Source organism: Pedobacter yulinensis, assembly GCF_003029735.1.
Taxonomy (GTDB): Bacteria; Bacteroidota; Bacteroidia; order Sphingobacteriales; family Sphingobacteriaceae; genus Pedobacter; species Pedobacter yulinensis.
Genome location: NZ_KZ686268.1, coordinates 575016 through 805701, shown reverse-complemented (window position 1 = coordinate 805701; position 230686 = coordinate 575016). Strand labels below are relative to the sequence as shown.

The 230686-nt window shown below is 50.2% G+C and carries 212 protein-coding genes, 2 tRNA genes and 1 riboswitch (1 of these 215 running past the window's edge); of the genes, 97 read left to right on the top strand and 117 right to left on the bottom strand.

Going from position 1 to position 230686, the window contains the following annotated elements; translation table 11 throughout:
- Positions 1 to 78 precede the first annotated feature (78 nt).
- Both C7T94_RS03580 and C7T94_RS03575 read left to right on the top strand, forming a co-directional pair.
- Positions 79 to 3096 (top strand): amidohydrolase family protein, encoded by a 3018-nt coding sequence (locus C7T94_RS03580; RefSeq protein ID WP_107213707.1) that lies wholly within the window; start codon positions 79 to 81, stop codon positions 3094 to 3096.
- Positions 3097 to 3109: 13 nt separating this feature from the next.
- A complete protein-coding gene (locus tag C7T94_RS03575) occupies positions 3110 to 4417 on the top strand; it encodes an amidohydrolase family protein (RefSeq protein WP_107213705.1) in 1308 nt (435 codons plus the stop codon).
- 366 nt (positions 4418 to 4783) lie between these two features.
- On the opposite strand, the gene C7T94_RS19270 is transcribed toward C7T94_RS03575, so the two are convergent.
- Positions 4784 to 4925, bottom strand: a tRNA-Asp gene (locus tag C7T94_RS19270).
- A gap of 297 nt (positions 4926 to 5222) precedes the next feature.
- On the opposite strand from C7T94_RS19270, the gene C7T94_RS03570 reads away from it, so the two are divergent.
- Positions 5223 to 5699, top strand: coding sequence for an Lrp/AsnC ligand binding domain-containing protein (locus C7T94_RS03570; protein WP_107213703.1), 477 nt, complete (start codon positions 5223 to 5225; stop codon positions 5697 to 5699).
- Here C7T94_RS03570 and C7T94_RS03565 read toward each other — a convergent pair whose 3' ends face one another.
- Positions 5700 to 7985, bottom strand: a complete 2286-nt coding sequence (locus C7T94_RS03565; RefSeq protein WP_107213701.1) for a Tex family protein — start codon at positions 7983 to 7985, stop codon at positions 5700 to 5702.
- 475 nt (positions 7986 to 8460) lie between these two features.
- On the opposite strand from C7T94_RS03565, the gene C7T94_RS03560 reads away from it, so the two are divergent.
- The 5 genes from C7T94_RS03560 (at position 8461) to C7T94_RS03540 (ending at position 14001) form a co-directional block, all read left to right on the top strand.
- Positions 8461 to 10902 (top strand): TonB-dependent receptor, encoded by a 2442-nt coding sequence (locus C7T94_RS03560; RefSeq protein WP_317046902.1) that lies wholly within the window; start codon positions 8461 to 8463, stop codon positions 10900 to 10902.
- Positions 10903 to 10910: 8 nt separating this feature from the next.
- The gene (locus C7T94_RS03555; RefSeq protein ID WP_107213697.1) at positions 10911 to 11549 is read left to right on the top strand and encodes a thiamine phosphate synthase; all 639 of its coding nucleotides are present in this window, start codon (positions 10911 to 10913) and stop codon (positions 11547 to 11549) included.
- Positions 11550 to 11801: 252 nt separating this feature from the next.
- A complete protein-coding gene (locus tag C7T94_RS19685; protein ID WP_107213695.1) occupies positions 11802 to 12851 on the top strand; it encodes a bifunctional transcriptional activator/DNA repair enzyme AdaA in 1050 nt (349 codons plus the stop codon).
- Between the two features lie 41 nt (positions 12852 to 12892).
- Positions 12893 to 13510 (top strand): thiamine pyrophosphokinase, encoded by a 618-nt coding sequence (locus C7T94_RS03545; protein WP_107213693.1) that lies wholly within the window; start codon positions 12893 to 12895, stop codon positions 13508 to 13510.
- Positions 13507 to 14001 (top strand): GNAT family N-acetyltransferase, encoded by a 495-nt coding sequence (locus tag C7T94_RS03540; RefSeq protein WP_107213691.1) that lies wholly within the window; start codon positions 13507 to 13509, stop codon positions 13999 to 14001. Before C7T94_RS03545 ends, C7T94_RS03540 begins: the two co-directional genes overlap by 4 nt.
- Here C7T94_RS03540 and pepT read toward each other — a convergent pair.
- Positions 13998 to 15251, bottom strand: coding sequence for a peptidase T (gene pepT / locus C7T94_RS03535; protein ID WP_107213689.1), 1254 nt, complete (start codon positions 15249 to 15251; stop codon positions 13998 to 14000). The two genes, C7T94_RS03540 and pepT, sit on opposite strands and share 4 nt — an antisense overlap.
- Before the next feature lie 101 nt (positions 15252 to 15352).
- On the opposite strand from pepT, the gene C7T94_RS03530 reads away from it, so the two are divergent.
- Together C7T94_RS03530 and C7T94_RS03525 are read left to right on the top strand one after the other, a co-directional pair.
- Positions 15353 to 17095 (top strand): M14 family metallopeptidase, encoded by a 1743-nt coding sequence (locus tag C7T94_RS03530; RefSeq protein ID WP_107214654.1) that lies wholly within the window; start codon positions 15353 to 15355, stop codon positions 17093 to 17095.
- A 1-nt stretch (position 17096) separates the two neighbouring features.
- Positions 17097 to 17714: a rhomboid family intramembrane serine protease gene (locus tag C7T94_RS03525; protein ID WP_107213687.1), complete on the top strand. Its 618-nt coding sequence runs from the start codon at positions 17097 to 17099 to the stop codon at positions 17712 to 17714.
- Here the strand turns inward: C7T94_RS03525 and C7T94_RS03520 are convergent.
- Positions 17700 to 18653, bottom strand: coding sequence for a hypothetical protein (locus C7T94_RS03520; RefSeq protein WP_107213685.1), 954 nt, complete (start codon positions 18651 to 18653; stop codon positions 17700 to 17702). The genes C7T94_RS03525 and C7T94_RS03520 overlap by 15 nt on opposite strands.
- 81 nt (positions 18654 to 18734) lie before the next feature.
- On the opposite strand from C7T94_RS03520, the gene C7T94_RS03515 reads away from it, so the two are divergent.
- Positions 18735 to 19778 carry a dipeptide epimerase gene (locus C7T94_RS03515; RefSeq protein ID WP_107213683.1) on the top strand — a complete coding sequence of 348 codons (1044 nt, stop codon included), beginning with the start codon at positions 18735 to 18737 and terminating at the stop codon, positions 19776 to 19778.
- Between the two features lie 12 nt (positions 19779 to 19790).
- Here C7T94_RS03515 and C7T94_RS03510 read toward each other — a convergent pair whose 3' ends face one another.
- Positions 19791 to 20339, bottom strand: a complete 549-nt coding sequence (locus C7T94_RS03510; RefSeq protein ID WP_107213682.1) for a DUF1543 domain-containing protein — start codon at positions 20337 to 20339, stop codon at positions 19791 to 19793.
- Positions 20340 to 20421: 82 nt separating this feature from the next.
- Between C7T94_RS03510 and C7T94_RS03505 the strand changes: the two genes are divergently transcribed.
- Positions 20422 to 21108 (top strand): hypothetical protein, encoded by a 687-nt coding sequence (locus tag C7T94_RS03505; RefSeq protein WP_107213680.1) that lies wholly within the window; start codon positions 20422 to 20424, stop codon positions 21106 to 21108.
- A gap of 2 nt (positions 21109 to 21110) precedes the next feature.
- On the opposite strand, the gene C7T94_RS03500 is transcribed toward C7T94_RS03505, so the two are convergent.
- From C7T94_RS03500 to fumC, 6 genes are read right to left on the bottom strand one after another with little or no spacing between them, the layout of a single operon-like run.
- The gene (locus C7T94_RS03500) at positions 21111 to 21845 is read right to left on the bottom strand and encodes a ThuA domain-containing protein (protein WP_107213678.1); all 735 of its coding nucleotides are present in this window, start codon (positions 21843 to 21845) and stop codon (positions 21111 to 21113) included.
- Positions 21842 to 22288, bottom strand: a complete 447-nt coding sequence (locus C7T94_RS03495; RefSeq protein ID WP_107213676.1) for a low molecular weight protein-tyrosine-phosphatase — start codon at positions 22286 to 22288, stop codon at positions 21842 to 21844. The genes C7T94_RS03500 and C7T94_RS03495 overlap by 4 nt, the downstream gene beginning before the upstream one ends.
- Positions 22285 to 22728 carry a hypothetical protein gene (locus tag C7T94_RS03490; RefSeq protein WP_107213674.1) on the bottom strand — a complete coding sequence of 148 codons (444 nt, stop codon included), beginning with the start codon at positions 22726 to 22728 and terminating at the stop codon, positions 22285 to 22287. Before C7T94_RS03490 ends, C7T94_RS03495 begins: the two co-directional genes overlap by 4 nt.
- A gap of 9 nt (positions 22729 to 22737) precedes the next feature.
- The gene (locus C7T94_RS03485; RefSeq protein ID WP_239494916.1) at positions 22738 to 23544 is read right to left on the bottom strand and encodes a S1/P1 nuclease; all 807 of its coding nucleotides are present in this window, start codon (positions 23542 to 23544) and stop codon (positions 22738 to 22740) included.
- A gap of 18 nt (positions 23545 to 23562) precedes the next feature.
- Positions 23563 to 24096: a fumarate hydratase gene (locus tag C7T94_RS03480; RefSeq protein ID WP_239494915.1), complete on the bottom strand. Its 534-nt coding sequence runs from the start codon at positions 24094 to 24096 to the stop codon at positions 23563 to 23565.
- Positions 24097 to 24106: 10 nt separating this feature from the next.
- The gene (gene fumC / locus C7T94_RS03475) at positions 24107 to 25504 is read right to left on the bottom strand and encodes a class II fumarate hydratase (RefSeq protein WP_107213672.1); all 1398 of its coding nucleotides are present in this window, start codon (positions 25502 to 25504) and stop codon (positions 24107 to 24109) included.
- Between the two features lie 165 nt (positions 25505 to 25669).
- On the opposite strand from fumC, the gene C7T94_RS03470 reads away from it, so the two are divergent.
- From C7T94_RS03470 to C7T94_RS03460, 3 genes are all read left to right on the top strand, one after another.
- Positions 25670 to 26887 (top strand): serine hydrolase domain-containing protein, encoded by a 1218-nt coding sequence (locus C7T94_RS03470; protein WP_107213670.1) that lies wholly within the window; start codon positions 25670 to 25672, stop codon positions 26885 to 26887.
- 77 nt (positions 26888 to 26964) lie between these two features.
- Positions 26965 to 27270, top strand: coding sequence for a YbaB/EbfC family nucleoid-associated protein (locus C7T94_RS03465; protein ID WP_107213668.1), 306 nt, complete (start codon positions 26965 to 26967; stop codon positions 27268 to 27270).
- 9 nt (positions 27271 to 27279) lie between these two features.
- Positions 27280 to 27960: a metal-dependent hydrolase gene (locus C7T94_RS03460; RefSeq protein WP_107213666.1), complete on the top strand. Its 681-nt coding sequence runs from the start codon at positions 27280 to 27282 to the stop codon at positions 27958 to 27960.
- 36 nt (positions 27961 to 27996) lie between these two features.
- On the opposite strand, the gene polA is transcribed toward C7T94_RS03460, so the two are convergent.
- Complete coding sequence (polA, locus tag C7T94_RS03455) at positions 27997 to 30810, bottom strand: DNA polymerase I (RefSeq protein WP_107213663.1); 2814 nt, start codon at positions 30808 to 30810, stop codon at positions 27997 to 27999.
- A 98-nt stretch (positions 30811 to 30908) separates the two neighbouring features.
- Between polA and C7T94_RS03450 the strand changes: the two genes are divergently transcribed.
- Positions 30909 to 31601 (top strand): LSm family protein, encoded by a 693-nt coding sequence (locus C7T94_RS03450; RefSeq protein ID WP_107213661.1) that lies wholly within the window; start codon positions 30909 to 30911, stop codon positions 31599 to 31601.
- Positions 31602 to 31612: 11 nt separating this feature from the next.
- Here the strand turns inward: C7T94_RS03450 and C7T94_RS03445 are convergent, their stop codons facing one another.
- The 4 genes from C7T94_RS03445 to trmB are packed head-to-tail and all read right to left on the bottom strand — an operon-like array spanning position 31613 to position 33548.
- Positions 31613 to 32176 carry a DNA-3-methyladenine glycosylase I gene (locus C7T94_RS03445; protein WP_107213658.1) on the bottom strand — a complete coding sequence of 188 codons (564 nt, stop codon included), beginning with the start codon at positions 32174 to 32176 and terminating at the stop codon, positions 31613 to 31615.
- Between the two features lie 10 nt (positions 32177 to 32186).
- On the bottom strand, positions 32187 to 32537 hold the full coding sequence (locus C7T94_RS03440; protein WP_107213655.1) for a carboxymuconolactone decarboxylase family protein: 351 nt from the start codon (positions 32535 to 32537) through the stop codon (positions 32187 to 32189).
- An 8-nt stretch (positions 32538 to 32545) separates the two neighbouring features.
- Positions 32546 to 32872, bottom strand: coding sequence for an MGMT family protein (locus C7T94_RS03435; RefSeq protein ID WP_107213653.1), 327 nt, complete (start codon positions 32870 to 32872; stop codon positions 32546 to 32548).
- A 25-nt stretch (positions 32873 to 32897) separates the two neighbouring features.
- The gene (gene trmB / locus C7T94_RS03430) at positions 32898 to 33548 is read right to left on the bottom strand and encodes a tRNA (guanosine(46)-N7)-methyltransferase TrmB (protein ID WP_107213651.1); all 651 of its coding nucleotides are present in this window, start codon (positions 33546 to 33548) and stop codon (positions 32898 to 32900) included.
- A 175-nt stretch (positions 33549 to 33723) separates the two neighbouring features.
- Between trmB and fcl the strand changes: the two genes are divergently transcribed.
- Both fcl and C7T94_RS03420 read left to right on the top strand, forming a co-directional pair.
- Complete coding sequence (fcl, locus tag C7T94_RS03425; protein WP_107213649.1) at positions 33724 to 34662, top strand: GDP-L-fucose synthase; 939 nt, start codon at positions 33724 to 33726, stop codon at positions 34660 to 34662.
- 111 nt (positions 34663 to 34773) lie between these two features.
- Positions 34774 to 35706, top strand: a complete 933-nt coding sequence (locus C7T94_RS03420) for a hydrogen peroxide-inducible genes activator (RefSeq protein ID WP_107213647.1) — start codon at positions 34774 to 34776, stop codon at positions 35704 to 35706.
- A 1-nt stretch (position 35707) separates the two neighbouring features.
- On the opposite strand, the gene C7T94_RS03415 is transcribed toward C7T94_RS03420, so the two are convergent.
- The 4 genes from C7T94_RS03415 to C7T94_RS03400 all read right to left on the bottom strand — a co-directional run bounded on the left by C7T94_RS03415 (position 35708) and on the right by C7T94_RS03400 (position 37791).
- On the bottom strand, positions 35708 to 36145 hold the full coding sequence (locus C7T94_RS03415) for a hypothetical protein (RefSeq protein ID WP_107213645.1): 438 nt from the start codon (positions 36143 to 36145) through the stop codon (positions 35708 to 35710).
- A 142-nt stretch (positions 36146 to 36287) separates the two neighbouring features.
- Positions 36288 to 36896, bottom strand: coding sequence for a superoxide dismutase (locus C7T94_RS03410; protein WP_107213643.1), 609 nt, complete (start codon positions 36894 to 36896; stop codon positions 36288 to 36290).
- A gap of 80 nt (positions 36897 to 36976) precedes the next feature.
- Positions 36977 to 37450 (bottom strand): nucleoside deaminase, encoded by a 474-nt coding sequence (locus tag C7T94_RS03405; RefSeq protein ID WP_107213641.1) that lies wholly within the window; start codon positions 37448 to 37450, stop codon positions 36977 to 36979.
- 5 nt (positions 37451 to 37455) lie between these two features.
- Positions 37456 to 37791: a tRNA-binding protein gene (locus C7T94_RS03400; RefSeq protein WP_107213639.1), complete on the bottom strand. Its 336-nt coding sequence runs from the start codon at positions 37789 to 37791 to the stop codon at positions 37456 to 37458.
- 73 nt (positions 37792 to 37864) lie between these two features.
- Between C7T94_RS03400 and C7T94_RS03395 the strand changes: the two genes are divergently transcribed.
- Complete coding sequence (locus tag C7T94_RS03395) at positions 37865 to 39049, top strand: class I SAM-dependent rRNA methyltransferase (protein ID WP_107213636.1); 1185 nt, start codon at positions 37865 to 37867, stop codon at positions 39047 to 39049.
- Here C7T94_RS03395 and C7T94_RS03390 read toward each other — a convergent pair.
- Positions 39046 to 39300: a DUF6814 family protein gene (locus tag C7T94_RS03390; protein ID WP_107213634.1), complete on the bottom strand. Its 255-nt coding sequence runs from the start codon at positions 39298 to 39300 to the stop codon at positions 39046 to 39048. The two genes, C7T94_RS03395 and C7T94_RS03390, sit on opposite strands and share 4 nt — an antisense overlap.
- 9 nt (positions 39301 to 39309) lie before the next feature.
- Positions 39310 to 40836 carry an MFS transporter gene (locus tag C7T94_RS03385; RefSeq protein ID WP_107213632.1) on the bottom strand — a complete coding sequence of 509 codons (1527 nt, stop codon included), beginning with the start codon at positions 40834 to 40836 and terminating at the stop codon, positions 39310 to 39312.
- A gap of 129 nt (positions 40837 to 40965) precedes the next feature.
- On the opposite strand from C7T94_RS03385, the gene C7T94_RS03380 reads away from it, so the two are divergent.
- A complete protein-coding gene (locus tag C7T94_RS03380; protein WP_107213630.1) occupies positions 40966 to 41859 on the top strand; it encodes a bestrophin family protein in 894 nt (297 codons plus the stop codon).
- On the opposite strand, the gene C7T94_RS03375 is transcribed toward C7T94_RS03380, so the two are convergent.
- The 5 genes from C7T94_RS03375 to C7T94_RS03355 all read right to left on the bottom strand — a co-directional run bounded on the left by C7T94_RS03375 (position 41856) and on the right by C7T94_RS03355 (position 45819).
- Positions 41856 to 42503: a Pr6Pr family membrane protein gene (locus C7T94_RS03375; protein ID WP_107213628.1), complete on the bottom strand. Its 648-nt coding sequence runs from the start codon at positions 42501 to 42503 to the stop codon at positions 41856 to 41858. The genes C7T94_RS03380 and C7T94_RS03375 overlap by 4 nt on opposite strands.
- A gap of 2 nt (positions 42504 to 42505) precedes the next feature.
- The gene (locus tag C7T94_RS03370) at positions 42506 to 43288 is read right to left on the bottom strand and encodes a TerC family protein (protein WP_107213626.1); all 783 of its coding nucleotides are present in this window, start codon (positions 43286 to 43288) and stop codon (positions 42506 to 42508) included.
- An 82-nt stretch (positions 43289 to 43370) separates the two neighbouring features.
- A complete protein-coding gene (locus C7T94_RS03365) occupies positions 43371 to 44744 on the bottom strand; it encodes a hypothetical protein (RefSeq protein ID WP_107213624.1) in 1374 nt (457 codons plus the stop codon).
- Positions 44741 to 45271, bottom strand: a complete 531-nt coding sequence (locus C7T94_RS03360; protein ID WP_239494914.1) for a hypothetical protein — start codon at positions 45269 to 45271, stop codon at positions 44741 to 44743. Before C7T94_RS03360 ends, C7T94_RS03365 begins: the two co-directional genes overlap by 4 nt.
- Positions 45268 to 45819 (bottom strand): RNA polymerase sigma factor, encoded by a 552-nt coding sequence (locus tag C7T94_RS03355; protein ID WP_107213622.1) that lies wholly within the window; start codon positions 45817 to 45819, stop codon positions 45268 to 45270. Before C7T94_RS03355 ends, C7T94_RS03360 begins: the two co-directional genes overlap by 4 nt.
- A 171-nt stretch (positions 45820 to 45990) precedes the next feature.
- Between C7T94_RS03355 and aspS the strand changes: the two genes are divergently transcribed.
- Positions 45991 to 47739 carry an aspartate--tRNA ligase gene (gene aspS / locus C7T94_RS03350; protein WP_107213621.1) on the top strand — a complete coding sequence of 583 codons (1749 nt, stop codon included), beginning with the start codon at positions 45991 to 45993 and terminating at the stop codon, positions 47737 to 47739.
- A gap of 49 nt (positions 47740 to 47788) precedes the next feature.
- Here aspS and C7T94_RS03345 read toward each other — a convergent pair whose 3' ends face one another.
- The 7 genes from C7T94_RS03345 to C7T94_RS03315 all read right to left on the bottom strand — a co-directional run bounded on the left by C7T94_RS03345 (position 47789) and on the right by C7T94_RS03315 (position 52845).
- Positions 47789 to 48244, bottom strand: coding sequence for a hypothetical protein (locus C7T94_RS03345; protein WP_107213619.1), 456 nt, complete (start codon positions 48242 to 48244; stop codon positions 47789 to 47791).
- Complete coding sequence (locus C7T94_RS03340; RefSeq protein WP_107213617.1) at positions 48216 to 48608, bottom strand: phage holin family protein; 393 nt, start codon at positions 48606 to 48608, stop codon at positions 48216 to 48218. The genes C7T94_RS03345 and C7T94_RS03340 overlap by 29 nt, the downstream gene beginning before the upstream one ends.
- A 67-nt stretch (positions 48609 to 48675) precedes the next feature.
- On the bottom strand, positions 48676 to 48942 hold the full coding sequence (locus tag C7T94_RS03335; RefSeq protein WP_107213615.1) for a YtxH domain-containing protein: 267 nt from the start codon (positions 48940 to 48942) through the stop codon (positions 48676 to 48678).
- Positions 48943 to 49008: 66 nt separating this feature from the next.
- Complete coding sequence (locus tag C7T94_RS03330) at positions 49009 to 50061, bottom strand: AI-2E family transporter (RefSeq protein WP_107213613.1); 1053 nt, start codon at positions 50059 to 50061, stop codon at positions 49009 to 49011.
- Positions 50062 to 50119: 58 nt separating this feature from the next.
- A complete protein-coding gene (locus tag C7T94_RS03325; RefSeq protein ID WP_107213612.1) occupies positions 50120 to 51532 on the bottom strand; it encodes a sigma-54-dependent transcriptional regulator in 1413 nt (470 codons plus the stop codon).
- Between the two features lie 114 nt (positions 51533 to 51646).
- Positions 51647 to 52423, bottom strand: coding sequence for an enoyl-CoA hydratase/isomerase family protein (locus C7T94_RS03320; RefSeq protein WP_107213610.1), 777 nt, complete (start codon positions 52421 to 52423; stop codon positions 51647 to 51649).
- A 2-nt stretch (positions 52424 to 52425) separates the two neighbouring features.
- Positions 52426 to 52845 (bottom strand): cobalamin B12-binding domain-containing protein, encoded by a 420-nt coding sequence (locus C7T94_RS03315; RefSeq protein WP_107213608.1) that lies wholly within the window; start codon positions 52843 to 52845, stop codon positions 52426 to 52428.
- 107 nt (positions 52846 to 52952) lie between these two features.
- Here C7T94_RS03315 and C7T94_RS03310 point away from each other — a divergent pair, with 107 nt between their 5' ends.
- Positions 52953 to 54605, top strand: a complete 1653-nt coding sequence (locus C7T94_RS03310; RefSeq protein ID WP_107213606.1) for a glutamine--tRNA ligase/YqeY domain fusion protein — start codon at positions 52953 to 52955, stop codon at positions 54603 to 54605.
- Positions 54606 to 54652: 47 nt separating this feature from the next.
- On the opposite strand, the gene C7T94_RS03305 is transcribed toward C7T94_RS03310, so the two are convergent.
- Positions 54653 to 55480 carry an N-acetylmuramoyl-L-alanine amidase gene (locus C7T94_RS03305; RefSeq protein ID WP_107214650.1) on the bottom strand — a complete coding sequence of 276 codons (828 nt, stop codon included), beginning with the start codon at positions 55478 to 55480 and terminating at the stop codon, positions 54653 to 54655.
- Between the two features lie 116 nt (positions 55481 to 55596).
- Between C7T94_RS03305 and C7T94_RS03300 the strand changes: the two genes are divergently transcribed.
- On the top strand, positions 55597 to 57267 hold the full coding sequence (locus tag C7T94_RS03300; protein WP_107213604.1) for a dipeptidyl-peptidase 3 family protein: 1671 nt from the start codon (positions 55597 to 55599) through the stop codon (positions 57265 to 57267).
- Between the two features lie 8 nt (positions 57268 to 57275).
- On the opposite strand, the gene C7T94_RS03295 is transcribed toward C7T94_RS03300, so the two are convergent.
- From C7T94_RS03295 to gltX, 7 genes are all read right to left on the bottom strand, one after another.
- Complete coding sequence (locus C7T94_RS03295; protein ID WP_107213602.1) at positions 57276 to 57839, bottom strand: chemotaxis protein CheB; 564 nt, start codon at positions 57837 to 57839, stop codon at positions 57276 to 57278.
- Positions 57836 to 58660: a CheR family methyltransferase gene (locus tag C7T94_RS03290; RefSeq protein WP_107213600.1), complete on the bottom strand. Its 825-nt coding sequence runs from the start codon at positions 58658 to 58660 to the stop codon at positions 57836 to 57838. Before C7T94_RS03290 ends, C7T94_RS03295 begins: the two co-directional genes overlap by 4 nt.
- A gap of 1 nt (position 58661) precedes the next feature.
- Complete coding sequence (locus tag C7T94_RS03285; protein WP_107214649.1) at positions 58662 to 59030, bottom strand: response regulator; 369 nt, start codon at positions 59028 to 59030, stop codon at positions 58662 to 58664.
- Between the two features lie 16 nt (positions 59031 to 59046).
- Entirely contained in the window at positions 59047 to 62640 is a 3594-nt protein-coding gene (locus tag C7T94_RS03280) for a response regulator (RefSeq protein WP_107213598.1), read from the bottom strand.
- A gap of 7 nt (positions 62641 to 62647) precedes the next feature.
- Positions 62648 to 63754, bottom strand: coding sequence for a hybrid sensor histidine kinase/response regulator (locus C7T94_RS03275; protein WP_107213596.1), 1107 nt, complete (start codon positions 63752 to 63754; stop codon positions 62648 to 62650).
- 118 nt (positions 63755 to 63872) lie between these two features.
- Entirely contained in the window at positions 63873 to 64706 is an 834-nt protein-coding gene (gene ypfJ, locus C7T94_RS03270; protein ID WP_107213595.1) for a KPN_02809 family neutral zinc metallopeptidase, read from the bottom strand.
- Positions 64707 to 64769: 63 nt separating this feature from the next.
- On the bottom strand, positions 64770 to 66281 hold the full coding sequence (gene gltX / locus C7T94_RS03265) for a glutamate--tRNA ligase (RefSeq protein ID WP_107213593.1): 1512 nt from the start codon (positions 66279 to 66281) through the stop codon (positions 64770 to 64772).
- A gap of 134 nt (positions 66282 to 66415) precedes the next feature.
- On the opposite strand from gltX, the gene C7T94_RS03260 reads away from it, so the two are divergent.
- The 5 genes from C7T94_RS03260 to C7T94_RS03240 all read left to right on the top strand — a co-directional run bounded on the left by C7T94_RS03260 (position 66416) and on the right by C7T94_RS03240 (position 69580).
- Entirely contained in the window at positions 66416 to 67630 is a 1215-nt protein-coding gene (locus C7T94_RS03260; RefSeq protein ID WP_107213591.1) for a sensor histidine kinase, read from the top strand.
- On the top strand, positions 67611 to 68132 hold the full coding sequence (locus tag C7T94_RS03255) for a DinB family protein (RefSeq protein WP_107213589.1): 522 nt from the start codon (positions 67611 to 67613) through the stop codon (positions 68130 to 68132). The genes C7T94_RS03260 and C7T94_RS03255 overlap by 20 nt, the downstream gene beginning before the upstream one ends.
- The gene (locus C7T94_RS03250; protein ID WP_107213587.1) at positions 68129 to 68557 is read left to right on the top strand and encodes a hotdog fold thioesterase; all 429 of its coding nucleotides are present in this window, start codon (positions 68129 to 68131) and stop codon (positions 68555 to 68557) included. The genes C7T94_RS03255 and C7T94_RS03250 overlap by 4 nt, the downstream gene beginning before the upstream one ends.
- A gap of 17 nt (positions 68558 to 68574) precedes the next feature.
- Positions 68575 to 69195 carry a Crp/Fnr family transcriptional regulator gene (locus C7T94_RS03245; protein WP_204353200.1) on the top strand — a complete coding sequence of 207 codons (621 nt, stop codon included), beginning with the start codon at positions 68575 to 68577 and terminating at the stop codon, positions 69193 to 69195.
- Between the two features lie 61 nt (positions 69196 to 69256).
- Positions 69257 to 69580, top strand: coding sequence for a DMT family transporter (locus C7T94_RS03240; RefSeq protein ID WP_107213585.1), 324 nt, complete (start codon positions 69257 to 69259; stop codon positions 69578 to 69580).
- Positions 69581 to 69656: 76 nt separating this feature from the next.
- On the opposite strand, the gene C7T94_RS03235 is transcribed toward C7T94_RS03240, so the two are convergent.
- The 3 genes from C7T94_RS03235 to C7T94_RS03225 form a co-directional block, all read right to left on the bottom strand.
- Positions 69657 to 70217: a DUF2911 domain-containing protein gene (locus C7T94_RS03235; RefSeq protein WP_107214647.1), complete on the bottom strand. Its 561-nt coding sequence runs from the start codon at positions 70215 to 70217 to the stop codon at positions 69657 to 69659.
- Between the two features lie 66 nt (positions 70218 to 70283).
- Entirely contained in the window at positions 70284 to 70466 is a 183-nt protein-coding gene (locus C7T94_RS03230) for a hypothetical protein (RefSeq protein WP_107213583.1), read from the bottom strand.
- A 32-nt stretch (positions 70467 to 70498) separates the two neighbouring features.
- Positions 70499 to 73021, bottom strand: coding sequence for a glycoside hydrolase family 9 protein (locus C7T94_RS03225; protein ID WP_107213581.1), 2523 nt, complete (start codon positions 73019 to 73021; stop codon positions 70499 to 70501).
- Between the two features lie 127 nt (positions 73022 to 73148).
- Between C7T94_RS03225 and C7T94_RS03220 the strand changes: the two genes are divergently transcribed.
- From C7T94_RS03220 to C7T94_RS03200, 5 genes are all read left to right on the top strand, one after another.
- Positions 73149 to 73757: a TetR/AcrR family transcriptional regulator gene (locus C7T94_RS03220; RefSeq protein ID WP_107213579.1), complete on the top strand. Its 609-nt coding sequence runs from the start codon at positions 73149 to 73151 to the stop codon at positions 73755 to 73757.
- Positions 73754 to 75070 (top strand): TolC family protein, encoded by a 1317-nt coding sequence (locus C7T94_RS03215; RefSeq protein WP_107213577.1) that lies wholly within the window; start codon positions 73754 to 73756, stop codon positions 75068 to 75070. The genes C7T94_RS03220 and C7T94_RS03215 overlap by 4 nt, the downstream gene beginning before the upstream one ends.
- Positions 75071 to 75084: 14 nt before the next feature.
- Positions 75085 to 76125, top strand: a complete 1041-nt coding sequence (locus tag C7T94_RS03210; protein WP_107213574.1) for an HlyD family secretion protein — start codon at positions 75085 to 75087, stop codon at positions 76123 to 76125.
- A 3-nt stretch (positions 76126 to 76128) separates the two neighbouring features.
- Positions 76129 to 77676, top strand: coding sequence for a DHA2 family efflux MFS transporter permease subunit (locus tag C7T94_RS03205; RefSeq protein ID WP_107213572.1), 1548 nt, complete (start codon positions 76129 to 76131; stop codon positions 77674 to 77676).
- 247 nt (positions 77677 to 77923) lie between these two features.
- On the top strand, positions 77924 to 80512 hold the full coding sequence (locus C7T94_RS03200; protein WP_107213570.1) for a phosphoenolpyruvate carboxylase: 2589 nt from the start codon (positions 77924 to 77926) through the stop codon (positions 80510 to 80512).
- A gap of 68 nt (positions 80513 to 80580) precedes the next feature.
- On the opposite strand, the gene C7T94_RS03195 is transcribed toward C7T94_RS03200, so the two are convergent.
- Positions 80581 to 81765, bottom strand: coding sequence for an aldose epimerase family protein (locus C7T94_RS03195; RefSeq protein ID WP_107213568.1), 1185 nt, complete (start codon positions 81763 to 81765; stop codon positions 80581 to 80583).
- Positions 81766 to 81994: 229 nt separating this feature from the next.
- Here C7T94_RS03195 and C7T94_RS03190 point away from each other — a divergent pair, with 229 nt between their 5' ends.
- Together C7T94_RS03190 and C7T94_RS03185 are read left to right on the top strand one after the other, a co-directional pair.
- Positions 81995 to 84772 carry an outer membrane beta-barrel family protein gene (locus tag C7T94_RS03190; RefSeq protein ID WP_107213566.1) on the top strand — a complete coding sequence of 926 codons (2778 nt, stop codon included), beginning with the start codon at positions 81995 to 81997 and terminating at the stop codon, positions 84770 to 84772.
- A 1-nt stretch (position 84773) separates the two neighbouring features.
- Positions 84774 to 85568 (top strand): GLPGLI family protein, encoded by a 795-nt coding sequence (locus C7T94_RS03185; protein WP_107213564.1) that lies wholly within the window; start codon positions 84774 to 84776, stop codon positions 85566 to 85568.
- Positions 85569 to 85811: 243 nt separating this feature from the next.
- On the opposite strand, the gene C7T94_RS03180 is transcribed toward C7T94_RS03185, so the two are convergent.
- The 3 genes from C7T94_RS03180 to C7T94_RS03170 form a co-directional block, all read right to left on the bottom strand.
- On the bottom strand, positions 85812 to 86510 hold the full coding sequence (locus tag C7T94_RS03180; protein WP_107213563.1) for a response regulator transcription factor: 699 nt from the start codon (positions 86508 to 86510) through the stop codon (positions 85812 to 85814).
- A gap of 2 nt (positions 86511 to 86512) precedes the next feature.
- Positions 86513 to 88360: a sensor histidine kinase gene (locus C7T94_RS03175; protein WP_107213561.1), complete on the bottom strand. Its 1848-nt coding sequence runs from the start codon at positions 88358 to 88360 to the stop codon at positions 86513 to 86515.
- Between the two features lie 148 nt (positions 88361 to 88508).
- Positions 88509 to 88877, bottom strand: a complete 369-nt coding sequence (locus C7T94_RS03170) for a DUF3127 domain-containing protein (RefSeq protein WP_107213560.1) — start codon at positions 88875 to 88877, stop codon at positions 88509 to 88511.
- 68 nt (positions 88878 to 88945) lie between these two features.
- Here C7T94_RS03170 and C7T94_RS03165 point away from each other — a divergent pair, with 68 nt between their 5' ends.
- The 8 genes from C7T94_RS03165 (at position 88946) to C7T94_RS03130 (ending at position 96664) form a co-directional block, all read left to right on the top strand.
- On the top strand, positions 88946 to 90130 hold the full coding sequence (locus C7T94_RS03165) for a THUMP domain-containing class I SAM-dependent RNA methyltransferase (RefSeq protein WP_107213558.1): 1185 nt from the start codon (positions 88946 to 88948) through the stop codon (positions 90128 to 90130).
- 647 nt (positions 90131 to 90777) lie between these two features.
- The gene (locus C7T94_RS03160; RefSeq protein WP_107213556.1) at positions 90778 to 91062 is read left to right on the top strand and encodes a helix-turn-helix domain-containing protein; all 285 of its coding nucleotides are present in this window, start codon (positions 90778 to 90780) and stop codon (positions 91060 to 91062) included.
- 18 nt (positions 91063 to 91080) lie between these two features.
- Positions 91081 to 91728 (top strand): HD domain-containing protein, encoded by a 648-nt coding sequence (locus C7T94_RS03155; protein ID WP_107213554.1) that lies wholly within the window; start codon positions 91081 to 91083, stop codon positions 91726 to 91728.
- Between the two features lie 81 nt (positions 91729 to 91809).
- Positions 91810 to 93066 (top strand): putative DNA modification/repair radical SAM protein, encoded by a 1257-nt coding sequence (locus tag C7T94_RS03150; RefSeq protein ID WP_107213552.1) that lies wholly within the window; start codon positions 91810 to 91812, stop codon positions 93064 to 93066.
- Complete coding sequence (locus C7T94_RS03145) at positions 93066 to 93830, top strand: TIGR03915 family putative DNA repair protein (protein ID WP_107213550.1); 765 nt, start codon at positions 93066 to 93068, stop codon at positions 93828 to 93830. The genes C7T94_RS03150 and C7T94_RS03145 overlap by 1 nt, the downstream gene beginning before the upstream one ends.
- Positions 93831 to 93887: 57 nt before the next feature.
- Positions 93888 to 94913 carry a sensor histidine kinase gene (locus tag C7T94_RS03140; protein ID WP_107213548.1) on the top strand — a complete coding sequence of 342 codons (1026 nt, stop codon included), beginning with the start codon at positions 93888 to 93890 and terminating at the stop codon, positions 94911 to 94913.
- An 88-nt stretch (positions 94914 to 95001) separates the two neighbouring features.
- On the top strand, positions 95002 to 95643 hold the full coding sequence (locus C7T94_RS03135) for a DUF47 domain-containing protein (protein ID WP_107213546.1): 642 nt from the start codon (positions 95002 to 95004) through the stop codon (positions 95641 to 95643).
- Between the two features lie 10 nt (positions 95644 to 95653).
- On the top strand, positions 95654 to 96664 hold the full coding sequence (locus C7T94_RS03130) for an inorganic phosphate transporter (RefSeq protein WP_107213544.1): 1011 nt from the start codon (positions 95654 to 95656) through the stop codon (positions 96662 to 96664).
- A gap of 91 nt (positions 96665 to 96755) precedes the next feature.
- Here the strand turns inward: C7T94_RS03130 and C7T94_RS03125 are convergent, their stop codons facing one another.
- Positions 96756 to 98045 (bottom strand): carboxypeptidase-like regulatory domain-containing protein, encoded by a 1290-nt coding sequence (locus C7T94_RS03125; RefSeq protein WP_204353199.1) that lies wholly within the window; start codon positions 98043 to 98045, stop codon positions 96756 to 96758.
- Entirely contained in the window at positions 98038 to 98616 is a 579-nt protein-coding gene (locus C7T94_RS03120) for an RNA polymerase sigma factor (RefSeq protein WP_107214646.1), read from the bottom strand. The genes C7T94_RS03125 and C7T94_RS03120 overlap by 8 nt, the downstream gene beginning before the upstream one ends.
- A gap of 96 nt (positions 98617 to 98712) precedes the next feature.
- Here C7T94_RS03120 and C7T94_RS03115 point away from each other — a divergent pair, with 96 nt between their 5' ends.
- The 3 genes from C7T94_RS03115 (at position 98713) to C7T94_RS03105 (ending at position 102848) form a co-directional block, all read left to right on the top strand.
- Entirely contained in the window at positions 98713 to 100593 is a 1881-nt protein-coding gene (locus tag C7T94_RS03115; RefSeq protein WP_107214645.1) for a vWA domain-containing protein, read from the top strand.
- Positions 100580 to 101317 (top strand): DUF4197 domain-containing protein, encoded by a 738-nt coding sequence (locus tag C7T94_RS03110; RefSeq protein ID WP_107213540.1) that lies wholly within the window; start codon positions 100580 to 100582, stop codon positions 101315 to 101317. Before C7T94_RS03115 ends, C7T94_RS03110 begins: the two co-directional genes overlap by 14 nt.
- 97 nt (positions 101318 to 101414) lie before the next feature.
- On the top strand, positions 101415 to 102848 hold the full coding sequence (locus C7T94_RS03105) for a DEAD/DEAH box helicase (RefSeq protein ID WP_204353198.1): 1434 nt from the start codon (positions 101415 to 101417) through the stop codon (positions 102846 to 102848).
- A 74-nt stretch (positions 102849 to 102922) separates the two neighbouring features.
- Here the strand turns inward: C7T94_RS03105 and C7T94_RS03100 are convergent, their stop codons facing one another.
- The 4 genes from C7T94_RS03100 to C7T94_RS03085 form a co-directional block, all read right to left on the bottom strand.
- Positions 102923 to 103507: a carboxymuconolactone decarboxylase family protein gene (locus tag C7T94_RS03100; RefSeq protein WP_107214643.1), complete on the bottom strand. Its 585-nt coding sequence runs from the start codon at positions 103505 to 103507 to the stop codon at positions 102923 to 102925.
- A 111-nt stretch (positions 103508 to 103618) separates the two neighbouring features.
- A complete protein-coding gene (locus tag C7T94_RS03095; protein WP_107213538.1) occupies positions 103619 to 104164 on the bottom strand; it encodes a peroxiredoxin in 546 nt (181 codons plus the stop codon).
- Positions 104165 to 104311: 147 nt separating this feature from the next.
- Positions 104312 to 106675: a S9 family peptidase gene (locus C7T94_RS03090; protein WP_239494913.1), complete on the bottom strand. Its 2364-nt coding sequence runs from the start codon at positions 106673 to 106675 to the stop codon at positions 104312 to 104314.
- Positions 106676 to 106759: 84 nt separating this feature from the next.
- On the bottom strand, positions 106760 to 108007 hold the full coding sequence (locus C7T94_RS03085; protein ID WP_107213536.1) for an S-layer homology domain-containing protein: 1248 nt from the start codon (positions 108005 to 108007) through the stop codon (positions 106760 to 106762).
- A 113-nt stretch (positions 108008 to 108120) separates the two neighbouring features.
- Between C7T94_RS03085 and C7T94_RS03080 the strand changes: the two genes are divergently transcribed.
- Positions 108121 to 109521, top strand: a complete 1401-nt coding sequence (locus tag C7T94_RS03080) for an aldehyde dehydrogenase family protein (protein WP_107214641.1) — start codon at positions 108121 to 108123, stop codon at positions 109519 to 109521.
- Positions 109522 to 109530: 9 nt separating this feature from the next.
- Entirely contained in the window at positions 109531 to 110064 is a 534-nt protein-coding gene (locus C7T94_RS03075; RefSeq protein ID WP_107213534.1) for a YfiT family bacillithiol transferase, read from the top strand.
- Here C7T94_RS03075 and ygiD read toward each other — a convergent pair.
- The 7 genes from ygiD to C7T94_RS03040 all read right to left on the bottom strand — a co-directional run bounded on the left by ygiD (position 110061) and on the right by C7T94_RS03040 (position 114642).
- A complete protein-coding gene (ygiD, locus tag C7T94_RS03070; RefSeq protein ID WP_107213532.1) occupies positions 110061 to 110894 on the bottom strand; it encodes a 4,5-DOPA-extradiol-dioxygenase in 834 nt (277 codons plus the stop codon). The genes C7T94_RS03075 and ygiD overlap by 4 nt on opposite strands.
- Before the next feature lie 136 nt (positions 110895 to 111030).
- Positions 111031 to 111603 (bottom strand): YceI family protein, encoded by a 573-nt coding sequence (locus C7T94_RS03065; RefSeq protein WP_107213530.1) that lies wholly within the window; start codon positions 111601 to 111603, stop codon positions 111031 to 111033.
- Between the two features lie 80 nt (positions 111604 to 111683).
- Entirely contained in the window at positions 111684 to 112265 is a 582-nt protein-coding gene (locus C7T94_RS03060; protein ID WP_107213528.1) for a helix-turn-helix domain-containing protein, read from the bottom strand.
- Between the two features lie 8 nt (positions 112266 to 112273).
- Positions 112274 to 112777: a DUF3347 domain-containing protein gene (locus C7T94_RS03055; protein ID WP_107213526.1), complete on the bottom strand. Its 504-nt coding sequence runs from the start codon at positions 112775 to 112777 to the stop codon at positions 112274 to 112276.
- A 28-nt stretch (positions 112778 to 112805) separates the two neighbouring features.
- On the bottom strand, positions 112806 to 113621 hold the full coding sequence (locus tag C7T94_RS03050; RefSeq protein WP_107213524.1) for a hypothetical protein: 816 nt from the start codon (positions 113619 to 113621) through the stop codon (positions 112806 to 112808).
- 2 nt (positions 113622 to 113623) lie between these two features.
- Entirely contained in the window at positions 113624 to 114166 is a 543-nt protein-coding gene (locus C7T94_RS03045) for a heavy-metal-associated domain-containing protein (RefSeq protein WP_162618523.1), read from the bottom strand.
- Between the two features lie 80 nt (positions 114167 to 114246).
- Positions 114247 to 114642, bottom strand: coding sequence for an HYC_CC_PP family protein (locus C7T94_RS03040; RefSeq protein ID WP_107213520.1), 396 nt, complete (start codon positions 114640 to 114642; stop codon positions 114247 to 114249).
- Positions 114643 to 114736: 94 nt separating this feature from the next.
- Here C7T94_RS03040 and C7T94_RS03035 point away from each other — a divergent pair, with 94 nt between their 5' ends.
- Both C7T94_RS03035 and C7T94_RS03030 read left to right on the top strand, forming a co-directional pair.
- Positions 114737 to 115456 (top strand): peptidylprolyl isomerase, encoded by a 720-nt coding sequence (locus C7T94_RS03035; RefSeq protein ID WP_107213518.1) that lies wholly within the window; start codon positions 114737 to 114739, stop codon positions 115454 to 115456.
- Positions 115453 to 116220 carry an exodeoxyribonuclease III gene (locus C7T94_RS03030; protein ID WP_107213516.1) on the top strand — a complete coding sequence of 256 codons (768 nt, stop codon included), beginning with the start codon at positions 115453 to 115455 and terminating at the stop codon, positions 116218 to 116220. Before C7T94_RS03035 ends, C7T94_RS03030 begins: the two co-directional genes overlap by 4 nt.
- Positions 116221 to 116246: 26 nt before the next feature.
- Here C7T94_RS03030 and C7T94_RS03025 read toward each other — a convergent pair whose 3' ends face one another.
- The 7 genes from C7T94_RS03025 to C7T94_RS02990 all read right to left on the bottom strand — a co-directional run bounded on the left by C7T94_RS03025 (position 116247) and on the right by C7T94_RS02990 (position 123003).
- Positions 116247 to 116819 carry a 5-formyltetrahydrofolate cyclo-ligase gene (locus tag C7T94_RS03025; protein ID WP_239494912.1) on the bottom strand — a complete coding sequence of 191 codons (573 nt, stop codon included), beginning with the start codon at positions 116817 to 116819 and terminating at the stop codon, positions 116247 to 116249.
- Positions 116820 to 116918: 99 nt separating this feature from the next.
- Positions 116919 to 117479 (bottom strand): elongation factor P, encoded by a 561-nt coding sequence (gene efp, locus C7T94_RS03020; RefSeq protein ID WP_107213515.1) that lies wholly within the window; start codon positions 117477 to 117479, stop codon positions 116919 to 116921.
- Positions 117480 to 117626: 147 nt separating this feature from the next.
- A complete protein-coding gene (locus C7T94_RS03015) occupies positions 117627 to 118244 on the bottom strand; it encodes an ABC transporter ATP-binding protein (RefSeq protein WP_107213513.1) in 618 nt (205 codons plus the stop codon).
- Between the two features lie 13 nt (positions 118245 to 118257).
- Positions 118258 to 119043: an acyl-ACP--UDP-N-acetylglucosamine O-acyltransferase gene (gene lpxA / locus C7T94_RS03010; RefSeq protein WP_107213511.1), complete on the bottom strand. Its 786-nt coding sequence runs from the start codon at positions 119041 to 119043 to the stop codon at positions 118258 to 118260.
- The gene (locus C7T94_RS03005; protein ID WP_107213509.1) at positions 119040 to 120455 is read right to left on the bottom strand and encodes a bifunctional UDP-3-O-[3-hydroxymyristoyl] N-acetylglucosamine deacetylase/3-hydroxyacyl-ACP dehydratase; all 1416 of its coding nucleotides are present in this window, start codon (positions 120453 to 120455) and stop codon (positions 119040 to 119042) included. The genes lpxA and C7T94_RS03005 overlap by 4 nt, the downstream gene beginning before the upstream one ends.
- Before the next feature lie 10 nt (positions 120456 to 120465).
- Positions 120466 to 121518 carry a UDP-3-O-(3-hydroxymyristoyl)glucosamine N-acyltransferase gene (lpxD, locus tag C7T94_RS03000; protein WP_107213507.1) on the bottom strand — a complete coding sequence of 351 codons (1053 nt, stop codon included), beginning with the start codon at positions 121516 to 121518 and terminating at the stop codon, positions 120466 to 120468.
- Positions 121519 to 121779: 261 nt separating this feature from the next.
- The gene (locus C7T94_RS02990) at positions 121780 to 123003 is read right to left on the bottom strand and encodes an HD domain-containing protein (RefSeq protein ID WP_107213504.1); all 1224 of its coding nucleotides are present in this window, start codon (positions 123001 to 123003) and stop codon (positions 121780 to 121782) included.
- A 103-nt stretch (positions 123004 to 123106) separates the two neighbouring features.
- Between C7T94_RS02990 and porX the strand changes: the two genes are divergently transcribed.
- The 4 genes from porX to C7T94_RS02970 are packed head-to-tail and all read left to right on the top strand — an operon-like array spanning position 123107 to position 127093.
- Positions 123107 to 124660 carry a T9SS response regulator signal transducer PorX gene (porX, locus tag C7T94_RS02985; protein WP_107213502.1) on the top strand — a complete coding sequence of 518 codons (1554 nt, stop codon included), beginning with the start codon at positions 123107 to 123109 and terminating at the stop codon, positions 124658 to 124660.
- A 38-nt stretch (positions 124661 to 124698) separates the two neighbouring features.
- Positions 124699 to 125121 carry a tRNA (adenosine(37)-N6)-threonylcarbamoyltransferase complex ATPase subunit type 1 TsaE gene (gene tsaE / locus C7T94_RS02980; protein WP_107213500.1) on the top strand — a complete coding sequence of 141 codons (423 nt, stop codon included), beginning with the start codon at positions 124699 to 124701 and terminating at the stop codon, positions 125119 to 125121.
- 53 nt (positions 125122 to 125174) lie between these two features.
- Positions 125175 to 126404, top strand: coding sequence for an alanine dehydrogenase (locus tag C7T94_RS02975; protein ID WP_107213498.1), 1230 nt, complete (start codon positions 125175 to 125177; stop codon positions 126402 to 126404).
- Between the two features lie 5 nt (positions 126405 to 126409).
- Positions 126410 to 127093, top strand: a complete 684-nt coding sequence (locus tag C7T94_RS02970) for a M15 family metallopeptidase (RefSeq protein WP_107213496.1) — start codon at positions 126410 to 126412, stop codon at positions 127091 to 127093.
- Here C7T94_RS02970 and C7T94_RS02965 read toward each other — a convergent pair.
- The 4 genes from C7T94_RS02965 to C7T94_RS02950 form a co-directional block, all read right to left on the bottom strand.
- Positions 127090 to 127593, bottom strand: coding sequence for a SixA phosphatase family protein (locus tag C7T94_RS02965; protein ID WP_107213494.1), 504 nt, complete (start codon positions 127591 to 127593; stop codon positions 127090 to 127092). The genes C7T94_RS02970 and C7T94_RS02965 overlap by 4 nt on opposite strands.
- A complete protein-coding gene (locus tag C7T94_RS02960) occupies positions 127590 to 128612 on the bottom strand; it encodes an aminotransferase class I/II-fold pyridoxal phosphate-dependent enzyme (protein WP_107213492.1) in 1023 nt (340 codons plus the stop codon). The genes C7T94_RS02965 and C7T94_RS02960 overlap by 4 nt, the downstream gene beginning before the upstream one ends.
- Positions 128612 to 129619, bottom strand: a complete 1008-nt coding sequence (locus tag C7T94_RS02955; protein ID WP_107213490.1) for a glycosyl hydrolase family 18 protein — start codon at positions 129617 to 129619, stop codon at positions 128612 to 128614. Before C7T94_RS02955 ends, C7T94_RS02960 begins: the two co-directional genes overlap by 1 nt.
- Positions 129620 to 129712: 93 nt before the next feature.
- Entirely contained in the window at positions 129713 to 131023 is a 1311-nt protein-coding gene (locus tag C7T94_RS02950; protein ID WP_107213488.1) for a D-alanyl-D-alanine carboxypeptidase/D-alanyl-D-alanine-endopeptidase, read from the bottom strand.
- Between the two features lie 187 nt (positions 131024 to 131210).
- Between C7T94_RS02950 and C7T94_RS02945 the strand changes: the two genes are divergently transcribed.
- The 4 genes from C7T94_RS02945 to C7T94_RS02930 all read left to right on the top strand — a co-directional run bounded on the left by C7T94_RS02945 (position 131211) and on the right by C7T94_RS02930 (position 134478).
- Positions 131211 to 132329, top strand: a complete 1119-nt coding sequence (locus C7T94_RS02945) for a PDZ domain-containing protein (RefSeq protein WP_162618521.1) — start codon at positions 131211 to 131213, stop codon at positions 132327 to 132329.
- Positions 132330 to 132382: 53 nt separating this feature from the next.
- Complete coding sequence (locus C7T94_RS02940) at positions 132383 to 133252, top strand: phosphodiester glycosidase family protein (protein ID WP_107213484.1); 870 nt, start codon at positions 132383 to 132385, stop codon at positions 133250 to 133252.
- Positions 133253 to 133254: 2 nt separating this feature from the next.
- Positions 133255 to 134187 carry a hypothetical protein gene (locus tag C7T94_RS02935; RefSeq protein ID WP_107213482.1) on the top strand — a complete coding sequence of 311 codons (933 nt, stop codon included), beginning with the start codon at positions 133255 to 133257 and terminating at the stop codon, positions 134185 to 134187.
- 99 nt (positions 134188 to 134286) lie between these two features.
- The gene (locus tag C7T94_RS02930) at positions 134287 to 134478 is read left to right on the top strand and encodes a cold-shock protein (protein WP_107213480.1); all 192 of its coding nucleotides are present in this window, start codon (positions 134287 to 134289) and stop codon (positions 134476 to 134478) included.
- 68 nt (positions 134479 to 134546) lie between these two features.
- Here C7T94_RS02930 and C7T94_RS02925 read toward each other — a convergent pair whose 3' ends face one another.
- The 8 genes from C7T94_RS02925 to C7T94_RS02890 all read right to left on the bottom strand — a co-directional run bounded on the left by C7T94_RS02925 (position 134547) and on the right by C7T94_RS02890 (position 143169).
- Positions 134547 to 135008 carry a hypothetical protein gene (locus tag C7T94_RS02925; protein ID WP_107213478.1) on the bottom strand — a complete coding sequence of 154 codons (462 nt, stop codon included), beginning with the start codon at positions 135006 to 135008 and terminating at the stop codon, positions 134547 to 134549.
- Positions 135009 to 135248: 240 nt separating this feature from the next.
- Positions 135249 to 136103, bottom strand: a complete 855-nt coding sequence (locus C7T94_RS02920) for a helix-turn-helix domain-containing protein (protein WP_162618520.1) — start codon at positions 136101 to 136103, stop codon at positions 135249 to 135251.
- A gap of 17 nt (positions 136104 to 136120) precedes the next feature.
- Positions 136121 to 136465, bottom strand: a complete 345-nt coding sequence (locus C7T94_RS02915) for a hypothetical protein (protein ID WP_107213474.1) — start codon at positions 136463 to 136465, stop codon at positions 136121 to 136123.
- A gap of 132 nt (positions 136466 to 136597) precedes the next feature.
- Positions 136598 to 137230, bottom strand: coding sequence for a response regulator transcription factor (locus C7T94_RS02910; RefSeq protein WP_107213472.1), 633 nt, complete (start codon positions 137228 to 137230; stop codon positions 136598 to 136600).
- A 36-nt stretch (positions 137231 to 137266) separates the two neighbouring features.
- The gene (locus C7T94_RS02905) at positions 137267 to 140194 is read right to left on the bottom strand and encodes a sensor histidine kinase (RefSeq protein WP_162618519.1); all 2928 of its coding nucleotides are present in this window, start codon (positions 140192 to 140194) and stop codon (positions 137267 to 137269) included.
- Positions 140195 to 140274: 80 nt separating this feature from the next.
- Complete coding sequence (locus tag C7T94_RS02900; protein ID WP_239494911.1) at positions 140275 to 141501, bottom strand: sugar MFS transporter; 1227 nt, start codon at positions 141499 to 141501, stop codon at positions 140275 to 140277.
- A 4-nt stretch (positions 141502 to 141505) separates the two neighbouring features.
- Complete coding sequence (locus tag C7T94_RS02895) at positions 141506 to 142408, bottom strand: ROK family protein (protein ID WP_107213469.1); 903 nt, start codon at positions 142406 to 142408, stop codon at positions 141506 to 141508.
- A gap of 687 nt (positions 142409 to 143095) precedes the next feature.
- Positions 143096 to 143169 (bottom strand) — tRNA-Pro (locus C7T94_RS02890).
- 161 nt (positions 143170 to 143330) lie between these two features.
- On the opposite strand from C7T94_RS02890, the gene C7T94_RS02885 reads away from it, so the two are divergent.
- From C7T94_RS02885 to C7T94_RS02875, 3 genes are all read left to right on the top strand, one after another.
- A complete protein-coding gene (locus tag C7T94_RS02885; RefSeq protein WP_107213467.1) occupies positions 143331 to 143969 on the top strand; it encodes a TetR family transcriptional regulator C-terminal domain-containing protein in 639 nt (212 codons plus the stop codon).
- A 225-nt stretch (positions 143970 to 144194) separates the two neighbouring features.
- Positions 144195 to 145304 carry an ABC1 kinase family protein gene (locus tag C7T94_RS02880; protein ID WP_239494910.1) on the top strand — a complete coding sequence of 370 codons (1110 nt, stop codon included), beginning with the start codon at positions 144195 to 144197 and terminating at the stop codon, positions 145302 to 145304.
- Positions 145305 to 145331: 27 nt separating this feature from the next.
- Positions 145332 to 146201 carry an aldose 1-epimerase family protein gene (locus C7T94_RS02875; RefSeq protein WP_107213463.1) on the top strand — a complete coding sequence of 290 codons (870 nt, stop codon included), beginning with the start codon at positions 145332 to 145334 and terminating at the stop codon, positions 146199 to 146201.
- Between the two features lie 54 nt (positions 146202 to 146255).
- Here C7T94_RS02875 and C7T94_RS02870 read toward each other — a convergent pair whose 3' ends face one another.
- Genes C7T94_RS02870 through C7T94_RS02860 form a run of 3 tightly spaced genes read right to left on the bottom strand, consistent with a single transcriptional unit; the run spans position 146256 to position 155963 of the window.
- Positions 146256 to 148265 carry an OmpA family protein gene (locus tag C7T94_RS02870; RefSeq protein ID WP_107213461.1) on the bottom strand — a complete coding sequence of 670 codons (2010 nt, stop codon included), beginning with the start codon at positions 148263 to 148265 and terminating at the stop codon, positions 146256 to 146258.
- A gap of 11 nt (positions 148266 to 148276) precedes the next feature.
- Positions 148277 to 149275: a PorP/SprF family type IX secretion system membrane protein gene (locus tag C7T94_RS02865; protein WP_107213459.1), complete on the bottom strand. Its 999-nt coding sequence runs from the start codon at positions 149273 to 149275 to the stop codon at positions 148277 to 148279.
- 31 nt (positions 149276 to 149306) lie between these two features.
- Complete coding sequence (locus C7T94_RS02860) at positions 149307 to 155963, bottom strand: Ig-like domain-containing protein (RefSeq protein ID WP_107213456.1); 6657 nt, start codon at positions 155961 to 155963, stop codon at positions 149307 to 149309.
- Positions 155964 to 156339: 376 nt separating this feature from the next.
- Here C7T94_RS02860 and C7T94_RS02855 point away from each other — a divergent pair, with 376 nt between their 5' ends.
- Positions 156340 to 158877 (top strand): NACHT domain-containing protein, encoded by a 2538-nt coding sequence (locus C7T94_RS02855; protein ID WP_107213454.1) that lies wholly within the window; start codon positions 156340 to 156342, stop codon positions 158875 to 158877.
- 9 nt (positions 158878 to 158886) lie between these two features.
- Here C7T94_RS02855 and C7T94_RS02850 read toward each other — a convergent pair whose 3' ends face one another.
- Complete coding sequence (locus C7T94_RS02850; RefSeq protein ID WP_239494909.1) at positions 158887 to 160320, bottom strand: glycerophosphodiester phosphodiesterase family protein; 1434 nt, start codon at positions 160318 to 160320, stop codon at positions 158887 to 158889.
- 256 nt (positions 160321 to 160576) lie between these two features.
- Here C7T94_RS02850 and C7T94_RS02845 point away from each other — a divergent pair, with 256 nt between their 5' ends.
- The 5 genes from C7T94_RS02845 (at position 160577) to C7T94_RS02825 (ending at position 169998) form a co-directional block, all read left to right on the top strand.
- The gene (locus tag C7T94_RS02845) at positions 160577 to 163891 is read left to right on the top strand and encodes a DUF4175 family protein (RefSeq protein WP_107213450.1); all 3315 of its coding nucleotides are present in this window, start codon (positions 160577 to 160579) and stop codon (positions 163889 to 163891) included.
- Positions 163892 to 163895: 4 nt separating this feature from the next.
- Positions 163896 to 164324 (top strand): rRNA maturation RNase YbeY, encoded by a 429-nt coding sequence (ybeY, locus tag C7T94_RS02840; protein ID WP_107213448.1) that lies wholly within the window; start codon positions 163896 to 163898, stop codon positions 164322 to 164324.
- 152 nt (positions 164325 to 164476) lie between these two features.
- Positions 164477 to 166327: an ABC-F family ATP-binding cassette domain-containing protein gene (locus tag C7T94_RS02835; RefSeq protein ID WP_107213446.1), complete on the top strand. Its 1851-nt coding sequence runs from the start codon at positions 164477 to 164479 to the stop codon at positions 166325 to 166327.
- 53 nt (positions 166328 to 166380) lie between these two features.
- Positions 166381 to 168243, top strand: coding sequence for a tRNA uridine-5-carboxymethylaminomethyl(34) synthesis enzyme MnmG (gene mnmG / locus C7T94_RS02830; protein WP_107213444.1), 1863 nt, complete (start codon positions 166381 to 166383; stop codon positions 168241 to 168243).
- Positions 168244 to 168363: 120 nt separating this feature from the next.
- Positions 168364 to 169998, top strand: a complete 1635-nt coding sequence (locus C7T94_RS02825; RefSeq protein WP_107213441.1) for an Ig-like domain-containing protein — start codon at positions 168364 to 168366, stop codon at positions 169996 to 169998.
- Here the strand turns inward: C7T94_RS02825 and C7T94_RS02820 are convergent.
- Together C7T94_RS02820 and nadB are read right to left on the bottom strand one after the other, a co-directional pair.
- Positions 169995 to 170504, bottom strand: a complete 510-nt coding sequence (locus C7T94_RS02820) for a gamma carbonic anhydrase family protein (protein ID WP_107213439.1) — start codon at positions 170502 to 170504, stop codon at positions 169995 to 169997. The two genes, C7T94_RS02825 and C7T94_RS02820, sit on opposite strands and share 4 nt — an antisense overlap.
- A gap of 3 nt (positions 170505 to 170507) precedes the next feature.
- Positions 170508 to 172094, bottom strand: a complete 1587-nt coding sequence (nadB, locus tag C7T94_RS02815) for an L-aspartate oxidase (protein WP_107213437.1) — start codon at positions 172092 to 172094, stop codon at positions 170508 to 170510.
- Between the two features lie 406 nt (positions 172095 to 172500).
- On the opposite strand from nadB, the gene nadA reads away from it, so the two are divergent.
- Together nadA and thiL are read left to right on the top strand one after the other, a co-directional pair.
- Positions 172501 to 173493: a quinolinate synthase NadA gene (nadA, locus tag C7T94_RS02810; protein WP_107213435.1), complete on the top strand. Its 993-nt coding sequence runs from the start codon at positions 172501 to 172503 to the stop codon at positions 173491 to 173493.
- Positions 173494 to 173500: 7 nt separating this feature from the next.
- Positions 173501 to 174565, top strand: a complete 1065-nt coding sequence (gene thiL / locus C7T94_RS02805; RefSeq protein ID WP_107213433.1) for a thiamine-phosphate kinase — start codon at positions 173501 to 173503, stop codon at positions 174563 to 174565.
- Here thiL and C7T94_RS02800 read toward each other — a convergent pair.
- Positions 174562 to 175872, bottom strand: coding sequence for a DNA recombination protein RmuC (locus C7T94_RS02800; protein WP_107213431.1), 1311 nt, complete (start codon positions 175870 to 175872; stop codon positions 174562 to 174564). The genes thiL and C7T94_RS02800 overlap by 4 nt on opposite strands.
- A gap of 470 nt (positions 175873 to 176342) precedes the next feature.
- Between C7T94_RS02800 and C7T94_RS02795 the strand changes: the two genes are divergently transcribed.
- On the top strand, positions 176343 to 177038 hold the full coding sequence (locus C7T94_RS02795; protein ID WP_107213429.1) for a zinc metallopeptidase: 696 nt from the start codon (positions 176343 to 176345) through the stop codon (positions 177036 to 177038).
- 92 nt (positions 177039 to 177130) lie between these two features.
- Here the strand turns inward: C7T94_RS02795 and apaG are convergent, their stop codons facing one another.
- Entirely contained in the window at positions 177131 to 177517 is a 387-nt protein-coding gene (apaG, locus tag C7T94_RS02790; RefSeq protein ID WP_107213428.1) for a Co2+/Mg2+ efflux protein ApaG, read from the bottom strand.
- Between the two features lie 33 nt (positions 177518 to 177550).
- A complete protein-coding gene (gene dusB / locus C7T94_RS02785) occupies positions 177551 to 178558 on the bottom strand; it encodes a tRNA dihydrouridine synthase DusB (protein ID WP_107213426.1) in 1008 nt (335 codons plus the stop codon).
- Between the two features lie 47 nt (positions 178559 to 178605).
- Between dusB and C7T94_RS02780 the strand changes: the two genes are divergently transcribed.
- From C7T94_RS02780 to C7T94_RS02770, 3 genes are read left to right on the top strand one after another with little or no spacing between them, the layout of a single operon-like run.
- The gene (locus C7T94_RS02780) at positions 178606 to 179589 is read left to right on the top strand and encodes a CPBP family intramembrane glutamic endopeptidase (RefSeq protein WP_107213423.1); all 984 of its coding nucleotides are present in this window, start codon (positions 178606 to 178608) and stop codon (positions 179587 to 179589) included.
- On the top strand, positions 179513 to 179719 hold the full coding sequence (locus C7T94_RS02775) for a putative signal transducing protein (RefSeq protein ID WP_107213421.1): 207 nt from the start codon (positions 179513 to 179515) through the stop codon (positions 179717 to 179719). Before C7T94_RS02780 ends, C7T94_RS02775 begins: the two co-directional genes overlap by 77 nt.
- An 8-nt stretch (positions 179720 to 179727) precedes the next feature.
- A complete protein-coding gene (locus C7T94_RS02770) occupies positions 179728 to 180537 on the top strand; it encodes a phosphatidate cytidylyltransferase (RefSeq protein ID WP_107213418.1) in 810 nt (269 codons plus the stop codon).
- Between the two features lie 40 nt (positions 180538 to 180577).
- Here the strand turns inward: C7T94_RS02770 and C7T94_RS02765 are convergent, their stop codons facing one another.
- The 3 genes from C7T94_RS02765 to C7T94_RS02755 all read right to left on the bottom strand — a co-directional run bounded on the left by C7T94_RS02765 (position 180578) and on the right by C7T94_RS02755 (position 183972).
- On the bottom strand, positions 180578 to 180964 hold the full coding sequence (locus C7T94_RS02765) for an acyl-CoA thioesterase (RefSeq protein ID WP_107213416.1): 387 nt from the start codon (positions 180962 to 180964) through the stop codon (positions 180578 to 180580).
- Between the two features lie 84 nt (positions 180965 to 181048).
- A complete protein-coding gene (gene metE / locus C7T94_RS02760) occupies positions 181049 to 183343 on the bottom strand; it encodes a 5-methyltetrahydropteroyltriglutamate--homocysteine S-methyltransferase (RefSeq protein WP_107213414.1) in 2295 nt (764 codons plus the stop codon).
- Positions 183344 to 183517: 174 nt separating this feature from the next.
- Positions 183518 to 183709: riboswitch (cobalamin riboswitch) on the bottom strand.
- Between the two features lie 47 nt (positions 183710 to 183756).
- A complete protein-coding gene (locus C7T94_RS02755) occupies positions 183757 to 183972 on the bottom strand; it encodes a hypothetical protein (protein ID WP_107213412.1) in 216 nt (71 codons plus the stop codon).
- Positions 183973 to 184082: 110 nt separating this feature from the next.
- On the opposite strand from C7T94_RS02755, the gene C7T94_RS02750 reads away from it, so the two are divergent.
- Entirely contained in the window at positions 184083 to 186752 is a 2670-nt protein-coding gene (locus C7T94_RS02750) for a M14 family metallopeptidase (protein WP_107213410.1), read from the top strand.
- Positions 186753 to 186823: 71 nt separating this feature from the next.
- On the opposite strand, the gene C7T94_RS02745 is transcribed toward C7T94_RS02750, so the two are convergent.
- Positions 186824 to 187471, bottom strand: coding sequence for a hypothetical protein (locus C7T94_RS02745; RefSeq protein WP_107213408.1), 648 nt, complete (start codon positions 187469 to 187471; stop codon positions 186824 to 186826).
- Between the two features lie 143 nt (positions 187472 to 187614).
- Between C7T94_RS02745 and C7T94_RS02740 the strand changes: the two genes are divergently transcribed.
- Positions 187615 to 188328 (top strand): DsbA family oxidoreductase, encoded by a 714-nt coding sequence (locus C7T94_RS02740; protein WP_107213406.1) that lies wholly within the window; start codon positions 187615 to 187617, stop codon positions 188326 to 188328.
- On the opposite strand, the gene C7T94_RS02735 is transcribed toward C7T94_RS02740, so the two are convergent.
- Both C7T94_RS02735 and mfd read right to left on the bottom strand, forming a co-directional pair.
- On the bottom strand, positions 188329 to 188553 hold the full coding sequence (locus tag C7T94_RS02735) for a DUF3820 family protein (RefSeq protein ID WP_107213404.1): 225 nt from the start codon (positions 188551 to 188553) through the stop codon (positions 188329 to 188331).
- Positions 188554 to 188599: 46 nt separating this feature from the next.
- Positions 188600 to 191938 (bottom strand): transcription-repair coupling factor, encoded by a 3339-nt coding sequence (gene mfd / locus C7T94_RS02730; protein ID WP_107214638.1) that lies wholly within the window; start codon positions 191936 to 191938, stop codon positions 188600 to 188602.
- A 76-nt stretch (positions 191939 to 192014) separates the two neighbouring features.
- Between mfd and C7T94_RS02725 the strand changes: the two genes are divergently transcribed.
- The 5 genes from C7T94_RS02725 (at position 192015) to C7T94_RS02705 (ending at position 196327) form a co-directional block, all read left to right on the top strand.
- Complete coding sequence (locus C7T94_RS02725) at positions 192015 to 192317, top strand: DUF2752 domain-containing protein (RefSeq protein ID WP_107213402.1); 303 nt, start codon at positions 192015 to 192017, stop codon at positions 192315 to 192317.
- An 8-nt stretch (positions 192318 to 192325) separates the two neighbouring features.
- Positions 192326 to 192688, top strand: coding sequence for a TM2 domain-containing protein (locus tag C7T94_RS02720; RefSeq protein ID WP_107214637.1), 363 nt, complete (start codon positions 192326 to 192328; stop codon positions 192686 to 192688).
- Between the two features lie 12 nt (positions 192689 to 192700).
- A complete protein-coding gene (locus C7T94_RS02715) occupies positions 192701 to 193801 on the top strand; it encodes a Nif3-like dinuclear metal center hexameric protein (protein ID WP_107213400.1) in 1101 nt (366 codons plus the stop codon).
- 172 nt (positions 193802 to 193973) lie between these two features.
- A complete protein-coding gene (locus C7T94_RS02710) occupies positions 193974 to 194717 on the top strand; it encodes a zinc ribbon domain-containing protein (protein WP_107214636.1) in 744 nt (247 codons plus the stop codon).
- Positions 194718 to 194833: 116 nt separating this feature from the next.
- On the top strand, positions 194834 to 196327 hold the full coding sequence (locus tag C7T94_RS02705; protein ID WP_107213398.1) for a tetratricopeptide repeat protein: 1494 nt from the start codon (positions 194834 to 194836) through the stop codon (positions 196325 to 196327).
- 6 nt (positions 196328 to 196333) lie between these two features.
- Here C7T94_RS02705 and C7T94_RS02700 read toward each other — a convergent pair whose 3' ends face one another.
- The 4 genes from C7T94_RS02700 to rsfS form a co-directional block, all read right to left on the bottom strand.
- Positions 196334 to 197407: a 3-oxoacyl-ACP synthase III family protein gene (locus tag C7T94_RS02700; protein ID WP_107213396.1), complete on the bottom strand. Its 1074-nt coding sequence runs from the start codon at positions 197405 to 197407 to the stop codon at positions 196334 to 196336.
- 72 nt (positions 197408 to 197479) lie between these two features.
- Positions 197480 to 198121, bottom strand: a complete 642-nt coding sequence (locus C7T94_RS02695) for a LutC/YkgG family protein (RefSeq protein WP_107213394.1) — start codon at positions 198119 to 198121, stop codon at positions 197480 to 197482.
- A gap of 63 nt (positions 198122 to 198184) precedes the next feature.
- Positions 198185 to 200287, bottom strand: a complete 2103-nt coding sequence (ftsH, locus tag C7T94_RS02690) for an ATP-dependent zinc metalloprotease FtsH (protein ID WP_107213391.1) — start codon at positions 200285 to 200287, stop codon at positions 198185 to 198187.
- An 18-nt stretch (positions 200288 to 200305) separates the two neighbouring features.
- A complete protein-coding gene (gene rsfS, locus C7T94_RS02685) occupies positions 200306 to 200680 on the bottom strand; it encodes a ribosome silencing factor (protein WP_107213389.1) in 375 nt (124 codons plus the stop codon).
- A gap of 34 nt (positions 200681 to 200714) precedes the next feature.
- Here rsfS and C7T94_RS02680 point away from each other — a divergent pair, with 34 nt between their 5' ends.
- The 4 genes from C7T94_RS02680 to pfkA all read left to right on the top strand — a co-directional run bounded on the left by C7T94_RS02680 (position 200715) and on the right by pfkA (position 204812).
- The gene (locus C7T94_RS02680; RefSeq protein WP_107213387.1) at positions 200715 to 201494 is read left to right on the top strand and encodes a biotin--[acetyl-CoA-carboxylase] ligase; all 780 of its coding nucleotides are present in this window, start codon (positions 200715 to 200717) and stop codon (positions 201492 to 201494) included.
- Entirely contained in the window at positions 201491 to 201940 is a 450-nt protein-coding gene (locus tag C7T94_RS02675) for a protein-disulfide reductase DsbD domain-containing protein (protein ID WP_107213384.1), read from the top strand. Before C7T94_RS02680 ends, C7T94_RS02675 begins: the two co-directional genes overlap by 4 nt.
- A gap of 132 nt (positions 201941 to 202072) precedes the next feature.
- Positions 202073 to 203761, top strand: a complete 1689-nt coding sequence (locus C7T94_RS02670; protein ID WP_107213382.1) for a protein-disulfide reductase DsbD family protein — start codon at positions 202073 to 202075, stop codon at positions 203759 to 203761.
- Between the two features lie 52 nt (positions 203762 to 203813).
- Positions 203814 to 204812, top strand: a complete 999-nt coding sequence (pfkA, locus tag C7T94_RS02665) for a 6-phosphofructokinase (RefSeq protein WP_107213380.1) — start codon at positions 203814 to 203816, stop codon at positions 204810 to 204812.
- Here pfkA and C7T94_RS02660 read toward each other — a convergent pair.
- Both C7T94_RS02660 and C7T94_RS02655 read right to left on the bottom strand, forming a co-directional pair.
- On the bottom strand, positions 204809 to 205141 hold the full coding sequence (locus C7T94_RS02660; RefSeq protein ID WP_107213378.1) for a heavy metal-binding domain-containing protein: 333 nt from the start codon (positions 205139 to 205141) through the stop codon (positions 204809 to 204811). The two genes, pfkA and C7T94_RS02660, sit on opposite strands and share 4 nt — an antisense overlap.
- A gap of 43 nt (positions 205142 to 205184) precedes the next feature.
- Positions 205185 to 205706, bottom strand: coding sequence for a 5' nucleotidase, NT5C type (locus C7T94_RS02655; RefSeq protein WP_239494908.1), 522 nt, complete (start codon positions 205704 to 205706; stop codon positions 205185 to 205187).
- Between the two features lie 157 nt (positions 205707 to 205863).
- Between C7T94_RS02655 and C7T94_RS02650 the strand changes: the two genes are divergently transcribed.
- The 6 genes from C7T94_RS02650 to C7T94_RS02625 all read left to right on the top strand — a co-directional run bounded on the left by C7T94_RS02650 (position 205864) and on the right by C7T94_RS02625 (position 210651).
- Positions 205864 to 206424, top strand: coding sequence for a 30S ribosomal protein S16 (locus tag C7T94_RS02650; RefSeq protein WP_107213376.1), 561 nt, complete (start codon positions 205864 to 205866; stop codon positions 206422 to 206424).
- Positions 206425 to 206512: 88 nt separating this feature from the next.
- Positions 206513 to 207040, top strand: a complete 528-nt coding sequence (gene rimM / locus C7T94_RS02645; protein WP_107213373.1) for a ribosome maturation factor RimM — start codon at positions 206513 to 206515, stop codon at positions 207038 to 207040.
- Between the two features lie 18 nt (positions 207041 to 207058).
- A complete protein-coding gene (gene trmD, locus C7T94_RS02640) occupies positions 207059 to 207733 on the top strand; it encodes a tRNA (guanosine(37)-N1)-methyltransferase TrmD (protein WP_107213371.1) in 675 nt (224 codons plus the stop codon).
- Between the two features lie 139 nt (positions 207734 to 207872).
- A complete protein-coding gene (gene rplS, locus C7T94_RS02635; protein WP_107213369.1) occupies positions 207873 to 208220 on the top strand; it encodes a 50S ribosomal protein L19 in 348 nt (115 codons plus the stop codon).
- An 87-nt stretch (positions 208221 to 208307) separates the two neighbouring features.
- Positions 208308 to 209534, top strand: a complete 1227-nt coding sequence (locus C7T94_RS02630; protein WP_107213367.1) for a Glu/Leu/Phe/Val dehydrogenase dimerization domain-containing protein — start codon at positions 208308 to 208310, stop codon at positions 209532 to 209534.
- Position 209535: 1 nt separating this feature from the next.
- Positions 209536 to 210651 (top strand): mechanosensitive ion channel family protein, encoded by a 1116-nt coding sequence (locus tag C7T94_RS02625; RefSeq protein WP_107213365.1) that lies wholly within the window; start codon positions 209536 to 209538, stop codon positions 210649 to 210651.
- Between the two features lie 226 nt (positions 210652 to 210877).
- Here the strand turns inward: C7T94_RS02625 and C7T94_RS02615 are convergent, their stop codons facing one another.
- From C7T94_RS02615 to C7T94_RS02605, 3 genes are read right to left on the bottom strand one after another with little or no spacing between them, the layout of a single operon-like run.
- A complete protein-coding gene (locus C7T94_RS02615; RefSeq protein WP_107213361.1) occupies positions 210878 to 211537 on the bottom strand; it encodes a phosphatidylserine decarboxylase family protein in 660 nt (219 codons plus the stop codon).
- A 45-nt stretch (positions 211538 to 211582) separates the two neighbouring features.
- Positions 211583 to 212140, bottom strand: a complete 558-nt coding sequence (gene hpt / locus C7T94_RS02610; RefSeq protein ID WP_107213359.1) for a hypoxanthine phosphoribosyltransferase — start codon at positions 212138 to 212140, stop codon at positions 211583 to 211585.
- A 7-nt stretch (positions 212141 to 212147) separates the two neighbouring features.
- A complete protein-coding gene (locus C7T94_RS02605; RefSeq protein ID WP_107213357.1) occupies positions 212148 to 214307 on the bottom strand; it encodes a transglycosylase domain-containing protein in 2160 nt (719 codons plus the stop codon).
- A gap of 129 nt (positions 214308 to 214436) precedes the next feature.
- Between C7T94_RS02605 and C7T94_RS02600 the strand changes: the two genes are divergently transcribed.
- From C7T94_RS02600 to C7T94_RS02590, 3 genes are all read left to right on the top strand, one after another.
- On the top strand, positions 214437 to 215519 hold the full coding sequence (locus tag C7T94_RS02600) for an Mrp/NBP35 family ATP-binding protein (protein ID WP_107213354.1): 1083 nt from the start codon (positions 214437 to 214439) through the stop codon (positions 215517 to 215519).
- A 90-nt stretch (positions 215520 to 215609) separates the two neighbouring features.
- Complete coding sequence (locus tag C7T94_RS02595; protein WP_107213352.1) at positions 215610 to 215855, top strand: NifU family protein; 246 nt, start codon at positions 215610 to 215612, stop codon at positions 215853 to 215855.
- Positions 215856 to 215904: 49 nt separating this feature from the next.
- Complete coding sequence (locus tag C7T94_RS02590; protein WP_107213350.1) at positions 215905 to 216543, top strand: peptidase associated/transthyretin-like domain-containing protein; 639 nt, start codon at positions 215905 to 215907, stop codon at positions 216541 to 216543.
- A 4-nt stretch (positions 216544 to 216547) separates the two neighbouring features.
- On the opposite strand, the gene def is transcribed toward C7T94_RS02590, so the two are convergent.
- The 5 genes from def to ffh are packed head-to-tail and all read right to left on the bottom strand — an operon-like array spanning position 216548 to position 221860.
- Positions 216548 to 217105 carry a peptide deformylase gene (gene def / locus C7T94_RS02585; RefSeq protein ID WP_107213348.1) on the bottom strand — a complete coding sequence of 186 codons (558 nt, stop codon included), beginning with the start codon at positions 217103 to 217105 and terminating at the stop codon, positions 216548 to 216550.
- Between the two features lie 33 nt (positions 217106 to 217138).
- Positions 217139 to 218371, bottom strand: a complete 1233-nt coding sequence (locus C7T94_RS02580; RefSeq protein ID WP_107213346.1) for a M16 family metallopeptidase — start codon at positions 218369 to 218371, stop codon at positions 217139 to 217141.
- A 42-nt stretch (positions 218372 to 218413) separates the two neighbouring features.
- Positions 218414 to 218881, bottom strand: coding sequence for a hypothetical protein (locus tag C7T94_RS02575; RefSeq protein WP_107213344.1), 468 nt, complete (start codon positions 218879 to 218881; stop codon positions 218414 to 218416).
- 49 nt (positions 218882 to 218930) lie between these two features.
- A complete protein-coding gene (locus C7T94_RS02570; protein ID WP_107213341.1) occupies positions 218931 to 220472 on the bottom strand; it encodes a YifB family Mg chelatase-like AAA ATPase in 1542 nt (513 codons plus the stop codon).
- Between the two features lie 50 nt (positions 220473 to 220522).
- Positions 220523 to 221860 carry a signal recognition particle protein gene (gene ffh / locus C7T94_RS02565; RefSeq protein ID WP_107213339.1) on the bottom strand — a complete coding sequence of 446 codons (1338 nt, stop codon included), beginning with the start codon at positions 221858 to 221860 and terminating at the stop codon, positions 220523 to 220525.
- A 192-nt stretch (positions 221861 to 222052) separates the two neighbouring features.
- Here ffh and C7T94_RS02560 point away from each other — a divergent pair, with 192 nt between their 5' ends.
- Positions 222053 to 223165, top strand: a complete 1113-nt coding sequence (locus tag C7T94_RS02560; protein WP_107213337.1) for a histidine kinase dimerization/phospho-acceptor domain-containing protein — start codon at positions 222053 to 222055, stop codon at positions 223163 to 223165.
- Here the strand turns inward: C7T94_RS02560 and C7T94_RS02555 are convergent.
- The 7 genes from C7T94_RS02555 to ruvX all read right to left on the bottom strand — a co-directional run bounded on the left by C7T94_RS02555 (position 223149) and on the right by ruvX (position 228080).
- Positions 223149 to 224147, bottom strand: coding sequence for a DUF3078 domain-containing protein (locus C7T94_RS02555; RefSeq protein WP_107213336.1), 999 nt, complete (start codon positions 224145 to 224147; stop codon positions 223149 to 223151). The two genes, C7T94_RS02560 and C7T94_RS02555, sit on opposite strands and share 17 nt — an antisense overlap.
- 54 nt (positions 224148 to 224201) lie before the next feature.
- Positions 224202 to 224456, bottom strand: coding sequence for a hypothetical protein (locus C7T94_RS02550; RefSeq protein WP_239494907.1), 255 nt, complete (start codon positions 224454 to 224456; stop codon positions 224202 to 224204).
- Between the two features lie 80 nt (positions 224457 to 224536).
- A complete protein-coding gene (locus C7T94_RS02545) occupies positions 224537 to 225271 on the bottom strand; it encodes a hypothetical protein (protein WP_239494906.1) in 735 nt (244 codons plus the stop codon).
- A gap of 67 nt (positions 225272 to 225338) precedes the next feature.
- Positions 225339 to 226241, bottom strand: a complete 903-nt coding sequence (locus C7T94_RS02540) for a glucosaminidase domain-containing protein (protein WP_107214634.1) — start codon at positions 226239 to 226241, stop codon at positions 225339 to 225341.
- 16 nt (positions 226242 to 226257) lie between these two features.
- Positions 226258 to 226953: a glucosaminidase domain and LysM peptidoglycan-binding domain-containing protein gene (locus C7T94_RS02535; RefSeq protein ID WP_107213330.1), complete on the bottom strand. Its 696-nt coding sequence runs from the start codon at positions 226951 to 226953 to the stop codon at positions 226258 to 226260.
- A 65-nt stretch (positions 226954 to 227018) separates the two neighbouring features.
- Positions 227019 to 227654, bottom strand: a complete 636-nt coding sequence (locus C7T94_RS02530) for an O-methyltransferase (RefSeq protein ID WP_107213328.1) — start codon at positions 227652 to 227654, stop codon at positions 227019 to 227021.
- Between the two features lie 12 nt (positions 227655 to 227666).
- Positions 227667 to 228080 carry a Holliday junction resolvase RuvX gene (gene ruvX, locus C7T94_RS02525; protein WP_107213325.1) on the bottom strand — a complete coding sequence of 138 codons (414 nt, stop codon included), beginning with the start codon at positions 228078 to 228080 and terminating at the stop codon, positions 227667 to 227669.
- Positions 228081 to 228202: 122 nt separating this feature from the next.
- On the opposite strand from ruvX, the gene C7T94_RS02520 reads away from it, so the two are divergent.
- The 3 genes in view from C7T94_RS02520 to C7T94_RS02510 are tightly spaced (at most 46 nt apart) and all read left to right on the top strand, a layout consistent with a single transcriptional unit that may run on beyond the window.
- A complete protein-coding gene (locus tag C7T94_RS02520) occupies positions 228203 to 228943 on the top strand; it encodes a DUF3575 domain-containing protein (RefSeq protein ID WP_107213323.1) in 741 nt (246 codons plus the stop codon).
- 46 nt (positions 228944 to 228989) lie between these two features.
- Positions 228990 to 230138 carry a DNA polymerase III subunit gene (locus C7T94_RS02515; protein WP_107213321.1) on the top strand — a complete coding sequence of 383 codons (1149 nt, stop codon included), beginning with the start codon at positions 228990 to 228992 and terminating at the stop codon, positions 230136 to 230138.
- A 1-nt stretch (position 230139) separates the two neighbouring features.
- Positions 230140 to 230686, top strand: the 5' end (the start) of a protein-coding gene (locus tag C7T94_RS02510) for a PSP1 domain-containing protein (RefSeq protein WP_107213319.1). It continues 893 nt past the right edge of the window; 547 of the gene's 1440 nt are visible here — the first part of the coding sequence; it begins with the start codon at positions 230140 to 230142; its stop codon lies beyond the right edge, outside the window.

Genomic DNA, 230686 nt, shown 5'->3' with positions numbered 1-230686 from the left:
ATAAAAAGTAAAATGCGTGTGATGTTCGGGCTGGAACATTAATTTATATTAGTTTTAAACAATCAAACTAATGAATTCATGAAGAAAACTCTACTGTTTTTTTTGCTGGTGTTTACCGTCAGCAACCTGGTGGCGCAAGAAACCTTTCCGGTAAACGGATCGTATGATATCAGGCCCCGCCTGTATGCCTTTACCAATGCAAATATCGTTGTCAGTTCTGGTCAGACCATTTCCAACGGAACGCTCCTGGTCAAAGGCCGGCAAATTACCGGCGTTGGGCAGGGTATCAGTGTACCTAAAGGGTATACCACCATTGACCTGAAAGGAAAGTACATCTATCCCTCACTCGTCGATGCCTTCAGCACCTATGGCACGGCCGAGGCCCAGCGCGAAGGCGGTGGCTTTGGCAGCCGGCAATCGATCTTTGTTTCGACGAAGAAAGGGCCATATAACTGGAACGAAGCCATCAGGCCTGAAACAGAGGTGCGTGCCATCTTCAGCAGCGATGCGAAAAAAGCCGATGAATTGCGCAAGGCCGGTTTCGGGAGTGTCAATGTCGTGAATCGGGATGGCATAGCACGCGGCACATCTGCCGCTGTTTCCCTGACCGGCGAGACCGACAACAGCACGTTTATAAAAGACCGGACCGCAGCAAACTACTCGTTCAGCAAAGGCAGTTCTAAGAACGATTACCCCACTTCGCTCATGGGATCAATTGCCCTGCTTCGCCAAACGTATTACGATGCGAAATGGTATGGCAGCCAGAAAGAAGAGTACAACATATCGCTGGAAGAATTTAACAAACAGCAGACGCTTCCGCAATTGTTCGAAGCGGATGGCTGGGCCAATACGCTCCGCGCAGATAAAATAGCCAAAGAGTTTGGTAAAAAATACCTTATCAAGTCTGGCGGTGATGAATACCAGCGCATTGCAGAAGTAAAAGCTACCGGCGCAAGCCTGATTATTCCGATCGCTTTTCCCAAAGCCTACGATGTGGAAGACCCTGCCGAAGCACGTAACATTACCCTGGCACAGATGAAAGCCTGGGAAATGGCTCCCGGCAACCCGGCTGCACTTGAAAAAGCCGGCATCCCCTTTGCCATCACGGCTTTCGGCCTTGAAAACGTGCGCGACTTTTGGAGCAACCTGCGCGCGGCCATTGAAAACGGTCTTTCAGAGCAGCAGGCGCTGAAGGCCATTACACAAAATCCCGCCACTTTTCTTGGCATAGCCGACCAGGTGGGTACGCTGGAAAAAGGCAAACTCGCCAACTTCATCATTACTTCGGGTCCCCTTTTCAGGAAAGACAACATCATTTTCGAAAATTGGGTTCAGGGAAAGAAATATCAGGTCAGCAAAATGAATGTCTCAGACCTGAAGGGCACGTACAACCTGAATATAGATGGTCTCGCCTCGGCGGTCCTGCGTATCTCGGGTACCGGCGGCGGGTCTGTGGCGACCGTAGAACGGAGCGGGACCGACAGCCTGAAGTCAACAGCCAGCTTTAGCCGCAACGGCGACTGGATCTCCATTTCTTTCAACTCAAAAAAGAGCCCGGCAGGAAATGTTCGCTTAAGCGGCTATGTAACCTCGGTAAATCCCCTGGCCATGAAAGGCGAGTCTGCATTGCCCGATGGTACAAGCGGTAAATGGTCGGCCACCTTTAAAGAAGCGGCGAAGGCCGATGCGATCAAAGAAGAGGCCAGACCACAGTTGGCACAGGAAAAACTGATCTTTCCGTTTGGCGCCTTTGGTTACGAAGAAGCCCCGCGGCAGGAGTCTGTGCTGATTAGAAATGCAACCATCTGGACAAATGAAAAGGAAGGCGTTTTGAAAAACGCCGACATTCTGCTCTCGGGGGGTAAGATCAAAGCTGTTGGCCAGAACCTGGGCGCCGGCGGTGCTGTGGTCATTGACGGTACCGGTAAACATGTTACTGCAGGCATTATCGATGAGCATTCGCACATCGCCGGAACCGGCGGCATTAACGAGGGTGCGCAATCCTCGTCGGCTGAGGTGCGGATCGCCGACATCATCAATTCAGAGGATGTAAACATTTATCGGCAGTTGGCTGGTGGGGTAACCACTTCGCACATCCTTCACGGATCGGCCAACCCGATCGGCGGGCAATCTCAACTCATCAAACTTCGCTGGGGCAAAAATCCCGAAGAACTGAAATTTGCCGGAAGCGACGGTTTCATCAAGTTTGCACTGGGCGAAAACGTAAAGCAAAGTAATTTTGGCACCGGCGCCCGGTTCCCGGTTACACGCATGGGTGTTGAACAGACCTATGTTGATGGATTTACCCGGGCAAAGGAATACGAGAAAGCCATGAAGATCAAAGGTAATAACGTACGTCGAGACCTTGAACTTGATGCCCTTGTTGAAATCCTGAACAACAAGCGTTTCATTACCTGCCATTCTTATGTGCAGTCTGAGATCAACATGCTCATCAATGTAGCCGACAGCCTTGGCTTTAAGATCAATACCTTTACGCACATTCTTGAAGGCTATAAAGTAGCCGATAAGATGAAGGCACACGGCATTGCTGCCTCAACTTTTTCTGACTGGTGGGCGTACAAGTATGAAGTGGCCGAAGCCATTCCTTATAACGGAAAAATCATGCACAATGTGGGCATAACAACGGCTTTCAATTCAGACGACGCAGAAATGGCGCGCCGGCTGAACCAGGAGGCCGGCAAAGCGGTGCTGTACGGTGGTGTTCCCGAAGAAGATGCCCTGAAATTTGTTACGCTGAACCCGGCCAGGATGCTTCACATTGCTGACCGGGTTGGCAGCCTGAAACCTGGTAAAGACGCCGATGTGGTGCTATGGTCAGACCACCCCCTGTCTATTTACGCAAAGGCAGAGAAAACTTTTGTCGATGGCATTCCTTACTGGGACATGTCGCGCGATGAGCAGATCCGCAAGACACAACAGACAGAGCGCGCACGGCTGATCCAAAAAATGCTGGACAGCAAAAACAAGGGTGCCCGTACCCAGCGGCCGGCAGCCGAGGCACCACGGCTTTACAACTGCGAAACGCTCGAAGATTACGCAGCAGAACTGGATCAGGCAACCGCACATCAACATTAAAAATCAGGCAATTATGAACAAGTTACATATTACAAAATACATGCTGTCGTTGTCACTGGCTGCGGCAGGCCTCCAGGCTTTTGCACAGGCTAACATATCGCCGGCAAAAAAGCAGGAAAAAACGATCGCAATAACTGGCGCCACGGTACATGTGGGCAACGGCACAGTGATCCAGAACGGCACCCTTGTTTTCAGCAAGGGCAAGATCACCTCAGTCAGCGCAAACGGCCAGGCGCCTTCAGATGCCACAGTGATCAATGCAAGCGGGAAACACCTGTATCCGGGTTTCATTGCGCCGGTAACCAACCTGGGTCTTACAGAAATTGAAGCTGTAAAAGCAACGCTCGATTTTCGTGAGATCGGCAATTTCAACCCGCATATCAGATCGCTCATTGCTTACAATACCGATTCGAAAGTCCAGCCGACGCTGCGCAGCAACGGGGTGCTCATGGCTCAGGTTACCCCTCAGGGTGGTGTCCTTGCAGGCAGTTCGTCTGTGGTCCAGCTCGACGCCTGGAATTGGGAAGATGCAGCCATCCGCAGGGATGATGCGATTCACCTGAACTGGCCGCAAACCCCCAGGTTCAGGGCCGGCTTTGGCAGGATGCAGCAATCGCCAGAGGCCTTGCAGGAAGCAACCAACCGGGCTATCGACGAGCTGAGCGGCTTTTTTACAGAAGCCAAAGCATATGCCGAGCTGGACAAACCCGACGCAACAAACACCAGGTTCGAAGCCATGAAGCGGCTGTTTAGCGGAAAAGCAAGGCTGTTTGTTACAGCCGACTCTCAAAAGGATATTGTTGCGGCAGTCCGTTTCGCAAAATCGATGAACCTTACACCGGTTCTGGTGGGCGGGGACGAGGCTTTTTTGGTAGCCGACTTCCTGAAGGAACACAATGTACCCGTTGTGGTAAAACAGCCGCACTCACTGCCAGCCAACAATGACGACGACGTAAACATGCCCTACAAAAACGCAGCCCTGCTTGCCAATGCCGGCCTGACCGTTGTACTCAGCATTGACGGCTACTGGCAGCAGCGAAACCTGCCTTTTATGGCCGGTACGGCCGCTGCCTGGGGAATGGACCGCGAAAAAGCGCTTAGCGCCGTAACGCTGAACACAGCTAAGATACTGGGCATTGACCAGACAACCGGCAGCCTGGAAGCCGGCAAGGATGCTACACTATTCATTTCGGCGGGCGATGCGCTCGACATGAAAACCAACCAGGTAGAAAAGGCTTTTATACAGGGAAGAGACATAAACCTCGACAACCTGCATAAACAGCTCGATAAAAAGTTCTCGGATAAGTACAGCGGCAAATAGCGCATCAGGCTTCCGGGATCAGTATCCGGAAGCCTGTTTCATCTGGCACTCCTCAAAACGGGCCGCATGGCCAGCCAGCCGGCAAAAAGCCGAAGCCATGACTGCCACATGTAAACAATTGAATTTCACAGAAACGAATTGCAGCCGGACCAGATGTATGGACGGCAAGGACAGGTGTTACGGAATGACGTTGCGGGCCGCAAAGGCGCTACGGGAGTCAGCCTTTTTACGACAAGTTGAGCGCCTGGTATACGGGTGGGAATAAATGCGGGAGAAATTGTTTTGAAAACAAGTGCCTGAAAATAAAAAGAGCGAACTCATCCAAGTTCGCTCAATTTAACTAACTTATTATTCATAAAAAAACTGCTGTTGGGGAAGGAGTCGAACCTTCAAGGGGTAGTTAGCTACAGTTCAAAAATTAATTTGTGGTCAACCCATAAACTGCGTTTATCCCGTAATCCCCACCACCGAGACAAGGAGGTGTGTCTGCCAATTTCACCACCCAACATGATTGTTCAGCAAGTTGCTGAAGCTGTAGGGGAAGGAATCGAACCTTCAAGGAGTGGTTAGATCGTTGCCGATTTTTCCAGTTTCTCCGCCACCGAGACAAGGAGGTGTGTCTGCCTGTTTCACCACCCTACAGTATGTTACATTGAAGCAACGGCTTTGAAAGAACGTACCTTTTTACTGTTGCTTGATACAAATGTAAGGGATGTTCTAATACGTTACAAATATTTTAAACATTTAATTTTATTTTTACAAAAATAATAATCATTTTTGAATTTGATTATCAAATACCAAACCAATGAGCAAAAGGGAAAGTCAAAATTTAGATATTGATAACCTTGACATCGATATCTTAAAACAGCTGATGCAGGATGCTACAAAGCCGTATACGGAAATCGCAAAAGACCTCATCGTATCGGGCGGGACCATCCACGTCAGGATGAAAAAACTGCAGGAAATGGGCATCATCAGGGGTTCACACCTCATTATTGATCCGCAGAAGGCCGGTTTCGATATCTGTGCATTTCTCGGGATTTACCTGGAAAAAGGCATCCAGTATAAAGATGCGGTTGCACAGCTGAGCAAGATCAAAGAGGTGGTCGAACTGCATTATACCACGGGCGCGTACAGCATGTTTGCAAAGATCATTTGTCGCGACACGGCGCACCTCAGACATGTTTTGAACGAGGAGATCCAGGCGGTGCCGGGCATTCAGCGCACTGAAACCCTGATCTCACTGGAAGAAAGCATCCGAAGACAGATCGAGCTGGGCTAGCTATTTAAATAGCCCTTTCAGTTTAGCCAGCTTTTCCTGCAGGTCGCCATCAGCGTCCTTTTGTTTTTTCTGAAACCCGCCGGGCCGCTGATCGCCTGTTTTCCCTTTTTCGTCCTGTTTACGCCGGCCATGATCGCGTGCTTTTTTTGGCGTGGACTGCTCTTCTTTCTTCATAGAGAGCGATATTCTTCTGCGCTGAACATCCACTTCGATCACCGTCACTTCCACATGCTGGTTTACCTTGACCAGGTCGTTCGGGTTTGATACATAGCGGTTAGATAGCTGGCTGGTGTGGACAAGCCCATCCTGGTGCACACCAATATCGACGAACGCGCCGAAATTCGTAATATTGGTCACGATGCCCGGCAATTTCATACCTGGCTTCAGGTCTGAAATATCGTTTACCCCATCTGTAAAGCTGAATGCTTCGAACTGCTCGCGCGGATCGCGTCCGGGTTTGGCCAGTTCGGCCATGATATCATTAAGCGTGGGGAGCCCGGTTTCTGCATCGACATACTGTTGCAGCTTGATCTGTTTCCTCAGCGCCGGGTCAGCCATCAGGCCGGCTACCGTGGTACCCAGATCTTTACTCATGCGGTTCAGCAGGCCATACCGTTCGGGGTGAACGCCGCTGCCATCGAGTACGTTCTCCCCATTTCGGATGCGGAGAAACCCTGCCGCCTGTTCATAGGCTTTTTCACCCAGGCGCGGTACTTTTTTCAGGCTTTCGCGATTCCTGAAAGCGCCATGGGTATTCCGGTACTCTACAATATTTTGTGCCAGGGCCGGCCCGAGGCCGGAAACATAGGCAAGAATTTGTTTTGAGGCTGTGTTCAGCTCAACGCCCACAGCGTTAACAGCACTGATCACGGTATCATCAAGTCCCTGCTGCAGTTTAACCTGATCCACGTCATGCTGGTATTGTCCTACGCCGATCGATTTGGGATCGATCTTAACCAGTTCTGCCAGCGGATCCATGAGGCGCCGCCCAATCGATACGGCACCGCGAACAGTAATGTCATGCTCGGGAAATTCTTCGCGGGCTACATCAGAGGCAGAATATATTGACGCGCCGCTTTCATTTACCATGACAATCATGACATTTTGGATTTTAAGCGATCGTACAAAAGCCTCCGTTTCCCGGCCCGCCGTGCCATTGCCGATGGCGATGGCTTCTATTTCGTGTTTTTTGCAAAGCGACTCGAGGATCAGGGCCGCCTCTTTCTGGTTCCCGGCCCCGGTATGCGGATATACGGTTTTATTTTCAAGCAACTTACCCTGCCGGTCCAGGCAAACGACCTTACACCCGGTGCGGAAACCGGGATCGATGGCCAGCGTGTTCTTTTGCCCCATAGGTGCAGCAAGCAGCAGCTGACGCGCATTTTCTGCAAAGACACGTATGGCCTCTTCGTCGGCCTTTTGTTTGCTCTGCACGCGTAGTTCGGTTTCCATAGCCGGTTCGAGCAGCCGCTTGTAACCGTCTTCAACAGCGAGCATAACCTGCGCCGCTGCAGCGTTACCGGCTGTAACAAATTGACGATGAAGCAGTTCAATTGCCCCCTCCTGCGGCGGCAATACATCGAGGCGAAGAATAAGTTCCTTTTCTCCCCGGCGCATGGCAAGCACCCGGTGCGAAGCGGCTGTCTTAACCGGCTCTTCCCATTCAAAATAGTCTTTGTACTTCTGGCCTTCTTCCTCTTTGCCCTTAATGACGGCTGATTTGAAAGTGGCTTTCTCCTGGAAATAGGATCGCATGTGCGTACGGGCTTCGGCATTTTCAGAAATATGCTCGGCCAGGATATCGCGTGCGCCGGCGAGAGCCTCCTGTGTGGTGTTCACACCTTTGTCGGCATCGATAAAGGTTGCGGCAAAAGCTTCAGGGTCAAAATTCTCCTGGGCAAGCAACTTAAACGCGAGCGGCTCCAGCCCTTTTTCGCGGGCAATGGAGGCGCGTGTCTTGCGCTTGGGTTTGTATGGCAGGTAAATATCTTCGAGGGCAGCCATGGTAACTGCCTCCCGTACTTCCTTTTCCAGCGCTGCGTTTAATTTGCCCATTTCGGCCAATGACCTGAGAATCGCCTCGCGCCGTTTATCAAGCTCGCGCAGCTGCTGAATCCGGTCGCGGATCGCTGCCACCTGTACTTCGTCCAGGCTGCCGGTCATTTCTTTCCGGTAGCGGCTAATGAATGGCACAGTTGCGCCCTCGTCTAACAGTCCGATGGTTGCCTGTACTTGCTTTTCGCCAACGAGCAGTTCGCGGGCGATGAGCGATTGGTGGTCTTGCATATGCTGATCCGTTTGAGGGGGCAAAGTTATCAATCCACCGATAAACAGCGGCCATTTCGAATAAAAAAACCATATATGACCCGGCAGGGACCAGGCACAGCGCCCTTGCGTGTTTGTGAAACGCCACTCACGATCAGCTTCTTCTATTATCTTTTTGATTAAAAAATATTGACTTTTTTAACTTAAAGTTGGTAACTTTGTGAAAGTTACCAACTTTGCAGGACTCAAATTCTGTTCGTCGGCCAGGCGGCATTTCCCCAATTTTTTTTACCTTTGCCAGCAATCATAAGGGGTGCCTTGTTTTTTAAACACAAACACAGGCTGAGATCATACCCAATCCGACCGCACTGTCCACGCAGGCTGATCGGATACACCTGATCCGGGTAATGCCGGCGTAGGGAGCGGATATGCAAGTTTAAACAGTATTATTGCCGGGGGACCAACCCCTGCTTCCGGCTAATTTAACGGAGGAAAATTGAAAAGATTTCTATTTGCAGCAATCCTGGCCCTGCTGGCGCCTTGTATGGCCATTGCACAGGACACACTGAACGGCCTGGTAACAGACAACCTGAACCGGCCACTTGCCGGAGCAACCGTACGAACCGCCGATGGCCGGCAGGTTACTCAGACAAACGAACAAGGGCGATTCAGTCTCACGGGACTGAAAACCGGTCGGCACACCCTCATCGTCTCCTTCATCGGTTATACCGCCCAGCGCCGGCAAATAACTACGGGTGAAGCCACCGGACTTATCTTCAGGCTGGACCCCGCTTCCTTCATCGCCGAAGATGTCGTGGTCCGGGCTACTCGCGCCGGCGATAAATCTGCCGCCACCTATAAAAACATAGACCGGCAGGAAATTGAACAGAATAATTTTGGCCAGGACCTGCCCTTCATACTCAACAATACACCTGGCGTGGTGACCACGTCAGATGCAGGCGCAGGGATCGGTTACACGGGAATCCGCATCCGCGGCAGCGATGCCACGCGGATTAACATCACCGTGAACGGCATTCCCTATAATGACAGCGAAAGCCAGGGAACCTTTTGGGTCAACATGCCCGACTTTGCTTCCTCGGTCGAAAACATCCAGATTCAGCGCGGCGTAGGCACTTCGACCAACGGTGCCGGCGCCTTCGGCGGAAGCCTCAATATCCAGACCAGCGGCTCACAGGACAGGCCATACGCGGAAGTTAACAACACTTTTGGCTCTTTCAACACCTGGAAAAACACACTCAAACTTGGTACCGGATGGATCGATGGCAAATACAGCTTTGACGGCCGCCTTTCCCGCATCAAATCTGACGGTTATATAGACCGGGGCAGTTCCAACCTGAAATCATACTTCCTTTCAGGCGCTTACCGCGGGAAAAAAGACCTGCTGCGACTGAACGTCTTTTCGGGTACCGAACGCACTTACCAGGCCTGGAACGGCGTGCCTGAATCGCGCTACCTGGACGACTTACCCGGCATGCAGGCTTATATTGACCGCAATGGACTGAACGAGACCGATGCCCAGAACCTGCTTCAGTCTGGCCGCAGCTACAACAGTTTTACCTACCGGGATCAGACCGACAATTATTGGCAGGACCACTACCAGCTCCTGTATGCCCGGCAGTTCAGCGACAAACTGTCTTTTAACGGCGCCCTGCATTACACGCGCGGCAAGGGTTATTTCGAGGAACTGAAACCCGGAGAAGATCTGGAAGACTACGGGCTCGAGCCCGTGATCATTGGCACCGATACCATCGGCTCGACCGACCTGGTGCGCCGCCGCTGGCTGGACAACCACTTTTACGGGCTAACCTATGCTTTCGATTACCGGCCATCGGCTGTGCTCTCGTTCACGCTGGGAGGGGCCTACAACGAGTACCGCGGCGATCACTTCGGTCAGGTCATCTGGGCACAATACGCATCGAACGGCAGCAACGACCGCCGGTATTACCAGAACGACGCGTTCAAAACTGATTTTAACACCTATCTTAAAATTGGCCTCCAGGCAACTAAAAGCCTCAGTTTTTTTGCAGATCTGCAATACCGCCGCATTTTCTACCAGGTAACCGGCACTGAGAAAAATCTGAATGTGCTTAATGTCAGGGATGTTCCAAACTTTTTTAACCCCAAACTCGGCGCCAGTTACACCATTTCCCCTGCACAGAACCTTTATGCCTCTTACAGCATCGCTAACAAGGAACCAAACCGCGATGATTACATTAACCTGCCTGAAAACGTGCTGCCTGTGCCCGAAAACCTGCAGAATGTGGAAGTGGGTTACCGCCTCAATACCGGCGCGCTGCATGCCGGCTTAAACGTATATGGCATGTTCTACAAAGATCAGCTCGTAACGACTGGCAAGATCAACGATGTGGGCGAATATTTCAGGCAAAATGTTGACCGCAGCTACCGCATGGGTATTGAAGCCGATGCTTCTTATGTGATCTCGCCAAAATTTGCCTTAAATGCCAACGCCGCTTTCAGTCGCAACAAGATCAGGAACTTTACCGAGTTCATTGATGACTATGACAACGGCGGGCAACAAGCCTATTCATTCACCAATACCGATATTTCATTTTCTCCACGCCAGGTCTTATTCGCTGAGCTGGTATATAAGCCGTTCAGCGGGTTTGCGGCTGCCTACCAAAGCAAGTATGTAGGCAAACAATATCTCGACAATACCCAGACCGAAAGCCGGAAACTGGATGCTTACCATGTGGGCAACATCCGGCTCGGTTACGACTTTTCGTTCAGCAGTGTGCGCAACGTTAACCTGGGACTGCTTGTCAGCAACATTTTCAACAAGATGTACGCCAGTAATGGCTATACCTACGGTTACAAGTCTGGCACTGTGGTTCGGGAAAACTTTTACTTTCCGCAGGCGGGCACCAACTTTTTATTAAGTTTGAACGTCAGATTTTAGACCCTGCCATGAAAAAATTCATAGAACCCTTTCAGTACATTACGCATGAGCTTGGTAACCTGAGCCATGTGCGCCAGGCTGAGCTTGCCTGCCAGGCAGGTGCAAAATGGATCCAGTACAGGCGCCTGAACCAGCCCGACGAAGTGCTTCTGGAAGACATCGCCAAGATTGCCGGCATCTGTGATGACTGGGGAACCACCCTGATCGTAACCGACCATGTGCACCTGAACGGCCGCGCAGACATTCAGGGCTTTCACATCGAAGACATGAATGCTGACTTTCTGCAGCTTAGGGCGGCCCTCGGTCCCGACGTTACGCTGGGTGGTTCTGCCAACACCACCGAAGGCCTATTGCGGCTGGCGGCAGAAGGGGCTGATTATGCGGGTCTTGGACCCTTCGCAGCGACCCGCACCAAGCCCAATAATTATCCCCAGCTGGGCACCAACGGTTACCGGCAAGCCATACAGCTGTTGCGGGAGCAGCAACCGGATTTTCCTGTCGTCGCAGTCGGCGGCATTGCCGCAGCAGATGTGCCGGCACTGATGGAAACCGGCATTTATGGCATTGCAGTCTCAGCCGCCGTTTATGATGCACCAGACTTCGAAGTGGCTTATCTGCAGCTGTACAACCTGGTTAAAGGCGCCTGATCCGGCAGCAAGGAAAAGCGCGTTTCTGAGGGGTTCTGCTCCCGTTTAAACCCGATGGGCGCGTAAAGTTCGCAGGGAGGAACGGGCGAGGACTTGCAGCAGAAAGCGGGACTGCCCAAGCGCCATAGGCACCGCATGTCGTTTTCAAAAAGCCCAGGGCGCTGGCCCCGTCTCCATAAAATACTTGTCTGTTTTCCGGTTGCATCCTGTAGCTGGGCTCCCGTACCTTTGTTGTATAAACTTTCACATCCCATGAATACACCAACTGAGGTACGCTACTACCAGGCCCTGCTCGAAAAGGACACCAGTTTTGAAGGAACTTTTATTGCTGCTGTGAAAACGACCGGCGTATTCTGCAGGCCTTCGTGCCGCGCCCGCAAGCCAAGACCCGAGAATGTGACTTTCTTTCCGAATGCCGCAGCGGCCATGATGCAGGGGTACCGCCCCTGCAAGGTCTGCCGGCCACTGGAGCCGCTCGACCTGACGCCACCGCAAATTGGCCAGATTATCGGGGAAATTGCGGCAACTCCAGCCATAAAAATAACCAATGCAGACCTGCAGCGCCGCGGCCTGGACCCTGTATGGATCAGGCGTTGGTTTCTGAAACACCACGGACTTACGTTTCATGCTTATCAGCGCATGAACCGCATCAACAATGCCTTTAATCTCCTGAAGGAAGGTTTGCCGGTTACCCAGGCCGCTTTTGAGTCTGGATACGATTCCCTGAGCGGCTTTGGCGATACGTTTAAAACCCTGTTTGGCGACTCGCCAGTCAGGAGCCGGACCAAAACGGTCATCTTTCTTAAACGTCTTTCAACACCCCTCGGAACGATGATCGCCTGCGCCGCACCAGAGGGCATTTGCCTCCTTGAATTCAGCGACCGGAAAATGCTCGAAACAGAATTGCAGCAGATCAGGGTTCTGCTCCAGGCAACGATTATCCAGGCGCCGCATGCCCATTTCGACCTGCTGGAAGCACAACTGACCGACTATTTTAATGGTGCACTTCAGCAATTCAGCGTCCCGCTTGTTATGCCCGGAACAGACTTCCAGCGCCGTGTCTGGCAGGAATTGCTAACCATTCCCTATGGTCAGACGCGCACCTACAAAACACAGGCTGTACACCTCGGGCAGGCCCATGCCGTTCGCGCCGTAGGCAGGGCAAACGGCATGAACCGCATTTCGATCCTGGTCCCCTGTCACCGGGTCATCGGCGAAAACGGCCTGCTGACCGGTTATGGCGGTGGCGTGTGGCGCAAACAACAATTGCTAACCCTGGAACGCCGCCACGCAGACCGCTAAACAATATTGCTTCCGTTCAGACCATTCCTTATCTTCGCTGCATGTCATCACACCATATCATCAGGGAAAAACAGGAACCTGCGCTATACATTCATGACCTCGGAAACTTCAGTGAGGAATTGCTGGGCCAGTTGCTGGAATGGAGCCCAACCGTGATCGTTCATGGGGCGGCTTACGAAAAAATCGACTCGTTGGGCATCAAGATCGATGCCGTGGTGCATCCTGCCGAGGCCCTGCTCCAGGAAAACACCCAAGTCATAGGCGGGACCGCCGAAGCAACTTCGCTGGTGCTCGATCACCTTATTAAAGGGGGTTATCCTGCTGTGAACATCATTACCCCCCAGCACGATCTGAAGTTTCTGACCGCTTATTCTTCCCTGATCACGATCGTGGTGTTCAGCGAAACAGAAAAAACCTATGCCATTCAAAGCGGTTTTTCGGTCTGGAAACCCAAAGACAGCATTTTTAAAATACTGGGCAATTCGTACATCGAGGTCACCAACCTTAAAATGGACGGCGAGCCGGCAGAAGAGGAAGAAGAACAGGATTACCACAAAGAACATGCACATACACCCGCGCCGGAATTCCGGGTTATTGAAGACGGTTTTGTCGTTTTCGAGTTTGCTGGTGAGCCCATCTTTATCAGCGAAAAGTTATGATCACACTACGGGAAGCGCAAGAAGGCGACCTGGCGGCAATCCGCAAAATCGCCGAAATAACCTGGCAGCCCACCTATGTCCCGATCATTGGCCAGGCGCAGGTCAATTATATGCTCGAAACCCTGTACCACCCCGACGAACTGCTGCGCCAACTCCGTGAAGGGCATACCTTTATCCTGGCCGAAACGCCGGATAAGATTTGCGGCTTCGCCGGATTTTCAGGTACTGCGGCCGATGCCCGGCTGTTCAAGCTGCACAAACTTTATGTACTGCCTGAGGCACACGGACTAGGTATTGGCCGGCTGCTCATGAATGAAGTGGTCAAACGGGTAACAGCAGCGGGCGCGCTGCGGCTCCAGCTAAATGTTAACCGCCAGAACAAGGCATACGATTTTTACGTACACAATGGTTTCCAGGTACGGGAAGAGGTCGACCTCGATATCGGGTCGGGTTATTTCATGAACGACTACATCATGGAAAAAACGCTTTAACTGCGTTCTTCCCAGATCTGCGCCAGGTTAACGATCACTTCAGCGGCCTTTTGCATGTCCTGTACGCTTACCCACTCCTGACGGCTGTGAAAAGCATGCTCGCCGGCAAAAATGTTCGGGCAGGGCAGTCCCATAAAAGAAAGCCTTGACCCGTCGGTCCCACCCCGAATGCTTCGTTTTTTCACCTCGATCCCCGAGCGGCTGATGGCTTCTTCCCCGTAGGCCACAACATGCGGAAAACGGTCCAGGACGTTTTTCATGTTGCGGTATTGAGGCCTGATCTCGAGGGTATGGGTCGAGGCCGGGTAATTGCGCATTACCGACTCAACCGTTTCGCGCAGCAGCTTGCCGTGCGCTTCCAGCAGGGTGTCGTCAAAATCGCGCAGGATAAAGTGCGCTTCCGCCTGCTCAACTTCGCCCTTTATGGAAACCGGATGTATAAACCCTTCCTTGCTTTCGGTTACCTCGGGCCGAAGCCGGTCTTTGGGCAACGTGGTGAGCACCTCGGCAAGGATCTGCATGGCATTTTCCATTTTTCCTTTCGCAAAGCCGGGATGAGAACTTACCCCTGCAATTTTCAGTACGGCCCCATCGGCCGAGAAGGTTTCATCTTCGATTGAGCCGAGCGTCTCTCCGTCGATTGTATAACCGAAATCGGCGGCCAGTTTCTGCATATCTACCTGATCTACGCCGCGTCCAATCTCCTCATCCGGTGTAAAAAGAACGCGGATCGTACCATGTTTTAACTCGGAATGTTCCACGAGGAACGATAATGCTTCCATGATGGCGGCGATGCCGGCCTTGTTGTCGGCTCCTAACAACGTCAGGCCCGAAGCAGTAATGATGTCGTTGCCATGCTGCGCCCGGAGATCGGGATGCGCCGATTCGCGGATCACTACGGCCGGGTCGTCAGGAAGCATCAGGTCGCGCCCGTCGTAATTGCGGTGAATAAGCGGCTTAACGCCCGCGCCGGGGCTATCGGGCGAGGTATCCATGTGTGAACAAAAACAAATGACCGGAACCTTTTTGCCCGAATTACCGGGCAGAGTGGCGTATACATACCCAAAGTCATCCAGGTGGGCATCGCTCAGGCCCATATCCCTAAGCTCGGTGGCCAGCATGGCGCCCAGGTCTTTCTGTTTTTCAGTAGATGGGCAGCTTGGTGAGGTGGGGTCTGATTGCGTGTCTACCTGCACGTAACGCATAAAACGGGCTTCGAGCGGGTTGCGGGCTTGCTGATCTGTTTGCATAAACAAAGGTAAAATAATAGCGACAAAAGCAGGGGTGGCATTTAAATACAATCTGGATACCCCGGCCGTTGCGTAACTTGCCCGGGTTTCCCATCAGCGTCATGAAAATAACATTCAGCTGCCTGTTCGTCCTGTTTTTTGCTGCTGTTCAGGCTCAGCAGACTCCGTTTGAAAAAGGTACCGGTAATACCACCACCACCTATGCCGAACTCATTCCATTCTATAAAAGGCTGGCCGCTGCATACCCCAAGCAGGCGCAGCTGATCCAGGCAGGACCAACCGACATCGGTAAGCCCCTGCACCTGCTCGTCCTGTCTGCAGACGGCAGTTTTGACCCCGGCAAAGCGCGGGCAGCCGGCAAATGCATTTTGCTCATTAATAACGGCATACATCCCGGCGAACCTGAAGGCATAGACGCCTCCATGATGCTGGCGCGCAACCTGCTCCGTGAAAACAGGCTTCCGAAAAATGTGGTCATCTGCATCATTCCCGCCTACAACATTGACGGCATGCTGAACCGCAGCGCCACTTCGCGGGCCAACCAGAACGGACCCGAAACATACGGCTTTCGCGGAAACGCCCGGAATTACGACCTGAACAGAGATTTCATCAAAACCGATTCGAAAAACTCCGAGAGTTTCCAGCAGATTTTCAACACCTGGACCCCACACATTTTTGTAGATACCCACACAAGCAACGGTGCAGATTACCAATACACCATGACGCTTATCCCTACCCAGAAAGACAAACTACAGCCCATTCTGGCGGATTACCTCCAGAACACGTTGTTACCGGGCCTGTACGAGCAGATGAACCGGAAGGGTTACCCGCTTGTGCCCTACGTTAATTCGGTCGCTGAATCTCCCGATGAAGGCGTTACCGGTTTCATGGAAACGCCACGGTATTCGACCGGGTATGCCGCGCTGCACAACTGCATCGGCTTCATGCCGGAAACACACATGCTCAAGTCATTCAGCAAACGGGTAGACGCAACTTACAAACTGCTCGAGACCTATGTCGCGCTCAGCAGCCGCGATGCGCTGGATATTGTTGCCAACAAAAAAGCAGCAGATGCTGCCGTAAAAATGCAGGAGGATTTTACGCTGGAATGGAAACTCGATCAAAGCCGTAACACAGAGATTTCCTTCAAAGGTTATGAGGCCAGGCAAAAACCAAGCGCCGTAAGCGGTAAAGCGCGGCTGTATTATGACCGTAGCTCGCCTTACACCCGCAATATAAAAGAATGGAACCATTTTGTTCCTGCAGCTTCGGTTCGCAAACCGGCGGCGTATGTCATACCACAAGCCTATGCACGCATCATTGCCTTGTTAAAGCTAAACGGCATTGCGATGAAACGGCTGACGCGCGACCAGGTTCTGGAAACCGGACATTATTACATTGGCGATTATAAAACCGCCGCACGTCCCTACGAAGGCCATTACATCCACTCTTCGGTACAACTGCAACCTTCATCAGGGCCAGTGCAGTATTACGCGGGCGACTATGTCGTTGAAATGAACCAGCCAGGCAACCGGTACCTCATTGAAACCCTGGAGCCCCAGGCGACAGACTCTTTTTTTAACTGGAACTTCTTCGACGCGGTGCTTGGCCAGAAAGAACACTACTCTGCCTATGTGTTTGAAGACACGGCCGCCCGCCTGCTGCAAGATAACCCCGAGCTCAGAAAAAAGCTGGACACGCGCAAGGCAGCCGACCCTGCATTTGCACAAAACGCTGCGGCGCAGCTTGACTTTGTCTATAAAAATTCTGATTATTACGAAAAAACACACCTTCGCTACCCGATCGGCCGCCTGGCAAGCACCGCATCATTAAGCCTTCATTAACATGAATATATATTTACAAGCAGCCCCGGTTGCCTCTTTTGTATTTGTATTAACGCTGATAACAAGCCTTTTTGCTTTTTACAACACGAATGTTTACGGCAAATTGATGCTCCACCCCTACTCAGTATCCAGGGGAGCTAAACCCTGGACCGTGGTTACCAGTGGCCTGATCCACGCTGACTGGGCTCACTTGTTTTTTAATATGATGACCTTTTTCTTTTTTGCTTTCTCCCTGGAAGCTCAGATCGGAAGCCTGAGATTTGGCATCATCTACTTTGCAGGCATGATCCTGGCCGATATTCCTTCCATCCTGAAACACAAAGACCATTTCTGGTACAATAGCCTGGGCGCTTCAGGTGCCATCAGTGCGATTTTATTCAGTTACATTCTTTTTGACCCGCTGATGAAACTGTACATCATGTTTATTCCTATCGGAATCCCTGCGGTTTTGTTCGGCGGGTTATACCTCATTTATTGTGTGTACATGTCGAAAAATTCCCGGGACAACATCAACCACGATGCGCACTTCTTCGGTGCCCTGGCCGGTCTGGCGCTTACGGTGTTGTTCGTACCAGGAATTATCGCGCACTTTTTAAATGCATTGTTAGGTCGCGGGTAGAGCCGGGTCTTCAAAAAAACTCAGGGGCTGCTCGGGATTTTTGATGATCTCGAACAAGGTAAGCCCCCAGGGTTTCCAGAAATTTTCGAGCACCTGCCCATACGTTTTGTGTTGCCAGTGGTCAAAGAGCGGCTTTGCAGAAGCGCCACGTAGGGGCATGGCTTCAATATAAGTCGTTCCGTTGAGCGGAACGGTGGTATAGTCGGGCAGCCGGTTAAAGAGGTAAGCGGAATAATAAAACCGGGCGCTAAGTTCCTCGAACTGCTGCAGGGTAAGGGTCTCACCCGCAATGTTGTCAAGGAGCGTATCGTGGTATTTTTTGTTCGCACCGTTATCCTGCAGGCAGGCCACGATTCCAAAATCTTTGAACCGCAGCGAAAACGTCAATGTATTGATCTCATCGCGAAAACTGAAAGGCACATCCGTTTCAGACAAGCGGGTCAAGACAATGCTCCAGGGATTAACATTTTCAAAAACAACATCGCTATAGATTCCTTGCAGGTGCATGTGCAGGTTGCCGAACTTCATCATGAGTGATTGCGACATATTCAGTTCCCGGCCATTCTGCCGCAGGGCGGCGTTCATTTCCACATACACAAATCCGTAAATAAACTTACCCAGCCAGTGAAAGAGCTTGCGCTCATCGAGCCGGCTCAGCGCATCGTAACCTCCTGCAAAGGCGGCGGCTATTTCTGCCTCGAGCGGTTCCAGGAAGTTGGTGTTCACTTCTGCATTTACAGGCAACTGAAGCGAGCGGTAACTGCGAATGCTTTCATCCAGCAGTTTGATGGGCTCTTCTCCGGTCAGACCGGCCTGTCCCATCAGCCATTCAGGAATAACAGGAATCTGCACCACCGGCGTGCGAAAGGTATTGCCGCTTAAAAAGCAGTTCCTGTAGTGAAAATCGAAATTTCTGAAGGGTTGGTATGTCAGCTGCATGGTTCAAAATTAGGGAATATAAATTCCTGTGCCCCGTATATTAGTTTTTTTAACTTTGGCATTACCGATTAACAACCTGCCATGCAACTCGCCTATCACGCTTACCAGCTTGAATTGAAACACACTTTTTCAATCGCCAAATTTTCGCGGAACAGTACTCCTGTTCTCCTATTAAGAATAACTTATGAAGGGGTTGATGGTTACGGCGAAGCCTCGATGGTACCTTATATGGGCGAAAGCTTCGAAACGGCAAGCCAGTTTCTGGCGAAGGTAGATTTGCAGCCCTTCCGTGCGCCCTTCGACTTCCCGGCAATCATTGCACACCTGGACAGCATTGCTCCCGGCCAGCCTGCCATCAAAGCCGCGGTTGATATTGCACTGAACGATATTCAGGGGAAACTGCTTGGCAAGCCCTGTTATGAAATGTATGGCGCTGACCCCGCCCGCATGCCCGTAACGTCTTATACCCTGGGCATAGATACGCCCGAGGTACTGAAAGAAAAGGTGGCCGATGCCCGGGCCTGCCGCGTTTTGAAAATAAAGCTCGGCCGCGACAACGACCAGGAACTGATCCGAACCATCCGCTCTGTCAGCGACTTGCCGCTGTATGTCGACGCCAACCAGGGCTGGGCAGACCGCAAGCAGGCAATTGATATGATTTACTGGCTGCATGATCAGGGTGTACTGCTGATCGAACAGCCAATGGACAAACAAAACCTGGACGGCAACGCCTGGCTTACAGAACGGAGCCCCATCCCGATCCTGGCCGATGAGGCCGTGCAGCGGCTCAGCGACCTGGAACACCTCAAAGGCGCCTACCACGGCATCAACGTTAAACTGATGAAAACCGGCGGAATGTTCGAAGCACACCAAATGATTATCCAGGCGAAAAGTTATGGCATGAAGGTACTGATCGGCTGCATGAGTGAAACCTCATGCGCTACCCTTGCAGCGGCGGCACTGGCACCGCTTTGTAACTGGGCCGACCTGGACGGCCCCCTGCTAACCCGCAACAACCCCTTTCAGTCTCCTGCCCTTGTAGATGGCAAATGGGTGCTCGAAAACAGCCCGGGGCTTGGCCTGACCGGTGCACCATCGCTTAGCTACGATCAACTGGCGCAGTAAACGCACAGACTGTTACTGAATTGATTTAAGGGGAAAATACCCCAGGTGCAATTCGTCTTCGGCACCCGGCTGTTTGGTAATTTCCAAGTGAAAATCCCGGTCTGCCGGCAGCAACTCTTCGATATCATAGATATCGTCTACATCCAGTCCGTACTTGTCGTCGATGTGCGATACTGCCTCGGTACCGAATCCCGTATGTTTGTAAAACAAGGTTTGTTTGGCGCGGGCCGTTGCCTCCGCTTTGCTGGCTGCTACCGTCAGAAATTTATAGTGAAATTCTTCCAGCTCGCCGGGTTTATACCCACCCAGGTTCAGGAAATAAAGAGCAGGGCCGCCCGCAGCTTTATGACGGCCGGGCTTTACCGCTATGCAGTATCCATCTACCTGCGTAACGAAACGCCAGCCGTCAAGGTGGATACTGCCTGCACCGGGCCAAAACCGCTTGATAGCAGGGATCAGTGCAGCGAGCGCAGGGGCTGCGCCGAAAAAGATGTCGTGCTGTTCGGTATGCCGTCCGGCCGGCTTGCAGCCAAGCAACACCATAAAAAGTTTGTTTTCCATTGTCATTGAGCGCCTCAAATTACTAAAACCGCCAAACATTTAATTGCAGGCGGCTGTTTTCTGGGAAAACCGGCACTTCCATATGACGCAAACTCCTCCAGACGGCGGCACGCTCTACACCGAGACGAACATGCTGCATGTATTTCCAGAGCCATTCAACACCATTACCAGTTGCTTTTTCCTGGGCATCGCCATTTACTGGACCTTTAAACTCTGGGGGAAATTCCAGACACATACGTACCTGAGCATTGCACTTGTCCTGCTCTACATAGGCGGTATAGGCGGCACGGTTTACCATGGCCTGCGGCAATGGTCTGTTTTTATTATGATGGACTGGATGCCGATTATGCTGCTTTGCGTATCGGCGGGAGTATACTTTCTCGCTAAAGTGATACGGTGGTATTATGCTGTGCTGATCGTGGTTGCGTACATAGGCTTCCAGGTTTGTGCGCGGAATTCCATGGGCAATGATCCTCAGTTTTTCGTAAACCTGAACTACGCCATGCTGGCTGCGCTGGTCCTGTTCCCGGTATTGATCTACCTGGCCAAGACCAACTGGAAGTTTGGAAAATGGGTGGGTTTCGCGCTGCTGGCCTTTGTCTTTGCGCTCACTTTCCGCATCGCCGACCGCTGGGCCCTGCTTAGCGTGGGCACGCACTTTCTATGGCATACATTTGGAGCAATTGCCGCCTTTTGTATGTTCAATTTTATTTACCTTGTCAATGCAGGCTCTGAGCGTACTGTTCAGAACAAGCAAGTTTCGGCATAATCTTACTTTCTGCGCCCAAGCGCATACTCGATACCACCCAGCAGGTGTTTCAGGAAAAGCGGTTCGCTGTATGATTCTTTTGTATGCCCCAGGGCGGTGGTGAACGCACGGCTGCCTTCATACACATGACACCAGGCCATGGGATGTTCGGGGCCATTTGTCCCGCCCTGGTACGATGATTCATCGATGGTGAGCAAGACCTTCAGGTTCGGGTTGATATCTTTAAAATTATAAAGTTCATCTTTCCTGGTCCAGACAGTGTCGGGCAGAAAGGAAGTAGCCGGATGTTTTTTGTCTTTTACCATAAACCTGGCGGTCTGCACCTGCGGGTGATTTACGAAATACGCGCCGGCCAGCTTTCCGTACCAGGGCCAGCCGTATTCGGTATCTGTTGCGGCGTGCACGCCCACATAGCCCTTTTTGCTTTTAATGTACTTCTCAAATGCCTTTTGCTGCGCGTCATCCAGCACATCGCCTGTGGTGTTCAGGAAGACGACTACCGCATATTTTTTCAGGTTTTGCGGCGTAAATGCGGCAGCATCTTCGGTTGCATCTACAAGGAAATTGTTCTCTGCGCCCAGTTTTTTAATAGCGGCAATTCCTTCAGGGATGGAGTTATGTCTGAATTTTTCTGTTTTTGAAAACACCAGGATCCTCGGCGCATTTGTCTGTGCCAGGACTGCCCCGAAAAAACCTGCCATTACAAACAGCAGCAACAAGCTTGTGATCTTTTTCATATCTGGTTCCTAAAAATCTTTATCCAATCTTTGCAGCGGGCCTCGATCTCAAGCAGCACCGGCTCAAAAAGCGCATTGTCATACCAGGGGTCGCGTACCTCGGCTTCAGCGTCAAGAAACAAGCGCACCTTCTGCCGTTCTTCGGCACTTTTTGCCAGCGCCAGGACATCGCGCAGGTTACTCTGGTCCATAACAAGGATGTGGTCATATGCAGCAAACATTTGCCGGTTGAAATGCCTGGCACATTGCCGGCTGATGTCATAACCATATTGCCTTGCAACGGCAACGCTTCGGGCATCGGGTGGTTCACCCACATGCCAGTTGCCGGTTCCGGCCGAAGCAATTTCCCAATCCAGTCCTTCTTCTGTAACCAGGTGCCTCATTATTCCTTCAGCCAGCGGCGAACGGCAAATGTTGCCCAGGCATACCATCAGTATCTTCATTTGTCTTCTGCACTATACGTGTAGGTCACAGTTTGAACGCCATCGCCTGTACGCGTGTCTGCCGTCATAACCAATACCATTTTGCTGTTGTCGAGCGCTTTGATCTTATAAGCGGCTTCGCCAAGAAAAAGCTCATCGCCAGTTTGTCTCCAGGTGATGGGACCGGCAATCATATCACATAACGCGCCGTTGCTGCTTGCCCTGCAGGTTGAGTCGGTATCGAAGCGCAGGGTATAATTATTGGCCAGGCAACCCTGCGGGTCGAGCGCAAAGAGGTCGGTGGTCTTGCTGCCATGAACGGTTCGTCCCGGCAGCGAAACGGCACTGTTCAGTTTCCAGGGATGCATTTTCAAAATATGCTGCGGTTGGGGGTCGATCCGTTTGCAGCTGCCGGCCGCAGCAGCCAAAACAAACAGGAATAACATGATCTTGCGGTTCATAGCCTGAATTTAAGCATAAATTTCGTTCAAAACCTGCGCCAGGCGGATGCCCCCCTTCAATAATTGGGTATTCAGGCTTTCAACAAAATCAAAATTGTACCGGTAGCTCAGCTTCGAATCTGGCGGGGTCATGCTGTAAATGCGGTTGCAGACCTGGTATGATTCCCATACCCACTCTTCCAGGCCGGTTTTACGCCAGCTTGTTAGCTGAGCCGCTGAAGGTGCATTGATGGCACGGGCATACTCTGTATAACTCAGCTGCTGGTAATCGATCAGTTGCTCATCCCAGACCCGGTGCAGGTTGCTGCGTTGTCCGAACCAGGTTACGTTTACCCGGTTGCCGCCAAGATCTTCTTTCCGCGCCGTATGCATGGGCTGATGGACATCGCCGATCAGGTGAACAAGCAAGCGCAGCGCAAACCGTTTTTGTTCTGCCGTGCTGCGCGGATCTTTTAGCTGCCTGATCATTTCAGGAATCTTGGTGTAAACGTTTGGCCCCTTATCGGCCTTCAGAACACTGTAAATGCCCGCCTGGTTCAGATCTGCCGGCAGGTTTACATAGTGCCAGTTGTTCAGGTAATTGAAGCTCGTGTCTGACTTGATAAAGTCGGCCCAGTTGGCACTCATGGCCAGCGACTCATGCCCCATAAAGGCTATAATGGCCTTGCGCGCCTTCGGCTGAAGGTAACTGCTGGCAACTTCCCCGACAATCCGGTGGCCAAGCATTCCCCAGGCCGAAGCTGTAGCCGGCGCAGCACAAATCAGGACTGCAAAAACCAGGGTTCGCAGCCTGGTCAGGGTTTTAATCTTCATCATTGTCTCGTTTTTATGTATTTAAAGCGGCTTAGGCACGCAATCGATCTTTTCTTTCAAAGCCATGGCCGACTCTCGGTGGTCGTTCAGGCTTTCGAGCACCAGCAGTGTCGCCGTAGCTTTCCTGATCAGAAAACCTTCCGTATACCTGCCGGTACGGTAGCAGCCGCTTACCTTTTGTTTATAATTCGCCTTGGTGAATGTCCCCGCCAGGAACAGGGTGTCGCCTCTAACCGCATAATTTCCTTTTGCATATTCCTTCCATATGCCCTGGTTATAGCACTCCGCTTCGTAATAGTTTACTTTGCTGTGTGTAGTCAGGTCAACATAAAAAGAATCGCAGGTAAACTTAAGGCGGTGTTCAGTAAAGCTGTTCAGCTGCTCCCGGTATGGAATACTATCCTGCTGCCATACGCCCTGCAAACGGGCGTCGCCCCTGCCCTGTATGTTGGGCTGACGCACGCAGCCAGACAGCAGGGTCAGGCACAGGGCGCTGATTGCTGCCGGTCTGAGCAAAAAGGTGTAAGAAAAATGGAGCACCATGTACCTGACCATCAGACAGAAATTATTTAAGACTGCCAACCATGTCTTCGGGCCTGACCCACTCGTCAAATTCTGTTGCGCTGAGCAGGCCCAGTTCAACAGCCGCTTCTTTGAGTGTCTTGTTTTCCTTGTGCGCCTTCTTCGCAATCTTTGCTGCATTTTCATAACCAACGTGCGGGTTAAGCGCGGTAACCAGCATCAGTGAATTTTCAAGGTGTGTTTTGATCTGGTCGTGATTAGGTTCAATACCCGCTGCGCATTTATCTGTAAACGACACGCAGGCATCACCGATCAGGCGGGCAGACTGCAAAACATTCGCGGCGATGAGCGGTTTGAACACATTGAGCTCGAAATGTCCAGTTGCGCCACCTACAGAAACGGCCACATCATTTCCGATCACCTGTGCACAGACCATGGTCAGCGCCTCGGGCTGTGTCGGATTTACTTTTCCGGGCATGATCGAAGAACCTGGCTCATTGTCGGGAATAATGATCTCGCCAATGCCGCAGCGCGGACCCGAACTCAGCATGCGCACGTCGTTCGCAATCTTCATCAGGGCAACAGCGCTTCGTTTCAGCGCACCTGAAAGTTCGACCATGGCATCGTGGGCAGCCAGCGCTTCGAATTTGTTCGGGGCGGTTACAAAAGGAAGACCGGTCAGCTCGGCTATTTTCGCGGCAACCAGCACATCGTAGCCTTTAGGCGTATTCAGGCCCGTACCAACCGCCGTACCGCCAAGGGCCAGTTCGGCAACCATGACCAATGCATTTTTGATGGCCCTGATGCTGTTGTCAATCTGCTGAACGTAGCCTGAAAATTCCTGGCCGAGTGTTAGCGGTGTGGCATCCATAAAGTGCGTGCGACCTGTCTTCACAATGTTATCAAAAGCTGCTGCTTTTTCCTTCAGGGCATCACGCAGTTTTTCCAGGCCGGGAATCGTGTTTTCTACGGTCAGTTTATAAGCAGCAATGTGCATCGCCGTAGGATATGTATCATTCGATGACTGCGACTTGTTCACATCATCGTTCGGGTGAAGCACCTTTTTTTCGTCGGCAAGATCGCCACCGTTCAAGACGTGAGCCCGGTAGGCAATGACCTCATTGGCGTTCATGTTGCTTTGGGTGCCGGATCCGGTTTGCCAGATCACCAGCGGGAACTGGTCGTCCAGCTGACCGGCTACGATTTCCTCGCAGGCGCGCGAAATCAGCTCAGCCTTCTCCGCACTCAGCACACCCAGTTCATGGTTGGCCAGTGCAGCAGCTTTCTTCAAATAACCAAACGCATGAATGATCTCTTTCGGCATCGAAGCCTCGGGACCAATTTTGAAGTTGTTCCGGGAACGCTCGGTTTGCGCTCCCCAATATTTATCTGCAGGTACCTGTACGGCGCCCATGGTATCGTGTTCGGTTCTGAAACTCATATGATTATATTTTAGCGGCAAATTTAGGCTTTTTGACATTTAATGATCCAGATAAAGGTAAGATTTTGCCATCAAAGGGACCCCTTCCGGCAATGTTTAAAACTCTTTTGCGTTTAAACATGCGGGAATGTTTATTTTTCCGCCTTTTAACGTATACACACCCGAATGACCGTCAGAACCATCTTGTTTGCCGCAGCAATGTCGGCCGCAATTCTTACAGCCTGTTCATCAGACCCCAAGCAAAAAGAAAAAGATGCGCGCATCAGAACCAAGGAAGACGATAAGACAGACAGTCTGCTCCTGGTCTATAATCCGAAAAAGGAAGACAAATGGATTGCTGATTTTGTGCAGCGCCTGCATAAACGCTCGGGTTTCAATGGCAACGTACTGGTGGCTAAAAAAGGTCGCATTATTTTTGAAAAGGCCATTGGCTGGGCAGATTACCTGCACCGGGACAGCCTGAAGATCAATTCTGAGTTTGAACTGGCATCAGTTACCAAAACATTTACGGGAGTTGCCATCATGCAGCTGGTTGAAGCGGGTAAACTCTCACTCGATGATAATGTTAAGAAATTTTACCCGGATTTTCCCTACGAAGGCATTACCGTGCGCCTCCTGCTGAGCCACCGCAGCGGCATGATGAATTATGTTTATTTTGCCGACCGGAAGGAGATCTGGCCTGATAAGAAAAAGCCGATGAGCAACCAGGACGTCATGAAACTGCTGGCCGTGCATAAGCCGCAGCGTTATGCCGCCCCAGATACACGGTTCCATTACAACAACTCAAACTATATGGTGCTTGGCGCCATCATTGAAAAAGTAACGGGCAAAACGTACGCCGAATACATGATGGAAAATATTTTCAAACCGGCCGGCATGAAAAATACGCACGTGTACTCGACCACCGTTTACCCTAAAATCCCGGTCGATGTGGTGGGCCACGACCGCACCTGGCGCTACTCGGTTGTGCAGAACTTCCTGGACGGGCCGGTTGGCGACAAAGGTATTTACAGCACCATTCACGACCTTGTGCTTTATGACCATGCCCTGAAAAAAGGCCGGCTGCTCAGTAAAAAAAGCCTGGACTCAGCCTATGTAGGGCGCAACAAGCCGATTAACGGGCATTTCAACTACGGCTATGGCTGGCGCATGTTCGACGGCGAGAACATGGACAAGGTAGTTTACCACACAGGCTGGTGGCATGGGTTCAGACATATTTATGTGCGCGACCTGACCAAAGACATCGTAGTTATTTTCCTGGGCAACCTGACCAACGGCAGCCTGCTCCATCTCGACGACCTTTACCGGTACCTGAAAATGCCCATTATCAGGAAAGGCGCGTACCACGGCAACGGCAGCCTGCCCGGAAGCGATGAGGACTGACCTGGTCCTGGTTTTTTTTAGCTTGTTGAAACAATTTAGCGTTTAAATATTTTATACAGACAACAAACCCAAAGATCATGTTTGATAAAATCATGGCTGCCCAGCAAAAGGCAGAGGAAATCAAGAAACGCCTGGATACGGTATCGGTATTCGGCGAAGTGGAGGGCGGTGCCATCCGTGTAACGGCTACTGCCAACAAGGCCATTACAGCTATTGAACTTAGAGAAGACTTTCTTGCCGGCGCAGACCGCGAAGAGCTGGAAGAATTGCTGGTAACCGCCGTTAACCGTGCCCTGCAGCAGGCCGATCAGGTCAGCGCCAATGAAATGCAGGCAGCGACAAAGGATATGCTCGGCGGTCTAGGCGGAATGTTTGGGCAATAACAACAAGCCATGAAATACACCTATTTTGGCCAGTCGTGTTTCCTGCTGGAAGCCGACGGCAAAAAGTTTCTTTTCGATCCTTTTATCAGCCCCAATGAACTTGCCGCCGCTGTCGATATTGACGGCATAGAGGCCGATTATATCCTTGTTAGCCACGGGCATGAAGACCATGTTGCCGACCTGGTCAGGCTGGCAGAGCAAACAGGGGCCAAAGTAATTGCTATGGTCGAGGTCGCCGCCTGGGCCAACAGCCAGGGCCTGACCAATATTGCGGGCATTAATTTCGGCGTTCAACGCTTTGACTTTGGTAAACTCAGGACCGTACATGCGCTGCATTCAAGCTCGAATCCTGACGGCAGCTATGGCGGTAACCCTGCTGGTTTTGTCCTGGAACTTGAAGGCAAACAGATCTATTATGCCGGAGACACCGCGCTCACACTGGAAATGAAATTGCTCGCCGACCTGCATCAGCTTGATTATGCCATTTTGCCTATCGGCGGACATTACACCATGGACGTGGATGATGCCGTACTGGCTTCCAGGTTTGTTGCCTGTGATAAGGTGATCGGCGTGCACTACAATACGTTCCCGCCCATCCGCATTGACGAGGAAGAGGCGGTAGCGAAATTTAGCCGGGAAGGAAAAAAACTCTTTCTGCCAGGCATCAACGAAACCATTACGCTGATATAAAAAAAGGGGCATGCGCCCCCTTTTTATATTGAAGCTTTAATGCGCCTCCAGCCAGTTTTCGCCTTCGCCGATCTCCACAACGATCGGCACAGACATCCGGATCGCGTTACGCATGCCTTCTTCGATCAGGATTTTCATCGTGTCCTTTTCCTGGCGCAGTACATCGAAAACAAGTTCGTCATGAACCTGCATCGTCATTGTTGAGCGCAAACCCTGCTTTTTCATTTCGCGGTGAATATTGATCATGGCAATCTTGATCATATCAGCGGCCGAGCCCTGAATGGGGGCATTGATGGCGTTTCGTTCGGCAAAGCCGCGTACGGTCATGTTCGCCGAGTTGATATCGCGCAGGTAACGCCGGCGACCCATAATCGTTTTTACGAACCCGTTCTCCCGCGCAAAATTCATGGTGTCGCTCATGTATTTTTTTATACCGGGATATTGATTGAAATATTGTTCAATGATTTCTGCCGCCTCCTTCCTGGGAATACCCAGGCTTTGCGACAGGCCAAAGGCAGACTGCCCGTAAATGATGCCAAAGTTGACCGCTTTCGCGTTCCGGCGTTGCGTACCATCTACCTGTTCAATGTCAACGCCATATACCCGGGCAGCTGTTGCCGTATGGATATCCAGTCCCTTGCTGAAGGCCTCGAGCATGTTCTCTTCCTTGCTGATATCGGCAATGATGCGCAGTTCAATTTGGGAATAATCTGCAGACAGCAGGACGTGTTCCTCGTCGCGGGCAATGAATGCCTTCCGGACTTCGCGGCCGCGATCGGTCCTGATCGGAATGTTCTGCAGGTTCGGGTTGTTCGAGCTAAGCCGGCCCGTGGCCGCCACAGCCTGGTTGAACGAGGTATGGACCCGGCCGGTTTTGGGATTAACCAGCAGGGGAAGCGCGTCTACATAAGTGGATTTGAGTTTTTGCAATTGCCTGAAATCGACAATGTCTCGCACAATGTCACTTTTACTGGCCAGGGCCATGAGTACATCTTCGCCCGTCTGGTATTGGCCGGTCTTTGTCTTTTTTGCTTTGGGATCGAGCTGCAATTTGTCGAAAAGAACTTCGCCAAGTTGTTTTGGCGAGGCGATGTTGAACTTTAATCCCGCTTTTTCGTAAACTGTTTGTTCGTACCGCCGGATGTCGCTTTCCAGCTGGGCCGAATACTCTTTCAAGGTCTCCGTATCAATTCTTACGCCCTCTTTTTCCATATCGGCCAACACATAGACAAGCGGAAACTCAACCTCGCGCGCCAGGCTGTCTACTTCGCGTTCTTTCAGCAGCGGTTCGAAAACCTGCGAAAGCTGCAATGTAACATCAGCATCCTCGGCCGCGTAATCGGTGACCCGCTCTGGCGATACTTCGCGCATGGTTCCCTGCCCTTTTCCTTTCGGGCCGATCAGTGAAGTGATCGAAACCGGCGTGTAACCAAGGTAATTTTCGGCCAGCACATCCATGTTATGACGGGTGTCCGGGTCAATGAGGTAATGGGCCAGCATGGTGTCTACCAGCTCGCCCTGCACATTAACGCCGTACCACTTCAGCATCAGGATGTCATACTTGGTATTCTGCCCAATCTTGATGATGTCCGGGTTTTCGAGCAGTGGTTTAAACTCATCAACAATGGCCTGTGCGGCATCGCGCTCAGCCGGAACGGGCACATAAAAACCGGTACCTGCTTCATAAGAGAACGAAAGCCCGACAAGCTCGGCTTCATTTGCATCTGTTCCCGTTGTTTCCGTATCGAAAGAGATGCTTTTCTGCGCACAAAGGCTAGTGATCAGTTCCTGCCGGCCCTCTGGCGTATCAACCAGGCGATAATCGTGCGGCGTATTGTCTATATTTTTCGCAGGCGCGGCCGGTTCGAATAACTCGGGCGCAGTGGTCGTGCTGACCTGGACACGGACATCTTCTACCTGGTTGCCAAACAGATCAGTCTGCTGGCTCACGCTGATCCGGCCATCGGTTACGCTGAACTCATCACCAAATACCCGCCTGCCAATGGTACGAAACTCCAGCTCGGCAAACAGCGGCTCGAGCAGCTCGCGGCTTGGCGGCGTTAATTTGAGTGCTTCTTCATCGAGTTCGACCGGCACATTCAGCAGGATGGTTGCAAGTTTTTTAGAGATCAGACCTTGCTCTGCAAAAGTCTCGACATTTTCCCTTTGTTTGCCCTTCAGTTCGTGAGCATTGGCAATGATGTTCTCCATCGAACCATACTGCCTGATCAGGGCCTTGGCGGTCTTTTCGCCAATGCCGGGTATACCGGGAATGTTGTCTACCGCATCGCCCCAAAGCCCGAGGATATCAATAACCTGGTGCACATGTTCGATCTCCCATTTGGCAAGCACTTCTTTTACCCCCAGTATCTCCATATCATTGCCCATTCTGGCCGGCTTGTAGATGAAAATATTCTCTGAGACGAGCTGCGCAAAATCTTTGTCGGGTGTCATGCAATACACGGTATAACCCTTGTCTTCGGCCTTTTTAGCCAGGGTCCCGATAATATCGTCGGCTTCATAGCCGTCTGATGTAATGACCGGGATATTGAAACCGGTAATCAGCTTGAACACATACGGAAGCGCCTTTGCCAGGTCTTCGGGCATGGCCTCTCGGTGTGCTTTGTAGGCTTCAAATTCTACATGACGTTCTGTAGGTGCGTCAGTATCGAAAACCACCGCAAGATGGGTGGGCTGTTCTTTCTTCAGTACTTCGAGCAGGGTGTTCGTGAAACCCATAACAGCCGAAGTATTGATCCCTGTAGACGTAAATCTAGGATTTTTGCTCAGCGCGAAATGTGCCCTGTAAATGAGCGCCATTCCGTCCAGAAGAAAGAGTTTTTTATTCATAAACCAAAGTTAACAATCCCCGCTGAATAGCGGGTCGGCCCCCTTTAATTTTGGATGAATAAATATTTTATCGCAACTTGCCTGCTTAAGAACGGCACATGAACAGGGTTTTTCTGAGCATATTACTTTTACTTTCATCTGCAGGCCTTCTGCAGGCACAAGACATTGTGACCCGTAAAAACGGCGATTACCTGAGGGGCATTATCAAGGGCTGCGATGCGTACACCGTGCTGATTGAAGATGAAAAGGGCACCGAAAAGCTCCTGAAGGTGAAAGACGTGAAAGATTTTTTCTGGAATGGCGATACCTATGTAAGCAAAACGTTTTTTGATGCAAAAAAGCCTGAAGAACGTTTCGCACGGGTGCTCGAGACCGGAGCCATCAACCTGTACGCCATTGGCGGAAGTCCGGCCAGCCAGCCTGTACAACGCAGTGCCGTCCGGGCAAGGCCCAGCATCGGTCTGGGCATGGGCAGCGGCGGAATGGGCGGCGGACTCGGAGGCAGCATCTCATTCGGTGGTGGCCGCAGCGCCGGCGACGAGCGCCCGCAGCAGGCCGCAAAAACCTGGTACTATATCGAAAGACCGGGTAAAAACGGCGTTCAACCCATTCCCCTCGCCATTGTTACACCAGAGACCAGTAAACGCGCCGTCAAAGATATTCTGCTGTTTAACCTGGGCGATGATGCTGAACTCGCTGCGCAGGTCAATGCATCAGCAGACTTTAACCGGAAAGAGGTCCAGGCGCTCATTAAAGCCTACAACCTGAAGCATGGGGCCAGCCGGCCTTAGATTGTTGAAACCTACCTGCTTATACAGTCTTCAAGGTGGTCGTTAACCATTCCGGTGGCCTGCAGAAAGGCGTAACAGATCGTCGTTCCGAAAAATTTAAAACCGCGCTTTTTCATGTCCTTGCTGATATTGTCAGACAGGTTGGTCCGTGCAGGAACATCTGCACTGCTTTTTACCGTATTCTGAACAGGCCTGCCTCCAGGCAGGAACCCCAGAATGTATTTTGAAAAAGACCCAAACTCCTGCTGCACTTCAAGGTATCTACGGGCATTGGTAATTGCTCCTGTAATCTTAAGCCGGTTCCTGATGATCCCGGTATCCTGCATCAGCCTTTCCACATCCTGTTCTCCGAAGCCGGCTACGCGTTCCGCATCGAAACCGGCAAAGGCCTGTCGGTAACTTTCACGCCGGCGCAGAATGGTGATCCAGCTCAGGCCAGCCTGTGCCCCCTCCAGGATCAGGAATTCAAACAGAATTTTGTCGTCGTAAACAGGTTTCCCCCACTCTTCATCATGATACCTGATGTACAAAGGATCGGTTCCGCACCAGGAACAACGCTTGAGGATCGCTTCCACGGGCCGGGGTTTAGGACGCGGGCTGCGTTAGTTCTTCCCAAAATTCCAGTGCCCGCCGGTAATGCGGAATGACGATCGAGCCGCCCACCAGGTTGGCAATCATGAAGATCTCGTTCATTTCATCGGTGCTGACACCTTCTTCATGGCATTTCTGAAGGTGGTATTTAATGCAGTCGTCGCAGCGCAGTACCATCGAGGCCACAAGGCCGAGCATTTCTTTGGTCTTGACATCGAGCGCGCCTGCGGCATAACTGGTGGTATCAAGCGCAAAAAACCGTTTAATGTTCGTGTTTGCCGTCTCCATGACGCGCTCATTCATACGGCTGCGGTAGCTGTTGAATTCCTCTTGCAATTTTCCCATAATCTAAGTTACAGTTCCTTCCGGGGGTCCCAGTGAACTTTTTTAAAATCGACCACTTTGTTGTCTTTGACGCTGACGCCTTCTGCGGCCAGCCTTTCTTCCATCGCCTCTGGCGGATCGAAGTGAAACTTACCGGTCAGCAGGCCGCTGCTGTTCACCACCCGGTGCGCAGGTACCGGCGGATAGGCGGTTCCGGCATGGCGCATGGCATAACCGACCATGCGTGCGGTACCGCCGGCGCCGAGGCTTTTTGCAATGGCGCCATATGAACTGACGCGCCCCCGCGGAATCAACCGGACCAGTTCATACACCATTTCGTAAAAATCAGTTTCCATCGGCTGTCGCTGTTTTTACCCGAAGTTACTCGAAAGCGAACTGAATATAATTGATGTTTTTATCTTTTTTCAGGTAGATCTGCTCATAATGTGTCTTGATCGAAAGCACATCATCTACAAATTCCGATGCGTACAGGCCGTCGGTCCTGCGCTTGCAGACCAGGCCGAGTTCGTCTACCTTTTCACAAGTGTAGGCATACAGACCGTCGTTGTCCGTTTTCAGGTGTACGCTGCCGCCGGGAACCAGGATTTCCCGGTAACGATTCAGAAAGCCGGGAAAAGTCAGTCTTTTCTTTTCGCGCTTATCTTGCGGCTGCGGGTCGGGAAAGGTGATCCAGATCTCATCAACTTCGCCCCGATCAAAATAATCAAGGATGTGATCGATCTGGATGCGCAGAAAGGCCACATTGTTTAACCCTTCTTCGAGGGCGGTTTTGGCCCCGCGCCAGATCCGGTTGCCTTTATAATCGATACCGATAAAGTTTTTTTCCGGAAAAAGCCGGGCCAGGTTGACCGAATATTCACCTTTGCCGCAAGCCAGTTCCAATACAACCGGGTTGCTGTTTTTAAAATGTTCTGCAGCCCATTTCCCCTTAAGTGGCCTGGCCTGATCAAGCTGGTAGACGTTCGAAAACGTCTCGATCTCTGCAAATCTTCTGAGTTTGTCTTTGCCCACTGAATTTAAATAATGCGCAAAAGTACGAATTATCGGGAGCCCTCAATGCCTGACAGGCCGGGCTCCGAAAAATGTCCTGAGCGAAAACACAGGCAACGCACTGATAAATACACCTTTCGGGGTATCCTTTTCCGGCATTTTTAGCTATTTTTGCGCAGAATTTAAGAAACTAGCTTTGGAACAGAACGCGAAAATATTTATAGCCGGGCACCGCGGCATGGTCGGCTCAGCCATTTACAGAAAACTGGAAAAAGAAGGCTTTACGAACCTCATTGTTCGCACTTCGGCCGAATTGGATTTGCGCAGCCAGTCTGCTGTTGCCGCCTTTTTTGAAACTGAAAAACCCGATTATGTGTTCCTTGCAGCCGCAAAGGTTGGCGGCATCGTTGCCAACAACACGTACCGGGCTGATTTTTTGTATGAAAACCTGGCCATCCAGAATAATGTCATTCACCAGTCGTACCTGAATGGCGTAAAGAAACTGATGTTTCTGGGCTCCAGCTGCATTTACCCCAAAATGGCTCCGCAGCCGCTGAAGGAAGACTATTTACTGACCGGCCTGCTGGAGCAGACAAACGAACCCTATGCCATAGCAAAAATTGCCGGCATAAAAATGTGCGATGCCTACCGCGATCAGTACGGCTGCAATTTTATATCGGTCATGCCTACCAATCTGTACGGTTATAACGATAACTACCATCCACAGAACTCGCATGTACTTCCTGCCCTGATCAGGAAATTTCACGAAGCAAAAAACAATGGCGATAAAACAGTGACCATCTGGGGAACAGGATCACCAAAACGCGAATTTTTATTTGCAGACGACCTGGCCGACGCGTGTTTTTACCTAATGCAGACTTACAACGAACCAAACCTGATCAACATCGGAACCGGTGAAGACCTGAGCATTAAGGAACTGGCCCTCCTGATCAAAGACATTGTCGGCTTTGAAGGTGAACTGGCATTTGATGAGACCAAGCCTGACGGAACGCCGAGAAAACTGATGGATGTCTCGAAACTTCATGCACAGGGATGGAAACACCGTGTCGAACTGCCTGAAGGCATCAAACTTGCATACGAAGATTTCCTGAGCAAGAACGGCAGTCAGTTCTAACTCTCCGTAAACGAACACCGGCCCGGGCATAACAACCCGGGTTTTTTTATGGACAAAATTGTTGTAAAGATTTTATTGATACATTTGTAGAACATCATAGAAATTTTTTATATGACACTTGTCCAGCTTGAATATGCCGTTGCGGTTGATACGTACCGCAGTTTCGTCGTTGCCGCAGAAAAATGTTTTGTTACCCAGCCTACGCTCAGTATGCAGGTGCAAAAACTGGAAGAGATGCTGAATGTGAAAATTTTTGACCGCAGTAAACAACCGGTTACTCCTACTGAGATCGGTGTCCAGGTACTCGAACAGGCACGCATTGTTTTGCAGGAGAGCGGAAAAATCAGGGAGATCATTAACAGCCAGCAGCAGGAAATAAGCGGGGAACTTAAACTGGGTGTAATTCCAACCGTTGCGCCTTACCTGCTACCAGGTGTCATCTCGGCCATGATGAAAAAATTCCCGGCCCTGAAACTGCTCATCTGGGAATACACCACCGAAGATATTGTGCATCACCTGAAAACGGGGGTACTGGATTGCGGCATCCTGGCTACACCGCTGTCTGACCCAAATATCCTGGAATACCCGGTTTTTTATGAAAACTTTGTCAGCTATATCAGCAAGAACAGCAAACTGTACAAGAAAAAGACACTCGACCCCGATGACCTTCAACAGGAAAACATCTGGCTCCTGAACGAAGGACACTGTATGCGCGAGCAGGTTTTAAACATTTGCCGGACCACAAAAAACAGCCGTTTGCAGGGATTGGAGTACAACACCGGAAGCGTGGAAACGCTGATCAGGATGGTTGACCTGAATGATGGTGCAACCCTGCTTCCTGAGCTGGCTCTTGCAGACCTGGGCACGAAACAACTGAGCAAGATCAGGCATTTCAAAAGCCCGGAACCGGTGCGTGAAATGAGCCTGGTTACCCACAAGAATTTCATCAAAAAACGGATGCTTCAGGCGCTGAAAGAAGAAATCGTGAATGCCGTTCCGAAAGAAATGCGCAGCAAAAAGAAAAAAGAGATTGTCGCAATCTGACCTATTGCAGTTTCAGGGCTTCGACACCTTCGACTGATTCTTCTTCTTCCTCGGCTTTTTTGCCCTTCTTTTTCTTTTTTTCGGGACCGCTGCGTTTCTCCAGTACCCAAAGGTCGTAGAGTTTCTGCTGTTCTGGTTTCAACACGGCTTTGATGTTGCGGCCTGCATCTTCCTGGATTTTGTAGTAGCGGTCCATGAGCATTTCGCGGGTCGCCCCGCTTTGCTGCATTTTCATGAGCGACTGTTCATCACGTGCCTGCCCCAATACATAGGTTGAAATGACTGTTTTCTGAGTCGGATTGAGCTTCAGTTTTTTTTCCAGGTCATCCATGTTCTTTTTGGCTATCTCCTCTGCGGTCGGCATCTTGGGTGGCTGCTGTGCACTAAGGCTGCCCGAAACGGCAGCAAGCAATAAAAACAGGAATAAGATCTTCTTCATTTTCAATCATCTAACGCAGCAGCGGCAACGCAGCTGTCAATTCTTTGCTAAGATAGGTATACAGCCGCGAAACGCAAAACTCTGAAAACAAGAAGCCCCGCAGCTGGCTGCAGGGCTGAATAAATCTTGGAAAAGGATTTGATTACAATGCTTTCTTATAAAGTTCTGCAACAGCATCCCAGTTAATCACGTTCCAGACGGCAGCCAGGTAGTCCGGGCGTTTGTTCTGGTACTTTAGGTAATAGGCATGCTCCCAGACGTCGATACCCAGAATTGGCGTACCTTTTACCTCGGCAACATCCATGAGGGGATTGTCCTGGTTAGGCGTAGATGAAACAACCAGCTTTTTATCTGCACCAACAGACAGCCAGGCCCATCCTGATCCGAAACGGGTTGCACCGGCCTCAGAGATTTTTGTTTTGAGCGCATCGAAAGAACCGAACGCGTCGTCGATCGCTTTTGCCAGGTCGCCGCTTGGTGCGCCGCCTTTGTTCGGGCCCAGAATGTTCCAGAACAGGGAGTGGTTATAGTGCCCGCCGCCGTTGTTGCGAACTGCAGCCGGGTGTTGCGAAATGTTTTTGATGATATCTTCAATGCTCGAATTTGCCTCAGGCTTGCCTTCCAACGCCTTGTTCAGGTTGGTTACATAAGCCTGGTGGTGTTTGCCATGGTGAATTTCCATGGTTGCTTTATCGATATGTGGTTCGAGTGCATCTGTTGCGTACGGTAACGCAGGTAATTCAAAAGCCATATGAGTTATTTTTAGGATTTAAAAAATTTCTGAACAAATATAACATTCCGGGCCAGAGTTTTGTTCAATGCTATGTCATGTTAGTCCCGCTTTTGTGCAAAGAAGCGCTTCATCAGGGCGGCACATTCAGCAGCGCGGACGCCGCCATCCAGTTTGGTTTTCGGATGCAGGATTGACGTACTTTTTGACAAAAAACCGCGTTTTTCCTCCCTTGCTCCATAAACGATCCGCCCGATCTGCATCCAGTAGCTGGCGCCTGCGCACATGACACATGGCTCGATGGTAACATAAAGTGTGCAATCTTTGAGGTATTTGCCCCCAAGGGTCTGCGCTGCTGCCGTAAAGGCCTGCATTTCGGCGTGTGCGGTTACATCATTGAGGCGCTCGGTCAGGTTATGGCCCCGGCCTACGATCCGGTTGCGGCAGACTACGATTGCCCCGATCGGGATTTCGTCCAGACCGAACGCAAGCTCTGCCTCACGAAGGGCCTGGCCCATGTAAAATTCATCCTGCTGCGGCTGCGGCTGCTCATCTTCGAAATTAAAAAAACTCATCTGCGTTATTTTAGGCGGCTTCCATTCGGCACCGGGCGCTCAACTGTGGTCAGTACGATCGCCCCCGTTTCATCCTCAAACCCGGTTACCAGAAATTCGGAAAAAAACTTACCGATCTGTTTTTTCGGGAAATTTACCACGCCTACGATTTGCCGGCCCAGCAGCTCTTCGGGCTGGTAAATTGCGGTGATCTGTGCGCTGCTGGTTTTTATCCCAAGCGGCCCGAAATCGACACGCAGTTTATAGGCAGGTTTATTTGCTTCAGGAAATGCAAGCACTTCCAGCACGGTCCCGGCCCTCAGTTCTACCTTTTCAAAATCACTCCAGGTAATCTGTTCCATATGCTTTGTTGTGGTTCAAACTTAGCATTTATGCCCCGAAACATCGTCCTGTTTTTTTATTTACCTTTGCCAAATGGTAGAGATCATACTGAAAAAAGGCAAGGAAAAAGCCGCTATTCAACGGCATCCATGGGTATTCTCGGGAGCGGTTGCGCAAATTAAGGGCAAACCCGGAAATGGCGATGTGGTCAGGCTGCTCGCTTTTGATCAGGAATTTCTCGGCTACGGCTTTTTTAATGGCAATTCGCGCATTGCGGTTCGCCTCATGGAATGGGATGAAGAGAAGCTTATCGATGAAGCCTGGTTTACCGCCCGCATTGCGCAGGCCGTTTCTTCCCGCCGCAGCCTGCTCGGCAGCGGCACCGACACCTGCCGCATCATTTTCAGTGAAGCTGATTTTTTACCCGGCCTGATTGCAGACAAATACGGCGACTTCCTATCGCTCCAGATTCTGAGTGCTGGCATGGAACGTTATAAAGACCTGCTGATTGCATCCCTGGTTCGGGAACTGCAACCGAAAGGGATTTTCGACAAAAGCGACGCTGCAGCCCGGGCACACGAGGGACTGGAACCCAGTTCGGGCTCGCTTTGGGGCGAGCAACCGCCCGAGTTTCTGCTGATCAAGGAAAATGGCATTGGCTATCATGTCAACATTGCCGAAGGCCAAAAATCAGGATTTTACTGCGATCAAAGAGAAAACCGCATGCTGCTGGCGGGATATGCCAAAGACAAAACCGTTCTTGACTGCTTTTCTTACAGCGGCGGATTCAGCCTGAATGCGCTGCTGCAGGGCGCTGCGCATGTAACCAGTGTAGACAGTTCCAGCCTTGCCATTGAGACGCTGAAGCAAAACACCGCGCTCAATGCTTTTGATCTTTCAAAAACGGAGCCGATCCAGTCTGATGTGAACAAACAATTGCGCGCCTTTCGCGATGCAGGACGAACTTTTGATGTCATCGTGCTGGATCCGCCAAAATATGCGCCATCGCGGTCGGCACTTGACCGCGCGGCCAGGGCCTATAAAGACCTAAACCGCCTGGGCATGCTCCTTTTGAACAAGGGCGGCCTGCTGGCCACCTTTTCCTGCTCGGGTGCGGTAGACCTCGAAACGTTTAAGCAAATCATTGCCTGGGCCGCGTTAGACGCAGGCAAAGAGGTGCAGGTGATCAGGCAGTTTACACAGCCGGAAGACCATCCTGTGCGTTTATCTTTCCCCGAAGGCGAATACCTGAAAGGCCTGCTGGTCCGCGTGCTTTAAGACGCTTCGCCTGAATCTGCAGGCAGGCGGTCGTACGCTCCTTTAACGGCATAGTATCCGAAAATAACCAGTCCGGCACAGATCGGGATAAAGATAAACAGGATAATGCCCCACTGCAGTGCGGTATTGGTACGTTCCGAACCTTCGGCCGCCAGGCTGGTCTTTTCATAGGCCTGTCCGGCCAGAAAAATAATCGCAGCCGGCCCCAGGGCCATCCATACAAGACCGAGTAATTTTTTAAGCTGATTCATTTTTTCCAGTTAATCATTTACATTTTCTTCCTGCCTGTTGTTCAGGTAAACTGCGCCAATCACGAAACTCAGCGCAGCAATACCAATAGGGTACCAGAGGCCCGAAAGTGGTGTAGCCCCTGGAAAGCTTGCGATGAGGGTAGCAATAAAGGGCACCAGCCCGCCGAACACACCGTTCCCAATGTGGTAAGGCAGTGACATTGACGTGTACCGGATGCGGGTCGGGAACAACTCGACCAGGAAAGCTGCGATCGGCCCGTACACCATGGTCACGAACAGAACCTGCAGGGTTATCAGTCCGACAAATTTCCAGAATACCCCGTCAGGCAGGGTTTTGTCGCTATAAGACACCGCCTGCGCAGCCGAGATACTTTGGCCGCCTTTCAGCGTATCGGTCTCGGTCTTCAGATAAGTCATTCCCGATGCCAGGTGGTAAACCTGTTTACGCATGCGCAGGCTCTGTTGTGAATTGCCGAGCGGTTTTATCTCGGTTTGCGGCTCAGATACTTCGAGCACCTGAGAATTGGATACGGTCGTCACATCGGTATCATCTAAAAATTGCTGGTAAATGGGCCGGTAAAGAAGTATACCGCCGAGCATACCGAGCAGCATGATCCATTTCCGGCCGAAACGGTCGCTCAGCGCACCAAAAACAACGAAAAACGGCGTGGCAAAAGCAATGGCCCAAAGGAGGATATAGCGCGAAACATTAAAGTCCAGTTTGCAGGTGTTTTCCAGGAAAGACTGGGCATAAAATTGTCCCGTGTACCAGATAACCCCCTGACCCATTGTTGCGCCAAAAAGCGCCAGCAGCACCATTTTGAAGTTCGTTTTTTTGCTAAAGCTTTCTTTTAGCGGGTTTGCAGCTACCTTACCCTCTGCTTTCAGTTTGCTGAAGAGCGGAGATTCGTGCATACGCAGCCGGATGTATACCGAAACCCCTACAAGCAGGATCGACAAAAGAAAAGGAATGCGCCATCCCCAATCGGCAAATGCGCCGGAGCCGATCATGTTTTTGCTGATAACGATCACACCCAGCGAAAGAAATAAACCGAGCGTAGCTGTTGTCTGGATCCAGCTGGTAAAAAAGCCGCGCTTACCGGAAGGGGCATGTTCGGCCACGTAAGTTGCGGCACCGCCGTACTCACCCCCCAGCGCCAGGCCCTGAACAAGCCTGAGAATCAATACCAGGATTGGCGCTGCATAACCGATGCTTTTATAAGAAGGGATCAGCCCGATCAGGAAGGTCGAACCGCCCATTAGTACCAGCGTAAGCAGAAAAGTGTGTTTGCGCCCGATCAGATCGCCAAGTCGGCCGAAGACAAGCGCACCAAACGGCCTGACAATAAAACCTGCCGCAAAAATGGCCAGTGTGTTAATCAGTGCCGAAGCGCCCGCATCTTCCGGGAAAAGCTGGCTACCGATAATGGTAGCCAGGCTACCGAAGATGTAAAAGTCGTACCATTCGATCAGCGTACCCAGCGACGAGGCCCCGATTACCCGCAAAATGCTGCTTTGCGGCAGTGATTTACTCATAAAGATTTAATTTGGTGTTGCTAAAGATATCTTTTTTTTCGGGATCGCCTAATTGGTCGTGCTTTAAAAAAAGCCCCGACAGCAAACATTCACAGCAGAAAATTTGTAGTTCAGTTTTAATCAGATAAAATGCTTCTCGTTCAGAACATCCGTTTATCCAGAATTTTACGCAATACCTGGCAGGTCGACCTTATTATGATCGTTTCCTGTGTGGCCGCATACCTGATCCGCGAGTTTCTAATTGCTCACCACCTTGACATCCCCGCTATCATACCAACTGTGCTGGGTACAGCGATCGCCTTCTTCATCGGTTTTAACAACAACCAGGCCTATGACCGCTGGTGGGAGGCGCGGAAAGTCTGGGGTGGACTGGTTAATGACTCCCGCTCCTGGGCAAGGGGCCTCATCCACTATGTAGACCCTACTGATGTACAGCTGGCCAGAACGATGGTTTTTCGGCACATCGGTTTTCTGTATGCGCTTAAAGCGTCGCTTCGCGGCGAAACCCATAACTTCAGGGCCGAGTACCTGACAGCCGAAGATGAAACAGCCATCAGCTCGCATACCAACCTGCACAATGCCATCCTGGCCCTGCAGTCGCGCGACCTGCAAACACTTGCACGAAACAAGTCTATAGACAGCTTCAGGTTTATTGAACTGAATGAAATGCTGGTTCGTTTTACAGACGGGATGGGCATGTCTGAACGCATCAAAAACACAGTGTTTCCAACCACATACAGTTACCTGACCAAAGTCTTCATCTGGCTGTTCGTCGTGTCGTTTACCCTGGTGATCAGCCAGTCTATGGGGGTATGGTCAATTTTTATGGGTTGGATCATTGGTTTCGTGTTCGTATCAACGCAGATCAACGGCATGAGCCTGGTTAATCCTTTTGAAAACAATTCGGCATCGATCCCCTTAAATTCAATCACCCGTACAATCGAGATCAACCTGCTGCAGATGCTCGGCGAGGAAAACGTGCCTGCACCCGTGAAGCCGATCAATGAAGAATACATCCTTTAGATCCGCCCTTTTTTCCCGGCGGTAAAGGCCCGTGCAAGGCCAACAGCCAGGAGCAGGAACACCACAAAAAGACCCGTAATGCCCAGGCTGTTCAGCAATACTTTTTGAAGGCCCAGCTCAGCAACATTGACGAATGGATAAGGATACCAGCCCGTATACATACCGCGAAGCAATGTATACACAAGGTAAGCTGCCGGATAGGCCAGCCATACAAGCAAGGGTGCCAGGCGTATCCGCCTTTTTGGCGTAAACAGGAGCCACAAAAGCAGGAACCAAAATGGATTGAATGCATGCAGCATTTCGTCGACCAGGCGCTGTATGCCACTGGGCGCCCAAAGTTGTCTGAGCACCACGTTGTATATGAGGCCTACAATAACCATGTTCACCATGATGGCCGTTTGCGTGACCGGCCGTTCGAAAAAGGCAGAGACCTGACCATCATGGCCAAACAGCAGCGCTGCGTAACACACCAGGGCCAGGAGATTGGTCAAAATGGTAAAATAGCTCAGAAAATTAGCGAGCGTATTAAAAAACGAAAGCCCGCCCCCGACTGCCTGCAGGTAAAGCTGAACCACCACAGAAAACAGGGCCACGGCAAATCCCGTCCAGATAAAAAATGATTGCGAGCGGGATTGGGCTGGCATGGTTAGGAAGCAGGCGGCGAATTGCGCAGTTTGACCGGTTTTTTGCCCGAAGCTTTTTTCATGCGCAGATTAAGCAACTCGACCAGTACGGAAAAGGCCATGGCAAAATAAACATACCCCTTAGGAATGTGCTGGTCAAAGCCTTCTGCCAATAGAGAAACCCCGATGAGCAGGAGAAAAGAAAGCGCAAGCATTTTTACCGTCGGGTGCTTGTTTACAAAATTGCTGATGGAGGCTGCAGAGATCATCATGATGATGACTGCAATGATAACAGCCGCGATCATGATCTCAATGTGGTCGGCCATGCCGATCGCGGTGATCACCGAATCGAGCGAAAACACAACATCCAGGATAAGAATCTGAAAAATAATGCCGGCAAAGGAATGAACCTTGGTGCTGGTTCCGCCTTCCTCATCACCTTCCAGCTTATTGTGAATTTCATGAGTGCTTTTATAGATAAGGAACAGCCCGCCCAGAATGAGGATCAGATCGCGCCCGGACACGGCGAGTTTTTCAAGCCATTCGGCGCTGTTGATGCCGATCCAATCGCCGATATTGAAGAGCGGCGTAGTAAGACGCATGATCCAGCTCAGGGAAAACAAAAGCAGTACGCGGGTCAGCATAGCCAGTCCAAGACCGAGCTGGCGGGCCTTTTTCTGTTGCTCCTGCGGCAGTTTTCCGGTCAGGATGGAAATAAAAACAATGTTGTCGATGCCGAGAACAATCTCAAGTACCGTTAACGTGACGAGTGAGATCCAGGCTTCGGGCGTGCTCAAAAATTCCATTAGGTAAAAGTTTATCCTGCTAAGATAGAAAAAGCCTGCCGTAACAACATCGGCAGGCTTTTCTTTTTATTCATTTTCTCGGTTAGCGGAATGTAACGCCCCCGTAACTGGAATTTATTTTAACTGTACCACCCCCGCGGCCTATTCTACCGAGATAACGACGGGCTGTCCGTTCATCATCTGACAGGGCTTTCATAGTAATGCGGCTGTTGCCACTGTAACGCAAATTTGAATAACTTGTCGCTACATCAAAATCTGCATGGAAATCATCGCTGAAACCAAGCGAGATCTCTGCATATTCCCCGCTAACCAGAACGGTGCGTGTGGCAGGACCAACCAGGCCGATGTTCAGCCGGTTGTAACTCATGTTAAAACGTCCGTCCCCGCGCAGGTTACTGACGTTGACGTCGGTATAATCGGCATCGAGGTTCACGTTTTGCACCGAACCGAGCTGCAGGCTTGCGTAATCAAGCCGCAGCATGGCGGTCGCTTCCTTGATTTCACGGATGTTTACCTTAATGTACTGAGCAATGAGGTTCAGACTACCCACGCTGCCAAGCACCAGACCATCTCCGTACTCCTGCCTGATCTGTGCGTCGTTGTTCACCGTACCGATGTTTACTTTGACGTACTGGGCATGCAGGTTCAGCGACGACGCTGTGCCAATCGTAACGCCGGCTCCGTACTCATGCCTGATGGTAGCTTTGTTCAGCGACGTCACATTTGTTTTTCCATACTGCGTGCTGATCAACACCGAACTATTTGTCAGTTTAAGCGCATTGAAATTGCCATATTGGACCTTTGCATTCAGCGCTCCCGAAAAATTACCCATTTCGACATTGCCATACTGGTTACTGATGTTAAGCGCATTGACAGTGGGCACATAAACCACATAGTTGACGCGAACCTCCCGGCGTGTGCGTTTCCCCTTGCTGAACCAGCTGCCCCAGTTGCCCTGGTTATCGGTGATCAGGGTGCGGTAGGTAACCGAGCCGTCACTCTTGTTTGCTTCGATATTGACGCCGTCCAGCAGCCTCCGGGCTTCATCAGCCCCCGAGGCATAAGCTTTGATCTCGACCTCTGCCCTGACCTCCATTTTGTCCCAGCTTTTGATCTGTACCTCGCCGAACTGGTTCGTGATCACCACGCGGTTTGACCGGTCTACAGGGAACGATTTGCTGAACACCTTGCGGTATACAGGATCATCAGACGGTTCGGTCTGCCTGAGAGCGGGTTTTGCCGGAGGCTCAGGCATTTCGGGGCTTGGCGGCACGGGCGGCACTGCAGGAACGGGTCTCGAAGCGCGAACCTGCAGGCTTTTATGGCGAACCAGGTGCACACTGGAAGAAACCTCGTGCGCTGCGCTGGCCGGCTGCTGAGCGGGCACACTGACCTGTGCAAAGGTCTCTGTGGCTATCAGCAGGATAATAAAAACGGCGAACGTTAATTTTTTCATAATCGATTTTCTTTTTTGGTGCCATTCACCTGGTTGGCGATCAGCAACTGTTGATTTAAGATTCCAAGCTGGATTTCCCGGTTTCTCACCATTGCCCTGACAACCAGCCCTGGATTGGGGCTTCCGGGAAGCTCTTTTTTGAGCTTTTCATAATCTGCATCCAGTTTCTGCAGATCAGTACTGAATTTTTTTAACAGTTCGGGCTGGTGCTCGGTAAGGGCCTGCAGGCTGTCTCTCTTTTCTTCAATGATCCCCGCAAACCTCACCTCCCGTTGCGCAATGGCCGGGTTAACGTCTGCGATGTCGGTAGGCCCGCCTTTTCGCGGCTTTACTGCGAGTAGCCAAAAGATTCCTGAAAGAACGACAATTGACGCGGCCGCTGACGACCACATGTAAAGCCGAAGCGACTTTTTTGGCTGCTGCCGGTCAAGTCCCGCCTCAATGTTCTTCCATACCCGTTCTGAGGGCTCGAAAACATCAAATTGTTTACGGTTTTGTTTTACAAAGCTTTCAATGTTATTTTTCATCTTGCAATCCCACTTTTTTCTAAAATCTCCACTAACTTTTTCTTGCCCCTCATGTACTGGCTGCGGCTGGTCACTTCACTGATCTGCAGAATATGTGCGATCTCCTCGTGGTCATATCCTTCGAGCAGGTACAAGCTCAGTACCACCCGGTAGCCATCTGGCAGCAGCATCATGGCTTTGCGTACCGCGTCTGCCTGGAGTTGCTCGTATTCGCCGTCTGCAGCTTCTTCTGCAGGCAGATCGACCTCATCTACGCTGACCAGTTCCACCTTGCGTTTACGCAGGTAGTTGATCGATCTGTTAATCACGATCTGTTTCAGCCAAAGCCCGAATGTAGTTTCCTGCCTGAAATCCCCGATCCGCGTAAAAGCGTCAAGGAAAGCCTCCTGCAATACATCTTCAGCCTCCGCCTCATCGTTCAGAATGCGCACAGACACATTGTACATGGCACGCGCGTACAATTTGTACAAATCAAATTGCGCTTTACGGCTGCCTTTACGGCAAGCGTCAACAAGCGAGCTGTTTTTATCGATATATACCGCTTCCAAGTTCTGAGGTTCTGATTAAAAGACAGCATGATGTGTAAAACGTTGCATCACATGTGAAAAAAAATTGCTGCGACCCTGACATGAATCGCAATGCCGCCCCCTAATGCAGACAAAAAGTCTGTTCATTGCGCGAAAATCCTTATTTTTACGACTTAAAATTTCACGTATACTATGTTAAGAACAGCTACATGCGGGCAGCTCAGCCTCCAAAACCTGGGAGAAACAGTTACCCTGAGCGGATGGGTGCAAAAATCAAGGGACCTCGGCGGGATGACATTTATCGACCTTCGCGACCGTTATGGTCTTACCCAGCTCGTTTTTAACATGGATGACCATGCTGAGCTGTGCGCACAGGCCCGGCAGCTTGGCCGTGAGTTCGTGATCCAGGTAAGCGGAACCGTGATTGAACGCACCAATAAAAACCCAAAAATGCCGACCGGCGAGATTGAAATTAAAACGACATCGCTGACCATTTTGAACGCGGCTAAACTGCCCCCTTTCCTGATTGAAGATGACACTGACGGCGGCGACGAGCTGCGTATGAAATACCGTTACCTGGATTTGCGCCGCAATCCTGTTCGCAGCAACCTCGTGCTGCGCCACAAAATGGCGCAGTCTATTCGCCGCTACCTGGATGCACTGGACTTTATAGAAGTAGAAACGCCGGTACTGATCAAATCCACACCTGAAGGTGCCCGCGATTTTGTCGTACCTAGCCGCATGAACCCGGGCGAGTTTTATGCCCTGCCCCAGTCGCCGCAGACATTTAAGCAGCTGCTGATGGTTTCAGGTTTTGACCGTTATTTCCAGATCGTTAAGTGCTTTCGCGATGAAGACCTCCGGGCAGACCGACAGCCCGAGTTTACGCAGATCGACTGCGAAATGTCTTTCATTGAACAGGAAGATATCTTAAATACATTTGAGGGCCTGGTACGCAGCTTATTCCGCGACCTGAAAGGCATTGAACTGCCTGAAGTGCCGCGCATGCAATATGCCGATGCCATGCGGCTATACGGCTCAGACAAGCCTGACACCCGTTTCGGAATGCAGTTTGTTGAGCTGAATGACCTGGTTAAAGGTAAAGGGTTCGGCGTCTTCGATTCAGCCGAGCTGGTGGTTGGCATCAACGCAAAAGGTGCGGCATCGTATACCCGGAAACAACTCGATGAGCTGACAGATTTTGTTAAGAAGCCGCAGATCGGGGCAACTGGCCTGATTTACGCGCGTTATAATGAAGACGGAACGATCAAATCGTCTGTCGACAAGTTTTTTGATGAAGCGGCTCTGGCGCAATGGGCAACGGCCTTCGCCGGTGAAAAGGGCGACCTTTTCCTGGTTCTTGCCGGACCAAAGGAAAAAGTACGCAAGCAAATGAACGAGTTACGACTTGAAATGGGCAACCGCCTGGGCCTGCGTGATAAAAACACGTTCGCCGCCCTCTGGGTGGTCGATTTCCCGCTGCTTGAGTGGGACGAAGAGAGCGGGCGGTACCATGCCATGCACCACCCCTTCACTTCGCCGAAACCTGAAGACATTGCATTGCTGGACAGCCAGCCGGGTGAGGTCCGGGCCAATGCGTATGACATGGTCATCAACGGAACGGAAATAGGCGGCGGTTCAATCCGTATCCATGACCGTGCGCTGCAATCGCTCATGTTCAAACATCTCGGCTTCAGCCCGGAAGAAGCACAGCAGCAATTCGGCTTCCTGCTCGATGCCTTTGAATACGGTGCCCCGCCGCATGGTGGAATTGCCTTTGGTTTTGACCGGTTAAGTTCGATCTTCGCCGGCCTGGACAGCATCAGGGATGTAATCGCCTTCCCGAAAAACAACTCTGGCCGCGATGTCATGATCGACAGCCCTTCAACAATTGACCAGAAACAACTGGATGAACTGAAGATCCGTTCGACGGTGGTTTAAAATAACCTAAAAAAAGCGGCCCGGGTTAATCAACCCGGGCCGCTTTTTTTTAATAGGTTTCGCTATCCGGCGGAATGCCGTAATCAACAAATTTAACTTCTTTCTTCTTTTTGCCTTTGCCCGCCACCAGGTTGCCAACCCAGTTTTTGGCCGAGCTAAACATGCCTGCCAGGTGTTCTGCGTCGAGAGACTTGCCCAAGGTACGTGACGCAAGGGCAACCACCGTTTTGGTGATCACGCCAGACCCCCTGAAAATTGTTTTGTTCAACAGGCCGGGAAGGAGCAGCGACATAAGGGTGCCGCTAATGTTTAACTTGTCATCAAACTTCAGCAGGTTGCCAGCAGAAACATATTTCTTGAACAGGTGCCCTGGCGTAAATTGTTTTACGTAAGCCTTTGCATCATGCGCAAGCAGATCCCCCTTAAGCTGATAATCGACTTTAAGGGTAAGTACTTCCTGATGCAGCTCGTCCAGGTTACGGATGTTGTACTTTTTCCTCTTCATCTTCTTTGTCGGCTAATTTGTTAAAGTATTTTCTAATGGCCATGTTGATGATCGCCTTTTCGATGTACTTGTCTTTGGTGAAGTAGACCAGGAGGGCTACGGCCAGATAAATCAGTGCTACGCAGCCAAACCCACGGGTATAACTTCCCAACACATCAGAGAGAAACAAAGCAAGGGTGACTGTTCCGAACAGGAAAGCAAGGATGAAACACACCACTACGGTCAGGTTGGTAACCAGGTCAGCAAAAATCTTTGATGCCTTCTCTACCACGTACAGTCTCATATACTCCTTCCGGGTATCGATATAGTCTTTAACCTGGGCAATGATGTCCTCGAAAGTTTTCTCTTTGTCTGTTTGCTCCATACTAGGTTTAATTTAGCTGGTAAGGGAAATCCCTTACCGGCTGTTTTTATTTTGATTCAAAAGCCGCTTATGCGTGCTCGATCTCGTCGTTATATTCTTCTTCGGCGCCGCCCAGTTTGGTTTTGATAGAGCTGACAACCTTATCTTTCAGATTGGTAAGGCTGTTGATTTCGTCTGCTGCCTTGTCCCTGATCGAGTCGCCGAGATCCTTAAGGGATTCGCTTAATTTGTCGCGGGTGTCGCTGCCTTTATCAGGCGCAAAAAGAATTCCCAGTGCAGCTCCGGCTGCCAGACCAGCTAATAAGGCGACCAATACTTTTGAGTTATCGTTCATGATGTTCTGTATTTTAGTGTTACAAAGTTATTTCTGTCATAACTTGGTTAGTCGTCAATTATGATTTTATAACTGATTTTCGTCACCAATTGTTTTAATTCTTTCCAGTCTCTCAGAAGCCAGCGTGCTGGTTTCGTAGATTCTGACCAGCAGGATAAAATAGGAAAGCAGGAGCGGCCCGAAAACAAGCCCGAGAATACCAAAGAGGGGAATACCGATCACCACACCGATGACGGTAATGATGGGATGAATGTTGCCCACTTTTTTCGCAATGATAAAACGGAGCACGTTGTCGATATTAATAATGACTACGAAGCCGAAGATCAACATGCCCCAGGCCGCGAAATTGTTGCCGTTCACCATTTGCAGGAGCGCAGCCGGAACAAAAATGACCGGCGGGCCGAGTACTGGCACGAAAGACACAAAAGTGGTTACCACACCCCAGAACAACGGATCTTTGTAGCCAAGCACATAGAAAGCCAGGCTGACGAGCGATCCCTGAACCAGCGCAATAAATCCCTGGCCTACTACATTTGCGTAGGTCGTGTTGCGCATCTCCTCGCCAAACAAAAGCGCATTCTGCTCCCGCATCGGGGCATATTTAATTAATGCAGCCTCAAAGCGCTCGCGCTCAATCAGCATGAAATAGAGCAGGAAATACATGATCAGCAGCCCAAGAATGATGTTGAAAGCCCCCGTAATGAGCGAGGGGAATAGTCCTGTGATCCACGTACCGGCTTTCCGAAAGCCGTCTTCAATCAACTCCTGCATTTCAGAATTGACAGGTACCAGGTGTTTGACCTTGTCGAGTATTTTCTTAAAATAGCCGACATTGTTGTTTACCTCAGCGATCTTTTCAATGACCATGCTGCTGAAAGCATAAAATGGCAGTACGATCACGATGACAGACACGAAAATGAGCAGGATCGCAGCCAAACTGCGGTTCCAGCCTTTTTTCTCGGCCAGGTAAACGTAGCCCGGCCGCATCACCGTATACATGACCAGCGTAGCCAGTATGGATCCGAAAATGCCATGCAGGGAATAAGCGATCAGCAAGCCGAGCGCTATAATGATGACCAGATTGATGTTGTTGCGTTGCTTATACGAGAAGAAAGACATGGCGATGGTAAACTGAGTATGCTACAACCAATCAGGCAGAATTGTTTTAGCTATACGCTTACTCTTTCCTGCTAATGGCTTTCATTTTATTATACAGCGTTTTACGGTCTATATTCAGCAGCTTTGCGGCTTTTGTCTTGTTGAAATTTACTTCTTTAAGCAACTTGAGAATGGTCTCGTATTCGGCCTCAAGTGCGGCGGCCTTGAGGTCGCGCGGCTTCTCTTCGCTTCTCGGGGCGTGTGCGCGGCTGCTTTCCGCAGGCGTGTTTGAATAGGTGGAAATCTCCAGCGGCAGGGCTTTGAGCTGCACTTCCTCGCCTTCAGTGAGCAGCGTGGCCCGCCTGATCACATTTTTAAGCTCACGCACGTTGCCCGGCCATTTGTAGTTCAGAAAACAGTCGATCACCTCGGGTGAAAAACCCCTGATCTGCCTGTTCAATTCGCGGTTCGCTTCTCCGAGAAAATTTTCTGCAAACAGCAGGATGTCCTTGCCGCGGTCGTGCAGCGGCGGCAAATGAATGGAAAATTCATTAAAGCGGTGGTAAAGGTCTTCGCGAAAACGCCCTTTCTGAATGGCATCCTGCAGGTTTTCATTCGTAGCCACAATCAGGCGCACGTCGAGGTTGATCTCTTTTGTACTTCCAATCCTTTTTACTTTGCGTTCCTGCACCGTACGCAGCAGGATAGCCTGCACGTCGTAAGAAAGATTTCCTACCTCGTCGAGAAAAAGCGTACCACCGTTGGCCATTTCGAAATGGCCTATTTTAGTATAAAGAGCACCGGTAAAGGAGCCCTTTTCATGTCCGAAAAATTCGCTTCCCGCAAGCTCTTTGGTCAGTGAGCCGCAATCCATAGCCACAAAAGGTTTGTCCTTCCGCGGGCTGTTCAGGTGAATACTTTTTGCGACCGATTCCTTTCCTGTTCCGCTTTCGCCGGTCAGGATCACGCTGTAAGAGGTGGGCGCCACCAACTTGATCTGTCTCGTCAGTTCTTTAGACGCACCGCTCTGGCCGACCACAAACGCTTCGTTTTTTATGAACGTAATTTCCGGCTTTTCAAGTTGCCTGACCTCACTGGTTACAACTTTGTTTTTTGTATCGTTCAGGGCGATCTGCGTTTCGATCGCTTTGTTGACTGTATTTAAAATTTCATCGGGATACAGCGGTTTGGTAATGTAATCGTACGCACCGAGCTTGATCAGCTCCACTGCGAGTTTTATATCAGAATAGCCGGTAATGATAATGACGCCCGTTTTTGGATACAGCTCTTTGATTTTGATCAGCATCTCGCGCCCGTCAGTGTCTTCCAGACGATAGTCGCAGAGCACAAGATCATAGGCACCGGCAGCCAGGTGGTCCATTGCCGCCGATCCGCTCAGTGCTGTCGTTACCTCATAAGAATTCCTGGAAAGAAACTTAGATAACAACACGCCGGTGTTAATTTCATCATCAACGATTAATATCTTCTTCATAAGAGCAGGCGCGAAAATTTTTGCGCTCCTGTAAAGATAAACATTTGTCGACAATTCGGGAATTTTTTTCTACAGTGCGGGGCGGCAGCGGGAAAACGGGAAATATTTATCCCACTATTTTCCTTTGAAAACCGGCTTCCTTTTTTCAAGAAATGCCGCAACGCCTTCCTTAAAGTCGGCGGTTCCGAAACAGGCGCCAAAAGCACGGATCTCCGCCTCGAAGCCCGCTGCCGTTCCCGCCTGGTTAATGGCCGAAATGGCCGCGGCAACGGCAAGTGGTGCGCGTTGTACCACCTTGTCCATGATCTCAGTGGCTTTGGCCAGCAGCCCCTCTGCATCTGTGACATGGTTAACCAGTCCCCATTGCAGGGCTTCTTCCGCCTGCAGCATATCGGCGGTGGCAATCAGTTCAAAGGCTTTGCCTTTTCCAACCAATGCGGTAAGCCGCTGTGTGCCGCCGTATCCCGGTATGAGACCCAGCGTAACCTCAGGGAGCCCGAGCCGCGCCTGCCTGCTGGCAATTCTCATGTGGCAGGCCAGCGCCAGTTCGAGCCCGCCGCCGAGGGCAAACCCGTTAATGGCGGCCAGCACCGGCTTGGAACAATTCTCGATCAGGTTAAAAACGGTTTCCTGCCCGCTTCTTGCCAGCTGCTCGCCTTCTTGAACAGAATACGCCGAAAATTCGGAAATGTCTGCGCCCGCTACAAAGGCTTTAGGTCCGGCGCCCGTCAAAATGATCCCGCCAATGCCCGGGTCTGAAGCAGCGTTCGTGATCGCTGCCGAGAGCTCGGCAAGTGTTTCCCGGTTCAGGGCGTTCAGTTTAGCTTCCCGGTTAATGGTAATGGTCTGGATCCGGTTGCGGGTTTCCAGGAGTAAGTTCTGGTACGGCATATCTAAAAATTACGGTTTGTTGCGACCCAGTCGGTGATATACTCTACGATGCTTGACATGCTTGTGCCGGGCGCAAACAATTCGCCCACACCCATTTCTTTCAGGGCTTGCATGTCCTTTTCGGGAATGATACCGCCGCCGGTCAGCAAGACATTGTCGAGCTTCTTTTGCTTCATGATCTCGATCACTTTCGGGAAAACGGTCATGTGTGCGCCAGACAGGATGGAGATACCAATAGCATCCACATCTTCCTGCAGGGCCGCATTGACCACCATTTCCGGTGTTTGCCTGAGGCCTGTATAGATCACCTCCATTCCTGCATCGCGCAGCGAGGTAGCAATGACTTTTGCACCGCGGTCGTGGCCGTCCAGGCCAACCTTGGCCACCAGGACACGAATGGGCCGCTTCAATTCCTTTTCCATGTGCTTTCTGAATGAGGTGGTAAATGTAGAAAATTTAGGTACTTATTCATTAATGCTATCAAAAACAGCGAATGTTCGTACCTTTGCAAACTTATACATAGCAGTTTATGAGCGAAGAGAAATCGTTGAATTTTATTGAAGAGATCATTGAAAACGACCTGAAATCGGGCAAATACCAGACCCTGGTTACACGTTTCCCGCCTGAACCCAACGGCTACCTGCACATCGGGCATGCCAAGGCAATCTGCCTGAATTTCGGGCTCACGAAAAAGTATGGCGGTTATACCAATCTGCGCTTTGACGATACCAACCCGGTAACCGAAAAGACAGAGTATGTAAACAGCCAGCAGGAAGACATCAAATGGCTCGGCTTTGAATGGAAAAACGAACTCCATGCTTCAGACTATTTCGATGAGCTTTACGGCTTTGCGCTTAGACTGATCGATAAGGGACTGGCGTATGTAGACGAAAGCACCTCAGAAGAACTGGCCAAACAAAAAGGAACGCCGACAACCGTTGGCACCAACAGTCCGTTCCGGGACCGCAGCCCTGGCGAAAACCGCGACCTGTTTGAGCGCATGCGTGCCGGCGAGTTTGCCGACGGCAGCATGACCCTGCGGGCGAAGATCGACATGGCCAGCCCGAACATGATCATGCGCGATCCGATCATTTACCGCATTAAACGGGAACACCACCACCGCACCGGCGACAAATGGTGCATTTACCCCATGTACGACTTCGCGCACGGACAAAGCGACAGCATCGAGAACATTACACATTCTATATGCACCCTTGAGTACGTACCGCACCGCGAACTCTATGATTGGTTTATCGAAAAACTGGAGATCTTCCCGTCAAAACAGTATGAATTTGCCAGACTAAACCTGACGTATACGGTCATGAGCAAACGGAAACTTCTTCAGCTTGTCAATGAAAATTTGGTAGACGGCTGGGATGACCCGCGTATGCCTACGATAAGCGGTTTCAGGCGGCGCGGGTACACCCCTGAAAGCATTCTTGAGTTCTGTGATCGCATCGGGATTGCCAAGCGTGAAAATCTCATTGAACTCAGCCTGCTTGAATTCTGTATTCGCGAAGACCTGAACAAGTCGGCAAACCGCGTCATGGCGGTGCTCGACCCGATCAAACTGACGATAAACAACTACCCCGAAGGCCAGACTGAAGTCATGACCGGCGAGAATAATCCCGAAGCAGAAGATAAAGGGGGTACCCGCGAAATTCCCTTCAGCGGTTCACTGTGGATCGAAAGGGAAGATTTTATGGAAGAACCAGCGAAAAAATGGTTCCGCCTGGCACCGGGCGCCATGGTCAGGTTGAAACATGCCTATATTGTCAAATGTGAAGACTTTGTCAAAGACGCAAATGGCCACATAACAGAAGTGATTTGCAGTTATCTGCCCGAATCGAAAAGCGGCAACGACACCAGCGGCGTAAATGTGAAGGGAACGATCCACTGGGTTAGCGCCGCCCATGCGCAGATTGCAGAGGTAAGGTTGTACGACCGTTTGTTCTCGGTGCCGTCGCCTGATGCCGAAGAAGGTGATTTTAAGGATTACCTGAATCCTGCTAGCCTCGAAGTTGTTGAAACGGCTTACATTGAGCCTGCGCTGGCCGGTGCCGCCCCGGGTTCCAGGTTCCAGTTTATCAGGAAAGGGTATTTTGCGGTCGATAAAAATTCGACGCCAGAAAAGCTGATCTTTAACCGCACGGTTACACTGAAAGACAGCTGGAAAAAATAGGTCTTATGGGCCAAATAAAAAAGGCAGCCAATAGGCTGCCTTTTTTATTACATGTATTTCTCATAAACGTTGTAAAGGATCAGCTTGTCGAGCGGGGTCAGTGCCGCAGACAGATCTTTCTGCACAAAGTGGCGCTTAAACGCCACAATCGCAGCGGGCAGGTCACGGGTGTCATACCCCATTAATTTCAGGGCAATTTCAGGTTTAAAATCTGCAGGCGGGTTTTTCAATATCTTGTCGTACCAGAAGCCAAAACCTTTGTACGCCAGCTTGTGCCATGGGAAATTAGCCGGATCAGGTTTACGCTTGGGAGCCAGGTCAGCATGCCCAATAAAATTAGCCTGTGGAATGTTGTATCGTTTCTTCAGTGTTTCCAGCAGCGTGATCAGGCTGTTGATCTGTGCATCTGGCCAGGGCTCCCGGCCGTTGTTGTCGAGTTCGATCCCGATCGAGCTTGAATTCAGGTCGGTATTGTTGCCCCACTTGCCAATGCCGGCATGGTTGGCGCGCAGGTAATCGTTCACCATCTGCACGATCTTGCCATCGCGGCTTACCACATAGTGCGAACTGACTGCAGCGCGTGTAGAATGAAATGTTTTAATGGTTTGCTCGAGGGAGTCTTGCGCGGTGTGATGGATCACTACATAATTCGGTTTCCTGATGCCAAAATTGACCGAACCCACCCACCACTGTTGCTCAGGACTGAAATTCTCAACAGCCTGTTCCTTTGGCGGTGTTGCCCGTACAATCTCTGAAATCTCGCGGGCCTTTTTCTTATACACCTTTTCTGTAGCTGCATATTTTCCTGACCCGCATCCGGCTAACGCGAGTGCTGCAATTGCCGAAAAAAAACCGGCCCGGTATACTTTAAACATCATTTGTGGCGATTTATGTTTGAAAATACGAATATCCGTAAAAAGGCCGGCAATTTGTCAATTTATGTGTTGGCTGTTTTTTTCCTATTTTCGTTGCCGAATCAATTTTCCGCATTATGGCATTATCCTTCAGAACGATCGGCACCTTGCTTGCCTGTACCACCATTGCACTCAGTGCCTGTACGGGAGACCAGCAACGGCAACCGGCCAGCACAGCCAAAGTTGCCGACAGCCTGCAGGATTATGTTTCCCAGCGTCTGCCCATCTATGAGCGGGTCAGGCTCAGCACCGACCTGAACCAGCTTACCGTAACAGAACGTAAAATGCTGCCCTTTCTCATCCAGGCCGCCGAAATCATGGATGAGCTTTTCTGGAAACAGACCTATCCTGCGCGCGACAGCCTGCTTGCCGCAGTAAAGGACGAAAAGACAAGGGAATTTATACAGATCAATTACGGGCCCTGGGACCGCCTGAACGGCGACAAGGCTTTCGTAGCCGGGGTGGGCCCGAAACCCGACGGCGCCGCATTTTATCCCGCCGGCACAACCCGCGAAGAAGTAGAGAAATCAACGCTGAAAGACAAACTTAACCCGTACTCCATTCTGAAGCGCGACAGCACGGGCGCCCTTATCGCTGTGCCTTATCATGTCGCCTTCGCTGCCGAACTGCAAAAGGCCTCGAACCTGCTAAAACAGGCTGCCCTGCTCGCTGAAGACGCCGGCCTGAAAAAGTACCTGAACGCCCGCGCAGACGCACTGGTAACAGACAAGTTCACGGCAAGCGACTATGCCTGGCTAGACATGAAAACTAATGGGCTGGATATCATCATCGGCCCGATCGAAAATTACGAAGACAAGCTTTTTAACGCCCGCACCTCTTACGAGGCCTATGTTCTGGTCAAGGACCGCGAGTGGAGCAAGCGGCTGGCAAAATATGTGACCATGCTGCCCGAACTACAGAAGGGACTGCCGGTGGCCCCCAGGTACAAAGCGGAGAAACCGGGAACAGATTCTGAACTGAATGCGTACGACGTGGTATTTTATGCCGGCGACTGCAATTCAGGGTCTAAAACCATTGCGGTAAACCTCCCGAACGATGAAGAAATTCAACAGAAAAAGGGTACGCGCCGTTCACAGCTCAAAAATGCCATGAAAGCCAAGTTCGATAAAATCCTCATGCCGATTGCACACGAACTGATCGACAAAGACCAGCTGCCGCTGATCAATTTCGATGCTTTTTTCTCGAATGTCATGTTTCATGAGGTAGCACATGGACTGGGTATCAAACAGACTATAAATGGAAAAGGTACCGTTCGCGCGGCGCTGCAAGAACAGACGTCCTGGCTGGAAGAAGGAAAAGCCGATATTCTGGGCCTGTATATGGTTACCGCGCTGGTTAAAAAAGGAGACCTGAAAGGCGACCTGAAGTCGTTTTATACCACGTTTATGGCCGGAATTCTACGCTCGGTCAGATTCGGCGCCGCCAGCGCCCACGGGAAGGCGAACATGCAATGCTTTAATTTCTTTAAAAAAGAAGGCGCCTTTCAGCGTTCAGCCAACGGGACCTACCGTGTCGATTTTGATAAGTTCGGGCTGGCCATGAACAAGCTGAGTAATGTAATCGTTACCCTTCAGGGAAACGGGGACCGCGAAGGCGTGGCAAAATTACAACGGGAAATGGCTGTTATTCCGGCAGACCTCCAGGCAGACCTGGACCGTCTGAGCAGGAATGGCATTCCTGTCGATGTCGTTTTTGACCAGGGAGCCGATGTACTCGGCATGAAATAAGTAGCCCGTTAGGTGTTGAGGCCGTTGATAAATTGCGCCATCTCTTCTGGCGTCAATTGTCCGTCAATAGCAACCCGCTCTGCTCCCTGGGCGGGCATGTACGGCACCTGGGCCGTATCAGGGTGCTGAACAAATGCCCGGCCATCCTGCGCTTTAACCGCCTGCAGCCCCTCGACCCCGTCTGCATTTGAACCTGATAGCAGGATACAAATCAATTTATCCCGGTAAACATCTGCTGCAGTTTGGAAAGAAACGTCGATTGACGGACGGGAATAATTGACTTTTTCTGAATAATCGAGCGATAAGGTGCGGGTTTGTTCAACCAGCAGGTGGTAGTCTGCGGGAGCAATGTATACCCAGCCGTTTTCCAACGCCTCTTTTTCTTCGGCCTCTTTAACCCGGAGCGTGGTGCGCGAGGCGAGCAGATCGCTGAGCAGCGAGTCTGTACCGCGCTTTCGGTGAACGATGATGACAATCGGGAATGAAATATCAGCCCTCAGGCCGGGAAAAACCTTAAGCAGCACATCGAGACTGCCTGCTGAACCACCGATAAACAGAGCTTCGCAATTCATGATGATCGTTTCCTCCAGATTTTTTGGCCCGGTATCCGTTTGTATACCTTGGCGATGCTTGTAAAGTCAATTGTTTCTTTTGAGCCCAGAGCCAGGTAGCCCAGGCTTTCCAGGCTGTTGTCAAAAAGTTCCAGCACCTTGGCCTGCAGGTTCCTTTCAAAATAAATCAGCACGTTCCGGCAAAGGATTAACTGAAATTCATTGAATGAATGGTCAGAAACCAGGTTATGGGTAGAAAAGATGATCTTTGACCGGAACAGGTCGTCGAACTTGGCACTGTTGTAATTTGCCGTGTAATACGCAGAAAAGTCATTTTTACCGCCGCTGCCAATATAATTTTCAGAATACTGTTTCATATAGGCCAGCGGAAAGGTACCGCGGCCGGCCCGTTCAAGTACCGCCGGGTTCAGGTCTGTTGCGTAGATCAGCGCCTTTTGAAGCAGGTTATGCTCATGCAGCAAAATGGCCATGGAATAAGCCTCTTCTCCGGTGGAGCATCCGGCAAGCCAGATCCTGATCATGGGATAGGTGCCAAGGTTGGGCAGGACCTCCTTGCGCAGGGCGCTGTAAAACTCGGGGTCGCGGAACATTTCGGTCACATTTACTGTGATCTGTTCAACAAAACGCTTAAAATAGATCGGGTCGGTCTGCAGCCGGTACCGGAACTCGGCGAAGCTTACAAATTTGTCAAGGCCGAAGAGCCTGTTAACACGCCGTTTAAGCGAGGCCCGTGTGTAATCGGTAAAATCATACCCATACCACTCCAGTAAATCTGATAGCAAAAATTCGAGCTGTTCGTCATTTATCGTATGGGTTGTCAACTTAAACGGTATATTGCTTTAGCAGGTTCATCAAATCCTCAACATTGATGGGCTTGGAAATGTAAGCGTCTGCGCCCGCATCCAGGCATCGTTCGCGGTCGCCGACCATGGCCTGGGCCGTCACGGCAATTACCGGTACAGCAGCCATTTCATCGCTCTTCCTAATCCTGGACAAGGCTTCATAGCCGTCCATTTCCGGCATCATCATGTCAAGCAGTACTACAGCTATGCCTCCGGCCGAAAGCATGTCAAGTCCTTCCGCCGCGCTTAACGCCGAAACACAGCTGTACCCTTTTGCCTTTAGAACCGCCTTAAGCGCGAAAATGTTTCTGCTGTCGTCATCAATAATGAGAATTTTTTGCTTTTCCATCTGCACAGGTTTTTTGCTAAACTGCATCGTACAGCCAAACCCGAAGCAGGGATATAAGCTGATCGATATCAACGGGTTTCGAAATGTAGTCAGATGCGCCGGCCGCTATACATTTTTCACGGTCGCCCATCATGGCTTTTGCTGTCACAGCAAGTATGGGAAGGTTTTTGAAGCTATGGATCTTCCTGATCTCACGAATAGATTCGTAGCCGTCCATTTCAGGCATCATCATGTCCATGAGCACCACATTGATACCCGGGTTTTTCTTGAGTATTTCGAGCGCCTCTTTCCCGTCTGTCGCGGGAATGACCTTCATTTTATGCTGCTCGAGTGCTTTAGTGATCGAAAAAATGTTCCGCACGTCATCATCGGCGATCAAAACGGTCTTTTCCCGCAACACCTCGCGCATGGCCCCCAGGACCGGGCTTGCTCCCGCCTTCTTGTCTTCGGTCTTTTCTTCCACCAGGTGAAGAAAAAGCGCGGCCTCATCCAGGATGCGCTGGTAGGAATGCGCCGTTTTTACGACGATTGAATCGGCATATTGCCGGATACGCCGCTCCTCTCCCTTTGAAAGATTTTTGCCGGTGAAGATGATGATCGGCAGGTTTTCCAGCCCGGGGTTCTGTTTAATCACCTCCAGCGTATCATAGGCTGTTTTGTCAGGCACACCCATGTCCAGGATCACACAGTTCACTTCGCTCTTTTGCAGGGCATCCACGCCTGAGCTTACATTGTCGACAATCTCGGTCTGGATATTGAAATTGCTTAAAAAATAACTCAGCGCCTTGGCGTGCTGCTGGTTTTCCTCCACGATGAGCACCTTTTTCGGATGCTTGCTGAGTGCATCTTCCAGCTTTCGGAAGATTTGCTGCATATGCTCAATGGCAACCGGTTTATTGATAAAGTCTACCGCTCCCTTGAGCAGGCTCTCCTTTTTCACTTCAAGTGAGGACATGATGTGAACAGGTATGGGCCGGGTCTGCTGGTTTGATTTGAGTTCCTGCATTACCTCCCAGCCGTCTTTTACGGGCAGCTGGATATCGAGCAGGATGGCCAGCGGATTAAACTTTTGTGCCATTTCAATACCCACATCTCCCCGAACGGCAACAATGCCTTTATAGCCGCGTTTCCGGGTAAAATCAAGCAGGACTTTCGCAAAAGAGGTATCATCTTCGATGATCAGAATGACCTTATCGCCCGGATTGATCTCATTGCGGTCGTCTGCCACGTCGAGCGGGATGCGTGCAACACGGTGTGTTTCCGGTATCGTGTCGGCTTCTGCCGTAATGGCTTCAACAGGTACAGGCACCAGCGCAACCTCTTCTTCCAGTACCGCCTGCACTTTGGTGGCATCACGCGGCAGCACGATGCTGAACGTACTTCCTTTGCCTTCAACACTTTTCAGGGAAATTTCACCGCCAAGTAACTTGGCCAGCTCCCGGCTGATGGACAGCCCCAATCCTGTGCCGCCGAAGCGTCGGCGGGTAGAGCCGTCTGCCTGCTGAAAGGCTTCGAAAATCATAGCCTGTTTGTCGCGCGCAATGCCTATTCCGGTGTCGGTAACTGAGAACCGCACAAAATCCGGGCTCTTATGCGGAGCTACACTCAGGATAACCTGCCCCTCGGCCGTAAACTTGATAGCGTTTGAAAGGAGATTTTTGAGTACCTGCTCAAGCCGCATTTTGTCTGTGAACAGGCTGTCAGGAACACCGGGTTGCTCATCAATGACCAGCTTCAGGCCCTTGTTTGTGGCCTGGGGGTCAAAGAGCAGGCGCATGTCTTGCAGCACCTCGCTCACCTGGATGGTCTGGCGCTCGAGGGTCATTTTTCCGGCTTCGATCTTGGATAAGTCCAAAATTTCATCGATCAGCGCGAGCAGCCCCTGTCCGGAACTCTGTATCACTTCAGCATATTCAACATATTCCTTTTCAATTTCCTGGTTTTCAGAAAGCAGCTTGGAAAGCAGCAGGATGGAATTAAGCGGCGTGCGCAATTCATGCGACATGTTAGCCAGGAACTCTGATTTATATTTTGTGCTCTGTTCAAGCTGTGCGGCCTTCACCTGGATGTCTGCGTTGCGCTCTTCAATCAGCTGGTTTTTTTCTTCGAGCAAGGCACTTCGTTCTTCGAGTTCCTGGTTGCTTTGCAGCAATTCTTCCTGCTGTACGCGCAATTCTTCTTCAGATGCCTGGAGTTTTTGCGTTTGTGCCTCAAGCTCAGCATTCAGGCCTTCCAGTTCATTGTGCTGTACCTGCAGCTCCTCAGACTGTGCCTGCGTTTCTTCAAGCAGCTCCTGGAGCCTCCGTCTGTTTTGAGCCGAGAACAGGGCCAGGCCAACGTTTTCCGCGATGCGATTTAGCAGCATCAGGTCGATCTGACTGTAGGGCTCAAGCGATGCGAGTTCGAGCACGGCAATGCATTGACCATAACGTAAAATGGGCTGTGCAACGATGTACCCCGGTTTCAGCTGGCCGGTGGCATGCGATAAGACAATGTCAGCTTCGCGTACGCCTTCAACCTGCAGCGCTTTAAGCGATTTTGCCGCCTGCCCCAAAAGTCCGCTGCCCATTTCGATTTCGGTCAACACCCGCGTTTTGTCAAGCCCGTAGCCGCCTGTCAGGTATAACTTATTGTCTAACCCGAGAACGTACATGGCCCCCACCACGCTTTCTGTATACTGTGCCAGGGTTTCTACCACATCCTCTACCAGCTGAACCTCATTTTTCTCGCCGACCATTTTGTTATTGAGGTTAGCGATGCCGGTTTGCAGCCACTCTTCGTCTGCCAGCCGGCCGAACGATTCCTGGAGCGACTGGGCCATGGCATTCATGCTCCCCGCAAGGGAGCCTAACCCATCCTTAATGTCGGCCTGGTCCATCCTGATGTTGTAATCTCCTGATGAGATCTGGGCGGCAACTGCTTGTATGGCTGCGATCCGTCGGTCTATCTCCCGGTTCTTGCGGTCAAGTTCGTTAGCCAGCTTCATACGCGCATCAAAGTCATTCGATACGCGGTAATAAAAGAAACTGGTAATGAGAACAGAGAGGAGCGCCGCGATGACAATCAGGACCGGCGTATAACGCGCCAGTTTGGTCTGGTCGGCTGTGCGCTCTGCCAGCAGCCGGCGTTCTTCTGCGGCCATGGCCGTTACAACGGCCCGTGCTTCGTCCATGTACTCTTTGCCGGTAATAAGCGTCGAATTGGCAATACCGATGCCGTTTGCCCGGGCGGCGATACTTTGCCGCAAAATGTCGAGCCGTTTGACGATGATCTCGCGCAACACGGCTATATTCTTTTGCTGAAGCGGATTGTCGGCCGTTTTTGTTTCTACCTGATTCAGCAAGAGTTGCGCACGGTCGCTGGCCCCGTTATAAGGTTCCAGAAAGGCCTTATCACCGGTAAGGAGGTACCCGCGCTGCCCCGTCTCGGCATCTTTCAATGTAGAAAGGATTTGTTCCAGGTTTCGCAGGATATCATTGGTTTTGGTGACCATGCCTGATGCTTTGTTCAGGTTCTGCAGGCTGATGAAAGAAGCCAATGAACTGATAACAAGCAACAGCAGCGACAGGCCAAGGCCAAGCCGCAGATTACTTTTTAATTTTGCACTCATAGTTTTACTAGTGGGCTGCTATCTTGAAGTGAAATTCAGATCCTTCCCCGGGCTGGCTGGTCACACTGATCTCCCCCTTGTGCCGCCTGATGATTTCTGAACAAATGTACAGGCCGATTCCAAGACCCTGGAACCGGTTAGATGGTTCTTCTACGCGGTAAAATTTATCGAACACTTTGGTCTGTTGTTCTTTTGGTATGCCCAGACCTTTGTCTTTGACCTTTAAAAAGAAGAAGCCGTTCTCGATCCCGGTTGTAACCCAGATGTCGGTTTGCCCGGGCGAATATTTGATCGCATTCGTTAAAAGGTTAACAAAAACCTGCTCGATACGCATTTCATCGGCAAATATCTCGGTACCAGCTCTGCCCTCCAGATGAATATTCATGTGCGGGTTTGACTGGTGCATAACTTCGATCACGCTGCTGATCATCATATCGACATCGAAAGGCTTCATGTTCAGCTTCAGCTTTCCGCTTTCGATTTTCGACATGTCAAGCAGGTCTGCGATCAGGTCGTTTAACTTTTCGAGCTGGATCTGGGATTTTTTGAGGTGCTTTTTCAGCGTTTCGGTATCACCTTTGTCAATGCTCCTTTCAAGCAATTGGATATATCCTTTTACGCTGGTTAATGGGGTTTTCAGCTCATGGCTCGCAATGCTGATAAATTCATCTTTTTTGTATTCTGCAGCCTTGCGGTACTCAATTTCCTCGAGGAGTGCCTTTTGCATTTCATTCAGCTTGCGGTTCTGCTCATAAATGCGGTAAAAAGTTTTGACCTTGAGCAGCAGAATGTTGATATCAACAGGTTTGGTTATATAATCGAGACCTCCTGAAGAATAGCCCTTTGTAATAAAACGGGTCTCGGTATTTACGGCCGAAAGAAAAATAATGGCGGTATCTTTTGTTTTGCTGTAGCCGGAGATGGCCTCAGCCACTTCGAAACCATCCATACCGGGCATTTGCACATCGAGAATGATGAGGACATATTCGTTTTTCAGCACCTTTTTCAGCGCCTCTTCTCCTGAAGACGCTGTATCAATTTCGAATCCACCGTGTTCCAGAACTTTTTTTAGGGAAGTCAGATTTTCGGGGGTGTCGTCAACTAATAGGATCATCTATGTGCGGTTTTATCGGCCCAATCTTAAGGAAGTTGTAAAGAAAAACATTTTAAGCCGATTATTCAATAGTTGTTTGATTTATGCGGTTAAACACCGGTATGAAAACCGGTTACTTTTAAAGTCCGGCGGCATTGAAGGTATCGCCTTGCCTGAAATCGCCGGTATCAAAACCCTTTTTGAACCAGTACATTCGTTGTTGCGAGGTTCCGTGCGTAAAGGCATCAGGAACGACTTCGCCCTGTGCCTGCTTTTGAAGCCGGTCATCGCCAATGGCATTGGCTGCCGTCAGCGCCTCTTCCAGGTCGCCCGCCTCAAGCTGGAATTCTTTCAGGTTCTGTGCGTGGTGCGCCCAGAGTCCGGCCAGGAAATCAGCCTGGAGTTCAAGCTTGACAGAAAGACGGTTATACTCGGTTTCGCTCAGCCGGCCGCGCGCCTGCTGAAGTTTGTCTGAAATGCCAAGCAGGTTTTGCACATGGTGACCTACCTCATGGGCAATGACATAAGCCTGCGCAAAGTCGCCGCCGGCACCGAACCGGTCACGCAACTCATCATAAAACGAAAGGTCAATGTATACTTTTTGGTCGCCCGGACAGTAGAAAGGTCCCACCGCGGCCGATGCGCCGCCACAGGCCGACTGAACCTGGTTCTTGAACAACCGCAGCCGCGGATGTTCATACTGCCTGCCCATTTCACGGAACTGCGCATCCCATACCTGTTCGGTCGAAGCCAGCACCCCAGAAACGAATTGCGCCTGCGTGTCGTTCTGTGGCACACCCTGCTTCACCGTTCCCTGTTCTGTACCTGGAATCTGGCTAACCAGACCCGTAAAATCTTTTCCAAAGATCAAGCCGAGGATCACGACAACAATGCCGATGCCCCCGCCAAGTATGGTGCCCCCGCCACTTCTGCCATCTTCAACGTTATCGCTGCCTTTGCCGAACCATTTCATAGTTTAAATTTTAGGAAATACCCGGTCTTAGCACAATTGTTTTGCCAATCTTAAGAGAAGCACCTAGCTGTTGAAAACGCTGAGCGCTTTGCTAATGCGTTTCTGCACTTCCTCAGTTCCCAGAAGCAGCGCGATATCAAAAACACCCGGGCCAAATTTACCGCCCACGAGCATGACCCGCAGGGGCAGCATGAGCTCTCCGGGCTTGAAACCACTGCTCTCGGCCAATTGTTTAAACCCAGCCTCTACTGCAGCTGCATCATTGCCGGCAGCAAAGCCGGCAGCAAAGCTTTCAAAAAAGGCAGATTTTTCAGGGCTCCATTTTCCTTTCACGGCGGCCAGGTCGTAGTCTGCCGGTTGTCTGAAAAAATACGCAGCCTGGCTGCTGAAATCGGCCAGCAGTGTACAACGTTCTTTAACCAGGTCAATAACCTGCTGCAGGTAGGCCTCATCTTCTGCCATGATCCCCGAATCGGCCAGTACGGGTCTGACCAGGGTGGCAAGTGCTGCGCTGTCGAGGTTCTTTATCCACTCGTGGTTGAACCATTTTGCTTTTTCGAAATCAAATTTGGCGCCGGCCTTACTGATCCGCTCAGGGTCAAAAGCCTCGACCAGTTCGTCAAGGCTAAACAGTTCCCGGTCGGTGCCGTCATTCCAGCCCAGCAGGGCCAGCATGTTTACAAATGCATCAGGCAAAAACCCGCGCTCGCGAAAACCTTCTGTAAGCGTTCCGGTTTTAGGGTCTATCCAATTCATGGCATATACCGGAAAACCAAGCCGGTCTCCGTCGCGTTTGCTGAGCTTGCCGTTGCCGTCCGGTTTAAGAATGAGCGGCAGGTGTGCCCATTTCGGCATACTGGCCTCCCAGCCCAGGTATTTCCACAGCAGGATGTGCACAGGTGCTGAAGGCAGCCATTCCTCACCCCTGAAAACATGTGAGATTTCCATTGCTTTGTCATCGACCACGACAGCCAGGTGGTAAGTAGGCATTCCATCGGCCTTCAGCAGTACTTTGTCATCAACGATCGAGGTGTCAAAATTCACATCGCCGCGAATCAGGTCATTAAAATAAACATTTTCATCCTCAGGGACCTTGATCCGGATCACGTGCGGCACTCCCTCCTGCAACAGCTGACTTACCTCGTGCGGGGTCATGACCAGGGAATTGCGCAGCGAAAGGCGCGTAGCCTGGCCATACTGGAAGTTCGGCGTTTCTTTGCGTCGAGCGTCGAGTTCTTCAGGCGTGTCAAAAGCGTAATAGGCAAAACCTTCATCGACCAGCTGTTCGGCAAAGGCCCTGTACGTCACCTTTCGCTCGCTTTGGCGATAGGGTGCATGGGGCCCGCCGCGCAGCGGACTTTCGTCGGGCTCAATGCCGCACCAGCTCAGGCAGGCGTTGATGTAAGCTTCTGCACCGTCAACGAAGCGGGTCTGATCGGTATCTTCTACCCGCAGAATAAAGGTTCCGTTGTTCTTGCGGGCAAACAGGTAGTTGAAAAGAGCCGTCCGCACACCGCCAAGGTGCAGGCCTCCGGTTGGGCTTGGCGCAAATCGCACGCGTATTTTTTGATCCATACTGACAAAAGGTTCTGAAAGACAGCAGAAGGCGTTTCCGCCCCCTGTCCTGGTGGCAAAGATAGGTTTTTCATGTGGTTTGCTCCCGTTCCTGCCGGATATGAAAGCGAATTTGTATTTTGGCCGTTCATTCTATGAATCCATATCAACAGAAGCGGCGCAGAAAATTTTTCCTGCTCATCTTTGCCCTGGTTATCGGCACAGCCTCGGTGTTCTACACTGATTTCTTTGTCAAGAAAATGGAGCGGGAAGAGCGCGTGCAGTTTCAATTATGGGTGAAAGCGGCCGAAAAACGTTTCGAACTGTACGATGATAACCGGTATACCGAGATCATCGACATGATCAACAAGAGCAGCACCGTACCGGTTATCCTTACCGACATGGAAGATGCCATCATTGCGGTCAACAACCTTGACACGACCAAACGGCACATCAAACTGGACGATTCGCCAAAAGCCATTGCCGATTCCATTTATTTTCAGAACCAGCTGGCTACGATGAAAAAGCAGCACCGGCCCATCCCCATAGCCGGCCTGTATGGCACTGAATACAAGGTTTATTACAAGGATTCCTTTATCCTGACGCAGCTCCGTTATTTTCCGTACATCCAATTAGCGGTGGTCGCAGTCTTCCTGCTTGCCGCCTACGTGGCCTTCAGCTCGGCACGCAAACTGGAACAGGATCAGGTCTGGGTAGGCCTGGCCAAAGAGACGGCCCACCAGTTGGGAACCCCCATTTCTTCGCTGATGGCCTGGATGGAGATCATTAAATCCCGCTTCGGTTCGGAAGATGACCAGCTGTTCCTGGAAATGGAAAACGATATTCAGCGGCTGGAAGTTGTTACAGACCGTTTTTCAAAAATTGGCTCCAAACCCATCCTCGATGACCATACCGTATTCATCGTGGTCAGGAATTTCGTCGAATATTTTAAGGTCAGAACATCAGACAAAATCAAATTCCGGGTAACCGGCGATGAACAGGTCCGGGCCATGCTGAACGTTCCGCTGTTTGACTGGGTACTTGAGAACCTGTTGAAAAACGCAGCCAACGCCATTGAAAACGATGGAAATATTACCATAGAGATCATTGAAAACCTGGCAAAAGAACAGGTCTTCATCGATGTGCACGACACGGGCAAAGGTATTCCACGCTCCAAATTCGACGCCGTTTTCCAGCCGGGTTATACCACACGCAAACGCGGCTGGGGCCTTGGCCTTTCGCTTACCCGGCGCATGGTAGAAAATTACCACAGCGGACAGATCTTTGTCAAAGATTCTGAGCTGGGCAAAGGCACCACTTTCAGGATCATTCTTAAAAGCAGTTTGAAATATGAACCGACCACAGCCTGATGAATATGCTTCCTGGGGAGGCACTTACATTGAAAAAGTAACCGGAGACCTGTTTGAAGACCTGGAAAACCAAGTTACCGCATTAACCGGCACGCTGCTGCGTTACCCGGAGCTTGCAAATTTCGCCTATGCGCCGGGAAAATGGACCATCAAGGAACTGCTCGGTCATATGATCGATACTGAACGCATCCTGGCATACCGGTTAACGACATTTGTTCGCAACGACCAAACCCCACTGCCGGGTTTCGAGGAAGACGACTACGTGCGTTTTGCCGGTTTTGCCGACAGGGAACTTGAGGATCTTGTAGGCGAATTCGTGTTGCTGAGGCAGGCAAACCTGCATTTTTTCCACTCAATTACCCCTGCGCAGCTGGACCGCCGCGGCTATATGGCCGATGGCCGCAGCATTACTGCCCGGGCTTTACTTTACGTGATTGCCGGACATGTTAATCACCACATGCAGGTGCTTGAATCAAGGTACATTAACGAGCAGCCTGCATGATCTGGTTTAAGCCTTTTACCATCGACATGCTGAACAGCAGGCCGGCAAACCACTTGGGCGGACTGCTGGATATCAGGTTTACGCGCGCCGGGGAAGATGAATTGGAAGCCACCATGCCGGTCGATGACCGCACCCGGCAACCCGCAGGCATCCTGCATGGCGGCGCCTCTGCAGTGCTCGCCGAAACACTCGGAAGTGTGGCGTCGACCCTTTGCATTGATACAGATAAATACATGGCGGTCGGCCTGGAGATCAACGCGAACCACCTCAGGCCCGTGAAAAGCGGCCTGGTCAGAGGCGTTTGCAAGATGGTACACCGCGGCGCAAAAACCCATGTCTGGGATATCAGGATAGTTGACGAACGCGGTAAAATGAATTGCATTAGCCGGCTTACAGTGGCCATCGTTCCACGGCCTGCAGCTTAGACAAATCCGGCATGCCCATGGCCGGCTTTTTTCGACTCGACCAATCATTTCCTGACCAGCATACGCATGTTTTGAAAACGACGATAGCAGCCATACAACAGATCTACACGCTCGGCGAACCGGCGCTGAACCGGTTCACCGGTTTGTTGACGCGCATGGAACAGACGCGCGCCTCACTGCTCATTGAAGCGGGCAAAGTGGAACAATACCTGTATTTTATCGAAACAGGCCTGGCCCGGGCCTATGTAAATGGCGAGAACCAGCAGATCAACATCTGGTTTGGCAAGGAAGGCGATGTCATGCTGTCCTTTAACAGTTATATCTACCGCAAACCGGGCTACGAAAATATCGAATTGCTGGAAGATGCGGTTCTTTACCGCCTCAACCATCACCAGCTTCAGAACCTGTACCGCAATGATCTGGAAATTGCCAACTGGGGAAGGAAATTTGCAGAAAAGGAGCTGGTCAAAACCGAAGAGCGTTTTATTTGCAGACAGTTTAAAACAGCCAAAGAACGTTACCTTGAACTGATCGCCGACACTCCTGAGCTGCTGCGGCGCATGCCTTTGGGGCACATTGCCTCTTACCTGGGGGTAAGCCCGGTAACGGTTAGCCGCATCCGCGCCGAAGTGCGCTGATTTTTTAACAAATGTAAATTCCTGTGCGGGCCTGCTGACTTACCTTTGGCAAAAAAATACCATGAGCTGGATTTATCTTATTATCGCAGGCCTGTTCGAAATTGGTTTTACGACCTGCCTGAGCCTGTCAGAAAACTTCAAAAAACCTGTGTGGACGGCTGGTTTTCTCGTGTCGGTTACCCTGAGCATGTGGCTGTTAAATAAGGCCACCCAAACATTGCCAATGGGAACAGCTTATGCCGTATGGACCGGCATTGGTGCTGTAGGTACGGTTGCCGTGGGCATGATCTTTTTCAACGAACCCACCAATTTTCTGCGGCTGTTTTTTCTGAGTACATTGATTTTGTCTATTGTGGGGCTGAAGTTTTTCGCCGGCGGACACTAAACCACACACTGCACACCAGCGTGTGCCTGTTAGCGCTGACCGGTCTGCCCCGGCAGGAATATGTAACAAACGGCGTTTATTTCTTGAAGCTGAACGGGACGGCGACAATGGTGTCGTCCCAGCCAATGACGAGATTTGCACCGCTGGCGGTGTCTTCGAAAGTCATGGACAAAGCCTGGATCACTTTTGCGCTTTTGCGGATATTTACATCCGTGCGCAGCACGTCTTTAGATGCATCATAGCTAAACGCACCCCATTTGTCGGTCTGCCGGTTAATGATAATGGTCCATTTGTCCTTTTGCGGAATAACAAACAGGCTGTAATTGCCCTTGCTGATTTTCTTTCCGTTTAGTTTTACACTTTTATAAAACCGGATCTCCGTGCTTTCATTTGCGCCGGCCCGCCACACATTTCCGAACTGCTCGAGTACACCAAAAATTTCGCGGCCCTTCTTCTGCGGACGTGAATAAATGACTCGGACAACGGGAGTCGCCTCCGTAGATTTGTCTTTTGCAACATTCAGCGGATAATAAAGAATATCAGCCGGGCTCGAATCTAGGATCGGGAATTTCGTCTCCTGGGCTGAGGCGAACAGGGCGCTGGCGCTGATGAACAGGATCAGGAACAATCGTTTCATGCGAACATTAAGAAAAAGAAGTGGAGCGGCAGCATGGCTGTGCCTGGTGGCCTGCCGCAAAAACAATTAGTATGTTCTTCCTTTGACAAGGACGTTCAGGAACAGGCCGCCGGTCAGGAAACCAAGCAGGGCACCCAAAACGGCATAACCAAAACTTCCGGTTACAATGATTCCGGTTACAAGGCCAAAGAGAAGACCCATCACATAGTAAACCCAGTCAAAGTTGTTTTTATTTTCTTGCGTGCTCATGTTCGTCTTGTATTTGCCTGCAAATGTAAAAATTATTTGTCAGAAACGCTGGCCTCATTTTTAAGTCCCGGCAATTCGTCGATCCGCACAAATTCATAGCCTGCCTCCTGCAAATACTGCAGCAATGGTGCTACACGACCATAAAATTTCTCGGTGCGGCGCGCATCTGTACCCAGGTGCAGGAGCAGCATGAAACCATTAAGGCCGTCGGGCGCTCTTTGGGCGACCGCTTTGATCGAGGCCTCAATTTCATCATTAGCCAGGTAGGTCGTGCCTGGTGCAGGCCAGGTGTAGTCTGCATTTGACCGAGTGCCGGGGCTGAAATTGACTAGCTGCAGTCCTGCCTGACTCGTCCATCGGCTGATCTCCTCATTGTACCACTCGTAAGGAGGCAGGAAATACGGCGCATGTTTCCTGTCAATCCCGAAGGTACGCATGGCAGCGTAATTGGCGTCAAGGTCATCCAGAAAGGTCTGCCTGGTAAGCAGCGTGCTGTCGCGCTTGTTCCAGTCACAATACAGAAGGTGCTGGTCAGAATGGGCACCAAGATAGTGCCCGTCCTGTTTCATTTGCCTGATTAAACCCCTAAATTCCGGATTGCGGTAAAAATTTCCGGTCAGGAAGAACGAGGCCTGTACCCTGCTGCTTCGCAGTGCGGGAAGTATGACCGGCGCACCGTCGGCATACTGATCGGCGGTAAAGACCAGTGCAATCTTTTTCTGACTGCGGTCGCCGCGGATAATAGCCCCTGCATGCCTGGTTGCAGCCGCTGGCTTTGCCGGCGAACCGGTCTCCTGTGAGGCCAGCAGGTAGATCAGCGAGGCTGTACCGTCCATGGTCGGCTCATTGGTACTGTAGTCGCCGTAATCATCGTGGTACACCGCCATGTCACTTTGAAAAGCGGCGTAACTGTCTTCATGTGTCAGCGCAATGCCGATCAGGTTTTTGTAAATGCTGGTATAAACCGGGCCGTCTACCAGTCCGCCATCAACCGGGTAATTTTTAAGGTGCGTAAAAGCCGAATGCGGGTCGACAGGAGTGTCTCCCCATTGCGGCAGGCCAAACACCATGCTCGTTCCCCAGGGGTTGCAGCCCAGCAGCCAGTCAATGTTGGCCTGCTCAAGTTCTGCAAACTGGTGGTCGGCGCTGAGCTGCCGGTACCACATACATTGCATGGCAAAAGCCACTGTCAGGTTATTGCTGCACCAGATAAAAGGTACGCCGCGAAAAAAAGCGTTTCCTTTTGCCCGGCTCCAGACGGCGTCGATACCACTGCGGTAATAACCCAGGGGCTCCCTGCGGCCAGTGCTATCCAGGCGCTTTGCCAGTTCCCGGTGGCCCAGGTTCAGAAAAGGATAATACTGGTAATGGGCTGCCGTGTCGCGAAGCAGCCAGGGCGTTACGGGCTCATTTCCTGCATAGCCGCGGGAAACATCAAGATCGCGCCTGCCCCTGGCACGTAAAGCCGAGGCCAGTTCCATATCGTCCGTCCAGTTCTCTTCAGCATAGATGTAGGGCGATTTGACGGAAACGGTTTGCGTTACGCCGGGCTTACGTTCTGCGAAGGCATACGCGCTCGCAGAACGCTTGCTCAGCAAAGCCGCATAAGCCCGGTCAATCGCCTTGAATATGCCGGCGCCCAGGAAGAAAGCCGAAGACAGCTTGGCCGCTGTAGAACTTGTTCCGGTCGTGGCATTGAGCAGTTTTCCGCGCTGCTGCACCTCACCGTCTATAAAATAGACTGGGCGCTCAAAGCCCTTGCCATACTGGCTGTCCATTTTCGGAATGCGCATGCTGAGGTGGTCGCGGTCGTCGGCAACCTGGTTAAACATCAGTTTGCGCGATGGATGCATCTTGAGCAGCCAGTCCAGGCCCCATTTGGCTTCGTCGAGCACATCAGGCCTGCCGTTCGCACCCTCGAGTCCGTTGGCCTGTTTGGTATCGCCGAATGCCTGCGGAAAGTCCCGGTAGGCGAGCAGCAAGTGTGCCGCGGCGTTTGCCGAAGTGGTACTGTATTGAAGATAGTCACTTGCGTCGTGCCAGCCGCCTGTGGCGTCTACATGTGCACTGTCTTTCAGGCCTGCGCTGCGCGCGTACAGCGCAAAGCCATCCCGCGTATGGCAGCTGTCTTTCAAAAACGGGTTGAACCCGCAGCGTTGCTGGCGCATGTACCGCAGGCAGAAATCGGCACTTCCCCGGTAAACATCATCAGCAATGATGACCTCGGGAGATGTTGCACCCCCTGCACGAACCAGGTACCTGCCGGGCTTTTTCAGGCCACTGAAATCCAGGCGGGCAGTTTGACTAAAAGGCCCATATTTGCCAAAAGGCCGGGCCGTTGCGGCATATGCCACCTTGCCAGATCCCTTTTCAACGACCTCAAAATTGCGCGGAAACGATTCGCCTTTACCTACCCAAACGGCAACTTTTATACCAGCCGGCCGGTAACCAAGCAAGTTGATCCTGACCCAGCTGCTGTCTGTGCGGGCAGCTTCGGCACCGGGAAGGCATATGAAAAACGATATACAGGTGAGCAAAATTTGCAAGCATTTCATAAGCAGGGGTTGAGGCTTCTAAGATAAGCTTCATGAATTTATCACAGGACTGTCAAACAGCAAAAAAAACATTTTGTCTTAATCAATCGTTTGATTAGTTTTGCCCCCGTTTTAAACGAGATATCAGATGGATAAGCGAACCAGCATTCTCAGGGCTGCAGAAAAATTGTTTTGTGAATTGGGTTATGAGGGAACATCGACACGCAGCATCGCACGGGAAGCGGGCGCCAACATGGCCATGATCAATTATTATTTCGGGTCTAAGGAAGGTGTTTTTGTTGAGATCATGACTGAGCGCATCAAAGCTTTTGGCGCGCAGCTGACGGTCATTGACGAAGACCGGATTTCGCCTATGGAAAAGCTGAAGAAAGTGATTGAAGGTTACGCAGAACGCATTTTTTTAAACACTTCCTTCCACAAAATGATGCACCGCGAACTTTCGCTGGCGCAGCGGCCGGAAATGTATGAAAAAATAAAGGGGGCCATCAGCACCAACCTGGAGGTATTCGAGCACATTGTAACTGCCGGCATCGAAAGCGGAGATTTCAGGCCGGTCGATGTGCGCATGCTGATTGCCACCATTATGGGAACCATCAGCAACGTCGCTTCGTCTCCCGGAAAAGTGACCGGTAATACGCTCGATATCAGCAATCCGAAAGACCGGGATATTCTTAAAGAACGGCTCATTAACCACCTGAAAGAACTCGCGCAGACATTCTTAGAACCCAAAAAATGAAACATGTATTTTTCCGGGCCGTTTCCGGCCTGATGCTGTTCCCCGCATTGCTGTTTGGCCAGCAGATGCGGAGCCTGAACCTGCAGGAAGCGATTGCGCTGGGCATTCAGAACAGCAAAAACCTGAAGCTTTCTGAAAGCAAGATTGAAGAAGCCGTTACCAGGCTCAGATCGGTGAAAGACGACATGCTGCCGGCCGCCAAGGCGGCTTTTATGTACAACCATGCCGAAATTCCGACCAACCAGCTTAAAATAGGCGATGCAAACCCGCTTTACCTGCCCCGGCGCGCAGATGCCTTTGTCGGAACCGCGAGTGTGGAGGAGGTCATTTATGGCGGCGGCAGGCTGAAGTTTGCTGAAGAGTCTACCCGCCTGCTCACAGATGTTGCCCGCCTGGATGCAGACAAAAATCGCGAAGAAGTCAGTTATGCAGTCATTAATACCTATTACGCCCTTTACAAAGTGTTGCAGAGCAAAAAGGTGGTAGCGCAGAACCTGGAGTCCATAGCCGGCCAGCTTAAGCAGGCCCAGCGTTTCTTTGAACAGGGAATTGTAACCAAGAACGACGTGCTGCGTTTTCAGCTGCAGCAGGCCAACGTATCACTGACCGCACTGCAGATTGAAAGCAACCGAAAAGTGATCAATTATGACCTCGATGTGCTGTTGGGTATTCCTGAAAACACCGAAGTCAGTCTCCCTGAAACCGGGCTTGCCCTGCAGGCGGCAGCACCGCTCGATACGTACCTGGATATGGCCTTGACCAGCCGGCAGGAACTCAGGCAGCTTGACTTGCAGAACAAGGTAGCAGGTCTGAACGTCAGATCAGTGAAAGCAAATACATTACCGGCACTCGGTGTAGGCGCAAACCTCTACTATATCAATCCGAGCGGCAGTTTCATTCCGCCGGTACACCAGTTTATCGTACCCGTTACGCTCGGTGCCACGCTTTCCTGGAATATTGGCAGCCTGTGGACAAACCGGAATAAAGTTGCCGATGCGCAGATTCGCCAGCAGCGCACCCTGATCGAAAAAGATATCCTGACCGATGAGGTAAAGAAAGAGATCAATAAAAACTACCAGAATTACCAGGTTGCGGTAAATAAGATCCAGGTGCTCCGGGCCTCAATTGCGCAGGCCGAAGAGAATGACCGGTTGCTGGCATCGAAATACAAAAACAATGTAGCCTCTGCCATAGACCGGATCGATGCCGAGACCCTGCTTTACCAGGCGCGAATTGACCTGGAGCTGGCCAAAGCCGATGCAGGACTCGCTTATTACACCTTATTGAAATCAACCGGAAAAATAGCCCAATAAATCACCAGCATATCATGACAACTGAGAAGAAAAAAAAGAACAAGGTCGTTCCCATCATCCTGGGCGTACTCCTGATCATCGGTGCCGTCTTTGGCATCAAGGAATATATTTACTACAGCAAACATGTCGACACCGACGACGCACAGATTGACGGCGACATCAGTCCGGTGGTGGCACGCGTTGGTGGTTATGTGAAAGAGATCCGTTTTGAAGAAAACACCGCCGTAAAAGAAGGCCAGCTAATGGTGAAACTGGATGACAGCGATTATAAAGTTAAACTGGAGCTGGCCAGGGCCGGGCAGCAGGGCGCAACCGCAGGCGTAGACGTTACGCAGTCGCAGATCGCGGCAACCGCAGCTACGACCAGCACCGCACGTGCCAACATCGAAGCTGCCCGTGTAAAACTGAACCTTGCTGATAAAGATTACCAGCGTTATGCCAACCTGGTCAAGGACGGCTCTGTTACACAGCAGCAGTTTGACCAGGCCAAAGCGCAGCAGGAAAGCGCCCGTGCCGCTTATACAGCAGCTGTAGACCAATATAACGTGGCTGTTAAACAGGTCGGTGCCACGCGTTCGCAACTGGCTGTCAGCAATACCGGTGTAAGCCAGCGCCAGGCAGATGTTGATTTTGCGCAACTTCAACTCTCTTATACAGATATTGCCGCCCCGGCGTCGGGCATTGTTGGCAAGAAGACCATACAAAAAGGGCAATTGGTGCAGGCCGGACAGACCTTGTTCTCGATCGTCAGTACAAACAGCATTTATGTAACAGCCAATTTCAAAGAAACGCAGCTGGAACAGCTCAGGCCCGGGCTGCCGGTCGATGTGAATGTCGATGCCTATCCGGACCTGAAGGTAACTGGCGAAGTGTATAATTTTTCGCCGATTACTGGCGCCAAAGGTTCACTTCTTCCTCCGGATAACGCAACCGGCAACTTTGTTAAAGTTGTGCAGCGCGTGCCTGTAAAGATCAAACTGAAAGCATCGAAAGAAGTACTCAGCAAACTGCGCCCGGGCATGAGCGTAAAGGTGTCTGTGTCTGTTAAATCGTAGACAATGGCCGAACAAGGTTTAAAAAAATGGGTGATCACTTTTACGGTGATTACCGCATCGCTCCTGGAACTGATCGATACGACAATTGTCAACGTAGCGCTGCCGCAGATCCAGGGAAACCTGGGCGCGACGCTCGAGGATGTTGCCTGGTTATCTACAGGTTATGCGGTTGCCAACGTGATCGTTCTGCCCATGTCGGGCTGGCTTGGTTCGCGGTTTGGTCGTAAAAATTACTTCCTGGCCTCGATCATCATGTTTACGATCGCCTCTTTTCTGTGCGGAAATGCGACGACGCTCGAAGAGCTGATCTTGTTCCGCATTCTTCAGGGTGTTGCCGGCGGCGGTCTGATTTCGACTGCACAGGCCATTCTGCTTGAGACCTGGCCGCGCGAAGATGTCGGCATTGCAACGGCGCTCTTTGGTTTGGGCGCAGTTGTCGGGCCTACAGTTGGCCCCACCATTGGCGGCTATATCCTGGAAATCAGTTCCTGGCCATGGATCTTTTATGTCAACATCCCGGTAGGCATTCTGGCCGCGTACTGCACCTATGCCTTTGTCAGGTCCACGCCAAAAGAAGGCAAGGGCATGCCGGTAGACTGGTGGGGCATCCTCCTGCTGGCCGTAGCCATAGGCAGCCTGCAAACCGTACTGGAAAAAGGAGAAAGTGAAGACTGGTTTGCCGCACCTTATATTATCGTGTTGTCTGCCCTGTCTGTCATCGGCATCCTGTTGTTCATCTGGCGCGAGCTGAGTACCGACCACCCGGTCGTAAACTTCAAGATCATGCGTCACCGCAGTTTTTCGGTAGGTATGTTCACCTCTTTCGTGCTCGGGTTTGGGCTGTATGGTTCGGTATTCGTATTCCCGATTTTCTGTCAGAACCTGCTCGGCTTTTCGCCCCTTCAAACCGGCGAACTGCTGTTTCCGGGTGGCCTTTGTACCATTGCCATGATGCCGTTTATTGGCATTATGCTCAAGAAGGGGGTGCCGGCACAGTTTATGGCCACCCTGGGCATGCTGCTTTTCTTTGTTTTTTGTACCATGCTTAGCAATTCGACCCTGGCTTCGGGCACCGGCGATTTTTTTCTTCCGCTGGTGATCAGGGGTGTCGGCATGGCGCTGCTGTTTGTTCCGCTCACCACGCTGGCCATCCAGGACCTCAAGGGCGCCGAGGTTGGACAGGGCTCGGGACTGAACAACATGATGCGCCAATTGGGCGGCTCATTCGGTATTGCTTCGCTGACCACACTTATCCACGTGCGGCAGGGCTTTCACCGCAGCAACCTGCTGGTTCATGTAAATGAAAACAACCCGGCCTTTACCGACCGGTTCAATATGATGATCAAAGGTTTTATGGCCAAAGGGGCTTCATTATTTGACGCTAAGATGATGGCACTGAAGGCCATGGAAGGTACGGTAATTAAACAAACGCTCTTGCTGACCTATAATGACGCCTACTGGGTAGCAGGTCTGATCATGCTGCTGAGCATCCCATTGTTGTACCTGCAGAAATTCAAAAAGAACACAAATATTCCGGCAGATGTTCACTAAGAACAGTGCCATTAAACAAAATAGCCGCTACACGAATGCAGCGGCTATTTTATCCCAAAAAATTAACAATTAATACAATCAGCTCTTAGAGCTGCTTGTATGTAAACCTAGCGGCTATCGCTAGCCGAATAGATAGTCTAAGTTACGGATTTTCCATAAACTTTCAAAATAATTTTGCCGGCCCCAGTCCGGTAATGTCCTGATTTTTTGGTAGTATTACGGCCACAAATACCGAAACCAAAGAATAATGATGCCGAAATTCCGAACCGCCGGACAGCGAGAGTCCGTTTTTAACGCGGAGGTGATATCCAGATTCGAGTTGTACAACAGCTTGTTTCTGACCCTCCCCTTCTACAAAGTAAAAGATACAGGTACCCTGTTGCCCTTGTTTTTTAAGAGTTGCGAAGAAGGCGTGAAGGAAAAACAGCGGCCGGCAGAGATCATTGAAGGTTTTTTCGAAAAATACACGCCGGGAGCAGAAACGAAAGATATCCACGACCTTCTATTCAGGTTTATCCAATATATTGAGCGCCAGGTCGTTTTGTTTGATGCCGTTGAGGACGCTTCTTTCAGCAAACTGCATACGCCAGATGAGCAGACCTCGCTCAAAGCGCTGCTGCAGCGCAGTGCTGAACATCCGGCCCTGCACGAACGTTTCCAGAAACTGATCAACGACTTTTCGCTTCGCCTGGTGCTGACTGCCCACCCTACGCAGTTTTATCCGGGCACGGTGCTGGCCATTATTACCGACCTCACCGAAGCAATCAAAACGAACAACCTGACCGAGATCAACACCCTGCTTCAGCAGCTGGGAAAAACGCCTTTTTTCAATAAAAATGAAGTAACACCTGTGCATGAGGCACTCAGCCTGGCCTGGTACCTGGAAAACGTATTTTACTTTGCTGCTGCCAATATCCAGACAGAGACCGACCAGATCTTCAATGAGTTTAACCTGGAAAGCAACAAGATCGTCGAATTGGGCTTCTGGCCGGGCGGCGACCGCGACGGCAATCCGAACGTCCATGCGCGAACCACGATCGAGGTGGCACGCATGCTGCGGCAAATCCTGTTCAGGTGTTATTACCGCGATTTCAGGAACCTGAAACGCCGCATAACCTTCAGGGGCGTTGAAGATACGATCAACGTACTGCAGGAAGTTTTATACAACAACGCCTTTGACAATTCGATTGAGGGCGAGGATATTTCTGCATTCCTGCTCGAAAACCTGAATAAGATCCGGGAGACCCTGATCAACGACCATGGCGGGCTTTTCCTGGAGCCGGTCAACAACCTGATCCGGAAAGTGGACCTTTTTGGCTGTTACTTCGCTTCGCTGGATATCCGGCAGGACAGCCGGGTACTGCGCGATGTGCATGCCTTCTGCCGCCAGAACAAACCCATCAACTCGCTGTATCCGGCAAATTATGATGAACTGAGCGAAAGCGAGAAGATAGGCCTCATCTCTTTCAAGGAAGCACGCATCAACTTTGCAGAGCAGGGCGATGATCTCGTGCAAGATGCACTCCAAACGATAGAAGAAATCAGAAGCATTCAGAAAAATAATGGTGTGAATGCCTGCGACCGGTTCATTATCAGCAATTGCCAGCAGGCCAGCGACATTCTGCAGCTCATGGAACTATTCCTCTGGAATGGCTGGAGCCTGAGCAACCTGACCATGGATTTTGTGCCGCTGTTCGAAACCGTCAAAGACCTGGAAGTTGCGGCCGAAGTGATGGAGACGCTGTATACCCATCCCGTTTACCAAAAACACCTGGCTAGCCGGGGCAACAAGCAGGACATCATGCTCGGCTTTTCAGACAGCACAAAAGACGGCGGTTACCTGATGGCCAACTGGTCGATCTTTAAAGCGAAAACCGAACTGACAGCTGTATCTGCCCGGCACAACATTCAGCTTGCCTTTTTTGACGGCCGCGGCGGACCACCGGCACGCGGTGGCGGAAAAACACACCGCTTTTATGCGTCTATGGGCCGTGAAATTGCCAATAAAAACATCCAGCTTACCATACAGGGCCAGACCATCAGCTCGCAATATGGCTCGGTAGACAGTGCAGAGTTCAACATCGAACAGCTCATCAACGCCGGCATATCTTCGGGCATCAAGGAAAAACACAATGTTTTGTTAGACAAAGAGCACAGCGAAGTGGTCGCGGCCATGGCATCAGAAAGTTACGAAGCCTTTGTAGCCCTGCGCCAGCATCCACAGTTTTTGCCTTATCTTGAAAACTTTTCCCCGCTCCGGTTGCTTTCCAAGATCAACATCAGCAGCCGCCCCGTAAAACGCAACAAGGGGCGAGAGCTCAGGCTCGAGGACCTTCGGGCCATCAGTTTTGTTAACTCCTGGAGCCAGCTCAAGCAGAACATTCCCGGCTTTTATGGCATCGGCACCGCATTAAAAAATCGCGAAAACGCAGGCGAATGGGAAAAAGTATCCAGAACATACCAGGAGTCCGGATATTTCAAAACCATCATTGACAATTGCATGATGTCGATGAGTAAGGCTGATTTCAGCATTACAGCCCACCTGGCCGATGACAAAGAATTCGGGACCTTCTGGAAGCAGCTTTATGAGGAATATGAATTGTCGAAAGCCATGCTGCTGAAGTTATCCGGACTTGAAAGCCTGATGGCAAATTATCCGGTAGATAAAAAATCGATCGCCGTACGTGAGCGGATCGTGCTGCCGCTTGTACTTATTCAGCATTATGCTTTGGAAAAGATCAGGCAGGCACCTGCAGATTCGGTCGATGCGGTTTTCGAAAAACTTGCCGTCAGAACAGTTTATGGAATTGTGAATGCCGGCCGCAATACGGCCTGATATGATCAGCATAAACAAAAAGCCCGCACCGTAAAAACGATGCGGGCTTTCTCTTTGCCACGTTCCTGCTACTTGCTGAACGTATAAACTGAAGAGGTTTTATAGATTTCACCCGGCTTCAGAATGGTGTTCGGAAACGATGGCTGGTTTGGTGAATCGGGGAAGTGCTGCGTTTCCATGGCAAAGGCTGTCCGGTAATCGTCTTTAGAACCGTTTTTCATGGTGTTTTTACTTTGCATGAAGTTGCCGCTGTAAAACTGCAGACCCGGTTCCTCGGTATGGATTTCCATGACGATCCCGCTCAGGTTACCGGTTACCCGTGCCGCCAGACTCATTTTTTTGTCTTTTTTCAACACGAAATTGTGGTCATAGCCGCCGCCGTTCTTCAATTGCTCGTTGGTCACATTGATGCGGGAGCCGATCGCCGTTTCTTTTCTGAAATCGAAGGGTGTGCCTGCTACCGTTTCGATCTTTCCTGTTGGGATCAGACCCCCATCGACCGGTAAATAACCATCGGCATTGATCATAACTGTATGGTCCAGAATGGTACCGCTGCCTTCGCCGTTCAGGTTAAAAAAGGCATGATTGGTCAGGTTAACCGGAGTCGCCTTGTCGGTCGTAGCCTCGTAATCCATTTTAATGGCATTATCATCGGTCAGCGTGTAGGTAACTTTGGCCTGGAGATTTCCCGGAAAGCCCTCTTCGCCGTCTTTCGAAAGGTAGCGCAGTACCAGTGTTTTTTTGTCTGGCTGCTCAGCATCCCACACCACATACTGAAATCCTTTTTTACCTCCATGCAGGGCGTTTTCTCCATTATTGATCGGCACAGTATAGGTCTGCCCGTCGATGAGGAATTTGCCTTTTGCCAGGCGGTTTCCATAACGGCCAATGGTTGCACCGAAATAGGGTTCACTGGCTTTCTCATAATCGTCTACGCTGCTCATGCCGATGACGACATCGCGCAGGTTCCCATCTTTATCCGGCACCCACAGGCCCACAAGGCGACCGCCGTAATTGGTGAAGATGGCCTTCATCCCCTTCCCGTTTTCGAGGGTGTACATAGCGGTTTGCTTGCCGTGTAACGTCTTGCTGAACTGTGCAGGCTGCAGCCCGCTGCTGTCGGCCTCGCTGGTATCTGCCGTTGTTTGTTTTTTTGTTCCGCTCTGGCATCCGGTAAAGGCCAGAAGCAACAGACCGGCAAAACATGCCAGTCCGGAGGTTTTTCTCAGTTGCTCGAATGAGTTTCGGTTCATTGGGGTTTATATTATTAAGGTAATCTAATGTAGCAAAATTCAAACAAGGCGCCACTGTTCTTTCCTGATTTTTGATTATTGATCAACCCGCCGCATGTATCGGTATGTAACAATTGTTAAAAGATGTTATCGATTGTTAAATTTCCGTTACGCGATTGTTTTTCAGCCCGCTTTCACGTATCATTGCAAAAACTAATTTTTTAGTTTTATTGCTAAACAAACCGCTTTTATGAGAAAACTCTTCCCGTTGCTGGGCTTGCTGTTGCTTTTTTTTACAACCGCACAGGCACAGTCCCCCTACCAGATCAGGGGAAACGTGATCGACACCGCCTCCAGTGTGAAACTGGCCAACTCGTCGGTCAGCATTCTTCGCGCCAAAGACAGCACCCTGTACAAATTTACCCGCACGGCGGCCGATGGCAGTTTTGCCTTGCCGAACCTGCAGCAGGGAAAGTACATCCTGTTGGTAACATATCCTAAGTACGCGGATTACGTCGATTTTTTCCACCTCGACTCAGCGCGTAAAGAAATCGATTTTAAACGGATCAACATGACACTGAAAGCAAAACTGCTTGCAGATGTTATTATTAAAGGTTCGAATGCTATAACCATCAAAGGCGACACAACTGAGTTCAACGCGGCCAGTTTCAAAGTGGACGCGAATGCCAAGGTCGAAGACCTGATCAGACAATTTCCGGGCATACAGGTAGACAAGGACGGGAAGATCACGGCCCAGGGGCAAACGGTAAGTAAGGTGCTGGTAGACGGCGAGGAGTTTTTTGGTGATGACCCCACCCTGGTTACGAAAAACCTGCGTGCCGACATGGTAGACAAAGTGCAACTGTTCGACAAAACCAGCGACCAGGCCGCTTTTACAGGTATAGATGATGGCGAGAAAGCGAAAACACTCAATATCAAACTGAAAGAAGATAAAAAACAAGGCTATTTTGGCAAGTTGGATGGCGGCGCGGGAACCGGGGAGTTCTACCAGGCCCAAGGTATGTTCAACTACTTCAAGGGAAAAAAGAAGTTCTCGGCCTATGGCACGCTCGGCAACACCGGTAAAACCGGCCTTGGCTGGGAAGACAGTAACAAGTACAGCGGCGGTGCGGGCAACATGGAATTTACAGATGACGGCGGGATCATGATCTTCGGCGGCGGTGGCGACGATGAGCTGGAAGGCTGGGACGGCCGGTACGGCGGACAGGGCATTCCGCTGGCCAGAACCGGGGGCCTGCACTTTGACAACAAGTGGGACGAAGACAAACAGTCGATCAATGCCAATTATAAGCTTGGTTCGCTCAGTGTAAGAGGCAACCGAAACAACATTACCCAGAACAACCTGCCCGACCGGGTGCTGAATACAACGAGCGATGAAAATTTTGACAACCGTATTTTCAGGCAAAAGGCCGATGCGAAGTACACCCTTAAAATAGACTCGACCACCAGCCTGACCATCAATGCAGACGGGACGCTTAAAAATTCAGATTCAGAAAGCGACAATTTGTCGAGAAGCTACAATGGCAGTTCGCTGCTGAATGAGAACACCAGGAATCTCACAAGCTCAGCCGACGATAAACAATTCGGTGCTGCACTGCTTTTAACAAAACGCTTCAAAAAGAAAGGCCGTACCATGTCTGTAAACCTGACAGAACGCCTTTCACAGACTGAAACCAATGGCTTTTTGAATTCACATACCAGGTTTCATGATGAAGACGGTGTCAAAGACAGTACAATTAACCAAAACAAGATAGGCTCCATCAGATCGAACGTGTTCAACTCAAACATCACCTACACGGAACCGATTACCAAGTCTACAGCCCTGGTTTTAAATTACGGTCTGAACCTGAACAACGGCACTTCAGACCGGCGTTCCTACAACCAGGGAGAAGGCGGGGCATACAATGTGCTTGACAGTACCTTCAGTAACAACTTTGAATTGAACCAGGTGGCCAACCAGGTAGGGGCGAATATCAATTACAATAAAGGAAAAACCAACCTGAGTTTCGGCACCAGGGTAACCGATGTAAAGTTTGAACAAAGCGATCTCTTTACCGGCAAGGCGTATAACCGCAACTTTACCAACTGGAACCCTCAGGCCCGGTTTACCTATAAAATGTCTTCGCAAAAATCATTCAGGATCAGTTATAACGGCAACAATACTCAGCCAAGCATCAACCAGATTCAGCCGATCCGCGAAAACACCGATCCCCTTAACCAGGTGCTTGGCAACCCCGATCTGGAACCGTCTTTCACAAATTCCTTCAGCGGCAACTACAACTCATACAAGATCCTGGGTAATCAATACATCAACATTTATGGCGGGTATTCGTTTACCATCGATCCGATTGTGATGAATACCGTAACCGACCAAAGAGGAGCCAGCACCTTCCAGTCGTTTAACCTGAGCGGGGAAAACAACTCGAATTTTTACGGAGGCGGATATGTGGGTAAAAAAATCAAAAAAGTAGATCTGGACGTGGGCATGAACTTTTATTTAAATGGCAATACGTTTTACAACATGACCAACAATGCCCTGAATCGTACCAGGAATTACAGCTATTCCGGTAACCTGAGCTTTTCGCAATACAAGCCGAAAAAATACAATTTCCGCTTAGAAGCGGGCCCGCAGTACAATACCAGCGAATCATCACTGCAACCGGATGTTAACAACAATGGCTGGAGCGCAAACGGACAAGCATCGTTCAGGGTATACCTTCCGGGCAAAATCGAGATCGGCTCAGATGCAAATTACAACTACCGCGCCCGCACCCAGTCCTTCAATGAAGACTTTGAAAGGCTGCTGCTCAATGCAAGCCTGACCAAGAAATTTTTCAAGCAAGAAAACCTGGCCATTGTCCTTTCCGGGAACGACCTGCTAAACCAGAACATTGGTTTTGACCGGCGCGCAAGCAACAACCTGATTATCCAAAATAGTTACACCACCATTCGCCGGTACTTTCTGTTTTCGGTGATCTGGGATTTCAATAAAATGGGAGGCAAGTAAAATGACATACCTAAAAAAAATAGCGGCTATAGGCAGCATGATGCTACTGGCAGCAACACAGCTTCAGGCTCAAAATGCGCGATTTGTTTCTGAGGGGACGATTGAGTTCGAGAAAAAAGTAAACATGTATGCCAAGATCAAAGCCAGGATCAACAAAGACAATGAAAGCTTTATGCAACAGGCGTTTGACCAGTACAAACGTACACAGCCCCAGTTCAAGACATTCAAAACGAAGCTCAGTTTTTCGAAGGCGCAGAGCCTTTTCAGCCCGATCGCTTCAGACGATGATTCGAAAGGCAATGGTTTCTTTGGCGAGGACCCCAGCATCAACATGAAAAACCTGATCCTGACCGACTTCAATACAGGAACCAGTTCCTCGCTGAAAAAAATATTTGAAGAGCAATACCTTGTCAAGGACAGCATACGGAAGATCAACTGGAAAATAACAGACGAAACACGCCAGATTGCCGGCTATGATTGCCGGCGGGCAAATGCGCTGGTGATGGATTCTATATATGTTGTGGCATTTTACTGCGACCAGATCCCGGTGTCTGGGGGCCCCGAATCGTTTACCGGATTGCCGGGCATGATTCTCGGACTGGCCCTCCCGCATGACAATACCAGCTGGTTCGCTACGAAGGTTACAGACGCCGCCGTTGCCGAAAAGGACCTGGTGCTGACCCTACCCAAAAAGGTCAAGGCTGTAGACAACAAGGGCCTTAAAGCAGCCCTTGAATCGGGAATGAAAGACTGGGGCGAATACGGCAAGCCTATTGTCAAGGCAGCTCTCCTGTAAGAACACATATCAATTATATACGCGATCATGCAGCCCGAACGGGCTGCATTTTTTTTGCGTGTCAGGAAAATGAAAAGGTTGCCAACGTTTGAGAACCATCAGCTTGAAGATGGAGCGCCTTTAAAACACCATGATCAGACAAGCTCAAAAAGCTTAAACCAGAAAAAGCTGGCACGTGGCCTGTTTGCAAATCGCACTGGCAAATTCAACCTGCACAAACTGGGAGCAATCGTTCTGCATGCCTTAGGCATTCTCAAGCAATTTATATCCTTTTCCGTGCACATTGATGATCTCGACTTTCGGATCCTCGCGCAGGTACTTGCGCAGTTTGCTCAGAAAGACATCCATGCTGCGGCCATTGAAATAATTGTCGTCGTGCCAGATGCTCAGTAAGGCCTCTTCGCGGGTGAGTACCGCGTTTTTTTTCAGACACAGCAGGCGAAGCAGCTCGGCCTCTTTGGTAGACAGCTTCTGCTGACTGCCCTGCCGGTTAATGACCTGCGTTGTATAGTCAAATTCATAATCGCCGATTCTGAACTGGTTTTGCACCTGGGGAATTTCCTTATGGTCTTTCTGTGACACCCTTTTCAGCAGCGCATTGATGCGCAGCAGCAGTTCCTCGATCCGGAAAGGTTTGGTAATGTAGTCATCGCCGCCAAGATCGTAGGCATGGGACTTGTCTTCCATCATGGCTTTTGCAGTTGCAAAAATGATCGGAATATCAGGGTTGATCTTTCTGATCTCTTTGCCCAGGGTAAAACCATCTTTTTTCGGCATCATCACATCAAGGATACAAAGGTCGAAGTCCTCGCGCGTAAATGCCTTCAGGCCTTCCTCCCCGTCTGTTGAGAGCACCACTTCGAATTTTCCTTTCAGCTGCAGGTAGTCTTGCAGCAGCAGACCAAGATTGGGGTCATCTTCGACCAGGAGGATCTTTTTCATAGTCAGGAATTTTTGTGTGTGTTAAATAGAATTGTAAAACCCGTGCCTTTGTCTTTCTCAGACTGTACTTTAATCGTACCGTTCATCTGTTTCACAATATCCTGCACGTAATTCAGGCCCAAACCAAAGCCCTTCACATCGTGGAGGTTGCCCGTAGGCACACGGTAAAACTGATCGAAAATGCGTTTCGTCTGCTCTTTGGTCATGCCGATCCCTTTATCTGCAATCTCGACCAGCAGGTTTTTCCCGGCATGAGCCGTTCTGATTGATATTTCCGGGGCTCCGGCGCTGTATTTATTTGCATTGTCTACCAGGTTGTACAGCACGTTCGACAAGTGCAGCTCATCGCCGGTTACCACCGCATTGCTTGCTTCAAGCGACAGGTTGACGAGCGCATTTTTTTTCTGAAGCTGCAACTGCATGCTGTCGATCACGGCAGTGATGAGCTCGTTGAGGTCTACAGGCTTGCGCTCCAGGTTCAATTCATTTTTTTCCAGGCGGGCAATGCTCAGTACACGCTCAATGTGGTTACCCAGCCTTACGTTCTCATCGTAAATAATACCTGCCAGCCGGTTTACGCGGTTTCGGTCTTCCTGAACCTCGGTATCCCGCAATGCTTCGCTGGCAATCATGATCGTGGCCACCGGCGTTTTAAACTCGTGGGTCATGTTGTTGATAAAGTCTGTCTTCATTTCAGAGATTTTTTTCTGCCTCAGGATGGCATACAGGGTATAACTGAAAATAAAGACAAGCACCAGCAGCAGGGCAGCAGATGAGGCAAGCGTTGCCCACATATTGGTCATGATCAGCGTGTTTTTATTTGGAAAACTGATGTAGAGCCGGCCCGGATCGCGCGTCATGTCGTTGCTGAATACCTTGGCGTGGAAAGTATTTGCCGGAAGGAAAGACGCCACGTTGTTGGCGGTCTTCATGTACACAACCGAGTCTTTCGCATCGGGCGTTACCATGAAATTGTACTGAAGCGGAATATTGTGGTTAATCAGTTCCGCTTTCAGGTAATTGTCAATCACCTCAATAGCGGGCAGGCGGTCTGCCAGTGCCAGGTTTTTATGCTGGAGTTCGTTCACCACATCCTCAACGATAGCCTGGTTGTTATATGCTGTATTGGCCGAGTCAGAATTGAACTTGGCCAGGGCCTCTTCATATGTTTTCCTGGCGGCATTGTCCTCCCGTTCGAAGCGCCTGCGCAGGTCATCAGGAACCTTTGGTAACGAAATGGTAAGCGGCTGCAGGGTCTGCGGGTGATATACCAGGTACCGGATCGTGTCGGGCAGGTTGTCTGACGTATATTGTATGGATTTCCTGTCTGGCGACCCAAGTGTTGGAAAAAAGCCTCCACTGATCAGGTTACCGTCTTTATCGATGTTCCCCACCAGGCCAATACGCAACGGGGAGTTCCCTGTTTGGGCGGTTGGTGCAGACAGGGACCGGTATTCAGCCTCGCTGATGATGGTGGCCCGGAGGTAGCTGTTCTGGATCAGGTTATCATTCTTGACCACTTCCGCCTCGATCTCCTTCTGGCGTTTCAGCTTGCGCAGCTGCACGTTTGCCTTATAGTTTCCCTGCACCTCTGCCAGGTCCATGTACAATTTTCTCAGTTCAGATTTACGCTTCTGCCGCGCCTCACTGTCTTTTTTGTTTACGTGAAAATAGACATTCCGCTTTTGGATCTTGTTGGCCACCGCATGCAAAACCTGCTTTACCTCCTGCGCAAAGAGTTGTGACTTAAGCTGATAGGCTTCGTTGATGTAATACAGCTGCATCACGAACACCCCCAAGAGGGCACCGGTCATCAACGCCGTAATCAGCCAAAAATTTCTCTTCTTCATCCTGTATTGTCAAAAATAGCCAAGGGAGCCCACTGCAAGCCGCTTTTTAACAATTTTTAACACATTGAAAAACAAAGGTTTCCTAAAAAAAATGCCGGGCAATTGCCCGGCACCTCATATTAAAATTTGTTTGCTTAAAAAAGTCTTTTTAGAAAGGAAGATCATCGTCATCACCAGGCGCGTTGTTCACGTCCATTGGCGGCGCATATTCAGGTGAAGACTGAGCCGGTGCATTTGGTGCAACGGCATTGATGCGCCATACCACCAGGCTGTTGAAGTATGATGTTTTACCACTTTTATCTGTCCATGGACGGCCGCGCAGGTTGAAATGAACCTCTACCATATCACCTGCCTTCAAGGGATCAAGCAGTGCGGTCTTGTCTTGCAGCGCCTCGAACCTGATGTATTCAGGGTAGCTTGGATTTTCTGCATATTCTACGATCAAATCACGTTTCTTGAATGTTTCGCTCACCTGCTGCGTTGCACCTACCTCGTGCACTTTTCCTTTGATTTCCATATTAAATGCTGCTGTATATTCGCTAAACTTCAAATCTCCTGAATTTTATTGATAACTTCGCCAAGAATATGGTTCAAGTTTTCCACAATAAAAGCAAGGTAATCATTACCTGCAACAAACGCCTCTCCCCTTACCTGCAGACCGAAGTTCAGGAGCTCGGCTATGATATTGTGCGCAGTTTTTCAACAGGTGTTGAGCTGTACATTACCCTGACTGAATGCATCAGGCTAAACCTGAACCTGCGCTGCGCCAGCCAGATTCTTTACTCGCTCAGGCAGTTCAAGGCCAGCGGCCCCGACGCACTTTACCAGGAGGTCCTGAAGATGGAATGGGAAGAGCTGATCGACTTTTCAGGGTATTTTTCGGTTACGTCGAACGTTGACAACCCACAAATCAATACGCCGCTTTTTGCGAACCTGAAAGTCAAGGACGCCATTGCCGACCGCATCAAAGAAAAGAAGGGCATGCGCCCCAACTCAGGGCCTGAGGCAAACAAGGCTGTCATTCACCTCTATTGGAAAAACGATGAGGCTGAGATTTTTGTTGATACTTCCGGCGAAACCCTCGCCAAACACAGTTACCGGAAAATTCCCGGCAAAGCGCCCATGCTGGAGGCCCTGGCCTCGGGGGTGATCTATGCAAGCAAATGGGACCGGAAATCACCATTCGTAAACCCGATGTGCGGTTCAGGTACGCTCGCAATCGAAGCCGCGCTCATCGCAACTAACCGCCGCCCGGGTTTGTTCCGCATGAATTATGCGTTCATGCACCTGATCGGCTACGATGAGCAAGCCTTCTTCCAGGAGCGCCGCCTGTTGAAAGACCAGGTAATCAAATTGCCCGATCTCAAAATCATTGCAACCGACTTATCTGACGATGCCATCGATGTAAGCCGGAGAAATGCCCGCACAGCCGGGGTAGAAACCCTCATTACCTTCGAAACATGCGACTTTGCGCGTACCGAAGTACCACAGGGCGAAGGCGGCATGGTGGTTTTCAATCCGGAATACGGCGAACGCCTTGGTGTTCACAGCAAACTGGAAGCGACCTACAAGCGCATGGGCGATTTCATGAAACAGGAGTGCAAAGGCTATGCGGGTTACATCTTTACCGGCAACCCTGACCTTGCCAAGCGCATCGGGCTTAAGGCCAGCCGCAAGATCGAATTCTACAACGGTAAGCTGGACTGCCGCCTGCTGGAATACGAACTGTATGAAGGTACCCGGCGAACGGAGTTTAAGCAGGACAGTTAGGATCGGGGTCAGTTTGCCCTTTTATCTGCCTGCTTCCCGGAACCTGGCTTTGCTGGCCAGGTTCGCCGGAAGAAACTGTCTTTTCCTCAGGGGCGGTATGCAGTCCGTTCAAGCCGATGGTTTTGCCCGCCTTCGAGCTCCTGGAAATGAGGTCATAAATGTGCTCCGCTGAATTTCAATCGAGCCAGCAAACATTCCGAACCGACCGCAAGGTCTTAATTATATTTTTTTGCTAAAAGGTCTACAGCCTGTGGCACAACGCTGACTAAGCGCCGCATACAAACCTCCACCATTGATCTCTTTCATTTCGTTTACATTCAATTCCCTGGATTTTCATAATTGTGAATAATTTAATGATGCCTAGTCTATTTTGGGTTTTTGGCTTTTCCTCAGGTTAGGCTTATCAGGCGAGTCATCAGATTAATGGCAAAAACCGTCGTTCGGTTCTGTAACATCCTGTATTTCAAACAACTGAAAAGAGTTCTTTATTCCGGCGCGAAGTAGTTATCTGTATACGATCAGCGATCTTCTGCCGTTCGTCCGCTTTACCTTTTATACCGGAAATTCGGGATAAGCACAACACTGGCAAAACCAAGTACATCTTTTTTGCGTAAATGATAACAACGGAATAAATTAAATTCATTGTTATGAGAGATGCGCTAAAAGCAAGAACAGATACGGTGGCCAGAAACATCCGGAAAATCAGGGAGTTTCGAAACTACACTCAGGATTACCTGGCGGCAAAACTGGATATCTCCCAGAATGCCTACAGCAAGGTTGAACTGGGCTACAGCAAGCTTACGCTGGAACGGTTGTTTCATATTGCACAAATCCTGGAAGTAGATATTATTCAGCTCATTTCGGCCGATGACAGCGAGATTATCCAGATCATCAAACCGGAGAGCGAAAAGCTGGTTGCTTCGATCGCCTAACCACCGTACCTTTGCTGCATGCAGCATTGGATTGACAAAACCGTAGCCCATGTAAAAGCCGTGCTTCAGCATGCTGAAGCAGGGCATGACTGGTTTCATATCGAGCGTGTATGGAAAACAGCGCTTGGGATCAATAAAGCCGAACGAGCCGATGAGCTCGTTGTTTCTCTTGCCGCCCTGCTGCATGACATTGCTGATCCGAAGTTTAACGGCGGCGATGAAGAAGAGGGGCCGCGCATGGCTGCCCGTTTTTTGGAAGAGATCGCAGTTCCGCCGTCGGCTGCAGACCATGTGGTTAACATTATCCGGTTCATGTCGTTCAAAAACAGCTTCGACAAATCGGCATTTAGTTCCCTTGAAATGCAGGTCGTGCAGGATGCTGACCGCCTGGATGCCATCGGCGCGATCGGAATTGCCCGGGCGTTTACCTACGGCGGCTTTAAAAACCGGACCATTTATGATCCGGCTATTTCTCCGGTAGCAGGGCATACAAAAGAAAGTTACAAACAGACCACCGCGCCCACCATCAATCATTTCTATGAAAAGCTGCTATTACTCAAAGACCTCATGAACACCGCAACCGGCAAACAATTTGCTGCAGCACGTCATGAGTTTATGCAGACCTACCTTGATCAGTTTTACCGGGAATGGAACGGCGAAGCGTGATCTACACCTGTTAAGAATGCGTTTTTCATTGGTTTGTGCTATTTTTTTTAGCTTTTATGCTATTTTTGTTAGCAAAAAGTTATGTCTGACCGCATTCGTGAAAAACTGAACATCCTGGCTGATGCCGCTAAATATGACGTTTCCTGCTCATCGAGTGGCGGCACGCGTAAAAACGATAATGGCGGACTCGGAAACAGCCACGCTTCTGGGATCTGCCATACTTACACTGAAGACGGACGCTGTGTTTCCCTGCTGAAAATTCTGTTGACAAACCATTGTATTTTTGACTGCGCTTTTTGTGTATCACGCAAAAGCAACGATATTAAACGGGCGGCTTTTACCGTTCAGGAAGTCGTTTCGCTGACCATGAATTTTTACCGCCGCAATTATATTGAGGGTCTGTTTCTCAGCTCAGGCATTTTCAAGAATGCCGATTTCACCATGGAACGCCTGCTGCTCGTTGTTAAAAAGCTGCGGCTGGAAGAACGGTTTAACGGATATATCCACCTGAAAACCATTCCCGGGGCCGACCCGGCGCTGCTGCAGGAAGCCGGTCTGTATGCCGACCGGATGAGTATTAACCTGGAAATGCCTACCGAGGCCAGCCTTAAACTTCTGGCCCCTGAAAAGAGCCATGAAGACGTGAAAAAACCGCTCGCGCTGATACAGGCCGGGATCAGTCAGTTCAGCGATGAACGTCGGCTCATCAAAGCCACGCCAAAGTTTGTTCCTGCCGGTCAAAGCACGCAGATGGTTGTTGGGGCTACGCCCGATAGCGATAAGGACATTATGTTCACTGCCAATTCTTTTTATAAAAATTATGGTTTAAAGCGGGTCTATTACTCAGGTTACATTCCGATCAGCCACGATTCGCGCATGCCGGTTATTGGCACAAAACCGCCGCTGCTGCGAGAAAACCGTTTGTACCAGGCAGACTGGCTCATGCGCTTTTATGGGTTTGACGTGGCCGAAATTGTCAATGACCAGTTTCCGCACCTTGACGAGGAACTGGATCCGAAACTCAGCTGGGCGTTACGAAACCTTGAACATTTCCCGGTCGATATCAATACAGCACCTTACCGAATGATTGTTCGGGTGCCTGGAATCGGGGTAGCATCAGCGCAGAAGATTGTCCAGGCGAGAAAATCGGGAAAACTGCACGTGTTCCAGTTAAAAAAGATTGGCATCGCGTATAACAAAGCCAGGTATTTTATCAGATGCGCAGATTCGCCCCAGGTGTTTGGCGACTTTCATGCTTCCCAGATTAAAGGTTATGTGCTCGCATCCGGCCGGAGCAAATACATGCGCCAGGCAGCAAACCAACTTAATTTATTCTGATGCACTCGTTTATTTGCGATGGCAGCATGGAGGGCGTGCTGACTGCGGTATTTGAATATTTTGAAAGGCATGGAAAAAACAGTCCGGACGCGGCTGTACTGCACACCCCGTCCAGTTGGGTTCCTGATGCGTTCAGTGCGCCTGTGCATGTTCACAGCGATGCCGTTAAAGCCGCGCGCGTTTGGAAGGGCCTCGGACAGCGCCTGGACAGGGCCTGGCTGCGGCGCGTTTTCTGTTGCTACCTCTCAGAACAACCCGAAGCCCTGATGCAGCTGTTCTCTTTTTGCAATTATGTGTTTCTCGGTGGTGCCCCCGACAACTACGGCAACGCCCATGTTCAGGCGGTAGCCTCTGTTGCACGCAGCGTGGAACGCGAAAAGCACCGCATGGAAGCGTTTATCAGGTTCGAGGAACTGGAAGATGGCCTGTTCTACGCCGCCGCAGATCCTGACTTTAATGTGCTTCCGCTCATAGCAAAACATTTCAGAGATCGCTTTGCCGACCAGCAATGGCTCATTTATGACCGGCGCCGGCAGTATGGCCTGCACTTCAAAGCCGGGCAACTGGAAGAAATAACGCTGGAGACCGCGCCCCTCAGGCAAACGCCGGCTGCCCTGCTCGATGAGAAAGAGGCGCTGTATGCACAGTTGTGGAAAGACTATTTCAAAAGTACCAACATTCCCTCCAGGAAAAACATGAAATTGCACATTCAACACGTACCAAAGCGATACTGGAAGTACCTGACAGAAAAACTACCGTCCTGAAGTTTTTGTTGCTGGTGAATATTCCTGTAACTTGGGTCACACTACATTTAATTCAGCATGAAACTCAGCGTTCTTGTTCTCATTACTGCCGTTGCGGTCGGGCTTTCCATCGCCCTGGTTAATTTTCACTTCCAGGGTAGCTGGTATTATTCACTCATTTCTTTTGGCATATCTTTCGGCACCAGTTTTATCGTCTTTTACTACCTGCTCGAGAAATACATCTACTCTAAGATCAAACTGATCTATAAAATGATCCATAACCTGAAATTGGGTAAAGACCTTAAAGAGGCTTTGGGAGAATATGTGAGCTCAGACCCCATCAATGATGTGGAACAGGAAGTGAAAGAATGGGCAGGTGCGAAAAAGCGCGAAATAGACCTCCTTAAGAAACAGGAACAGTTCAGGAAAGAATTTCTATCGAACGTTTCCCACGAATTTAAAACGCCCCTTTTTGCCATTCAGGGTTATATTGAAACTTTGCAGGATTGCATCGTTGACGATCCGGATATGGCCAGGCAATTTCTTAAAAAAGCCGAGAACAATGTGGAGCGACTCAGTTACCTGATCAACGATCTGGATGAGATCTCGAAGCTGGAAACTGGCGAGATTGCCATTAATTTCCAGAAGTTTGACTTCGTGCCTCTGGCCAAAGAAGTAATTGATAGCCTGGAAGACCGCGCCGCTGCAAAACGCATCGTTTTCTCCCTGAAAGAAAAATATGCGGTGCCCACGCCCGTTTCGGCAGACCGGGAAAAGATCAGGCAGGTTATGATCAACCTGCTCGTTAATTCCATCAAATACGGGCGCCCTGACGGAACAACCGCCGTCAAGATCTTTGAACTTCATGACCAGTTCCTGATCGAAGTGACCGATGACGGAATCGGCATTGAGGAAAAACACCTGCCGCGGCTGTTCGAGCGCTTTTACCGGGCAGACAGCCACCGTTCCCGGCACGAAGGCGGCACCGGGCTGGGCTTAGCTATTGTAAAACACATTCTCGAAGCGCACCAGCAGACCATTTCTGTCAGAAGTACGCCACAAATCGGAACCACGTTCGCATTTACCTTGCAGAAAGCCGGTTAGGGTAAAGCGTACGATTAAATTAATCAACCCTGTTAACATTAACTTAACATTACCTGCATAGCTTTGCACTACATTTTTAGAACAAAGCATGAGTAACCTTTTTAAGTTCTTTACGCCCCAAGACAAAAAGTTCCATCCCCTTTTCGAACAGGCAGGAAGTAATGTATTGAAAATTTCAGAGGCGCTGCTGGCGGCTGTGAGCACCAGCGATCTGGCCAAACGAAAAGAGATCTTTAAAGAGATCGAGCGGCTCGAACATGTCGGCGACGACATTACACATTCCATATTCCTGGAGCTGAGCAAGAACTTCATTACTCCCTTTGACCGGGAAGACATTCACGCCCTGGCTTCTGCGGTAGATGATATTGCAGATTACATCTACGGTACGTCAAGCCGCCTGGATATGTACAAAATGGATGAAATCAGCGATCCAATCGTAAAAATTGCAGAAATCCTCGTAGAAATGTGCCAGGATATCGACAAAGCGATCAAAGAGCTGCGCAGTTTCAAGAACATTCGTGTTATAGCCGATGCATGCGTACGCATCAACAGCGGCGAAAACCAGGCTGATTATGTGTTTACCATGGCCGTGGCCCGGCTGTTTGAATACGAAACGAACGCCATTGAACTGATCAAACAAAAAGAAGTGTTACAGATGATAGAGACCGCAACAGACAAGTGTGAAGACGCTGCCAACGTTTTGGAGTCTATCCTTGTGAAAAACGCATAAAACGAACAGCATGGTAACGACCTTACTCGTTGTTGTAATCATCATGGCAATCGCCTTCGATTACATTAACGGATTTCATGATGCGGCAAACTCCATTGCCACCGTTGTATCTACTAAAGTTTTAACGCCTTTCCAGGCTGTTCTCTGGGCAGCCATTTTCAACTTTGCCGCTTACTTTTATTTTACTGACCACAAGGTCGCCAATACCGTTGCGAAGACGGTCTCCGAAAACTTCATTACCCTGGAGGTTATTCTTGCCGGACTGATTGCCGCCATTGCCTGGAACCTGTTCACGTGGTGGCATGGCATCCCTTCCAGCTCATCGCACACGCTGATCGGCGGTTTTGCCGGCGCAGGCATTACTCACGCCCTGTCGATGGGCGCGGGGGTAACTGATGCCATTAACATCAGTTACGTAATTAAAATCGTATCTTTTATTGTTCTTGCTCCGGTGATCGGTATGGTCTTTTCGGTTATTCTTACCCTGATCATCATTAACATTTGCCGTAAGGCACGGCCAGCTACCGCAGAACGCTGGTTTAAAGTGCTGCAACTGGTTTCTTCTGCTGCTTTAAGTTTTGCCCATGGCGGTAACGATGCGCAGAAAGTAATGGGTATCATTTACGTATCGATGGTAGCGGCCAGTGTTATACCTTCTGGCGGACACATGCCTGAGTGGATTCCCCTGGCCTGTTACTCAGCCATCTCGCTCGGCACCATGAGCGGCGGCTGGAAGATCGTCAAAACGATGGGCAGCAAGATCACCAAAGTAACACCTTTAGAAGGGGTCGCGGCAGAAGGCGCCGGCGCCATTACACTGGGTGTTACCGAACATTTTGGTATCCCGGTTTCAACAACGCACACCATTACCGGATCAATCATCGGTGTAGGTCTGGTAAAAAGCATTTCGGCAGTTCGCTGGGGGGTTACCATTAACCTGGTCTGGGCCTGGATATTGACGATCCCCGTATCGGCAACCCTGGCCGCAGCGCTGTATGCCCTGATCCATTTTGTATTGTAGGCAATTCCAATAATGTATTAAAAAAGCCTTGCAGTCAAAAAACTGCAAGGCTTTTTTAATACCTGCTTTCAAGGTTTCATGTGAAACGGTTTTAAAACACCATTGTTACCTTTCCGGCGCTTCCGGCATCATTGTATTTCCACTGCGGGCCGGAACTGATCAGCCGGATCAGTTCATCTATGTATTTTTTATCTGAGTCACGATCTCCCAACAGCACGTTAAAATCCTTCGGCTTGCCGGACGGGTCGATACTGAAGCCGACAGTGATCAGCTTATTAACCGCCTTCTGGTTAGCGAGCCGGCTGTTCTTCTGCAAGTATGCATTGTAGGCCTCCCACCCTTCTGCCGGTTGCGCTTCTGTTGCTGCAACTTTCGCCCGTACGCGACCCTCAGAGCCACGACCCTGCATGGTGCCCGCACGGCGCGCCAAAACTGCACTGTCCGGAATGAAGCCTGTATTGCCGAGATTCCGCTGTTGCGCCTGGCCGTAGCCGACAACCACCTGCTCGTTCAGGAGGTTCTTTTCCTCTTTAAGTGTAATGCGAACGGGTTTCTGGGGTGTGGCGATCATACTCGCAACCGTATAACCTAAAGACGCCGCGGTAATCTTTTCGTCTTTCATGGCGGGCAGACTAAAGTTGCCATTTCGGTCGGTAGTTACATACTTCTCACTACCAGGAATGCTGATCCTGGCACCTGGCAAGGGCTTTCCTTCTTCAGAAACGACTTTACCAGCAATAAAAGGCCTGGGCACTTCGGCACGCCGGCTTGTGTAAGCCTCTGCTGCAGCGGCAATAGCCGGTGCTTGCTGGGCAGCTTTATCGGGCTCGGGGGCAGGAGCGGGAGGCGCTGCCTGAGCGGGAGCAGGCACGGCTTTCGCCGCCGCAGAAGGGGTCCGGCCAGGCGGAACAACCGCCACCATGGCCCGTTTTTCGGTGCGCTCATTTGCAATCGCGGCAGAGGAATCCCGGGCCTGTTTTCTGTTGCGGCTCGCTAGGGCCGGTTCCTGCGCAGCGCCGATCACGACATCCACTTTTTTTGCCCTTCCCGCAAGTTCCCGCTGGCGGTTGTCGGCTTTCATCCAGAAAATAATACCCGCCGAGACAAACAACACAGCCGCTGTGGCGGCAATGCTAAGGCGTTGCCAGGTCAGGCTCCACACCTTTTTCTTCTGCTCATTCCGGGCAGTACGTTCCTGTAACTGTTTCTGAAGCAGCGACAGGTTATTGGCACGTCGCGGCGACTTACTGAGTCCCTCCAGAGCTTCGGCAACAAAAGGATCCTCGAGCACGGCCCGTTCCACGAAATGCATATCATGCGCATTGAGTTTACCGTCCAGGTAATCCTCCAGCATGTCCATATCTAACCAATCCTTATTCACTGCTGTTTTTCTCTATACAAATTTTGAGGTTTCGTTTTCCGTTCTGTATGTAACTCTTCACCTTAGACAGGTCGTAACCGGTCAGCTCGGAAACCTCTTTGTAACACTTTTCCTGCAGGTAAAATAGATCGACACTGATGCGCTGCTCGTCAGGCAGCGTTTGCATGCACTTTTCCATCACTGTCAATTTTTCTTCCCGCGTGCTGTCTATATCCAGATGCACAATTTCGGTGTTTTCCACAAATGTTTCCTCGATTGAAACAGTGTTCTGCCTCCCGGCTACCCGCAGGGCCATCAGGCAATGGTTTCGCGTCAGCACATGGAGCCAGCTTTTAAAGTTCTGCACCTCGTGTATGCGCAGTTTGCGCACCAGCTCCTCGAAGATCTGCATCACTGCATCTTTGCTTTTGTCTTCATCTTTCAGGTAGTTGAAACATACGCCATAAACCAGGTGCATGTAGCGGCCATATAAAACACCAAGCACTTCCAGGTCGCCACTGCGCTTGTAATCGGCTACGAGCTCGGCATCTTCCCTCTTTCGGCTGTTATCCTGATTCCTGATAAATTTCAAAACGTAGCGGCTGCGATTTTTTATCAAGTATAAAAATTATTTTCCTTGCCCGTGTGGAATGGCCGAAAAATTCACATCATCCTGAAAAATAAGCTCATGAAAATTATTTTCGCCTTGCTGACTTCATTTGTTCTTCTGTTTGGTTTTCTGCCTGCTGAAGAACGTCATGTTACCGGGATCGTTACAGACAACCATGGCAAACCCGTAGCGTTGGTGCGTGTCGTTGCGCAGCCATCGGGAAACCACACCGCGACAGACTCAGATGGAAAATATAAGCTAAAGCTAGCACCATCAGATACCCACCTGAATTTTGTACATGCCAGCTACAACCGCTCATTCCCTGTCAAAGGAAAGGCGGTGCTGAATGTCAGGCTGGATGCCGGTGTCCCAATCCTGGATGAAGTTTTAATTGTGGGCGCACCGCGCCGGGAAAAACACGCCATTGTCGGCGCTCTGGCCGTAAGGGCCCTGACGTCTGCGTCGTCGTACGTGCCGTCACCAAACGGTTTGTCCGGACAGGAAAGTTATGCACCTGTTGCCGAAAGTGGATTTAAACGCACAGACAAAGAACCGCTGTCAACTTTCTCAGCTGATGTCGATGCGGCATCGTACAGCAATGTACGCCGTTTTATCAACGCCGGCTCACTGCCCCCGGCCGATGCTGTTCGTGTGGAAGAGCTGATCAATTATTTTGACTACGGTTACCCGGCTCCCGCAGGAAACGAGCCGGTCAACATCATGACAGAGGCTGGCCAGGCACCATGGAACAAAAAACACCAGCTCGTTAAGATTGCTTTACAGGCCAGGCGCATCAGCACGGAGACACTTCCCGCTTCGAACCTGGTGTTCCTGATCGACGTATCTGGCTCTATGGCCGATCCAAATAAACTTCCGCTGCTGGTCTCATCATTTAAAATGCTGACCGAACAGCTGCGGGCTAAAGACAAGGTCGCCATTGTTGTCTACGCCGGAAGTTCGGGCTTAGCTCTGCCCCCCACCCCGGGCGACAAAAAAGCGGTGATCAGGGCCGCGCTTGACCGCCTGTCGGCCGGCGGTTCCACTGCCGGAGGGGCAGGCCTTGAACTGGCTTACCGCACAGCTGCCGGGAATTTTATCAAAGGAGGCAACAACCGTGTTATCCTGGCAACAGATGGTGATTTCAATGTAGGCCAAAGCAGCGATGAGACCATGAAAAAACTGATAGAGAACAAAAGACAATCCGGCATTTTCTTAACCGTTCTCGGCTATGGAATGGGCAATTATAAAGACAGCAAAATGGAAACGCTGGCCGATAAGGGCAATGGCAACTATGCCTACATTGATAATATCCAGGAAGCCCGAAAAGTGCTGGTCAATGAATTCGGCGGCACGCTCTTTACCGTAGCCAAAGACGTCAAACTTCAGGTTGAATTCAATCCCGCTACCATTCAGGCCTATCGCCTTGTTGGTTATGAAAACCGTCTGTTGGCCGACGAGGATTTCAACAATGACCGCAAGGATGCCGGCGATATGGGATCGGGCCATAACGTTACCGCCTTTTATGAGGTCATTCCCACCGGCGTAAAAAGCGAATTTACTGCGGCAATCGACCCGCTTAAATACCAGCAAGCCGAAAAAAAGGCGCGCACTGCGGTCAGCTCAACCGAACTGCTGACCGTGAAAATGCGCTATAAACATCCGCAAAGCGACAAAAGTATGCTGATCACAAAGACCCTCGACCGCGGCGCACTCTCCATAAAGCCCTCTGCGGCTTTCCAGTTCGCATCGGCCGTGGCTGAGTTCGGCATGCTGCTTCGCAATTCTGAATACAAACAGCGGGCAGACTATAATCAGCTCATTGAACGGGCCAGGGCCAGCCGCGGACCAGATAACGAAGGTTACCGTGCTGAGTTTATACGCCTGGCCGGAGCTGCGGCTATTATGGCAAAGGATTTGCTGACTTCCGGGCAAAAACACATGCCGGATGAAAAAAATTAGCACCCTTGTTCCCTTGCTTGCCCTGCCCTTTTTGAGCGGCTGCGACGTACAAAGCCAGCAGCGCATTGGCGGAATCATCAGCCAGGCTTCTCAATACGGCAACCCGACAACCGCCGAAATCGGACAAGGTCTCAAGCAGGCCCTCGAGATCGGGGTAGGTAACGGCGCTGACCGGCTTTCCGTTAAAGATGGTTTCCTGCGTAACCTGGCAGTGAAGATCCTGTTTCCGCCGGAGGCGCAACAAGTGGAAAAGACGCTCCGTAGCCTGGGCCTGAACGCCCTTTGCGACAATGTCATTACAAGCCTGAACCGCGCTGCCGAAACGGCGGCCAGCGAAGCCAAACCGATCTTCGTATCTGCTGTGAGGCAAATGACCCTGACAGATGCCACGAACATTTTACTGGGCCAGAACGATGCTGCGACGAATTACTTCAGGCGCGTAACCTCTGAGCAGCTTGCCGCTCGCTTCAGTCCCATTGTTCAGGCGTCTCTTGGTAAGGTCGGCGCTACAAAGTATTGGTCAGACCTGGCCAGCAGGTACAATAAAATACCGCTTGTAAAGCCTGTAAACACCGACCTGACCGCCTACGTTACGCAGCAGGCTATAGATGGCCTCTTCGTCGAAGTAGCAAAAGAAGAACTAAAGATCAGGAGCAATGTGTCGGCACGCAGCACCGGCCTGCTGCAAAAAGTGTTCGGCTATGCCGACCGCAACAGGCGCTGACAAGCGGGCTTTTGTAGCGAGGGGGTAAAACTACCGGCGCTGCTTGCAATTGCAGGCAATTAAGGTTAAATTTACCCCAAACAGAAAGTTTAAACATTTGGATTTCAAAGATTTTAATTTCAATCCTGACCTTTTAGAGGGATTGATGGCCATGGGGTATAAAAGTGCCACCCCGATACAAGAACAAGCCATCCCGATCGTACAGCAAGGCGCAGACCTTGTTGCCTGCGCCCAAACCGGAACCGGAAAAACGGCTTCTTACCTGCTTCCCATTATGGACGCGGTGAGCAAGGAGGCCGACCGGCACAATAACACGCTTATCCTCTCTCCCACGCGCGAGCTTGCGCAGCAAATTGATATTCAGGTTGAGGCACTTGCTTATTTTACCAACATCAGTTCCCTGACCGTTTACGGAGGCGGCGACGGCGTTGCTTACGATCAGCAAAAACGCTCCATGCGCGAGGGTGTCGATATCATCATTGCCACTCCCGGCAGGCTCATTTCACACCTGGCATCAGGTACGCTGAACCTGAGCAAATGTAAACACCTGGTCCTCGACGAAGCAGACCGCATGCTTGACATGGGTTTTTACGACGACATTATGCGCATTGTCGGCTACCTGCCCAAAGACCGGCAAACGCTGCTCTTTTCGGCGACCATGCCGCCAAAGATCCGCAAGCTGGCCTCGGGTATACTGCGCGATCCGCAGCAGGTAAACATTGCCATTTCAAAGCCCGCCGAAGGAATTCTGCAGCAGGCTTACAAAGTCCAGGACCACCAGAAGGTTAAACTGCTGAGCGGGCTGCTCAAGAAAGGTGACTTCAAGAGCATTATCATCTTTGCCTCGACAAAAGAAAAGGTAAAGACACTGAACAAATCGCTGCGAGCACAGGGCATGAAGGTCGAGGCTTTTCACTCAGATCTTGACCAGAAAGAACGCGAAGCACTGCTGCTCGAGTTCAAAAACAGGAAACTTTCCATGCTGATCGGCACCGACGTTCTTTCGCGCGGGATTGATGTAACAGGGATTGACCTGGTTGTAAATTTCGACGTACCGCACGACCCGGAAGACTATGTACACCGGATCGGCCGCACAGCGCGTGCAGCAACGACCGGAACGGCCATTACGCTGGTTAATACCCGCGACAAACGAAAGTTCACCAACATTGAAAAACTGATCGAACGGGAAATTGACATTGTTCCCCTGCCGGAAGAAATCGAGAAACTGACAGCCGAAGAGGCGCCTGCCCAGGAACAGCGGAACAACCGCGACCGTAAGGGAGGCCGCGGCAGAGACAACAGGCCCGGCCGCCAGCCGGGGGCAAGACCACCGCGCCCACAACAGGCTGAAAAACCTGCTGCAGTTGCGAATGAATCTGCACCTGTTGCAGCAACCGGGGCAGAGACAGAGACCGGCGCAGCAACCGAAGCTGCCAAACCGAAAGCAAAAAAGAAAAAGTTCTGGCGCCGTAAAAACGGTCCTAAGACAGGCGACGGAGCTGCCGCAGGTGCAGCTACAGAAACCCCATAAAAAAAGGCGCCCGGATGTTCCGGGCGCCTTTTTTTTATATTTCCGGATACTGACATAGCCGGTACCTGGAGGTATTAATAAACCACTTTGCCTGTAGCGGTAATGATCGAAGCGATGCGTACGGCATCAAATACCCGCTCTTCTGTAGCTCCCAGGTGCAACAGCGACTTCTCATGGGCATTTACGCACATTTCGCAGCCATTTACTGCAGATACGGCTAGGCTCATGAGTTCGAAAAATTCTTTTCCGGTTACCGGGCTGCTCATCAGCTGCATGCGGATACGGGCAGGAATCTGGGTATACTTCTCTTTTCCGGTAAAATGTCTGAACCGGTAAAATACATTGTTCAGGGCCAGCAGCGAGGCACAGCCAACGGCTTCAGCGATCTCCTCCGCTGTCGCTTCCTTTTCTTCGGCAAGCCGGGTATAAAAGTCGGTCAGGATCTTGTTGCCATTGTTTACTGCGATACTGAGTCCTACGAGCGCACACTCTTTTTCAGACAAGTGGTTTGAAGTAAGCGTGCTGTTAAAATTCAGTTTCAGGTCGCGTACATACCTTGCGCTGCCTTTTTCAAGCAAGGTAAGACTTTCGTTGCGGTAGGCAGCATCCAGTCTGAAGATGGATAATACTTCTTCTATTGATTCGGTTATTTCGCTCATGGCCATTTAATATTTTGGGTATAAAAAAGCCGGACAAACCAGGTACTGCTTCAAATGCCAGGATTGATTCCTGGTATTGAGGCCGAGAATGATTGGTCCGGCTGTGAATGGTTATGCTGTCAGGGTTTCCTGACCTTTTTCCCAGTTACAAGGGCAAAGTTCGTCAGTCTGCAACGCGTCAAGAACACGCAGCACTTCTTTTACGTTACGGCCAACATTCAGGTCGTTCACGCTTGCCCAGCGAACAATACCTTGAGGATCAATGATAAAAGTAGCACGGTATGCAATTTTCTCATTAGGCTCCAGGATATCAAGTGCTTCTGCAAGTGATTTTGACGTATCTGCGAGCATCGGGAATTTCAGGCCGCGCAGGTCGTCGTGATCGTTTCTCCAGGCCAGGTGCACAAACTCTGAATCTGTAGAGGCACCGATCAGGGTTGTGTTCCTGTCACGGAACTCGCCGTAATTTTTGTTGAATTCAGCGATCTCAGTCGGGCAAACAAAAGTAAAGTCTTTCGGCCACCAGAAAATCGTTGTCCATTGGTTGTCTTCGTTTACCAGCGAATCTGAAGTAATGGTTTCAAACTCTTTGCCTTTTTCCAGGCTTACAACTGCTGTTTTTGAGAATTCCGGAAATTTCTGACCTACATTTATCATAATGGTATGTTTTAATTTTAAATTTTACCCTGCAAAGGTACGGCTATCCGGGGTCAGAAGCAAGGCTGCCGCACGCCTTCCGCATCGTATTTTTCAATGCCGATATAGAAGAAAACTATATTATTAGCCAATGAAAATTAAAATGATCTATCGCTGTTTTTTAAGAGTTGATTCGAAAAGTTTGTAAATCCGTTTGTACTCATCTGTCCAGCTGCTTGGTTCGGTAAAGCCATGGTCTTCGACCGGATAAACGGCCAGTTCCCAATTGTCTTTTCCCAATTCAATGAACCGCTGAGACAGCCGTACAATATCCTGGAAATGCACATTGACATCGACCATGCCATGGCACATGAGCAGGTTTCCTTTCAATTTGTCGGCAAAATAAATCGGCGAACTGCGCTTATAGGCGATGGGGTCATTAAAGGGCTCATTCAGAATGTTCGACGTATAACCATGGTTGTAATGTGCCCAGTCGGTAACCGAACGCAGCGCAGCGCCGCTGCTGAAAGTTTCTGAAGCGTTGAATAAGGCCATCAGCGTCATGAAGCCCCCATACGAGCCCCCATAAATGCCCACGCTTTCAGGGTTGACATTGTATTTTTCAACAAGCATCTTTACACCGTCGACCTGGTCGCTGAGGTCTTTACCGCCCATATGCCGGTAAATGCCTGTGCGGTGATCGCGTCCGTAGCCTGAGCTGCCTGTATAGTCGATATCGATAACCGTATATCCCTGGTCTGCCAGCAAATTATGGAACATGTATTCGCGGAAATACTGGCTCCACCAGAAATGCACATTCTGAAGGTAGCCCGCACCATGCACAAACACGACCGCCGGCCGGTTGGCATGTGGCGTCTTAGCCGGATATACCCGCGCATACACACTGGCACCGTGCCGGTTTTTAAACTCAACGACATCAGGTTCTCTCCAGGCATAAGCATCGAACGCTGCAGTCGTAGATTTCGTAATCCTGACTGCCGTTGCCCCGGCCCTGTTGGGCTGCAGGTACAGCTCCCAGGGCTTATTCATGTAAGAATAGTTGATCGCCAGCCACTTTTCATCAGGAGACAAGGTCACTTCGTTTGCCCCCTTCATGCCGGTCAGTTTCTCCGGCTTGCCGCCTGATGCAGGTATCCGGTAAAAGTGCGTAATGCCGGGATGCTCGATATTTGCCTTGAAATAGAACGTTTTCTTATCGTTTGAGAGCAATACGGACTGTACTTCCCAACGCCCGTCAGTCAATTGGCTGGTTTTCCCGGTCAGCAGGTTGACCACGTAAAGATGAGAAAAGCCCGTTTGCTCACTTTGAAACCAAAACCGGTCCCTGTCAATCCATCCTGTATTCGTACCAAAGGCACCGATCCCCGGCCCCCCAATCCAGGCTTCATCACGCTGGCGGTTTACCAGCGACAACGCACCGGTGCCTGCATCAAGGCTCAAAATCCAGCGGTCTTTGTTGTCATTTGCATAAGCAATAACCATGGCCCGGCTGCCATCCGTGTTCCAGTATGGGCCGGTCAGGAAAATATCGCGGTCTCTATTTGCTTTTTTCCGTACCTCAGTTTCTTTGGGGTAATCCTTGAGATAGTCCGGCAAGTCCTTCAATCCCGGAATAGATCCTGTTTTAACCTGATACACTGTATCGCGCTCGGTATCATAAATAAAGTTTTCATAAGAAGCGCGCTGCTCACCGACTTTGGTCCGGCCGGGTATCGGCTCGGTAAAGCCGCTGGCTGTTACATAGTTGGGCACAAAAGTTTGCCTGTTGCCGCTGGCCGGCTCCATCAGCCGGTAGGCTATAAACTTACCCGATGGGCTGATAGACAAGCCGTTGATAGCACGGTCGCCCAGGTAGACCTGTTTGAGCGGACGGAAACCTGGCCGGCTGCCACGACGGCCCCGTGCCTGCTCGGCTTCCTTGTCTTTGAGCACATCAAAAAGCGCCTTCTGGTCCTGGTTCAGCCAGTCTTCCTGGACATTCAGTTTTTTTAAACCGCTCTTACCCGCCCCCGTCCCGGGCAGAAAGTTGCTGAGCTGACGCAGCTGGCTGCCTTCCAGGCTCATGCTGTAAAAGTTTCCTGCCCGCTGAAAGGCAATTCGCCCATCGGTCAGGAACGTTGCATTATCTTCCCGCTCATTGGTGCGGGTAAGTTGTGTTTCTTTACCAGATTTGAAATTGAAGAGGAAGAGATCACCTCCTTTTTCAGTAAGGCCCAGGGTACGGGCAGTGTTATAAATATATGCTGAGCCGATTGCCTTTTCATCTTCACCCTCGGCAGCGCGGACCGGTTTCTGCGTGCCAACCCCTGTCTTGAACAGTTCTGATTTCTGCTTCTGATCAGGATTCCAGTCAAAAAAAAGTGTTTTACTGTCTTTAGACCAGCGGTAGGCTGAAGGCGATACGCCCATCCACTTGGGGTCCTGCATAATCTTTTCTACCGTCAGTACCGGCTGCTGCGCACCGGCGGTTAAGCTGGCAGCAGCCAGTAAAACGCAAAAAAAGTACTTCATAACGTTTGTTTATCGGGCTAAAATAGGCAAACGCAGCGCCGAAAGAACGCAAATCCCTGGTTTTCGATTAAAATGTTACGCGGACTATCGCAGCACGTTCCCGTTGCGGTCTACCCGGATATCAAAAGGTTTTGGTGTCAGGAAGTCATACAACAGGACGGCAAATTCCCGGCGTGTGGCAACTTTCGCAGCATCAAAAGTACCGTCAAAATGGTAGGTGTTCTTCCACCGTTTTTCCACCTCAGTACGGGTGTTTTGGGGCGACTTATTTCCTACGTAGGCCACCATGCTGATGACCTTTTCGATGGTCATGGGCCCTTCTGCATGGTCATCGAACCAGATTTGCGCCTTATAATAAAAATCTTTCATGGGTTGTCTGATCTCCTGATAGGTAATCTGACGGTCAGGCATGAAACTCAAGCGGCCTCCAGCCTCAACACCTTTAACAATTCCCGGCAAGCTCGTCTGCTGAATGGCCCGCCAGTTGGGGTCATCCTGCTTGATATCTGCAAACGGAACCAATGCCAGTTTAAAAGCCATCAGTTCGCCCTGTATTTTCTTAAGGTCAGACTGGCTCGTTTTGAGATCGAAGAAGGCTGCATAGGCTGCAATGGCGCCGGCTGCCTGACCGAGTACGAAACTATCGCCCGGTGTATTGGCGAAAACCAGGTTTTCCTGTTTATCCTCATAAAGGTTGTAGAGCGGATAAAACGAGTTTCCCTCGGCTCCTGCACCAACCGATGTGCGGTACCTGTTGTCATTGTACGTAAAAGGAACCGCTTGCGGACTGACGGCCGAAAAACCCTTTACATCTTGCAGATCTGCGGTGCCGGCAAGCACGAGTGCCCGGGCTTTCAATGTCTTTCCGTCGCTGGTGCGAACCGACCAGCCTTTACCAGCCCGTTCAATTTTAACAGCTCTGATGTCTCTCAGAATGCTCAGATCTTTGGTGCTGTCCGCCCATTTTTTCAACACCGCACCCGCTACAGCCCGGTCCATGCCCTGAACGCCGCCGGCTGGTTTTTTCACTTTGCCGATCCGGTCCAGGAGCGCTGCCAAAAGCCCGCTTTGCAGGCTTTCATTGCCCGGGGTGATGCTAAAGTCTGCCGCCTGGAGCAATACGGTAGACAGGACACCTGATTTGGCAGCCTGCATACCCGCTGCCCAGGCAGCATTCCCGTTTCCGATCACCAGGACGCCGGGAGGCTTTTTTGGCTCGGGCACTTTGCGTTCTGCTTTTTTGCTCTTAGACCCCTTATTGTCCTGGGCCGAAGCCTGCCCCGCCACGCAGACGAGTTGAGCCGCAATTAGAAAAAACAATACCTTTTTCATGTTGTATGATTAACGTTCCCGAACACCCAAAATACAAATATCCGTATATAGGCTATAACCTGCGCCATCGGGCGTTTGATTTAACTAATTTTAACGAAAAACCAAGACCGGAAATGTCTGAACAGATCTTGCCTGTTTTTACAGCACAACAACGGCACAAAACCGTGCTGCGCAACGCCACTGCCACAGACCGCGTGCAGCGTTTGCAAAAATTGCGGATCGCAATTGAAAGCCGCGAGGAAAAGATTTTTGCCGCTCTTCAAAATGACCTGCGCAAAAGCCGATTCGAGTCTGCCCTTGCCGAGATCTATTTTGTTTACGCTGAGATTGATCATGCCATTAAAAACATTGCTACTTGGATGGCGCCCCGCAAGGTAGGGCGAACGCTGAGCAACGGTCTTGCCGACAGCTATATTCACATGGAACCGAAAGGCAACACATTGATCCTTTCGCCCTGGAACTATCCTTTCCAGCTCGCCGCGGGGCCCCTGGTCTCTGCCATTGCCGCCGGCAATACGGCCATCCTGAAACCTTCTGAGCACAGCGCCGAAACAAGCGCCTGCCTGACAGAATTGATCTCAGAAACCTTTGCACCTGAAGAAATTTTTTGTGTTCAGGGCGATGCGGATACGGCAATCGCCCTGCTTCAATTGCCGTTTGACCATATTTTTTTTACCGGCAGTACCGCTGTTGGAAAAAAAATCATGGCGGCAGCTGCTGAGCACCTCAGTTCCGTGACACTCGAGCTGGGCGGAAAGTCTCCCTGTGTCATCTCCGGCTCGGCAAACCTGGAAAAGGCAGCCCGGAAAATTGCCTGGGGAAAACTGGTAAACAGCGGGCAAACCTGTATTGCACCCGACCATGTTTATGTGCACGAGTCGCAACTGGAGCGCTTCATTACAGCTTACCGCGAAGCGGCCCGCGCGCTTTTTTTCCTGGACGAGGAACAGATCAATGCGGGCAGTTATGCGCGAATGATTAACCACAACCATTTTAACCGGCAACAGGAACTGCTTGACGACGCCCTGGCCCAGGGGGCCATGCTGGCCTGGGGCGGAAACAGTCATGCTGCCTCACTTACTTTTTTCCCGGCCCTGCTTACCGGGGTTCCAGACCACAGCCGGCTTATGCAGGAAGAGGTTTTCGGCCCGCTGCTCCCGGTACTGACCTATAAAAGTATGGACGAGGCTGCCGCCGCCATCAATTCACGTCCCGCGCCACTGGCACTTTACTTTTTCGGGCAAAACAAAAGCGAAACAGCGGTCTTTTTGAAAACCTGCCCATCGGGTGGCGCCTGCGTAAACGATGTTCTTGTGCATATTTCCAACCCGGCCCTTCCCTTTGGCGGCCGCGGTCCGAGCGGCATGGGCAGCAGCCACGGACTGGCTGGTTTCAGAGCGTTCTCGCACGAACGGTCGGTCATGTACCAGTCGGTTTTTAACACGACCCGGTTCGCATACCCACCATATGCACGAAAGACAGGCTTGCTTAACTGGTTAAAGAAAATCATGTAAATTGGGCTCATGACTTTACCCGACCCCCTTAGGTACCCGATCGGCCTGCATGTTTTTAATCCCGATGCGGGTCCGGCCGACATTAACCAATGGATTGCCGATCTGGCCATTCTCCCCGAACAGATTGAAGCCCTCATCCCAACTTTTAATGAAGATGTGCTTGCCCGGCGATACCGGCCCGGCGGCTGGACGCTGAGGCAGGTCATCCACCACCTTCCGGACAGCCACCTGAATGCATATACCCGCTTCAAACTGGCTATAACTGAAAAGAGGCCCGCGATACGTCCGTATGATGAACAGGCCTGGGCCGAAACCGCCGAAGCCCTGCATGGAGACATTTCTCTGTCAGTTAACCTGTTGCGGGCGCTGCATGGACGGTGGGTCGCTTTTTTGAACACGCTTGAGCCAGCTGCCTTTGACCGGCTGCTTTACCACCCTGAAAGCAAACGCGAATTTACCGTAAAAGAGCTGCTCAGCACCTATTCCTGGCACGGCAGGCACCACCTGGCACACCTGCGATCGGGTCTGCAACAGGGATATTAGTCAGCCAAACCAAGGCGCACCGAGGTCATCGTCAATGAACCACCCAGGGCTTGTTCGTTGAAGATCGTTGCAGGCTCACTGCCGGTCTGCAGGCCGAGTATGTACAAAAGCGGCAGGTAGTGTTCAGGCGTCGGCACGGCCAGCCTGACTGCATGGCAGAGTTGTTCATAATGGATAAGTGCCCGGTGGTCTCCGTCTGCGATCAGCTGTTTGAAGGTTTCGTTCGCTTCAATGGCCCAGTCATAACCACCACCATGAATCATGGACCAATTCAGCATGCGGAGGTTGTGAACCATGTTTCCGCTTCCCAAAATTAGCACCCCGCGTTTGCGCAGCGCCCGGATCTCGGCGGCGAGTTCATAGTGCCAGGCAGGTGGCTTTGTATAATCAATACTCATTTGCAGTACCGGGATGTTTGCATCAGGATACATGTGTCTGACCACCGTCCAGGCGCCATGGTCCAGGCCCCAGTCGTGGTCCATCAACACCTCAGTTTTCCGAACCATGGCCGCTGCCTCGGCCGCCAGTGCCGGGCTGCCGGGCGCCGGGTATTGTACGTCGAACAGCGCCTGCGGAAACCCGCCAAAGTCATGAATGGTTGGCGGCAGGTCCATGGCTGTTATCAAGGTGCCCCTTGTATACCAGTGTGCCGAAATGACAAGCACGGCGGCCGGAAGGGGTATCAGGGCAGCCTGTTCGGCCCATGTCCTGCTAAAGATGTTTGTTTCTATCCCGTTCATGGGCGAACCATGGCCGATGAACAGTGCCGGTACCGGCACTGTTTCGGGATGGCTGGAAACAAATTGTTTAAACTGGTTAAAGCTGGCCATGATCTGCTCCTTTCGCTTAAAAGATTACCGGAAAGGCCTGTTGCGGTTCCCCACCGTAAATACGCTGTTGCTGCGGGGGCCTGTATAGAGGAGCGCCACCTGGCGGTGGCTCTCTGTTAAACTGATGATGCTGCGTTTACTTTGCGGGCGCGAACTCCAGGTTGAGCCGGATGGTCACATCTTTAGAAACGCCCATGCCCGTTGGGTCATATTTAATGTTGTAGTCCAGCCGATTAATGGTCGTCGTGGCGCTGAAACCGGCCTTCTCGCCACCGCGCTGGTCTTTGGCAGTGCCACCGAATACCACGTCAAAGCGAACATCTTTCGTCACATCCTTAATAGTCAGCTTGCCGTTAAGCTCGTAATTATTACCGCTGCGTTTTTTGAACGATGTGCTTTCGAAAGTCATGGCAGGATACTTGTCTGCAGCGAAAAAGTCATCGCTTTTCAGGTGTTTATCGCGCGGTTCAACACTTGTGTTGATGCTGTTCACATCTACCGTGAAGGAAACTTTGGCATCACTGAAATCTGGTTTAGCCGCAGTCAGGCTGCCATCAAATTTCCTGAACGAACCGTCAACAAAAGAAATACCCATGTGTTTGACCGAGAAATTCACAAAAGAGTGCATTGGATCTACTGCCCAGCGGGTTTGTGCCGAGGCGCTGAAACAGAAGACAACGCCAAGAACAAATAAGCTTAATTTTTTCATATGATCATTTATTAAAAAGCCGGTCCGATAAGGAACCGGCTTTGCAAATGTACGCTGCTGCCACGGGGCCCGGTCTTGACCTATGGTAAGAAATCAATGCGGGGCAGCTGATCGAGGGGCCGGCGCTTTAACTCGGCCTGTCGTTTCCAGGCTGAAGGTGTCAGGCCAGAAACTTTTTTAAACTGGCTGCTCAGATGGGCGAGGCTGCTGTAACCCATGCGAAAAGCAATTTGACTCAGCGTTTCTTCTCCATAACTGATCAGCTCTTTAACCCGCTCAATTTTTTGCGCGATAAAGAATTTTTCTATCGGGTATCCTTCTGTCTCAGAAAAGACCGAGCTCAGGTAACTGTAATCGAAGGGAAGTTGCGCTGGCAGGTACGCAGACAGGTTCAGAGCAGGACCGCCCGCGTCTGTATACAAAAGCGCCATCAGCTGCGCTTTGACCTGTGTTACCAGTCGCTGCTTCCTGTCTGTAGCTAATTCAAAGCCGAATGTGGCCAGCAAAGATGCGATTTCTGCCAGCTCAACGGCAGAGGGGTCTGCTGCGAGCTTTACCTCTCCGAGATCTGCTCTTAACACAATATGTCCCAATTTGCTGAGTTCATGGCTGATCACGAGTTTACAGCGGTCGCAGACCATGTTTTTGATAAAAAGCGTCATTGCCGCCTTTAGGGTTGTTTTTTTGCGGGAAGGGTTTCCGTCACCGAGCCACAGGCAAACATCTCGCTTCCATAATAAGGGTTTTCTACTGCTTTGTTTTCGTTCAGCCAGCTTTTTTTTGCCATCGGGCAATGCTGAACATAGAGCGGCGTTCCTGTTCCCGCCAACTTGACCATGGCAATCATTTCCTTGCTCAACCCGGCAAATGCCTGCCGTTGCACAGCGAGGTCTTTTGACGCCGCGATTGCAGCGGTGCTGCGTTTAAGCGCGGCAGCCTGCTTACTCCAGGCTGTTTGCTGAGCCTCAGGCAGGGCTTTAACCTGCACAGCATCAGTCAGTTTCGCAAAAGCAGCAGCACCAGCAGCGGCCTGGCCAGCCTGATCGCGGGCAAGCGCATTCTTAATTTCCAGGTAAGCGCCAACAAGTTTATCGAGTGGCTTGTCGCTGCCGGCAGCGCAAACAGCAAAGGGAAGCAACAGCACCAGAGCTGTAAGTAATTTAAGTGTTTTCATGTCTTGATCATGCCGTTTCCGGCTTTAATTATTTAATAACGTTAAAAATATTGTACTCTACCCGGGCAAGGAACATGTTCCGCAAATAACGGTTCTCGATGTTCCCTGTGGCCTGAAACCGGTAGCCTACGTCAATGCGAAGCTGACTGTTTAAGATCAGCTGCACGGCCGGCGCAATATCGAGGTAACTGTGGCCTGTGCCGGGATTCGTTTTACCCAGCACCTCGGCATACAGATTGAAATTAGGCTGACGGTAGTCGCGGTATACCCTTGGAAAGAGCAGGTAGCCTGCTGAAAGACTGTAATTCAGCATGCCTGCGGGGGCCGCCGTGTGCGGGCGGATTTTTTCGTCATTTTTGAACACCCGCGCGTAGCCTGTCGTAACCGAAAGGGCTAACTTGTGAAGCAACTGCGTAGCCACCAGGCCGGCCTGATAGCCGGAATTGTCGCCTTCCAGGTTGATGTCTTCGCTGTGAAAAGGCCGCCTGCTCGAACTGATCCTGCCGTAGGCGGCCATGCGAAAATGTTTCTGCAGGTCATCTATGCTCAGGAACCGGTATTTAGCATAAAAACTGGCTCCTTCAAATGCGAACGGACCTTCCATGTCTGACAGGAAAGCCTGTGCATGAACCATCAGGTTCCGGTTAATACCGACCATCGCTTCTGGCACAAGCCGGCTTGAGAAATCCAGGTCGTCCATGCGTTCGTAGCTGAGCCGCAGCCCCACAGATTTTGCAGGCATGTTGCTTGCCGGTTCTGTATAAACATATAGTTCCTGGCCCCCTGCGAAGAGGTTACAAAGCAGCAGCACCGCCAGGACGCCGCTGCGAATGAATGCTTTCATGCCTAAATGCTCAGGTGGTAAACACGAACCTTTTCACCACCAACCGTAGCGGTGCCAGAGGCGTAAGAGGGGCCATCGATTTTTTTAAGGTTCTGCCTGAAGAGCGGCTCAGGCACAAAACCTTTGTCCACTACCGCAGCACGAAGTTTTCCGTTGAGCGTAGTGTTGCGGCTTTTCAGGAAGCGGAAGGTCATGCCTTTACCCGCGGCGAAACCATTTTCGTCTACTTTCAGGTTATTAAAAGCGAAATCAGCCTCCAGTTTGCCAACTGAAAAGCCCGCATCTTTAACTTTCTTCTTAATAAGATCCAGATTAACCGCTTTGTCTTTTTTAAATGTAAGTACAAAGATATTTTTGTTAAGATCAGGCGATATAGTGCCGATAAAATCGAGTGTTCTAAGCGACTTTTCGGTCGCCTGCGAACACATTGAACATGTAAGTCCGGTTACCTGCAGGCTGGCTGCGGTGACCTGCTGGGCAGAAGCTCCGCTAAAAGCAAAGAGAAGGAGGAGCGCAGAGATGGCTTGAATTTTTAAAACTTTCATTTCCAAGATATTAGGGTATATAAGATTGGTCCCTTTTTTAAAAAGGAACACGACAATTATTGCGGCCGAAAACCGCAATCCTAATTTCTGAAGATCTGAAAGAGAATGTTCAGGGAGAGCCTGGATGCCAGCGGAGGCGCTTTATTTGCAGAAGCGGCAGAAGTCTCGGCTTCGACGCGCGTCACAAAATCGGCAAAGGCAGGAATATAAAACAGGTCTAACCCAAAAAGCTGTGGCATCTTGACAGAAAGACCGGCCTGGTGCGAATCTTTAACCTGTACTTCTACTTTTGTTGTTTTGCAGCACCCGTCTGATTTTTCAGCTGCCTTCTTGCACATGTTGCAGCCTTCTGCAGAGGCGAACAATTTGACCTCAGAAAGCTTACCGCCGCAAAAATGAAGACCCGCAGCAAAGCCCAACACGCTCAGTGCATAAAACACAGCAAGGAAAAGGGCTTTTTTCTGGTAAGATCTCATCAGGCTCAAAGGTACAAATATTTTGCCCCGGCGTAAAAACCTGAAACCCGTGTTTTCGCTTTTTTACGTTAATTTAGCATCATAAAATCGATTCATGCGCCGAATTTTTTTTCTGCTGCTGCTTTTCTGCCAAATCCAGGCAATGGCGGCCAAGCCAAAATACCAGTACATTCGCATTGAAACTGCCCGGGGCAGCTGTATCATCAGGCTGTACAACCAAACGCCCTTACACCGCGACAACATGGTTAAACTGGCCCGGTCGGGGTTTTATAACGGCACTTTGTTTCATCGTGTAATCAAAGACTTCATGATACAGGGCGGGGATCCTGACTCAAAAAATGCGAGGCCCGATTCGCTGCTGGGCGAAGGCGATATTGGTTACCGCATTCCCGCAGAATTCAATGACAGCCTCTTTCATAAAAAAGGCGTGCTGGCTGCTGCTCGCGATAACAACCCGGCTAAAGAGTCAAGCGGTTGCCAGTTTTACATTGTTCAAGGCAAGCGTTTTACGGACGAGCAACTCGACAAACTGGAACAAAGCAGGCTTAAGTTTAAGATTCCCGCTTACCAGCGCGAAGTTTACAAGACCCTTGGCGGCACACCGCATCTTGACCGCAATTACACCGCTTTCGGAGAAGTGGTTCAGGGATTCGACATGGTCGACAGCATTGCGGGTGTTCCGACCAACAAACGCGACCGGCCGCAAACCGATGTGAGCATGAAAGTGGGCCTGCTTAAAAAGCGTGAAGCCCGCAAGCTGGAGAAAAAGCTGATGCGTGATGCGACAAATAATTCCGGAACTGAAAAGAAATGAAGATCATATCCTATAACGTGAACGGCATCCGCTCTGCCTGTTCCAAAAATTTCCTGGGCTGGCTGCAGGCCACCAATGCCGACATGGTTTGTTTACAGGAAGTAAAAGCCTTGCCCGATCAGCTCGGTGAAATCATCGGCCTGATCGAACAGATGGGTTACCACCACTACTGGCACCCGGCAGAAAAAAAGGGTTACAGTGGGGTCGCACTGCTGACTAAGGTTAAGCCCAAACATGTTGAAACCGGCTGCGGGGAGGAATGGATTGACCGCGAAGGCCGTATTTTAAGAGCAGATTTTGAAGGTTTTTCGCTCATGAGCCTGTACATGCCTTCGGGAAGCAGCGGCGAAGAGAGACAGGTGAAAAAGTACGAGTTCATGCACTTTTTTTCGCAGTACATCAGCATGCTGCGAGAGCAGATTCCCAATCTGATCATATCAGGCGATTACAACATCTGCCATACGGCAATGGATATTCACAACCCAAAATCGAACGCCAATTCGTCAGGCTTTTTGCCCGCAGAGCGCGAATGGATGCAGGTCTTTCTGGACAATGGTTTTATAGATACCTTCAGGCATTTCAACAAAGACCCGCATCATTATACATGGTGGAGTTTTCGCGCCAATTCCAGAGCCAAGAACCTGGGCTGGCGTATCGATTACCAGCTTGCGTCGCTCCCCCTACTGGACCGACTTAAACAGGTACGGATTTTACCTGATGCGGTGCACTCTGACCATTGCCCCGTGCTGCTCGAGCTGCATTAATCAAAAGCCTTCAACCCCACGCACCGCTAGCGGCCAAACGTGTACAGACCAGAGGGCGTCAGGCAGGCATCCAGCCGGATGTCCTGGTCATGTATGTCTGTGATTTCCGCTATCGGTTCAGCCAGGCTGATGCCGATGGCACGAGCTTGCAGACCGTCCAGAAACCGGTCATAAAAGCCTTTTCCATAACCAACACGGTAGCCCCGGCGGTCTGCCGCAAGCAAGGGAACAAAAACGATGTCGATTTCCCCATCATGCATGGCACCTTTTTCGGGCTCGAGAATTTCATAAAGGTTCTTTTTTAAATCATCCCGGCCAAGGTACTCATGGTGAGACATCAGGGCCGTATCGAAATCAGCTTTCGGCACCAAGATGCGCAACCCCGGCCGGGCGGACCGCAGCCAGTCGATGAGCCGGAAAGTGTCTGGCTCCCGTTTCGATTCGATAGGGAGAAAAATATGTACCGTGCCCGTCTCCGGCAAATCCAATCTGGTAAAATGCCCGAGCAGTTCTGAGTTGAGCGATTCGAATTCCCTCTCGCTTAATGCCATACGGGCTGCGAGCGCAGATCGCCGCAGGTCTTTTTTCATTGCTGCCATGCACGAAGATAAGACAAAGCTGACAGGACAAAAAAAATGGCTCCGGGAACCACTCCGAAGCCATAATCAACCTAAACCTAAACTAAACTATGAAAATTCTTATTTTACTCTTTCAATGTAGTCGCCTGTACGGGCATCTACCCTTACTTTGTCTCCCTGGTTAATAAACATAGGGACTTTGATTTCAACACCAGTTTCTACGGTGGCGTATTTGAGCGCGTTTGTAGATGTATCACCTTTTACAGCCGGCTCTGTGTAAGTAATTTCTAACTCTACATGAGAAGGCGTCTGTGCCATGATCGGTTCTTCACTTTCAAAGGCAATGATCACATTCATGCCTTCTTTTAGGAACCTGACCGGATCACCGAACAGTTTTTTTGGAATATTGAACTGCTCAAAAGTGTTGTTGTCCATGACCACCAAAAACTCGCCATCTTCATAAAGATACTGGTAATCGCTGGTTTCTACCCGGCAAATCTCCACCTCTTCGTCGGTGCGAAAACGGTACTCTACAAGTTTACCGGTTTTCACGTTCCTCATTCTGGCCTGGTAAAAAGCACGAAGGTTTCCGGGCGTACGGTGGATGAACTCTTCTACCTGTACAAGTTCTCCGTTGAAGCGGAGAATGTTACCGTTTTTAATTTCTGATGCTTTTGCCATTTTTGGTTAGAATTTGAGCCCTTACTCCGGCTCATTTTCGTGCCGCAAAGGTATGAACAATATTTAATTTACAAAATTTTTTTTCAACATTTTAAATTTCCATCCTGCAAGCTCATTCCAGCGCCTTTTTACAAAGGTACAGCCCCACTATTTATAATCTGTAATTTGAATGTAATGCTTGCAAAACGCATATTCATATGGCTGATTCGAGCAAACTACGATTAATTTACTTCCGGCAAAGCCTTCGATCAGTGCCTCGTACCACTGCACCCCCTGGCTGTCCAGGTTCGAGGTCGGCTCGTCGAGCAGCAGCACCGGCGTAGCGGCGCAGCATGCCAGCGCAAGCCTGGTTCGCTGTTTCATTCCTGAAGAAAAATACTTGATCGCTTTGTGCTTAGATTTTTCCATGCCGAGCAGCTCAACCAGGGAATGACGGTCCATACCCCCATCCATCGGCTTAAAGCGAAAGTGAAAATCGATCATTTCAGACAGGCTGAATTCTTCGATCAAGTCCAGGTATGGTGCAGCAAAACTCAGGTGCCTGTAAACAGATTCTACCTGGACCGGCCCGCTGGCCGCCTGGTAAAGCACCTTCCCCTCTGAAGGGCTCAGGTGTCCTGAGATCAGGCTGAGCAGGGTCGATTTACCCGAACCATTCGGCCCCAGCACAGCGTATCGCCCGCCGGGCAGCAAGTTTGCCGTAACGCCGCGGAAAATCCACTCCCGGTTAAACCGCCGGCCTGCATTTTCCAAACTGATTCTCATAATGGTGGCTAGTTTAGCTACCCATGCCGAAACCCTTCATCACGCCGCGGTTCGAATTGCGGATAAAATCTACGATCTCATCGCGAATTTCAGTAGGCTTAAATTCGGCTTCGATTATGTCAAGGGCCTTGGTTACATTATTGTTTTTGACAAACAGCACCCTATAAATCTCCTGTATTTCGTTAATTTTTTCGGGAGAAAACCCACGCCGGCGTAAACCAACCGAGTTGATCCCGGCATAAGAAAGGGGTTCGCGCGCGGCCTTTACGTACGGAGGTACGTCTTTACGCACCAGGGAGCCACCCGTTACAAAAGCGTGCGAGCCGACCTTAACAAACTGGTGAATGGCCACCAGGCCAGCAAGCACAACATAATCACCAATCGTGATGTGCCCGGCAAGCGTGGTGCTGTTTGAAAAGATACAGTAGTTGCCCACTTCACAATCGTGCGCCACATGCGAATAAGCCTGGATCAGGCAGTTACTGCCGATTACGGTCTTCCACTTGTCTTTCGTTCCGCGGTTAACCGTAACACACTCGCGGATCGTTGTATTGTCACCGATCTCAGCCGTGGTCACCTCACCGTTGAATTTAAGATCCTGCGGCACGCCCGATATGACGGCACCAGGAAAAATGCGGCAGTTTTTACCAATCCGCGCACCGTCCATGATGGTCACGTTTGATCCGATCCAGGTACCCTCGCCGATTTCCACATCTTTGTGGATGGTAACGAAGGGTTCGATCACCACGTTGTCGGCGATCTTTGCCTGCGGATGAATATATGCTAAGGGCTGTATCATGAATTTGCTGTTTCGCTGTTTTTAACCTTACTGATTTGTGCCATCATCTCGGCTTCGACGACAACTTTGTCGCCGACCATGCCCACGCCTTTCATCTGGGCAATACCCCGCCGGATGGGCTCCATTAAGTCGCAGCGGAACACGATCGAGTCGCCCGGCAGCACCTGTGCCCGGAAACGTACATTATCGATCTTGAGAAAATATGTTAAGTAATTCTGCGGGTCATCGACCGTACTGAGAACCAGGATGCCGCCCACCTGGGCCATGGCCTCGATCTGAACAACACCCGGCATCACGGGCGCGCCCGGAAAATGCCCTTTGAAAAACTCTTCGTTCATGGTCACGTTCTTCACGCCAACTACGTACGTTTTGGTGAGCTCCAGGATTTTGTCGACGAACAGGAACGGCTGCCGGTGCGGCAGGATGTTCATGATCTGGACCGTATCAAGCAGCGGTTTGGCTGTGGGATCATAGACCCGCTGGACTTTTTTATTCTTTTCCTTTTTTATAGCGGCCTTGATTTTCTTTGCGAAGGCAACGTTTGCCGCATGACCTGGTCGTGCTGCCATGATGTGCCCCTTCAGGTGCATGCCAACCAGTGCAAGATCGCCGATCATGTCGAGCAGTTTGTGCCGGGCAGGTTCGTTCTGGTAGCGCAGGTCCATATTGTTCAGGATGCCCTGTGGCGCAACGGCAATGTCTTCCCGGTTAAAGAGTTTAGCCAGGTGATTCAGTTCCTCGCTGGTCACTTCTTTGTCAACGATCACGATCGCGTTGTTCAGGTCGCCGCCTTTGATCAGGTTGTTCTGCAACTGGTATTCAAGCTCGTGCAGGAAACAGAACGTACGGCAGGAGGCGATTTCCTTTTTGAACTCAGCAATGCTCGTTATTCCGGCATGCTGGCTGCCCAGCACCGGCGAGTTGTAATCGATCATACAGGTAAACCGGTAATCATCAAGCGGCATGGCTACGATCTCTACCTTGCGGTCTGCCTCTGTATAGGTAATATTGTGTGGTATCTGGAAATATTCGCGGTCAGCATCCTGAACCTGGCTTTCAGCAGATTCAAGCGCTTCGATAAACAAAATGGCGCTTCCATCCATAATCGGGGCTTCCGGACCATCGAGTTTCATCAGCACATTGTCAAGGTCCATTCCAATCAGCGAAGCCATGACATGCTCTACGGTGCTGATGCTGGCGCCGTTTTGGCTAATCGTGGTTCCTCTTGACGTGTCGGTTACGTTATCGGCATCTGCCTCAACGATGGGCTGCCCTTCCAGGTCTACCCGCTGAAATTTAAAGCCATGGTTCTCGGGGGCCGGGCAAAATGTCAGGGTGACATTTGCGCCCGTATGAAGACCCACTCCCGATACGGATACTTCCCGTTTGATGGTTTTTTGTTTAACGTTCATTCGTGTGTATTTATTTGTCAGCACCCTGGAACAGGTTGCTGATCCTGGCCTCCAGCGCACTGATCTGCTTTTCAATATCTGGCAAACGCCTGAATATGACCGAGGCCTTCAGCCAGTCTCTTAATGGCTGGGCCGGCGATCCGTGCCACTGCCTGTTTTCTTCTGAAATGTTTGAATTAACTCCCGCCTTTGCACCGAGTTGCGTGCCTTTGGCCAGTGTGAGGTGACCTGCAATTCCAACCTGCCCGCCGATCACACTGTTCGCGCCGATTTTGGAACTGCCGGATATGCCCGACTGCGCCGCGACCACTGTATTGGCGCCTATTTCTACATTGTGGGCAACCTGGATCAGGTTGTCCAGTTTTACGCCCGAGCGGATTATGGTAGAGCCCATCGTGGCCCGGTCTATCGTGGTGTTGGCCCCGATCTCCACATCGTCTTCGATGATCACATTACCGATCTGGGCAATTTTGTGGTAGCTGCCATCAGCCTGCGGTGCGAAGCCAAAGCCATCGCTGCCGATCACTGCGTTTGAGTGGATTACCACCTGCCGGCCAACCTGCGACTGGTGGTAAATCTTAACCCCCGGATAGATGATGCAGCCCTCCCCGATCTGGGTTCCGGCGCCAATGTATACCTGGGTAAAGATCTTAGCATCATCGCCGATGATAACACCCTCCCCGATGTAAGAAAACGCCCCGATAAATACGTTCTGGCCAATTTTTGCAGACGGATGAATGAAACACGGCTCTTCAATTCCCGGCTTGTGTTCCTGTTTCAGCGCCTCATTGTACTTTTCAAGCAGGAGCGAGAATGCACTGTAAGGATTGTCTACCCTGATCAGGGTTGGCTTTACAGGCTGGTCAGCTTCAAAACTGCGTGAGACAATAACCACCGATGCCTGGGTGCTGTAAAGAAAGTTCTCGTATTTCGGATTGGAAAGAAAACACAGAGAACCTGGCCTGCCCTCTTCTATTTTTGACAACTCAGCCACTTCTACGTCCGGATCACCCTCTATGGTTCCATTAAGAAACCCACTTATCTGTTTGGCCGTAAATTGCATTTTACAAAGTTAAATGTTAAATTGATATGAACAAATAAAGACGCCGCCCGGTGGCGCAATATCCTCCTTTAAGGGGAGTCCTGCGGCGTTTTCCTGCATGGTTTCCCGCAGGCCCGTATCGCAGAAACGCCGGCACAACGCCAAACGATACCCGGCCTTTGAAATTTCGGCTACCCACCTGGCAGACAAGGCGTTTTTGCAATCAAGGTACAATGATAAGAGACTAAACGGGATAAAAAACCATTTATTTTGTTAAAAAACCTAAATGCCCCGCGGATAAGCAAGAATATGTTTGGTTACCGTGCGGTCCAGCGACTGCAGGTTTGACAAGTCGGAAGCCTTTGCAATATCAATCACCGCATTATTTTTCATCAGGATATTTACGTTTTCTATCGCAGCGTTGTACGCCCGGTTTTCTACCGTATTCGTATAAACGAAATAACCGGCTTCGGCTGGGCTGATGCCGAACACCGCGCTGCTGCGCTGTACCAGGTCGGCTACCCGCTCCTGATCAGGCGCCGTTCCGGTAATTTCTACCTTAAACAGCTCACGCCTGGTGAGCATTCGGCAAAGCGCAGACAGCACCGGGTCTTCATGCGATGCCCATACCTTAATGGCGGCATGGATGTCCTGATCGTCAAGCTGCACAAATTTTTCCAGGTGCCCCGGCGATTCAAAAAATTCTGTCTTCCCCACCTGGTTTTCCAGGAAATGGGCCAGCGCCGGTGCGGCAAAAAGGCGGCTGCCGCCTGATGCAAGTTCCTTTGCCCGCCTCAGCGTATTGATGAGCATCTGTTCGCCGGCAATGACCGTTTTGTGCAGGTAAACCTGCCAGTACATGAGCCGGCGGGCAATCAGGAACTTCTCAATCGAATAAATACCTTTCTCTTCGATGACCAGCGCATCGCCGGCTATATTGAACATCTTAATGATGCGGTCGAAGCTGATCACACCTTCGCTTACACCTGTAAAAAAGCTGTCGCGGTTCAGGTAGTCCATGCGGTCCAGGTCCAGTTGCCCCGAAATCAGCTGGTGCAGGAATTGTTTAGGGTACTGCCCGGTAAATATGTCAATGGCTGTAGCAAGCTTTCCGTTAAACGTTTCGTTCAGTTGCTTCATGAGACACATGGAAACCTGTTCATGGTGCACGCCCTGCATCAGGGTATGCTCCAGGGCGTGTGAGAACGGGCCGTGCCCAATGTCGTGCAGCAGGATGGCAATGCTGGCCGCTTCCTCTTCTGCGGCTGATATGCTGTGTCCCTTGCCACGCAGCACTTCGATGGCCAGCCCCATCAGGTGCATGGCGCCCAGCGCGTGGTGAAAACGGGTGTGGAGTGCGCCCGGGTAAACCAGGTGCGTCATGCCCAGCTGCTTGATGTACCGCAGGCGCTGAAAGTAGGGGTGCGAAATCAGGTCATAAACCAATACCGATGGAATGCTGATAAATCCGTATACCGGATCGTTGATGATCTTCTTCTTATTCAAGGGTGTGTTGTCAGATTATACGGTACAAAAATTGCTATTTTTACGCAAACAGCGAACCCGGCATTTGTTTCGGGATATCAAGTTTACACTTTACAGATATAACATGCAGGAAACTAAAATATTATGGGCTGATGATGAAATCAACCTGTTGAAACCACACATTCTTCTTCTGAACGAAAAAGGCTACCAGGTAACCACTTTTACAAACGGGAACGACGCACTTGAAGGCTTCGGGAAGGAGCATTTTGACCTGGTTTTCCTGGATGAAAATATGCCTGGCATGAGTGGGCTTGAAACGCTCTCTGCAATCAAAAATGTATCCCCCGATGTACCCGTGGTGCTGATTACCAAAAGCGAAGAAGAAAATTTGATGGAAGATGCCATCGGTTCGAAGATAGATGATTACCTCATCAAGCCGGTTAATCCCAAGCAGGTGCTGCTGACCATTAAAAAACTGATCGACAACAAACGGCTTGTCAGCGAAAAAACTTCGATGGCCTACCAGCAGGACTTCAGACGGCTGGGTATGACTCTTAACGACCGCCTCAACTATGAAGAGTGGGTGGAGGTCTACAAAAAGATCATTTTCTGGGAGCTTGAGCTTGAAAAACTCGATGACCAGCAGATGCATGAAATTCTGACACTTCAGAAATCTGAGGCCAACATGCAGTTCTCAAAGTTTATCGAAGACAACTACATGGATTGGGTAAACGGCAATGGCAAGCCGCCCATGCTCTCGCACGAACTGTTGAAGAAAAAAGTATTTCCCCTCATCAACAGCACCACACCGGTCTTTTTTATCCTGATCGACAACCTGCGTTATGACCAGTGGCGTGTGATTAACCCGCTTATTACAGAGTATTTCCGAATTGATGAGGAAGACATGTATTCCAGCATTCTGCCTACAGCCACACAATATGCACGTAATGCCATTTTCTCTGGCTTATTGCCGCTTGACATGGAAAAACGGCACCCGAACCTGTGGCTCAACGACGATGACGAGGGCGGAAAAAACATGCACGAAGAGGCCTTTCTGGGCGAACAGATCAAAAGAAGCCTGAGAAAAGACTGCAAATTCAGCTACCATAAGATCCTGACCTACGATGATGGCAAAGCACTGGTCGAGCAAAGCGCCAACCTGATGCAGAATGATTTCAACGCAATCGTTTTCAACTTTGTAGATATGCTTTCGCATGCCCGGACCGATATGCAGATGATCCGGGAACTGGCCAATGACGATGCGGCTTACCGCTCGCTCACGCTGTCCTGGTTTGAACACTCTGCCCTCTTAGACCTGCTTAAAAAACTTGCTCAGAAAAATGTTAAGGTAGTTCTGACTACCGATCATGGTACAATCCGTGTTAAAAAACCGAGCAAGGTCATCGGCGACCGCAGCACCAATACCAACCTGCGCTATAAACAGGGACGCAACCTGAGTTACAATGACAAAGAGGTTTTTGCAATCAAAAACCCGAACGATGCGCACCTGCCAAAAATCAACATCAGTTCAAGTTACATCTTTGCAAAGGAAGACAGCTACTTTGTCTACCCGAACAACTACAATCAGTTTGTAAATTATTATAACGAGACTTTCCAGCATGGCGGCATTTCTCTTGAAGAAATGATTATTCCCATTGTAACCTATTCGCCGCGATAGGCTTGGGTGTTTATCTTTGTGCCAGCTAAAAAACGTGTATGACGATTGATATCGGAGCGCCCGAAGCGCTTGACCAGGCTGCCGGGGCATTGTACGACTTTGCCGCCGGCCAGCAGATCTTTGTTTTTTTCGGCGAGATGGGCGCCGGTAAAACCACCTTTATCAAAGCCTTTTGCCGCAGGCTTGGCGTTACAGGCATCGTGTCCAGCCCTACGTTCTCCATTGTCAACGTTTATGACCGCCCCGCCGGGCCGGTTTACCACTTCGATTTTTACCGCCTGAAACGCGTTGAGGAAGCCTATGACCTGGGTTATGAAGAGTACTTCTACAGTGGTGACGTGTGCCTGATCGAGTGGCCTGAGCGTATTGACGGGCTTCTTCCCGAAACGTATGTTCGGATTGACATAGCGGTAACCGGCCCGTCTTCCCGTCGCTTCAGTTTTCAAAAATCGACCGGGTAGCCGCCGTTTCGGTTTATTTTCGTAACTTCAAAGACCTAAAATAACCAGGATAGATGGCTTCAGGATTAAGAGAAGGAATGGCCGCCATTGCCCGGCAGGGCCTGCGGCAGCCGAAAGAGTCGATGCTGGAAACGCAAAGCAGAAAGAACAGCCTGTACATTGGTATTCCGAAAGAAATTTCTTTCCAGGAAAGCCGCATCGCCCTTACTCCCCTTTCGGTTGCATTGCTTGTTAACAACGGCCACCAGGTCATCATTGAAAGCGGAGCAGGCAAAGGCGCGAATTTTTCAGACCAGAATTACGCTGAACAGGGTGCGCGCATTTCCCACGATAAAAAAGAAGTATTCCAGGCAGACATTATTGTCAAGATCGCTCCGCCAACCATGGAGGAGATCGAGCTTATGCACAAAGGCCAGACACTGGTCTCTTCGCTTCCTACCGGAACGCTGAAAGCGCCTTACCTTAAAGCGCTGATGCAGAAAAAAATCAACGCTCTTTGTTTTGAGCACCTGCGCGATGAGGGCAATGTATTGTGTGTGGTACGTGCCATGAGCGAAATTGTCGGTTCAACTTCCATTCTCATTGCTGCCGAGTACCTGAGCAGTGTAACAGGCGGTAAGGGCCTGATGCTGGGTGGTTTCACGGGTGTTCCGCCTACAGAAATCGTTATTCTGGGTGCCGGAACCGTTGGTGAATATGCCGCGCGGACCGCCCTTTCGCTTGGCGCCGAGGTGAAGGTATTTGACAGTTCCATTTACCGCCTGCGCCGGCTCCAGACCAACCTGGGTAACAGCCGGGTTTTTACTTCGGTCATGCAGCCCATTGTCCTGAACAAGGCCATCACAACATGCGATGTCGTGATCGGCGCGATTCGGGCCACCCATGGTCGCAGCCCTTGTGTTGTGATGGAAGAGACGGTTAGCCGCATGAAACCCGATTCGGTCGTAATTGACGTGAGCATAGACCAGGGCGGCTGCTTTGAAACATCGGAGGTGACCAACCATAAAGACCCTGTTTTCAGAAAGTATGATGTGATCCACTATTGCGTTCCGAACATCGCATCGCGCGTTCCGCGTACCGCCTCTTATGCGCTGACCAATATTTTCGCCCCCATCCTGCTCGATATCGGCGATATGGGCGGCCTGATGAACATGGCCTGGCAGCGCCCGGGAATCCGCGATGCGCTATACATTTACCAGGGGCACATGACCAATAAAGACCTGGCAGACATGTTTAATTTTCCATTTAAAAACCTCGAGCTCCTGATGGTTTCCAACCAGTAACTGCCATGAGAAGATTTCTTTTCCTGCTTCTGCTTCCGGCTTTTGTCCAGGCATGCGCTCAGAAAAATGCGCAGAATCCTTACGGGTTGAAGATCATCAACAATTTCAGAGACTACCAGGCCGCGGTAAAAGAAAACCCAGACAATCAGCTCGTTGAGATCAACAAAGCAATTCCCTCGGTTCGCCTGGATATCCGATACGCCACAAGGAATAACTTTATGAAGCGGGTCATGTACGCGCAGGCACGCGCCTTTGCGCGCAAACCGGTTGTAGTGCAATTGCGAAAGGTGCAGGCTGACCTGCAAAAAAAGGGCCTGGGCCTGAAAATATTTGATGCTTACCGCCCCTATGCCGTAACGCTCGATTTTTACCGCCAGGCGGTGCAGAAAGACTTCGTGGCAAATCCGAACAAAGGTTCCAAACACAATCGCGGCTGCGCCATAGACCTTACGCTTATTTCGCTTAAGACCGGCAAAGAACTGCCCATGCCTACGCCTTTCGACAGTTTCAGCCCCGAGGCAGCCGCCCGGTATGCAAACCTGGATGTTCAGGTGAAAAAAAACCGGGACCTGCTCATCAGCACCATGCACCGGCATGGGTTCAAGGTCATGTACAACGAGTGGTGGCACTTTGATTTCCAAGGCTGGCAAAACTATAGCCTCATGGACATCCCTTTTCAAAAACTTTAGTGACCCGCGCGGTGTAAAGCACCATAATGACTGCTCGTTAACCGCAGCTTTTTGCCTTTTCTGACGATCTTAAAAATGTAGTCATAATCCTCATCATGTAGCTCCTTCTGATCAAAACTGGCACCTAAAGCCCGCAAGATATCTGGTACCGTATTCGAATGCCCGGCAATGAGCACTTTTTTCCGGGATGATCCTGACCAGACCCTACCGGCCAGGGTTGCGGGAGAATCGTAAGCCAACACGGGCTTATGGCTGGCTTCTGCGACCCCAGAAACTGTTTCCCTGGTGCGAATATAAGCCGTACTGTAAACCTCATCGATCTTGTGGTCTTTGAAATAAGCGGTGAGCGCGGCTGCCCGAAGCTTTCCCGTTTCACTGAGTTCCGGGTCGGCCGTCTTTACCGCCGTGCTTTTTTCGGCATGCCTGACAACCCAAACGGTCTGCGCATGCAGCGCCGCGGCCAAGAACAAACAGCAGAAAAAGAGGTATATCGTTCTCATTCGTTGGTATTTAAAATGTCCAGAAGTCGGTCCAGTTCGTCCCGCGTATGTTCGCTGTTCAGCACTACCCGGTTCAAAAGCGGGCCGCTGGCATCCGGGTAAGGGAATGACGAAATCAGGATGCCCTTTTCGGCCAGCTGGTGATGAAGCGATACATCTGTATGGCGAAAAACCGGCAGTTCAGGAATATACGACCAGTTTTGCTGATTGGCCAGGTATTTGGAAAAATAGTGTTGGTTTTCCTGCAGCTGCTGCCACTGACGGCCGTACAGGTCGGAACTGTTCATGAACGCGTACAGCGCGGCCGCAGCCGGGGGCGAGGCGCCGTTGAAGACCACGCTTTTTCGCAGCTCTGCTACAGTATCCCGGTCGCCAAGGATGATCCCTGCATCGACCCCCAGCGCCTTCGCCATAGAGGCTACAACCACGATCCTGGCCGGAGCCTCAGTTTTCAGCCGGGTATAAGCACCGATGCCGCCATCGAGCAGGCCGATACCGTGCGAGTCATCTGCAAGCAGAAGTTGTTTGTGTGCATCGCCCGGCAGGGCTGAAAAGTCATACCGCTCCGGCATGAGGTTGTTGAGTGTGTTGCTCAGCACGATGCGCTCTGCAGGCCCCGCGGGAAGCTCCCGCATCCAGGCACTTACGCTTCCGTGCTGCCGGGGCACCTCATCTGACCAAAGTGCCGGATGGGTCCCAGGCGCGTACGCTAACTGCCGCCCAACATAAGCCCTGACACAGAGTTGGGCGGCCAGGTAACCGCTTGAGAGGATCAGCGCTGCTTCAGCGCCGAAACGGGCAGCGGCAAACGCTTCCGCTTCCTCGTACAAAGCGATCTGGATGTTGTTGCTCCGGCTGGTACCATTGTTGACACCGTAACGCTGCAGCCCTTTGCTGTAACATTCCATAAACCCGGGATGTGTAGCCAGGCCCAGGTATGATGTGCCACCGAAATAGAGGTAGCGCCTGCCGCCGGCATCGATGCGGTTTTGAATGGCGTGCTGCAGTTTGATATTCATCAGTTATAATTTCTGCCCAGTTGGTCGTTGGCGGCTTTGATGATGGAATTGGCCGAATTGGTATCATGATACAACTCCCAAAACATAATGCCGTTACAGCGCTGTGAAGCCAGGGTCGTCTTTTGCTTTACGGTGGTTATGCCGTTAAAATAGTAATCTGCATTGTTGTATCGCGCATAGTCCCCGTTTATATCCACACCTGCTGCTTCAAAATCGCGCACACCGGCCGAGGCGCCTGCGGCTGTCTTGCCATAAGCGGGCATCCCAAGTACGGCCTTCTTTTTAGGCATGCCGCGGGTATTTAGCCAGTAGTTGAGCGAAGCGACGGTCATGTTGTACGAGGCATGATTCGGTTCGCCTTGCCAGCCTGCCCCGTCATAGATCATGATGTTGAAAAAATCGGCATAACCAAACACTTCTGTTCGAATGCCGTCGCGAACGGTGCCCGCATACACCCCCGGAGTAATGGCGGCACTGAGAAATTTGTTATGCTTATGCAGGGAATCTGACAGCTCTTTCATCAGCAAGGCATACGTTTGATCTGCTACACCCTGCCTGGGGTATTCCCAGTCGAGATCAAGGCCGTCCAGCTGGTTGCTGCGCACAAAGGCCAGGACATTGCTCACAAACTGCGTACGCGTGGCTTCGGATGCGGCCAGCGTCACAAAAATATTGGCATCGCCGGAAACAGAGATGCCTGTTTTAAGACCCTGTGCCTTGGCTTGCTGAATCACGGTATTGAACCGCCCCGGCTGCGCCAGCGGAGCCAGCGAGCCATCGGCCCGCGGATTCAAAAAGGCATAGAAGAGATGCGTCAGCATTTTATACTTGGCCGGGTTCACACCTGCCGGGTCCCGGTAGCTGGGAAAATAACCTACGATTTTAAAAGACGTATCAGATACGTAGGCTGCTGGCGGGTCAACTTCAGCCTTTGGATGAATGGTTTCTTTCTTACAGGCAGCAAATAACAGCAGTGTGCAAGCCAGCAACAGGTAATGGTTCCTCATGGTGATAGGTTTTAAATGGTTGATTATCAAATCTAACGATTCACAATTCAAAACCGCAAAAACCAGCACAAAAAAGATTCGATTTAAGAACTCCTAATATTTCTCGTGAATTTCGGTCATAATGCGCACCATCTCCTTGCGCACTTCTGCAGTAGGCTGCAGGAAATTATTGTTCATAAACGCAAATAGCAGCAACTTACCTTTTTTGGTCCGGATGTACCCACTTTGGTTGTGCACATTGGAGAGTGTTCCTGTTTTGCCAAATACGAACGGCTGACCGGTCTTCGGATAGGCGTTTCTGAGTGTTCCGCTTTTTCCGCCGGCAGGCAGCAGTTCGAAGAGTTTCTGTTTATCTGGAAATTCCTTCCATATCAATTCCAGCAGATAGATCATGTCTCGCGGTGTAAAGAGGTCCATTCTGGATAAGCCCGATCCGTCTGCCCATTGCGGCTTGTCAGGAAGGTCAGCCAGGTACGTTTTCGTTACATGGTCGATCACCTTTGCCGCGTTCATTTCCAGCCCGGCCTGATCAGCGTAAACCAGCAGCAGCTGCTCGGCCACAAAATTATCGCTGGGCAGCATCATCTGTTTGAGGACCGAGTCGCGACGGGCTCCGTATACGGTTTTGGCATACGACGGCATTTTCCGGCTTACAAGTTCAACAGGTTTGTGCAAGGTGTCTGAGAGCAGGTTCACCGTTAAAAGGTCTGATACTTTATAGGGGATCTGCTGCGTGAAGCGGTCTGGCACTGCGCCTTCCGGATATCGAAAGGTGTTCTCGAGGAATGCGCGCTGTATGCCAAACCCACCTTTTTTATCCGGGTCGGCCACAAAACAATCGGCAAAGACTTTCGGGCTGATGTCAAGGCCACCCGACTTTTTTTTGCTAACCACAACCAGGTTATCCATAACCGGCAACTCATTAATTTCTGCCTGGTAATAGTCATTGTAATCATCCCAGGCCCAGCCCAAGCCATAAACAGGGCCTGTATAGCGGCCGGGCGCAAAGAATAATTTTTTTGGGCTCCGGGACAGGAAATCGAGTGCGACCCGGTTTTTCAACTGCGAATGCAGGAAAGAAGGGTCTCCGGTTCCCCAAAAGATCAGCGAGTCGCCCTGCTCAACAAACCGCAGCGAAGGCAAGGAATCTTTCAGTATCTTTAAACCTGCATAAAAGGTATAAAGCTTGGTATTTGATGCCGGGGTATAATACCGGTCGGCATCTTGCTGGTACAGCATTTTTTTGGTTTCCGGATCATAAAGGGCAAAACCAACGTGGTATTGCCTGGTCAGCGGCGCGTTGCGGAATGTTTTCTGAACGCCGCGACCAATCTGGCGCCCGGCAGAACAGGATACCAGGATTAAGGCCGCCAAAAATGCGGCGTACACGCGATATGGTTTCATGGATTGGGGTCTGGGTGAAATAATGTCGCCACTAAAATATTAAATTAGATCAATGATCATGAGCCGGGATGTCGTAAAAACACACGTTTTTTTATGGCTATTCATCTTGCTGTGCACCAACCTCTGCTGCGCTCCGGCTGCCTTTGCCCAAAATTTCGGGTTTACAGGCAAGCGCACTGCACAGACAATGCCCTTTAAATTTGTAAAAAACCTGATCATCATTCCGGTTTTCATAAACGGAAAAGGCCCCTACGACTTTATTCTTGATACTGGTGTCGGCCCTATGGTGATCACAGATGCCAGTATTCTCGATTCGGCACAGGTACGTACGTATACGCCATTTAAGGTTTTCGGCCTTGGCGCCGGCATTGACCTGAACGCCCTGTTTACCAACAAGATCAGCGTGGGTATTGGCCATGCCTTGTCTGAAACAACGCCCACTGCGGTGCTGGCCGATGACATTTTCAATTTGTCTGGGTATGTGGGCCAGCCTGTTTACGGCCTCGTCGGCTACTCTTTCTTCAAAAGTTTTGTGGTGCGCATCCGGTACGATTCAAAAAGCCTGACCTTTTACAATACCGCCCGCCGGGTACGTTACCGCGGCGAGCGCATCCCGATCGAGCTGACGCTTAATAAACCTTACCTCCGGGCGCAGGTAAGAACCGATTCAGGCGACACGCTGCACACCCGGTTGATCATCGATACAGGCGGCAGCCATTCGCTGCTGCTCGAGACCTTCCGGAACGGCGCCTTTCCGCTTCCGGACACCACCATAGAAGCCAATCTCGGCATGGGCCTGAGCGGTATGATTGCCGGGAAGATGGGCCGGATCCGGTCGCTGCAGATCGGGGCTTTTCACGTGCCGGATGTGCTGACAGGCTTTCCCAGCTTTGAAGACGTAGCAAAAAAGACCGCTGGCAGTGACCGGAACGGCAACCTGGGCGCAAATTTTCTGAAAAAGTTTAACATCATACTTGATTACAACGGCGGCTTTATTTATTTGAAAAAGAATTTCTATTTCCAGGAACGCTCAGAACACGACATGTCGGGCATGTCTGTTTTCGTTGATTTTGAGCAGGCAGACCGGCTTTTTGTTGGCCGCATCGAGCCCGGATCGCCCGCGCAGGAAGCGGGCTTCGAAAGCGGCGATGAGCTTCTGAAAGTGAATTTCAAAGCCGCTAAAGACCTTTCCCTGACCGAGCTCGACGAATTGTTCCGGTCCAGGGACGCAAGGCCGATACTTGTTGAAGTAAACCGTCAGGGCACCCCGCTCCTTTTGTTACTGCGGCTTAAGAAACGCATCTGACCGCCGCATTGTAAAAATTAAACGAGATCTCCGGACATTCATTATACTTGCATATGCGTATAAAAACCCTTCTATTGCCTTTCGTCCTGCTGCTGGCTACACAAGCAGTGGCACAGCATGCTGACTCGCTTACCGTTGTAAAAGCCAAATGGCAAAAAGACCGCATTGCCCGTCACGTTAGGCTTTACCGGCACCACTTTAATAAAAAAGAACTCTTTGCCGCCAATGAAAACATCACCTACCTGGAAATCAGACGACCGGGAAAACGAGCAGTCCTGGGACTCGGCTACGAGCAGCAGGAACTGAAGACGGTGCCTGTATTTGGCAAGGCCGAGAACGCAATTGCTGCGATAAACGGGACATTTTTCGATATCAAAAACGGCGGCTCGGTCGATTTTATTAAATCGGGAGGGCGCGTAATTAACCCGACCCGGCTCGAAAATGAAGGCAAACGCGCCCGGCACCAGATGGCGGCCGTGGTTATACATGCCGGCAAACTTGAAATAATCCGGTGGGATGGTACTGCCGACTGGGAGAACAAACTGCCTCAGGAGGATGTTATGGTAAGCGGGCCACTGCTGCGACTGGACGGCCAGGATGAACGGATCGACAGTGCTGCATTTAATAAACTAAGGCACCCGAGAACCTGCATTGGCATTAAACCGGATGGGAAAGTGATTCTTTTAACGGTTGACGGACGGCAGGAACAGTCTGCAGGAATGAATCTTTTTGAACTGACCAGGGTCATGCGCTGGCTGGGCTGCAGCTCGGCGATCAACCTGGATGGTGGCGGCTCTACGACACTTTGGGTAAATGGCTGGCCTGACGATGGGGTGGTGAATTTTCCGAGCGACAATAAAAAATGGGACCATGCCGGTACCCGCAAAGTGGCGAACGTGATCTTGGTGAAAGCGAAAAAATAAACATGACCAGAAATTCAGTTCTATACATTCTCTTCCTCGCAGGTCTCTTTTCCGCCTGCTCACACGGCGACAAAAGAAAAGACGCCAGCTTGCGTGACTTTACGTTCGCCCCGGTTAAAAACATTCGGTATGAAGAGGTTAAACGCCGGTTCAGTTCGGGGCTGTCTGTTAACGAGATGGGATTTCACCAGGAACCTTCCTGGATCATTGAATTTATATCTGACGATTCGGTGCTGGCCTATTATCCAAAAAAGAAGATCATGCAGGGATTTCACCTGCATTATGACCATGCCAACGTATATAATTTTGCAAAAGAGTGGTTCCGGGTAAAAAAAATAGCCAAAGACAGCCTCGTCCTGCAGCGCCTGCAGGTAAACCGACGCGAAATCGCCAGCGACATCACTTCAGATGTAAACATGACCTTTTACGCGCAGTCATTCATCAAACGTAAGCTGCGCACCACAGCCCGCGAACTCCAAAAGCCTACTGCTGCAGACAGTGCATTTGTCAGGAAACTGGCCGAGCGGTCAAACCGAAACCCCGGAAACCGTGACAGCGCTTTTGCAGCGCGTCAGCCCGTTCGCTTTGTGAGCAGGAGCCCGCTCGTGTTGGTTGAACAGATCAGCAACCAGGATCCGCTTACCGGGAAGACAGCCTCATACGATTACATGTTCCCCGAATATAAGATCACGATCAGGAAGGCATACAAAGATTTTGCATTCCGGTTTGGCTGCGTGATTGATGCCCGGGGAACTATTCACATCGGCCGAATCACCGGCGTAATCCCCGAATATTACGAGCAGCGTAAAAAGGTCATTGAGGGTGTAATCAGGGTATACCTGCGTAACCTGTCCACACTGCATCCCGGCACTACATTTGGCATACCTCATAGTTCTGAAATCACGCTAAATATTACCGGAAAAGCTGATAATTAAGCAGTTACAAACACAAATCGATAATAAAATAAAATAGTTGCGTTCTGGTTTTTTGAAAATAAAAGCCTACCTTGCAGACTTACACTAATACTCATTACAATGCAAGAAGGAACAGTAAAATTCTTTAACGTGACCAAAGGATTCGGCTTCATCATCCCATCAAACGGAGACGGGGATATCTTTGTTCACTCAACCGGTCTTATCGACCAGATCCGCGAAAACGACAAGGTTCAATACGAAGTCGAGAACGGAAAAAAAGGCTTAAATGCCGTTAATGTGAAAGTAATTTAAGTTATTATCATATTTGCAAAAAAGGCGCCTTTCATCAGATAGGCGCCTTTTTTTGTTTTACCGCGACTTCAGACCTTTCCGGCTGTGATCTCGGCCCCCTCTTCGTTCTCAAGAAAGAGTTTATAAACCTGGGTAATTTTCCAGTCTCCCGTACCATCGTTTTCAAGAATAAGATAATTCTGCTGTGACCCTTCGTTCAGGGCATAATTGATATCGATGCGCGCAACAACGATAGCCGAGGTCTTGGATACGACCTCGTAATTCACCGTACAGTCACGCTGCACCAGTCCGGCATTTTTCTTCATAAAGTCCACGATGTTCGCCCCCTGCTGAACAACTACTTTCGTCTGACGGTTGGACCTGAAAGTCACATCGCTTCCCAGTACCTGCTGCAGTTTCCGGTAATCGCCGTGTTTTAAATAACTCTGTATAAAAGCATCGATAACGGCCTTCACATCATGCTTTGGTTTGGCGGCATGCGCGCTGATGGCACCGGCCAGCAGCAACGCACATAAAATCTTGTATTTCATGGGTCATTTTTATTTAAAAATAACCACAAAAGGACAAAAAAGGTATGCTGAAAACACCCATAAAATTGGCACAAACACTTGATTGTCAAGCAAAAACAGCAAGCTTCAATCCTGAGGCTTGCTGTTATCATTTTTAATCATTAATAACCTAGCATGAAAAAACTCTACAAAGTTCTTATGCAGTTATACGTGCTAAGTTATTGGAAGATATGTCAGCGAAATATGCAGAAATCCCCATTTTTAAATCAGCACTCCAGTTTTTGCGGCCCTGTATTTGAGCGGTGTGACCATGAAATTGTTTCTGAACAGCCTGATGAACGAACTGGGGCACTCAAAGCCGACCATGGAGACAATTTCATTCAGCGCATAACGGGTATTTCTCAGAAGGTACCGGGCACGCTTTAGCCGCAGCTGGATCAGGTACTGGTGTGGTGAAAATCCGTAGGCATCTTTAAATGTGCGCATAAAATGGTTTACAGACAGGCAGGCAATATCTGCCGCATCCTGCAAACTGACGTTCCGGTTGTAATTGCTGCTAATGTATTCTCGTGCATCGTTCAGCCGTTTCATTACCTCGGCTCGTGTGGTGGCCTTGCTGAAACGGAGTTTTTCCATCCGCAGCAGCACCTCCCGCCTGAAAACGGTATAATAATTAAAAAGGCTGTGGTGCAGGTACTCGTTCAGCAGTTCTTCATTTCCCGTACCGCGTTCCAACTGTTTTTTGAGGTGTAAAATAGTAATCCGCATATCGCTCGATACAGGGTATAGCGACTCGCTGAACCCGCCTCCGCCAATGTGTTCAGGTGGAATGGAGAATCTTTTGACAAAAGCCTCGAGGAAGGCTCCGGAAAAAGAGATGGTGACCGATTCAACACCCTGGTCTGAGTTGATGCTGGTTTCGCTTTTGGAGCCAGGACTCAGCATGAGACAGCTATCAGGATAAAACTGCACCTTGCGTTTTCCGAACCGGCAGGTGGCCGTTCCGCTTAAAATAATTTTAAGGGTATAAAAAGTGTGCTCCTCTGTATAAACGGCATCATGGCTGCTATCAAGCCGGATCAAGTTGCGGTTGCGAAATGTTTTAAGAGTAATCATGAGCGCATTATTCAAATTCAGGCAAAACCAATAAATTCCTCTTCTTCGGTATAGTCACGTTTCTCAAGAAGCATACATTTACGCCCCAGCGGATCGGCGAAAACAGCAGACAGCCCGGCTTCGATGTAACTGGGCGACTGGGAAAAGGAGATTCCTTTGCTGCGCAGTTCAAAACAGGCTTCCAGACAATCGTTCGTTAAAAGAACAACATCTGCCTCGACATCTTTTCCCAGGTAACCCGGATCAGATGCGGCCCCTTGAAACACCCGGGCATGGATTCCCAGCGTTTGTTCATAAAAATTTGCCGGCTCCGGCTGGACCGGCGCCTGCGGCTGTGCAGTTTGCTTGAGGGATAATGGCATGGCTCGTTTTGATCATTTGCGTCAATGTAAAATTACCGGCTGTCCGGCTTTCCTGTTTCACCCAAAAAGGGTGAATTTGCCCCCCCAAATGTTAAAAAAGTGTTATAATTCTTATGAAATCGTTAAAAACGCTCAAATGAAGCGTTTATCACGCGCCGTGCGGATGGCGTCTGATTTTGAATTTACATCGAGTTTAATATAGATATTTTTGACATGGCTGCGCACAGTTTCTGTATCAATAAACAGCGCCTGTGCCACCTGGCTTTTGGTTTGACCGGCGGCAATGAGCTCGAGGATTTCAGTTTCCCTCCTGGTTAGTGGCGAATTTGGATTTTTTTGAAAAGACCGCATAACAATGCGTGCCACATTGGTGCTCATGGCGCCACCTCCTGACCGCACTTCGCGCACCGCTTCGATGATGCGGCTGCCGGGCGAGTTTTTGGTCAGATAACCGCTGGCCCCTTTACCAAGTGCTTCGAAAACCATGTCTTCAGAATCAAACACCGTCAGGATGATGATGCTGACATCGGGCAGCGTACGTTTTATAAAAGGCAGGGCTTGCAGCCCGTTGGTGCCTGGCATCTCGATGTCGAGCAGGATCACATCCGGCGACTCTGCTTCAAGGAACCGTTTGGCCTCATCAAATGAAGCATATGCATTCAGCACCTGGTAGCCGGGAACCTCATTCAGCATGCTTTTGTAGGCCATGCGTAAGATCTCGTCATCCTCTATGATCAGTATGCGTATCGTGTCATTGTTATCCATTCTCTTAGCGCTTGTATACCTTAGACGAGCCTGAGGCTAATTTGTGACACGGATTTTCGTAGAAATCGTGATTTTGGTCCCTTTTCCGGGTGTTGAACAGATCGACAGCTCCGAGTGGATGCGTTCGCAGCGCACCCTGATGTTGCGCAGGCCATTCCCGCGTGCCGCGCTGCGTGTATCAAAGCCCGCTCCATCATCTTCCGTTTCAAGGTTAAGCGTGTTCTGCGCGGTTTTGACAACGCGGATTCGCACATGCCTGGCAGCTGCATGCTTGAGGATGTTATTTAAGATCTCCTTAAATATCAGGCTTAGGTTCCGGTTTACTTCCATAGACAGCCGGACTTTCCTGTATTGTTCGTTGCAGCCCTCCATTTGGAAAACAATTCCTGTATGCGCGAACAGTTCCTGGCCCACATCTGCCACGTGGTTGAGTATTTCCAGCAGGTTATCGCTTTTCGGGTCCAGTGCCCACAGAATGTCTTTTGTTCCCGAGTAAAGAAGTCCCGCATTTTGCCTGATCAACCTGACCAGTTCTTTGCGTTCGCTGTCTTCCGGTTCGAGTTTCTGATCGAGAATTTCTGAAAGCACGGTGATCCGGGTAAGTTTATTGCCGATGTCGTCATGAAAGTCTTCGGCGGTCTGCGTGCGGATCCGTTGCTTTTCTGCCCGAGTAATGCTTTCCAGCTGCCGGCGTTTACGTTCCTTTCTCTTAAAATACAGACGCAGCCCGGCGTAAATGAGCAGCACGGCTGCCAGCGCAACGCTGGTGGCGAACCACCAGGTCTCGTAGAATGCAGGCACGACGTAGAATGCGAATTCATGGATCCCGGAGGCCTTGCCGCCTGCCAGCGCACGGACCCTGAAAACATAATGTCCCGGCTTGAGGTTGGAATACTCAACCTCTTCATTGGTAACCGGCTGGTTAAACCCGTCATCAGAGCCGACCAGCATGTACTGGTAACGCACACTGGCAGGGTTGGTCAGGAAAACACCTTCAAACCGGATAGACAAATGGTTATGGTCACTCCTGAATTCTGGTTTTTCGCCTGGCTCGGGGATATAAATGAGCGAATCCCGTTCCGCGGATCCGCTAGAATGCAGGGCTATACGTGTAATGTGGACGCCAGGCCGGCTGCCGGGGTTTTCGGCCTGATCGGTGCGGCAGGCAACAACGCCAGCGGTCGTTCCAATCAGCATGTAACCCCCGTAATTTAAAATAGCACCCTGGTCACACTCAATAACCAGGGGGTTTGCCTGGTCGCACAGCACATTGAACCTGCCGGAGCGGGGGTCGAACTTCAATTTTTCGATCCCTCGTCCGGTGCCAAGCCATAACCGTTTCTGCGGGTCAAACTCCAGGCTGTAAATATCGTTTGAGCTCAACCCTTCAGTGGTGGCATACCTCTCTACCTTGCCTGTCGTCAGGTCGTAACTGAGCAGGCCATCGCCCAGCGTAGCGAGCAACAACTGGCTGCCATATCGCCGCATGGCCAGAACGTTCATTTTATTGAGCGGCAGCCGTTGCCGCACCTTGCGGTCGCTAAGCAGGTAAACGCCACTGGTTGTCGCCAGAGCGATCCTATTCCTGTCCAGCTCAAGCAAACTTGAAACAAAGCCGTTGTATCCTTTTACGCTCTCCTGCAGGCCATCTTTGTGGTACAAGAGCTCTCTGCCCCGGCCAAGCCAGATGCCGCCGTCGGTGGCGTGCAGAATGCTGTTGAATTCGCTTTTTGTCAGTTCTTCCCTGCCGGGTTTCATCACCTGTGTAAGCCGGAAGCCGTCGTGCATCCACAGGCCCCGCCCATGTACAGACATCCAGATACGGCCTTTTTTGTCTGCTGATACAAAGTATACACTGCTTTGGGCAAAGGCCGATGGGTTTACCGGAATAATCTCACGGCCATTGTAGCGAAACACACCTTTGTTGAACGTTCCAACCCAGAGCACTCCTTTGCTGTCGGTGGCCATGGCGCTGATGGGAAACTCAGCGTCCCTGCCCCTGACCTTGTTCATCCTGATATACCCGTCTCCCTCGAACTTATAGATCCCCTGGCTGAACGACGAAAGCCAGATGTTGTTTTCGGCATCGCGGAAGATGTCGTAGACCAGGTTATCTGTAAATCCATTTGATCCGTTGAAACGCACCAGGCTGTCGGCTGCCGTGACTCTGTAAGCACCTGTCTGGGTTCCTGCCCAAAGCCGCCCGTGGTGGTCCTGCCCAATGCTGAGAAAATCACTGTCGGTCGCTGCCAGCGGTGCATACGGCCGGACGCCGGCGGCCGAACCATGAAAAATCATTTTGCGGCTCAATAAGAAGAAATGGTGTTTTCTGCGCTCGTCGAAAAGTATGCGCCTGAAGATCAGACCCTGTTCTGCTGCTTTAAACCGGTAAAAGGGCCTCCACTCCGTACCGCTAAGCCTGAGAATCCCCTGCCCTTTGCAGACGGCATACAGCCGGCCCGCCTGGTCGGTATTCATGGCTGTGACGCTGGCGTTGTAGACCGGTTTTACGAAAACGGGCTTATCGTTGATGAGCCTGAAAATTCTTCCCCCCGCAACCCCCCAGACCTCCCCGGTTCCGGTTTTTTTAAGCGCCGTTACGTCTTCATTAAGGTCAAGGTTGCTGATACGGCCTTTATCCAGGATGCTCAGGCCCGCATCGCTTCCCACGATGATGCGGTGCGTTGTGTCTTCGACAATGCAATTGACCATGTTTGACAACAGGCCGGAAGCTTTGCTATACGAGGTAAAAGTGCGTCCGTTGAAACAACTCAATCCTCCAAACGTACCAAGCCACAGCAGGCGGCGGCTGTCCTGGTAGAAAACGCCGACCTGCGATTGCGGCAAGCCATCTTTCAGGTTGTAATTGGTAAAACTGTAGGTCTGCGCAGGAACCTGCTTCCCGATAGCAAGCAGTAGATAGAAAGAAATCAGAAAGACTTTAGCCGGCAGACGCGTTAGCATGACGGGACAAAGTAAATACATTTCCGGCCGCAGACATCACCCGTTTGGGGGGATATTTGGCGACGGCCGGAAATGCGGTGTTATTGCTTAAACCGGTTAAAATTTGCAGCAAACACGAAAATAACCAAGTAACAGATAATCGGCAGGTAATAAGCGCTCGCAATGTTTTTATCGGCCACCATCCCCATGAGCATCGGGAAAAACGCTGCACCAACAACACCCATAGAAAGGAATGACGCAGCCTGTTTGGTTTTCTGACCGAGGTTCTTCATGCCCAGGCTGAAAATGGTAGGGAACATGATACTGAAAAAGAAGTTGATCAGGAGTAAGGCCGCAAAAGAAACCCAACCCATGCCCTGGGCAACAACGATGCACATGAGCACATTACACAAAGCAAAGATGGCGAGCAATTTATTTGGTGCAATGTACCGCATCAGGAAGGTGCCGACAAAGCGGCCTAATAACATCATGCCCATAAAAACGACCATGAACTGACCGGCTGTAAGACTGCTGAATCCCATGATCTCATGGCCATAGTTGATAAAAAAGGCCCAGGTACCGCCTTGTGCAGCCGCATTGAACAGCTGCGCGAGGACAGCCCATACAAAATGCTTGTGTGCGAACAGGGGTTTATCGGGATGCAGGTCCTTATTTTCTGCATCTGCGCCTGCGTGGGGATCGGCATGAAAATCGATAGTCGCCGGAACCTTTACAAAAGAGAAGCTGAGCGCAATGGCGGCGATGGCGATTCCTATGCCCATGTAAAGGCCTTTGACGGCGCCGAGATCTACCGAGCCTTCGCGCTCAGGGCCAAACAGAATGAACGCGCCAAGCGCCGGGCCAATCATGGTCCCAACCGCATTGAAAGCCTGTGCGAAGTTGATGCGCTGGTCGCTGGTGCGCTGATCGCCCAACGACGCGACAAACGGGTGCGCAACTGTTTCCAGGGTAGAGAGGCCACAGCCCAGGATAAACAACGCAACCCTGAAGAATGTGAATGAACCTGCATTTGCGGCCGGGATAAACAAAAATGCGCCGATCGAGAATAGCGATAATCCCAGCAGCACGCCGTTCTTGAACCCAAATCGCTTCATAAACAGGCCGGCCGGGATACCCATAATAAAGTAGGCACCAAAGATCGAAAACTGAACCAGGCCGGACTGGGCCTTGCTCAGGTGCAGGGCCTCCTGAAAATGTTTGTTCAACACATCGCCCATGGTAATCGCGATGCCCCAGAGCATGAACAATGAGGTTACATAGATCATGGTGAGTTTGAATTTTTGCTCGGTAAAAGGAATTTTTTCCATTTGGTTAGTTTGGTTTATAGGTTTTGGATTCTTTTGGATCTGTGGCAAAAGCCGCCGTGGCGCCAACAAGCGCTGCATCTTCCCAAAGTTTGGTCAGCCTGAGTTCCGTTTCCGGAAACTTCAGCTTCAGGTTGTTGCGCAGGCCTGGTAAAAACCGGTCTGCTGCACGGGCAATGTTGCCGCCAATAACCACAATCTGAGGCTGCGTATCAGCGATGAACCCTGTCAAGAAGTTTTCGAGATGCAGGTTGAACTCGGCAAACACTTGTCGGATCTGTTGCTCATGACCACTGGTAGCAATGATGGCCTGCAGATCCCTGCATTCCATACCGGTTAGCTCGGCAAACCGGGCAATAAACCACCGGGTAGAAATGTAAGCTTCTGCAAAACTATCCAGGTATGGCGTTATGGCCCGGTTTTCATCTTTGATCAGTCCCTCGATTGCACTGGCAGAACCCAGACCGGTACCCAGTGTAATGCCGATTGCCCGGTCAAAGCCTGTTCCTGCCCCCGCATACACCTCTCCCTGCAGGAAGGCCTGTGCATCGTTAATGAAGATAAGGTTTTCAGGCGGCAATTTAAGACGCTGCGCCACTTCGGTCCTGACGTTGAGCCCATAAAGGGCCTCGTATTTATTTAGTCCGCGAATTCTGCTGATACCGCTGTCATATTCAAACGGTCCGGGCATGGCGATCCCGATCTTTGGTGAGGTGAGCCCGCCGTTTTGAATGACTTCGGTCAGCGCTCCGGCCCATGCGTCAAAGATGACCGTTGCAGCTGTGTGGGGGTCAATCTTGATCCGGGCTCTGCCCGAAGGCAATATATTGCCATTGCGAACAAGCGCTGCGGTTAAATGTGAGCCACCGATATCTACGCCAATAACCGGCTGCTGATGCTGATCTTTCATACTGAAGGTTAGTCATGCTGAAACGAAGGCTTTGGTTAGCACCTTCGAAGCAGGAGGCACGAGACGTGCCAGCATTTTAAATCGTTTTAGCAAAAATAATGATAAAAATCACTTATGCAAATGCCCTACCTATGATTCTACGTAATGATGGAGCACCGTTGGGACCGTATTCTCACGTTCTGTCAAATCGGTTGAATGAGAACAGCCCCCATGGTCAATTGGCCAATTTCACCCGGAATCTCGCCTGGGCACCCTCCTGCTTCGCGTGATCCTTAAGAGAGCGCGGTTAAACACGAGACAAGCCTTCCGGCCACTTCGTGGCCTGGCTTTATTTATTTTCCCTCCTCGCTCAAGCCTGCGGCCATTTCAGTTCAGTGTGTTGGATTACCCTCCTCCGTCGGGTGATCCTTAAAGGGGAGCGGTTAAACATGAGGAGCCTTCCGGCCACTTCGTGGCCTGGCTTTATTTATTTCCCTCCTCGCTCAAGCCTGCGGCCATTTCAGTTCAGTGTGTTGGATTACCCTCCTCCGTCGGGTGATCCTTAAGGGGGGAGCGGTTAAACATGGGAGGCCTTCCGGCCACTTCGTGGCCTGGCTTTATTTATTTCCCTCCTCGCTCAAGCCTGCGGCTTGGCTCGGGGTGAAATAAATAAAGCCCTTGCTCTCGCAAAGGCTTGTCCAATGTTTGTAGGGATGACAGGATTCGAACCTGCGACCTCCAGCACCCCATGCTGACGCGATACCGGGCTACGCTACATCCCTGATTGGGATACAAATATATTAATAAGGAGGCCATTCTGCCAAAAATATTTTGTGCCCCTGCCCCCTCAAATCGCCGCTTTTTTTGACATTCTGCCCAGACGGGCCAACAAAAACAATAGGCTTTATGTTGTATTTTTGCTAACATTCATAATTCCAGCAAGATGGCCACTGCAACACAAATCCAGAAAGGTTATATCGATTACGTCCTCAGTAATGGCGAAGCTCCGAAGTCTGTTTATGTCTTTGCCAAGCGGCTCAAGATCGCGGAAGAGGAATTTTACCTCCATTTCGGCTCGTTCAGTTCGATAGAAAAAGCATTCTGGGCAGATGCCGTTTCGACCGTTGTCCAGGCCATTCGCCAACAGGAGGTCTGGCCCTCGTTCAGTGCCCGGGAAAAAGTATTGTCGTTCTTTTATGGCTTTACCGAATTCCTGCTTAAAAACCGCAGCTTTGCCGTATACACAATGAAAGCGTACCGGCAAGGCCTTTCGGCACCTGCCGTGCTGGAAGATGCAAAACCAGCCTTTGAAGCCTTTGCTGAATCGGTGATTGTCGAAGGCCTGGAAACCGGGGAACTTGCCGACCGCCGGTTCTTCACCAAAAGATACAAAGACGCCCTCTGGGTACAATTCTGTTTTATTACCCGCTTCTGGATCAATGACACGTCGGCCGCATTCAGCAAAACGGATGAGGCCATAGAAAAAGGCATCACGGTTACCTTTGATCTCTTCCAACACAGCCCGCTTGACAATCTGCTTGACTACGGGAAATTTCTGAGCCGGAATGGCCGTTTCGTTTAATCCATCAAAGAACAAAAAAGTATTCCTACAAGTAAAACCCAACGCTCGGCCAAATTTGTAAAAACAGGCCTCCAGGTCGGCGGCAATTACATTAAATATTATTCAAAAAAGCTTTTTAACCCTGAGCATCCGCGCGAAGCGCTGAACGAAGATAACGCAGCAGACATTTATGCCTCACTGAGCGAACTGAAGGGCAGTGCCCTTAAAGTTGCGCAGATGTTAAGCATGGATAAGAACATGCTGCCGCGGGCGTATGTCAATAAGTTCACGCAAAGTCAGTACAATGCGCCGCCGCTTTCCGGACCGCTGGTTGTACGCACATTTACGCGGCATTTCGGTAAAAGCCCCGAGCAGATTTATGACCGGTTCGATATCCGCTCCACCCATGCAGCTTCCATCGGGCAGGTTCACCGGGCCGAATTGAATGGCCGGCAGCTGGCTGTAAAGATCCAGTATCCCGGGGTTGGCGACAGCATTTCGTCAGACCTTCGCCTGGTCAAGCCCTTCGCCTTCCGCCTGCTCGGCATGAGCGAAAAGGAGCTCAATGTATACATGCAGGAGGTTGAAGAACGACTTTTGGAAGAGACTGATTATGAACTGGAAGTAAGACGCTCTCAGGAATTTTCGCAGGCTTGCAGCCATCTCGACCATGTCGTCTTCCCGAAATATTATCCTGAACTGTCAGGGCCGCGCGTCATTACCATGGGCTGGCTGGAAGGCCTTCACCTGAAAGAGTTTTTACAGACGAACCCCTCACAGGAGGTGCGCGACCGTTTAGGCCAGGCACTCTGGGATTTCTACAACTTTCAACAGCACGAACTGCGGGCTGTTCACGCTGATCCGCACCCGGGAAATTTCCTGATCACACCAGAGGGCAACCTGGGCGTCATCGATTTTGGCTGTATCAAAGAACTGCCTGATGAGTTTTACCGCCCGTTCTTTTCCTTGATTCTTAGCGATGTGCTTCAAGACCGGGAAAAAACGCTCCGGGCGTTCCGGGAGCTGGAAATGATCCTGCCGCAGGACAGCCCTGCAGAGATCGAATTCTATTACCAGGCTTACCGGGAAATGATTGGGCTCTTTGCCCGGCCTTATGCCACATCTGAATTTGATTTCAGTAACGCTTCGTTCTTTGAAGAACTTTATGGTTACGGAGAACGCATCTCAAAAATGCCTGAATTTAAACAGGCTCGTGGCGTAAAACATTTCATTTATGTGAACAGAACAAATTTCGGCCTATACACCATCCTGCACGACCTGAAGGCGAAGGTAAGGACCGACCGCTACCGGCCTGCCGCTGCGCTAAACAATGGTTCAACATCTCCTGTTCAGTAATTGTGCAGCAAACTGTACTTTTAGCACATGATCAAAATTGAAAACGACCAGCTCACCGCCCATTTTTCTGAAAAGGGGGCTGAGCTTCAGCGCCTGGGCAGTAAACCTACAGGTCATGAATACCTGTGGAACGGGAACCCGGCGTTCTGGGGCAAATACAGCCCCATACTCTTCCCGATCGTTGGCGGATTGGAAAATGACACCTATACCTATCAAAACAAGGAATACCACCTGAGCAGGCACGGTTTTGCCCGGGACCTCGTCTTTGCGCCCAAGTTAATCGGCGATACCGAGGTGGCATTCAGCCTTTCCGAAAATGGCGAAACCCTTGCCCGTTATCCTTTCAGGTTTAACCTGACCATTCGTTACCGGCTTGACGGGCCGGCCCTGCATTGTACGTATGAGGTAGAAAACCCCAACCAGCATGCAGAGCTCCTATTTTCGGCGGGCGGGCACCCTGCCTTCTCGGTGCCTACAAGCAAGGACCTGGCCTATTCAGATTACTTCCTTGAATTTAACGGGGATGAGGTACTTTCCTACCATAAAATTGCCGACAACCTGATCAGTGACGAAGTTGTCACTCTGAAACTGGAAGACCGCAAACTGCCGTTGTCCCATTCACTTTTTTACGACGATGCGTTGGTTTTCAAGACGCTGGAAAGCAACGAGATCACATTGAAAAATCACAAAAACGAACTGGGGCTGCGGTTCAGGTTCGACAGTTTTCCGTATTTCGGCATCTGGTCTGCACCCGATGCAGATTTTGTCTGCCTCGAGCCCTGGTGCGGCATTGCCGACAGCGTATCACATACCGGTCGGCTGGAAGATAAAGAAGGGATTGTTCGCTTGGCGGCTCTTCAGGCCTGGACCAGGACCTGGTCTGTAACCTGCTTTTAAAATAAAATGCAGACGCTGGCTCGCGTCTGCATGGGGTGTATTGTTGTTGGAGGGCTATTTCTTGGTTACTTTGAATTCAGTACGCCTGTTTTTCTGGCGCCCATCCGGGTTGTCTTTTCCGTTGGGCAGGTTGTTCGGAGCTATCGGTTTTGTTTTCCCATAGCCACGCGAAGTAACCCGGCTTGGGTTTACCTGTTTGGTAAGCAGGTAGTTTACGCAGGCCCGGGCACGGCGGTCAGACAAGTCGAAGTTGTAGGCATCTCCGCCAATATTATCTGTATGTGCACTCAGTTCGATCTCAATATCAGGATTATCCAGCATGATTTTCGCAAGCGAATCAAGCACCACTTTAGATCCTTGTGTCAGTTCTGCACTATTGAACTCATAATAAATGTTATTTAGAACAATTGGCTTGTCGACCTTGAAGGCCGTTAAGCAGAGGTCTCCGCGTACCAGCGTGTCAACTTTAGCGAGGTCTGCAGCATTGTAGCTTACATTTTTGCTGAAGTAATTGTCTTTTTTCATGACCAGGCGAATCGGTTTCCGTGAGTCGATCGCAAACGTATATGTTCCGTCATCACCCGTCTCAACGGTCTGGGCAGCGTCGCCGTCATTCATGCTGACCTGCGCGTTCGAAATTGGCTGGTTGGTTATGCAATCGATCAATTGGCCGGTAACTTTGATAAATTCACGTTTTACAGCAAATAATTCCAGGCAGCATTCAGATTCCCGGTCAGAGCTGATGTAGCCTTCCGTTCCGCGGCTGTTGGTTGCTGTGAAATACACATCATCTTTCGATGAATTGAAGGGATAACCCATGTTCCGGGCTGCAGCCCAGCCCGTAAAGTCTCCTTCGGTTTCATAGAAATCATATCCGCCAAGACCTTTGGGATTATTGCTGCTAAACAGCAGTTTCCTGGTCGTCTGGTTATAATAGGGGTTTTTCTCGCTGTCAGCAGTATTTATCTGGGCGCCCATGTTTATCGCCTGACCGAGCGTGCCATCGGCTCTCAGCGGGCAATACCAGAGGTCATAATTTCCGAAACCCCCTGGGCGGTCTGAAGAAAAGATGAGAAATTTACCATCGGGCGTTACGAAGGGCTGAATTGCATTCCAGTCTTTGCTGTTAACCTGTAGTCCGGCGGCTTTTGGCTCTGACCAGCCGGAGCTTGTCTTTTCTGCAGAATAAATAGCCTGTTTGGTGTTTCCTGACCGTTCGTTCCAGGCCGTAAAATACATGCGGTCTCCGGTAGGCGTAAATGATGCCGCTGCAAGTTGTTCTGTTTTAGCCAAACCTGCTACGTTTACTTTTGTAACCTGCGCCGAACCGGCATCAATGCTGCCAGACACCTCATAGAGTGCATTCAGATAGGGGGTTTGTTTTTTAAGCACCCGGGATTGGCCTGCTCCCGGCAGTACGGGTACTTTTTCGTTAGCAACGGCACGGGGGCGCGAAGAACTGAAGTACAATTTACCGTTCATGATAACCGGCGCATAGTTCGATCCGGCCGTATTAAGGGCTCCGGAAAGCTTTTTTAGCTGCACGAGTTTTGGAAAGCGCATTTCATTCAAAGCGCGCCGAATGGATTCGATTCGTCCCTTTGCCTTTCCCGTGTACTCATTCTGCCCGGTGCTGGCAATGTATTTTTCGAAGGCCTCAATGGCCTCTTCATATTTTTGGTTGGCCATCAGGCTTTCGCCATACCAATAGGCTGCCATGCTATACTGCTTGTCGGCAAAGCCGTTGGCCAGGGCATAGTACTTTTCGGCTTCAGTGTAATTCTTGTACAGCCGGTTGGCTTCCGCAAGTTTGAAGATCATGGACTGGTACTCTGCCCCTGCAGCACGCTCCGCGATCGCTTTGCTTTCGCCAGAATAGGGAATAACGAGTCCGGAACTGTCTGCTTTGATATTCAGCGCCCTTTTGTAAAGTTCGGCGGCGGCATAATATTCTTTGCCGGCAAAGTATGCGTCTGCAGCCTTTTTATAGTTGACGACATATTGCGCGCTGGCAGTGAGGCCAAGCAGCGAAAATAAAGAGGTGATAAAGGTGAGTTTTTTCATGACGCGTAGTATTACAATCTTGGACAGAAGAAATTGGGCCCGATCAAACCGTTGCGGCCAACCAGGGAAATAGACACTTCCAGGCCGCCATTGCGGTTTGTCGCGCTTCTCAGGCTGGACGTATTTACATCATAGCTGATTCCCAGGACGAGGTTTTTGTACTGGATACCAGCCGTTACAATGCCTGCGTCATCAAAGCGGTAATTCCCGCCGAAAAGCAGGCTGGCCTCCTGGTTCAGCGCCAGCTGTCCGTAGGCGCCAGCGGCGATTTCTTCAGCATTGCCCTGGAACATCGCCAGCGCATTGGGAACGATATCAAAACTTTGGGAAACCCTGAACCGGGCACCGCCATGGGCCGTAAGGCGCATGGGCAGTCGTTGGCTGCTACCCAGGAATTTCTCGGTAGGCCGTGTCAGGTGTGCAGCACTGACCCCAAGAAAAACATTGGCTACCTGGTCCGGATTGCCGTCAAAGTAGAGGACACCTGCATTTACATCGGGCAGCGTAGCTGACTCAGACATGACCGTTTCTGAAGAGCCCCCGCCAATTCCCGTAACAGGATTATAGTCACTGCCGAATTGAGCTTTCGAGGCATCAAAGCTCCTGTTGATGATCCCTCCCTGTAAACCAAAGCTGACAATGTTCAGGCCGGAATGGCCAAACCTGATCCGGTAAGACGCAGAAACAAGCGCAGTCAGGTAATTGAAACTCAGTTCGCCCGCCCGCTGGTTCATAACGGTTGCGCCGAAAGCAAGTTTGTCGCTTGCAGCCATGTCAAAAGAAGCGCCGCCGGTAAAGAACGACTTGGACAGGCCACCCCACTGGTTTTTAAGGTTTACGCCAGCCCGGTAATCGCCGTCAGATACACCGGTCATGGCCGGGTTCAGCCAGAGCGGATAAGCGTAATACTGTGAGAAATGCGGATCTACCTGAGCGCTGGCCCCGCCCGCTGCACCAAGCAGCAGGCAGATGCCGAGTATTGATTTTATAACGAATGATGTCGATTTCATGGATTCTTTTTTAGTTGATGTTTCTGGCTAATTACCTCAATAGTGTCACAGTACCTTTCTTCAGTGTGCTTGTACCATCCTTGAATTTCAGGTCGACCGAATAGACATATACGCCCGTTGGCTGCATCTTTCCATTGAAGGTTCCATCCCATCCCTGTTGAATGTTCTGGCTCCTGAAGATCAGCTGACCCCATTGGTTGTACACGCGCATCTCGATGCTCGTAATGGTATTGCCGAATGCAAGGAACACGTCATTCCGTCCATCGCCGTTAGGCGTAAATGCATTCGGAACGAAGACTTCGTTGCCAAGCGGATTCGCGCTGGTTCCTGATACCTGCGGAGATGCCGTGCTGGTCTGGCAGGCTGCCGCTCCGGTTGCCCTGACGCGAATGCTGACCAGCTGATCCGGTTTCAGTCCGCTGATCACATGCGATGTTGCCGCTGCACCCGCACTTGGAGCCGTCCATGTTGCCCCGTTGTCTGCTGAGACTTCATAACCTGACGCTCCTGGAATAGCCTGCCAGCCAAAAGTGACGCTGGTTGCCGTGGCACTGAGTACCGCAGGTGCCGGTGTAGCCAGCTGCGTCAGCACATTAATGGTAATTGACGTACGTGCCGGACTCATGCATTGCCCTGCAATCCGGGTTGCATCGACCCAATAGGTCACCGATGCATTCAGGTTACCCGTTGTAAACGATGGGCCCTCTGCTACTGGCGTTCCGCCGGTCTGCGTAGTGTACCAGCGGTAAATAACCTCAGGATCAGGGTTAACTACATTCAGTGTGACGCCGGTGCCCGGACAAATTGAATTGCCTGTGGTGGTGATCTGCGCCGGTGCTGCGGGGGCAATACATTCGATGATCACATCCACCGGATCGGTGTTTTTCGTTTTCCCGCCTGCCGTAACGGTAGCCGAGTTCCTGATCGAAGTCACTCCCGCCAGGTCATTGTTGATCCTGACCACCAGCTGAACGGTTTGGCTCTGGCCAACGCCCAAAGACGGGATGGTGTACTGTACGTTGCCACCGTTCAGCGTGCCACCGTTGTTTGCCGAGACGAAAGTTGTCTTGGCAGGTAATGCGTCGGTTATCGCTACGTTGCTGAGCGCCTGGTTACCGGTATTGGTTATGGTGATCGAATAGGTCAGCAGGTCGCCTGCGCGGCCTACGCCCGACGGACGCGGCGTTACAACGGTCATGGACGTATTAAAGTCGCTGACGGTTTCAACAGGGATATCAGTTCCCGGTGTTCCTGGGTTACCCGGCTCATTCGGGTCGGTCGGATTTGGCGGCAGCGTTGGCTGATCAGGATTCACACCATCACTCACAACGGCGACGTTACGAATTGTATTGACGCCGCTCAGGTCTGCATCGACCCTGACCACGAAGTTCAGGCTAATCGTCTGTCCGACCGGAACGTTCAGGTTGCTCCAGGTTAGGGTGTTGCCGGTAATACTGCCATTGTCTGCAACACTGACGAAAGTTGTCTTGGCCGGAATGTCATCGCGGACAGTCAGGTTCGTCAGCGCCTGGTTACCGGTGTTGCGAACGCGGATGGTATAGGTTACCTGCTCGCCACCACGCACGCTGGTTGCGCCCCCAGGTATGCTGAACGCTTTCCAGGAAACGGTCGATGTCGTCTGGTCAACCGGGATGTCGGTTCCCGGGGTAGCCGGATTACCGGGTTCGTCAGGATTACCCGGACTTGGCGGCAGTGTGGGCTGATCAGGATTAATGCCGTCGTTAACGACTGCCACGTTTCTGATCACATTTACGCCGGTGAGGTCGGTATTGACATTCACCACGAAGTTCAGGCTTGCGGTACCACCAACCGGAACGTTCAGTCCGGTCCAGGTAAGTTGATTGCCATTCCTCGTTCCGCCGTTTCCTACGCTCACAAACGTGGTATTGGCAGGAATGTCATCCCTTACCGTGACATTACCCAGGGCCTGGTTGCCTGTATTTCTGACTTTAATGGTATAGGTGACCTGTTCGCCGCCTTTTACGCTGGCAGCACCTCCCGGAATGCTAAAGGCTTTCCAGCTTACAGTACTGTTTACTGGCTGCACAGGGATATCTGTTCCGGGTGTTGCCGGGTTACCAGGCTCATTCGGGTTTGTCGGGTCTGGTGGTGCAGTCGGCTGCTCCGGTCCGGTACCGTCGTTCACATAGGCAATGTTGCGGATCAGGCCAACACCGGTCAGATCTGCATCGACCCTAACCACAAAACTGCGGCTTACTGTTTGTCCAACAGGGATCGAGACACCCGTCCAGGTTACCTGTCCTGCAGCCAGGCTGCCGTTATCGGCCGCGCTGACAAAGGTCGTATTGGCCGGAATTTCATCCCGTACAGCTACATTGCTGAGGGTCTGGTTTCCGGTATTCCGCATGCTAATGGTATAGGTTACTTCTTCGCCACCTCTAACGGTAGTTGCCCCGCCCGGAATGCTGTAGCTTTTCCAGGATACGGTCTGTGTAACCTGCCTTACAGGTATGTCTGTACCGGTTTTCGTGGGATCGCCCGGCTCGTCAGGATTGGCCGGATCTGGCGGAATACTTTGCTGGTCAGGATTAACCCCGTCATTCGTCACCGCTACGTTGCGGATAGCCGAGACGCCGCTCAGGTTGGCATCGACGCGAACCACAAAGTTCAGGTCAACCGTTTGTCCTACAGGCACGCTCACACCTGTCCAGGTCAGCTGGTTGCCCGATTGTACGCCGCCGTTGCCAACGCTGACAAAAGTGGTATGTTCAGGAATCGCGTCACTGACCCGTACCTGGGCAAGCGCCTGGTTACCGGTATTGCGAACCTTTATGGTATACGTGATATTTTCTCCGCCCGCAACAGTTGTAGCACCGCCCGGGATACTGAATTTCTTCCAGGAAACGGTTTGGTTTACCTGCTGAACGGGGATGTCTGTCCCCGGAGTCGATGGGTCGCCTGGCTCATTCGGATTGGCCGGATCTGGCGGCAGTGTCGGTTTCTCCGGATTGATGCCGTCATTGACCACGGCAACGTTGGTTATTTTCGTTACGCCGGTCAGGTCTGCGTTAACGTTGACCACAAAACTCAGGTTTGCCGTCTGGCCAACGGGAATATTGACCCCGCTCCAAACCACCTGATTGCCGTTTTGCATCCCATTGTCGGCAACCCTTACAAAGGTGGTGTTTGCGGGAATGTCATCGCGCACCACAACATTGGTCAGCGTCTGGTTACCGGTATTTCGCACCTTAACGGTGTAGGTTACTTCTTCTCCGCCTTTTACGGTTGCTGCACCTCCCGGGATCGCAAAACTCTTCCAGGCTACGGTGTTATTAACAGCCTGCACAGGCACGCTGGAGCCTTGTTTGGTCAGGTCGCCGGGCTGATTCGGGTCGGTCGGGCTGGCGGGGTTGGCTGCACGCGGCGGGTTCACACCATCGCTTACAAAGCCAACATTTGTAATGGCGGCTACCCCGGTCAGGTCGCCATTTACCCGAACAGTAAATGAACGGGTAACGGTTTCGCCAGGATTCACATTTACAGGCGCCCAGGTAATCTGGCCTGCAGACTCTGTTCCGCCATCGGTAATATTTGTTAATATGGTATTGGCAGGAACGGCATTTGAGAATTGGTAATTGCTGATTGCCTGGCTGCCGTTGTTACGCAAATGCAGCGTCCAGGTTACTTCTTCACCGCCCTTAACATTCGTTCCGCCTCCGGCAACAACATAACTTTCCCAGAACGACAGGTCGGCCACCTGGATCGTCACTGTTGCGCCTGCGGCAGATGTACAGCCACCGGCACCCACAGCTACAACCCTGTACTCGCCTGCGTCTGCTGCGGTAACGTTGGTTAACGTAAGGGTCGCAGATGTTTCTGCGAGTTGTGTTGTACCTTTAAACCACTGGTAACTTACCGCTCCGGCCGGCTGCGGAGTTACGGTCAGCTGAACCGTTGTGCCGGCTGTGATGGCCTGAACACCGCTTAAGTTAAGTGTCGGGTTGCCAGGCAGTAAATAGGGTGTAAAGGTTACCTGGGTACGGTCTGAGGCTGCAGTTTCGCACAGGCCGGTTCCGCTGATGCCTACCGAATAAGTGAGTGCCACTCCTGGCGTAAAAGGCGTTACTTCGAAAATGCCGGTCTGGTTACTTCCCCGCAGCGTACTGCCTTCGTAGAAATAGTAGGTCGGGTTGGTAACGCCGGTAGATGTTGCCGTCAGAATGATGCGCCCGTCTGCTGTTGCGCACACATTTCCTCCGGGATTGTTATTTACGTTCAGTGATGCAATGGCTCCTGCCGGCGCAAGCGGCGATACGTTGATCCTGATCTCAGTGCGGGCAGAACCGGCACAACCGCCGGCACCGGTTACTTCGACATAATATGTGGCAGGGCCAGATACATTGGCAAAAGAAATGGTATTTCCGGCAATGGTTAGGCCTGTTGTCACGAGGTTGCCACCGGTTGGCGCGTCATATACAGTATACGTAAAGCCGCCCGCATTATTGGTAATTTCAAACGCTGCTGTCTGGCCGGTTCCGCACAGGTCGATTGTCGACGCTGTAAAAGCTGGAGGCGGCAAAGCTGCTGATATCTTCACATTGATGGCCTTGCCTGCAGCGCTCTCGCATGCATTGTCTCCCCTTACAGTTACAAAATAATTGACATCGGCGTTGGTGGCCAGTCCGGTAATGGTCAGGGTACCATTTGCTGCGATTGCAAAGGTCACACCGCCGTCACTGCTGCCGTCAAGGATCGGCTGTGTTTTGGCAGCATCCCTGTACCACGCAAAAACCGGATTGGTAATGGACGGAATGGCTGATGGGGTAATCACGACAGGCAGGCCTGTACATTGCACGATGTTGCTGCTCAGTGTAATGGCTTCTGGCGGAGGAATCTGGTTAACAGTTACCGATACCGCCTGCAACGCCGCGCTTTCGCAACCCGTACCGTTGTTCGCCGCAACGCTGACATAATAGGTCGCATTGCCTGCAAGGCCGGTAACGGTCAGCGTGCCATTCGCCGCAATGGCATAGGTAACACCGTTTTCAGTAAGGCCATTGGTGATGAGGCCGGTCCTGTCGGCATTGCGGTACCACCTGAACAGCGGCAAGGGAATGGCGACCGAGGGGTTTGCGATAACTGATGGAGTCAGAACAACCGGGGTGCCGGCACAAAAAGGTGCGCCGTTGCCCGCGATCTGGATATCGGATGCGGCAGGCGCAGGATTTACAGTGATGGTTACGCGGGTCCGGGCCGAGGCTTCGTTACCGCAGCCATTGCGCACGAGGGACACGTAAAAAACGTTATTACCGAGCGCAAGGCCTGTAGGGCTAAATACTGTTCCGTTGGCCGTGACACCCGTGGTAACCGGGCTTCCGCCTGCGGCGGCGGTGTACCATTGATACGTTGATCCCGCCTCCGGGTTCGTAATGCGAAGTTCGACCGGCGTTCCCTGGCATACTGTCAGCGTATTTGTAACAGGATCCAGTCCCGGAACTTCGACTACCGGATTTGTCGCCACCCGGCTCACTTCGTACAAACGCATCGACTGCAGGGCAACGACCACACCGCCGTAAAGTACCCTTACCCGGTTAAATGGCTGCGTTGTTTTGAACGAAACCACCGCGCGGTCTGTAGAACCTGATAAAAGTTCAAGGCTCAGGAGCGTACTGCCGGTAAAGGTTTGTACAACAGACTCGACCCCATCATCGCCTTTATTCAGTGTCTGGAAACTTATTGAACTGAGCAACTGAGCTTCGAGTAATGTTCCCGGGAAACTGATTACCGCTTTAACGGAATCGCCGGCCCGGCTTAATGTAGGAAATATGGAGGTATGGTAAACCCCCTGGCTTGGAGTTGGGATGACACTTGCTCCCGAATTCAGGGTGGCAAAGGTGTTGAGATTGTTATCAATCGCGTTATAAGGGTCGGTTACGCTGCCCAATGCCGAAATAGAGGCATTGGCACCAAAAACGGCATCGAAGGGCGCATCGCAATTAGCGAGCGAGGATACGTCGGCCATGTAATAGGCGTCATACACATCTACCGACTGAAAAGCATTCAGAGAGGCAATCAGCCCATCAGAGTTCAGAAGTAGCCGCACCCCGTCATAAGCAACGCCGGGTGTAAAAGTGAGTTCCACGACAGAACGGTTGCCCAACAGGCCTAAAACATTATTTGTCTTGGTAATAACGGGCCCTACCGGCACGCCGTTTAACGTAGCCTGTATATTCAACCCGTCCAGCAGGGTCTGTGCAACCCCCCCGCCAAATCCGAGTTTCAGCGTAACTGGCGCATTCGCAGCGACCACAGACGGAAACCGCAGGTTTTGGCTAACACGCGCACCAACGCGAACCCTTGCAATCAGCGGCAGGTTCAGGTCCAGATACGTTGCACTGAGCCGGCTGAAAGTACGCGGCGCGGTAGCTGGTGTAATATCGACCGCGTTTGCAGGGTTCGTTACCGAACCAAGATCTGCAAGGTCTACACCAAGCTGTTGCAGAGCTTGCGCGAGCGATAGGTTTATACCGCCAAGAAGCTGGACGTTTCCTGCCGCTTCGACAGTGTTCGTTTCCGTGTTGGCATAAACTCTTTGTTTATACTGCGCATAAGAAACAGAAGAAATGAGCGTTAACAATAGTAGCAAGACGTACCTGAGAGGACGCAGCAACTGTTTCAGGGTTCTCGGCGTAGAGGTTTTTAGCATGGTAGCGCGTTTACGTGAAAAGTTTTGTTCGGTATGCGGAATTTTATACCCATAATTCCACGAGCCAAAACTAAGCGCACCTCCGCATCTGTCAGCCGTTCATTTCATCCATTGATTTCCTACAAACACTGTTCATTTTATTCATTGCAAAAGATGTGATGCTTTTGTTCGTTTGGTTTAGCATACTTGAAGATCAAAAAATAAGCTCGAAGTTGTGCAACATCCCCACCACATAAGTCTCTGGATCGCCGTCAGTTAATGGCATTCCGTGCCGGTGCTTTCGCAGTTTGTTTGCCATTCACCAGTGAAGGTTCTGCTTACTTTGAGCTGTTTTTGATTTATATTATCACTGTATAAACGCAAACTGTCGTATTTGATGCCGCACCGAGATTATCTGAGTGAACTAAAAAACAGCGTAGAAATAAAATCCGGGCTACCGACTGTAGACCCGGGCAGCTGCAAGGCGATCTCGAACCATATCTTTGAGCTAACTAAAAAATACATCAGTGAAACCACACTGAAGCGTTTCTTTGGCTTTGCCAAAATTACGCACAATTTTTCCGCCTTTACGCTTAATACCCTGGCCCAGTATGCCGGATTCAGAAACTGGAATGCCTTCTGCAAAAGTGTCAGCCAAAATGATACACCCTCTGCAACGAACTATTCGCGGTGGAATGAACTGAGGCAGGAAGCCCAGCTCATCACCGATGTAACGTTGATCCACATCAGGAACATCTCGGGAATCGCCTTCAATCAGACTGAGCTGCGAAGTTTTCTTTACCACGATTTCGAACATTTTCTGAAATCGCGCCAGGTTTTTTTTTGCCTGTCCGCACAGCCGCTTCAGGGTAGGTCGACGCTTCTTGCACAACTTACGATGCAGTATTTCAGGCAGAGCCATGCCGAGCACAATGAGCATGTCGTGTTGTTCTTTAACTGGTACACCATCAATAAATGGGCTTTGCCCGGAACAGACCTGACACACTGGTTGGCTGACCGGTTTGGCCCGGGTAATCCTCAGGGTTACCGGAATTACTTTGACCGGTATCCGCATGAAAGAAAAGGTAAAGTCATTCTGATTTTCGATGATGTCGAAGACAACATCTTTAAAAACAGCTACCTGCAGAACATCATCGACTTTCTGTACCTGACAGAAGACTGCGACTGGATCAAGGTTGTGCTGAGCATGCCTGTAGCTGTCTGGTTATCTATGAAACAGGAGATCTTCAGGTCAGACTACCTGAGCCGAAACTGGTTCCGCGGCAGTTTTTTTGACCGGGAGAACCTTACAAATATCCCAGAATTTACGCCTGCCGAGATCGTAAACGTATTGAGCCGGCAGGAAGGCAAAGAGCTCAGCCCCGAAGCTGTTCATCCATTGAATCTTTCGCTGTTCAGCATGCCGTTCTGGTTCCAGTATTACCGTCTCATCAAAACCCGGCCGGAGGTTCCCAAACTGAACAGCCCGGTCCTGTATTTCGAACTGATTGAAAGTTATGTAGAAACCAAACTTTTTCTCGCGCAGCAAAGCACCGAGAAGAACTTCCTGATCAACAAACTCAGCGGCTTTATGAAGCTGAGTGAAAAAGGCTACAGCGTTCCCAAAGAAGAGGTGCTTACTTATATCAGTACCTTTACTACCGACTATGGCGAACTTCTCTCTGAAGGAATACTGATCGAAGAAAAATACTTTAAAACGGCTGTCCCTACCGAGATCATCCGCTTTGCGCATCCCGCTATCTATACTTATTTTCTGTTCAATAAGATCATAGAGTCGTTCAGGTCGCAACCGGCGCGGGAAACTTTTACCCATATTCTTGAAATTTACGCTGATGCGAAGTTCCGGGCTGTTTTATTGGGCTGGCTGATCAGGTTCAGCCTGAAGAACGGCCGGCTTGATACACTCCATAACCTGTTCGATCTGCCCTTTACAAGTTCAGAAAAACAGGAGGTCTTCCAGTTCATGTGCGCCCAGTTCAATTACCTTTTTCACCAGCACCGTCCGCTTATCCACGACGAGCGCCAGCAGCGTGCGTTTGCGAGCCTGCTGCACCGCGGAGAACTGTACAGCAAACCTTTCAAAAAGACGGTTAATCTCCTTTCAGAAAACCTGCATGAAGGCGATACAGATTTGCTTGTACAGGTCATGTGGTGCAGCGTACTCGTAACTGAGATGAAACAAGCCGAGTTGAAAAGAGCTCTTGACCGCCTCAAGAAAAACCGGAGCCGGATCAGGCAAATTTTCCCCATCGACCCGATCGAGCTGCTCACCTATTTTCATTATATACTTTCCGGGCAGGTACCGGGAAGCCGGGCAAATGAAGCCATCGCTTCGTTTATAGAGACCGATGTGAGCTCAGACACCTCTCCTCCGAGCCCGTTCCAACTCATTGCTTACCGCATGAGTTGTGTGGTATTGCTTACCTCCGGCCGTTTCCGCGAAGGAAACTTATTTATTCAGACCCTGAACGACCGTCATCCCGACCTCTTTAAGCGCAGAAATGACCTGTCGGTATCACTGCTGCTCATTTTCAATGGTTTCTTTTGCCTCTATAACCTCCGGTTAAACACCGCAAAAAAGATTGTGGCCCATTTTGAACGGCTGACCGCCGAGCCAACCGGAGTTTACCTGAGCAATTTCTCCTGGATACTTCTTGACATTTTCCGTTCAGAATTTTACCGGCTTACCGGCGAAGAGGACAAAGCATTCGGCACCCTGGAAAGTGCCCTTGAGCGAGCTGAAAAACATTCCTACAACTTCTTCCACATCGCTATCAATTACCTGAAGATCAGGATGGAAAAACACATTCCTGAAGGTGAAACCATTGCGCATGCCTTTGCAGAATTTATTTCGATCATCGAAACCGATACTTTTGCTCCCGACGATATCTTCAACGGCAATCCGAAAGACTAAACGCCCCCCTTATTTCTGAAATACACGTACGTAGTCAACCTTAAAAACGGCCGGGTAAACGTTGGGGTCAAGTCCTTTCATGCCACCCCAATTGCCGCCAACGGCAAGGTTGATCAACAGGTGAAAGTCTTGGTCGAATGGCCACACGGCCGGATCTGCGCCTTTCTTTGGGAAAGACAGGTACTTTTTACCATCTAAATAGAAGTCAATGCGGTCGGCAAACCATTCTGCGCTGTAGACATGGTAGCTGTTATAAGGATCGTCGATTTTTATGCCTTTTGTAACCTGTGTGCGGATGGCATGGTTAAATTTTTCGGTATGCACACTGCCATAGACGGTATCGGGCGTAAAGCCGACATGCTCCATAACGTCGATCTCCCCGCTTTTCGGCCATCCGCCATATTTCCAGGCCGTGGGCAGCATCCAGATGGCAGGCCAAAGACCTTTTCCTTTCGGAAGCATGGCCCTCACCTCGACCCGGCCATATTTCCAGTCAAATTTTCCTTTGGTCACCAGGCGGGCTGATGTATAGTCCCTGTTTTCCCTTTTATCTTTCCTGGCGATGATCGAGAGTATACCCTTGTTTACCTGTGCGTTGGTGCTGTCTGCCTTCGTATAAAACTGCAATTCATTGTTCCCCCAGCCGCTTCCGCCGACATCATATGCCCATTTATCATCGGCCGGAAGGCCTTTGTAGTTAAATTCATCAGCCCATTTCAATTTCCAGCCCTGAAGAGCCGGCGATTTTTTGCGCTCTTCGATCAGCAGTTCGGGCTCGTTGGTCGTAATATAATCTATATGGTGCGCGAGAAGCCATTGCATGTCTTCAGCCGAGTTGACCGTCCATGCGTTGGTGGTCAAACCCAACTTGCGGGCTTCTTCAAACCAGCTTCCATCTTTCTGATAAACTGAATAGTGGTAATCTGCACCGGCCAGGCCGTCGGCTTTGAGCTGCGCCGGAGATACATCGCCGTTCAGGTAAGAAACGACTGCTCCAGGCTGGAGTTGAAGAATTTTTTTGCAAACATCATAGCTGAAGGCGATATAGTCTACCCACTTTGTGGCTTTGTGTTTCCTGACAGCAGCTACTGCCTGTTCTGTCAGGGCCAGCGAGCGGTCCAGCCCCAACTTCGATGTCTTAATTTCCAGGATCAGCCTGGTACCACGCTGTTTAAGCCCTTCTTTCAGATAGGCGTCGAGCGTAGGTATTTTTTCGCCGTTGGAAAGTGATTTTTCCAGCAATTGCTCGTAGGTCGATTTTTCTATGCTCATTCCCAGGAAATCGGGGTCATGATTCACGACGACGATGTTATCTGCCGTCATCCAAACATCGAACTCACTGCCATAACAGCCCAATCTCACCGCTTCGCGCAACGCCGCGATGGAATTCTCTGGTATATTTTGCTTTTTCCAGGCCCCGCGATGGGCAATAATGCCGTTCATGTTCCAGTTTTTTTGTGCAAAGACGGTCAGTGTACAAGCCATCAAAAGGCAAATCGTCAGGGAGCGACGCAGCATGTGTTTCATTTCATTACATCTTGAACTTCCAAAAATAGTTTTTTATCTCTTCCCGGCAAGTTATCTTTCTATTACCTCATATTTTTGCTGCCGCCTGTAACCATCCGAAATGAAATGAAAGGCATTACACCCTTCGGTATGCAGTGGGCGCAATTTGGCCATGATTTGATATATTTACGTGATGGAAAGAGATCAGTACAGGGCTTTACTGGATAAGATCGACGGGTTTATCAGAAGATTTTACCTGAGCAAGGTTGTTCGGGGCAGCATTTATGCCGGTGCCTGCATCCTGGCCATGTACCTGCTTATATTTTCATGGATTTATTTTGCACACCCGGGTGCGGGGGTTAAAACTGCAGTATTTTTTTTCTTTCTTTCAGCCTCAGCTGTTGTAATTGGCTACTGGATGCTGCGCCCTTTTCTTTCTCTGCTGCGCATAGGGCGGCACCTGAGCACCGAGGAAGCGGCTACCTTAATTGGCCGTCATTTTACAGGGGTCAGAGATAAACTATTAAATACGCTTCAATTGAAGCAGTTGTCAGAGCTTGATCCTCAGAACAGCCGCCTGATCGCAGCGGGCATTGAACAGCGCCTTTCAGAATTGCGTCCGGTTCCCTTCTATACAGCTGTACGCATGCGCGATAACAGAAGGTACCTCAAATTTCTCCTCCTTCCTGCCTCTGCCATTTTGCTCATTGCCCTTATCGCTCCCGCCATACTGCGCGAAGGCACGACTGGTTTGATCGAGTATGACCGCTACATTCCGCCGAAGGCACCTTTTGCATTTAGATTAATGAACAGGCAGCTAACCGTCATGCAGGGCAGCGACCTGGAACTTGATGTCGCTTTGCAAGGTTCGGTCATTCCAAATGAAGTCTATGTGCAGGATGGTATTAACCGCTACAAAGCGGAAAAACAAAGTCTGTCGCGCTTCCGTTACACCCTGCGCAACCTGCAGCAGTCCAGAACGCTATATTTCAGCGGCGGCGGCTTTACCTCGGCTGGTTTTACCGTTACTGTCATCCTAAAACCTACACTTCTACATATGAAGGCGCGGATTGTTTACCCTGCTTACCTGGCAAAAACAGGCAGAACTGCTGAGCAGGCCGGCGATCTGGAGGTTCCCGAGGGCGCTACGGTCACCTGGGAGATTGCGACAGAACATGCCAGCCGCCTGATTTTTGGTCTGGATCACAACACGCACATCCTTGAAGTAGCCGGCAAGCGCGCTTCCTTTACAGCATTAGTCAGGCATCATGGCCAATACACCGTTCAACCGCTGAATGCGGCTAATAAGGCCGGCGATTCGATCAGCCATTCCATACGTGTTATAAAAGACCAGCCGCCTGAAATCGACATCATTGAGAACACCGACTCATCTGCACGCAACGCCTATTATTTTACAGGTTCCATTGCAGACGATCACGGGTTCAGTTCTCTCTTTTTCAAATATGTTATCAAGCAGAACGGCAAAACACGGCGCTCTGTCAGTCACCGCCTCAGGCTTGGTCCCGCATCTGCCCAGCGCTTTTTCCATGCCTGGAAACTGGATCAGGGCCAGGTAAATCCCGGCGATGTTGTGGAATACTTTTTCGAAGTATCTGATAATGACGGCATTAATGGAGCAAAGACAGTCCGTTCGATACCGGGCGTTATTCAGGTTGACACCGAAAGCGAACAAAAAGAGCGCCTGCGCACCAACAGCCAATCGCTGAAACAAAAAATGAAAGCGGCCGTAAACCTGGCGGCACAGGTTGAAAAAGACACCCGGAAACTAGGCCAGTCCTTTTTGGACAAAGCACAGCTAAGCAGCGAAGACCGTAAACAGATCAGCCAGCTGCTTCAGAAACAAAAACAGCTTGACCAGGCCGTAAAAGAGATCCGGGAGCTGCAACAGCAGACAAATGCTGAGCAAAACGAAGCCATGCAAGACGCTGATCTTCAGGAAAAACAGAGGCAGATTGAAGAGCTGTTTAACAATGCGCTGGATGAAAAGACCCGTGAAATGCTGGAAAAACTCCAGGCACTTATCGATCAGAACAACAAGGAGCGGGTCACACAGGAGATGAGCAAAATGCAGCTTGATAACAAAACAGTTAAAAATGAGCTGGACCGCATCCTCGAACTTTATAAACAGCTTGAATTTGAACAGGAACTAAAATCTGGCATAGAAACACTGAAGGATCTCGCCAAAGCCCAGGAAGAGCTCGCCGCGCAGACAGGCAAGCAAAGTTCCGCTCCTTCCCAGCTTGAAAAGGCTCAAAACCAATTGTCTGGGAAACTATCTGAGCTAAAGAAAGAGTTGGCCGAGCTGCAGCAAAAAGACCAGCGCCTGGAACGTCCCAATCAATTCAGGCCGCCCGAAAAAGAAATGGACGACATCAGTAAGTCTATGGAGGAGAGCAGCCAGGCATTGAGCAAAAACGAAAAGGAGAAGTCGGCCGGTAAACAACAACGGGCCGCTCGACAGATGCAGCAGCTGGCCAGGCAAATGGAAGAAATGCAGCAGGAGTCTGAATCAGCTGAAAACAAAGTCAACACGGCCGATCTTCGAAAACTGCTTGAAAATCTGTTAAAGGCTTCATTTGAGCAGGAAAAGGTCATGACCGCCCTGAAAAAAATGAACGGCAATGACCCTGCTTACGCAGCCGCCGTTCAACGGCAGCGCAACATCAAAGACAACATGAAAACTGTTGCCGATAGCCTGTATGCGCTGAGCAGGCGCGTTCCACAGATCGAGACGCCGGTTAACGAGGAAGTCAATAAAATCAATTTTAATATTGATAAAAGCCTGGAAAGCCTTGGGGAACGCCGTACAGCAGAGGGGAACCGTTTTCAACAGTTTGCCATGACTTCGTTAAACACACTGGCTGTCATGCTGAATGAGGCACTCGAGCAAATGCAGCGGGCACAAAAAAATGCCAGCGGGAAAGGCAAAGGCAAACAAAGCGCGGGCATGCAGCAACTTGCCAGAATGCAGGAGCAGTTGAATAAGAACATGCAGCAGGCCCGCGAACAAATGCAAAAATCAGGCAATGCAGGGAAAGTACCAAAAGGCCAGATGAGTGAGCAATTTGCCCGTATGGCCCAGCAGCAGCAGTTGATCAGGGAAGCGCTTCAGAAGCTGAACACTGAAAAAAACAAAGATGGTAAAGGCAGTTTGGGCAATCTCAATCAGACCATCAATGAGATGAAACAAACGGAGAATGATCTGGTCAACAAAAGATTGCAGCAGGAAACGCTGATGCGACAGAAGAACCTGCTCACCAAATTGCTCGACGCAGAAAAAGCTGAGCGGGACCAGGATGAGGAAGAGCGCCGCGAAAGCCGGGCCGGTCGTGATATTCCACCGGGGTATCAAAAAATGCTGGAACAATTCAGGAAGGAGCATGCCCAGGCTGAAGAGTTGATCGAGAAAGCTCCCCCCGGTCTGAACAGTTATTACAGGCAAAAACTTGGCGAATACTACAAATTGTTAGATTTGCGCAAAAAATAACAGCATGGCATTGATCAACTTTTTTTCTGAAGAAACCGACTTTGTCCCTTCTAAAAAGCTTTTTCTTCGTAAATGGATCAAACAATGTGTAACCGATGAGGGGGCCCGCCTGCAGGAGCTGAATTTCATTTTCTGTTCTGATGCCTACCTCTTGCAGATGAACCAGAAATACCTGCGGCACGATACCCTGACGGATATCATTACATTTGACAATGCAGAAAAAGAAGGTGTGCTGGCGGGCGATATTTTTATCAGCGTTGAGCGCGTTCAGGAAAATGCAGCGCAATATCAGGTTGCTTTCTTTGATGAGCTTTGCCGGATTCTCATCCATGGAACACTGCATTTGCTTGGTTATACCGACAAAACGAAACAGGATAAGCTAAAGATGACAGCGATGGAAGATCGCTGCCTTGAAAAACGGTCTGCGCTATAGCAGCTTTTTGGTTTTGATGTTGTTGGACCTGTCCCCACTTTTGCTTATTCAACAACTCTGCTCATTTGAAAATGACCTGAACCTGAACCACTCACCTGCAATACTCAGTTATATTGCCTATTTTTGTACGTTTTTACCATAGATAGATAGAATTGAGTACGTTAATTGCTGCTGAGAATTTAGGTCATGCTTACCATGATGAATGGCTGTTTAAGAATCTGACCCTGGGCATCCAGCCCGGACAGCGCGTAGCGCTTGTAGGCATAAATGGCGCAGGCAAAAGCACCTTGTTAAAGCTTTTGGCTGAGCGCTTCGAGCCGTTAGAAGGCAAAATCGTTAAAAACAAATCGGTGCGGATTGGTTTTCTGGACCAGGATCCACAGTTTAACGAAGCCTATTCCATCAGTGATTTCATTTTTTCAACCGAGAACCGCCAGCAGCAATTGATCCGAGAATATGAAGAATTACTCGAAGATCCCGATCCGGACCAGGATAAACTGAATAAGTTATATGAGGATCTGAGTGAACATAACGCCTGGGAATTTGAGCACCAGATCAAAACCATTCTCAGCCGCATGGGAATTCAGCATCTGCAACAAAAGATCGGTACCCTATCTGGCGGTCAGCGCAAGCGGCTTGCTCTGGCTAAACTCCTGATCGACGATCCTGATTTCCTCGTACTTGATGAGCCGACTAACCATTTGGACATTGATACAATAGAGTGGTTGGAAAAGTTACTGACCACGGGTAATAAGACGCTCCTTCTTGTTACGCACGACCGGTACTTCCTTGACAATGTCTGCAACAGTATTGTTGAACTGGATCAGGGAAAGATGTTCAGTTACCAAGGCAATTATGCCTATTTTCTGGAGCGTAAGGCAGAGCGTTCAGCTTCAGAAGCAAGTTCACTTCAAAAGAATCAGAACCTGCTTAAGAAAGAATTGGAGTGGATGCGCAGGCAACCACAAGCCCGGGCCACCAAATCTCAGGCGCGGATCGATGCCTTTTATGATTTGGAGGAAAAAACTAAGCAAAAGTCTTCAAATCAGTCCGTTACATTAAATATGAAGATGTCTCGCCAGGGTGGAAAAATCCTGGAATTGGATCATATTCAGAAAACGTTTGACAGCCGGGCCATTATTGATGATTTTTCGTATGTTTTTAAAAAAGGAGACCGAATAGGCCTGGCTGGCAAGAATGGAACTGGCAAGTCAACTTTATTGAATATTCTGACAGGTGTGCTTGCTCCCGATTCCGGAAAGGTCGACATCGGAGAAACGACTGTATTTGGTTATTACCGTCAGGGCGGACTTGCCTTCAATGAAAAGGACCGGGTGATTGATGTAGTTAAATCGACTGCCGAGTATATTAAAATGGCCGATGGTTCTACAATCTCTGCCTCGGCCTTATTGACACTTTTTCTCTTCCCTCCCAAAAAACAGCATGGTATGGTGGAGAAGTTAAGTGGTGGAGAACGCAAGCGGCTTCAGTTAATGCGGGTGCTTATGCAAAACCCGAACTTCCTCATCCTCGATGAGCCGACGAATGACCTCGACATTGATACCTTGAATGTTCTGGAGGAATTTCTGGAAAATTTCCCGGGCATTCTGATGCTGGTTTCACACGACCGCTATCTCCTTGACAAGATGAGCGACCAATTGTTTATCATGGAAGGAGAAGGAAAGGTTCGTGTTTATAATGGAAACTATTCGGAGTATCGCCTGAGCCTGGAAAACGCCAAAGTTGCAAAAGAGAAATCAAAGCAAGTCTCATCCGCAAGCAATAGCACCCAGAAACGAACGTTTAAAGAGCAGCAAGCACTAATCCAGGCAGAACAAAATATTAGTGAGATCGAGAAAAAGATTGCTGATCTAACGGTTGAGTTGAACAATACTGACGGCACTGATTTTGAGAAGATTCAGATGCTTTCAGATCAATTGTTACAGTTACAAAAAGAACTTGATCACCATACGGAAGTATGGATTGAGCTGTCAGAAAAATAACGTTCCACGTGAAACATGAGCATGTTGTTTCACGTGGAACCTAAACCGATACAATGTTTAAAGAATACGACATCATAGTTGTTGGTGCAGGACACGCCGGATGCGAAGCCGCTTCTGCTGCTGCAAACCTCGGATCTTCTGTATTGCTTGTAACCATGAACATGGGAACAATCGCACAAATGAGCTGTAATCCGGCCATGGGAGGCGTGGCAAAAGGCCAAATTGTGAGAGAAGTTGATGCTTTAGGTGGCCTCTCAGGTATAATTTCAGATAAGACGACCATCCAATTCAGGATGTTAAACCGTTCAAAAGGTCCGGCAATGTGGAGCCCGCGCGCGCAGATTGACCGGATGCGGTTCGCTGAGGAATGGAGACTTGCATTAGAAGCCAACCCGAACATCGATCTTTGGCAAGATAATGTAATCGGCCTGCTTGTTAGCGATAACCAGGTAAAAGGGGTAGTTACAGCTCTAGGCATTGAAATAAGCGGAAAGGCGGTCGTCCTGACAAACGGTACCTTCTTGAATGGTACCATTCATATTGGTGAAAAGCGCTTTGGAGGTGGCCGAACCGCAGAACGCGCTTCTACTGGAATTACCGAACAGCTGGTATCACTAGGCCTTGAAGCTGGCCGGATGAAAACGGGTACTCCTCCGCGCGTCGATGGCAGAAGTCTTGATTTTACCAAAATGGAAGAGCAGTGGGGAGATGAAGAACGAGGACGGTTCAGCTTCACAGATGTCCCACTTTCACAAGATCAACGCTGTTGCTGGATCACGTATACCAATGATCGGGTACACGAAACCCTAAAGGAGGGATTTGAAAAATCGCCCATGTTTACCGGCCGTATAAAGGGGCTTGGTCCTCGGTATTGTCCATCAATTGAAGATAAAATCAACCGATTCGCTGAGCGTGATCGTCACCAGATATTTGTAGAGCCAGAAGGCTGGCATACCTGCGAAATATACGTCAACGGCTTCTCTACATCGCTGCCAGAAGAGGTGCAATTACGTGCGCTCAGACAGATTCCGGGATTTGAACGAGCTAAAATGTTTAGACCCGGTTACGCCATAGAATATGACTTCTTTCCTCCTACTCAATTACAGCTTTCATTAGAGACCAAACAGATCAGCAATCTGTACCTTGCCGGCCAGATTAATGGTACGACAGGGTATGAAGAAGCGGCTTGCCAGGGTTTTATTGCAGGCATCAATGCACATCGCAAAATCAACGAAGCAGATGAATTGATCTTAAAACGTTCAGAAAGTTATATTGGTGTACTCATCGACGATCTCGTTACAAAAGGAACCGAAGAACCTTACCGGATGTTCACGTCACGTGCCGAACACCGGCTCCTGCTCAGGCAGGATAATGCCGATATCAGGCTTACGCCAATTGGACATGACCTCGGCCTGATTAGCAATGCACGCCTTGATAAGGTCAATAAAAAAGTTGCCAATGCCGACGCCATCGTGGCATATACGAAAAAGGAAAGTCTGTCAATGCATAATGCGAATGAGCTTTTAACCGAACTAGGTACAGCGCCCCTCACTCAGAACGTTAAGTTATGGAGCGTAGTATGCCGGCCACAGGTCAGTTTAAGTGATTTAAGTACAGTTCACGGCGGACTCTTCGAATTGCTTCAGCAGCACGATCAGGAGACTGTTGAACAGGCGGAGATTAAAATTAAATATGACAGCTATTTTGAAAAAGAACTCGAAATTGTTGGAAAGATGCAACGCATGGAAGACAAGGAAATCAATCCCGATTTTGACTACAACAAAATAGTCTCCATCTCGAAAGAAGCTCGTGAAAAACTATTTAAGATCAAACCGAGAACTCTCGGGCAAGCTTCCCGAATTTCGGGTGTTTCGCCTTCCGATATTTCTGTCCTCATGGTACATATTTCTAAGTAATTGATAATCAGTATGTTGACTTTTTGAACTGCGACTTGAAATAGAGCTCATTAATCGCTTAAAAAATATTTTAGATCGTAACGATCCAAAGACAATAAAAATCGCTTAAATCGCTTTAAAATGCCTGAAACACGCCAATGCCTGCTTCGTGTAATTTATATCGCCCTGATCTTGCTATTTGCCGGCTGCGCGAGCATGCAGGCACCTCAGGGCGGACCGAAAGACGAAAAACCACCCAAAGTATTGCGGATGGAGCCGAAAGACCAGACGACAAACTTCAGCGCTCAAAAAATCACAATAGAGTTCGATGAATATTTCAAACTTCAAAATCAGTTCAAGGAGTTTTCTGTATCACCCGAACAAGAGAAACCCCCGCTTTTAAAGATCAGGGGCAAACGTCTGGAAGTTACTTTCCAGGATAGCCTGGAAAAAAATACTACCTATACCCTCAACTTCGGAAAATCTGTAGGCGACGTCAATGAAGGCAACACGGTGAACAACCTGACATATGTGTTCTCTACCGGGCCTAAACTAGACTCCCTGCGCATATCGGGCAACGTAACTCAGGCACTTACTGGCGAACCGCCTAAAGAAGCCCTGGTCTTTATCCTTCCCTTGTCACGCGATACGTTGTTTGGAAAAGGAAAGCCCTCTATTTTTACTACCACAGACAGTTCCGGAAACTTCATGCTTAAAAATCTCCGTGCGGATACATATAAAATATATGCCATTCGCGAACAGGAAAATGGCGGCGACAAAATTTATCAGCAAATCAATGATCAGGTAGCCTTTGTAAAAGAGCCCGTTAAACTTGATAAAAATATCGATAGCATCAAACTTCGGCTATTTAAAGAAAACGCGGGAACACTCCGGGTTCTGGATAGGAAAATCAACAGCGACGGCTCCATCCTGCTGTCTTTTAACAGGCAATTAAAGCGGCCTGCTGTTACGATCACAGAACCCGCCGAAATCGACGCGCGCAAACTGGTTAAATTCAGCGCTGCAAATGATAGCGCCAGAATATGGCTTACGAGTATGGATTTCGACTCTGTGGGGATTGCCCTATCAGATACCGGAAAAGTACTTCAAAACATTCGTCTAACCAGGGCACGTAATGCCAAGTATGAACGCAACCTTACTGCTGCAGACAACCTGGCCGGATCGCGCCTGAATTTTTACCGCCATCTTGAACTGGTCTTCAATATGCCGGTGACGTCTGCAGATGCCGGCAAGATTACGTTTCAGGAAGATTCACTGACCCGGCAGAACTTTCAGCTTCAAAAAGACAGTACCGATTTTCTAAAATACCGATTGGTCTATCCTTGGCGTACCAAACGAAAATATACCATTAAGTTTGCTGAAGGTGCTTTTACAGCCATTTACAACACAAAAAACAAGGCTTTTACCAAAACGTTCGAGCTAGAGCCCAAAGACAGTTATGGCACATTGAGTCTGTCTGTTCAGGTCCCGGACACTGCGTCCAGTTACCTGATACAACTTCTGGACGAGAAAAAGGAAACGATCCTAAGACAAGACATCATCACCAAGAATCGAACCATTCTGTACGCGAATTTCGAGGCAAAAACCTACTTTGTCAGGGTCGTGTATGATGCAAATAGAAATGGCCTCTGGGATACCGGAAACGTGCAACTGGGCATCCAGCCCGAACGCATCTGGCTGGCAGAGAAAGAAATGTCTATCCGTGCCAACTGGGACAGAAATGAGGTTCTCCAGGTTCCGGCAGCTGCACCCTAACTAAACCAACCGGCGTACATCAGGTAATTATCGGGAAGACGTTCAAGCAGTGCACGCTGCTCGTTGGTAATTGGTTTGATCTTCCTGGCCGGCGTACCCGCGTACAGGTAACCAGACTCGCATCGGCTGTTCTCAAGAACAACAGATCCTGCAGCTATAATTACAAAAGGCTCTATACAGGCATGGTCCATGACAATGGCACCCATTCCAATCAGCACATGGTCTTCAACCGTGCAGCCGTGAACAATCGCATTGTGGCCTATGGAAACCCGGTTACCAATAACTGTAGCCGCTTTCTGGTACGTGGCATGAATAACAGCTCCATCCTGGATATTCGTTTCACGACCAATCGTGATGCTGTTCACATCGCCCCTGATCACGGCATTAAACCAAATTGAACAACGGTCTCCAATTACAACATCTCCAACAATAGTTGCATTGGGTGCAATAAACAAATCTGCTCCAAGTTCCGGATATTTTTCTTTAACAGGCAGGATAAGTGGCATATTTTAAAATACAGTGTCTTCTAGCCCGGGGGCATGTTCAGGATAATCGGTCGTATAATGTAAGCCGCGGCTTTCCTTGCGCATCATTGCTGATTTAATGATCACATAAGCCACCTGGATTACGTTTCTGAGCTCACATAACTTTACAGAAACCTTGTTTTTCTTATAAAATTCTTCAGTCTCCGTATACAGCAAAAACAGCCTGCGGTGTGCCCGGTCCAGCCGGAAATCAGAACGTACAATACCTACATAATCACTCATGATCTTCTGCGTTTCGCGCAGGTTATGCGTAACCAGAATCTCCTCTTCAGATTGCGTTACGCCCTGCTCATCCCATTCAGGAATTGCCGGAGGCAGCACAACAGACGGTAACTTCTGCACCGCATCTTCAAAAATACGGTGCGCAAAAACAGTCGCTTCGAGTAAAGAATTAGATGCCAGCCTGTTCGCACCATGCAGTCCGGTAGAGGAACATTCGCCGCATGCGTACAGGTTCTGAATGGAGGAACGGCCGTACGCATCAACCAGGATGCCTCCACACATATAATGTGCCGCAGGTGTTACCGGAATATAGTTTCTGGTCATATCGATACCAATACTCAGGCACTTCTGATAAATGTTCGGGAAATGCTGCAGAATATCTTCCTTGCTGCGATGGGTAATATCCAGATAAACAAAATCTTCACCTGATTTTTTCATTTCAGCGTCGATGGCCCGTGCAACGATATCGCGTGGTGCAAGGGACTTGCGTTCGTCGTATTCATGCATGAACTCCTCCCCGTTCTTGCGCCGCAGCACACCGCCGAAGCCGCGTACAGCTTCAGAAATCAGGAAAGAAGGGTACTCGCCGGGGTTGTAGAGTGCTGTTGGATGGAATTGGATAAACTCCATGTTGCGCACTTTTCCTTTGGCCCGGTAAACCATGGCCATTCCATCACCTGTTGCAATAACCGGGTTAGTCGTTGCCGAATACACATGTCCGCAGCCGCCTGAAGCCATAATTGTTAATTTCGCACATATCTTTTCCACATCGTTATTCTCTGTGTTAAAAGCATATATGCCGTAACAGCGTATCCCTTCGGTGCGTTTATCAACAAACTCACCCAGATGGTGTTGTGTAATCAGTTCCAGCGCGAAGTAGTGTGTTAATATCTCAATGTTCGGGTGCGCGTGGATTTGTTTCAGCAAAACGCTTTCTATTTCGTAGCCCGTAATGTCTTTATAATGTAGTACCCGGTGCTCGGAATGTCCACCCTCTTTGGCCAGGTCGTAAGTTCCGGAATGGTTGCGATCAAAGTTAATCCCGTAGTCTATAATCTCTTGTATACGCTGCGGGCCTTCTTTTACAACAATTTCAACGATCTCTTCATCACACAATCCATCGCCCGCAACCAGTGTATCAGTTATATGTTTCTCGAATGAATCGTCTTTGTCAACAACAACGGCTACTCCCCCCTGTGCATATTTGGTATTCGACTCATCTTCGTTTGATTTGGTAACGATCAGTACCTTGCCGTGCTGCGCCGCCTTAAGCGCAAAACTTAACCCGGCTATGCCTGAACCAATTACCAAAAAATCGACTTCTCTCATTTAATAAAAATAAAGGGTTTTTACACACCTGTTGAAAATATCACTAAAAGTGTTGATTGTATGTCTAAATAAAAAGAATAAAAACTTTTGAATGTTTAAAGCTAACCTAAATAGCTAATTTTGCACAAAATTACTGGTTATTTTTAAGCACACTTAACAGGGTAATTAACTTTTTCAGGCCAGCTAAATAATAAACATTCGGTTATTGATAAGTAAAAGAAGGGAATGGGATATACCTACAAATCAATGACATGATTTAGTCCAAGCGCATCTTCAATGTGGATAACGTCTTGAAAACTTCATAAAACGAATTATTCCGACACAATTTCTTAACACAACTAACACACTAATAAACCTTAAAAGGATTACTTAATTAAAATATTACTTATTTATTGAGACGTTGAAAATGGATACCTTAGCAGAAGTAAATCAGAAGGGATTTGTAGACGAATACATCGATCCGACACTTGATCTTTTTGCCGAGATCGAGCGGTTGAAAAAGGAGAAAAATGCGATTATTCTGGCACACTACTACCAGGAACCTGATATACAGGACATTGCAGATTATATAGGCGACAGCCTGGGGTTATCGCAAGAGGCAGCGAAAACCGATGCCAGCCTGATCGTATTTGCGGGTGTTCATTTCATGGCCGAGACGGCCAAGATCCTGTCGCCCGGCAAAAAAGTGCTTTTGCCGGATGTAAAAGCAGGTTGTTCGCTGGCAGACAGTTGTCCGCCACATCTGTTCAGGAAATTTAAGGAGAAGTACCCGGACCACCTGGTCATCACGTATGTGAACTGCACTGCAGAACTGAAGGCTTTGAGCGATATTGTTTGCACCAGCACCAATGCGGTACAGATCGTTGAAAGTTTGCCGGCAGACCAGAAGATCATTTTTGGACCCGACAAAAACCTGGGTGCTTATGTGGCGAAGAAAACAGGCAGAGACCTGGTGCTGTGGAATGGAGCCTGCATGGTGCATGAAATTTTTTCACAGGAAAAAATTACCCGGCTACGCGAACGGCACCCTGCTGCCAAGTTTATTGCCCATCCGGAATGTGAGGAGGTTGTATTGCAGATGGCTGACTATGTTGGCTCGACCACCGGACTGTTGAAATATACCATCAACAGCGAGGCAGAAGAGTTTATCGTTGCTACAGAAAGTGGAATTATCCACCAGATGGAAAAGGCCAATCCCGGGAAAACTTTTATTCCGGCACCGCCGAACAACAGTTGTGCCTGCAATGACTGTCCGTATATGAAGCGGAACACACTTGAGAAACTGTACTTGTGTCTTAAAAACGAATACCCGGAAGTTACCGTACCGGAGCACATTATAGAACGCGCCAGGGTGCCGATCGAGCGAATGCTTGATATTTCAGCAAAACTGGGCCTTTAGAAAGATCATGTTTGAGAACAGAGAAAGAACGGACATTAACGAATTGGGCGAATTTGGCCTGATCAAACACCTTACACAGCATGTTGAGTTGTTGAGCGAGCATTCTGTAAAAGGGGTGGGTGATGACGCTGCCGTACTGGATGCTAAAAACCTCAGTACCCTGGTTTCCACCGACCTGCTGATGGAAGGCATTCACTTTGACCTGACCTATGTTCCGCTGGTTCACCTGGGTTATAAGGCCGTTCAGGTTAACCTTAGCGACATTTATGCCATGAATGGGGTGGCAGCTCAGATCACTGTATCGATCGCACTTTCCAGCCGCTTTCCGCTCGAGGCTGTAGAAGAAATTTATAAAGGGATTAACCTGGCCTGCAAGAAATACAATATTGACCTGGTTGGCGGCGATACCACATCGAGCAAACAGGGGCTGGTTATCAGCATTACCAGCATTGGTTACGCAAAGCCTGAAGATATTGCCTACCGAAATGGTGCAAAGGAACACGACCTGATCTGTGTGTCTGGCGACCTGGGTGCTGCCTATCTTGGCCTTCAGATCCTGGAACGGGAAAAACAGATTTACCTGGAAAATCCAAAAATTCAGCCTGACCTGGAGGGAAAAGACTACCTGATCGAGCGACAGCTCAAACCAGAAGCGCGGCGTGATATTGTAGCCCTGCTCGCAGACCTGGGTATCAAACCCACTGCCATGATCGACGTGTCTGATGGCCTGGCCTCTGAGTTGCTGCACCTGGCCGACCAAAGTGGCGTTGGTGTTACGATCTATGAGGAAAAGATCCCGCTTGACCCGATGACCTATGAGACGGCCCGTGAACTGGGTCTTGACCCGACTGTATGCGCCTTAAGTGGCGGCGAAGATTATGAATTGCTGTTTACCATTAGCCAGGCCGACTATGCCAAGCTTAAACATGACGTAGACGTTACGGTGATCGGGCATATTACAGATAAAAACTCGGGCGCGAAGATGATTTCCAAGTCAGAAAAAGTCCACGAGCTCAAAGCCCAGGGTTGGAATGCCTTTATGACAAAAAACAAGGACAAGCCAGGCACCTAATCTTCTTGGGTACCCAGGTATTTGGCATCGAGCTGTTTACTTGTTTTTGCGCCGAGTTTCCTGATCTTCTCGGCCGTCGCCGAAAGGTTTCCTGTACCGGTGCATAACTTATTCATGGCTTTTTCATGTGCATCCTGGCTTTGCTTCAGGTATTTGCCGACGGCTTCCATGTCGTTTACAAAGCCAGTAAACTTATCGTAAAGTGCGCCGCCAAGCCTGGCAATTTCCAGTACGTTACGCGTTTGCCGCTCCTGTCTCCAGATGCTGGCAATGGTACGCAGCGTTGCCAATAGCGTAGAGGGGCTCACAATGACGACCCGTCGTTCCCAGGCAAAGTTGAACAGGCCGGCATCCTGCGATACAGCAAGACCGAACGATGATTCAATTGGTATGAACAGCAATACGAAGTCTGGCGTATCGATCTGGTACAAGTTCTGGTAACTTTTGGCTGCCAGTTGCTGTATATGCGTTCTTACAGAAAGCAAATGTTGCCTGGTAAAAGATTCACGCAACTCGTCAGTTTCAGCGGAAACCGCTTGTTCGTAAGCTAAAAGTGAAACTTTTGAGTCAATAACGAGATGTTTTTCGCCTGGCAGGTCTATAATAACATCGGGTTGCAGCCTGCCGCCATTTTCCTGGCTAAAGCTTGCCTGAACCCGGTATTCACGATCGCGCACCAGGCCAGAGCTTTCCAGTATGCGTTCCAGAATTACTTCACCCCAATTTCCCTGCTTTTTATTGTCTCCTTTTAACGCTTTCGTCAGGTTCGCAGCATCTTCCTGGATCTGTTTGCTTTGCTCCATCAGCTGACCGATCACCCCTTTCAGCACATTGCGTTCATCTGATTCGGCTTTATAAACACGGTCTACTTTTTCTTCGAAGCTGCGGATGTTCTCTTTCAAAGGTTGGAGTATCCGCTCCAGGTTGTCTTTGCTCTGTATGGCAAACCGTGTTGATTTGTCGTCAAGTATGTTGTTCGCAATGACCTCGAATTCCGTCTTAAGCTGCGCTTTTACCTCCTGCGTATATTTCGCCTGGTCAATTAGCTTGTCTTGTTGTGCCCGCAGCTCAGACTCTGCACGAATGGCGCGGCTTCGTTCAACAAGTAACTCCTGGTGTGCCTGTACCAGCTGATTTTTCAGTTCTTCCTTTTCCCGGTTCCAAGCAGTATAATTATGCTGGTGCTCCTGTGCCTGGCGGTCAATGAGTTCCTGAACAGGAAAAGCGGCAGGTGCCGGCTTTCTCCAAAGCATAAATACCAAAAATATGAGAATAGCGACAAGGACGATGACTAAGTAAGATTCCATTGCTAATATTTTTATCAAACTTAGTGAATTTTTTTTTCATCATGTTACGGCTCCCCCTTTCAGATGTTGTTCAACTTTAACTACAAGCGCTGCATCAGGATGGTGTGTTAATCATTTTCATCTGAGTACTTTTCTGCAACAATTTGGTGAACAATAATTTTCTATTTGTTACGTTGCAAATGCGGCCGGAAAAACACAGGCCTAGCCCCCGACCTGATCTTTCAAAGAACTTTGGCTACAACCAAAAGGGCTGCTTTCAGAAAACAGACTGCGTCCAGGCCCAGGAAAAGCTGGTTGAAGACAAATGTGAGTTTATGATACGACAAATGAGACGTTTTTTGCCCTGCTAAGTTTTGTCTGCTTATTCTTTAAAAATGGCTTGGTCAGCGTACCGATCCTGCAGATTTTCAGCTCGCTAAAAGTCAGGAACGCTTTTTGATACCGTGACTTGAGTAAAGATATAGACAGAAATGGGAACATATTTGATTTTAATTATTCCGGTACTTCTGATCAGCATGTATGTGCAGTGGCGTTTCAGAAACAGGTTTTCAAAATATGCAGAAATGCAGCTTAACAGCGGGATGTCGGGTAAGGAAGTAGCAGAAAAGATGCTGCAGGACAACGGCATATATGATGTAAAAGTGATGAGTACCGAAGGGCAGTTGACAGACCATTATAATCCTGCCAATAAAACAGTTAATTTAAGTACCGACGTTTATCATGGCCGCAGCGTTGCGGCGGCCGCTGTCGCGGCGCATGAGTGCGGGCATGCCGTGCAACATGCCAGGGCATATACCTGGTTGCAGCTGAGATCCAGTATGGTGCCAGTGGTCAGCATTTCATCCAATCTATTACAATGGGTGTTGCTGGTTGGTGTGGTGCTGTTAATGTTTAATAATCCGTTTGTATTGGGTATCGGTGTGATAGGGCTGTTCCTGGTAACCGTATTCAGTTTCATTACGCTGCCGGTAGAGTTTGATGCAAGCAACCGCGCACTGGCCTGGTTAAAGAACAACAATAGCGTTATGCAAACCGCCGAAGAGAACAAACAGGCTAAAGATGCACTCTGGTGGGCAGCTATGACCTATGTGGTTGCTGCGCTTGGTGCCCTCGCCAACCTGTTGTATTATGCGTCCATGTTATTCGCGGGCCGAAGCCGGGATTAAGCGTATAGGTAAAAAAAAATTAAGGGGAGCATTCGCTCCCCTTTTTTATTGTTCAGTTCTTCTGTTTGGCACGATGAGGCCACACATGATAGTTAATTGAGCCTGTATGGGGCGATCAAATTGAACTTTGGAATGTCTACCTGGAAGGCATGTTCGTCGAGCGTGCGGATCATTTCATATTCTCCCTCCATAAAACCCATATCAGTTTTCAGGTTAGAGCCCGATACATAGGCATGTACCTGGCCGGGCTGGATAACCGGCTGAATACCGACTACGCCTTCGCCTTCAACCGTGCGTTTTTCACGATTTGAATCGAATATAAACCATTTGCGCCTGAGCAACTGGATGGGGTATGCTGTACAGTTCTCAATCTCTATCCGGTAGGCAAACATAAAGTGTTCATTAGCCGGATTTGAATATTCTGGCTGGTAAACGGTTTCTACAGAAACTTTTACGCCTGCGGTAGTGAGTGTGACCATGCTGAAGCTAATTTATAGAATAACAAGTAAAAATCAAACAGGTTGAAGGAGGGTACAATTATTTGCATAACTGCCCGAAATATCATCGAGCAACTGGTAAATCGTTGCCAGGTTCAGCTCGCTGACGAGTTTCATCCGGTAGGGTTTAAAATCTGGCAGGCCTTTGAAATAATTGGCGTAATGCCGGCGCATTTCCAGAATGCCGGTACGTTCTCCCTTCCATTGGATGGATTTATCCAGATGCGTACGGCAGGCCTCGATGCGTTCCTGAAGCGTTGGCCCGGCAAGCCTTTCGCCGGTTGCAAAGAAATGTTTGACTTCGCGGAAAATCCAAGGATAACCAATGGCGGCCCGGCCGATCATGATTCCATCTATTTCATATTCCATTCTCCAGGCGGCGGCTTTTTCAGGGCTGTCAACATCTCCATTACCAAAGATCGGGATGCGGATGCGCGGATTGCGTTTTACTTCGCGAATCAGGGACCAGTCGGCCTGGCCTTTATAAAGCTGCGCCCGGGTACGCCCGTGAATCGAAAGGGCCTGAATACCTACGTCCTGAAGTCTTTCAGCGACCTCATATACGTTTTTTGTCGTGTCATCCCAACCCAGCCTGGTTTTTACGGTTACGGGTAACGACGTTGCCTTGACAACTTCTGCCGTCATTTTTACCATTTTCGGAATATCCTGCAGCAGGCTTGAGCCGGCACCTTTGCAGACGACCGCTTTAACCGGACAACCGTAATTGATGTCGATCAGGTCAGGGCCGGCCTGTGCGGCGATTTCGGTTGCTTCACGCATGTGATCAATATCTCCTCCGAAAATCTGGATGCCAACGGGTCTTTCGTACTCGAAAACATCAAGCTTCTGCTTGCTTTTCGCCGCATCGCGGATTAAACCCTCGGAAGATATAAATTCAGTATACATCAGGTCTGCCCCGTTTTGCTTGCATACGAAACGGAACGGCGGGTCGCTCACATCTTCCATAGGCGCCAGCAACAGCGGGAAAGGCCCTAAATCTATATTTCCGATCTTAACTGACATTGGCTATCTTACTCCGATTTTAAAAAAACGATACAAAGGTACGAATTATGAATTTTCTGAGGCCGGTTAAACCCGAGTTGCACCCCCTTTTACAGCTACTTTTACTTTTGGGTTACGCGATGGCCGGTGCGGTTGTTTTTACCCTGTTGAGTTTCATTTTCGTTCTTCCCATTTACGGAATGGGGGTGATCGATGGATTAATGACCGGTAACATCACGGGAAAAACAGCGGATGCCTTGAAGATTATGCAGGCTGCCAGTTCAATAGGCGTTTTTATTGTTCCGGCACTGTTGCTCGTGCGTACCGAAGGGCGGAAATTCAGCGATTTTTATCACTTCAGGCGGCCCGAACCATCCTTTTTCTTACTCGTGCTGGCCATTATGGTCGCTTCCCTTCCCGTTATGGAATGTGTGGCGCTCTGGAACCAGAAAATGGTTCTGCCCGAGGGGCTGAAATGGTTGGAAGACTGGATGCGGCGAAAAGAAGATGAGGCCATGGAAATCACGATTGCGCTGATCAGCACAAAAAGTATTGGCGGGCTGCTCGTCAATATGCTTGTTATTGCAATCTTACCTGGTATTGGTGAAGAACTGATGTTTAGAGGGGCGGTTCAACGTGCTTTCGGACGTGCATTCCGTAATCCACATTTTGTAATCTGGATTACGGCCTTCATTTTCAGCGCGATCCATATGCAGTTTTACGGTTTCCTGCCACGCCTGCTGCTTGGCGCGGCTTTCGGATACATCTATTTCTGGACCGGAAACTTATGGTATGCTATGTTTGCTCATTTCCTGAACAATGCCTATTCTGTGACGGCAGCCTATATCATGCAGCAGCAGGGCCATTCGCTCAGAGAAATTGACAGCACAGCATATTTTGCGTGGTATGGTTATGTGATAAGTTTAATATTAACCATAGCTTTGTTTCGGATTTTAAGAAATCGAGGAACAAAGCGTGAAACAGAACTGGATCAAAGTTTACACAACGACGAACATCTACGCGGCAGAGATTTTGAAACAGGGTCTGACTGAAGCAAATATTCCGGCTGTGCTGATCAATAAGCAGCTGGCCGCTTACCATTTTGGCGAGGTGAACGTGCTGGTCCATCCCGAGCATTTCGACCGTGCAATCGAGTACATTTTAGAAAACGAAATTCAATAACCCGATCCATGAAAACCAGGGCGGTTACCGCATTCTTTTTTACGATCGTGATGCTCGCATCCATTTTTTCAGGCAGTTATGCGTTCAGTGCCTTTTACCTGGTATTGAGTGTGCTGACGCTGTTTGAATTTTACAAACTAGTCAAAACTTCGGGCATCCGGCCCCATCGCAATATCGGCCTGATGGCCGGATTCCTCATTTTTATCATGGCGGCGGGGCTGCATTACCTGGACTATGATACCAAATACCTGTTCCTGTGCATCCCCCTTGTATTTTCGGTATTTGTTGTAGAACTCTATAAAAAGAACAAAATTCCTTTCGCCAACATTTCGTACACATTTGTCGGGTTTATATACGTTACCATCCCGTTTTGCTTTTTCCATGCGCTGGGTTTTCTAGGCGACATGAAAACCTATGACTTTCACTTACCGCTTGCATTTCTGCTGATGCTTTGGGGAAACGATACCGGAGCTTACCTGTTTGGCGTAAAGTATGGAAAGCGAAAACTGTTTGAACGGCACTCTCCAAAAAAATCCTGGGAGGGCTTTTTCGGCGGTTTGCTTACCAGTGCGCTTGTCGCACTGGTCCTGGCGCAGGTTTTTCCCGAGCACCATACAGGCACATGGGTCGGCATGGCTCTGCTGATCGGCTGTTTTGGTACCATTGGTGACCTGGTCGAGTCCATGCTCAAGCGCAGTCTGGACGCAAAAGACTCTGGCGGCCTCCTGCCCGGGCATGGCGGCCTTTTAGACCGGTTTGATGGCCTGTTGCTGGCTGCGCCAGTGGTTTATGTTTATCTGTACCTGATTAAACATTAGTAAGTCCGGGCAAAGTTGCCGCCGCTGCAAACCTGCATGGTTAATTGATGACCCTGACCGGCTGCTTGTTCTCGTCTATGGCTACAAAAGTGAAATCGCCCTGCACGGCCAGTGTCCGCTCTTCAGAATACATCTGTTCAACATAAATGGCGACATGAACTTTCAGGCTTGTGTTGCCCACATGGCGTACCTCACCAATCAGTTCTACGATCGTGCCGGCGGGAATGGGCTGCTTAAAATCGATCCTATCGCTGCTTACCGTAACCATAATCTGCCGGCTGAAACGGGTGGCCGTGATAAATGCTACTTCGTCCATCATGTGCATGGCGGTCCCGCCGAATAAGGTGTCGTAGTGATTTGTTGTGTTTGGAAACACCGCTTTAAAAATGCTGGTGCGCGACGCCGCTATTCTTTCTTCTAAAGTCATTTTGCAAAGTTAATCAATACAGCACCGTTTGGCTGCTGCCGGTTTCGAAATAACCCGGCCGCCTGGCGGCCGGGTTCAACTTAGTTATGAGCGCATGTAGCGGGCCGCCTCGACCATTTCATGCAGCGCATTTCGCGTTTCCTCCCAGGAACGGGTCTTTAGTCCGCAATCAGGGTTTACCCAAAGCTGGTCTTCGGGGATCACGGCATTTGCCTTTTTCAGCAGATCGACCATTTCCTGGTGTGCAGGCACGCGCGGAGAATGGATGTCATAAACGCCAGGGCCTATTTCATTGGGATAATTAAAATTGGCGAAGGCATCGAGCAGGTCCATCTGTGAACGTGAGGTTTCGATCGTGATCACATCTGCATCCATATCTGCAATGCTTTCAATAATGTCATTAAATTCGGCGTAACACATGTGTGTATGGATCTGGGTATCATCTGCCACAGGCGATGCAGCCAGCCGGAAAGCCGTTACCGCCCATTCCAGGTAACTCCTCCAATCTGCATGTCGCAGTGGCAGACCTTCGCGTAATGCGGGCTCATCAATCTGAATCACCGCTATGCCCGCCTCTTCAAGATCTTTTACCTCATCACGTATGGCAAGGGCCAGCTGGAAACAGGTTTCTGACCTGGGCTGGTCATCTCTTACAAATGACCACTGAAGAATGGTTACCGGCCCGGTCAACATACCCTTTACAATTTTTGGCGTGAGCGACTGGGCAAATGCAGTCCATGCAACGGTCATTGGCATTTTGCGGCTCACATCGCCAAATATAACCGGCGGTTTTACGCAGCGAGAGCCGTAACTCTGTACCCAGCCGTTTGCCGTAAAGGCAATGCCTTCGAGCTGCTCGCCGAAGTACTCGACCATGTCATTCCGCTCGAACTCGCCATGTACCAGCACGTCCAGGCCAAGTTCCTCCTGCCAGCGGATGGCTTTTTCTATTTCTGCTTTGATCAGGCTTTCGTAGGCGGCAGCCGAGAGCACACCCGATTTGAGCTGAGCGCGCCACCTCCTGACTTCAGGAGTCTGGGGAAATGAACCTATTGTTGTTGTAGGGTAGGCGGGCAGCTTAAGCCTGGCCCGTTGTTTAATGCGGCGAACCGGAAAGGGACTCTGCCGGCGGGCATCGGCCGCTGTGATGGCCCTGACACGGGCCCCGACTTCTGGCTTGTGGATTAATGGAGATTGTTTTCTTTCCAGGGCAATCGCAGCATTTTGCGCGAGGACCGCTGCATTTTGGCCGGCTTCGCCGGATAACCTGGCCAGCGTGACGACCTCGCTGACCTTCTGTTTTGCAAAAGACAGCCAGGATAAAAGTGCAGCAGGTAAGGGACTGTTTTCGCCCTCCTCGTCCAGATCGCAGGGACAGTGGAGCAGTGAGCAGGATGGAGCCACCCAGATCCGCTGAGTGCCGAGGGTATTCCGGGCATGTTGCAGGGTAGCCAGCGTACGTGTAAAGTCGTTGCGCCAGATGTTCCTGCCGTCTACCAGACCCAGAGAAAGGATCCGGTCTGCAGGCAGTTCTGATATCAGGCCCTCCAGCTGCTGGGGGCCCCGCACCAGGTCAACATGCAATACGTTTACAGGAAGGCTACAGGCTAATGGGGTATTTGCTTCCAGCGACCCGAAGTAAGTGGCCAGGATGATGCCAAGCCGCGGAAAAGACCGGCGCAGTTCCCTGTAAGTAAAGGCAAACGCTTCCTGCTCCTCATTACTGAGGTCCATGCATAAAAAGGGTTCATCGAACTGAACCCAGTCGGCGCCGAGCGCGGTGAGCTTGGTAAGCAGTTCGACGTAAACGGGCAATAGCCGGCCTATCAGATCCAGGCGCGAAAAACCGGCCTCTTTCTCTTTACCCAGCAGCAGGTACGACACCGGACCGATGAGAACGGTCTTGGTAACAATTCCCAGTTCGCGGGCCTCGTAGAAATCGTCGATAACCTTTGTCGAAAAAAGGCTGAACTGCTGGTCTTTTGTAAACTCCGGTACGATGTAATGGTAGTTGGTGTCAAACCATTTGGTCATTTCCATTGCCGGCAGGTCAAGGCCGTCTTTCTGGTAACCGCGTGCCATGGCAAAGTAGAGATCGATCTCAGGCTTGTCATTGTTCAGCAAGATACTGTTGTACCGCGGCGGAATGGCGCCGAACAGGAAGGAATGGTCTAAAACATGGTCGTAGAAAGAAAAATCGTTGCAGGGAACCAGGTCGATACCCGCATTTTTCTGCATGAGCCAATTTTCCCGCCTGATGTTCCTGCCCACCTGCAGTACGTTTTTGTGTCCGGTCTTTCCCGACCAGTACTGTTCGCAAACTTTTTTAAGTTCCCGATGGCCACCAATTCGCGGGTAGCCGAGGTTGTGTGTTCGCATTGTCTTTTAAAACATTAAATAAAACATGGTTAAAAGTCCTGAACGTATCCTCTGTGCAGAGGCGACAGAAAATGCTGGGCACAGACCTTCCTTGCCCGGCAAAAAGGGGGCTTCTTTCCCGAAAGAAAAGCGTGGAATAATCAGACCTGACAGCATGCTTCAAACCGCGAAAGCACAGTCAATTCGGTATGGGCAGGTCTCCTGACTTGTAATATCTTTACCGCCCTTCCCATCTGCCGTTAGGCAAACAGTGGGCAACATGGGTAAAAACTCTTTGTATTACTTACAGTTGCGCGACAGTTCGTGATTTGCACACGATTCCCTTTTAATCTACAGCTAAGTAAAACCTTTACCGGTTGATGTGAATAAGAAAAGAACTACATCGCAGCAAATGTAGGCAATTCCCTTATGAATCAAGAATGAAACGACCGGTACCCGGATCGTCGCCGTTGCCTGAAAAGGAAATAATAAAAAATGAATGAGCCCATGACAGGCAGCATGCAAACCAGGTAGGCCAGGTTGGTCTTGTCCTGTTTGTTAAGCAAAGGGGTGCGGTACAGGTCGTAAAGCGATCTGAAAAAGAAAAAGATTGCCAGAAAAAAAACGCTGAGGGCGAGCACATTGACCATACAAGCAATGTACGCAAAAACTGCTGAAAAGCTGCCGGTGTAACAAATCTTAAACAGCGTAGCCGGGGGATGAAATCCCGCTATATTTGAGCAAACCTAAACTGTTATTCATGAACTACTGCAAAATACTGGGCCTGGCCTTCTGCATGGCCTGTGTTTCCCTGGGAACGTCTGCGCAGGTACCCAGCCCCAAGGCACATTTTGGTTTCGACATTGGGGAGAATTACAAACTTGCCAATTATACGCAGACCGAAGCATACTTTAAAAAACTCGCTGCAGCTTCAGACCGGGTGAAACTGGTTTCCATCGGTAAGACTGAAGAAGGGCGCGATCAGTATATGCTGATCGTTTCATCGCCTGAAAACCTGGCTAAACTGGAAACCTATAAGCGCATTTCCCAGCAATTGGCGAGGGCGCGGATTACAGAAGTTGAAGCAAAAAAACTGACTGCAGACGGAAAGGCGATCGTGTGGATCGATGGCGGCCTGCATGCCAATGAAACAGTAGGGATACACCAGCTCATTGAAACGGCCTGGCAACTCTGCAGCAGGCAGGATGCCGAAACAAATGCCATCCTGGATAAGGTCATTGTGCTCATGACGCATGCCAATCCCGACGGGCAGGAACTGATCAGCAACTGGTATATGCGGCACGCGGATACGGCAAAAAGGACCATATCATTTGCACCCCGGCTTTACCAGAAATATGTGGGGCATGACAATAACCGCGATTTTTTCATGCTTAACATGAAAGAGACCCAAAATATAGGCCGGCAGTTGTTTGTAGAGTGGCTACCGCAAATCATGTACAACCACCACCAGGCAGGACCTGCGGGTACGGTAGTGGCCGGCCCGCCCTACCGGGACCCTTTCAACTATGTTTTCGATCCGGTGCTGATGACCAGCCTGGATGCCGTTGGCGCAGCCATGCACAACCGCATGAATACGGAGGGCAAGCCGGGTTATACGCAGCGGAACGGGTCAGTGTTTTCTACCTGGTACAACGGCGGCTTGCGCACCACCACGTACTTTCACAACATGATTGGCCTGCTCACCGAAATCGTTGGAAGCCCGACCCCCTCTGCTATTCCCCTTGTACCCGCCCGCCTGCTTCCAAACAGCGATTCGCCCAATCCGGTTACGCCACGGGCGTGGTTTTTCCGCAATTCGATAGACTATTCGGTATCACTCAATTATGCGGTACTGGGGTACGCGCAGCGTTACCGTGATGACCTTCTGTTTAACATTTACCGCATGGGTCGCAATTCGATCGAGCGCGGCAGCCGCGATACCTGGTCGTTCTCACCCAAAAAGATCGAGGCCATACAGGCGGCTGTGCGTGCCGGCGATACCGGCGCGGCCGGCGTTCCCGCACGCAGCCCAAACAAAAAATTCTTCGACACGGTCATGACCGCTCGGGCCAACCGGGATGCGAGGGGTTACATCATTCCGGCAAACCAGCCTGACCTGAATACGGCAATCAAGTTCCTTAATGCGCTGATCCGGACAGGAATCGAGGTAGAAAAAGCAACTGAGGCGTTTCGCGTCGGGGAGAAATCCTATCCGGCCGGAAGTTTTATCGTGAAGACTGACCAGGCGTTCAGGCCACATGTGCTGGACATGTTCGAGCCGCAGGATCACCCCAATGATTTTAAATATCCCGGAGGGCCGCCTGTCGCTCCGTACGATGCTGCCGGCTGGACCCTCGCCTACCTCATGAATGTGAAATTTGACCGGATAAGCGATGCATTCAGCGGCCCTTTCAGCAGGCTGCCCGTGGGCGAGCTGATCGCGCCGTCGCACAAACCGGCAAAAGGTAAATCGCTGGTACTAAGCGGCCGGCAAAATGATTCGTTCAGAGCGGTAAACGATCTCTTGCAGAAAGGAATCGAAGTGCGGCGCGATCAGCAGGGTAATTTTCATATTCCGGGCAATGCAGCCGCGGTCTCCGTTTTATCGCGAGCGAACGTGAAGTCGGCAATGGCAAAGGCAAGCGGGCGTACAACCTCACTTAAGCCGGCAAGAATTGCGCTGTGGGATACTTACGGCGGTTCCATGGCATCAGGATGGGTACGGTGGCTGATGGAGCAATTTCATTATCCGGCTACGGTTATTTACCCGCAGGATATCGATGCCGGCAATTTGAACGCCAAGTTTGATGTGATCGTGTTTGTAGGCGGGGCAATTCCGCCGGTACAGCAGCCCGCGTCGCGGCAGCCAGGGCCGGATCCTAATGATATCCCGGAAGCGTTCAGGCACATGCTGGGCCGCATTACTGCCGAGAAATCGATTCCGCAATTGAAACGTTTCCTCGAAGAAGGCGGTACGGTTGTAACTATTGGCAGCAGTACCAACCTGGCTTACCACCTGGGCCTCCCGGTAAAAAGCGCAGTAAATGAGGTAGTTAATGGACGGGAGCGGAAGCTGCCCGAAGAAAAGTACTATATCCCGGGAAGTGTATTGCAGGCTGAGACCGACCAGTCAGCTGCGGCAATGTATGGTATGGACAAATTGACCGATGTGTATTTCGACGACAGCCCGGTGTTTAAGAGAGATTCATCCGTTCAATCGCCACATGTGGTCAAACCGCTCATGTGGTTCAGTTCGGCAAGCCCGCTGCGCAGTGGCTGGGCCTGGGGCCAGGCGAGTTTGACCGGTGCGGTTGCAGCTTTCGAAAGCCAGTATGGAAAGGGTAGATTCCTTGCCTTTGGGCCGGAAATAACCTTCAGGGCCCAGACGCATGGAACCTTCAAGCTGCTTTTCAATCAGCTGTACAAATAGCCGGTCCAGCCTTCGGTCCGGCTTATAGCGCAAAAAAAGCGGGCTCGCAGCCCGCTTTTTTTCGTATGGGCTTACGATTTATGGTAAGGAAAATTACGTGTTACCTTGCGCATCATGCGTTCGATCAGGTCATCGGTCGAGGCCATGATGTTGTCATCCATTGTTTTGAAGAACCGCCAAAGCAGATCGCCGCTTTTGCCATCGTTCAGGGTTAGTGTCAGCGTGCCCGAACCCGTTTTTCCGCCTAGACCACCGAATAATACGGCCGAGGCAATTGCGCCTGCTTCTGTCTTCGTTTGCTCAGTATCGAAAGTGCCGCCGATCACAGCATCTACGCCGAGCAGTTTGGCCAGTTCGTCTTTGGTCATCTCGTCCATTTTGTCAAGAACACCCGCTTTCTTGAGCAGAATGTTGGTTTTTTCGATGTCCTGAAATTCAACTGTGTAGTCGCCGGCCCTGCGAAGGAAGAACGTATACATGCCTGACTGGATGGCCTTTGACATGCTTCGTTCCTGTTCTTTATTTGCTTCAGCATTGAAATTTTTCGGCTGCTTGCGGTAGGTAATTTTGGTCACAAACGGCACAATGGCCACGATCTTGTGCCGGCTCTTTTCTTCTGCAAGTTTCGGACTGCTGAAGATTTGCTTTGATCCCTCAAATTGGGCGTAGGCACCCGTAGCAGCGATCAGCGAGAGCATAATTAAGATAAACTTCTTCATAATGTTTGTTCTGATATTTTTTCCAAAACTATATATTTTCGTCAGAAATAAAAATTGTTCCTGTGCGGGCTCCAGCAAAAAAGCTGACCTGCATATTACAGGCCTGGAGACACTTGCGCGTACCTTTGTACAAATTCAAATACATGAAGGTAGAAATCTGGTCTGATGTGATGTGCCCGTTTTGTTATATCGGCAAAAGACATTTTGAGGAGGCGTTACGCGGGCTGCCGTTTGCTGCGGCACTTGAGGTTGAGTGGAAAAGTTTCCAGCTGAATCCCGGCTATCACAATACAGAGAAACAGGGTGTATATGCTTACCTGGCCGAGAACAAAGGCATATCTGAAGCACAGGCCAGGCAGATGACCACCCAGGTACGACAAATGGGACAGGCTGCCGGCATTGATCTCGACTTTGATAAGAACATTCCTGCCAATACCTTTGATGCGCACCGCCTGATCCACCTGGCTGCCGGCCTGGGTTTACAGGATGCCGCAGAAGAAGCGCTGTTTGAAGCTCATTTTTCAGGTCAGGCAGACATTGCCGACCACGAAACACTTGCTGTCATAGGACAGCGCATGGGTATAGATTTGCAGGTTGTGCGCAACATGTTGCAAAGTGAAGATTTTGCAGGAGCCGTCCGGAAGGATGTTCATGAGGCGCAACAACTGGGCATAAGCGGTGTGCCCTACTTTGTTATGGACCGCAAGTTCGGCTTGTCGGGCGCTCAGCCTGTCGCAGCTTTTAAGCAGGCCCTGCAGCAGGGTTATGCCGACTGGAAGTCTAGGCAGCCGCAAACCGCATTACAGGACCTTGGCGCCGGGGACGGCCCCGCGTGCGGCGAGAACGGCTGCGCGTAATTAGCGCTGCTTTTTTAGGGGTGTAAGCAGGTACTCAAGCCCGTTCAATTTAATTTCATACATCGTTTGCAGAAGCATGCCCAGCCTTCCGGCAGGAAAGCCTTTGTTGCTGAACCAAACCAGGTATGATTCAGGCAGGCTGCACAAGACCGTATCCTTGTACTTGCCGAAGGGCATGCGCATGGTGACAAGGTCGGTAAGTATGCTGGTGTCGGCAAGGCTCATGTTGAAGCTGTTTAAATATATATCTGATCGGTACGGTTCAGGGCTACTAATCGATCATTTCCAGGGTTGAAATGGCGTCTTCTACTGTTGTAATGTTTTCGAACGCAATGCGCAGGCTGTTTTTGACTTCTTTCAGGTTGCAGATCCGGGGATGGTTTTGTGCAAAAGCCAGGATCTTTCCAAACGTAACCGAGTCGAAATATTTCGACTGTTTGTCGTTCAGGAAATATCCCCGCAACACGTTCTTTTTGAAACTGATCTTTTCGAAACCAAGCTTTTTACCCAACCATTGCAGGCGCACCACACTAAGCATGGTTTTGACCTGGGGTGGCACCGGCCCGAAACGGTCGGCCAGCTCCTGTTCAAATTGCTTCAGTTCAGCTTCGTTTTCCAGTTTAGAAAGTGCAGTATACAAGTTATAACGCTCTGTTATGTTGGTAATGTAAGCATCAGGAATATACAGCTCAAGATCGGTATCGATCTGGGTAAACGAAACAAACGGCCGCTCAGGCTCATCCTTGAACAGGTCTTTGAACTCAGCGTCTTTGAGTTCCTGGATGGCTTCGTCCAGAATTTTATGATACATCTCAAAACCGATCTCGGCAATAAACCCGCTTTGTTCCGCACCAAGCAGGTTTCCGCTGCCGCGGATGTCGAGGTCGCGCATGGCTACATTAAAGCCGCTGCCCAATTCAGAAAACTCTTCTATTGCGCTGAGGCGCTTGCGCGCTTCAGAAGTCAGCGTGGAAAGCGGCGGTGAAAGCAGGTAACAAAAAGCCTTTTTATTGCTTCTTCCTACCCTGCCGCGCATCTGGTGCAGGTCGCTCAGCCCGAAATGGTGTGCCTGGTTAATAATGATCGTATTGGCATTTGGAATATCCAGGCCGGCCTCGATAATGGTGGTCGCAACCAGCACATCTTTATCTCCGCGAACAAAATCGAGCATGACATCTTCCAGCGCGTCACCATCAAGCTGCCCGTGTGCAATCCCGATCCGGGCTTTGGGCACAAGCTTTTGAATCAGGCCCCCGAGTTGCATGAGGTCGCTTACACGGTTGTGAATGAAAAACACCTGTCCGTCGCGGTCAAGCTCGAATTGCACGGCTTCCTGGATCAGTTTCTCATTAAAAACGTGCAGCTCTGTGCTAACGGCCTGCCTGTTAGGCGGAGGCGTATTGATGATCGAAAGGTCGCGGGCACCCATGAGCGAGAAGTGCAGCGTTCGCGGAATCGGTGTTGCCGTCAGGGTCAGCGTATCGACGTTAACCCTGAGGGTTTTCAGTTTCTCCTTGGCAGACACACCAAACTTTTGTTCCTCATCAATGATCATGATGCCCAGGTCCTTGAACTTGACATCCTTGCTCAGCAGGCGGTGTGTGCCGATCACCACATCAATTTTTCCGTCGGCTACAGCTGCGAGCGTATCTTTGATCTGTTTGCTGCTTTTAAACCGGTTAATGTAATCTACTTTGACAGGGAAATCTTTCAGTCGCTCAGAGAACGTTTTGTAATGCTGCAAAGCAAGGATTGTGGTAGGCACGAGCACGGCAGCCTGTTTCCCATCGACAATTGCCTTAAAAGCAGCACGGATCGCGACTTCAGTTTTGCCAAAACCCACGTCCCCGCAAACCAGGCGGTCCATCGGGTGCGGAGCCTCCATATCTTTTTTGATATCCTGGGTAGCACGCAACTGGTCGGGCGTATCTTCGTAAATAAATGAAGCCTCGAGTTCGGTCTGTAAATAGGTGTCTGGAGAGAATGCCGTACCTGCCTTCGTTTTACGCAGGGCGTAAAGTTTGATCAGGTCGCGGGCAATGTCTTTAACTTTTTTTTTAGTGGTTTTTTTAAGCTTATCCCAGGCGTCGGTTCCCAGCTTGTTCATCTTAGGCGCTGTGCCCTCCTTGCCACTGTACTTGGCAATGCGGTTCAGCGAGTTGATGTTTACGTAGAGCAGGTCATTATCGGCATAGACGAGTCTGATCATTTCCTGGGTTTTGCCATTTACCTCGACCTTTTCCAGTCCGGCGTATTTGCCGATACCGTGGTCAATATGTGTAACAAAGTCTCCAGGCTTCAGGTCCCTCAACTCTTTCAGGGTAATGGCCTGGCTACGCTGGTAACCGCGTTTCTGTTTGTATTTGTAGTACCGGTCAAAGATCTGGTGGTCGGTATAAAAAGCCACATTCATAGCCGGGTCTACGAACCCTTCGCGGAGCGAGCTGTTGATCGGCGTAAATTTGGCAGTTTTATCAATGTCTTCCAGGATGGCATACAGGCGTTCCTGCTGCTTACCCGAATCGGTGAAAATGAAATTCACGATCTCTGCCTTCTCGTTTTCTTTCAGGTTATGGATGAGCAGGTTGAAATCCTTGTTGAACGAGGGCTGCGGTTTGATTTCGAAATTGATGACATCGGCGGTGCGGTAAAAGAACTGCTTGCCAAATTCGACGACATTAAAGTCCTGGAAATGATCGGCAAGCATTTTATCGTCCGTAAAAGCAAACTTGGGATCGATCCACTCAGGGTTCTGCTCCTTGTCTTTTGCGGGCAATGCCTTCCAGAGTTCTACGGCCTTTTTATAACCACCGCGAACAATATCAAGCACAAATTCCACGTCTTTGAACCAGAGCTGGGTAGCCGGGTCAATGTAGTCAAGAATGCTGATGTTGTTTTCAGTCAGAAATTTCGCCTGTACATTGGGTACGATTGTTAACGACCTGACCGTGTCTACTGAAAGCTGCGTCTCGATCTCGAACGTGCGGATGTTTTCGACCTCGTCGCCAAAAAACTCGATGCGGTAAGGCAGGTCGTGCGAAAACGAAAAAATATCGACGATCCCGCCGCGAATGGAAAATTGCCCGGGATTGTATACGAAATCGCTCCGCTGAAAATCATACTCCATTAAGAACTCATTGATAAAATCAATGCCGAGCCGTGCACCGGTAGCAATTTCGAGTGTGTTGCTGGACAGGGAATCCCGGTCAATAACCTTTTCTGCCAGCGCTTCGGGGTAGGAAACAATGAGCCTGCCGTGCGAGGTTTCGTGATTCAGTTCATTGAGGACCTCAGCCCTGGCCAGCACGTTGGCCGTATCGACCTGTGTAAAATCAAAAGACTTGCGATAGGACGAGGGGAAAAACAGGGCCTGTTTGTCGAGGATGTTCTCCAGGTCTGAATGGAAATAAGCCGCCTCTTCGCGGTCAGGAAGTACAAACAGAATGGGCTGATGCAGCAGGAAGTAAGACGATAAGGCTACCACTGCGTCTGACGAACCAACCAATCCCTTCAACTGCACTTTGGCGTGCTTGCCGGAATTCAGTTTCTGCGCAAGCGAGGTAACCCGGCTGTCTGTCTTGTATCGGTTGAGTAAGTCGCGGATGTTCACTGCTGCAAATTTAGCGTTTATATTTATAATTGTGCCCTGTAACAATACGCGGCAGGACAGACTCTAAAAAATGTAAATGAAAGCGATCAGAACAGGTACTCCGGAATTGCTTTTCTGGTTAACAGGATTGACCCTGTTGTTCCTGTCAGACCCGCACCAGCACCATTTTTCGCTCTGCCCGCTGGCCAACGCCGGTTTGGAGCACTGGTGCCCCGGGTGTGGAATAGGCCGGTCAATTGCGCTGCTGCTGCATGGTGAATTTTCCCGGAGCTTTGACATGCATTGGTTTGGTCTGCCGGCCCTGGTTATCCTGCTGCATCGCATTTTTACATTGATAAGAAAGAGAAATAAAAAGGAATTGTTTAACGCAAAATCATAATTATGGAAATGTATCAATCACCTCTGATGTCGCTGCCAGGCATCACACCAGAGGAATACTCATATTTACAGCAAGCAACCACCGGTTTAAACGAACAGCAAATGCGTGCGTTTTTGATGATCTACTCCGGCAAACGGAAAAACCCTTCAGATATGCTGCTGTTTTGCCTGCTTGGCCTGTTCATCGTGCCCGGCCTGCAACGGTTTATCATTAACCAGATCGGCATGGGGATTCTGTATCTGTTTACCATTGGTCTTTGTTTTATCGGTTCAATAGTCGACCTTGTTAACCACAAACAACTGGCCGCTGAATACAACCAGAAGATGGCTTTTGAAAGCCTTCAGATGATCCGGCTCAGTGAAATGAGATAAAATAACGGCAATTTGAAAGTAGCAGAACTGACAGGTTTTTTAGAAGGCATTGCTCCGGGAGCATACCAGGAGAGTTATGACAACGCGGGACTGATTACAGGCGACCCGGGGATGGACGTAACCGGCGTGCTGCTGTCTCTCGACTGCACCGAAGCAATCGTGGATGAAGCGCTGGCCTCGGGCTGTAACGTGATCGTTTCTCACCACCCGATCATTTTTAAAGGATTAAAAAAGCTGAACGGCAAGAACTATGTGGAGCGTGTGGTCATCAAAGCCATACGTTCGCACGTGGCGCTTTTTGCCATTCATACCAACCTTGACAGTATTCATACCGGCGTAAACAAACGCATCTGCGACCGGCTGGGTTTGTCGGGCACCCGTGTACTGCAGCCAAAACAGGGTTTGCTGCGCAAACTGGTTACCTATTGCCCGCATGCCCAGGCAGACCACGTCAGGCAAGCCTTGTTCCGTGCCGGAGCGGGTCAGATCGGGGATTACAGCGAATGCAGTTTTAACCAGGACGGTTTCGGAACATTTAAAGGAGCTGAACAAACCAATCCGTTTGCCGGCCACGCGGGTCAGCCACACCGGGAACCCGAAACCCGTATCGAAACCGTTTACAATGCGCAAGACGAACGGAAAATTCTGCTCGCGCTGCTGGAAAGCCATCCCTACGAAGAGGTCGCCTATGATCTGTTCAGGCTCGAAAACGCGCACCCGCAAGTGGGCTCGGGCATGATCGGCTGGTTGGAACCCGCGGTTGAACCGGGTGAATTCCTGCGGCTGCTGCAAGAGAAAATGGAAACGGAAGTGATCAGACATACCGCCCTGCTGAACAGACCGATCAGGAAAATTGCGGTTTGCGGCGGATCGGGAAGTTTCTTGCTGCAGGAGGCGATTGCCGCCGGGGCAGACGTATTCGTTACGGCAGACTTCAAATACCATGAGTTTTTTGACGCAGACGGCAAAATCATGATTGCAGACATTGGCCACTATGAAAGTGAACAGTTTACCTCAGACCTGCTCGGCGAACTGTTGAAGGGCCGTTTCCGGGAACTACGGGTTCTAAAAACCACGCAACGTACAAACCCCGTTCTGTATTTCAGGGCTTAGATTTCAAAGCTGACGGGGCGCGCAGCATTTACATGTGTAAAGGGTACGGCTGCCGCCGGATGCTTTGAAACTGAACATTTTAACTGCCAGCTTTTGCAAAATTTATTCGGAATTTTTTGCTAACTTTGCAATCCGTTTACCGGAGGAGATACAAACCATAATTAGTATATTAATGGAACAAACCGTAGAACAAAAGCTGAAAGCTTTATACGAACTGCAAAACATTCACACGAAAATTGACAAGATACGCCAGGTCCGCGGCGAACTGCCCATGGAGGTTTCTGACCTTGAGGACGATGTTGCCGGACTTGAAACCCGTATCCAAAAGATAAAAGCGGAACTGGACGAGCTGGAAGATTCGATCGTGAGCCGCAAGAACACGATCAAAGAAGCCCAGAACCTGATCAAGAAATATGAAACGCAGCTTAAAGAGGTAAAAAACAACCGGGAGTACGACGCTTTGACCAAAGAGATCGAAATTCAGGGTCTCGATATCCAGGTGTCTGAGAAAAAGATCAAGGAACACGGTTTCGAGATCAACTCAAAAACGGAAGTTTACGACGCTGCCCTGGCAGAGCTCGAAGGCCGTAAAAAAGACCTGGACGCTAAAAAGTCTGAGCTGGATGTCATTACCGGCGAAACAGAACTTGAAGAGCAGGAGCTGGTTCGTAGAGCTGAGACCGCAGAAACGCAGATTGAAGAGCGGCTGCTTACCGCCTACAGCCGCTTGCGGAAAAACGCGAATAATGGTTTGGCGGTAGTTACCATTGACCGTGACTCGTGTTCAGGCTGTTTCAACCAGATCCCGCCTCAGCGTCAGCTGGATATTCGCCAGCGCAAAAAAATCATCGTTTGCGAGCACTGTGGCCGTATCCTGGTCGACGAAGCGCTTACCCATGAAGTAGCAGAAGCATAAGCTTTACAATATTTATAAACGGGCCCGGTACACCACCGGGCCTTTTTTATGCCCTTGCAAAACATCGGGAAAACTTTTGCGTTTGATTACTTTCAGATCACTATTCATCAATATACATGTTCAGATTTACTGGCCGGACAGCGCTTTTGCCGGCACTTATTTGCCTCTTTTCGTTTTCGGCAAAGGCTGCCTTCGATTTTAATGCAAATTGTCTTAAAGCGTACCGGAGTGTGTTTGACCTGAAACTGGCCAATGCCAGGGCTTACCTCGATACTGAGCGCCGCTTAAGGCCTGCCAACGACATGATCCCCCTTCTGGAAAATTATATCGATTATTTCCAGATACTCAGTTCTGACAGCAAGAAGGAATTCGAGGGCCTGAAAGCCGGAAAATCGCGGCGGCTTGACCGGCTTGAAAAAGCAGACCGGGAATCGCCCTATTATCTGTTTGCACAAGCCGAGATAAATCTGCAATGGGCACTGATCAGGGGACGCTTTGGCGAATACTTCAATGCCGCCATGGAGATCAGGCGGGCCAATGCACTGCTGCGCGAAAACCAGAAAAAATTTCCGGACTTCCCACTGAACAATAAAGGACTCGGACTGATCCATACCGTACTTGGCAGCATGCCTGACGGGACACTTAAAAGTGCGCTTTCTGTTGTGGGCATTCGCGGCAACACCCGCCAGGGAACGGAGATGATGGAAAAGCTGGCCAGCACACTGCTGAAGACGAGTTATGAGGCCTTTTACGAAGAAACCGCGTTTTATTACACCTATGTGCTGGCCGATGTGGTTCGCGATCCGGCTGCCTATAGCAAAACCCTCCGGTATACAGCACAGATTTCAGACAGCAGCCTGCTCAAGGCGTACCTGCAGGCTTATGTTGCGATCAAAACGGGGCATAGCGAAAAGGCTATTGCTGTATTAAAAGAGCGTCCCAGGGGGGCAACATACCAGCCTTTCCCCTATCTCGATTACCTGGAAGGCGTAGCGCTGTTGAACAAATTGGACCTCTCTGCCGAAGCTTCACTGGAACGGTTCCTGAAGACCAATAAAGGCGTGAATTACATCAAGGATGCGAATCTGCGGCTTGGCTGGATCGGCCTGATCAGAAATTCTGCCGGCAGCTACGCCGCCTACGCGAACAGGGCGAAGAGCCAGGGTTATACTTATGTAGATAAAGACAAGCAGGCGCAAAATGATGCCGTCGGCCCGGCGCCAGACCGAACCTTGCTGCAGGCGCGGTTACTTGCTGATGGGGGGTTCCTCACCCGTGCCGCCCAGATGCTGCAGCATAAAAGTGCCAGCGATTTTACAGGGGCGAAAGACCGCACGGAATTTCATTACCGGCTTGGACGGATCGCTGAAGATGCCGGAAAAGAACAGTCGGCGATCGGACATTACCAGTCTGCTTTTCAGGCGGGGAAAACACTGCCAGCCTATTTCGCAGCCAATGCCGCCTTGCGAATGGGGAAATTGCTGGAGCGCATCGGCGACATATCCCGTGCAAAAGAAGCCTACCAGAATTGCATTGCCCTGAAAGAGCACGAATACGAAAACAGCATCGAGGGCGAAGCAAAAGCCGGATTGCGGCGTGTAAGCCGCTAAGAATTGCTAAAAGCGGTGTACAAAGGCATTGATGTGCATGCCTGCTCCAACCGAAGCGAAAACCACCAGGTCGCCGCCGGTTACCCGGTAACCCTCTACTTTTCCGCGCCTGACCAGGTCGAGCAGCGTAGGGATGGTTGCCACCGAGCTGTTGCCCAACCAGGAAATGGTCATGGGCGTCAGTTTCTCTGGCATATCGTCCAGGCCGTATAACTTAAACAGCCGTTTCATGATCGCCTGGTCCATTTTTCCGTTTGCCTGGTGAATCAGCACCATGCGCACATCCGTAATGTGTACGCCGGCTTTATCAAGGGCCTGTTTAACCACTCCGGGCACAGTCGTTACCGCAAATTCATAGAGTTTGCGGCCGTTCATTTTCATGTAATAGTTGTCGCTGGGGTCAAGCGGGAAACTGCTTTTGCCCATGGTCAATAGTCCGGCATAATCCACCGCATACGTTTGTGCCCGGTGCGAAAGGATGCCTGTTGCTCCGTCTTCGGTTGCCTCAAAGATAACGGCACCTGCACCGTCTGAAAAGATCATGCTGTCCCGGTCGTGCGGATCTATGATGCGCGAAAGGGTTTCAGAGCCAATGACGAGCACACGGCTGGCATCGCCCGATTCAATGTAGTACCGGGCCTGAATGGCACCTTGCACCCATCCCGGGCAACCGAAAAGAATGTCATAACCAATACAGTCCGGATTGCGTATGCCCAGTTGCTCCTTTACTTTCGCTGCGAGTGCAGGAAGTTGGTCAATCCGGTTACCGCCGGGGCGCATGTCCCCGAAATTATGCGCAAAAATAATGTAATCAAGTGTTTCGGGATCAATTGCAGCGTCTTTGATTGCCTCCCGGGCGGCAATGACAGCAATATCGCTGTTCACCTGGCCCTGCTGCACATAACGGCGTTCAACGATATCGGTGATGTCTGAGAATTTTTGAATAATTTCGGCATTGGTTTTATCCAGCCGGGTGCCGTTCTCAAAAAACGCCGCATCCATAAAATGCTGACCTGAAATAACATGGTCGGGGATGTAACTTCCTGTTCCGCTGATAACTGCCCTGCGTTGTTTTTCCATATGCATACTATATACCAAAACGGTATAATGTATAAATATACTTCTTAATTGAAGAGTATCAAAGTGAAAAAATCAATACAGGTCGTCGACCAGAAAGACGAACAGTTCTTTCGGGCCATGTGCTCCAAGTACCAGTGTCTTTTCGATGTCAGCGGTCCGGCTGGGGCCGGTCACTGTGCTGATCATAGAGGGTAAGTTGGTGCCGTATTTTTCTTTAAGCAAACGAAAACCATCTTTCAGATCGAGAACGACCTGACTGCTGTGGGCAACAACGATGTGGTTATGCGGAAAAATGCTTAGTCGCCTGCCTGCACCATTTGCATTGCTGAGCAGCACGCTACCGTTACGGGCTACCAGGGCCTCGCACATGGTAATGCCTACCTCTGCCTGTTCAAAGTCTTTGTCTGTCTGGTAAAAGGGGAATTCATAATGCTTCAGTGCTTCCTGAAGTGCAGGTTCCCAGCAATAAATTTTACGCCACCTGAACTTATCTGCCAGGCTGAGAATGTTCTCTATGAAATCCAGGCTATTCTCGCAGAAGATAAAATTGCCATTTACGGCAGTCAGCTGTTCTGCAAAAAGGATCTCCAGAGGATCTTCATTGGGCAGGTAAAGGTTGCTTTCTTCGAGATTCGGATAGGGGTTGTCCCGCTTTTCTAGCAGGGCCTTCCGGATCTTTTTAAGCATGAACTCTTTGGTGGTGATGTTCTCCATATATATTAAAAAGTCATCCAGAATAACATGTTATTCTGGATGACCGGTATTTTAATTCAGGTGTTATTCGCCTTTCAGCGGGTCTTCCTGTGGTTCAATCGGTTTGTTAAGCGATGTATCGCCAACTGATTCATGAATGAGGCCTTCAGCAGCAGGTTTCTGATCGCCGGTACCGTTTACGAACTCATCATACGTGGTGCGGGTCTCAAAAGGTCTTTTGCCGAGTATTTCTTCAAGATCTGCCTGGAACAGGATCTCTTTTTCAAGTAATTTCTGGGCCAGCTTTTCAAGTCCGTCGCGCTTTTCTGTCAGCAATTCTTTCGTTTTCGTATACACGTTTCCGATCAGCAGGCGCACTTCATTGTCGATCATTTCTGCCGTCTTTTCTGAATACGGTTTGTTAAAGTTGTATTCATTCTGCGGGTCGTGAAAGGAAACGTTACCCACGTTTGCATTCATACCGTAAATTGTAACCATGGCGTAAGACAACTTGGTAATGCGTTCCAGGTCATTCTGCGCACCGGTAGAAATTTTGCCGAAGGTAATATCTTCTGCGACCCGGCCACCCATAGTCATGCACATGCCGTCAATAAGCTGCTCGGTTGTGTACAGGAACTGTTCTTTCGGCAGGTACTGTGCATATCCCAGCGCGGCAACACCGCGTGGTACGATCGACACCTTAACGAGCGGATCGGCATGTTCCAGGAACCAGCCGGCAATAGCGTGACCTGCTTCGTGGTAAGCGACAATTTTCTTCTCTTCAGGTGATATGATCTTGTTCTTTTTCTCAAGGCCGCCAATGACACGATCGATCGCATCCTGGAAATCCTGCATATCAACTTCTGCTTTGTTGCGACGGGCCGCGATCAGGGCTGCCTCGTTACAAACGTTCGCAATTTCAGCACCCGCAAAGCCCGGGGTCTGTGCAGAAAGTTTTTTGGCATCTACACCATTGGCAATTTTGATCGGCTTCAGGTGTACCTTAAAGATCTGTTCGCGACCCACCAGGTCCGGCTTGTCGATTGAGATCTGGCGGTCAAAACGGCCAGGCCGCAGGAGTGCCGAATCAAGTACATCCGGGCGGTTGGTTGCTGCCAGGATGATGATACCTGAATCTGTCCCAAAGCCGTCCATTTCGACCAGAAGCTGGTTCAGCGTATTTTCACGTTCGTCGTTGCCACCCATTACGCTGTTTTTGCCGCGTGCCCGTCCGATTGCATCCACCTCATCAATGAAGATAATGCAGGGCGCCTTGTCTTTGGCTTGCTTAAACAGGTCGCGTACGCGGGATGCGCCTACACCGACAAACATTTCGACGAAGTCAGATCCGGAAAGGGAGAAGAAAGGAACCTGGGCTTCGCCGGCTACAGCTTTGGCAAGCAATGTTTTACCGGTACCAGGCGAACCGACGAGCAGCGCACCTTTCGGAATTTTGCCACCCAGATTGGTATATTTCTTTGGATTTTTCAGGAAATCCACAATCTCCATCACTTCCTGTTTGGCTTCTTCCAATCCGGCTACATCATTAAATGTAACCGACACCTGGCTTTCTTTGTCGAAAAGCGTGGCTTTTGATTTACCGATATTGAATATCTGGCCGCCGCCGCCGCCGGCACCGCCGCCCATGCGCCGCATGATAAAGATCCAGAAGCCGATAAACAGGAGGATCGGGAATACAATCTGGAAGAACCAGCTTCCGAACATGCTCTGCCTGGTATCTTTCTCAGCAAGGATGCGCTGGTTTTCGGGCAGTTCTTTCTGCGACTCTGCGAGTTGCTTGTCAAGCCCGTCCATCGTGCCTGCGTTGAAGTAAACGATGGGACCGCTGTTTGTGCTCAGCGTTCCGCTGCTGCGGTAAGGTGCGTAAGTTTGTTTTTTCAGACTGTCTTTCTTAATAAATACATCGACCCTGACCAGGTCTTCAGATTTATAGGCGACCAGCTTTTCGACATCTCCGGTTAGAAGCATTTTGCTCTCAAACACCGGGTAGGTAATGCGTTTGCTGTTGTCGCTGCCAAACACCCACTGCAGCAGGATCAGGCCAACGATAATCGCGGCGTATACCCAGAAAATATTGAATTTTGAACTCTTTTGCGGCTTTTTCGGGAAATTCGGCGCGCGCTTTACAGGTCTTGGTTTCTTATTTGTGTTTTCTTTGTCTTCCATTATAATGCGTGTTTTGGGTTAAGCACTTTGGAAAGAAGTGCTTTCCGCATCTCCCCATAACTCTTCAATCCCATAAAAATGTCTTTTTTCCGTTCTAAAAATATGAACAACGATATCGATATAATCGAGAATGATCCAATCTGCGTTTTCAAAACCCTCTTTACGCCAGGGATCGGTTTGAACGTGTTTATAAATTTCGTGCTCTACGCTGTCCGCTATGGCTTTGACCTGCGTCGTGGAGTCGGCGCTGGCAATGACAAAGTAATCTGAAACAGAGCTGAAAATATTTCGTAAATCGAGCCGCACTATATCGTTTCCTTTTTTTTCCTGGATACCATGAACTGCAAGTTCAGAAAGGTAGGCAGACAGGTTTCCAATCTTCTTTTTTACCATTAAATACTCTAGTTTTGAAAATAAAAATCAACACTTGCAAATTAACATTTTTCCCACACTATTTGTTGGTCAAAATCGCATCCACCTGAAAGAGGTGGATTCTACAAGCAACTTTCTGAAAGCTAGCTTGTCAAATTCCGAGCCATTGCCGGAAGGTACTGTAATTATGGCAGAACGGCAGTTTGCAGGCCGCGGTCAGCAGGAATCTGCATGGCACGCCGAGCCGGGAAAAAATCTCACTGCGAGTTTTTACCTCAGGCCGTCTTTCCTGGAGCCGGCCCAGCAATTTTACCTGAATATGGCGATTAGCCTGGCTGTTGCAGAAACGGTTTCGGCATGCCTGTCTGAAGCGGTCGAGATCAAGTGGCCGAACGATATTTATGTGCAAGGAAGAAAGCTGGGGGGCATTTTAATCGAAAATACGGTATCTGGAAACGTACTGCGCAGTTCGGTGATCGGTATCGGTCTGAATATAAATCAGGAAGAATTTCCTGAGCCGCTGCAGGACCGGGCTGTTTCGCTCAGAAACATTTTACACAGGGATGTTGATTTGGTGCATCTTTTGAACCAACTTTGTTCGTTTATTGAAAAGCGGTACCTGCAGCTTCGGGCCGGCGATAAAAAAGGTCTCCATGAGGCTTATGAGCAAAAGTTGTTCGGTCGTGGCAGCGAGCGCCTGTACCGCCAAAATGGCGAAGAATTTTCCGCAAGGGTTCTGGGTGTCAGTGAGCAAGGCCGGTTAAGGATGCTTGCTAATGAGCAGGAACTCGATTTCGGATTCAAAGAGATTACATTTTTAACAACACATTCATGAAAAAACTAAGTTTAATTTTCGCGTTCGTGCTGGTTTCAGCGGCAGCTGCGTTTGCACAGATCGAGCGCCCAGTAACCTGGAGTTATGCAGCCAAAAAGATCAACAGCAAAGAAGCCATAATCTATCTGAAAGCAACGGTAGATGAAGGCTGGCATATCTATTCGCTGAATGTAAAACCGGGAGGCCCGATCAAGACAAGCATCAAACTCAGCCCATCAAAAGATTATGCCCCTGCAGCTGCGGCCATCGAGCCAAAGCCGATTGTGAAATACGAAGAAACATTCAAAATGAATGTGCCTTATTTCGAAAAACAAGTAGTGTTCCAGCAAAAAGTGAAACTCAACAAGGCGGCTACGACCGTAAAGGGAACGGTTGAATTTATGGCGTGTAACGACGAGAAATGTCTGCCGCCCGATCAGGTCAATTTCAGTGTTCCGGTAAAATAAAGAAAGAGCAGCCAAGGCTGCTTTTTTTATAGGTCCTGCAGGTCTTGCCTGCGGCTCATAAATCGTGTCATTACAGGTATTTTAACGATAAAATAAAAAAATACTTCTATTTTCGTTGCACACTTAATATTCATGAAAAAACTTTGGCTTTTAAGCCTGATGGCTGCATTTCTACTTATTTTTCAGGTAACGGAAAGTAAGGCTTCACTCCAGACCGACTCGACCACTGCAGTTGAGGATATACAGTTTACCGAAATTGGTTCGTCTGAAGACAGCGCAGCAAATAACTTGCAGAAAGATAGCGTCAGCAAAGATACCGTTGCCAAAATGCAGCCTGCTGCAGAAAAACCCCTGGCCGCAGCAGACACAGAACAAAAGACGCTCTGGCAAACCTTTATTGCGGGCCTGATCGGTGGCTTTGCCGCTTTTCTGATGCCCTGTATTTTCCCAATGGTACCACTAACTGTCAGTTACTTTACAAAACGTGCGGGCAGCCGCGGAAAAGGGATAGGTCAGGCCATGATTTACGGGCTGTCTATCATTGTGATCTATGTGGCCCTTGGATTATTGATTACGGTTATTTTTGGCTCTGCAAAACTGAACGCGTTGAGCAGCAGCGGAACCTTCAACTTCCTGTTTTTCCTGTTGCTTGTCGTTTTTGCCGTTTCCTTTTTTGGCGCATTCGAAATTACCCTGCCAAGCAGGTTTGTTAACCGCATAGATGCAAAAGCTGACAACAGCAAAGGTCTTGGCGGCATTTTTTTTATGGCAGCTTCGCTTGCGCTCGTTTCTTTTTCTTGTACCGGGCCCATTATCGGAACGCTGCTGGTTGAAGCAAGTTCGAAGGGCGCCTTGCTCGGGCCGGCGGTTGGGATGTTTGGCTTCGCGCTTGCGTTGGCGTTGCCTTTTACACTGTCAGCCATATTTCCGGGCTTCCTCAGCTCGATGCCAAAGTCGGGCGGCTGGCTGAACAGTGTGAAAGTTTGCCTGGGTTTCCTGGAACTGGCATTGGCGCTGAAGTTTTTATCAGCCGCAGACCTTGTGTGGCATTGGAACTGGTTTGACCGCGAGATTTTCCTTGTCTTGTGGATCGTTATTTTTGCATTGATGGGCTTTTATATCCTCGGAAAAATCAAATTTTCGCACGACAGTGACGTATCTTTCGTTTCGGTACCACGGTTATTCTTTGCCATTGCCTCACTCGCTTTCGCGCTGTATATGGTGCCGGGTTTATGGGGAGCACCGCTTAAAGTGCTGAGCGGCCTGGCGCCGCCATTTAATACGCAGGATTTTATATTGGATGGAACCGGTTCTGCTGCGCCTGCAGTTAGCAAGGATTTTCCGGCAAAAGTAAAATACAGCGAAAAGCTGCATCCCCCGCGTAACTTCGATGCTTTTTTCGATCTGGAGGAAGGGGTCGCCTACGCAAAACTGGTTAACAAGCCGATCCTGATCGATTTTACCGGCTGGGCCTGCGTAAACTGCCGCCGTATGGAAGACAACATCTGGATCGATAAAAAAGTAGGTGACATCATCAGGAATGAATATGTCCTGATCCAGCTGTATGTAGATGAGCGTGAGGTGAAAATGCCGGCAGACAAGGTGCATCATTCAGATGTCCTTCGCCGCAAAACCGATGACCTCGGTTATTGGAACAGCGATTTTCAGGCTACCCGGTACAACTCTAATTCTCAGCCTTTTTATGTGCTGGCAGACCATAATCTGAATGCCATGGTGCCGCCGCAAGGTGCGATATTCGATGTGAATGACTACGCGGCCTACCTGCAATCGGGTGTGGATAAATTTAAAGGCGCGAAGTAGGTGCTTAGCAGATTCTTGTTAAATTCGCGTCTTGCTGAAAACATGAGATGTTATGGAATCTATCAAAGCTGTTAAAATAAAAAATATTGGCATCCTGACTTCGGGCGGCGATTCGCCGGGAATGAATGCGGCCATCCGTGCCGTAGTCAGGGCCAGTTACTACTATAATCTGTATACTACCGGAGTGATCAGGGGTTATGATGGGCTCATCAAAAATGAGTTTATGCACCTGGACCGAAAATCGGTAGCCAATATTATACAGCGCGGCGGTACTGTTCTCAAAACGGCACGCAGCGAAGGTTTTATGACCAAAGAAGGCCGGGAGCTTGCTTACAAGAACCTTCGCGCCAAACGGATTGATGCACTTGTTGTAATTGGTGGAGACGGTACCTTTACCGGCGCCAATGTTTTTTCACAGGAATTTGATATTCCAATCGTTGGCTTGCCGGGTACCATTGATAATGACCTTGCCGGAACAGACTTTACAATTGGTTATGACTCTGCCCTGAATACGGTCGTTGAGGCAGTTGACCGGATCAGGGATACGGCAGAGTCGCACAACAGGCTTTTTATTGTCGAGGTGATGGGCCGGGACTCCGGGCTGATTGCCTTGCGCAGCGGTATCGGCGTAGGCGCAGAGTCGATCATGATTCCTGAAGCCAAAATGACCGTAAATGACCTGATTGACCGCCTGGAGCGCGGCCGAAAGGACAAGTCTTCTAAAATTATCGTGGTAGCAGAAGGCGACCGTTCGGGCGGATCATTCCAGATTGGCGAAACCCTGAAAGAAAAATTTCCGAACTACGATATCCGCGTTTCGGTACTCGGCCATATTCAGCGCGGGGGCAAACCCAGTTGCATGGACCGGGTACTGGCCAGCCGGCTCGGTGTCGCAGCTGTAGAGGGGCTGTTAAGCAGCAAAAGCGGCGTGATGGTGGGCCTGGTGAATCAGGAGGTAACCTACACGCCGTTTTCGCAAGCGATTAAACATATTGATGCCGAAACCGTAACACCCGGTTGGATGAAGCTGGTTGATATCCTGTCGCTTTAGGCCGGAAGTTGTTCAATAACCACGGCAGTACCGCTGGCTGTAACCATCAGCATGCTGCCGCCGCTGCCAATTGTTTCATAGTCCAGGTCAATTCCGATAACGGCATTGGCGCCCAGCGCAAGAGCATACTGCTGCAATTCATTCAGGGCCGTATCTTTAGCCTCGCGCAGTACCTGCTCGTAAGAACCGGAACGCCCGCCAACGATGTCGCGGATGCCAGCAAACAGGTCGCGGAACAGGTTTGCGCCGATAATGGTCTCGCCGGTAACAAGACCGATGTATTTGACGACTTTGTATCCTTCAATCTGCGGTGTGGTTGTTATTAACATAGTCTTTTAATTTTTCGTTTTTGATGCGCCCCGGGGCGAAATGTTACAACAGGAGTTCGCCCACCTCATGCCAGGTGGTTACCCGCTCATAACCGGTCAGCAACAGGTTATGCGGTGAACTGAACAAAAGTGTACGGCCGGGAAATTCACTGAAGTTTTTAATGCGGTCGTCGATCATGATGTCTGCGTTGACGATCTTGTTGCCGCAGAATATGATGTTTTGCCAGCCGATAAACGGGAAGTGCTCGGCAAGCCAATCGTATTTGTCTGTTAGCGAGTTCCTGAATTCCATGGCTGCCGATACAATATATACCTCATACTTGTCATGAAGCGCGCGAATCACTTCCTGACTGCCGGGAATAACCCCGAGGTCCCTGAAAAAGCCCGGTTCGTTGATGTAATCGAACCATTTTTGATTGGCATGTTCCGGAACGTGGTGGAAAATTTCATTGCCAGGCGCAATTTCCAGGTCCAGGGGAACACCGTAGTCGCGGTTATACAAATACACGAATTTGCCGATCGCATCTGCGATGACCTCATCCATGTCAATTACAATTCTTTTCATAAGGGTTGAATGGCCGGTTTGCGAACTCATGCCGGCACTCAAATATCCAGAAATCAAATTAATAACAGATGTTTTTAGTTTTCAGTATTTTACTTATCTTTGCGGCCCGCAGCATGAAGCTCCGGGAACTATGTTGAATACATAAACCAAGTAAAGAATGGCAACTAAAATCAGATTGCAAAGGTTCGGTAAAAAAGGAAAACCTTTTTACCATGTAGTCGTGGCAGACGCACGTGCTCCACGCGATGGTAAATTTATCGAACGCCTGGGTTCTTACAACCCGAACACCAACCCCGCTACCATCGATATCGATTTCGAGAAAGCGCTGGAGTGGGCCAACAAAGGTGCACAGCCTACCGATACGGTAAGAGCGATCCTCTCTTACAAAGGCGTGCTTTACAAAAAACACCTTGAAGGTGGGGTTAAAAAAGGTGCTTTGACCGCTGAGCAGGCTGAAGAAAAATTCCAGGCATGGGTTGACGCCAAGTCAAACAAAATTACTGGCAAAAAAGACGAACTGGTAAACGCGAAAGCTGAAGCCCGTAAAGCTGCCCTTGCTGCCGAAGCGAAGAAAAAAGAAGAAAGAGCTGCTGCTGTAGCTGCGAAAAACGCACCGGTTGAAGAACCTGCTGCTGAAGAAGAAACAACTGAAGAAGCACCTGTTGCCGAAGGAGAAACTCCTGCAGCAGAAGGTACAACTGAGGAAAACGCAGGATAAATACACAGGTATCTTAAAGAATAGCGAAGCAGCTTCAGGGTGCTTCGCTATTTTTATTTACAACCTGACCATTCAGAAAAGCCCCTAAATGAAACACGAAGAAGCATTTTATGTCGGTTACATTACCAAGACCCGCGGCCTTAAAGGCGAACTGCAGGTTTTTTTCGAAGCCGACCGTTATGACCAGCTCGACCCCCAGGTATTCTTTTTTGATATGTCGGGCAAACTTGTTCCCTATTTTGTCGCCAGCCTGAAGATCCATGCCAACAGCACTGGGTACCTGTTGCTCGACGATGTAGACCATATTGATAAGGCACAGCCGCTGGTCAGAAAAAAAGTGTACCTGCCGCTGGCCGAAAAACCGGTTGCCGGCGAAGATGACTTTGCCTTTACCGATCTGAAAGGGTTTACGGTAACAGACCGGCGCCTTGGCCTGCTGGGCCAAATTACCGATGTGCATGTTTACCCGCAGCAATTTGTTGCAGCGCTCCTGTACAGGGAGAAGGAAGTGCTCTTTCCACTCAATGAAGACTTTATCATGGCGATTGACCAGCAAGCCGGGTCTGTAGAGACCGATCTTCCTGAAGGCCTGCTGGAAGTTTACCTGGAAGGATAATCTATAAATACCGCGATTATGCGTTTCGATATCATTACCGTACTGCCCGGCTTGCTGGAAAGTCCATTTGCCCATTCAATTTTACAGCGTGCCCAGAAAAAGGGCCTTGCAGAGATCGTTGTGCACAACTTGCGCGACTATTCCACGCACAAACAAAAGAGCGTAGATGATTACCCTTACGGAGGTGGCAGCGGCATGGTCATGATGATTGAGCCGTTTGCGCAGTGTATCGGGGCGCTAAAAGCCGAACGCGCTTACGACGAGGTTATTTTTATGACGCCCGATGGCGTGACACTGAACCAGGGCATAGCCAACGAGCTGTCCATTAAACAAAACCTGATCATTTTATGCGGGCACTATAAAGGCATTGACCAGCGCATCAGGGACCTGTTTGTTACCCGCGAGATCTCGGTGGGCGATTATGTGTTATCAGGCGGTGAACTGCCGGCCGCTATCGTGGTCGACGCGGTAGTGAGGCTGATACCCGGCGTACTCTCTGACGAAACCTCGGCGCTTAGCGACAGTTTCCAGGACGACCTGCTCGATGCTCCCGTCTACACACGGCCGGCTGACTGGAACGGACACCGTGTGCCCGATATTTTGCTGAGCGGGCACCAGGCCAGAATCGACGAATGGCGGCATGAACAGGCGCTGGAACGTACGCGGCAGCGCCGGCCAGATCTGCTAAAGTAATCAGGATGTTAGCCTGCCGAATGTTGATTTCGTTCAGAATGTTGAAAAAAATAAAAACTGTTTTTAATTTTCAGAAAATTTGCCTAATATTGCAGTCCGAATTTCAGGGAAAAGAAATTCAGTTTAATAGCTTAAAATCATGGATTTAGTAAAATTTGTTGAAGAGCAGGCCATCGCCCAGAAAGAGTTTCCTGCGTTCAAATCAGGAGATACAGTGAGCGTGCACTATAAAATTCGCGAAGGTAATAAAGAACGTGTTCAGATTTACCAGGGTGTTGTGATCCAGCGCAACAGCGCCGGTGCCAACGAAACTTTTACTGTTCGTAAAATGAGCAACGGTGTGGGTGTAGAGCGTATCTTCCCTTTCAACTCTCCTAATATTGAGAAAGTTGAGGTGAACAGCTACGGTAAAGTTCGCAGAGCGAAATTGTTCTACCTGCGTGCATTGACCGGTAAAGCAGCCCGTATCAAATCAAAGAGAGTTTAATTACCCTTTTTATAAAGATAACGAAGCCTCCACGATATATATCGTGGAGGCTTTTTGTTTTATCTTTGCGGCACTAACGAAATATTCATGAAAGAACTTTTAGAAAAATTCGAGACCCGGCGCCCCGAAATCGTGTTTGAGTGGAAAGACACGGAGACGGAAGCCGAAGGCTGGGTGGTGATCAACTCCCTTCGCGGGGGGGCGGCGGGCGGTGGTACACGCATGCGGAAAGGCCTGGACAAACGTGAGGTCGAATCGCTTGCCAAAACGATGGAGGTGAAATTTACCGTATCAGGCCCGCCTATCGGTGGTGCAAAATCAGGAATCAATTTCGATCCGGCCGACCCGCGTAAGAAAGAAGTACTGGAGCGGTGGTACAAGGCGGTCATGCCGCTACTGAAAAACTATTATGGCACAGGCGGCGACCTCAATATCGACGAAATCCATGAGGTCATTCCCATCACCGAAAATTACGGCCTGTGGCACCCGCAGGAAGGGGTCATCAGCGGGCATTACCAGGCAAGGGAAAATGAACGCATTCACCAGATCGGGCAGCTTCGGTATGGTGTGTCGAAGGTCCTGGAAGACCTGAATTATACACCCGATATCAAGCGGAAATATAAGGTGGCCGACATGATCACCGGCTATGGCGTTGCAGAGTCCATCCGGCATTTTTACAACCTTTGGGGTGGCGAACTGAGCGGAAAGCGCGCCATTATACAGGGCTGGGGCAATGTGGCCGCTGCAGCCGGTTATTACCTGGCACAACAAGGTGTGCGCATTGTTGGCATCATTGACCGGGTGGGCGGCCTGGTCAGCCCCGGGGGGTTCTCGTTCAGGGAGATCGAGGAGCTGTTTAACAACAGGCAGGGTAATACCCTGATCGCTGAGCGGCTGGTATCCTTCGAAGAAGCCAACAGGCAGATATGGGCAACCGGCGCAGAAATCTTTGTACCAGCCGCCGCCTCCCGGCTGGTACAGCAGGCAGAGCTGGATCAGATGATTGCCTGGGGACTCGAGGTAATTGCCTGCGGTGCAAACGTTCCCTTTGCCGATAAGGAAATCTTTTTTGGCCAGATCATGGAGTATGCCGATAATCATGTGGCGGTTATTCCCGATTTCATTGCCAACTGTGGCATGGCCCGGGTTTTCGCCTACCTGATGCAGCGCAATGTAGAAATGAGCGACGACGCTATCTTCAGCGATGTTTCTGAAGTAATAGCCCAGGCATTGAAAAATATTCACGAACTCCGGCCGTTAAAAGTGCAGTTGTCTGCAACGGCTTTCGAAATTGCATTGAAACAACTCTTGTAATATGGATCACGAATTTTTTGAACAGGTGTTCTGGGGCAATACGGTAAAAGACTACTGTTTTTTCCTCGGAATCATTCTGGTCGGGCTTGTATTCAAACGCCTGGTCTCCAAGTTCCTGAGTGTACTGCTTTACCGCCTGTTCAAAAGATTCGCTGACAACACCAGCGGCGATACCTTCATTGCCCTGCTGCTCAAACCGATCGAATCGCTTCTGACCTTTACGACCGGATACCTGGCCATAAACCAGCTCAAATATCCGCTCGACGAAACGTTATACCGCTATACCAAAGTGGTAGGCAAGGCAAAAGAGAAGATACCTGTAAGCGTGGGTGAATTTATCGATAAGATATTCCTCTTCATGATCCTGATCTCTGTGTTCTGGATCATTCTGCGCATCATCGATTTTATTTCGCATGTGTTGCTGCACAAGGCCGAACAGACCCAGAACCGGGGTAACGGGCAGCTCGTGCCCTTTCTGAAAGAACTGACCAAGACGCTGATCTGCTTTGTTGGTTTTTTCGTGCTGCTGGGCTTTGTATTCGAGATCAATGTACTCACGCTGATCACTGGTCTGGGCATCGGTGGTATTGCCATTGCGCTTGCCGCCAAAGAAAGCCTGGAAAACCTGCTGGGTTCGTTTACCATTTTTCTTGACAAGCCCTTTACTGTCGGAGACCTGGTTAAGGTAGACGGTGTAGAAGGAACGGTCGAGAAAGTTGGCTTTCGCAGTACGCTGATCCGCTCATCAGATAAGACTATGGTTACCATTCCAAATAAGGCCATGATAGACGGTGTGCTGGAGAACATTACGCTGCGCAACCTGCGTAAGGTGAAATTTGCAGTGGGGCTTGTTTACGAAACGGGCGATAGCCAGCTCAGGCAGATCATTAAAGACATCAAAGATGTACTTGAGGCAGAAGCCGAAATTATGAAAGATTACACAGTGCATCTGGACAGCTTCGGCGACTTTGCCATCAATATAGACGTTACGTATTTTGTAAGCAGTGCCGCCCATGCCGATTACCTCCAGATCAAGGAACGGATCAATTTCCAGGTAATGGATATTGTAAAGAAGAACGGGTCGGATTTTGCCTACCCAACGCAGCGGCAGGTCTAGCGGGGTTTGTGCTAGCTTTTGGTTTCTTTTTTTGGTTGGGGCTTAGCCGAACTGAACCTGGCAGGTTTTTTCATGCAACATGACTTTTTAGCCGCCAGGTCATCCTTGACCCCGGCCTGTACCGGCTTTTTAGCGGGCTCCTTGCTTTTCGCGGGGCTGGTCTGCGCTTGTGAAACTGCCGCAAAAAAGACCAGACCAAGGAATAGAATTGCTTTTTTCATTGTATTTATGTTAACTCTGCCAGGGTGGTAATTCCGCCCCTGACAACATCACCCAAGTTAACATTTATTTTGGTTCCAAGCGGCAGAAAGATATCGACCCGTGAGCCAAACTTGATGAAGCCGAACTCTTCAGCCTGCTTGACCTCGTCGCCTTCTTTGACATACCAGACAATGCGGCGGGCCAGTGCGCCGGCAATCTGCCTGAACAATACAGGTGTACCTTCGGCATTTTCGACAACTACCGTGGTGCGTTCGTTTTCTGTTGAGGATTTCGGATTCCAGGCGGCAAGGTATTTACCGGGGTGGTATTTGAAGAACTTCACTGTACCCGAAATTGGGTTGCGGTTCACGTGAACGTTGATCGGAGACATAAATACCGATACCTGCAGGCGTTTGTCTTTAAAGTACTCCCCTTCTTCGGTCTCTTCGATAACGACGACCTTGCCGTCTGCCGGGCAGATGACCAGGTTATCGCCCGCGCTGAACATGCGTCGCGGGCTGCGGAAAAACTGCAGCACGATCAGAAACAACGCTACCGATACAATGTAAACCAGCCAGCGTAACCAGGCAACATCACCGAAACGGTAGTCAATTACTGCGTTGAGTATAAAGATAAAAAGTACAGTAATGGCAATGCTGGTATAGCCTTCTTTATGGATGGTCATTTTAAGAATGTTTTCTGCTGCAAAGGTCGGAAAAATATGTGAAAGTTATGGCAATGGCGGCGGCACCGTTGCGGCGCGATAGATGTCGCGAAGGTTGCGCCCCAGGCCATTGTAATCCAGCCCGTAGCCAACCACGAATTCGTTCGCGATCTCAAAGCCTACATATTCAAGCTCCTCGATCGGAGACTGAAGGGCTGTCGGTTTAAGCAGCAGGCTGCAGACCTTTACAGAAGCGGGCCCCGCCTCCCATACTTTTTTCAGGATGTATTCGAGCGTGAGGCCGGTGTCGACAATGTCCTCTACCAGGATCACATCCCTCCCCGCAAGGTCTTCAGGTAAGCCAAAGATTTCGCGCACCGTTCCGCTGCTTGCTGTGCCTGCGTAAGAGGCAACACGAATAAAGCCGGTTTCGCAGGGTACGCTCACCTCTTTAAGCAGATCGGCCATGAACAGGAAGCTGCCGTTAAGCACGCCGATGAAAACCGGGCACTTGCCTTCGTAATCGACGTTGAGCTGGATGGCAATGAGCCTGATGCGCTTGTTAATGTTGTCGTTTTCGAGCAGGATCTCAAATTTCTTGCCTTCTATTTCTACCGTATTCATCTTGCTTTTATTGTGTTACGGGGTTTTCCTGCTCACGTTCACGCCGGCGCTGCTCGCGGCGCTCCAGCCTCAGTTCCCGTTTTGATTTTGGTACCGTGTCTTGCACAACCGGATTCTTACGCGCTGTATCCTGCGATGCCGGTTTGCCAAAAAGGCGGTCAAAAAGCGATTTGTTTTCATCCTGCATCATAACAGGCATGGTGATTCCATCCTCATCGAAAGCAGTCGTGTCAACAGTGGCGGTGTCGGGTGCAAGATATTGGCGCAGACCTTCGCGCAGGCGTACATTATAGAATCCGTAACCGTTCGTATCTACAGGCGTAAGGCCCCTTCTGGCCATGATATTCCCGATAAACCTGAAATAAGGCAGCAGGTAGTCCTTAAGCCCCCCATCGCCACGAAACTTGTAAAGCGCAATTTTAGGCCGCGGAACGATATTGGTCAGGAAAAGTCCTTCCCCTACCGTCAGGTCTGCGGGCCGTTTGCCAAAATAGTGCCGGGAAGCCTCGCCGATGCCGTAAACGTTCTGCCCAAGCTCCATAATGTTAAAATATACCTCAAGCATACGCGATTTGCTGACCAACCGGTTGTTTTCGATCAGCCAGACGATCAGGATCTCTTCGACTTTACGGGCCAGGGTTTTCTGCCGGCTCAGGTACACGTTCTTTACCAGCTGCATGGATATGGTGCTACCGCCGCGAACAAATTTCTTTTCCTTAAAATTCACCACGATTGATTTGCGGATCGATTCCTGTACAAAACCCTTATGCGAAAAGAAGGATGGGTCCTCTGCTGTGAGTACACCATTCTTGAAGTTCGGCGAAATCTCATTTAACGGGGTGAAATTCGGGTTGGAGGGTCCGATCACGATGTCGCGCATCTTTTTGCCATACTCATAGGGCGTATAAACAAAATCAGAATTGATTTTCTGCAGGTTGACCTTTCCCCATTTCAGGATCTTAAAGTTGGTGGGCGTTAACGTGGAGTTGAACTTTACGCTGTCAGGTTCAGCTGTATCGAGCAGGAACTCCATGTCATAACGGAGTTTTCCGCTTACTTTCAGTCCCCCGAGCGACTCAAACATACCGACAGGCAAGGCATTGAAAATTGCCTGAGCATCCTGTTCTTCGGCACGCACTTTCATTTCGTAGACCTTGTTTGGCGTAAGCGTATATTGTAAAAAAGGGTGAAGGCTGGCTTTATCTACGTAAATTGTAGATGCACTGTCCAGGCCCAGGTAATTTTCGCCCACGAACACTTCGGCATCCAGCCGGGCGTTCGGAACGATGATGTCGTTGCTGGCAATTCGCTGCTGGTTAATGAGCAGGTTTTTAACTGCCCAGGAGCCCGAGATTTTAAATTCCCCCCCCGAATAGCCTGCATCTTTCAGTTCAGTCTGGACGGTATCAAAGCTGATGCGCGCATTTAATTTGTTGTTCAGGTAGGGTAGTTCTACTTTCCTGCCCTCTGCAAAAACCATAATGTTTAACTTTTTCCGGCCAGGGTGCAGCGCCCCGTTTGCATGCCAGGTAGCCGCATTCCCGTTAACAAGTATGGTAGATTCAAGGTCGCCATCGTCTATAGTCGCCCTGCTCACCAGAAAGTCCAGGCTTGCCGTATCGTTGTCATTCAGGCTGAACCGGAAGTTGCGCAGATCCATGTCGTCCGGAATTTTATACAGCACCTGGTTCAGTAAATTGCTGGCCAGGGAAGATAAGTCCATTTTGCCCTTTTTTTCGGTGCTGTCTTTTTTGCGTTTCAGGAAAAAATCGAGGTTGGTGACCGAATCTTTCAGCACCACACTGAAGCTCCCTTTATCGAGGTTAACCTGCGACAGTTTTACGTTGCCAAACAGCAAGGGAAACAACTTGACGCTCACTGTCAGTTCGCTGATGGAAGAAAGGGTGTCCCGGTTTTCCGGAACCACAGACACGCCCGACAGGTGAACTGTACTGAGTCCCCTGAAACCATACTCATTGATCCTGACTTTAAGGCCGTAGTCGCGCTGTGCCTTTGATACCGCTCTGTTGACCATTTTGGTAAGCAGCGCTTCGCGTTTCGAATAGGCTACAGCACCGGTCGCGAAAAGGATAATGGCAAGGACGCCAAAGGTCCAACCAGCGATCTTAAGGTACTTTTTCGGAACGTTGATCTTAGGTATGCGCATAGGGTAATGGGGGTATGAACTCTTAAACGTAAGAATCAAATGTTTATTTGGTGTTAAAATTACACTTAAAAACGGCTATTTCAATCAATTGCAACAGGGTTTGATTAATTTTGTATCCAATTTAAAAACATGAGTATAACTGTTGAACAAGTCCTGAGCGCCCTTAAGAATGTTGAGGACCCAGACCTGAAGAAAGACCTGGTTACCCTGAACATGATCAAGGACGTAGAGATCGAGAACCGGTTTGTGCGTTTTACGCTCGAGCTGACTACGCCGGCTTGTCCGCTGAAAGAGATGCTGAAAAACGCCTGCGTCAATGCCATTAAACATTTCGTTGATAAAGAAGCAGAGATCGCCATTCATGTTACATCGCGGGTAACCACACCTGTCAACTCAAATTCACTGGATAACATAAAAAATATCATTTTGGTTTCATCCGGCAAGGGTGGCGTAGGTAAATCTACGGTGGCCAGTAACCTGGCCGTGAGCCTGGCTGCAGAGGGAGCGAAAGTAGGGCTGATTGATGCCGATATTTACGGCCCCTCGGTTCCAACCATGTTTGGCCTGCGTGATGCGAAACCCTCTGCCAGGGAAACGCCCGACGGCAAGACGCGGATTATTCCGATCGAAAAATTTGGCGTCAAGCTGCTTTCCCTTGGTTTCTTTGCCGATCCTGACCAGCCTGTGCCCTGGCGCGGACCGATGGCCAGCAACGCAGTGAAACAGCTTTTCAACGATGCCGACTGGGGTGAACTTGACTACCTGATTGTGGACCTGCCCCCGGGAACAGGCGATATTCACATTACCATTACGCAGTCGTACCCGATTACCGGAGCGGTCATTGTAACCACACCACAGCAGGTGGCACTTGCAGATACCCGGAAAGGGCTTGCCATGTTCCTGATGCCGGGCATCAACATCCCGGTGTTGGGAGTGGTTGAGAACATGGCCTATTTTACGCCGCCCGAACTGCCCGATAACAAATATCACCTGTTCGGGAAAGATGGCGGCAAACTACTGGCGCAACAGTTCAATGTTCCGTTCCTGGGCGAGTTGCCTATTGTGCAGCAGGTCAGCGAAGCGGGCGACTCGGGTCTGCCGGCGGTGCTTGACCGAACCTCTTTCGTGGCGCAGGCCTTTGGTGCCATTGCGGGCAGAATCGCGCAGCAGGTAGCCATTGCCAATGCGACCTTGGTCACACCGGCAGTTTAGGGTCATTTTCAGTGTTCAAAGGCCCTTAGCGCGGGTTCGTGTGCCGGAAATGGAAAAAAATTATTATTTTTACTACTTATCCTAGATAAAATGAATTTAACAGAACAGGTAGAACAGGCGCTGGAAACGATACGGCCTTATCTTAAAGCCGACGGGGGGGACGTTTCTGTAGAAGAGATCACGGCAGATCATGTCGTGAAACTAAAATTGCTGGGCAACTGCGGGTCTTGTCCAATGAGCTTCATGACCATGAAAGCGGGCATTGAGCAAGCCATTAAAAAGTCTGTCCCGGAAATCACCTCGGTAGTTGCCGTCAACATGGCAACGCAGGAATAGTTAACACAATTTAACAGTTTTGAACGTTAAATAGCTGTATTATTGCATCATGAGGTTTCTCTACGCTGTCATATTACTTCTTGCTTTCGCTCCCTTACGCGCGCAGCAGAAAGTGCAACCAGATAAGCTGATTCAGTTTTCAGGTATCATCACTGATGTGGACAGCAATACCGTTATTCCTTATGTAACCATTACCAACATCAGCCAGAAAAGCATGCGCTTTTCGGCCGACTACCGGGGCTATTTTTCTTTCATCGTTAATCCGGGAGATACCCTGCTGTTCACCGCGATCGGCTATGGCAAGTTTCGCACCGTCGTGCCACGGGAGAACACTGAAAGCAAATACACGCTGATGGTGAAGATGAAGGCGGAGTCGATTAACCTGCCTACGGTCAAAGTTTTTCCATGGGCTACAGTCGAGGAATTTACGCGGGATTTTCTCGCCATGAAAATTGCCGATGATGACCTGGCCCTTGCAAAGAAAAATCTTTCACGCGAGTCGATCCGCAGCCTGATCCGCACCCTGCCGGCAGATGCGGGTGAGATTTCAGGAACAAATTTCCGCTACAATTTTGACCGGATGGCCAATCAGAATATGGTGCAGACCAATCCGCTCCTGAACCCGTTTGCCTGGGGTAAACTGATGCAGCAGATATTTGAAGGCGACCGCAGCCGCAAAGAAAATTAAAGATTTAACGTTTTTTCTGGTTTGGGAATTTCATCTTGTAATCGACCTTGATATTTCCCTTTGAGATCGCATCCAGCCTTCCCTTTAACATTGTTTTACGCAGGGTGCCGAGTGTATCGGTAAAAAGCTTCCCTTCAATATGGTCGTATTCGTGCTGGATCACGCGCGCTGGCATGCCGGTAAATTCTTCCTCGCGCAAGTTCCACCCCGCATCGAAATACCTGATGCGCACATTGGGTTTGCGTGTTACGCTTTCCCTGATATCGGGAATGCTCAGGCAGCCTTCGGTAAAGGCCCAGGGTTCTCCGGTTTCTTCAATAATGACCGGATTGATGAAAACCTGTTTAAATCCTTCTGTCTTTTCTTCCTTATCGCCGGTATCGACAACAAACAGGCGAATGGGCAGGCCAATCTGGGGTGCGGCCAGGCCAACGCCCCAGGCATGGTACATGGTCTCCCACATGTTTTCGATCAACTGGTTCAGGCCGGGATAGTTCTGATCAATTTCTGCACATTTCTTCTTCAGCACGGGATCGCCATAGGCGACAATGGGTAATTTCATGTAAACGGATATTAAACGTGGCAAAAATACAAATTATTCCGGGGCAGGAGAAAAGGTCAGGCTGCTGAGTTCCCGTTCATCAAGCGTTTCCATAATAATATCGTGTATCTGGCTGCGGCTTACGGCCTCGATTTTAGCGAATACAACATCGAGGCTGTCTACATAACCATGGTCGCAAAGGCTTTTTGCCATTGAAATGATCAGACCGATCCGGTTTTCTTCGCCAAGGGCAATCTGCCCGATCAGCTTATGTTTTGCACGCTGCAACTGCAGCTCGTTGAGGCCGTTGTCCCGAAGTTTTTTGAATTCCCGATAAACCAGCTGCAGCGTTCTGGGAACTTTCTCCTTATCAGTACCGAAATAGATGCTGAATAAGCCGGTGTCGCTTAAGGGAACATAGCCGGATTCTATCGTATAGGCAATGCCGTGACGTTCCCGGATCTGCAGGTTAAGAATGGAACTCATGCCATTGCCGCCCAACAGGTTGTTCAGCAACAAAAGCCCTGTTTTGTGGGGGTGATGAATGGAGTAGCTGGCCTTTCCCAGCAAAACATGGCTTTGAAAAATGGGTTTTTCCTCGGTCAGCTGCACCGCTGGCTGTTGCTGCGGTGGGTTGCGGTCGCGGCCGGTGGTCTTCTCGCGCACCTCGCCAAAGTACTTTTCTCCGAGCTTGAACACCTTCGCAGCCTTGTAGTTGCCGAGTATGGCTACAACGATCTGGTCGGTGCGGTAATTCTCTGTAATAAAGCTGTGTATATCCTGCCTGTTTAACTGCGGCACGGTATCTGTCGTGCCGAGGATGTTGCGCCCCAGGGAGTGGCCAGCAAAAAGCAGGTCTTCAAAATCGTCATTAATCGCTTCTTCAGGCTGGTCGCGGTAAGAAGCGATCTCATCGAGAATCACATTTTTTTCCTTTTCCATTTCGTCTTCAGGAAACACGGATTGGAAGAGGATATCCTGGAAAAGTTCCAGGCTGCGGTCCAGATAGGGCTGCAGGAATGAAGCATGTACACAGGTGTATTCTTTGGTGGTATACGCATTGAGGTCAGCGCCAACGCTTTCCAGCCGGTTCAGGATCTGCGAAGTATTTCGCTTGGCTGTGCGTTTAAACAGCAGGTGTTCAATGAAGTGGGCAAGGCCGTCTTTACCCTGAGGCTCATCGCGCGAACCGGCGTTGACGATCACGCAGGCATGACTAATTGAAGATGCGGCTGGTACGGCTAATATCCTGATGCCGTTTGGTAAGGTATGAACAAAGTACTCCATTGCTGGCGCAAAGATACGACTTCGGCTGGCCAAACCTTCCTGCTAAAGCAGGTCGGTGTCAGTCGGCTGCAATTTAAGCAGGTTGGCAATCCGCGTGCGGGTTGGCCGGACACTCAGCATGGCAAGTAAAGCAACACCCGCAAAGGCCAGGAACAGGTAATTTCCGGTCTTAAGGAACAGCACGGTATTGGCCAGACCAGCGGCTTCGAACAATGCCATTTGGACAAGGAAAGCGCCCATATAGCGCGTAAGCCGTTCTGCTGACGGAAGCAATTCCACATCTTTCAGCATAAAGGTAAAAAGGCGCATGCCGGCAAACAGGGTCACCAGCACCAGTACCGGGAACACGAGAAAGAATTGCCCGCCTTCGGCCATATTGATGCTGAAATAGGTTTGTCGCTGTGCGGATAGGGCCACAATGGCAAACAGGAGCACGGCCGCACAGAACGAAGTGTGAATGACTTGCAGTATTTTCAGTTTCCCCCGGGCTGCGGGGCCTTGTGTTTTCATGTATCAAAGATACAAACAAGCGGCTTTTCCCGCAATGTGCTGAGTACTGCTAGCCTGCCCAGCCTTCCCGGTCCAGGCTGCGGTAATGAATGGCCTCTGCCAGGTGCGGCATGCCAATGTGTTCGCTGCTGTCCAGGTCGGCTATGGTGCGGGCTACTTTAAGTATCCGGTCGTAAGCCCGGGCAGACAAGCCCAGTTTTTCCATGGCCGTTTTTAACAACTTTTCGCCGGCTGCATCAATACCACATACCTTACGCACCATTCTGGGCGACATCTGTGCATTGGCGTACGTTTTGGTACTGGTGCGAAAGCGCTGGCCCTGTATGCGTCTTGCTCCAATAACGCGTTCTCTGATCTCCTCGCTCCTTTCGGTTTGCTCTTTAGAAGCCAGGGCGTCAAAATTAACCGGTGTAACCTCGACATGGAGGTCAATGCGGTCAAGCAGCGGACCCGATATCTTGCTCAGGTAACGTTGCACAACCCCGGGTCCGCACACACAGTTTTTGTCCGGGTGATTGTAAAATCCGCAGGGACAGGGATTCATTGACGCGATCAGCATGAAGCCGGCGGGGTATTCGACCGAAAACCGGGCGCGGGAAATGGCTACCTTTCGCTCTTCGAGCGGCTGGCGCATCACTTCGAGCACTGCACGTTTAAACTCTGGCAGCTCGTCAAGGAACAGCACTCCGTTATGCGCGAGCGAGATTTCACCCGGCTGCGGATGCATGCCGCCGCCAACAAGCGCGACATCAGATATGGTATGGTGTGGCGAGCGAAAAGGCCTGGTGGTAAGCAGCGAGCCAGAGACCGGCAGTTTGCCGGCTACGGAATGGATCTTGGTTGTTTCAAGCGCCTCTTCCAGACTGAGCGGCGGAAGGATTCCCGGCAGCCGCCGCGCCAGCATCGTTTTTCCGGCGCCAGGCGGGCCGATCAGCATCACATTATGGCCGCCTGCCGCGGCGATCTCAAGTGCCCGCTTGATATTTTGCTGCCCCTTTACTTCAGAAAAATCGAACTCTGCATTCCCGGCATCGAGCATGAATATTTCTTCGGGGTCAACATGAAGCGGCATGGGCCGCTCAGGGCTGGCGCTGAAGATGTCGACCACATCGGTAAGTGTCCGGACCCCATATACCTGCAGCTCTTTTACGATCGCAGCCTCCCGTGCGTTAGCATGCGGAAGAATAAAGCCTTTGAAACGCTCGTTGCGCGCCTGAAGAGCGATTGACAGCGCCCCTTTAAGTGGCTGCACCCCACCATCGAGCGATAATTCGCCCATGATAAAATATCCGCCCAGTTCTTCGGCATCGATCTGTCCGGAGGCGGCCAGAATACTGATGGCGATGGGCAGGTCGTAAGCTGAGCCTTCTTTTCTAATGTCTGCCGGCGCAAGGTTAACGACGATCTTTTGCCGCGGCATGTGAAGGCCACAAAACTTGATCGCACTCTCTATGCGGAAAAGGCTTTCCTTGACGGCATTATCCGGCAGCCCGACAATGGTGTAATGCGTGCCGCTGCTTACACTGACCTCTATGGTAATGGTCAATGCATCGACGCCCGCGAGCGCACCGCCATAAACTTTCACTAACATTCAGGGTTGATTTAACCCAAATGTAAATAAAATAACTTTAAACCAAAATATTATTTACCATAAGGCATTTTTGGCATGCCTTTCATCATGCGGGCAGCTGCTGCAGGGTTTGAAAATTGTTTCATCACCTTACGCATGTCTTCAAATTGTTTAAGCAGCTTGTTTACTTCTTCCAGTTTGCTGCCAGAACCCTTTGCAATGCGGTTGCGGCGGCTCTGCTGAATGCTGTCAGGATTCTCCCGCTCGAATGGCGTCATAGACTGGATAATGGCTTCTATGGACTTGAAAGCATCATCGTCAATGTCCACATTCTTCATCATCTTGCCCACACCGGGGATCATGCCCATGAGGTCTTTCATATTCCCCATTTTTTTGATCTGCTGGATCTGGTTGTAGAAGTCGTTGAAGTCGAACTTATTCTTACGGATTTTTTTCTGCAGTTCTGCAGCCTCTTTTTCGTCAAACTGCTGCTGCGCCCGTTCAACGAGCGAGACAACGTCGCCCATGCCAAGAATCCTGGAGGCCATGCGGTCCGGATAAAAAACATCCAGTGCTTCCATTTTCTCACCGGTACCGATAAATTTGATCGGTTTGTTGACGACAGATTTGATGGAAAGAGCTGCACCGCCGCGTGTATCGCCGTCCAGTTTGGTCAGCACGACGCCGGTAAAATCAAGGCGATCATTGAACGCTTTGGCAGTATTTACAGCATCCTGGCCGGTCATGGCATCGACCACGAAGAGGATCTCGTGCGGTTGCGTGCGGGCCTTGACCTCAGATATTTCGGTCATCAGGCTTTCGTCGATGGCCAGGCGGCCCGCTGTATCAATGATGATGACATTGTTGCCGTTCTTTTTGCCTTCAGCGATGCCTTCAAGTGCAATGCCTACCGGATCGTTTGATTCCCTGTTGGCATAGACCGGTGTGCCAATCTGCCCGCCGAGTACTTCGAGCTGGTCAATAGCCGCAGGACGGTAAACGTCGCCGGCTACAAGCAGCGGCTTCTTGCCCTTGCTTTTCAGGAAATTGGCCAGTTTGCCCGAAAACGTGGTCTTACCGGCACCATTCAGGCCGGCAATAAGAATGATCGTAGGGTTTGCCTTTGTTTCGAGTTCAGTAACCGAGCCGCCCATCAGTTCGGTCAGCTCATCGTTCATGACCTTGGTAAGCAGCTGCCCGGGAGAAACGGCCGTCAGTACGTTCATACCCAACGCTTTCTGTCGCACCTCGTCGGTAAAGGTTTTAGCGGTTTTATAGTTAACGTCGGCATCTAAAAGCGCTTTCCGGATCTCTTTCATGGTTTCTGCCACGTTGATCTCGGTAATGCTGCCCTGTCCCTTCAGAACCTTAAACGCACGGTCAAGCTTGTCTTGTAAATTATCAAACATCTATTTAAATGTTATGGAATCAATGATATAGGATGCAAATGTATCAATTTTAGCAGAAAGGCAGGGTCTGTAGGGCCAGAGAAAATCAATGCCGGGACGAAATTACCGGCATGAGCCCGATAAAGAAGCGCGGAGCCACCCAATTTTTTGCCGGCACTGGCAAGTTAGCATTTAGATTATAAATTTGTTTGCATGAATATCCGGGAGGCGCGCGCACGTAACGCGAAAAGATACGCTGAAGTACAGTTGACGAGCGACGGGCATCTCCAGGACCTTGTCGAACTGGCCGCCACAGCATGCCAGGCACCCATTGCCTGGTTTTGCCTTGCCGGTGAAGGCAATCCGCAGGTGGTCTGTTCAACAGGAATAAGCCAGGATCAGATCGTGCCTGTCGACAGTTTCCTGCACGGAATGGAAGGAGACAGCCGGCTTACATTTGCCAATTTCACGGCCAGGAATCCGCAATTTAAAGACCATCGCCTGGTTTGCGGCCCGGCTGCAGTTCGTTTCTTTGCCGGTATCCCGGTGCGTTTTGCCACCGCAGCCTACAGCGGTTACCTGTTTGTGATGGATACCCGTAGCCGGTCTTTAACATCCCGCGAAGAACGTGCGCTGTTTGCCGTGTCTGAGCAGATTTCGCGTCTGCTTGACCTGCATGCCGATGTGAAAACCCTTCGGGACGATAATGACGCAATCAGCCATGCACGCATGGCACTGTATGCGATCTATGAAACAGACAGGCGCTTTCATGTGCTGCTGGACCACGATCAGCGGATCCTCGACCACAATGTGCTTTTTGAGGATTTCGTGTCCAACCGCTACGGGCAAAAGCTGCGCAGAGGCCACTTGTTTACGCAATTAATAGATTCCGACTGCCTCCCTGAGTTTATAGAAGGCTTTATTGGCGCCATTAATGGCGCATTGGTACAGCAGCACCCGGGCACGTTTTTTAAAGCAGACAAGCCCGACACCTGGCGGGAAATAACCTATGCCCCGGTCAAAAACTATAAAGGGCGTGTGGTGGGTGTTTCTTATACCGCAATTGATATACGCGAACGCGTAAAACGAGATGAGCAGTTGTCTGTTCAGAAGCAGCTCCTGCACACCATTGCCGAAATGCAATCGCACCAGATACGCAAGCCGGTGGCTTCTATCATTGGCCTGCTGGAACTTATGAAAATGGAGGAAGGTTCAGCGAACAAAGAATACCTTGAACTCATGAGCCGTTCTATCAATGAGCTGGATCGCAAAATACGGGATATTGTAGACCACTCTTCAGGGAAAGGACCTACCTCGGAAACGTAAAGGTAAAACCCAAGGCAAGTGCCTGGCTGGCCTGCACCTTTACATCCTGGTCTTTATCGAACAGAAGAATGCCGGTAAGGCCCGTATTCATGAACCGGTTAATCTTTGCTGTTACACCGATGTCGAGCCGGTGGTCAATTTTAGATAGGGTCAAATCCTCGTAGGGAATAAACATCTGGTACCGCCATTTCAGGACAGTATTTTTGATAACCTCTTTTTCAAAATTGCTGACCACCTGGAAAGCGAGTTCGTTTCGAACCTTTTTGGGCTTCTCAATACCATAATACAACCCGTTAGGCGCATAGATGGAGGTGTCAAGAACGAAGGTCTGTCTTGCCGTGCCTGTACCGATCCGGGTAGAAAAATACTTGCTTGGCTTGTATTCGAAACCGATCGATTCTGTCAGGTAGCCGGGGGCCATAAAGGTAGAGATGCGGCGGTCGGTTACTTCCTCGCCGGCAGCGTTCTTCTTGTAAGAAAAACCGTCATCGAATTGCGATTCGAAGGTCAGGGAGCCGAAAAAGTACCAGTTTTTTGATAACTGCAACGCCGCTTTGTTATCCCAGAAAATACGGTCATTTGTTTTCTTTTCGAGCTGACCGCGGTTTTTGATCTTGCCATACTGAAGCAGTACCTCGCTTACGTAACTGTAACTTTCCTTATTGTATTCAGCGCGGTAATTGATCAGGCCGCCCAGGGCTATCGAGTTCACACCGCCGCCTTTCCAGTTGCCGGTAAATGAAGCCTGGTTCAGGTTGATCCCGATATTGGTACGTGTTTTCCAATAGTTTACCTTTGCGTTCACAACCACCGGTTTAATATTAACCGGTGTAAAATTGATGCTGCCGGTACGGGAAGGCAACGGGTTCTTTTTCAGCTTGAGATTGAGGTCCTGTGTATTGATCGGGACGGTATCTGCCTCCTGGGCACTGACGCGAAGAACGCTGAGAACAACGATTACAAACGGAAGTAGACGCTTCATTCCTACAAAGAAAACGAAAAATGTTTCGGAATAAAAGCCAGAATGGCATTTAATTCACTTTTTCGGAATTTGCAAAAACCGGGACCATGCAAAAAAGGGCCTGTTATCCAGGTAGTTGACATGGTTATCATACGCAAAGGCCTCCCGTTCAAAGGCGATGTTGCGGTAAGCGGTATGGTGCGCCTGACCACGTAACCTGTTTGCCAGGTATAGCGCCAGGTAAACGAGGTAAAAAGGAATAACCAGCATTTCCAATTGTTGCCGCAGGTGGATCTTCTCATGATTAAGCAAGGTCCTGTCTACGGCCATTTGTGGGCTCTTAACCAGAATGAGCGGAAAAAGTGCCATGCCGGCTGCCGGTAACCAGGGGCAAATGAGAACCGGCGGCTTCAATTTTTTGGCATCCCCTCTACTTTGGGCAGCGGAGGCAAGCGGTAAGCCGCTGGATTCTTCCGGTAGCGGGCATACGAATTTTTGACGTATTCGACAAAGGTATAATCAGTTGCCTGGAGCACAAAGGTATAAGACGGGCGATATTGCTGCATAAAGTCGCTCAGTTCAAAGCCGCTGATGCCCAGCAGGCGCCCCACGTAACCGGCATTAAAGCGATAGTCGACGATGGCGTCGTGGTAATCGCGTTCCAGGATTTCCTGAAGGCGTTTTGAATTCCGGCCCTGGCGGCTGAGCAGGTTGTAAAGTGCGTCGATCCCAAGGCCGGCCCCCCGCTGTCCGACATTTAAAATATTGCCACGGCTGCCGCGCTGCAGACCCTGCTGGTATTCGCGCAAATTGTCTTCGTACCGCTGTTTGGCTGTTCTGACGGTATCGCGGATAACTACTTCTTTCAACGTAATTCCAAGAGGCTGAAGCTGGAAATATAAAGAGCTCTGGCTTCGAAAAACCAGTGTATCAACCGCATATCCGCGCAGCGCAGCCACCAGTGTATCGCCGGGCCTGACCCGGGCCGAAAACTCGCCCTTTACGTTATTAAAGATGCCGGTATCTAATCTGACATTGTAAATATAGACCTTAGCCAGCCGCTGGCGGCTGTTTTTATCGAGCACCAGACCCCTCACTGTTTCCTGCGCCTGTGCACGCGTCAACAATCCTCCCAGCAGTATCATACAGGCAATTACAGACTTCATTCCTGCAAACATACAGAATAGCCGGCAATAGCCCCGTCGCTTAACACTATTTAACTTTCAGCTCCTGTCCAAGACGGATGTTGTTATCAGGCAGGTTGTTAAGCCGCTTCAGATCTTCGATTGCGATGTTGAATCTGCGCGATATGCTGTACAGCGTGTCGCCGCTCTGAACGGTATATTTGTCTGCTCGCGGCAGCCCGGTTTCTGGCTGTGCCGTCCCTGCAGGGGCGGGTATGCGTAAAGTGTCTGGCGCCTTTACTACAGGACCCGCCTCGGGCGGGTCGGCTACAGGCGTGAATTTCTTTTTCTCCTGCGGAATGTTTTTGTTGATTTCGGCGAACACCTTGTCTTCACGCCTGATTTTGTCTTTTTCTGATTCCGGGCTGTCGTACTGAGACAGGCTATATTTCTCGATCAGGTTGATCAGGAGGTCGGGATAGCGCGGATTTGTGGCATAACCTGCCTGCTTCAGGCCTTTTGCCCAATTGCGGTAGTCGTTTCTATCCAACTGAAAAAGAAAACTGTAACGCTTGCGTTTCAGAAATTCCGAATGGTCCCTGAACGATTCGCGCGCGTCTTTATACACCCTGAAACAGTCGTTTTTCTGATCGTCATCGCGGTAGTACGTTTTTCCTTTCCAATCCACCGTACACTTGATGCCAAAATGATTGTTGGCGTATTTGGCAAGATCGCTGTTGCCGCTTCCCGATTCAATGATACCCTGCGCAAGCGTAATTGATGCCGGAATGCCCGAGCTGTTCATTTCTTCAATGGCAACGGCCCTGAAGGTCTCGATGTAGCTAAGGGTGGTGTAAGACTGATAATTGGGGTTGCTGCGGTTGGCTTCCTTTTCAATTTTGCGGTTGTTGCGGCTGTATTGCCGGGTTTTACAGGAACTCAGGACCGCAACCAGTAAAACAAACAACAAAAGGATCCGGCGGGTATGCATCAGCATCATTTACAGGTTACAAACGTATTTTTTGACCAGGCTGCAGGACAGATTTTTTCAATCCGTTTTTCTGCATCAGCGCGCGGGCTGTTGTACCGCGTTTCTTTGCCAGGGCATTGAGGTTGTCGCCGCGTTTAACCGTGTACCAGCCCGCACTCTTTACGGCCTTGCCAGACGCGTAGCTTCTTTTTTTAGTGCGGTATTTTTTCTTGTAAACGGGCTCCTTATAATCGGCCGGCCTGTCGTCGTACCGGAACAGCTCGTATTTTTTAATAATATTGATGACTTGGCTGGCCCAGGTGCGGCTGGCCGCGTAGCCCCCGCGTTGTATGCCGTATGCCCAGGAGCGGTAGTCGTACTTTCCGTAGCGGTCAACCAGCCGGCTGAAAGCAGACCGTGTCAGCATGATCTCGACAAAGTGTGCATAAGAAGCCGCATCATCGTCATAATCGCGGTATGATGAATTGATCATCGTGTTGTCGTTCGGTCCTTTTACCCCGAAATGGTTGTTCAGGTACCGCGCAATTTTACTTTTGCCGGCTGCCGATTCGTGTATGGCCACCCCCAGAATAATGCTTGCCGGGATATTGCTCTCATGCGCCAGCGCCTGTGCAATTTCAGTATGGGTGTCAATGTAGTCCTGTACGCTCTGGGCTTTTACGCCAAAGGCGATGATGAGCGACAGGCATAAGGAGAATAGTTTTTTTTTCATCCGTTATCGGTTATGTACCGCCTGCGCGGTACGGTTTACAATTGGCAGGCCCCGAGGCCGCTGCCCTAACGTTTTTTGGCAATGAACAGGCCGTCGCGTACGGGGAGAATCAGTTTTTCTACCCGGTCGTCTGCGGCAACCATGTCATTAAAATCAATAATTTGTCTGGTGTCTTTGTCATTATCCTGTTTCAGGACCTTTCCGCTCCAGAGCACGTTGTCGGTAATGATCAGGCCGCCCGGGCGTACGCTGTCAAATACCAGGTTATAATAAGTTGCGTTATTTTTTTTATCGGCATCAATAAAAACGATATCGAAGGTTTCCTGAATCGTGCCTATCACTGTTACGGCGTCGCCGAGCAGGTAACGGATCTTATCGTTTAACGGCGATTTGGCAAAATTGTCCCGCACCATGTCTTCGAGTTCCGCATTGATGTCGACTGTGTAAATGATCCCGTCTTCTGTCAGGCCTTCGGCCAGGCAAAGGGTGGCGTAACCAGTGTACGTGCCGATCTCCAGAATTCGCTTCGGCTGCAGCAGTTTGCTCAGCATGCTCAGCGTGCGTCCCTGGTAGTGCCCAGACAACATCCTCGGCAGAAGAACCTTGAGGTGGGTTTCCCGGTCTATGTGCTGCAGCAATTCCGGCTCTGGGTCGCAATATTTAAGCAGCAATTCCTGTAACTCTTCGCTAATGAGGTTCATTTGTTGTGGGTATTAACGTAGGGTTTGCATAAAATATTGCAGGATGATGGTGGCCGCAATCGCATCGACCGTTTCTTTATTGCGGCGGTCACTTTTTTTGAGACCGCCCTGCAGCATGGTTTCATGGGCCATTTTCGAGGTAAAACGCTCGTCGACCCGGTGCTGCGGGATGCCAGGAAAAGCTTTTTTAAGCAAGGTTGAAAAACCCTTTACATGCTGAGCAGACTCAGAAGGGCTGCCGTCCATCTGGATCGGATCGCCCAGCACGAAGGCCTCTACGGGTTCCCTTTCCACGTAGCGGCGCAGGTAGTCAATAATGTCTTTTGGATGCACGGTATCGAGAGCCGTTGCAATAATCTGCAGCGGATCTGTGACGGCAATGCCGACGCGTTTAGTACCATAATCGAAAGCCATGATTCTGGGCATCCCTTTTTGTTTTTTCAGCTGCAAAGATAGGGGTTTTCTAATAAGGCTGACTGTCAGGTGTTTATTGCAAAAACAAGTGTCGCTGCGTAGCGGTTATAAAGATTAACCAATACCCCTATGTCATGAAAAAATCTTTTACCTCCTTTTCCCTGCTGTTGGTGCTGGGCTCTTTCTTTCCCGGCAACAGCCTGCTGGCGCAATCGGTGCCGGAAGCAGAAGGCCGGAATCTTGTCAGGTTCAATGCCGGCTCACTCCTTTTTAAAACCATTTCTTTCGAGTTTGAGCATGCCGTAGCGTCCCGAACGTCTGTTGGGGTTGGCCTTCGGGTTGCACCGAAAGGACGCCTGCCCTTTTCTAATGCGGTGGCCGATCTTCTGGAAGACGATCAGCTCAGCGAAATGAAGACCGGAAACTTTGCCATTACACCGCAGGTAAGATTTTACTTCGGACAGGGCGTATTCAAAGGGTTTTACCTGTCACCTTTTCTGCGCGCAGCCTTTTATGATGCTGCGGTTGACTATCGCTTTACTGTCTATGATCAGCAAAGGGTACTTCCGCTAAGCGGAGATTTTTCTGCCTATACGATCGGCCTGGCCATCGGTGCGCAGTGGCACCTTGGGCGTAATTTCTATCTCGATTGGGCCGCTTTAGGACCGCATTATGGTTTTTCAAAAGGTAAAGTGACAGGCTATCAAACGCTTGGGCCTGAAGAACAGGAAGCGCTCAGGCAGGAACTCCGCGATCTGGACGACTTCCCTTTTGGCAAAATTCGCACCACGGTTGACCAGGCTGGTGCTGTGATCGATTTTGATGGTCCATGGGCAGGGCTGCGCATGAACGTTGGTATCGGTTACCGTTTCTGACGGGAGCTTTTTCTGAACTCGGCCAATTTGCTTAATTTGCGGCAGTATGCAGTTCAGAGAGATCATTGGGCAAGACCAGATTAAACAACAGCTTATCCAGTCGGTAAAAGATGGCCGGGTAAGTCATGCCCAGCTTTTTCTTTCGCATGACGGGTCGGGGGCGCTGCCGCTGGCTGTTGCGTATGCCCAATACCTGAACTGCCTGGAGCGTGGTGAGGCCGACAGCTGCGGCAATTGTACGTCTTGCAGAAAGTATAGTCGGTATATTCACCCTGACCTGCATTTTTCTTATCCCTTTTTCGGTTCAGGAAAAGATGATGTGGCGAGGAATTACCTCGACCAATGGCGCACGGTACTGCAGCATGACCTGTATTTCGACATGGATACCTGGCGTGCACAATTCGACGCAGGCAACAAACAGCCGAATATCAACATTGCAGAATGCCATGATATCATAAAAAAGCTGAGTTTTAAGGCGTTCGAGGCAGAAACCAAGGTGCTGATCATGTGGCTGCCCGAATACCTGGACAAAGAGGGTAACACCCTGCTGAAACTTATTGAGGAGCCGCCTGAAAACACGCTTTTTATTCTTGTTGCAAACCATGCTGAGCGCATTCTGTCTACGATCCTGTCCAGGACCCAGATCGTCAAGATCCGAAAACTAACTGATGAAGCTGTTTCCGGCTACCTGACGCAAGAGCTGGGCCTCGGCGAAACACAGGCTGCTGGGTACAGTTTTCTGGCAGACGGAAATCTTGTCGAAGCCAAAAGGCTGGCGGCGAATATAGAAAACGACCATGCGGTTGTTTTTGCCTCCTGGCTGCGCACGGCTTTCAGCAACAAAGGCCTCGAATTAATTTCCTTTTCTGAGAAAGCAGCCTTATGGGGTCGCGAGAACCAGAAAAATTTTCTGCGTTACGGCATTCAGTACCTGCGAGAGTGCTGTCTGCTGATCAGCGGCGCTGATGCCCTGGTAAAACTGCCGCCCCAGGTACTCGAAACGGCGAAAAAACTTTCTGCACATGTGCTGACGCTGGCCATGGCCGAGGCGCTGATCGGCGTGCTGGAAAAGGCGCACTACCACATCGAACGGAACGCCAATGCAAAAATTCTATTTTTAGATGTATCTTTACAGTTGGTGAAAATCATCAATTTTAAAACGCTCCCGCAAGGGACTCAATATATATATCATTAGTATGGGATGTGGAAGTTGTTCATCCGGAGGCGGCTGTGCCCCTGCAGGATGTAAAAGTAATGGCTCTTGCGGAACAGGCGGATGCCAGACCATGGAAGTACACGACTGGCTGTCGAATCTCGACATGCCATCCAGTTATAAACCTTTTAAAGTTGTCGAAGTAAAATTTAAGGGCTCCAGGAAGGAATTTTTTATAAATCAGGATGACCTGTACCTGGAAATCGGCGAACTGGTTGCGGTTGAAGGCCCGACCGGGGGTTACGATGTAGGCCATGTGTCCCTGACCGGCGAACTTGTTCGCATTCAAATGAAACGGCGCAAAACGCAGGCCGACCAGGTGGTAAAAAAGGTCTACCGCAAGGCGACCGAGGCGGATGTGGAGAAATGGAAGATGGCCAAAGACCTGGAGTGGGAAACCATGCACCGGGCGCGTAAGCTGGCCCTTGACCTGCGGCTGTCTATGAAGATCAGCGACGTCGATTACCAGGCAGACAAGACAAAAGCGACATTTTTCTATACAGCAGACGGGCGGGTAGACTTTCGCGAGC

Coding starts and splice junctions, on each gene's coding strand:
- C7T94_RS02825 (WP_107213441.1), top strand. CDS start 168,364: ATGCCTGAAACACGCCAATGCCTGCTTCGTGTAATTTATATCGCCCTG.
- C7T94_RS03235 (WP_107214647.1), bottom strand. CDS start 70,217: ATGAAACGATTGTTCCTGATCCTGTTCATCAGCGCCAGCGCCCTGTTC.
- nadB (WP_107213437.1), bottom strand. CDS start 172,094: ATGAGAGAAGTCGATTTTTTGGTAATTGGTTCAGGCATAGCCGGGTTA.
- dusB (WP_107213426.1), bottom strand. CDS start 178,558: ATGTCAGTTAAGATCGGAAATATAGATTTAGGGCCTTTCCCGCTGTTG.
- ygiD (WP_107213532.1), bottom strand. CDS start 110,894: ATGGCCAGCTTTAACCAGTTTAAACAATTTGTTTCCAGCCATCCCGAA.
- C7T94_RS03415 (WP_107213645.1), bottom strand. CDS start 36,145: ATGAAGAAGATCTTATTCCTGTTTTTATTGCTTGCTGCCGTTTCGGGC.
- C7T94_RS03130 (WP_107213544.1), top strand. CDS start 95,654: ATGGTAACGACCTTACTCGTTGTTGTAATCATCATGGCAATCGCCTTC.
- C7T94_RS03035 (WP_107213518.1), top strand. CDS start 114,737: ATGCGCCGAATTTTTTTTCTGCTGCTGCTTTTCTGCCAAATCCAGGCA.
- C7T94_RS02800 (WP_107213431.1), bottom strand. CDS start 175,872: ATGGAATCTTACTTAGTCATCGTCCTTGTCGCTATTCTCATATTTTTG.
- C7T94_RS03575 (WP_107213705.1), top strand. CDS start 3,110: ATGAACAAGTTACATATTACAAAATACATGCTGTCGTTGTCACTGGCT.
- C7T94_RS02545 (WP_239494906.1), bottom strand. CDS start 225,271: ATGATACTGCTGGGAGGATTGTTGACGCGTGCACAGGCGCAGGAAACA.
- rplS (WP_107213369.1), top strand. CDS start 207,873: ATGGATTTAGTAAAATTTGTTGAAGAGCAGGCCATCGCCCAGAAAGAG.
- C7T94_RS03140 (WP_107213548.1), top strand. CDS start 93,888: ATGAAACTCAGCGTTCTTGTTCTCATTACTGCCGTTGCGGTCGGGCTT.
- C7T94_RS02650 (WP_107213376.1), top strand. CDS start 205,864: ATGGCAACTAAAATCAGATTGCAAAGGTTCGGTAAAAAAGGAAAACCT.
- C7T94_RS02735 (WP_107213404.1), bottom strand. CDS start 188,553: ATGAGCCTTGCCGACACCAGCATACTTACCGACCTTGTCACCATGCGC.
- C7T94_RS03305 (WP_107214650.1), bottom strand. CDS start 55,480: ATGTTTAAAGTATACCGGGCCGGTTTTTTTTCGGCAATTGCAGCACTC.
- metE (WP_107213414.1), bottom strand. CDS start 183,343: ATGCGAACACACAACCTCGGCTACCCGCGAATTGGTGGCCATCGGGAA.
- rimM (WP_107213373.1), top strand. CDS start 206,513: ATGAAACACGAAGAAGCATTTTATGTCGGTTACATTACCAAGACCCGC.
- C7T94_RS02860 (WP_107213456.1), bottom strand. CDS start 155,963: ATGCTAAAAACCTCTACGCCGAGAACCCTGAAACAGTTGCTGCGTCCT.
- C7T94_RS02555 (WP_107213336.1), bottom strand. CDS start 224,147: ATGAAGCGTCTACTTCCGTTTGTAATCGTTGTTCTCAGCGTTCTTCGC.
- C7T94_RS03170 (WP_107213560.1), bottom strand. CDS start 88,877: ATGGAAATCAAAGGAAAAGTGCACGAGGTAGGTGCAACGCAGCAGGTG.
- C7T94_RS02910 (WP_107213472.1), bottom strand. CDS start 137,230: ATGGATAACAATGACACGATACGCATACTGATCATAGAGGATGACGAG.
- C7T94_RS02580 (WP_107213346.1), bottom strand. CDS start 218,371: ATGGAGTACTTTGTTCATACCTTACCAAACGGCATCAGGATATTAGCC.
- C7T94_RS02630 (WP_107213367.1), top strand. CDS start 208,308: ATGAAAGAACTTTTAGAAAAATTCGAGACCCGGCGCCCCGAAATCGTG.
- C7T94_RS03500 (WP_107213678.1), bottom strand. CDS start 21,845: ATGAAAAAGATCACAAGCTTGTTGCTGCTGTTTGTAATGGCAGGTTTT.
- C7T94_RS03190 (WP_107213566.1), top strand. CDS start 81,995: ATGAGAAAACTCTTCCCGTTGCTGGGCTTGCTGTTGCTTTTTTTTACA.
- C7T94_RS03145 (WP_107213550.1), top strand. CDS start 93,066: ATGCACTCGTTTATTTGCGATGGCAGCATGGAGGGCGTGCTGACTGCG.
- efp (WP_107213515.1), bottom strand. CDS start 117,479: ATGGCAAAAGCATCAGAAATTAAAAACGGTAACATTCTCCGCTTCAAC.
- C7T94_RS03240 (WP_107213585.1), top strand. CDS start 69,257: ATGAGCTGGATTTATCTTATTATCGCAGGCCTGTTCGAAATTGGTTTT.
- C7T94_RS03480 (WP_239494915.1), bottom strand. CDS start 24,096: ATGGTCAGGTACATGGTGCTCCATTTTTCTTACACCTTTTTGCTCAGA.
- porX (WP_107213502.1), top strand. CDS start 123,107: ATGCAGGAAACTAAAATATTATGGGCTGATGATGAAATCAACCTGTTG.
- C7T94_RS02660 (WP_107213378.1), bottom strand. CDS start 205,141: ATGTTAATAACAACCACACCGCAGATTGAAGGATACAAAGTCGTCAAA.
- C7T94_RS02515 (WP_107213321.1), top strand. CDS start 228,990: ATGCAGTTCAGAGAGATCATTGGGCAAGACCAGATTAAACAACAGCTT.
- C7T94_RS03405 (WP_107213641.1), bottom strand. CDS start 37,450: ATGAGTTTTTTTAATTTCGAAGATGAGCAGCCGCAGCCGCAGCAGGAT.
- C7T94_RS03220 (WP_107213579.1), top strand. CDS start 73,149: ATGGATAAGCGAACCAGCATTCTCAGGGCTGCAGAAAAATTGTTTTGT.
- C7T94_RS02920 (WP_162618520.1), bottom strand. CDS start 136,103: ATGATTACTCTTAAAACATTTCGCAACCGCAACTTGATCCGGCTTGAT.
- C7T94_RS02590 (WP_107213350.1), top strand. CDS start 215,905: ATGAGGTTTCTCTACGCTGTCATATTACTTCTTGCTTTCGCTCCCTTA.
- C7T94_RS03275 (WP_107213596.1), bottom strand. CDS start 63,754: ATGATCCTATTAGTTGACGACACCCCCGAAAATCTGACTTCCCTAAAA.
- C7T94_RS03050 (WP_107213524.1), bottom strand. CDS start 113,621: ATGAAAGCATTCATTCGCAGCGGCGTCCTGGCGGTGCTGCTGCTTTGT.
- C7T94_RS03340 (WP_107213617.1), bottom strand. CDS start 48,608: ATGGAGCAAACAGACAAAGAGAAAACTTTCGAGGACATCATTGCCCAG.
- C7T94_RS03580 (WP_107213707.1), top strand. CDS start 79: ATGAAGAAAACTCTACTGTTTTTTTTGCTGGTGTTTACCGTCAGCAAC.
- C7T94_RS02550 (WP_239494907.1), bottom strand. CDS start 224,456: ATGGCCGTAGACAGGACCTTGCTTAATCATGAGAAGATCCACCTGCGG.
- C7T94_RS03490 (WP_107213674.1), bottom strand. CDS start 22,728: ATGAACCGCAAGATCATGTTATTCCTGTTTGTTTTGGCTGCTGCGGCC.
- C7T94_RS03420 (WP_107213647.1), top strand. CDS start 34,774: ATGACACTTGTCCAGCTTGAATATGCCGTTGCGGTTGATACGTACCGC.
- C7T94_RS03085 (WP_107213536.1), bottom strand. CDS start 108,007: ATGAAAAAGGTATTGTTTTTTCTAATTGCGGCTCAACTCGTCTGCGTG.
- C7T94_RS03400 (WP_107213639.1), bottom strand. CDS start 37,791: ATGGAACAGATTACCTGGAGTGATTTTGAAAAGGTAGAACTGAGGGCC.
- C7T94_RS02740 (WP_107213406.1), top strand. CDS start 187,615: ATGAAGGTAGAAATCTGGTCTGATGTGATGTGCCCGTTTTGTTATATC.
- aspS (WP_107213621.1), top strand. CDS start 45,991: ATGTTAAGAACAGCTACATGCGGGCAGCTCAGCCTCCAAAACCTGGGA.
- C7T94_RS02865 (WP_107213459.1), bottom strand. CDS start 149,275: ATGAAATCGACATCATTCGTTATAAAATCAATACTCGGCATCTGCCTG.
- C7T94_RS03075 (WP_107213534.1), top strand. CDS start 109,531: ATGACTTTACCCGACCCCCTTAGGTACCCGATCGGCCTGCATGTTTTT.
- thiL (WP_107213433.1), top strand. CDS start 173,501: ATGTTTGAGAACAGAGAAAGAACGGACATTAACGAATTGGGCGAATTT.
- trmD (WP_107213371.1), top strand. CDS start 207,059: ATGCGTTTCGATATCATTACCGTACTGCCCGGCTTGCTGGAAAGTCCA.
- C7T94_RS03025 (WP_239494912.1), bottom strand. CDS start 116,819: ATGGCAGCAATGAAAAAAGACCTGCGGCGATCTGCGCTCGCAGCCCGT.
- C7T94_RS02855 (WP_107213454.1), top strand. CDS start 156,340: ATGCCGCACCGAGATTATCTGAGTGAACTAAAAAACAGCGTAGAAATA.
- C7T94_RS03410 (WP_107213643.1), bottom strand. CDS start 36,896: ATGGCTTTTGAATTACCTGCGTTACCGTACGCAACAGATGCACTCGAA.
- C7T94_RS03375 (WP_107213628.1), bottom strand. CDS start 42,503: ATGCCAGCCCAATCCCGCTCGCAATCATTTTTTATCTGGACGGGATTT.
- C7T94_RS02595 (WP_107213352.1), top strand. CDS start 215,610: ATGAATTTAACAGAACAGGTAGAACAGGCGCTGGAAACGATACGGCCT.
- C7T94_RS03135 (WP_107213546.1), top strand. CDS start 95,002: ATGAGTAACCTTTTTAAGTTCTTTACGCCCCAAGACAAAAAGTTCCAT.
- C7T94_RS02915 (WP_107213474.1), bottom strand. CDS start 136,465: ATGCCATTATCCCTCAAGCAAACTGCACAGCCGCAGGCGCCGGTCCAG.
- C7T94_RS02675 (WP_107213384.1), top strand. CDS start 201,491: ATGAAAAAACTAAGTTTAATTTTCGCGTTCGTGCTGGTTTCAGCGGCA.
- lpxD (WP_107213507.1), bottom strand. CDS start 121,518: ATGCAATTTACGGCCAAACAGATAAGTGGGTTTCTTAATGGAACCATA.
- C7T94_RS03110 (WP_107213540.1), top strand. CDS start 100,580: ATGAAAAAAATTAGCACCCTTGTTCCCTTGCTTGCCCTGCCCTTTTTG.
- C7T94_RS02700 (WP_107213396.1), bottom strand. CDS start 197,407: ATGGAAAAACAACGCAGGGCAGTTATCAGCGGAACAGGAAGTTACATC.
- C7T94_RS02795 (WP_107213429.1), top strand. CDS start 176,343: ATGGGAACATATTTGATTTTAATTATTCCGGTACTTCTGATCAGCATG.
- C7T94_RS03310 (WP_107213606.1), top strand. CDS start 52,953: ATGAGCGAAGAGAAATCGTTGAATTTTATTGAAGAGATCATTGAAAAC.
- apaG (WP_107213428.1), bottom strand. CDS start 177,517: ATGGTCACACTCACTACCGCAGGCGTAAAAGTTTCTGTAGAAACCGTT.
- C7T94_RS03450 (WP_107213661.1), top strand. CDS start 30,909: ATGAACAGGGTTTTTCTGAGCATATTACTTTTACTTTCATCTGCAGGC.
- C7T94_RS02925 (WP_107213478.1), bottom strand. CDS start 135,008: ATGAAATACAAGATTTTATGTGCGTTGCTGCTGGCCGGTGCCATCAGC.
- ybeY (WP_107213448.1), top strand. CDS start 163,896: ATGGCATTGATCAACTTTTTTTCTGAAGAAACCGACTTTGTCCCTTCT.
- C7T94_RS02885 (WP_107213467.1), top strand. CDS start 143,331: ATGGCCACTGCAACACAAATCCAGAAAGGTTATATCGATTACGTCCTC.
- C7T94_RS03200 (WP_107213570.1), top strand. CDS start 77,924: ATGATGCCGAAATTCCGAACCGCCGGACAGCGAGAGTCCGTTTTTAAC.
- C7T94_RS02955 (WP_107213490.1), bottom strand. CDS start 129,619: ATGAGGAACCATTACCTGTTGCTGGCTTGCACACTGCTGTTATTTGCT.
- polA (WP_107213663.1), bottom strand. CDS start 30,810: ATGAATAAAAAACTCTTTCTTCTGGACGGAATGGCGCTCATTTACAGG.
- C7T94_RS03315 (WP_107213608.1), bottom strand. CDS start 52,845: ATGGAAAAGGAATTGAAGCGGCCCATTCGTGTCCTGGTGGCCAAGGTT.
- C7T94_RS03540 (WP_107213691.1), top strand. CDS start 13,507: ATGATCACACTACGGGAAGCGCAAGAAGGCGACCTGGCGGCAATCCGC.
- C7T94_RS02705 (WP_107213398.1), top strand. CDS start 194,834: ATGTTCAGATTTACTGGCCGGACAGCGCTTTTGCCGGCACTTATTTGC.
- C7T94_RS19685 (WP_107213695.1), top strand. CDS start 11,802: ATGAATACACCAACTGAGGTACGCTACTACCAGGCCCTGCTCGAAAAG.
- tsaE (WP_107213500.1), top strand. CDS start 124,699: ATGACGATTGATATCGGAGCGCCCGAAGCGCTTGACCAGGCTGCCGGG.
- C7T94_RS02770 (WP_107213418.1), top strand. CDS start 179,728: ATGAAAACCAGGGCGGTTACCGCATTCTTTTTTACGATCGTGATGCTC.
- C7T94_RS03065 (WP_107213530.1), bottom strand. CDS start 111,603: ATGAAAAAATTAAGCTTATTTGTTCTTGGCGTTGTCTTCTGTTTCAGC.
- gltX (WP_107213593.1), bottom strand. CDS start 66,281: ATGGATCAAAAAATACGCGTGCGATTTGCGCCAAGCCCAACCGGAGGC.
- C7T94_RS02695 (WP_107213394.1), bottom strand. CDS start 198,121: ATGGAGAACATCACCACCAAAGAGTTCATGCTTAAAAAGATCCGGAAG.
- C7T94_RS03385 (WP_107213632.1), bottom strand. CDS start 40,836: ATGAGTAAATCACTGCCGCAAAGCAGCATTTTGCGGGTAATCGGGGCC.
- C7T94_RS02725 (WP_107213402.1), top strand. CDS start 192,015: ATGAAAGCGATCAGAACAGGTACTCCGGAATTGCTTTTCTGGTTAACA.
- C7T94_RS02605 (WP_107213357.1), bottom strand. CDS start 214,307: ATGCGCATACCTAAGATCAACGTTCCGAAAAAGTACCTTAAGATCGCT.
- C7T94_RS03165 (WP_107213558.1), top strand. CDS start 88,946: ATGGTTCAAGTTTTCCACAATAAAAGCAAGGTAATCATTACCTGCAAC.
- C7T94_RS02950 (WP_107213488.1), bottom strand. CDS start 131,023: ATGAAACCATATCGCGTGTACGCCGCATTTTTGGCGGCCTTAATCCTG.
- C7T94_RS03285 (WP_107214649.1), bottom strand. CDS start 59,030: ATGGAAAAGCAAAAAATTCTCATTATTGATGACGACAGCAGAAACATT.
- C7T94_RS02780 (WP_107213423.1), top strand. CDS start 178,606: ATGAATTTTCTGAGGCCGGTTAAACCCGAGTTGCACCCCCTTTTACAG.
- C7T94_RS02940 (WP_107213484.1), top strand. CDS start 132,383: ATGCGTATAAAAACCCTTCTATTGCCTTTCGTCCTGCTGCTGGCTACA.
- C7T94_RS02880 (WP_239494910.1), top strand. CDS start 144,195: ATGGATAAGAACATGCTGCCGCGGGCGTATGTCAATAAGTTCACGCAA.
- C7T94_RS03495 (WP_107213676.1), bottom strand. CDS start 22,288: ATGAAGATACTGATGGTATGCCTGGGCAACATTTGCCGTTCGCCGCTG.
- hpt (WP_107213359.1), bottom strand. CDS start 212,140: ATGAATACGGTAGAAATAGAAGGCAAGAAATTTGAGATCCTGCTCGAA.
- C7T94_RS02850 (WP_239494909.1), bottom strand. CDS start 160,320: ATGAACGGCATTATTGCCCATCGCGGGGCCTGGAAAAAGCAAAATATA.
- C7T94_RS02570 (WP_107213341.1), bottom strand. CDS start 220,472: ATGTTAGTGAAAGTTTATGGCGGTGCGCTCGCGGGCGTCGATGCATTG.
- C7T94_RS03460 (WP_107213666.1), top strand. CDS start 27,280: ATGAAATACACCTATTTTGGCCAGTCGTGTTTCCTGCTGGAAGCCGAC.
- C7T94_RS02750 (WP_107213410.1), top strand. CDS start 184,083: ATGAACTACTGCAAAATACTGGGCCTGGCCTTCTGCATGGCCTGTGTT.
- C7T94_RS02845 (WP_107213450.1), top strand. CDS start 160,577: ATGGAAAGAGATCAGTACAGGGCTTTACTGGATAAGATCGACGGGTTT.
- C7T94_RS02755 (WP_107213412.1), bottom strand. CDS start 183,972: ATGGTCAATGTGCTCGCCCTCAGCGTTTTTTTTCTGGCAATCTTTTTC.
- C7T94_RS03250 (WP_107213587.1), top strand. CDS start 68,129: ATGATCTGGTTTAAGCCTTTTACCATCGACATGCTGAACAGCAGGCCG.
- nadA (WP_107213435.1), top strand. CDS start 172,501: ATGGATACCTTAGCAGAAGTAAATCAGAAGGGATTTGTAGACGAATAC.
- C7T94_RS02945 (WP_162618521.1), top strand. CDS start 131,211: ATGCCCTTTAAATTTGTAAAAAACCTGATCATCATTCCGGTTTTCATA.
- C7T94_RS03080 (WP_107214641.1), top strand. CDS start 108,121: ATGTCTGAACAGATCTTGCCTGTTTTTACAGCACAACAACGGCACAAA.
- C7T94_RS03185 (WP_107213564.1), top strand. CDS start 84,774: ATGACATACCTAAAAAAAATAGCGGCTATAGGCAGCATGATGCTACTG.
- C7T94_RS03515 (WP_107213683.1), top strand. CDS start 18,735: ATGCAACTCGCCTATCACGCTTACCAGCTTGAATTGAAACACACTTTT.
- ypfJ (WP_107213595.1), bottom strand. CDS start 64,706: ATGAAATGGTTCGGCAAAGGCAGCGATAACGTTGAAGATGGCAGAAGT.
- C7T94_RS02745 (WP_107213408.1), bottom strand. CDS start 187,471: ATGAAGAAGTTTATCTTAATTATGCTCTCGCTGATCGCTGCTACGGGT.
- C7T94_RS03225 (WP_107213581.1), bottom strand. CDS start 73,021: ATGAAATGCTTGCAAATTTTGCTCACCTGTATATCGTTTTTCATATGC.
- C7T94_RS03565 (WP_107213701.1), bottom strand. CDS start 7,985: ATGCAAGACCACCAATCGCTCATCGCCCGCGAACTGCTCGTTGGCGAA.
- C7T94_RS03245 (WP_204353200.1), top strand. CDS start 68,575: ATGGCCGGCTTTTTTCGACTCGACCAATCATTTCCTGACCAGCATACG.
- C7T94_RS03180 (WP_107213563.1), bottom strand. CDS start 86,510: ATGAAAAAGATCCTCCTGGTCGAAGATGACCCCAATCTTGGTCTGCTG.
- C7T94_RS03380 (WP_107213630.1), top strand. CDS start 40,966: ATGCTTCTCGTTCAGAACATCCGTTTATCCAGAATTTTACGCAATACC.
- C7T94_RS02960 (WP_107213492.1), bottom strand. CDS start 128,612: ATGAATATCAAACTGCAGCACGCCATTCAAAACCGCATCGATGCCGGC.
- C7T94_RS03005 (WP_107213509.1), bottom strand. CDS start 120,455: ATGAACGTTAAACAAAAAACCATCAAACGGGAAGTATCCGTATCGGGA.
- C7T94_RS03545 (WP_107213693.1), top strand. CDS start 12,893: ATGTCATCACACCATATCATCAGGGAAAAACAGGAACCTGCGCTATAC.
- ffh (WP_107213339.1), bottom strand. CDS start 221,860: ATGTTTGATAATTTACAAGACAAGCTTGACCGTGCGTTTAAGGTTCTG.
- C7T94_RS03370 (WP_107213626.1), bottom strand. CDS start 43,288: ATGGAATTTTTGAGCACGCCCGAAGCCTGGATCTCACTCGTCACGTTA.
- C7T94_RS03320 (WP_107213610.1), bottom strand. CDS start 52,423: ATGCCGTACCAGAACTTACTCCTGGAAACCCGCAACCGGATCCAGACC.
- C7T94_RS02710 (WP_107214636.1), top strand. CDS start 193,974: ATGGAACAAACCGTAGAACAAAAGCTGAAAGCTTTATACGAACTGCAA.
- C7T94_RS02970 (WP_107213496.1), top strand. CDS start 126,410: ATGAGAAGATTTCTTTTCCTGCTTCTGCTTCCGGCTTTTGTCCAGGCA.
- C7T94_RS03255 (WP_107213589.1), top strand. CDS start 67,611: ATGAACCGACCACAGCCTGATGAATATGCTTCCTGGGGAGGCACTTAC.
- C7T94_RS03040 (WP_107213520.1), bottom strand. CDS start 114,642: ATGAGATCTTACCAGAAAAAAGCCCTTTTCCTTGCTGTGTTTTATGCA.
- C7T94_RS03520 (WP_107213685.1), bottom strand. CDS start 18,653: ATGCAGCTGACATACCAACCCTTCAGAAATTTCGATTTTCACTACAGG.
- C7T94_RS03175 (WP_107213561.1), bottom strand. CDS start 88,360: ATGAAGAAGAGAAATTTTTGGCTGATTACGGCGTTGATGACCGGTGCC.
- lpxA (WP_107213511.1), bottom strand. CDS start 119,043: ATGATACAGCCCTTAGCATATATTCATCCGCAGGCAAAGATCGCCGAC.
- C7T94_RS02560 (WP_107213337.1), top strand. CDS start 222,053: ATGAATATCCGGGAGGCGCGCGCACGTAACGCGAAAAGATACGCTGAA.
- C7T94_RS03470 (WP_107213670.1), top strand. CDS start 25,670: ATGACCGTCAGAACCATCTTGTTTGCCGCAGCAATGTCGGCCGCAATT.
- C7T94_RS03440 (WP_107213655.1), bottom strand. CDS start 32,537: ATGGGAAAATTGCAAGAGGAATTCAACAGCTACCGCAGCCGTATGAAT.
- C7T94_RS03335 (WP_107213615.1), bottom strand. CDS start 48,942: ATGAACGATAACTCAAAAGTATTGGTCGCCTTATTAGCTGGTCTGGCA.
- C7T94_RS03330 (WP_107213613.1), bottom strand. CDS start 50,061: ATGTCTTTCTTCTCGTATAAGCAACGCAACAACATCAATCTGGTCATC.
- C7T94_RS02520 (WP_107213323.1), top strand. CDS start 228,203: ATGAAAAAATCTTTTACCTCCTTTTCCCTGCTGTTGGTGCTGGGCTCT.
- C7T94_RS03115 (WP_107214645.1), top strand. CDS start 98,713: ATGAAAATTATTTTCGCCTTGCTGACTTCATTTGTTCTTCTGTTTGGT.
- C7T94_RS02600 (WP_107213354.1), top strand. CDS start 214,437: ATGAGTATAACTGTTGAACAAGTCCTGAGCGCCCTTAAGAATGTTGAG.
- C7T94_RS02975 (WP_107213498.1), top strand. CDS start 125,175: ATGGCTTCAGGATTAAGAGAAGGAATGGCCGCCATTGCCCGGCAGGGC.
- C7T94_RS03435 (WP_107213653.1), bottom strand. CDS start 32,872: ATGGAAACTGATTTTTACGAAATGGTGTATGAACTGGTCCGGTTGATT.
- C7T94_RS03555 (WP_107213697.1), top strand. CDS start 10,911: ATGAAAAAATTCATAGAACCCTTTCAGTACATTACGCATGAGCTTGGT.
- C7T94_RS03015 (WP_107213513.1), bottom strand. CDS start 118,244: ATGAGAATCAGTTTGGAAAATGCAGGCCGGCGGTTTAACCGGGAGTGG.
- def (WP_107213348.1), bottom strand. CDS start 217,105: ATGAAATTACCCATTGTCGCCTATGGCGATCCCGTGCTGAAGAAGAAA.
- C7T94_RS03095 (WP_107213538.1), bottom strand. CDS start 104,164: ATGATAAATGTAGGTCAGAAATTTCCGGAATTCTCAAAAACAGCAGTT.
- C7T94_RS02720 (WP_107214637.1), top strand. CDS start 192,326: ATGTATCAATCACCTCTGATGTCGCTGCCAGGCATCACACCAGAGGAA.
- C7T94_RS03300 (WP_107213604.1), top strand. CDS start 55,597: ATGGCATTATCCTTCAGAACGATCGGCACCTTGCTTGCCTGTACCACC.
- mnmG (WP_107213444.1), top strand. CDS start 166,381: ATGTTTAAAGAATACGACATCATAGTTGTTGGTGCAGGACACGCCGGA.
- C7T94_RS03100 (WP_107214643.1), bottom strand. CDS start 103,507: ATGAGCGAAATAACCGAATCAATAGAAGAAGTATTATCCATCTTCAGA.
- C7T94_RS03155 (WP_107213554.1), top strand. CDS start 91,081: ATGCAGCATTGGATTGACAAAACCGTAGCCCATGTAAAAGCCGTGCTT.
- C7T94_RS02530 (WP_107213328.1), bottom strand. CDS start 227,654: ATGAACCTCATTAGCGAAGAGTTACAGGAATTGCTGCTTAAATATTGC.
- C7T94_RS03530 (WP_107214654.1), top strand. CDS start 15,353: ATGAAAATAACATTCAGCTGCCTGTTCGTCCTGTTTTTTGCTGCTGTT.
- C7T94_RS03525 (WP_107213687.1), top strand. CDS start 17,097: ATGAATATATATTTACAAGCAGCCCCGGTTGCCTCTTTTGTATTTGTA.
- C7T94_RS03295 (WP_107213602.1), bottom strand. CDS start 57,839: ATGAATTGCGAAGCTCTGTTTATCGGTGGTTCAGCAGGCAGTCTCGAT.
- C7T94_RS02935 (WP_107213482.1), top strand. CDS start 133,255: ATGACCAGAAATTCAGTTCTATACATTCTCTTCCTCGCAGGTCTCTTT.
- C7T94_RS02625 (WP_107213365.1), top strand. CDS start 209,536: ATGGATCACGAATTTTTTGAACAGGTGTTCTGGGGCAATACGGTAAAA.
- C7T94_RS03465 (WP_107213668.1), top strand. CDS start 26,965: ATGTTTGATAAAATCATGGCTGCCCAGCAAAAGGCAGAGGAAATCAAG.
- C7T94_RS03570 (WP_107213703.1), top strand. CDS start 5,223: ATGAGCAAAAGGGAAAGTCAAAATTTAGATATTGATAACCTTGACATC.
- C7T94_RS03260 (WP_107213591.1), top strand. CDS start 66,416: ATGAATCCATATCAACAGAAGCGGCGCAGAAAATTTTTCCTGCTCATC.
- C7T94_RS03360 (WP_239494914.1), bottom strand. CDS start 45,271: ATGAAAAATAACATTGAAAGCTTTGTAAAACAAAACCGTAAACAATTT.
- C7T94_RS03215 (WP_107213577.1), top strand. CDS start 73,754: ATGAAACATGTATTTTTCCGGGCCGTTTCCGGCCTGATGCTGTTCCCC.
- C7T94_RS03195 (WP_107213568.1), bottom strand. CDS start 81,765: ATGAACCGAAACTCATTCGAGCAACTGAGAAAAACCTCCGGACTGGCA.
- C7T94_RS02820 (WP_107213439.1), bottom strand. CDS start 170,504: ATGCCACTTATCCTGCCTGTTAAAGAAAAATATCCGGAACTTGGAGCA.
- C7T94_RS02875 (WP_107213463.1), top strand. CDS start 145,332: ATGATCAAAATTGAAAACGACCAGCTCACCGCCCATTTTTCTGAAAAG.
- C7T94_RS03485 (WP_239494916.1), bottom strand. CDS start 23,544: ATGATGAAGATTAAAACCCTGACCAGGCTGCGAACCCTGGTTTTTGCA.
- C7T94_RS02670 (WP_107213382.1), top strand. CDS start 202,073: ATGAAAAAACTTTGGCTTTTAAGCCTGATGGCTGCATTTCTACTTATT.
- C7T94_RS03505 (WP_107213680.1), top strand. CDS start 20,422: ATGACGCAAACTCCTCCAGACGGCGGCACGCTCTACACCGAGACGAAC.
- C7T94_RS02540 (WP_107214634.1), bottom strand. CDS start 226,241: ATGCATACCCGCCGGATCCTTTTGTTGTTTGTTTTACTGGTTGCGGTC.
- ftsH (WP_107213391.1), bottom strand. CDS start 200,287: ATGGAAGACAAAGAAAACACAAATAAGAAACCAAGACCTGTAAAGCGC.
- pfkA (WP_107213380.1), top strand. CDS start 203,814: ATGGAATCTATCAAAGCTGTTAAAATAAAAAATATTGGCATCCTGACT.
- C7T94_RS02900 (WP_239494911.1), bottom strand. CDS start 141,501: ATGGAAAAAATTCCTTTTACCGAGCAAAAATTCAAACTCACCATGATC.
- C7T94_RS02905 (WP_162618519.1), bottom strand. CDS start 140,194: ATGCTAACGCGTCTGCCGGCTAAAGTCTTTCTGATTTCTTTCTATCTA.
- C7T94_RS02765 (WP_107213416.1), bottom strand. CDS start 180,964: ATGACTTTAGAAGAAAGAATAGCGGCGTCGCGCACCAGCATTTTTAAA.
- C7T94_RS03230 (WP_107213583.1), bottom strand. CDS start 70,466: ATGAGCACGCAAGAAAATAAAAACAACTTTGACTGGGTTTACTATGTG.
- C7T94_RS02535 (WP_107213330.1), bottom strand. CDS start 226,953: ATGAAAAAAAAACTATTCTCCTTATGCCTGTCGCTCATCATCGCCTTT.
- C7T94_RS02895 (WP_107213469.1), bottom strand. CDS start 142,408: ATGAAAGATCAGCATCAGCAGCCGGTTATTGGCGTAGATATCGGTGGC.
- C7T94_RS03030 (WP_107213516.1), top strand. CDS start 115,453: ATGAAGATCATATCCTATAACGTGAACGGCATCCGCTCTGCCTGTTCC.
- C7T94_RS03395 (WP_107213636.1), top strand. CDS start 37,865: ATGGTAGAGATCATACTGAAAAAAGGCAAGGAAAAAGCCGCTATTCAA.
- rsfS (WP_107213389.1), bottom strand. CDS start 200,680: ATGGTAAAAAAGAAGATTGGAAACCTGTCTGCCTACCTTTCTGAACTT.
- C7T94_RS03325 (WP_107213612.1), bottom strand. CDS start 51,532: ATGAAGAAGATATTAATCGTTGATGATGAAATTAACACCGGCGTGTTG.
- C7T94_RS02655 (WP_239494908.1), bottom strand. CDS start 205,706: ATGAAAAGAATTGTAATTGACATGGATGAGGTCATCGCAGATGCGATC.
- C7T94_RS03160 (WP_107213556.1), top strand. CDS start 90,778: ATGAGAGATGCGCTAAAAGCAAGAACAGATACGGTGGCCAGAAACATC.
- ruvX (WP_107213325.1), bottom strand. CDS start 228,080: ATGCCCAGAATCATGGCTTTCGATTATGGTACTAAACGCGTCGGCATT.
- C7T94_RS02930 (WP_107213480.1), top strand. CDS start 134,287: ATGCAAGAAGGAACAGTAAAATTCTTTAACGTGACCAAAGGATTCGGC.
- C7T94_RS03390 (WP_107213634.1), bottom strand. CDS start 39,300: ATGAATCAGCTTAAAAAATTACTCGGTCTTGTATGGATGGCCCTGGGG.
- C7T94_RS03210 (WP_107213574.1), top strand. CDS start 75,085: ATGACAACTGAGAAGAAAAAAAAGAACAAGGTCGTTCCCATCATCCTG.
- C7T94_RS03365 (WP_107213624.1), bottom strand. CDS start 44,744: ATGAAAAAATTAACGTTCGCCGTTTTTATTATCCTGCTGATAGCCACA.
- pepT (WP_107213689.1), bottom strand. CDS start 15,251: ATGCAAACAGATCAGCAAGCCCGCAACCCGCTCGAAGCCCGTTTTATG.
- C7T94_RS03150 (WP_107213552.1), top strand. CDS start 91,810: ATGTCTGACCGCATTCGTGAAAAACTGAACATCCTGGCTGATGCCGCT.
- C7T94_RS02575 (WP_107213344.1), bottom strand. CDS start 218,881: ATGAAAACACAAGGCCCCGCAGCCCGGGGGAAACTGAAAATACTGCAA.
- C7T94_RS03510 (WP_107213682.1), bottom strand. CDS start 20,339: ATGGAAAACAAACTTTTTATGGTGTTGCTTGGCTGCAAGCCGGCCGGA.
- C7T94_RS03280 (WP_107213598.1), bottom strand. CDS start 62,640: ATGAGTGCAAAATTAAAAAGTAATCTGCGGCTTGGCCTTGGCCTGTCG.
- C7T94_RS02615 (WP_107213361.1), bottom strand. CDS start 211,537: ATGACCATCCATAAAGAAGGCTATACCAGCATTGCCATTACTGTACTT.
- C7T94_RS03090 (WP_239494913.1), bottom strand. CDS start 106,675: ATGAAGTACTTTTTTTGCGTTTTACTGGCTGCTGCCAGCTTAACCGCC.
- fumC (WP_107213672.1), bottom strand. CDS start 25,504: ATGAGTTTCAGAACCGAACACGATACCATGGGCGCCGTACAGGTACCT.
- C7T94_RS02965 (WP_107213494.1), bottom strand. CDS start 127,593: ATGAGAACGATATACCTCTTTTTCTGCTGTTTGTTCTTGGCCGCGGCG.
- C7T94_RS03045 (WP_162618523.1), bottom strand. CDS start 114,166: ATGAAAGTTTTAAAAATTCAAGCCATCTCTGCGCTCCTCCTTCTCTTT.
- C7T94_RS03060 (WP_107213528.1), bottom strand. CDS start 112,265: ATGACGCTTTTTATCAAAAACATGGTCTGCGACCGCTGTAAACTCGTG.
- C7T94_RS03055 (WP_107213526.1), bottom strand. CDS start 112,777: ATGAAAACACTTAAATTACTTACAGCTCTGGTGCTGTTGCTTCCCTTT.
- C7T94_RS03205 (WP_107213572.1), top strand. CDS start 76,129: ATGGCCGAACAAGGTTTAAAAAAATGGGTGATCACTTTTACGGTGATT.
- C7T94_RS03345 (WP_107213619.1), bottom strand. CDS start 48,244: ATGAAGAGGAAAAAGTACAACATCCGTAACCTGGACGAGCTGCATCAG.
- C7T94_RS02870 (WP_107213461.1), bottom strand. CDS start 148,265: ATGAAAAAACTCACCTTTATCACCTCTTTATTTTCGCTGCTTGGCCTC.